The following is a 230,686-nucleotide window of genomic DNA, read 5'->3' as shown; positions in this document are numbered from 1 at the left end:
CGCGGGCAAGCCGCATTGAATCTGGTGAAATTTCGTCAAACAGGTCTGCTTCGACCTCCGGCAGCGGCTCCCCGGTCACCGACCGGTGCGCCATTGCGCGGACGTGGGAGGTCAGCATTTGCTGCTGCACGTCGTTGGGGATGATGTTGTTGCGGCTAAGCAGGGCATACACCTGCTCCAGCATGGTGGTGGCAAGCGTCTCCGTTTGCGCAGCCTGTTCCCCAACGTCGTTCATTACCGCTCCGTTAATCACTCGTCTTACCCCGTTAATGGCTCTGGGGTAAAACTAACGTTGGGGGAGAATTGTTTGTAGCGAGTTGTTTTCCACTTCAAAGTGGAAAGGAGAGCGGAACCAGTGATCTGTGCCACATAAACCAGGCGAATATATATAAATCACCGGATTTACGTGATGAATGTCACTCATTTGCGTGGCAGAAAGGCAGGGAGACAGGCGTAAAAGTTTACGAGCCGACTCGTGAAAATGTGACGTGGATAAGGTTTTCTTATGGGGATGCGTTACAGTGCGTGCGGGTGCTTGAGACTGACCGTCTCATGCATGGGACGGAAAGTGGAAAGCCCCTACCTGAATTTAAATCAGGGCGGGGCCGTAAACGACACGTCTTACCACGTGATGTTCGCTGCCTTACCCGCTTTTAAAGCAAGGAGGCATCCATGAAACGACTGAAACCGAGTATCGGTGTTTTGATGATTATTGCACTGACAATAATCATCTTAACGCTGGTGACGAGGAAAACACTGTGCGAGATCAGTTTTCGAAACGGTTCTTTTGCACTAACAGCGAGACTGGATTGTCGCTCCGGATTGTAGGGAGCAAACATGCGGGGGCGCGATGGCGCGCTCCCGCACACGGAGAAAGGACGTACAGCTCAGGCACCCAATTAACGGTATTTTTTGTGGTACGTATTACGCGTCGTGGCAAACTGATCGGCCGCCGCCTGGGCCTCTTTGATCTTGCCTTCGTTGGCAAGCTTCATCGCACCGTCGATCTGACCGACCAGCACGTCAAAACCGTGGCGATAGTCTTTCATCTCAGCGCTGTCTGCCGCTTTGTTTTCAAGCTTTGGCGGCGTGGCTTTTTGCGCATCCAGCGCCGCTTCACGCATTTTGGTCAATGCATCTTTCATTTCCGCTGCATTGTCCGTTTTTTGAACCACCTTCAAATTGGTATTGAGGGTATCCATATCATCTTCAAGATCGGCGGCAAACGCAGAAGAACCAAGAACCAGCGTTGACGCTGCGACGATCGCTAACAGGTGTTTACGCATTGCTCACTTCCTTTTTTATTATTGATAACGCCTTAACGAATCTTACTGGCCCGCAATTTTCATTTCGGGCAGCAGTACTGAACCACACTGTATATTGCTACGTGTTTCAATATCGTTACCGACCGTAACGATATTGCGCCACATCTCCTTCAGGTTGCCGGCGATGGTAATTTCGCTCACCGGATACTGAATTTCGCCGTTTTCGACCCAGAAGCCCGCCGCACCGCGAGAATAATCGCCCGTAATGCCGCTCACGCCCTGGCCCATCAGCTCGGTCACCACCAGGCCAGTGCCCATCTCTTTCAGCATCTGCTCAAAGTTCAGTCCCTGTCCGGCAATGCGCCAGTTATGGATGCCGCCCGCATGACCGGTGCTTTTCAGCCCCAGCTTGCGCGCAGAGTAGTTGGTCAGCAGCCACTGGGTCAGGATGCCGTCTTTAATAATATCGCGACGTTCAGTGCGCACGCCTTCGCTGTCGAACGGCGTGGAAGCCAGCCCTTTCAGCAGATGAGGATGCTCTTCAATGGTCAGCCATTCCGGCAGGATCTGCTTGCCCAGGGAGTCGAGCAGGAAGGTGGATTTCCGGTAAACGGAGCCTCCGGCAATCGCCCCAACCAGATGGCCAAACAGTCCGGTCGCCACTTCGTTGGCAAAGATAACCGGTGCCTTCATGGTGGACAATTTACGCGGAGACAAGCGGGACAGCGTGCGCTTCGCACACTCTTCGCCCACCCACTCCGGGCTCTGCAAATCGCCCATGGCGCGTCCGATGGTGTAGGCGTAATCGCGCTCCATATCGCCGTTCTCTTCCGCGATAACACAGCTGGAAAGGGAGTGGCGGGTCGAACTGTACCCCTGCAGCATACCGTGGCTGTTGCCGAAGACTTTGATGCCGTAGTGGCTGTTAAAGCTCCCGCCTTCGGTATTGGTGATGCGCTTATCCGCGCTCAGCGAGGCCTGCTCGGCACGCGCGGCGTATTCAATGGCTTCGTCCGGGGAGACTTCCGCCGGGTGGAACAGATCCAGATCCGGTGCGTCAAAGGCCAGCAACTCTTTATCGGCGACGCCGGCAAAAGGATCGGGTGAGGTATAGCGGGCAATATCCAGCGCCGCCTGCACGGTGCGCGCGATAGCGTCCGGGCTTAAATCAGTCGAGGAGGCGCTGCCTTTGCGGTTCTGGTGATAGACGGTAATCCCCAGCGCACCATCGCTGTTAAATTCAACATTTTCCACTTCGCCATGGCGAGTGCTAACACTGATACCGGTCGTTTTGCTGACGGCCACTTCCGCGCCGTCTGATTTTGCTGAAGCCAGCTCCAGCGCGGTGGACACGGCTTCTTCCAGAATCTTACGCTGCGCTTCAACTTGTGAGGTTACTTTCATCGCAAATGCCATACTGTAAGAGAGAGTTATTTGAAGTCTAACAGAGAACCGTTTTTCAGTGCGCGTCTTAACTGGTAACATTAGCCTCTTTTTTAAGGAGCCTGACATGACTAAGCAGCCCGAAGACTGGCTCGACGACGTTCCCGGTGATGACATCGAAGACGAAGATGATGAGATCATCTGGGTCAGTAAAAGTGAAATTAAACGCGACGCCGAAGAGTTAAAACAACTGGGTGCGGAAATGGTAGAGCTGGGCAAGAACGCGCTGGATAAACTCCCGCTCGACCCGGATCTACGCGGTGCCATTGAACTGGCCCAACGCATCAAAAAAGAAGGCCGCCGCCGCCAGCTTCAGCTGATTGGTAAAATGTTGCGTCAGCGCGACGTAGAACCGATTCGCCAGGCGCTGGATAAACTGAAAAACCGCCACAACCAGCAGGTTGCGCTGTTCCATAAGCTTGAGCAGATCCGCGATCGTCTGATCGACCAGGGTGATGACGCCGTGGCCGACGTGCTGAACCTGTGGCCGGATGCTGACCGTCAACAGTTACGCTCGCTGATCCGTAATGCGAAGAAAGAGAAAGAAGGGAATAAGCCGCCGAAATCTGCGCGCCTGATTTTCCAGTATCTGCGCGAGCTGTCTGAGAACGAAGAGTAAGATCGGCGTCGTTTGATGCCCTCACCCCAACCCTCTCCCACAGGGAGAGGGAGAAGAATGGGGCTGGCCTTTCCCACACAGGGAGAGGAGAAAAACGGGGCTGGCCTTTCCCACACAGGGAGAGGAGAAAAACGGGGCTGGCCTTTCCCACAGGGAGAGGAGAAAAACGGGGCTGGCCTTTCCCACAGGGAGAGGGAGAAAATGGGGCAGGCCTTTCCCACCGGGAGAGGAGAAAAACGGGGCTGGCCATTCCCACAGGGAGAGGAGAAAAACGGGGCTGGCCTTTCCCTCCGGGAGAGGAGAAAAACGGGGCTGGCCTTTCCCTCCGGGAGAGGAGAAAAAGCCCGGTCGCGCTAACGCTTACCGGGCTTTTTTTACACTGCGGCTTCGGCTTTCTTCGCCAGACCGTCCAGCAGTTTCTGGTGAATCCCACCAAAACCACCGTTACTCATCACCAGAATGTGATCGCCAGGCTGTGCCGTTTTGATCACCATCTCCGCGAGCGTATCCACATCAGCATGCCAGTGCGCCGGCTGGATGCAGGCTTCCGCAACTTCTGCGACCTGCCACGGAATATGCTGGGGCTGCAGCAGGAAGACTTCATCCGCGCGCCCTAATGAAGGAGCGAGGTCGTCTTTGCAAATGCCCATTTTCATGGTGTTCGAACGAGGTTCCAGTACCGCCAGAATACGCGCCGTTCCGCCCACTTTTCCGCGTAATGCGGCAAGCGTCGCCAGAATCGCCGTCGGATGGTGTGCAAAGTCGTCATACACGGTCACGGCTCCAGACGACGGCGGGCGTTGACGAAGGCGCCCAGCGCATTCGCGGCATCAGCAGGCAGTACGCCAACGTGACGCGCGGCGGCAATGGCCATCAGTCCGTTGTGCATGTTGTGCTCGCCGACCAGCGCCCACTTCACCTCACCCACTTTTTCGCCGTCCAGCCACACTTCCCATTCAGCAGCATCGGTGGTCAGCTTTTTCGCCTGCCAGTGGCCCTGTTCGCCCACCAGCTCCTGCTCGCTCCAGCAGCCCATCGCCATCGTCTGTTTCAGGTTAATGTCGTTCTCTGGGTAGATAATACGGCCCTGGCCCGGCACGATGCGCACCAGGTGGTGGAACTGTTTCTGAATGGCTTTCAGATCGTCAAAAATATCCGCGTGATCGAACTCAAGATTGTTGAGGATCAGCGTCCGCGGGCAGTAATGCACGAACTTGGAACGCTTATCGAAGAACGCACAGTCGTACTCATCCGCTTCGATCACAAAGAACGGGCTGTCGCCCAGACGGGCAGAGACGTCGAAATTCCCCGGTACGCCACCAATGACAAAACCAGGCTTATACCCGCAGGCTTCCAGAATCCAGGTCACCATACCGGCGGTGGTGGTTTTACCGTGCGTACCCGCTACGGCCAGCACCCAGCGATCGCGCAGCACGAAATCATGCAGCCACTGCGGGCCGGACATAAACGGAATATTGCGTTCCAGCACCGCTTCAACGCAGGGGTTACCCCGGGTCATGGCGTTGCCAATGATCACCAGATCCGGCGCCGGATCCAGCTGGCTGGCATCATAACCCTGAATAAGGGAGATACCCTGCGTCTCCAGAAGCGTGCTCATCGGCGGATACACATTGGCGTCCGAACCTGTCACTTCATGGCCCAGCGAGCGCGCCAGCATTGCCAGCCCGCCCATGAAAGTGCCACAAATCCCCAAAATATGAATGCGCATACGTCACTATCCCTCTTCAATGTGGCGCACATTTTACTCACATGTCAGCCCCAGAGAAACGCATTTCAGGTAAATCCGTATTTTGCTGGCGCGATTCACCACTGCGCTAATATTTGAATGTTTGTTAAGATTGTTGGACATCAAGCTCTACACGCAACATCCGATCGCTTTACTCAACATACGATGCAGGGAAAGGGTTATGAAAACGTTAGGTGAATTTATTGTCGAAAAGCAGCACGAGTTCTCTCATGCTACCGGTGAACTCACTGCTTTGCTGTCGGCAATAAAGCTGGGCGCTAAGATCATCCACCGCGATATCAACAAGGCCGGTCTGGTCGATATCCTGGGTGCCAGCGGTGCCGAAAACGTTCAGGGCGAGGTGCAGCAAAAACTCGATCTGTTCGCCAATGAAAAACTGAAAGCGGCACTGCGCGCACGCGACATCGTGGCGGGTATCGCCTCGGAAGAAGAAGACGAGATCGTCGTTTTTGAAGGGTGTGAACACGCTAAATACGTTGTGCTGATGGATCCGCTGGACGGTTCATCCAATATCGACGTGAACGTCTCGGTCGGGACGATTTTCTCTATTTATCGTCGCGTGACGCCGGTGGGTACCGCCGTCACGGAAGAAGACTTCCTGCAGCCGGGCAACAAGCAGGTCGCGGCAGGCTACGTGGTTTACGGCTCGTCCACCATGCTGGTGTATACCACCGGCTGCGGCGTGCACGCCTTCACGTACGATCCGTCACTGGGCGTTTTCTGTCTGAGCCAGGAGCGTATGCGCTTCCCGCAGAAAGGCAACACCTACTCCATTAACGAAGGCAACTACATCCGATTCCCGACGGGCGTGAAGAAGTACATCAAATTCTGCCAGGAAGAAGATAAGCTGACGCAGCGTCCGTATACCTCGCGCTATATCGGTTCTCTGGTGGCGGATTTCCACCGCAACCTGCTTAAGGGCGGTATCTACCTCTACCCAAGCACCGCCAGCCACCCGGAAGGGAAACTGCGTTTGCTGTATGAATGCAACCCGATGGCGTTCCTGGCTGAACAGGCCGGCGGCAAAGCCAGCGACGGTAAAGAGCGTATTCTGGACATCATTCCGGAAAGCCTGCACCAGCGTCGCTCCTTCTTTGTCGGCAACGATCATATGGTCGAAGACGTTGAACGTTTGATCCGCGAATATCCGGACGCGTAACACGCCGATTCACGGGGAGCATTGCTCCCCGTTTTCATTTATATGTTTTACGGTATAAACGAATATAAAAATCCGCCTTTAATATCGCCCCTCTCTCCCGCATCATTCCTGAACAGTCGATTATTTATTCAGGAGACATCACGGCGATGCAAAATTATTCACGCGCCAGTACCGGTATTGATCTCAATCTTATTCCCGTCTTTATTGAGATTGTCCGCTGCGGCAGCATGGCGAAAGCCTCAGTACGTCTGGATATGTCACGTCCTGCGGTGAGCCTGGCATTAAAGCGTTTTAATCAGCTTTTTAATGAACCGCTCTTTGTGCGTAAAGGGTTATATCTGGAGCCAACCGATAAAGCCTTAGCGTTGACCCACTCCCTGGAGAAATTAATGGGGGATATTCATGAGAATATTGGTTCAATGAATACTGCCCGGAATTAGTCTCCCGCCGTCGTCGACGGCGGGAAAAGGACTCAGGCCGTGCGGGCGGTGAGCTTAAAGGAAGCCATCGCGTCAATAAGCTCACGCGACTGTTCTTCCAGCGAGCGCGTCGCGGCAGAAGATTGCTGTACCAGGGCGGCGTTTTGTTGCGCCGTTTCATCCATCTGATTGACCGCAATATTCACCTGCTCAATTCCGCGGCTCTGCTCCTGGGACGCCGTCGCAATCTCTCGCATCAAGCGGGTCATGCGCATCACTTCAGAGGCGATCTCATCCATCGTTTCACCTGCCTGTTGCGCCAGCTCACTGCCTTCGTTGACGTGCGTCTGGGAATCACTGATGAGCGTGCGGATCTCTTTCGCCGCGTCGGCGCTGCGGCTGGCGAGGTTACGCACTTCCCCTGCCACGACGGCAAAACCACGCCCCTGCTCACCGGCGCGCGCCGCTTCAACGGAGGCGTTCAGCGCCAGGATATTAGTCTGGAAGGCAATACCGTCAATCACGCTCAGGATATCGGCGATACGCGCCGAACTGCCAGAGATATCGCGCATCTTCTCAATAACGTAGCAGACCATTTCGCTGCCATGATCGGCCGTATCAGAGACCGTTTTCGCCATCTGGTGCGCCTGCTCGGCGTTGTCGGCGTTTTGTTTTACGGTGGCCGTAATCTCTTCCATACTCGCCGCCGTCTGCTCAAGCGAGGTTGCGGTCGACTCCGTGCGCTGGGCGAGATGCAGGTTACCTGCGGTGAGTTCACGGCTGCCGGTATCAATCTGCGAGCTGGCATCGCGCACGCGCAATACCGATCCCATCAGCGACTGACGCATTGCCTCAATCGCCCCATTCAGGCGATTAAGCTCCTGGCTTGCCGGTTCATTCAGGCTGTGGGTGAGATCCCCCGCGGCCACGTGCTCCAGCTGGGCAATAGACGCGGAAAGCGGCTTCAGCAGCATATGACGCAGCGCCAGCCAGGCCAGCACGATGATTCCGGCAGTCAGTAGCGCCGCAATCACGATCAACATCATCACGCGCTTTTTGCTCGACTGAACGGCTTTGACTTCGGTTTTGCCCCGCGCCTCGCTCCACGCCTGGAACGCCTGCATGTCATTGTCAAACTGGCGCGCGACTGGGATCAGTTTATTTTCCAGCAGATCGTAATACGCATCGGCGCTTTGCTCATTCAGCGCAGCGACCATCGGGACGATCCCCTGCGCGTTATAGGCGGCGAGACTTTTTGCGACGTTATCCAGCAACTGCTGGCCTTGTTCGTCCGCAACGCCGCTCTCCACCACCTGCCTGAGCGTTTTTTGCGCCAGGGCGACCTCTTTATTGATGTTCTGCACGGATTTCGCGGCATCATCCAGCATGCCAATCTCCATCAGTCGAACGGCCTGACCCGCTTCATTACGGGCACGCAAAATCAGCGTATAGCCCGTGTTAAGCTGCATCATCTGCTCACCCTGAAGATGATTAATACGCTGCAGTGAAGAAGAACTCTGTGTGAGGGCATAAATGCCAATGCCGCTGACAATCAGCAGCAGAAGGGTCATAACGGCCAGTAACGAAAGCAAGCCGGTACGAATCGATAGCGTTTTCAGCATGATATTATTTCCGGTAGCGAGATATTTTTGGCAGAAAAGAAGAGTATCGGCCGCTACCGGAAAATGTTTAGACTTTAAGCAAATTCAGCGTGTTATCGCTCTGTTACCGATGTGTTCACGCGGGTAACCGGTGAGCTCTGGCGATTTTCCCAGAGCACCGTCAGCCCTCGCTGCAACGCGATAAAAATAAACAGCAGAATGCCGATCGCGATTTTTGTCCACCATGAACTGAGGGTGCCATCGAAGTTGATGTAGGTCTGAATCAGTCCCTGAATCGCCACGCCGAACAAGGTGCCCAGCACCGTGCCGACGCCACCACTCAGTAACGTCCCGCCGATCACCACAGAAGCAATCGCATCCAGTTCAACCCCCACGCCTGCCAGGGCATAGCCCGCCTGGGTGTAGATCGAAAAGACGATCCCGGCCAGCGTCGCCAGCCCCGTCGAGAGCATGTAGATACGGATAGTCGTGCTGCGGGTCGAAATGCCCATCAGATTAGCGGAGGTCGCGCTGCCGCCGATGGCATACACCTGATTGCCGAAGCGGGTACGATGCGCAAGGAAGATCCCAATCACCACCACGCCCAGCATCAGCAGCCCCATGGCGCTCAAACGGCCACCGCCGGGGATTTTCCAGGCGAGGCTGGAGAGGGTTTCATACACCGGATGGTTAATGGGGATCGACTCTTCGGAGAGCAGATAGCTGACGCCGCGCAGGAAGAACATCCCCGCCAGGGTGATAATGAAGGCGGGAATCTTCAGCGCGTCGATCAACAGCCCCATAAACGCGCCAAACGCGCAGCCCATCACCAGCACCAGCGGAAAAGCCAGCAGCGGGGAAATCCCCCAGAAGCCAATGGCTTTTGCCAGAAAAACGCCGGTAAAGGCGATCACCGACCCCACGGAGAGATCGATCCCGCCAGAGAGGATCACGAACGTCATGCCCACGGCGATAATCCCGAGGAAGGCGTTATCGGTCAGAATATTACAAATCACCCGCGTGGAAGCGAAACCGGGGAATTGCGTCAGGCAGTAGAGATACCCCAGCACAAACACGCCGAGGGTGATCATTAACGGCAAATTACGTTTTATCATGGCCGCGAATCCCCTTGATGATGCTGATAAAGCGCGACGACTGAACAATCAGCACGCACAGAACAACCACGGCTTTCACCACCTGGTTAAGCTCGGGCTGGAAGCCAGAGAGCAGAATGCCGGTATTCATACCCTGAATAATCAGCGCCCCCAGAACGGAAAGCACCAGATTAAAGCGGCCCCCCATCAGTGAGCCGCCGCCGATAACCACCGCCAGAATGGCATCCAGCTCCAGCCACAGGCCGGCATTGTTAGCATCTGCACCGCGAATATCGGCTGCCACGATGATTCCGGCGATAGCCGCGCATACGCCGCTCAGAACGTAGGCCAGCATCACCACCAGACGCGTATTAACCCCGGCATTTTTTGCCGCACGGATGTTAATCCCCACGGCTTCAATAAACATCCCGAGCGCGGTTTTACGGGTGAACAACCAGAATACAATCAGCGTCACCAGCGCAATCATCACCGGCGTGGGGAACAGCAAGAGCTTTCCGCTGCCAATCCACGCAAGGGCGGGCGAATCAAACGTGACAATCTGCCCGGAGGTGATCAACTGCGCCACACCACGCCCTGCCACCATCAGAATCAGGGTGGCAACAAAGGGCTGGATTTTCAGAATAGCGACCAGTATGCCGTTCCATAAACCGGCCAGCACGCCCGTGCCGAGAGCGGCAAGCAGAACCACCGGCAGGCTGTGTCCGGCCACCGTCATTGAGGCGGCGGTCGCTCCGGCGATCGCCATAATGGCGCCGACAGAGAGATCAATTCCCCCCGTGGCGATGACCAGCGTCATCCCTATCGCGAGCAGCGCAACAGGCGCAGCACGGTTGAGAATATCAATGGGGCTGCCAAACAGACGGCCATCCTGTAAAACGATCTGCAGAAAATGCGGTGCAACCAGACTGTCGACCAGCAGCACCAGCAGCAGCGCCACGATTTGCGGCGTGCCGGTCGGCCAGCGAAAGCGCCGTTTTGACTCTGCGGTCTGGGGAAGAGAACGGGACATCACGATTAACTCCTTATGCCGCAATAGCATTCATGATCGCCGGAACGGAAAGCGCATCCAGCGGGATCTCTGCTACCTGCTTGCGATCGCGCATGATGATCACCCGATCGGCGTAACCGACAAGCTCCTCCAGCTCGGACGAGATCACCAGCAGCGCCAGGCCATCGGCGCACAGCGTTTCAATCAGCCGAATGATCTCCGCATGTGCCCCCACGTCGATTCCCCGGGTCGGTTCATCGAGGATCAGGAACTGCGGTTTGGTCAGTAGCCAGCGGGAGAGCAGGACTTTTTGCTGATTGCCACCGGAGAGAAACTCGATCGGCTGTTCGGCACTCGGGGTACGAATGCCAAGCTGGCGAATAAAACGTTCAGCAATGGCGTTCTGCTCCTTACGCGGAATAGGCCGCAGCCAGCCGCGCTGGGCCTGTAGGGCCAGAATGATATTTTCCCGAACGGAGGCGGCGGCAATGATGCCGTCGGTTTTGCGGTCTTCCGGACAGAAGCCGATACCCAGACAGGAGGCCTGATGCGGCGATCGCAGCGTATGCGCTTTGCCTTTGATCGTCGCCGTGCCGCTGTCGGCCGGTTTAATGCCAAAGATCACCTCGGCCGTCTCGGTGCGCCCGGAGCCTAACAGCCCCGCCAGCCCAACGATTTCACCGGGGCGGACCTCCAGAGTGAACGGGGAAATGGTCCCTTTCTTACCAAAATCATGGAACGCCGCTACCGGTTTATCGCTTAACAACGTGCGGCCCGCACGCTGCAACGCGTGGGTGTCCAGCTCGCGGCCCAGCATCATTTTCACCAGCTCAATCTGCGGCAGTTCGCGGGTTTCGCGACAGCCGACAAACGTGCCGTTTCGCAGGACGGTAATGCGATCGCTCACTTCATACACCTGGTCGAGGAAATGGGTGACGAAAATGAGGCTCACCCCCTGATCGCGCAGCTGGCGCATCAGCGTGAACAGCATCTCCACTTCCTGCGTATCGAGGCTGGCGGTAGGTTCATCGAGAATCAGCACTTTTGCCGAGAGATCGATAGCGCGGCAAATGGCAACGATCTGCTGCATTGCCACGGAAAAACGGTTTAGCGGTTCGCGCACGTCGAGGGAAAAGCCGTAAGATTCCATCAGCGCTGTGGCCCGCGCTTCCATCTCTTTACGTCTCAGGAAACCAAACCGACGCGGCTCGCGGCCAATAAACAGATTGTCTGCCACCGACATGTTCGGCAGCAGGTTCACTTCCTGATACACGGTCCCGATCCCCAGCTGTTGGGCGTGGGCGGTGTTTTTCGGCGATATGGCGTGACCTTCCAGCCAGATGGTGCCGCGATCGGCGTGATAGACGCCGGTCAGCGCCTTAATCAGCGTAGATTTTCCGGCACCGTTTTCACCGAGTAACGCCATGATCTCACCGCGACGCAGGCTGAAATCGACGTTATCCAGCGCTTTCACGCCGGGAAAGAATTTGCTTAAGCCCTCTGTGCGGAGGATTTCCTGGTGTTGTTTTTCGCTCATGATTCCCCCTGCATCCGGTCAAATGGCGCTACGCGTATCCGGCCTGCCAGCGCGTGCAAAGCAGGCCGGGCAAGCGCAGCGCCATCCGGCACGTGTCTAAGGCTTAGTAGCCCATATTTTTCTTCTTCTCTAACTCTTCTTTCGCCGTATCCGGCAGGTAAAGCGTTGATTTAGTGATGGTCACCTGTTCTGGTTTGGTGCCGTCTTTCTTGAATTTCTCCAGCGCATCGAATGCCGGGCCTGCCATGTTTGGGGTCAACTCGACGCTGGCGTTAGCATCGCCGTCAATCATCGCTTTAAAGATGTCAGGTACACCGTCGATGGAGCCGGTAAGAATATCTTTGCCCGGTTTCAGGCCCGCCTCTTTGATGGCCTGGATTGCGCCGATCACCATGTCATCGTTATGGGCATAAACCATGCAGATGTTTTTGCCGTTGTTTTCAGCCTTGATAAAGCTCTCCATAACCTCTTTCCCTTTACTACGGGTAAAGTCGCCGGACTGAGAGCGGATGATTTTGATGTTAGGCGCTTTCGCAATGGCGTCGGCGAAGCCTTTCTTACGGTCAATCGCGACGCTCGCCCCGACGGTGCCTTGTAGCTCAACCACGTTGCACGGCTTGCCGTCGACCTGTTTAATCAGCCAGTCGCCGATCATTTGACCTTCCAGAACGTTGTTCGCGGTGACGGTGGTCATATAGAGAGATTTGTCTTTTACATCGATGGAACGATCGAGCAAGAAGACAGGAATTTCTGCATCTTTGGCTTCTTTCAGAACCGGTTCCCAACCTGTCGCGACGACCGGTGCGATGAAGATAGCGTCTACCCCCTGAGCGATAAACGAACGTACAGCTTTAATCTGGTTTTCCTGTTTTTGCTGGCCATCGGCGATTTTTAACGTAATGCCGCGTTTTTCTGCCTCGCTCTTCGCGACGCTGGTTTCTGCTGCGCGCCAGCCAGACTCAGAGCCGACCTGCGAAAATCCGACGGTTAACGGTGCGGCCATTGCCATAGACGACATGGCTGCCGAAACTGCTGTGACGAGAAGTAAGCGCTTCCACATAATGATGTCCTCGTAGCCCAGGTTATTGTTGGTTAAAAGATGTTCTGCGGGGAAACTATAGCTAATGCAATATGTAACGAATTGCGTTACATCACACTTCAGAAAAGTGAATGAAACGTTAATCACAAGTTTGTAATCGCTTTCATTTCATCATTTAAAATGCGGCTGACTTTATGGACATTCCTGTCATGGAAAGGGTCTGAAAATGACGTTTGACTGAGGACGGAGGTGAAAACAGGCGAAGACATTCGGCGTGAGTTGGCTATAATACTCGCCACTTGTTTACCATACATTTTAAAGGACACAGACATGAGCTTACTCAACGTCCCTGCGGGTAAAGAACTGCCGGAAGACATCTACGTTGTTATCGAAATCCCGGCCAACGCAGATCCTATCAAATACGAAATCGACAAAGACACCGGTGCGCTGTTCGTTGACCGTTTCATGTCCACCGCGATGTTCTATCCGTGCAACTACGGCTACATCAACCACACCCTGTCTCTGGATGGTGATCCGGTAGACGTGCTGGTCCCAACGCCATACCCACTGGCGCCAGGCTCCGTGGTTCGCTGCCGTCCTGTTGGCGTACTGAAAATGACCGACGAAGCGGGTGAAGATGCGAAACTGGTTGCCGTTCCGCACACCAAACTGAGCAAAGAGTACGATCACATTAAAGATGTGAACGATCTGCCAGAACTGCTGAAAGCACAGATCACGCACTTCTTCGAGCATTACAAAGATCTCGAAAAAGGCAAATGGGTGAAAGTCGACGGTTGGGACAACGCTGAAGCCGCTAAAGCGGAAATCGTTGCGTCCTTCGAGCGTGCTGCGAAGAAATAAGCCTTAGCGTGCACGGACCCAAAAGGTCGGGCACTTCACGCAGGCTTCAGAGAAAGAGTCCATAGACGATATGGGCTCTTTTTTTACGCTTATTTCTTGAACGGATGAGGGACTTCAGGCTATTGCGCCCCGCGCATGGCAGACAGAACGGCGATCCTTGCCGCCTGTTCACGCGCTATTCTGCTCCTGCATCGGAATCTGCATATTTCTCTAAGGCATTACAGCTCTCTTGCAACTCGTTAAACAGCCTGGCCACATGGAAACCATCGCACACGGAATGATGTATCTGAATGGCGAGAGGCAATAGCGTTTTTTCATCGCGTTGAAAGTATTTCCCGAAGGTGAACATGGGGGCAAAAAAGTTCTGCATATTCGCGACATTGATATTAAAACTGGTAAATGTCACCCAGGGAATAGACGATACGAAAAACACATTTTCACGGGACTCTTCCTTTGGCCAGTAAGAAAGGTTATGACCATAGCGCGCAACGTCTTCTGAATAAACGTGCTGAAAGTGATGAATATTGCCGTCATAGTGACTCCATAATGATGAAAACGTCTCCGTTTCATTATGGAAAATGGTATAGCTGGGATGCGCTTCATTCCATATAATCAGCTCATCGTTCTTCATCGCCATGCGAAATTCTGAATGGCGGTTAACAATTTCAGACAGCAGAAAAATCATGGTAGGGTAAAATTTCCAGCCGACCTTTTTTATATGATTTAGCAATGCGGTAATATCTATTTCCACCGTTTGATTAATTGTCGACTGAGCAAAGGACTGAAATACTTCAAAATGCTCTTTCCTTGCCCAGCGAGATAAGTCAACGGAGGTATATTCAGGCGTTATTTTTTCCATTTTTAACCTTTCATTCGCGATCATCACTAAAATGCTAGCATATGATTTTTTATGAATTAATCAACAATACCGCTGATAAACCGGTCTGATAAAAAAAAGTCATTGCGAGCGTTGTCCTGCTGATAACAGGTCGTCGAACTCTGCAATTCCGGTCTGACAAACAGCCTGGTTTGGGGTCGCTTCTTCTAAAGCCCTGAAGGGCGTGGCGTCTGCGTTACCCGGCGGGGGTTGGGCTGAATAGCTTACGTGTTTGGCCAGTAGCCAGACGCACATTTGCGTGATGCAACAATCCCCTCTCCCTTCATGATAATGATGCTCTGTGCATCCCGCCCCTTAAACCTTAAGATTTGCATGGACTTATTTGCGCTTACTAAACATATAGCTTATGGTTTGTACAGGCAGAGTAAACCAGAGCGTAGCCTAAATAACATGACCAGCTTTGATTATAAAACACCACAAAAAAAATATCATAACCACTTGATTTTTATGCATTAAATTATAATTTATCTTAATGCATTGTTATTCATCAGGCAGCATGTATAAATAACTTTATAACTAAATTATAATTATTTTATATTCGGTAGATAGGTGGTAAGAATGCGATTATTTGTCATGTTGTTAAGCCTGGTCATCTCCACGCACGCTTTGGCTGCAGAGCTCCCCAAACCGACCGGGAAGGTCTTTTTAACACTGTCCGGTAATATTAAAAATACGAATGAAGAGGGAAAAGCCGTCTTCGACGTTGCCAGCCTGGAGAAGCTGGGGCTGGAGAGTTTCCAGACCGCCTCCCCCTGGTATAATGGGCGCACAACCTTTACGGGCATTCCGATGAAAAAGCTGATGGATTACGTCGGGGCGAAAGGTTCTATCGTCAAGGTTACTGCGCTCAATGACTACACCACCGTTATCCCTCTCAGCGATTTCAACAAATACAATGTGATTCTGGCCTTAAAAATCAATGGTGAATACATGCGTGTTCGCGACAAGGGCCCGCTCTTCATCGTGTATCCTTATGACAGTAAACCTGAGCTGAATAATCAGGTCTATTACTCAAGGTCAGCCTGGCAGGTCAGCAGAATGAGCATTGAGTAAGGCTTCAGAAGATCAACATGAACAGAATACTGGCTGGCATCATCTTTTCCCTGTTTATATCTACCGGATATATCTCTTTTCTTGTGCATGAAAGGCAGCAAGAATTGCAGAAACTGACGCACTACGCCAGTTCATGGTCCGCTGGACAGCTGGTTTCGGCCTATTATCGTTTCGAATCATGGCTTGGTCTTTACACTATCGATGAGACGATGAAAGTCGATGATGTGCGTCTCCACCTCGACATTATGCTCAGCCAGAGCGATCTTTTGAAACAAGGTGATTTAGGGCAATATATAAACAGCAATAAATCCCTTCATGAACTGGCTGTAAAACTCGAAGACACGCTTAATTATCTGGATACGCATCTGGAGAAAATGACGCGTTCAGAAATCCAGGATTATCTGAAAGTCATGTATTCACTTGATGCGCCACTCAGCGGCCTTTCCTCCGGCGCATTAGACAAAGATATCAACCTGATCAACAACGCCAACGGTAAAATTCAGACGTTGTACGCGATCTACTCAGCAACGTCCGTGCTGCTCATCATACTGAGTGCGATACTGGGCGTGCTGATTTTTTATCAAAACAGAAATATTCTGAAGGCGCATCTTCAGGTTAAAAGTCTTGCTGAAGAGCTCCAGGAATCAAAAGAAAAACTTCAAATCCAGAATACAAAACTGGAGTATGACGTTTATCATGATCCCTTAACAAAGATGAGTAACAGGCTGTTTTTCTGGGATAATCTTAATAACCTTATTCAGGTGGCAGAAAGCAATAATAGCTCTGTCACCGTGATGCTATTTGATTTAGACAGGTTCAAAGAGGTCAATGATACCTATGGGCATGATGCCGGTGATATGTTATTGCGGCAAATATCTCAGCGTCTGAGATCGGTGAATCTCCCTCCGGATACGCTTTATCGCTTAGGGGGCGATGAGTTTGCATTACTCGCGAGCGATCTGTCAGAAAGCAACGCTGTCGCCCTTGCGAAAACCATATGTGAGTGTATTAATCAGCCCTACACGATTTATAGCACAATTATTAACATAACCTCCTGTGTGGGTATCGTTAACTCAGACTGCGAACGCCGCTCCGACTATCTGTACAAATTTGCCGATCTGGCCCTTTATGAAGCCAAAAATGAGGGCGCGGGTAAGATTAAAGTCTTCCGCCAGCGAATGTTAGATAAGCTGCAGGAAAGCAGAACGCTTGAGCACGACATGGCACTGGCGATAATGAATAAGGAGTTTGTGGTTTATTACCAACCGATTGTTGATTCGTACAGTCGGGAAATTTACAGCTATGAAGCCCTTATTCGCTGGATGCATCCGCGTAAGGGCCTTTTATCGCCTGACAGCTTTATTCCCGTTGCTGAAAAAACCGGAATGATTAGCGAGATGGGGAAATCTGTTCTGGAAATGGCCTGCCGGGAAGCCGCATCCTGGGCGGTTCCGGTTAAAATTTCAGTGAACGTCTCCCCTGTTCAGCTAAGCAATAAAGCCTTTGCAGGAGTCGTTCTGTCAATTCTGAAAGAAACAGGGCTGTCGGCAGACCGACTTGAGCTGGAAGTGACTGAATCGTCACTCTTCAGTGATAACGATACGCCGATGAACACCCTGAATAAGCTCAGAGCGCTGGGCGTAAAAATTTCCATCGACGATTTTGGTACAGGATACTCTTCGCTTTCCCGACTGAGCCGCCTTGCCTTCGATAAAATCAAAATCGACAAATCCTTCGTGCATTCGATTTCGACGCAGGAAGATGCCCTGAATATCATCAGACTCATCACCGGCATGGCAAAATCCCTCAGTATGAAGACGGTTGCAGAAGGTGTGGAAACACAGGAGCAGCTGGAAAGCCTTCAGGCGCTGGGCTGCGATTTAGTCCAGGGCTATCTGTTCAGTAAACCGCAGCCCTCTGTCGCCGGGGCGATCAAAAACGGGGTACACCAGAACGAGATTCCTGCCTTGTTAAAAGCCCCCTGACTGTCCTCCCCGGCAGATGACAGGCCTTCGCACAAAAAACAACGCCACCCGAAGGTGGCGTTGTTCATATCAGTACTGGTCTCTGTCTAACCAGTTACCGCTTTCAATCCGCTTCAATCCGTCGACCGGACGCTGGTAGACATACATCCAGGCGCTCCCGTAGGGCGTCTGAATCAACTGACGTGCGTATTCACCGCCCCGGGTGCGCAAGGCATCCAGTTCGGCAAGCGTGGCATTATCAATACGATAAACTTCACCTTGTACCGTTCCGTTCCCCGGAACCGCGCCTGGATAGTGGCCCAGACTGTACAACTGGTAGTTCTCAATATTGTAATTACCCATCAACTGGGCGTTCGTCATCCAGTGACTGTTGCCCTGCTTAGTTCGTAAACTACCGTAGACAAATATTCGCATTGCTAGAACTCAAACTGATAGAGCACATCGAGTGCCTGATCTATGCCAGACACCGCTTCCAGATATAGCTTAGGCATCAGACGGTAGCGTAACGTGAGTGTGGCTAGTGAGTCAAAGATCCCCACACCGTATTTCACCTGCAACCCAGGCAGGACATAACCGCTGACCACCACCTGAGAGGAGTCACCGACGCCCTGGGTATCCAGTGCCAGATTGCTGACGCCAAACGTCTCGCCGATTTTACCCACAACCTGACCACTTTGTGCAACCCCCAGGCCCACTAACATCGACGTCATCGCAGCACTGTCACTCTGCTGGCTGTCCAGGCCCTGCCCGCGCAGCAGATAAGAGAGCGCCTCCTGTTGCGACATGGCCGGATCGGAGAAGATTTCGGCTTTCGGCTCGTCGGCGTTGCCCGTTACGCGAACCCCCGCGATCACATCGTTTTCGGTCGCCTCTGGATTGCGGATCGCCTCGATGTTCAGCAGCGGTTGATCCGGCGGGCCCGAGAAGAGCAACTCACCTTTACGCACAATTAAATCCTGGCCGTAGGCGTGGAAACGCCCTTCCGGGATATTAATTTGTCCGTTAAGGCCCAGCCCCTGTTTATCCTGCGCCACTTTCAGATCGCCGGTCAGCCTCGCTTTCAGGCCAAACGCATCAAGGCGGACATTGTTGCCGACGTGCACGATCAGATTACTGTTAATCGGGATACCGGCGCTCTTCTGTTCGACAGGTTTGAGAGTATTGTCGAGCAGGACTTCATCGCTGGAGACCCCCACCGCGCTTTCCGGCACTTCATGCACCACAATACGCGCCCAGGGTACATCCACCCGGCCATCCAGCGTAAAGAGGCTTGGCGTGGCTTCAAATACGACGTCCGGCGACACGTCCAGGCGCACCATCGGAGGAACGGTGATACGTACCCGGCTCCCTTTCGCCGCGACGCGCGCACGCCAGTTATCAATCTGGCTCCAGTCGGCATCACCGCTCAGGTTAATTTCCCCTTGCTGCGTGCGAACCACGCCTGCCAGCGTCGACCGGGTGCCATTGAAGTTCATCGATAGCTGGCTTGGCTGCATATCAAACGGCATAAAGTTACCGTCAATATCCACGCCGTTCAGCTGTAGCTGACCGAAGAGCTGCGGGCTTTGGGCATTCCCGCCCAGGCGCAGGTTGGCGCTGACCATCCCGGCGGCCTTTTCACCCCGTTCGAAGATAGGGTTCACCATGGCAAGGTTCATATTGCGGATATTTACGTTACCGCCCAGATTTCGCCGCCCTTGCGGGTCGGTAATTTGGACCTGCCCGTCGATCTGCCCGTTATTGGTCAGGCGAATCAGCCAGCCCAGTTCGGCGCGGTTGTCGTGAAGATCCGCTTTCAGGTTCAGGGTGTCGAATGCCACCGGTAACGGCGCATCATTCACCACCTGCGTCACCTTCACGTTCCGTCCGGCAAGAGTCACGCTGCCCTGCGGCAGGCCTTCTTTGGTGGTGTCCCAGGCCACGTCGGCTTTGCCACTGAATATCCCGCTTGCCTGAGTCGTCTCAGGCATAAAGGGCTTCAACATGGCCAGATCGAATCGATTAAGATTCACTACCGCCCGGCCTTCTGCCCCGGCATCAATCGTCTGCGGCACGCAGAGTTCGGCATTGGGGTTGGTCCAGCAGTGCGGCCCAATGCTGATCTTCTGTTCGGCGTTACGGTAATCAAGCGCAATCGCGCGAGAGAGCGTTAGCGGCCCCACAGGGGTGGAGAAGCGAGTATTATCCAGCGTCCCTTTCCAGCGCGTCTCCTTGCGATCGAAGCTGCCCGTCAGATGCAGTTGTCCGGAGACCGGCTCGCCCTGCACGCGCAATTGCAGATCGTGCTGCTTCTCGTTGCCTTTGGCCTCCAGGGTCACCAGATTGATGTTCACGTCCGGCTGCGAGAGACGTTCCACGCGCAGGTTGAGCGTGCCGCCGATCTGGTCGGTGGATTTTACATCGCCCTGCACCCGCACGCGGGCAATGGAAAGTTCCTGCCAGCGCAGCCCGTTCGCGGTGATATCCGCCAGGAGCTGCGGGGCCTCAACCGTGCCGCGTACTTTTACTAGCCCTTTCGCCGTGCCACCCAGCCCCGGAAGCGCATTGTCGAGGTTTGGTGCGTCAATGGTGGCATCCAGATCGAGATCCTTCACCCCCAGCTCACCTTTGATATCTGCGGTGTTACGCCCCAGCGCGACGTGCAGCTTGGGGATAATCCACTGGAGATAGCTATTGCCCCGCACTGCCCCTTCGACCAGCACCTTGTTCTGCTTCACATTGCCGGTGATTTTGATCTCTGGCACCTCCATCTGCCAGCTTCCGCCGTACAGACTGCCGCGCGTTTTGATCAGACCATCCAGTTTTGACGGCCAGTCAGGCACCTCTTTCGCCGTGTTTATCCCCGTGAGCTTCAGCTCGCCGCGCCAGCTGATCGCCTGCTGCCAGTCGAGCAGCGCGGTCAGTTCGGTTTTCCCTTCGAGCGCCGCAACGGTCAGCTTATCGAGGTTGATCTGCCGTTCGTTACCCTTTGCATCCAGCGTAATGTCGGCAGAGGGGAGGTCGTGCCCCTTCACGGACGTACGGAATGACAGCGTATAGTCGGTCATTTTGCCGGTCAGCTTGAGCTTGAGGTCGTCGGCCTGGAACTGTTTTTCACCGGTAAACGGCCAGTAGAGCTGCTGGCTCACCACTTCAATGTTCAGCGGCAATCCCGCTTCGGCAAGCTGAGTCTGCCCGCGCAGTACCATGTCCACCGGGCCCGACAAATTAATGCCGAACGCCAGTTTTTCGCGCAGCGCACCGCCCACCTTCATCTTCACTTTCTCGCCTTTCAGCGGGTCGATGTTGAGCGTGCTGTTCAGCGTGAGGTCTACCGGCCAGTTATCGCGCAGAAGGGCATTGCCCGACGCATTCAGCGAGCCCTGGTTGGTGTCGATATCCAGCGCATCGAGCTTCATGTTGCCGTCGATGCTGCTGACTTTGACCAGCATGTTGAAGACCGTCAGATCGGTATCGCCGGTCAGGCGTAATTGTTCGCCTTTAAAGGATTCAATATTGAGATTCAACGGCAGATGGACGTCGGTCATCTCCGGCAGAACCGGTTTTGAGAAGAGATCTTTGAGCGTTTCGCCCAGCGGTTTTTCATCCGGCTGCGGATTCTGAATTTTTGGCTCGACAATCTCTTCCTGCGCCACTTTCGCCACTTTAGGCAGGGCGATAAGCAGCCCCTGAAGCGAGGTCGGCGTCAGGGTCAGATTCTTTTCCTGCCAGCGCAGACCCGAAGTGAAATCCATGACCGACACGGTGGTGTCGTCAATTTTAATATTCACATTGTCCAGCGCCACCCGGTAAAGGGCGATCGGATACGGCGTGGAAAGATTCAGCGGACCGCTGTCCTCCTCTTCCACCGGGGCAGACTTAGGCATTTTTTTCGAGTCTATCGCCACGTTCACGTCTTTTAGCGACAGATCGTTGACGCAAAGCTTGCTGTCACGCAAACAACCCAGCTTCACCGCCAGATGAAACTCACCGGCATTGACGGCTACGCCTGGCTGTTCGTAGCGGATATTCTTCAGCCGTAGATCGCGCCAGCCGCCCGTGACCTGGCCGATCTCCAGGCCCGGCACCCAACGGTTCGCCGCATTAAACAGCAGATGCAGACCGGAGGTTGTCCCCACCAGAAACGCCACCGTGCCAAGCAGCAGCACGATAAAAATCAGAACGCCGAGGCTTATCTTCTTCCATAAACTCATAATTCAGGCCCCAGACCGATATAAAACTGTAAACCGTGCTCGTCTTTGTCCCCAACCGGAACGGCGAAATCAAGCTTGATAGGCCCGACCGGCGATTGCCAGCGCACGCCCACACCTGCACCGGTTTTGAAATCACTCTTACGGATATCGTTAACCGCCTCACCGCCGTCAACAAACATCGCTCCCCACCATTTACCGCTGACGTTGTACTGATATTCCAGCGAACCGGTCGCCAGCTTGGACGCGCCCGTCAGTTGCCCTTTTTCGTTTTCCGGTGAGATGGATTTGTATTTATAGCCACGGATGCTGCGATCGCCCCCGGCAAAGAAGCGGAGATCCGGCGGCACGCGCTCGAAATCGCCCGTTTCAATCCAGCCAAGATTGCCGCGCATGACGAAGCGATGCTTATCGTACAGGGTGCGGATCCAGACGTTTTGCGCCTGTATCACCGAGAAGTCGACGTCCGATCCCCAGGCCGTATTGGAGTAGTCGATTGAATAGCGCTGTGAATCCCCCCATACCGGCATCAGGCCGCCGCGTGAGCGGGTGCGGCTGATCATCAGGCCCGGATAAAGCAGCATGGTGGTGTTGGTGACGTTAGCCTGCGTAAAGTGGTCAAGGCTCCAGCGCAGGTTGATGGCACGCTGCCAGCCGCTGGAGAGGTCCCAGAAACGCGAGACGGCAAGCGTGGTGGAGTCCTGCTCCGTATCGTTCAGATCGGTACGCTTAAAGCCGCCCTGCACCAGGTAATACTGCTCAAGCGGGTTTTTCAGCAACGGTATCTTATAGCTGAAATCGAGCTGCTGTTCCGGCGCAGAGAGGCTGGCGCTGGTCGTCAGGCTGTGGCCGTAGGAGTTCATCCACGGTTTTTTCCACGTGGCTTTCACGCGTGGCCCGACGTCCGTTGAATACCCTACCCCGGTCTCAATGGTGTTCTCGGTGCGCGGCGTAACGACGCCATGCAGCGGCAACACCTTCGTCTGGCGCGCCTGGTCAAACTGAGGCGCCACAACCACCGAGTTAAACCATCCCGTCGCGGACAGGCGGCGGTTCAGCTCTGCGAGGTCTTTTGACTGGTAGTATTCACCCTCTTTAAACGGCACCAGATTTTGCAGATATTCATCGCGGATTTGTGACCCTTCAAAGGTGACATCACCAAAACGATAACGCTGCCCGCTGTCGTAATCGATATCCCAGAAGGCCTGCCGTCTCTCTACCGCGACGCCGAGCTGGCTTTTCGTAAACTGGCTATCAAAGTAGCCTTTACGCAGCGCAACGCTGGTCAGGCTTTTTTTGAAATGGTCATAATCGCCATGATTCAGGACGGTACCGACCTTCGGGCGGGTATCGAGTAAATCCAGATAGTCGCGATCGGTACGGGCGCCGCCGCGCAGCACAACATCGGTGCCGCCAATCAGTACCGGCTTACCGGGTGAAACGCGGGCAATGAGCACCTGACGCCCCTTCGCCGGGGGCGGGCGTAAATCAAAATCTATGGTAGGTTCGTAATAGCCGAGCGCTTTTAACCCGTCGCGGATAGCATCATCCACGCGCGCCCGAAAGCGCCGGTCCGGCGTCACTTCATCGCTCTCAATGGTTGAAAGCTGTGCACGCACGTTTTTTTCCAGCGTCCCCGATAGCCCTTCAACCTGCAAACGGACATTCGCCGCGTTGGCGACTCCGCTTGTCAGCAACAAACTGACCAAACATAACTGGCGGATCTTTGCCACGTTTTCTCCTGAATATCCTTGTTTCCACCCTGGAAGCAATTGAAGTGCCGCTCCGCGGCGTCTCACGGCGTAAAGCCCAAAACCCAAAAGACGGGTTGAAAATTGGTTAAGTACCCTAATATTTCTTATGTTTAAATCTAGACTCATTCAGCGCATTTATTGTGTTCAATTAAACGCTTCGTGACAACCTTAACTGAAACATCACTGCCCGGGAGGCCCCACCGTGAGTTTATTCGACAAAAAGCATCTTGTATCTCAAGCAGATGCACTGCCGGGACGGAACACCCCAATGCCAGTCGCCACATTACACGCCGTTAACGATCATTCGATGACCCACGTTCCTGAGGGAATGGAAATCGCCTACTTCGCGATGGGGTGCTTCTGGGGCGTGGAGCGTCTGTTCTGGCAATTACCGGGTGTCTACAGCACCGCAGCCGGCTACACCGGCGGTTACACGCCTAACCCAACCTACCGTGAAGTGTGCTCGGGTGAAACCGGTCACGCAGAAGCCGTGCGCGTGGTGTATGACCCCGCCGTCATCAGCTACGAGAAATTGCTGCAGGTGTTCTGGGAGAACCACGATCCGGCTCAGGGGATGCGTCAGGGCAACGATCACGGTACCCAGTATCGTTCCGCGATCTACCCGTTAACGCCGGAACAGGACGCCGCCGCGCGCGCCAGCCTGGCACGTTTCCAGGAGGCGATGCACGCCGCTAACGACGATCGCCCCGTGACCACCGAAATCGCCACGGCAACACCGTTCTATTATGCCGAGGATGACCACCAGCAGTATCTGCATAAAAATCCGTACGGCTATTGCGGCATCGGCGGTATTGGCGTCTGCCTGCCACCGCAGCTGGCGTAATTATTGATCCAGCGCCACGCGAGCCGCGTGGCGCGTGGCGTTACTCACCGAGCCGTAATCCACCACTTTCCCCTGCAAAAGCAGGTTGTAGACCGGCGCCTGCGGTCGGTTAAGCCGCGTTTGCAGCAGATGCACCGCTTCGATGCCCAGTTCGCGACAGGGCACCGTCACCCCCGTGACCGGCGTCGCCAGCCGGTTTTGCAGATTCCAGGTAAAATCGGTGGTGATGATAGAGACATCTTCCGGTACGCGCAGCCCGTGACGCTGGAGGGCTTTCACCACCCCTTCCGTCATGCTGGTGCTATTGGGAAAAATCACATCCGGCCATACCGAACGGTCATGCTTTGAGAGCCACCCGTCCAGAGATTGCTCGGCTTCCTCCGCCGTAAACCACTCCGTAACCAGCAGGTCGTGTAGCGGGTCAAAGGGTACGTGGAAATAGCGGTACGCCTCTTTAATACCGTCAAGACGCGCATACAGCGTTTCACGACGCAGGCAGGTCATGGTGAGCACGCGGCGATGCCCTTGCTCAAACAGATAGCGCATGGCGGTAAAACCAATCGCCCGATGATCCGGCAAAACGGAATCCAAAACCATTTCCCGATCGATAGAATTAATCAGCACGCAGGGTTTATTCAGGGTGCTCGCCAGCTTAAATATTGTTGAATCATCCGTTCCAATGATAATTATCGCGTTAATATTCTTATGACTGGCCTTTTCCAGAAATAATTTCACGTCGGCACGCTGCTCTTCTAAACCACAATAACTGATCCAGACATTGTGTGGGGCGCTGGCTTCCGCAATGCCTTTGGTCACTTCTAAATAGAAAATATCCCCGCGCCCCTGAAAGGTTCTTTCCGGGGCAAATACCGCTATGCCATTGATTAACAGCCGCCCGCTGGCCATTGAGTCCAGCACGCCCAGTTCACGCGCGCTGCGCACAATCGCTTCGCGGGCCTTATCGCTGGTATAGGACTTCCCGCTCAGGACCCGTGAAACCGTGCTGACGGAATAGCCCGTCAGTGCGGCTATTTCCTCCATTTTTAATCTGCCCGGCATAGTGTGACCTCGCTCGCATTCAGTTTTTGCAAATATTTGCAGAAACAGTCAGTTGATTTTAAAACCAAATTTCACCAGCGTGAGGGATTACTTAAACACCCTGCGAGTATTCTCACAAAATAACATTGTCGCTGCGGTCCACCTTTCCTATTTTCCGGTTATCACTCTTTTCACAGAAATAAGGTGTGACATGGACAAAGTACGTTTTGGCATTATTGGAATCGGTAATATCGGCACCGTTCACGCGAAATATTTACTGGCGGGAACCGTGAAGGATGCCTGTCTGACGGCGGTGTGCGATAACGCGCCGGAGAAACACGCGACCATACGCCAGACGGTAGGCGACGCGGTGCCGCTCTTTAGCGATGCGCAAGAGATGCTCAGCAGCGGGCTTATCGATGCGGTGATTGTGGCCACCCCGCACTACGAACACCCTCGCCTGTCGATGCTGGCGATGCGTCAGGGCATCCATACGCTCTGCGAAAAACCCGCGGGCGTTTACACCGCGCAGGTGCAGGAGATGAACGCCTGCGCGCACGAATGCGATGTGGTGTTCGGCATTATGTACAACCAGCGTCCCAACCCGCTGTATCAGAAAGTAAAAGATCTCATCGACAGCGGCGAGCTGGGCGAGATCCGCCGTTCTAACTGGATCATTACCAACTGGTATCGCTCGCAAAGTTATTACAACTCCGGCGGCTGGCGCGCCACCTGGAAAGGCGAAGGCGGCGGCGTGCTGTTGAACCAGGATCCCCATCAGCTCGATCTCTGGCAATGGCTGGTGGGTATGCCAACGCGTCTACGGGCGTTTTGCCAGTTTGGTAAACATCGCGAAATTGAAGTGGAGGACGAGGTCACCGCCTACGCGGAATACCCTAACGGCGCGACCGGCGTATTTATTACCACGGTGGCAGAAACGCCGGGGACCAACCGGCTGGAGATCGCCGGCGATCGCGGCAAGGTGGTGGTGGAAGAGGGAAAACTGCGTTTCTGGCGGTTGCGCGAGTCCGAAACCGCCTTCAATGCCCGCTGGCAAAACGGCTTTGGCGAACCGGAATGCTGGGAGGTCACCCTTCCCGTTGCGCCTGAATACAGCGAGCATCATGTCATCACCGCCAATTTTTGCGCCGCCGTCCTGCGTGGCGAGCCGTTAATCGCCCCGGGCGTGGAGGGGATAAACGGCCTGACGCTGTCGAATGCCATGCACCTGTCCACCTGGACCGATGACTGGGTAGAACTGCCGTTAAATGAGAAACAGTACCTGCGCCTGTTACAGCAGCGCATCAGCCACTCGGTTGATAAAGAGGTAATAAGCCGCACCCTGGACGCCTCTGGCACCTGGTAACCCCGGAGAAAAACCGATGTTAAATGTCGCAATTGTGGGAACAGGGAACATCTCGCATAACCATATTCAGGGCTATTTGCAGTTTGCACAGCGTTGCCGCGTGGTGGCGCTGGTCGATATCTACCCCGAGAAAGCGCACGAGAAAAAAGCGCGCTACGGCCTGAACGACGCACGCGTTTACGCCAGTCACGAGGAGATGCTGGCCTCAGAGCCGCAGCTGGATATTGTCGATGTCTGTACGCCGCCGTACGTTCACGCCCAAATCAGCATTGATGCGCTGAATGCAGGTTGCCATGTCCTGTGCGAAAAACCGATGGCCGCGTCGCTTGAGGAGTGCGATGCGATGATTGCTGCCCAGCAGGCCAGCGGAAAAACCTTGTCCATTATCGCACAGAATCGGTTTACCGATGCGTTCTGGCGGCTAAAAGCGGTACTCGATTCCGGTCTGGTGGGTAAGATTTGCCATGCGCAGGTCGACTCCTTCTGGTGGCGCGGGCATTGCTATTACGATTTGTGGTGGCGCGGCACCTGGGAAAAAGAGGGCGGAGGCTGCACGCTTAACCACGCGGTGCACCATATCGATGCCATCCAGTGGATGCTGGGCTTTCCGACGGAAGTGGTGGCGATGATGACCAACGTGGCGCACGACAACGCCGAGGTCGAGGATCTGAGCGCGGCGATCTTTCACTATCCCAACGGCGCGCTGACCCAGCTGACCGCTTCAGTCGTCCATCATGGTGAAGATCAAAAGATTGTCATACAGGGCGAGAAAGCCCGTATCGCCGCGCCGTGGCAGGCCTGGGCCAGCATCAGCGCCGATAACGGCTTTCCGCAGGCGGAACGCGACGTTGACCGTGAAGCCCGGCTCAACGCCGTCTTTCACGAGGTGCCCGCGCTCGCGTGGACGCTGCATACCGGGCAAATCAATGACCTGCTTCAGTCCATTGAGCGTCAGGGTGCGCCGCTGGTGGACGGGGTACAGGGCAAACGCTCTCTGGAGCTGATTACGGCTATCTACAAATCCGCCATTACCCGCAGCGTGGTGTCGCTGCCGATTGATCCCGATGATCCCTTTTACCGGACCGGCGGCATCAATGCTCTGGCTCCCCGTTTTTATCAAAAATCCGCCAGCGTTAGTAACTTCAATGAAGTGGGCGCTATCCCTCTGGGCAAAGATCTGGACCAAGGAATCTGACCATGAACAAGAATGACGGTATGAACTATGCGCCGGTCGGCAAACCGCAACCTGTCGTGCAGGAGGGGGAGTTTGTCTTCGCCGCCGCCGCGCTCGATCACGGCCATATTTACGGCATGTGCAATGGACTGATGGAGGCGGGTGCGACGCTGAAATGGGTCTACGATCCGGATCCGGCAAAAGTGGCGAAGTTTGTGCAGCAGTACCCGCACGTGCAGATCGCCGCCACGCTGGAGACGATCCTGAGCGATCGTGACGTGCAGATGGTGGCGGGGGCGGCGATCCCCTCCGAACGCTGTGCGCTGGGGCTGAAAACCATGGCCGCCGGGAAAGATTATTTCACCGATAAAGCGCCGCTGACCACGCTCGATCAGCTCGCAGACGCCAAAGCGATGGTGGCGAAAACCGGACGAAAATACGCGGTCTATTACAGCGAACGCCTGCATGTGGAGAGCGCGGTCTTTGCCGGACAACTGGTCAGGCAAGGCGTCATTGGTCGGGTGATACAGACCTTAGGCACCGGTCCGCATCGGGAAGGACAAGGCCGCCCGGACTGGTTCTACGATCGCCGTTATTTTGGCGGCATCCTGTGTGACATCGGCAGCCATCAAATTGAGCAATTCCTGTTTTATACCGGCAACGCTGACGCCACCGTCATCGCCAGCCAGGCGCGTAATTTCAACCATCCGCAGTTCCCGGCATTTGAGGACTTTGGCGATGCGATGCTGAAAGGCGAAAACGGTGCCAGCGGCTATTTTCGCTGCGACTGGTTTACCCCCGACGGGCTCTCCACCTGGGGCGATGGGCGCCTGACCCTGCTGGGCACCGAAGGCTATATCGAAATGCGCAAGTATGTCGATTTAACCCAGGGCGAGCAGGACGTGGTGTATCTCGTCAATAAAGAGGGCGAGTTCCGCTACCCGGTGGCGGGAAAGGTAGGATTCCCCTACTTCGGCGAACTGATCCTGGACTGCCTGAATCGCACTGAAAATGCCATGACGCAAGCCCATGCCTTCAAAGCGGCGGAGCTGTGTGTGAAAGCACAAATGCGGGCCAACGCAGTAGATTAACGGAGGCGCTGATGAAAACTCTGAATGCAGCCATTATCGGCGGCGGTGCGATCCACCGCTGTCATGTTAACGCCCTGCGCCAGCTTTCTGGCGTCAACCTGCGTGCTCTGGTGGATACTGACAGCGAAAAGGGTCTGAAACTGTCAATGGATTACCAGTGCCGTTTTTATCAGGATTATCGGGAGATGTTGCTGGACGATAACATTAACGTCGTCCATATCTGCACGCCGCATTTTGAGCATAAAAGCATGATTCTGGCGGCACTGGCCGCAGGGAAACATGTCTTTTGCGAAAAACCGGTGGGGATGAACAGTGGCGAAGTCGCCGACATCGTGCAGGCGGTTGAAAACGCGCCCGGGCTGCTCGGCGTCTGTTACCAAAACCGCCTGAATCCCACCAGCCTGCGTATCCGTCAGGAGATAGAAAGCGCGACGCTGGGGAAAATGCTCAGCATCAGGGCCGTGCTGACCTGGTCCCGTTTCGGAGACTATTACCGCTTAAGCCCGTGGCGCGGCAAGTTTGCCACGGAAGGCGGCAGTTTACTGATTAATCAGGCCATTCATACACTGGATCTGATGCAGTGGTTCACCGGCGGCGTGACGCGGCTGAAAGGTGTGGTGGACAGCGGGGAACTGGCGGACGTCACGGAGGCTGAAGACAGCGCCATGGCCACGCTGCACTTTGCTAACGGCGCGCGCGGCCTGTTTTATGCCAGCAATTGTCACTCCACCGACTCTCCGCTGCTGCTGGACATTCAGTTCGAACAGGTCGCCTTGCAGCTTAGCGATAACGTTCTGTGGCGGATAACGCCGGCAGGTCGCGTCAGGCTGGTTAGCGATGAGTCGCCCGATGGCCTGACCAAAAGCTACTGGGGGCTGGGCCATCAGCAGGCCATTCGCCATTTTTATCACGCTATTTGTCATCCTGCCGGGGCGGATTACACCGATATTCGCGAAGCCGGAAAATCACTCAACCTTGTGGAGGCCCTTTATCGTTCATCCCAAATAAGACAATGGATCGCTCTCGATAACTAGAACGTCATTTGTATTCCAGCAGTCAATAAAAAACGGCCAGTCATCTGGTTAAACGTTACCCTACACCTGGAAAAACATTATGGTCAAACCAACTGAACGCAGGGTTGGTTATGGCGTGGCACTCGGCTACGGCATAACCGATCTGTTTGGCGGAGGCGCTTTCGCCATTATCGGCACCTGGCTTTTATTTTTTTACACGACCTATTGCGGACTGACCGTGCTGGAAGCCGGATCTATTTTCGCGGTTGCACGTATTATTGATGCGATATTAAGTCCCGTCATGGGGTATATCACCGACAATTTCGGTAATACCTGGCTTGGCCGTAAATTTGGCCGCCGACGTTTCTTCTTATTAATTAGCTCACCGCTGATGTTTTTGTATGCCCTGTTGTGGCTGACCGATATGGGCTACTGGTATTACCTTGGCACTTACCTATCCATTGAGCTATTATCCGCCATGGTGCTGGTCCCCTGGGAGACGCTGGCGGCAGAGATGACCAACCGCTACGAGGAGCGTAGCCGCCTGTCCGGAGTGCGGATGATCTGCTCTCAGCTCGGCGGTTTTCTGGCGGTCTCTGTGCCGGGCGTTATTATGCAGTTCACCGGCAAAGATAATCCCTTTACCTATACGCTGACGGGGCTAATCTTTTCGCTGATTTTTTGTATTGCGGTCTTTATTACCTGGCGTGTCACCTGGGAAGCAAAAGATGTGCCCCAGGAGTCCGATTTTAAAGCAGAGAGCCAGCGAAGCAGCGGCATGTTGAATCATCTGAAATATCTGGTGATGGACCTCTTCTCTTCGTTTCGTATTCGGGCATTCCGTTTACATATTATTATTTATATTTTCTCTTTCACCGCCATGGATGTCTTTGGATCCGTCTTTACCTATTATGTGGTCTATTGCCTGAGCCAGGATGCCGCCGCGGTCTCCGGCTGGTTGAGTATTGCCGCCTTTGCCTCGGTGCCGGGGACTTATGGCTTTATGTTGCTGTTAAATAAACTCAACTTTACCCCTTCCGCGGCACTGCGTTTATCCTATGGCTGTATATTCCTGGTACTGGCGTTTTTGTTTATCGTCTATTACACCGAAACGCAGGTACCGGCATTGTTGTTCTCCGCCGTGTTTATTCTGCTTGGCGCGGCGCGCTCCGGTCTGTATTACATTCCCTGGAATATCTACAGCTTTATTCCGGATATCGACGAGATAGTGACGCAGCAGCGCCGGGAAGGCATCTTTGCGGGCGTGATGGTGTTAACGCGCAAGAGCACCGTCGCCATGGCAATCATGCTTATCGGGGTCGTGCTGGAGGAATCCGGGTTTGTTAAGGGCAGCGGGGCGCAGCCCGAGAATGCGCTGAATGCCATTATCGGACTGATGATTTTCGCCACCGCCGCGCTGTTGGCCGTGAGTTTCCTGACGACCTATAAATTCAAGCTGACGCGCGACACGCACAAGATGCTGTTGAAAGAGATTGCACGCCGCAAGCTGGGGGGTGATTACCGGGATTGCGACAGCCACACCCGCATCGTGATCAAGCAATTGACCGGATATGAGTACGACCAGGTCTGGGGCGGCGACGCCACCCGACGCGTGGCGGGGGAAGTCAGTTTATCCAGCGCCAAATAACCACGTTGTTATCATGGCCGGACCGCTTTTCAGGCTGTCCGGCCTGCTTAAACGCCAAAAATGTGACCTCTGGCGGCTTTACACTCTCTTACGCTATACTACCCGCTGAAATAATCAGCTCAACGCTACGAGCTGACGTTCAATGTGTCTTCACACAAATGTAATTAACTTCCCTTCCGAGGATCTGGCAGAAGCCGGATAAACTATGTTAAACAGTATTTTAGTAATACTTTGCCTCATTGCCGTCAGCGCCTTTTTCTCGATTTCAGAGATTTCGCTGGCCGCCTCCCGTAAAATCAAACTTAAGCTGCTTGCGGACGATGGCAACATCAATGCGCAGCGCATCCTGAAAATGCAGGAAAACCCGGGTATGTTCTTCACCGTGGTGCAAATCGGCCTTAACGCAGTCGCCATTTTAGGCGGTATCGTGGGCGATGCGGCGTTTTCTCCGGTGTTTCACAGCGTCTTCTCACGCTACTTTTCGCCTGAACTTTCCGAGCAGTTGAGCTTTATTCTCTCCTTCTCGCTGGTGACGGGGCTGTTCATTTTGTTTGCGGACTTAACTCCGAAACGCATCGGTATGATTGCACCAGAAGCCGTGGCTTTGCGTATCATCAACCCGATGCGCTTCTGTCTGTACGTTTTCCGCCCGCTGGTATGGTTCTTCAACGGTCTGGCTAACAGCATCTTCCGCCTGTTCAAAATCCCGATGGTGCGTAAAGACGACATCACCTCTGATGACATTTACGCGGTGTTCGAAGCCGGTGCGCTCGCAGGCGTGTTGCGTAAGCAGGAACATGAACTGATCGAAAATGTGTTTGAGCTGGAGTCCCGTACCGTTCCCTCTTCCATGACGGGGCGTGAGAACGTCATTTGGTTCGACCTGCATGAAGACGAGCAGAGCCTGAAAAACAAAGTGGCGGAACATCCACACTCCAAGTTTCTGGTCTGTAATGAGGATATCGACCACATCATCGGGTATGTCGATTCCAAAGACCTGCTGAACCGCGTGCTGGCGAATCAGAGTCTGGCGCTGAACAGCGGCGTCCAGATCCGCAATACGCTAATCGTGCCGGACACCTTGACGCTCTCCGAAGCGCTGGAAAGCTTCAAAACCGCCGGGGAAGACTTCGCGGTGATCATGAACGAATACGCGCTGGTGGTGGGCATCATTACCCTCAACGACGTCATGACCACGCTGATGGGTGACCTGGTCGGCCAGGGGCTTGAAGAGCAAATCGTGGCGCGTGACGAGAACTCATGGCTGGTCGATGGCGGTACGCCGATTGAAGACGTAATGCGCGTACTGGATATCGATGAATTCCCGCAGTCAGGCAATTACGAGACGATTGGCGGCTTTATGATGTTTATGCTGCGCAAAATCCCGAAACGTACCGACTCGGTGAAGTTTTCAGGTTACAAGTTTGAAGTGGTGGATATCGACAACTTCCGTATCGACCAGCTGCTGGTCACGCGCATAGACAGTAAGCCGACCGTACTGGTACCGAAACTCCCTGACGCGGAAGAGAAGGTTTCCGCGTAACAGTGCCAGAAACATCAACGGCTCCCATCGGGAGCCGTTACTTTTTTGACTGCTTTAACTACTGCCTAGCACGTTGGTTAAGCCATTTCAGTCTGCAGACGCATAACCTGACGGTTGACCTCGGACATCACAGAATAGTGCTGCTTGTCCTTCACTTTCGGGATAAGGATTTTGCCCTTATCAAATTCGAAAGCGCCAACATCCTTGATATACAAACGTCCACGGAACAGGATCTTCACGTACTTCGCCACCTGAAGCGGGTTGTAGCGTTGGAAAATTTTCATTCTTGTCTCTCCTGCAAATCATACGCTCTTGCGGTGCCACAATCGGCCCGACTGTTCCGAGCGCAAATTTTGATGCCCAATGACTATAGTCCAGAATCTCAGAGACACCCAGTATGCATCAGTTTATTTACCGTTTGATTACAAATAATCAGAACATTCTTTGCATAGCATTACCGAAAGCAGTATAAGCCGTCGTTTTTTTACGGATATGTGCGTTCGCCCGCAAACTGGCATCGCGCTTGCGGGAAAAGAGCATTGATCGCACTTATGATTAAAAACGTATGACCAAGTGGTCGGATCACCTGCAAACAAAAGGAAACACTATGACCCTTCGTAACATCCTGGCCGCAGCCTGCCTGTTACTGCCGCTGATGGCGTCCGCACACACTATTGAAAAAGGACAACGTGTGCCCGCAGTCGGTATTGCCGATCGGGGAGAATTGATTCTCGACAATGATAAGTTTAGCTATAAAAACTGGAATAGCGCGCAGCTTCCAGGAAAAGTGAGAGTGGTACAACACATTGCGGGGCGAACCTCTGCAAAAGAGAAAAACGCCAACATGGTGGAAGCGATCAAGGCCGCCGATTTACCACACGATCGTTACCAGACCACCACTATCGTTAACACCGACGATGCCATTCCTGGCTCAGGCATGTTTGTGCGTAGCAGCCTGGAGAGCAATAAAAAGCTCTATCCGTGGTCGCAGATTATCGTCGACAGTAACGGCGTGACGCGCAAAGTCTGGCAGCTGGAAGAAGAGAGTTCTGCCGTCATCGTGCTGGATAAAGCGGGCCGCGTACAGTGGGTGAAAGACGGCGCGTTGACGCAGGAAGAGGTGCAGCAGGTGGTTGCCCTGCTGCGAAAATTGCTCGCTCAGTAAAGCGAGACCCGAAAACCGGGGTTTAAGAACGACTCACGCGGGGTATAGTCCAGCGGCTTACCCTGCCAGTCGTGAACATGCGCCCCGGCAGCGGCGGCTACCGCATGCCCTGCCGCCGTATCCCAGACGTTAGTGGGCCCGAAGCGCGGGTAGAGTTGCGCCTGCCCTTCCGCCACCAGACAGAATTTCAGGGATGAGCCTATCGATGTCGTCTGATGTTCGCCCAGCTGTTGCAGGTACTCCTGCAATTCGTTGTCGCTGTGCGAACGGCTGATGACCACCAGCGGCGGACGCGCGTCACGGACCTGGATTTGCTTACGCACGCCGCACTCCTCTTTCCACGCTTTGCCCTCGGCGGCGCTGTACATGACCTTCAACACCGGCGCGTAAACCACGCCAAGCACGGCCTTTCCTTGCTCAATCAGGGCGATATTAACGGTAAACTCGCCGTTGCGCTTGAGGAACTCTTTTGTGCCATCAAGGGGATCCACCAGCCAGTATCGCTGCCATTGCTGGCGTTCGTCCCAGCCCTGTGGGGCCTCTTCAGACAGCACCGGGATATCCGGGGTCAGATCCTGCAAGCCTTTAAGGATCACGGCATGTGCGGCAAGATCCGCCGCCGTTACCGGGGAGTCATCCGCTTTGCTGGCGACGTCCATCGGTTTCGCGCCATCGTACACTTGCATGATTGCGTCTCCCGCGTCCCGCGCGAGCTGACAAATTTTATCTAACATTCTCCACCTCTTTGTTAATGCAGTGGGTTTAACTCATTGTTTTATTTATATCGTATTGTGAACAATTCCGCTATCTGTGAAGCAATTCCGGTTTCAGGGCAACTTTTTCTGGCAGGATTCACATTTCTGTAAGCAACAAACTATAGATACATATTCTTTTGTGGCTTAGATCGTAAAAAGGACTCCTCTGATGATTAAGTTTAGTGCAACGCTTCTGGCGACGCTGATTGCCGCGAGCGTACAGGCAGCGACCGTCGATCTGCGAATTCTGGAAACGACCGACCTGCATAGCAACATGATGGACTTCGATTACTACAAAGATACCCCGACGGAGAAATTCGGACTGGTACGCACCGCAAGTTTGATCAACGCGGCGCGGGGCGAAGTGAAGAACAGCGTGCTGGTGGATAACGGGGACTTAATTCAGGGTAGCCCGCTGGGCGATTATGTTGCCGCAAAGGGCCTGAAAAAAGGGGATATTCATCCGGTTTATAAAGCGCTGAATACCCTGGATTATGCCGTAGGAAACCTGGGTAATCACGAATTCAACTATGGTCTGGATTACCTGCATAACGCGCTCGCTGGCGCGAAATTCCCGTATGTTAACGCCAATATCATCGACGTTAAGACCCAAAAACCGCTCTTTACCCCCTATCTGATCAAAGAGACCGAGGTGGTGGATCAGGACGGCAACAAACAGACGCTTAAGATTGGCTATATCGGCTTTGTTCCCCCGCAGATCATGACGTGGGATAAGGCCAATTTGACGGGCAAAGTGACCGTTAACGATATTACCGAGACCGCACGCCACTATGTTCCGGAAATGCGCGAAAAAGGTGCCGATCTGGTGGTTGTGGTCGCGCACTCGGGTCTTTCTTCTGATCCCTGGCAGGCCATGGCAGAAAACTCGGTGTATTACCTGAGCGAAGTCCCCGGCGTGGATGCCATTCTGTTTGGGCATGCGCACGCCGTATTCCCGGGTAAAGATTTCGCCAGCATCAAAGGGGCGGATATCGAAAAAGGGACGCTGAACGGCGTGCCGTCCGTTATGCCGGGGATGTGGGGCGATCATCTGGGCGTGGTCGATCTGGTGCTGAACAACGACAACGGAAAGTGGCGCGTGACGCAGTCGAAAGCGGAAGCACGGCCTATCTACGATACCGCGAATAAAAAATCGCTGGCGGCAGAAGATAAGGATCTGGTGAAGGTTCTGAAGCATGACCATGACGCCACGCGTGAGTTTGTCGGCAAGCCTGTCGGCAAATCCGCCGATAACATGTACAGCTATCTGGCGCTGGTGCAGGACGATCCTACGGTTCAGGTCGTCAATATGGCGCAAAAAGCCTACGTAGAGCACTTTATTCAGGGCGATCCGGACCTGGCAAAACTGCCCGTCCTGTCTGCCGCAGCCCCCTTCAAAGTGGGCGGACGCAAGAACGATCCGGCAAGCTATGTTGAGGTGGAAAAAGGCCCGCTAACCTTCCGTAATGCCGCCGATCTCTATCTTTATCCCAACACGCTGGTGGTGGTGAAGGCCACGGGAAAAGAGGTTAAAGAGTGGCTGGAGTGCTCAGCCGGGCAGTTTAACCAGATCGATCCGAAGAGCAGCAAGCCGCAGTCGTTGATCAACTGGGACGGATTCCGCACCTATAACTTCGATGTCATTGACGGCGTGGATTATCAGATTGATGTTTCACAGCCCGCAAAATATGACGGCGAGTGTCAGATGGTGAACCCGCAGGCGGAGCGCATCAAGAACCTGACGTTTAAGGGCAAACCGATCGATCCTGAGGCGGTCTTCCTCGTGGCAACCAATAACTACCGCGCCTATGGCGGTAAGTTTGCCGGTACCGGTGATAGCCATATCGCCTTTGCCTCACCGGATGAAAACCGCACGGTACTGGCGGCCTGGATCGGCGAACAGTCGAAGAACGCGGGCGCGATTCATCCTGCCGCGGATAATAACTGGCGTCTGGCCCCGATTCACAGCGAGACAAAACTGGATATTCGCTTTGAAACCTCGCCTTCAGAGAAAGCGGCAGCGTTTATCAAGGATAAGGCACAGTATCCGATGAAAAAGGTCGGCACGGACGATATTGGTTTCGCCCTTTATCAGGTGGATTTGAATCAGTAAAGAAACGGAGCGGGCGCCCGGATAACCGTGCGCCTGTGCCTTAGAGGATAAACAGCAGGTCGGTTTTGCGGGCCTGCTTCATCTCTTTATAAAAATTTTCATGGGTGGCGAGACTCAATAAATACAGTTCGAGCTTCTGTTCTTTCCAGGAGTAACCAAGCAAAACAAGTTGTTTGTGGATATGAAACTTATGCACCCGGAGATAGCTTAAATCCCCTTTTTTGAGCTCCCCCTTTAAAGGGTCGAGGATAATTTTGTCGATTTCATCCTCCACCGTCTTTAACATATCATTACTAAGCTTATCCATTGCCTTCTCAAAACGTCGCGTCTGAAAAACCTCAATCGGTGGGTTTCGTCCTTCGCACATAACGCGTTACCTTTCCATTGTCGACTTCGCTACGCGCAAGAAGAGTTTCCAGAATAAAGTTGTAAGGCAATTCTGGATTCTCCTCAGCGATCCTGCCAATCCGGGCCCAGTGCTCGATTTGCTTTGGCACGCTCCGGCTGGCCGCTTCGGCATGAATTTTCACGTCCGAAACAAAGTCTTCATCCAAACGAATGCTAATAGCCATAATCATTGATCCTGAACGTCATACAGTTGACGGTGGTCATTGTGCATCTTTTAATCAAAACGCGCAACAAATTGTCGCATCACGCCGCGCGTTCGTCCCGGTTCGCCAGTACCCGTGGGGTATTGACCTCTATCCAGTCTGCCAGCGCGACCACTTTTTCACTCACCTCTATGCCGAGCGGCGTGAGGCTGTATTCCACATGTGGCGGCACGACCGGGTATGAAACGCGATTCACGAATCCGTCCTGCTCCAGCGCCTGTAAAGACTGAGAGAGCATTTTCTCGCTTACGCCGCCCATTTTACGGCGTAGATCGCTAAACCGATGTGTTCCCTGGCGTAGCGCCACCAGAATCAGCACGCCCCAACGGCTGGTGACGTGTTTCAACACCTCTCGGGAAGGACATTGCTCGGCAAATAAGTTGCCGTCGCGCATTTGGTCGCTGAGGGTCGGGATCGTTTTGTTCATACTTACCTTTTTGTACGTACTTACTAAAAGTTAGTCATGATGCTAGTGTGCCATAACACCAGACAAACACGAAGGAGTTCCTCATGATTGCTATTACCGGCGCTACCGGCCAGCTTGGTCAGCTCGTTATTGAACACCTGCTGAAAACCGTTCCCGCAGACCAGATCGTGGCTATTGTCCGACATCCGGCGAAAGCCGAAGCGCTCAGCCAGCAAGGGATCACCGTGCGTCAGGGCGATTATACCGACCCGGCTACGCTGACCACGGCCCTGCAGGGCGTGGAGAAACTGCTGCTGATCTCCTCCAGTGAGGTGGGGCAACGCGAAGCCCAGCATCAGAATGTGATCAATGCCGCCAAAGCCGCAGGCGTAAAATTTATTGCCTATACCAGCCTGCTGCATGCGGATCGCTCGCCGCTCGGCCTGCATGTGGAACATGTCGCCACTGAAAACGCGCTGGCAGCCTCGGGCATTCCTTACGCACTGCTGCGCAACGGTTGGTACACCGAGAACTATCTGGCCAGCGTCCCGCCGGCGCTGGAACATGGCGTCTTTATTGGGGCCGCAGGGGAAGGAAAAATCGCTGCCGCGCCGCGTGCCGATTACGCCGCGGCGGCTGCCCGCGTCATTGCCAGTGAAGGGCATAGCGGAAAAGTGTATGAACTGGCGGGTGACAACGCCTGGACGTTAAGCGAACTGGTCGCTGAAGTGAGCCGACAGAGCGGTAAAACCGTCAGCTATCAGAATCTGAGCGAAGCCGATATTGCCGCCGCGCTGAAAAGCGTGGGCTTACCGGCGGGTCTGGCGGATATGCTCGCCGATTCCGATGCGGGCGCCGCCAAAGGCGGTCTGTTTGACGACAGCCATACGCTCAGCCAGCTGATTGGTCGCCCAACAACGCCGCTTAGCCAGAGCATCAAAGCCATTCTGTAAGGGTTATTTTTTGTGGCATCCCTGAGGGTCATCTTTGATAATGCAGAGATGACCCCAGAGGAGGCTTCTATGCAAGGCGTACCCGAACAGTTCAGTGATGAAAGAGACAGCGCACGCTTTCGCCACCTGTCCCAGCTGCCGGGCGTGGAGTTATATCATGCCCATATCTCACGCTACGCCTTTGAACCTCACACCCATGAAGCCTTCGGCATCGGGGCCATTGAAGCGGGTGCCGAGCGTTTTCGCTATCGCGGCACGCACTACGTTGCCCCTGAACATTCCGTTGTCACCATGAACCCTGACGAACTGCACACGGGCGAAGCGGCCGCCGACGACGGCTGGCGTTACCGGATGGTGTATCTGGAGCCGGATGTGCTGGAAGAGGTCACGGGGGTACGGCACTGGTGGTTCCAGGACGTAACGCGTCACGATCCGCTGCGCGCCCGCCGTATCGGCCAGTTAATTTACGGGCTATGGCACACAGAGGATCCCCTGGGACAAAAAGGTCTGCTGCTGGAGCTAATTGAGACCTTCCAGCCCCTCGCCCGTCACGCGCCCGTTGTACAGGACGCCGGGCACCGCTTTGACCGCGCGCGGGATTATCTGCATGACAACTATATGCGTCCGGTCACCCTGGACGAGCTGGCCAACGTGGTCTCGCTCAGTCCGTATCATTTTCAGCGCCAGTTCAAAGCCCATTTCCATGTCACTCCGCACCAGATGCTGATGGCGATTCGCCTGTGGCGCGCCAAAATATTCCTCACCCACGGTATGCCCGCGGCCGACGTGGCGGCTGCGACGGGGCTAACCGATCAGTCGCATCTGACCCGCGCCTTTACCCATCGCTATGGCATTACCCCTGTCCGCTATCAGAAACAGGTGACGCCGCGTTAATGCGCAATCTCCTACAATATTCCCGCCCTGCCCCCGACTACACTGACATTCAACGCAATAAAAACGGATGGATGCATGATTAGCGGCGTGTTGTATGCCTTACTGGCCGGTTTGATGTGGGGGCTGATTTTTGTCGGCCCGCTGATTGTGCCGGATTACCCGGCAGTGTTGCAGTCAATGGGACGCTATCTGGCGCTGGGAGTGATTGCCCTGCCCCTGGCCTGGCTGGGACGGGCGCGTTTACGTCAGTTAACGCGTCAGGACTGGATGACCGCGCTGGGCCTGACCATGATGGGGAATCTTATCTATTACGTCTGCCTGGCAAGCGCCATTCAGCGGACCGGGGCCCCCGTGTCGACCATGATTATCGGCACCCTGCCGGTGGTAATCCCGATTTTTGCCAACCTGCTTTACAGCCAGCGGGATGGCAAGCTGGCCTGGTCAAAAATGCTGCCTGCGCTGCTGTGTATTGCCGTTGGCCTCGCCTGCGTGAACATTGCTGAGCTGAGCCAGGGGGTGGCGACGTTGAGCCTGTGGCGTTACGGCTCCGGCATCGCACTGGCGTCAGTCTCGGTCGTCTGCTGGGCCTGGTATGCTCTGCGTAACGCCCGCTGGCTGCGGGAAAATCCGGATAAACACCCGATGATGTGGGCAACCGCCCAGGCGCTGGTGACCCTGCCGGTCTCCTTGCTGGGTTATCTGGTCGCCTGCGGATGGCTTAGCGTGCAAGAGCCCGCTTTTGCCCTGCCGTTAGGGCCGCGCCCGGAGGTCTTTATCGGACTGATGGCGGCGATAGCCGTGCTCTGTTCGTGGGTTGGCGCGTTATGCTGGAACATGGCCAGTCAAAAATTACCTACCGTGATCTTAGGCCCGCTGATTGTCTTCGAAACCCTGGCCGGGCTGTTATATACCTTCCTGATGCGCCAGAACGTGCCGCCGCTGTTAACGACCTGCGGGATTGGATTGTTAGTGGTGGGCGTGGTGATAGCGGTAAGAGCGAAGCCGGAAAAACCGTTGGTCGTTCCGGCTTCAGAGGGGTGACGGGTTGCCGGGCGGGGCTGACGCCTGCCCGGACTACATTGGTTTCATGAGAGACGCTTTAAAACGTCTCCCAGTTCCCTTCCGTTACCGTCGATACGGGCTTCGCTTTCGCCGTGTAGGTTTTCACCGGAGCAGCTTTTACAGCCTGACCACGGGTAATTTTGAAGACGGCAACCGCTTCGTTCAGACGCGCCGCCTGATCTTCCAGCGCCGCCGCCGCGGCTGCGGACTCTTCCACCAGCGAGGCATTTTGCTGCGTCACGCGATCCATCTCGGCCACCGCCTGACCCACCTGGTCAATTCCCCGGCTCTGCTCGTCGGACGCAGAGGCGATTTCGCCCATGATGTCGGTCACGCGCGTAACCGCGCTGACGATCTCAGCCATGGTTTCACCCGCCTGGTTAACCAGAGCGGAGCCGGCATTCACCCGCTCGCCGGAATCGTCAATCAGCCCTTTGATCTCTTTCGCTGCCTGGGCGCTGCGCTGTGCCAGCGTACGCACTTCACCTGCAACTACGGCAAAGCCACGCCCCTGCTCGCCTGCTCTCGCCGCTTCAACTGCCGCATTGAGCGCCAGAATGTTCGTCTGGAAGGCGATGCCGTCAATAACGTTAGTAATTTGCGCAATTTTGCTGGAACTGGTGGCGATTTCGTCCATAGTACGCACCACGCCTTCCACCACGTTGCCGCCCTTCTTCGCGGTGGAAGAGGCATCGAGCGCCAGACGGGAAGCCTGACGCGCGTTGTCGGCGTTTTGCTTCACGGTTGCGGTCAGTTGCTCCATGCTGGCGGCGGTCTCTTCCAGAGAGGCGGCCTGCTGCTCGGTACGGGAAGAGAGATCGTTGCTGCCCGCAGAGATCTCCCCCGCGCCGGTATAGATAGTGTCAGCCCCTTCACGCACCACGCCAACGGTGTTCGCCAGCGCGGTCTGCATCTCCTGCACGTTACGCGCCAGTACGGCCATCTCGTTTTTGCCCTGCGCTTCAATAGGCTGCGTCAGATCCCCGGCCGCGATCGCCCGAATGTGACCAATGACATCATTCAGAGGCAGTAACAGAACGCGACGCATCGCCACCCAGCTGGTGATGATGACCGCAATCACCACAATCATGATCGCCGAGAGGACCCACAGAATACGTTTGTAATCATTCTCGTTGTCTTTCATGCCTGCGCTGGTCAGCTTCGCCTGCGCTTCACGCCATTCATGATAAACCTTCTGCATCGCCACCTGTTTTTGTTCAGCGTTTTGCTTGAACATCTCTTCCAGGTTGCCCTGTGCCAGCAGGGTGTTCATTTTTGCAAGCGTGGTTGAGTAAAGGCGATATTGCTCTTCCAGCTGGCTGGCCAGGTTCTCATTCATTCCCGGTGTTTCTGGCAAAGCATAGTATTTGTCGTAATGACCTTGCGCTTCCGTCAGCAGGTTTTTGGCCGTGGCCACCAGCTCGTTTAACTGCCCACCGTTGATCTGGCTGGCGGCGCTGCTTTGCAGGCGGAGCATGCCGCGGTTAAGCGTGACACGCGCCTGGTTGAGGCTTATCCACGCGTCGGTAAATTCCGCCACGTTCTGGCTGGAGAGCTGAGAGACGGTAAAGTTTTCTTTATCGTTGTTGAGCGCGTTTATGAATACGCCTGCAGAGATCAGCTGCATAGTGCCCAGCACTAACAGCACTGAGATAAGAAGAGTAATAACTTTTATTCGTTTAAACATGCGATGCCTTTTATATGTGCAGGATAGTGTCTGACGTGTATCTATCGGCAGACATGGGCGGTTGTTTAACGTCACTTCGGGCTCAACTCGCTGTTTTTCGGAATTTATCAATGCCATTCAGCAGCTTAATCGCTGCAAAAAAATTGTGACACACCTCTCATTTCCTTCTGTGCCTCCAAAGGGTTATAGCCTTGCCTTAAAGATGCATTTAAAATGCATCTTATATTTCTGATGATGAGGTAACGACCATGGCCTTTCGCGACCAACCTTTAGGCGAGCTTGCGCTCTCCATCCCACGCGCTTCGGCGCTGTTCCGTAAATACGATATGGATTATTGCTGCGGGGGTAAGCAGACGCTGGCGCGTGCGGCGTCTCGTAAAGAGCTGGATGTCGAGGCTATCGAAGCGGAACTGGCGCAGCTTGCCGAAGAGCCGGTGGATAAAGACTGGCGCAGCGTGCCGCTGGCCGAAATCATCGACCATATTATTGTTCGCTATCACGATCGCCATCGCGAACAACTGCCCGAACTGATTCTGCAGGCCACTAAGGTTGAACGTGTTCACGCCGATAAAGCCTCTGTGCCGCGTGGGCTGGCGAAATACCTCTCCATGCTTCACGAAGAGCTGTCCAGCCATATGATGAAGGAAGAGCAGATCCTGTTCCCGATGATCAAACAGGGAATGGGCCGCCAGGCCAACGGGCCGATTAGCGTGATGGAAAGCGAGCACGACGATGCGGGCGAACTGCTTGAAGTGATCAAACACACCACCAACAACGTTACGCCGCCAGCAGATGCCTGCACGACCTGGAAAGCGATGTACAACGGCATTAACGAACTGATCGATGATCTGATGGAACACATCAGTCTTGAGAATAACGTTCTGTTCCCGCGTGCCCTCGCAGGCGAATAAAAAAGGCGCCCGAGAGCGCCTTCCTGAAGTTGAGATTCGGCCACCGCATACGTGGCCTTTTTTATGCCCGGTGCATCGAGCGCTGCCGGGCCATAGGTTTAACGCACGCCAGCCATACGTTTCTTGCCGATAAAGAACCAGCCTAACCCCAGCGCGATAAACCACAGCGGCGTTACGATCAGCGCCTGACGGGTATCCTCTTCCAGCGTCAGCAGAACCAGCACGAAGACAAAGAACGCCATGCAGACCCAGCACATCAGCTTGCCCAGCGGCATCTTATAGATCGATTTCTCATGCAGATGCGGACGCTGTTTACGGTACACCAGGTACGAGCACAGAATGATGGTCCAGACGAACATAAAGAGAATCGCGGACACGGTGGTGATCATAGTGAACGCACCAATGACGCTCGGGTTAACGTACAGCATCACGACACCGCCCAGCAGGCAGATACAGGAGAAGGTTAACCCTTTCGCCGGTACCGCACGTTTGGAGAGTTTCGCAAAGGCTTTAGGCGCTACGCCTTCCTGTGCCAGACCGAACAACATACGGCTGGTGGAGAACACGCCGCTGTTGGCGGAAGAGGCCGCGGAGGTCAGCACCACAAAGTTAATCAGGCTTGCGGCAGCCGGCAGGCCGACCAGGACAAACAGCTCTACAAACGGACTTTTAGTGGGGACCACAGAGCTCCACGGCGTCACCGACATAATAATGATCAGCGCGAAAACGTAGAACATAATGATGCGAATCGGAATTGAGTTAATCGCACGCGGCAGAGATTTCTCGGGATCTTTCGTCTCTGCGGCCGTCGTGCCAACCAGTTCAATCCCCACAAAGGCAAACACCGCGATCTGGAAGCCGGCAAAGAAGCCGCTCAGACCTTTCGGGAACCAGCCCCCCTCGTTCCAGAGGTGCGTGAAGGAAGCCTCAACGCCCGTTGGCGACTGGAAATGCGTCAATACCATCACCAGACCCACGACAATCAGCCCAACGATAGCGACGATTTTGATCATCGCGAACCAGAACTCCATCTCGCCGAACATCTTCACGGTCGCCAGGTTGAGGCTCAGCAGAAGCACGATGACGGCCAGAGAAGCCACCCAGTCCGACAGCCCGGGGAACCAGAACTGGGCATACGCGGTAATGGCGACGACATCGGCCATCCCGGTCACCACCCAGCAGAACCAGTAGGTCCAGCCGGTAAAGTAGCCTGCCCAGGGGCCGAGCAGGTCGGAGGCAAAATCACTGAAGGATTTATATTCCAGATTCGAGAGCAGCAGTTCACCCATTGCGCGCATCACGAAAAAGAGCATAAAACCGATGATCATATAGACGAATATGATCGACGGCCCGGCCAGACTAATGGTTTTGCCTGACCCCATAAACAGCCCGGTACCGATGGCACCGCCGATGGCGATAAGCTGAATATGACGGTTTGTGAGATTTCGCCGCAGCGATTGTTCAGACGACGCCTCTTCATCAGCGACGACTTTGACCTGATCTACCATGTGATATTTTCCTGTTATGCCTGTCTGTGTTGTTAAGGCTCTTCTGGCCTTTAATACGTCATGATGCGACGGTCCCGTAGAGGACTCATCGATAGTAGGTAAGAATCGGCAGGATGAATACTATGATTTAGATATTATGTTAACAATATGTTTAAAGTGAGTGTCATATCACTCATGTAACGCGAAACAGCTCACAAAAATACACGCAACTTATGTATTTGCAAGATAAAATGTTGATATCGCTATAACTGTAGGTTTTATCACTGTTTTCCTCTCCCGTGACGAAGAGGAAAACAGTCTGTCGATTACAGGATTTCCAGCAATTCGACTTCAAAGACCAGGGTGCTGAATGGTGGGATAGATGCGCCCGCGCCACGTTCACCGTACGCCAGGTTTTGCGGGATAGTCAGTTCCCATTTAGAACCGACAGGCATCAGGGTCAGCGCTTCGATCCAGCCTGGGATCACGCCGTTAACCGGGAACTCAGCAGGTTCGCCACGCGCGACAGAGCTGTCGAATACGGTGCCGTCAATCAGCTTGCCGGTGTAGTGAACGCGAACACGATCGGTACGTGCCGGGATAGAACCTTCGCCCTGAGCGATCACGCGGAACTGCAGGCCCGATTCGGTGCTGTTCACACCTTCACGTTCGCGGTTCTCTTCCAGGTATTTCACACCCTCAGCGGCCATCTCTTCGAAGCGCTCGCGACGAACGGCATCAGCACGCTCGTGGATTTCACGCAGGGCGCGATGCACAACATCGACCGGGACAGCAGGCTGTTTGCCTTCCAGCGCGTCAGCGATACCCGCCACCAGCGCGTCAGGTAACAGGCCTTCCAGGCCAGATTCGCTCAGCTGCTGTCCTACCTGCAAGCCGATACCGTAGCTTGCCTGCGCTTCGATAGTGTCAAAAGTCGGGGTGGTCATGGGGGATTTCCTTCCATCACATTTAAAGTAGCGGGCAGCATATCAGCCACGCCCTTATGGGTAAAACTTTGTCTTAAGTTAAGATGACAAACTGCGCTGAAACAGAAACAATAGGCAAGGTTTAGATTTTTCTTAAATGATGGTCACGGAAGGCGACTTTGTTACGCCGTTCAGGCAGTTAGCAATCTATACTTCTCATGACAGGAACAAAATGATGCGGAGCAGGAGGAAAGCCATGCCCGGGCGATTTGAACTGAAACCTACCCTGGCGAAAATCTGGCATGCGCCAGACCACTTTCGCATCATGGATCCACTGCCGCCGATGCACCGCCGGGGCATTATCATTGCCGCCCTGCTGGTGATCGTCGGCTTCTTGCTTCCTTCAGAGGATAACGACATCAGCACGCAGGCGACGAGCCGCGATGCGCAGCTGGATATCCAGTCGCAATCCCGGCCTCAGCCCGACAGCCAGCCGACGCAGCCGCAGCTGGTGAGCCCCTCAAACGATCCAGGGCAAATGGCCCCGGTAGAGCCTGAACCCATTCAGGAGGAGCAACCTCAGGAGCAGGCGGCAGCGCCGGTTCAGACTCAGGCCCAGCAACCCACCGGCATTGAGCAGCAGTGGCGCTCTTATCGGGTAGAATCCGGTAAAACGCTGGCGCAGCTCTTCCGCGATCATAATCTGCCGCCTACCGATGTCTATGCGATGGCGCAGGTGGAAGGTGCAGGTAAGCCATTGAGTAATTTGCAAAACGGCCAGATGGTGCAGATCCGCCAGAACGCCAGCGGCGTGGTGACGGGCCTGACGATAGATGCCGGTAACGGGCAACAGGTCCTGTTTACCCGCCAGACAGACGGCAGTTTTATCAGAGTTCGTTAGTTTCTCTGCCGGGCACGCCAGCGCGTTGCCCGGCAGAGATTATCAGGCATTCCGCTTGTTCACCCACGCTATCCCCGTACAAACCAGCACCAGCGCCACGGCATATTTAATATCGAAAATATTTTCGCCCAGGAAAATAGCCGACAATACCGTTCCCGCAACCGGCACCACAAAGTTAAACGGGGCGATCATGCTGACGCGGTTCACTTTTAGCAGCACACTCCACAGCGCAAACGCGACGGATGACAGAAGCGTCAGATAGCCCAGAATCGCGGCGGCTTCGATGCTATGGAGCTCCAGCGTTCCGCCCGTCATATATCCCGCGACAACCAGCGCAAGCCCGCCCAATGCCAGCTGCCAGCCCGTCATCACCGTTGGGTCAACCGTCTGTGAGATGCGCTTGCCGTAGAGCGTTGCGGAAGAAAGGATAAACGCCGCCAGAATCACGAAGCCGCCACCCTTCCAGACAAAATGAAAATCACTCAGCCCATGATTGAAATTCACCAGCATCACACCGGCAAAGCCCAGTATGCAACCCAGGGTTTTGTTATAGCTGAGCTTGTCGTTGTGATAGATAAAATGCGCCAGCAGCACGCTGAAGAAGGTGCCCGTCGCATTCATGATTGACCCGTTCACCCCGGTGGTCCAGGCGAGCCCAATATAGAAGAATGTGTACTGGATAGACGTTTGCGTGAGGCCAAGCAGCGTGAGTTGTCCGAACTGGCGCGTCGTGAACCTGGCGATAGGTTTACGCTGAGCCAGCGCAAACAGCAGCAGAAGCGCCCCGGCAAACAGAAAACGATAGCCGGCAAAGACGAGCTTCGACGGGATATCATCGGCGGCGATGTGAAAGAGTTCATAGCCGCTTTTTATCGCCGGGTACGAGCTGCCCCAGAGCAGGCAACATAGCGTGGCGCAGGCGTAAGCAACATTTTTACGGGCAAAAACGGAGGCAGGCTGGGCGATGTCCATAGCAAATCTCAAAGATAAAATGGCGTTTCATTTTATTATCGGAGATTGTGGCGGGAATAGCTACCATACAAGACGGGAAGGGAAAGATTTACGGGCGCTAAAAAGCAAAACGCCGGCACAAGGCCGGCGCTTCGACGCGAACTAAGTAAAAAAATTACTCAGCTACAACGTTAACAACCAGTTTAGCGAAGACTTCGCTATGAACCTGGAAGTCTACTTCGTGCTCACCAGTGGTGCGCAGAACGCCGTTCGGCATACGAACTTCGCTCTTAGCCACGTTAACGCCAGCTGCAGTAACAGCGTCAGCGATATCGCGAGTACCGATGGAACCGAACAGTTTACCTTCGTCGCCAGATTTAGACGCGATGGTTACAGTGCCCAGTGCGTTGATTGCTTCAGCGCGAGCGTTAGCAGCCGCCAGAACGTCAGCCAGTTTGGCTTCCAGTTCAGCGCGACGTGCTTCGAAAAACTCTACGTTTTTCTTAGTAGCTGGAACAGCTTTACCCTGTGGAACCAGGAAGTTACGTGCGTAACCCGCTTTAACGTTAACCTGATCACCCAGGCTGCCCAGGTTTGCTACTTTATCAAGCAGAATAACTTGCATTACCTTATCCTCTTAAAGTCGTATTAGTGGACCGTGCCCGATTACTGATGACGATCAGTGTACGGCAGCAGAGACAGGTAGCGAGCGCGTTTGATAGCGCGAGCCAGCTGACGCTGATATTTTGCACGAGTACCGGTGATACGGCTTGGGACAATCTTACCGCTTTCGGTGATGTAGTTTTTCAGCGTTGCGATATCTTTATAGTCGATCTCTTGAACGCCTTCCGCGGTGAAACGGCAGAACTTGCGACGACGGAAATAACGTGCCATATGGCTAGTCTCCAGAATCTATCAAATCAATCTGCTCGGCATGCAGAACCATTTTGCTCAGACCGTTCTTTGCCTTGTGGCATGAAATGAACCCCTGAACGGTAACTGCACAGCCGACCGTTAAACTGTGAGTAATGGCCTGGTTTTCGTGTCCGCTAATAATCACGGGCATTTGGCACCAAGCCTGCCGGTGGAAACCGGCTTCCTCTTGTACAGAACGATGCTCAAGCACGAACTGACAATGAGGAATTCCTGATGGGCTGACCTTTCGAAGGGGGGTCCTGCACACGGTACCGGACAACACCAGACGGTTGGTCATCAGAAATTACTCTTCAGAATCCCCAGCATCAGAATCATCTGCGGTTTCGTTTGCGAAATCATCGCGACGCTCACGGCGCTCGTCTTTCGCTTTAACCATCGGAGATGCTTCGGTCACTGCGTTTTTGGTACGCATAACCATGCTGCGGATAACGGCATCGTTGAAGCGGAAGGTAGTTTCCAGCTCATCGATCACTTCCTGCGGCGCTTCAACGTTCATCAGAACGTAGTGTGCTTTGTGCAGTTTGTTGATCGGGTAAGCCAGCTGACGGCGGCCCCAGTCTTCCAGACGGTGGATCGTACCTTCTGCACCAGTGATGGCAGCAGAGTAGCGCTCGATCATGCCCGGAACCTGTTCGCTCTGGTCAGGGTGGACCATAAAAACGATTTCGTAATGACGCATCGAATTGCTCCTTACGGATTATTCAGCCTCCTGTCTGGGTCAGCCGCGGCCCATGGAGGCAAGGAACGTGATTAAAGGGCGGCTGAAAAATTGACGCGCCATTCTAATTGCGAAGCCTCATAAACTCAAGCTGATTGCACAAATAATTCGCACATAGCGCGAAGACAGACTAAGTGGATGATTTAAAATTAATCACATCAGGAAGCGCCATTTTTTTGCACAACAGCATCAGAAATGGTCGCGATTGCGGGTCAAAGAAGCGATTACACTTTAATCAGACCCCATTTTCCACAAAAAGGAGAGGCAGAGACCGTCACACAGCACCTTGTCGTGGAGCGTAACGTATGAAAAACATCATAATTGCCCTTCTGGCCGTCCTGTTGTTCAGTGCAAACGCAACGGCAGCCATCAAGATAGACAGCCGACAGGCCCGGAATATGGATGATGTGCAGAGCTTAGGTGTGATTTACATCAATCATAATTTTGCCACCGAAAGCGAAGCAGATCAGGCCCTGAATGAAGAAACCGACGCGAGAGGCGCCCATTATTATCATGTCATGCTGATGCGCGAGCCCGGCAGCAACGGCAATATGCATGCAAGCGCGGATATCTACAAATAAAGCGTCACGCCAGCACCAGGAAAGCCAACAACGAAAACATAGCACGCAATGATTTAGCCCCCTGCCCGGGGGCTTTTTTTATTTCTGCCCGTAATAAGCATCGGGACCGTGCTTGCGCAGATAATGTTTGTTCATCAGATAGCTGTCGATGGGCTTGAGCTGCGGATTAATACCGCGTGATATCCAGGCCATTTTCGCCACCTCTTCCATGACCACCGCGTTATGCACCGCATCATGTGCATTTTTGCCCCAGGAGAAGGGCCCGTGCTGATACACCACGATGCCCGGCGTATGCAACGGGTCGCGCTCGCCCAGCGTTTCAATGATGACCTTGCCCGTATTGCGTTCGTACTCGTCCGACACTTCTGCTTCGGTCAATGCGCGGGTGCAGGGAATATCGCCAAAGAAATAGTCCGCATGCGTGGTACCCAGCGCCGGAATGGCCATCCCCGCCTGAGCCCAGGCTGTGGCATGCGTCGAGTGCGTGTGGACAATGCCCCCAAGGGAAGGAAAGCGTCGATAGAGCGCCAGGTGCGTGGCCGTATCGGAAGAGGGATTCCAGCGGCCTTCGATAACGTTGCCGTCCAGATCCACCACCACCATATCGTCAACGGTCATGGCATCATAAGCCACACCGCTCGGCTTAATCACCACCCGCCCACGCGCCCTGTCGATAGCACTGACGTTCCCCCAGGTGAAGGTTACCAGGCCGTATCGGGGGAGATCCATATTGGCCTCAAAGACCTGCTTTTTAAGCGGCTGCATTATCGGCCTCCAGTAATCCTGCACGCGCCATGCGCCCACGTACCCAGTCGCGTGCCAGCGCAACCTCGGCCTCCGGGTTTTCTGCGGTTTCACTCCACATCTCAATCAGATAGGGGCCGCAGTAGCCGCTCTCTTTTAACGTCCGGAAGCACTGTTCAAACTCCACGACGCCGGTACCAAACGGCACATTTTTGAAGACGCCGGGGCGCGTATCTTTTACATGCACCGCCACGATATGCCCGATTCCGGCCTGTAACTCCATCTGCACATCGTTATCCCACACCGACAAATTGCCGATATCCGGATAAAGCTGAAACCAGGGGTTATTCAGGTAGTGCGTATACCCCAGCGCCTTGCTGATGGAGTTCATCAGGGGATAATCCATGATCTCCATAGCCAGCGTGACCTGGGCACGGCTGGCCATCCCGACGCTCTCTTTCAGGCCTTCGCGAAACCGCCGACGTGTTTCGTCACTGGCTTCCTGATAATAGACGTCATACCCCGCCAGCTGAATGACGCGGATGCCAACATCCTGGGCGAACGCGATGGCTTTACGCATGATCTCCAGCCCCTGGGCGCGAATGGCATCGTCCTCGCACCCCAAAGGAAAACGTCTATGCGCGCTCAAACACATGGACGGCACCCGCACGCCGGTTTCGGCAATGGCACTGACCAACGACAGCCGCGCGTCCCGAGGCCAGTCAAGACGGGATAAACGCGCGTCGGTTTCATCAATCGACATTTCCACAAAATCAAAACCGAGCTTTTTGGCAAGCTGTAGCCGTTCCAGCCAGCACTCCCCCGCGGGGAGCGCCTTTTCATAAATCCCTAACGGGACCTGTGTAGACAACATACCCGCTCCTTATCCCCACAGCTGGGCGATGGAGCGTTTAAACTGGCGCGCGGCTTTAACCGGCGAAGCAGCATCGCGAATACTGCGACCAGCGATAAACACGTGAATCGGAATGCCCTGGAACAGCGGGAGATCGTCGAGCGCCAGACCACCCGTTACGGTGACCTTGAAGCCCATATCCGCCAGACGTTTGATCGCACTGATATCGGCCTCGCTCCAGGCAACACCGGCGGCCTGCGCGTCACGGCTGCGGTGATAGACCACCTGCTGAATCCCGGCATCACGCCACGCTTGCGCCTGTTCCCAGGTCCAGAAGCCCGTCAGCTCAATCTGCACGTCGCCGCCAAACTCCTTCGCCACGTCCAGCGCGCCTTTCGCGGTGTTGATATCGGCACAGCAAATCACGGTGACCCAGTCAGCGTTCGCCTCAAAGCACATCCGCGAGAGTATTTTGCCGGCATCGGCGATTTTGGCATCTGCCAGCACAATTTTATGCGGATAGAGCGCTTTCAAGTCGCGTACGGCACGCACGCCCTCACCGACACACAGAATGGTGCCGACTTCTATAATGTCCACCTCTTCAGCAATCAGGCGGGTGGTTTCGTAAGCGTGAGACAGGGTCTGGTTATCAAGCGCAACCTGCAACATAGGTAATGACATTTTCAGTTCCTTCTTAACGTGCCGCCGCAGTGGCGCGATCGATTAAATCCAGCACGTCCTGCTCGGTGCGGCAGGCGCGTAAACGGTCGAAATTTTCTTCATCATCAAACAGATTGACGATTTGCATAATGCCGACTTCCTGATGGGTGTTGGCATCCACAGCCGCCATGGTGATCAGGATATCGACGGGATCGTTATCTTCATGGTTGAAGACCAGCGGCGTTTTGAGCGTCACCAGCGCGAAGCCGGTTTTTTTTACGCCTTCTTCCGGGCGGCCATGCGGCATTGCCAGACCCGGCGCAATCACAAAATAAGGTCCATGCTGTGCAACGCCATCCAGGATGGCCTGGTAGTAGCGCGGCTCCACGACATCCGCCCTGACCAGCAAATCCACGCCGAGTTTGACGGCGTCCTGCCAGTTGCTGGCATCCGCCTGCAAAAGAATGGAATGATTTTCCGCCAGCGAATCACGTAATTTCATGACACGTCCTTATTTCACATCATTCGGGAAGTGCGCGTTGATCACCTCCATCAGTTTTGGGCCGAAATCAGCGGCAGAAAGCATATTGCGAACCCCCACCACATATTTGTTTCCGGAGACGGTGATTTCACCGGCGATATGGGTTGAGGCAATAATCACATCCGCACCGCCCAACTCGCTCTTGTATTCACCCACGGCACAGCTATTTACCGTGTGATCCACGCCTTGCTGCGTCAGAAACTGGTCCACTTTCATTTTCATGATCATGGAGCTACCTTGCCCATTTCCACATACAGCCAGAATACGTACGGTCATAATCGGAACTCCTTATTAAGCAGAGTGCTCTGCCAGTTGTTTTTCTGCGTCTTCTTCAGCGCGTAATGCGCGCCCGGCGAAGACCATATAAGCCAGTGCAATCAGGATAATGGCCGCCATAAAGACGATGCCGAGAGAGGCGAAGCCCTGCATCATCGGCGGTGCCAGAATCGACCAGTCCGCCATGCCCATCCAGGCGCTCATCCCGGTCAGTTTGACTGCCCAGACGCAGCCAAATATTTCAATCATGCCCATCACGAGACAGATTTTGAGCGCGGCGCGCCAGCCGCCAAAGTGATTGGCAAACACGCCAATCGTGGCGTTAGAGAAGAACATCGGGATAAAGCCTGGAATGATCAGAATTGAGGAGCCGCAGCCCACCAGAATACCCACCGCGATCAGCTGGCCGATGGTGCCCCACATAAAGCCCCAGACGACGGCGTTAGGAGCAAAGCTATAAATGGCGGCGCAGTCGATGGCGAGCACGGCACCCGGGATAAGACGTTGAGAGATACCGTTAAAGGCTTCGGACAGCTCAGCCACAAACATACGCACGCCCTGGGTGATGATGAAAATCGCCACCGCGAACTGGAAGCCCGTCTGCAGGATGTAAATAGTCCAGTGGGTTTTGCCTGCCATCGCCTGAACCACGTCGATGCCGAAGGAGAGCAGAATCGCGCCAAAGAAAAGGGTCATTACGATGGCGGTAGAGACGATGTTGTCATGGAAAATATTGAGCCAGCCCGGCAGTTTGAGATCTTCTACGCTCTCTTCTTTCTTACCGAGGAACGGGGCGAGTTTGTACGCAATCCAGGAGGCAAACTGCTGCTGGTGTCCGATGGAAAAACCGCAGCCGTCGGTCACGTCCTGCGTGGGTTTGTACATCATGTTCGAGGTAATTCCCCAGTACAGGGAGACCAGCACGGCAGTACAGATAATCGTGGTCCACATCGGGTAACCCAGGATGTAGAAGAAGACAGCGATCAGCCCCGCCTGCTGGAACATGATATGGCCGGTGAGCATGATCGTGCGAATGCCCGTCAGGCGGCGTAGCAGGACGTAGGTAATGTTCAGCGCCAGAGCGAGCAGAACGGCATAGCCCACCCAGCTGTAGGCCTCACCCATGCGCTCAATGGTGGCCATCATGGAGGCGTAAGTATCGGAGATAGCCCCGTTAATGCCGTAAACCTCCGACATTTTGGCGACAACGGGCTTGAAAGTGCTGGTTAAAATGCCCGAACCTGCCTGCAACAACATAAAACCAATGATTGTTTTAATCGTGCCTTTCACAATCACGCTCGCGCTTTTGCGCAACAGGATGTAGCCGAGACAGGTAACGATACCCAGCAACAGCGGTGCGTTGGTCATAACCTGATTGAAGAAGACGGTAAAGACGCTGTAGAGGACTTCCATTGCATTCTCCAGAAAATGGGGACGAGAGGGCGAACCCTCATGCGTAAAGTGCCCTCACTCTAGTAATCACAAATAATCACCACAAGATTGAAATTGATTATTTGTGACGCATCACGCAAATTATTTCCACACAGTTAATAGTGATTTTCATTTCACATCAACACCGTGAAAATTAACCATACTTTACATGCAGATAGAAGAAGATCACCACTATCACCTGATTTCTGACCTGTCCTGACCTCACTTTCAGACTCAGTAAAAACAGCAAATTTGCCGTTGCAATGATGATTAACTGGTGACAGTATAAATCACAACAAATCACCATATGATTATTTATGATTAAAAACAGGGAGTCGAACGATGAGTAAAGTGAACAGCATCACCCGTGAATCCTGGATCCTGAGCACTTTCCCGGAATGGGGCAGCTGGCTAAATGAGGAGATCGAGCAAGAGCAGGTTGCGCCGGGCACCTTTGCGATGTGGTGGCTCGGGTGTACGGGTATCTGGCTAAAATCAGAAGGCGGCGCCAACCTTTGCGTGGATTTCTGGTGTGGAACCGGCAAGCAAAGCCACGGCAATCCGCTGATGAAGCAAGGCCACCAGATGCAGCGTATGGCAGGCGTGAAAAAGCTTCAGCCGAACCTGCGCACGACGCCCTTTGTGCTTGATCCCTTTGCGATTCGCCAGATCGATGCCGTCCTGTCCACGCACGATCATAACGATCATATCGATGTGAACGTGGCCGCCGCCGTTATGCAAAACTGCGCCGACGACGTACCGTTTATCGGGCCACAGACCTGCGTGGATCTGTGGATTGGCTGGGGGGTGCCAAAAGAACGGTGCATCGTCATGAGGCCGGGCGATGTGGTGAAAATCAAAGACATTGAGATCCATGCGCTGGATGCTTTTGACCGGACCGCGCTGATTACCCTGCCCGCCGATCAAAAAGCCGCGGGTGTTTTACCGGACGGCATGGACGCGCGTGCCGTCAACTATCTGTTCAAAACGCCGGGAGGCTCGCTGTATCACAGCGGTGACTCGCACTACTCCAACTATTACGCGAAACACGGTAACGAACATCAGATCGACGTCGCGCTTGGCTCCTACGGGGAAAACCCGCGTGGCATCACGGACAAAATGACCAGCGCCGACATGCTGCGTATGGCCGAAGCGTTGAACACCAAAGTGGTGATCCCTTTCCATCATGATATCTGGTCAAACTTCCAGGCCGATCCGCAGGAAATCCGCGTCCTGTGGGAGATGAAAAAAGACCGGCTGAAGTATGGCTTCAAGCCTTTCATCTGGCAGGTCGGCGGTAAGTTTACCTGGCCGCTGGATAAAGATAACGTCGAATACCATTACCCTCGCGGTTTTGATGATTGCTTCACTGTCGAGCCTGACCTGCCGTTCAAATCGTTCCTGTAAGAATTCGCGTCACTTTCGCGATCTTTTATCGCCAGACCCTGAGTCTGGCGATTCATCTTTTGCTTAGTAATTTCAGGCTATTTCAAATATTATCTTTTAAAATCAATTTTTATCGGAATAGCTCATGACGGAAGCGCAACGGCATCAAATTTTACTGGAACTCCTGGCGCAAACGGGGTTTGTTACCGTCGAACAAGTTATCGAACGTTTAGGGATTTCGCCCGCGACCGCACGCCGGGATATCAATAAGCTGGATGAAAGCGGCAAGTTGAAAAAAGTGCGCAATGGCGCGGAAGCCATTAGCCAGCAGCGCCCGCGCTGGACGCCCATGAACATTCATCAGGCGTTAAACCATGACGAAAAAATCCGCATTGCCCGCGCCGCCTCGCAGCTGGTTAATCCTGGTGAAAGCGTGGTGATTAACTGTGGGTCTACCGCCTTTTTGCTGGGCCGTGAAATGTGCGGCAAGCCGGTGCAAATCATCACCAACTACCTGCCGCTGGCCAACTTTCTCATCGATCAGGAGCATGAAAGCGTGGTGATCATGGGGGGGCAATACAATAAGAGCCAGTCGATTACCCTCAGCCCACAGGACAGCGAAAACAGCCTTTACGCCGGTCACTGGATGTTTACCAGCGGTAAGGGTCTCACTGCGGATGGCCTGTACAAAACCGATATGCTAACCGCGATGGCCGAGCAGAATATGCTCAACGTCGTCGGCAAACTGGTGGTGTTGGTCGACAGCAGCAAGGTCGGCGAGCGTGCCGGTATGTTGTTCAGTCGCGCCGAGCAGATCGATATGGTGATCACCGGCAAAAACGCCAATCCGCAGATCCTTCAGAAACTGGCGGATCAGGGCGTGAAAATCCTGCGCGTTTAAAGGTTCTTTAAAAAGAAATCGACGGTTGCGTCAAGCGCCGTCGGGGTAATGCGATGCCGCACGCCTGCTTCCCAGACGCAGGTGAGGCGTTTATCCAGCCCCTCGCGAATCAATGCCTGCTGTAAGCGGAAGGTTTCCCCGGCGGGCACGACGTCATCCGCTTCGCCGTGCCATAAAAAAAGCGGCCTGTCAGCAAGGCGCGGCAGCGCATCTGTGACGTCCCATGCGCGCAATGATGCGCGAACGGCCTCTGAATCACCCGAGGGTGGAAACAGCGTGTCCGCCAGCGTCAAAAAATACCCCGACCCCATCAGACTCGCCACACAGGTGACTTCTGGATGCTGCGTCATAATACCCAACGCCGTCATTCCCCCCATTGAAGCGCCGGCCACAGCCAGACGTTTATCGGCCACCAGCCCGGCGGCAAAGAGAGCGTCACGGAGCCCAGCGAACTCCACCAGGTTACCATGAAGAATTGGCCAGAACTGTCCCAGGCGAGACTGTTCATCGCCGCGGTAACGCGAACCATGATCGGGCGCATCGGGCATGATGACACGAAACCCCGCCTGCGCCAGCGCTACCGCAAAGTAGCTATAGACCAGTTTTGATGAAGTAAACCCATGATAAAAAATAATAACCGGTAATGGCTGTGTCGCTTTTCCCGCCGGATAAGCGTGTAAAATTTCGTGGTCACCCAGTCTCCGGGTCGTTAACTCAATCATGGCTGCTCCTTATTCGTGTGGGTGATTCATAATGTTGAGAACTGGATTACGCTTTCACGACATTTTCATTCGAAATTTACGTTACAGATAACAGTTTGGGAACATTCCCCCAAAAGGAAATTCGCAGACATCTACACTATGACTATCAGGAAACGAGATATGGCTATGCGAAGGTTTGCTGCTTTATGGCTGGTGTCAGTATTAGCGGGCTGTAGCGCGCTGCAAGGCACACCGCAACCTGCTCCCCCGGTTGCCGATCATCCTCAGGAGATTCATCGTAATCAAACTGAGGGATTACAGCGAATGGGGACGGTTAGCGTTCTGGTGCGCGGTTCTCCGGATGATGCGCAAGATGCTATTAAAGCAAAAGCTGTCGCTGCAAACGCCGATTATTACGTGATTATTATGGTCGACGAAACGATCGTTACGGGACAATGGTACTCACAGGCAATTTTGTATCGCAAGTAACGTTCAGAATTTAAGCGACATTTACACTGCTTTGCGTCCATAGACGTTTTCCTGTTCACAATAAACTGCATGCCTGTGACAAAGGAAATGAGTTTATTCGCGAAGGATTGCCCGGCGGATACCGGAAACCTGTGAAATGGAGTTGACTATGAAACGATCGCTTGCTTTAACCTCACTCTTGCTCTCAGCCGGGCTGGTGAGCACCACCGCACAATCCGCCGAGTTCGCCAGCGCAGATTGCGTTACAGGTTTGAACGAAATAGGGCTTATCTCGGTGAATAATATTTCCGGAAGCCTGCAGGACGTTGAGCGCGTCATCGCCTTAAAAGCCGATGAGCAGGGCGCCACCTGGTACCGAATCGTTCAAATGCAGGAAAACAACCGTGCCGATCAGTGGCAGGTGAAAGCCATTCTTTACGCCTGAATCCTATAAAAAAGCCACGTAATTTCAGTGGCTTTTCTGTTTTTACACATGCTTACTCCGCTCTGCAACCCAGTCATAACAGCCATGTAACAATTTGTTACATGAAATCGATAAATGTTATCCGCGCTCTGCCGTTGAACTGCCATACCTTTTCGACAATGAGCAATTTATGATCAACTTTTTCCGCCGCGCGGGACTGGGCACCAAACTCTCTCTGCTGACCGGCATCAGTGTGGCGGCACTGTTTCTGCTATTCACCTATCTTCTGAGCCATAAAGCCAGCGAACAGCTTGAAACCCTGGCCGTGGAAGACCTGCATAATCAGTCTACCGGCATGGTTGATATGGTGCAGATGTTCAATACCAGCCTGAGCGAAGAAGTGGAGAGCTATACCAAACTCTTCTCCACCTTCCTGCCCCAACCGCTGAACATCGACGCCAGCCAGAGCCGGACTATCAATAACCAGACCGTTCCGCTGCTGAAAGGTGGGGAGACCGAGCTGCATGAAAACAGCGCGCTTTCTGATGACTTTTTAAACCGCACGGGTGCCATTTCAACGCTGTTTGTCCGCAGCGGTAATGATTTCATCCGCGTCGCAACGTCACTGCGCAAAGAGAACGGCGAGCGAGCCATCGGTACGGTACTGGATACCACCAGCCCGGCCTTTGCTTCCGTGACGAAAGGTGAGGTTTACCGGGGCCTGGCGCTGCTTTTCGGCAAGCGTTATATCACCCAGTATCAGCCGGTCAAAGATGCGGGCGGGCAGGTGATTGCGATCATCTTTGTAGGCGTCGATATCACGCAGTCATGGAACATCATGCGTGAAAAAATTCTCAGCCGACGCCTGGGCAAAAGCGGTCACTTCTATGTGCTCGATCGCGGCCAGGGCAAAACGCGCGGCCAATACCTGTTCCACGCTGATAAAGAAGGCCAGTTGCCCGCGTGGGCAAGCGACATCCAACAGGCGGTAATGAGCGGTCAGTCCGGTACGCTCGAGCGCATCAGCGATGATGGCCGCACGCTTAAAATGGCTTACACCCCAATGCCTGGCTGGAACTGGACCATTATTGGCGAAGTGGATAAATCGGTGCTGCTGAAGAACGTCACCGCCCTGCGGGACCGTTTCCTGCTGGCGGGCGCGGTGCTTTCTGCCCTGTTTGCCCTGCTGTTTGTGGTCATTATTCGTCGCTGGTTAACCCGTCCGCTGCATAGCGTCATTCACCTGGCGCGTCAGTACGCCGCGGGAGATTTGCGGGCAGAACTGCCGGTGACACGCCAGGATGAAGTCGGTCAATTGATCGTGGCCATCAATGGCATCGGGGGTGGTTTACAGACTATCGTTCAGCAGGTTCGTGAATCAGCGGGCGATATCCATCTGGGGACCAACGCTCTGGCTTCCGACAGCGGCGAGATCTCTGAACAGATTAACAAGCAGGCCAGCAGCGTTGAAGAGACTTCGGCCAGCATGGAACAGCTGGCCGCAACGGTGCAGCAGAATGCGGCCAATATGGAGCAGACGCAGCAGCTGGTGAATGAAACCTCTCGCGCCGTGCATCAGGGCGGCGAGACGGTAGGACACGCCGTGGCCACCATGGACGATATCCGTGACGCCTCAAAACGCATTGAAGACATCACCCGCGTGATTGAGTCTATCGCCTTCCAGACCAATATCCTGGCACTGAACGCGGCCGTTGAGGCCGCACGCGCGGGTGAACACGGCAAAGGGTTTGCCGTTGTCGCGCAGGAAGTCCGTGCGCTGGCCGCGCGAAGCGCCAATGCGGTGAAAGAGATTGAACAACTGATTGGCGATACGCTGAAAAAGGTGAGTGAAGGGCATCAGCTTTCAGAGCAAACCCGTCATGCGATGGACTCTATCATTGTTCATATTGATAACATCAGCCAGCTGGTGGGCGAAATTAACCATGCCTCGCATGAGCAATCAGCGGGGATCCGTCAGGTTAATCTGGCCATGGCGCATATTGGCGAAGCATCGCATATCAATGCGGATCGCGTCTCACGCAGCGAGCAAACGGCCCAAACGCTGCGCGAGAAAGGATCGCATCTGACAGAACTGGTCAGTATTTTCCGCTTAAAGCCTTAAACTACCCTCCCCGTGGCACGCAGCAGCAAATCATTTTTTACCTGCTCACTGAGCAACATGCTGCCCCGGGGATCCATCATCATACGGCACCATGCCTGCGCGACCGGCGGCGAAGCGTGCCGCAACATTTGCGCGCCGGCACCCAGCAGAAAGAGCTGCCGGGCGATCTCCCGGGCCTGAGCCTCCTGAGGTTTGCGCAGCTTTTGCTGTAATTGACGCCAGCTGCGGTCGAAATGGCGATCCTGCCCCTTCACCTGAGCAAAATCCTCGTTCAGCACGTCAATCATCCCTGGCTGCTTCGCCATCACCCGCAGCACGTCGAGGCACATGATATTGCCGGAGCCTTCCCAGATGCTGTTTACCGGCATTTCACGGTACAGGCGCGGGAGTTCACTCTCTTCGCAGTAACCTGCCCCACCGAGGACTTCCATCGCCTCCGCCACGAAGGGTATACCCGCCTTGCAGACGCTAAATTTGGCCGCGGGGGTAAAGAGTCGTGCCCAGGCGGCCTCGTGTTCATGCGCCCGCTGGTCCCAGGCCCGCGCCAGCCGAAGCAAAAACGCCGTTTGCCCTTCCAGCTGCAGCGCCATTCGACTTAATACCTCACGCATGACTGGCTGATCGACCAGGTTTTTGCCAAAGGTCTGGCGCTGATGCGCATGGAACAGCGCAATTGATAGCGCACGACGCATAAGACCGTGGCTGCCCAGCGCGCAGTCAAAACGCGTCAGTCCGCCCATCTTAAGGATTTGCCGCACGCCTTCCCCCTCTTCCCCCAGCAGCCAGCCGCACGCATCGAAAAACTCCGCCTCAGCGCTGGCGTTTGAACGATTACCCAACTTGTCTTTTAGCCGCTCCAGACGCACGGCATTTCGCTGTCCGTCAGGCAGAAAACGCGGAACGAAAAAGCACGACAGACCGCCCTTCGCCTGAGCCAGAACCAAATGCGCATCGCTTTGCGGCACCGAGAAAAACCATTTATGCCCAACCAGTCGGTAACTACCGTCGCTGTTTTTATCGGCGCGGGTCGTATTGCTCAGCACATCCGAACCGCCCTGCTTTTCCGTCATTCCCATGCCGATCAACAGCCCTCGCTTCTGCCCGCCCGGCGCTAAATGCGGATCGTAACGATCGCTTAATAACGGCGGTAGCCAGTCGTGAAACGGTTTGGGCAGCGCCTGTTGCAGCAATGGCGTGGCGGCAAAGGTCATGGTGATGGGGCAAAGCGTACCCGCTTCGACCTGCGCATGGAGGATAAAGCGCGCCGCCCGGGCGACAAACGCCCCTTTACGGGCCCGATCTTCCCACGCCAGATTATGGACACGATTGGCGCACAATCCCTGCATAAGCAGATGCCAGGCGGGATGAAAGCGAACGTCGTCCAGCCGTGCTCCGGTGGCATCGTAGCGTAAAAGTTCCGGTGGATTGATGTTCGCCAGCCTGCCCAGCTCCAGCGACTCTGCGGTGCCCAGCTGCTGTCCAATACTCGCCAGCAGCTCCACGTCCCAGTCGCCGCCCTCACGGGCGACCGCCTCGCGAAGCGCGCAGTCCGACAAAAAAAGGTTGCTGTTTGAGAGTGGTGAAGGTTGATTAAACACGGTATGTGTCTGCCAGTGCATGTGCGTCCCTCCTTCAATGGCCATACAGCAAGTATGGACAGCCAACGGCGGCACTGCATGGGAGTGAGGTCACAGCGTGACGATCTCACTGAATGCATTCGTGAAACAGCTCACACAATATAAGAATAAACTATTTCACATCCGCAAATGTGTTGAATAATTTATTCTCACCTTTCAGAAGAGAATGATTATGCACGCTTCACACTCTGCGCCAGATGCCCATAAGCGCGCTTTAATTGCTGGCTCTATCGGCAACTTCATCGAATGGTATGAATTTGCGGTGTATGGCTTTATGGCCACCGTCATTGCGAAAAACTTCTTCCAGCTTGAGGGAGAGTCGGGCCTGACCAGCCTGATCCTGACCTACGCCTCTTTCGCTATCGCCTTTTTCTTCCGTCCACTTGGCGCGGTGGTCTTTGGGCGCATGGGCGATCGCATTGGCCGTAAACCGACGCTCATCATCGTGCTGGTTCTGATGACGCTCGCCACCGCGGCCATTGGCCTGGTGCCGGTCTATGCCAGTATTGGTATCGCCGCGCCGTTAATCATTACCGGGCTGCGCATTTTGCAGGGGTTGTTTGCCGGCGGAGAATATGGCGGCGCCGTATCGCTGATGACAGAGTTCGCACCACGCGGCAAGAGAGGCCTCTACGGGGCGTGGCAATCCTTTACCGTGGCATTGGGTCTGCTGGCAGGTGCGGGCATCGTCGCGCTGCTCTCAGCGCTGCTGACGCCCGAAGCATTGCATGACTGGGGCTGGCGTATTCCCTTCTTCCTCGCGTTGCCAATGGGTATTGTGGCGCTGTGGCTGCGGGTGAGCATGGAGGAGACCCCCAGCTTCGTCAAACAACAGGTGAAGCCCGCCGTCGCTCAGGCGCGCACCACGGATACGCTGAAAGCCATTGCTATGGGAATTGGGCGGGTAATGGTGTGGTCCGCTGCGGGGTATACCTATCTGGTTATTATGCCGACCTATCTACAGTCGGCTCTGCATACAGGGTTCAACCAGGCACTGCTGATTGCGGTGATCTCCAACATTGGTTTTGCGATCACCATTATTCCGGCGGGTATCATGAGCGATCGCATCGGGCGTCGCACGGTGATGATGATTGCCACGGTCTTGCTGCTGGTTCTTGCGCTGCCGCTGCTGAAAATACTGCAGGCGGAATCCAGTACCCTGGCGATAAAAGCGATGGTGGTGCTGATTGCCGGTGGACTGGTTGGCATGCTGGCTGGCCCTGGTCCGGCGATGCTGTCAGAAATGTTCCCGACGCGCGTGCGCTATACGGGTCTAGGACTGGCCTACTCGCTCTCGAATGCCATTTTCTCGGGCTGCGCGGGGCTGATCATTACCGGCCTTATCAAGCAAACCGGCAATCTGGATATCCCGGCCTACTACGTGATGGCAACGGCGGTGGTGAGTCTGGTGGCGCTTATGACGCTCAGGAAGGATGACCACTTACGGTCACTGGAGGAGTAAGAAAATCACCGTCTGCAGCCCTCACCCGTGGGTAAGGGCGAAAACACAAAAGGCCGTCCACAGGACGGCCTTGTTGTTTATAGGCCGCGCTGACGCACCGCTTCGAACAGGCAGATGCCCGTCGCCACGGAGACGTTCAGAGAAGAGACGCTCCCGGCCATGGGAATACCGATCAGCTCATCGCAATGTTCGCGCGTCAGGCGACGCATACCTTCGCCTTCTGCTCCCATCACCAGCGCCAGGCGCCCGTTCAGTTTGCTCTGGTAGACAGTATGATCGGCTTCCCCTGCGGTCCCGACAATCCAGATGTTCTCTTCCTGCAGCTGACGCATAGTGCGTGCCAGGTTGGTCACACGAATCAACGGCACGTTTTCCGCTGCGCCGCAGGCGACTTTTTTCGCGGTGGCATTCAACTGTGCTGAGCGATCGCGTGGCACGATCACCGCATGCACACCGGCAGCGTCTGCGCTACGCAGGCAGGCGCCGAGGTTATGCGGGTCGGTCACGCCATCAAGGATCAGCAGGAACGGGTTATCCAGCTGGGCAAGCAAATCCGGCAGATCGTTTTCCTGGTACTGACGACCCGGTTTGGCACGCGCAATAATCCCCTGGTGTACCGCACCCTCGCTTTTTTCGTCGAGGAACTGGCGGCTTGCCAGTTGAATCACGACGCCCTGCGCTTCCAGCGCATGGATCAGCGGCAGCAGACGTTTATCTTCACGCCCTTTCAGAATATAGACTTCCTGAAAACGCTCTGGTGCGCGCTCCAGCAGGGCCTGCACCGCATGGATGCCGTAAATCATTTCACTCATTGATGGTTCTCATTATGACTTTTTGTCGGGTTGCGCTGCGCTGACCCGGCCTACAGGACATTCTCCCTCTCCCCGGTGGGAGAGGGCTGGGGTGGGGAAATTACTCCGCCACTTTTTTCTTCGCTGCGCGTTTCGCCTTCGTGGCAGCCGCTATTTTCTGCGTCTTCGCGGAAGGCTTTTTAGCGCTTTTCTCTTGTTTCGCTTTTGGCGGCTTCGCTGATTTCGGTTTGTCTTTACCGCCGCGGAATGCGCTGTCCGGCTCGAAGTTCACCTTTTTACCCGCCTGACGACGCTTGCCGTTACTTTTTCCGCCAGACCCTTTTTTGGCGTGGTCGCGTGCGGTTTTGCCGACGTTACGTGGCGCGCGTTCGCTGGAAATCAGGCTGAAATCAATCTTACGCTCGTCCATATTCACGGCTTCGACTTTCACTTCCACGCGATCGCCCAGACGGTATGTTTGACCACCCGACTCGCCAGTGAGACGCTGCCCCACCTGATCGTAACGATAATAATCGTTATCCAGGGACGAGACGTGGACCAGCCCGTCAATGAACAGCTCATCAAGGCGCACAAAGAAACCAAAACCAGTGACGCTGGCAATGACGCCTTTAAAGACGTTACCCACCTGGTCCAGCATAAAGTCGCACTTCAGCCAGTCAGCCACGTCGCGAGTGGCTTCATCGGCACGGCGCTCAGCCATGGAACAGTGCTGACCAAGCTGGAGCATCTCTTCCATGGAGTAGTGATACCCACCGGTCTCCGTGGTATTGCCTTTGTGTCCCTGCTCCTGCGCAACCAGATACTTGATGGCGCGGTGCAAAGAGAGATCCGGATAACGACGAATCGGCGAGGTAAAGTGCGCATAGGACTGAAGCGCCAGGCCAAAGTGACCGCGGTTTTCCGGATCGTAAATGGCCTGCTTCATCGAGCGCAGCAGCATGGTTTGCAGCATTTCCGCATCAGGACGATCGGCAATGGATTCCAGCAGTTCGGCGTAGTCACGTGGCTCAGGTTTGCTGCCGCCTGGCAGTTCCAGACCCAGCTCCGCCAGCACAGAGCGGAAGGCGGTGATAGCTTCATTGGTTGGCTTATCGTGAATACGGAACAGCGCAGGCTCTTTCGCTTTCTCAACAAACCGTGCCGCAGAGATGTTTGCCAGAATCATGCACTCTTCAATCAGCTTATGCGCATCGTTACGCTGCGTCTGTTCGATACGCTCGATGCGGCGCTCGGCGTTGAAGATAAACTTCGCCTCTTCGCTTTCGAAGGAGATCCCGCCGCGCTCTTCGCGCGCCTGATCCAGCGTTTTGTAGAGGTTATGCAGCTCTTCGATGTGTTTGACCAGCGGGGCATACTGCTCGCGCAGCTCGCCATCGCCCTGCAGCATGTGCCAGACCTTGGTATAGGTCAGACGTGCATGGGAACTCATTACCGCTTCATAGAATTTATAACCGGTCAGACGCCCTTTGGTGGAGATGGTCATCTCACACACCATACATAAGCGATCAACCTGCGGATTCAGGGAGCACAGACCGTTTGAGAGGACTTCAGGCAGCATCGGCACAACCTGCGACGGGAAGTACACGGACGTCCCGCGGCTGCGCGCTTCGCTATCCAGCGGCGTGCCAGGGCGTACATAATAGCTGACGTCAGCAATCGCGACCCATAAACGCCAGCCACCGCCGCGTTTTTTCTCACAGTAGACGGCATCATCGAAGTCGCGGGCGTCTTCACCATCAATGGTGACCAGCGGCAGGCTACGCAAATCAACGCGACCCACTTTGGCTTCTTCAGGGACCTGCTCTTTCAGGCCTTCAACCTGGTCTTCAACCGCTTTTGGCCAGACGTACGGGATTTCGTGCGTACGCAGCGCCATATCCACGGCCATGCTGGTCCCCATATTATCGCCCAGCACTTCGACGATTTTACCCACTGCCTTGGTGCGGCGGGTTGGACGCTGAGTCAGCTCAACGACCACCACAAAGCCCATGCGCGCGCCTTTTACCTCTTCCGGCGGGATGAGAATGTCAAAGCTCAGGCGACTGTCGTCAGGCACCACGAAGCCCACACCGGCATCCGTGAAGTAGCGGCCCACGATCTGGCTGGTTTTCGGCACCAGAACGCGCACAACGCGCGCTTCACGACGACCTTTACGATCGGCACCCAGCGGCTGCGCCAGGATCTGATCGCCATGGATACACATTTTCATCTGCTCGGACGAGAGATAGAGATCGTCTTTGCGCCCTTCAACGCGCAGGAAGCCAAAGCCATCGCGGTGGCCAATGACGATGCCTTTCAGCAGATCGAGACGTTCCGGCAGCGCATAGCACTGGCGGCGAGTGAAGACCAGCTGGCCGTCACGTTCCATGGCGCGCAGACGGCGACGAAGGCCTTCAATTTGCTCTTCGCCTTCAATATGTAATTCTTCAGCAAGTTCTTCACGATTAGCGGGTTTTTCGCGTTTAGTTAAGTGTTCAATGATGAACTCGCGGCTTGGGATAGGATTCGCGTACTTTTCGGCTTCGCGTTCCTGGAAAGGATCTTGTGACATGTCGGTTCCTCCGTTGTCAGCTCCGGTGGAAATTTTCTTCATTCCACCAGCAATAATTTATAAAGTGGTTGATTCTCTTCAACCAAATCGGCCAGCGTGTAGTTATCCAGTTCCTTGAGAAAACTTTGCACGGCCTGAGAAAGCACCTGTTTCAGGCGACAAGCGGGCGTAATGTGGCAAAAGGCACTGCTGCAGTTGACCAGAGACAAAGGCTCTAGTTCACGCACCACATCCCCAACTCGAATACTCTGTGCCGGTTTACCGAGGCGGATGCCTCCGTTTTTCCCGCGGACGGCAGTAACGTATCCCGCACGGCTAAGTTGATTGATTATTTTGACCATATGATTACGGGACACGCCGTAGACCTCGGTTACCTGCGAGATACTGGTCATTTGTCCTTGTGGCAACGACGCCATGTAAATCAGCGCACGTAAGCCGTAATCGGTGAAACTCGTTAACTGCACATCAACCTCAGGAAAAGGGAAAACGCGGTCAAACCGCAGAAATATTCACTATTGATGATAAACCAGCCAGATACTTAGCGGTTAATTTATTTGAACTGAAAGGGGGAAAAAGCGAGGAACAGCGCGCGATCGCCGAATGGCACTGCGCTTATCCAGCCTGCGAGTTACCCCGCAGGCCAGCATGACAAGGATTATGCGTCGAACGGATCGCGCAGAATCATTGTTTCAGAACGGTCAGGGCCAGTAGAGATAATATCAATCGGCACTTCGGTCAGTTCTTCAATACGCTTGATGTAGTTCAGGGCTGCCTGAGGCAGACCGCTACGCTCTTTCACGCCAAAGGTGGTTTCGGACCAGCCCGGCATGGTTTCATAGATTGGTTCGATACCTTCCCAATCGTCAGCCGCCAGCGGGGTGGTGGTTACTTCACGGCCATCCGGCATGCGATAGCCCACGCACAGTTTCACTTCTTTCAGGCCGTCCAGCACGTCCAGCTTGGTCAGGCAGAAGCCAGACAGGGAGTTGATCTGCACAGCACGACGAACCGCAACGATATCCAGCCAGCCGGTACGACGACGACGACCCGTGGTCGCGCCAAACTCGTTACCCTGCTTGCAGAGGAACTCGCCGGTTTCATCAAACAGCTCGGTCGGGAATGGACCTGCACCCACGCGAGTGGAATACGCTTTGATGATGCCCAGAACGTAATCCACATAACGTGGACCCAAGCCAGAACCGGTCGCTACGCCACCTGCGGTGGTGTTAGAAGAGGTAACGTACGGGTAGGTACCGTGGTCGATATCCAACAGCGTACCTTGCGCACCTTCAAACATGACGAAATCGCCACGCTTGCGCGCCTGGTCCAGCAGATCGGACACATCCACAACCATACCTGTGAGGATATCCGCAACCGCCATGACATCATCCAGCACTTTCTGGTAGTCAACGGCGTCAACTTTGTAGAAGTTCACCAGCTGGAAGTTGTGATATTCCATCACTTCTTTCAGTTTGTCAGCGAAGGTGGCTTTGTCGAACAGGTCACCAACGCGCAGACCGCGACGAGCGACTTTATCTTCATAAGCCGGGCCGATGCCGCGACCTGTGGTGCCGATAGCTTTCGCGCCACGGGCTTTTTCACGTGCCACATCCAGCGCAACGTGATAGTCAAGAATAAGAGGACAAGCTTCGGAGAGCAGCAGACGCTCGCGAACCGGGATACCACGGTCTTCCAGGCCTTTCATCTCTTTCATCAGCGCAGCAGGAGACAAAACAACACCGTTACCGATGATGCTGGTCACATTTTCGCGAAGAATACCTGATGGAATAAGATGGAGGACGGTCTTTTCACCGTTGATTACGAGAGTATGGCCAGCGTTATGACCACCCTGATAGCGTACAACATATTTAGCACGTTCAGTCAGAAGATCGACGATCTTCCCTTTACCTTCGTCACCCCATTGGGTGCCCAGTACGACAACGTTGTTACCCATTTTAAAAATCACCGATTGCTTAAAAATGGATTCTACCACCGCTTTTTCAGAGTTACAGCACTTTTTGACCTCAGATTAGACTAAATCCGACCACTTTTTGATCAGCCAATCGTTTTCCTCAACATGTAGTAGATCACCACTCCGGCAACCACAAGACCGCCGCCAAAACGACGCAAAATATTATCGGGCAATTGTGCCAGGCTCGAAATCATTCGCCGCCAGGCCTTTGGATACAGCATCGGTCCTAACCCTTCCAGCACCAGCACTAACGCCAGCGCGAGGATAATCGTGGAGTTCATTTGCATTCCTTATAAAAAAAACCACCGCTCCGTTGAGAGCGGTGGTTTAACAACGGAGAGCCGAAAACTTAACGGGTCACGTTGCCTGGCGATTTCATGTAGCGGAAGAAATCGCTGTCCGGGCTGAGCACCATGACGTCCTGGTTGCTCTGGAAGCTGTTCTCGTAAGCACGCAGACTACGGATAAAGGCATAGAAGTCCGGATCCTGGCTGAAAGCATCCGCAAACAGTTTGGCAGCTTCAGCATCCCCTTCACCACGCATAATACGGCCCTGGCGTTCAGATTCTGCCAGCGTCTTCGTCACTTCGTAGTCCGCCGTTGCACGCAGCTTCTCAGCTTCTTCCTGACCTTGTGAACGGTGACGACGCGCTACCGCTTCACGCTCAGCGCGCATACGGTTGTAGATCGCTTCAGACACTTCCACCGGCAGGTTGATCTGCTTGATACGCACGTCAACCACTTCGATACCCAGTGCAGCCATACTGTTCGGGTTGATCACCGGCACTTTGCCGTTGGTTTCAGCCTGAACGCGCTCTGCCGCTTTAGCAATCGCATCATCGGCAGCTGGCGTCGCGACTTCATCTTCGGTGCCTGCAGAACCGGAGTTCAATGCATCACGCACTTCCAGCGTCAGACGGCCACGCGAGTCGGTGACAATGTCTTTCACATCCAGACGACCAATTTCAGAACGCAGACGGTCAGAGAATTTACGTTTCAGCAGCACTTCGGCCTGAGAGACGTCACCGCCGCCCGTTGCCAGATAGTAGCGGCTGAAATCGCTGATACGCCATTTGATGTACGAATCGACGATCAGGTCTTTTTTCTCTTTGGTCACGAAACGGTCAGCCTGGTTATCCATTGTCTGGATACGGGCATCGAGCATTTTCACTGATTCAATAATCGGGAGCTTAAAGTGCAGACCCGGCTCGAAGACCAGCGGTTTGTTTTCATCGTCACGCAATACTTTGCCAAAACGCATCGTAATACCGCGTTCGCCTTCTTTCACCACAAAGATAGAGGCATAAAGCACTACCAGCACGATGATAATAATCGCAATAACTGACTTACGCATCGTTATTCCCCCTGACGCTGGCTGTCGTTACGCTGCGCGTTAGCGCGACGTTGGTCCATGATGTCACCATCGTTTGAAGAAGACGTGGATTTCGCACCCGCGCTGCCTGAGGAGGCCGGAGGCAGACGCAGCAGATTATTCGCGCCGCTCGTATCCTGTTTTGCGCCTGAGGTATTCCCGCCTTTCAGCATTTGGTCCAGCGGCAGAACCATCAGGTTGCCACCTTTGTTTTCGTTGACCAGCACTTTACGCGTATGGCTCAGCACCTTCTCCATGGTTTCGATATACAGACGTTCACGGGTAATTTCCGGGGCCGCTTTGTATTCCGGCAGAAGCTTCGCAAAGCGAGCCACTTCACCCTGTGCTTCCAGGATGGTCTGGGTCTTATAGGCACGCGCCTCTTCAAGAATACGCTGCGCCTGACCGTTAGCACGTGGCTGCACTTCGTTGGTGTACGCTTCGGCTTCACGGATGTACTGCTGTTCGTTTTCACGGGCAGCAATGGCATCATCAAAGGCCGCTTTGACCTCTTCTGGCGGACGAGCAGCCTGGAAGTTAACGTCCAGCAGGGTAATACCCATGTTGTACGGGCGAATCGTCTCTTCCAGCTCGCGCTGGGTATCGCTACGAATAACGGTACGACCTTCGGTCAGAATGCGGTCCATGGTGTACTTGCCGATCACACCGCGCAACGCGCTGTCGGTCGCCTGGCGCAGACTGTCATCTGCGCTGGTCACGCTAAACAGGTAGTGCTGCGGATCGGTGACGCGGTACTGGACGTTCATCTCAACGCGAACAACGTTCTCGTCAGAGGTCAGCATCACACCGGACGCCGCCAGTTCACGCACGGATTCCACGTTAACCGCGGTCACGTTATCGATAAAGGTTGGCTTCCAGTTCAGGCCCGGCTCAACCAGATGGCTAAACTTACCAAAGCGCGTGACGACACCGCGCTCGGCTTCTTTAATGGTATAGAAGCCACTGGCTGCCCAAATGATCACCACGGCAGCGGCAACGATGCCCACTACACGGCCACCAATATGCGGGCGCGGACCTTGAGGGCTATTACCACCCGAACCGGAACCTTTACCTCCCAGACCGCCAAGTTTTTTGCTTAGCTTGCGGAAGATATCGTCCAGATCGGGAGGACCCTGCTCGCGACCACCTTTGTTGCCATTTCCCCCAGAGTTGCCGCCTTGATTATTGCTGCTTCCCCACGGGTCGCGGTCTTGTCCGTTATTACCGGGCTGATTCCACGCCATGTATATGCTCCATATTTGTTATGCAAGGGCGAATTATTCAGGCTTCCCTTTCTGGTCAGACGATGTAGTCGACCAGCGCAGGTTCTTGTTTACAGAGGCGACGCCAGTCAACGATCGGCATACGCACCTGCATTCCCACGCTGCCGTCATCCTCCATCCACTCTTTTTCTATCGCCTGAAGCTGATAAAACCGGCTGCGCAGTTTACCTTCCTGTGGTGGCAAACGCAGCGTGTGCTGAGCGACCTCACCGGAAAGACGTTCTGTCAAAGCCTGGAAAAGGAGTGGCACACCCACTCCAGTCTGGGCTGAAAGCCAGACCCGAATCGGTTTGTTCTCTTCATCTCGATCGATACGCGGTTCAAAGTCCTCAAGCATATCGATTTTGTTCATCACCAATAGTGTGGGAATCTCGTGCGCGTCGATCTCTTCCAGCACGGTATTCACAGCATCGATGTTTTCCTGCACTCGAACATCAGCCGCATCGATAATATGCAGCAGCAGAGTCGCCTGACGCGTCTCTTGTAATGTCGCTTTAAAGGCCGCAACCAAATCGTGCGGCAAATGGCGGATAAACCCAACGGTATCCGCCAGTACAGTTTCGCCTACGTCCGCCACATCAATGCGACGAAGCGTGGGGTCCAGGGTCGCAAACAGCTGGTCTGCGGCATAAACCCGGGCCTCAGTAATTTGATTAAAGAGGGTAGATTTACCGGCGTTGGTATACCCCACCAGCGACACCGTCGGAATGTCAGCTTTGGTTCGCGAATGACGCCCTTGCTCACGCTGTTTTTCCACTCGGGCCAGACGTGAGAGGATCTGGGTAATACGGCCACGTAATAATCGACGGTCGGTTTCGAGCTGGGTTTCACCCGGGCCACGTAAACCGATCCCGCCCTTTTGTCTTTCAAGGTGGGTCCAGCCACGTACAAGACGGGTGGCCAGATGGCGCAACTGCGCCAGTTCAACCTGCAGTTTCCCCTCATGGGTACGTGCACGTTGAGCAAAAATGTCTAATATCAGCCCTGTACGATCGATAACCCGACATTCGCACAGACGTTCAAGATTACGTTCCTGAGCCGGAGATAGCGCATGATCGAACAGCACGACTGAGGCGCCGAGCGCTTTTACAGCCTCCGCGATTTCGATTGCTTTACCTTCACCAACAAAATACTTCGGGTGCGGTGCTTTACGGCTACCAGTAATCACCTGCATTGCTTCGACGCCAGCGGAAGAGACCAGAGCTTCAAACTCCTGGAGGTCTTCCATATCTTTGTCTTGCGTAAAATAGATGTGTACCAGTACCGCATGCTCACCGGCATCATAGCGGTCAAACAAGCGTATAATCCTCAAGATAAATCAGCGGGGAACGCAGAAATTCTGGCTCCCCGTGTGGATAAACAGCTCGTAACCTTATTCGGTTTCTTCGCTGTCCTGCGCAGGAGCAGAAGAACCTTGCGCGTTGCTGCCATGATGATAGTTACTACCTGTGCCGCCGCCAGCGTTGTTGCTGTGATGAGATACCGGGCGAGACGGAACAACAGTAGAAATAGCGTGCTTATAAACCATCTGGCTGACCGTGTTTTTCAACAGAATCACGAACTGATCGAAAGACTCAATCTGACCTTGCAGCTTAATACCATTCACCAAATAAATAGAAACTGGAACACGTTCACGACGCAGTGCGTTCAAGAACGGATCTTGTAAAGATTGCCCCTTAGCCATTCTATCTTTTCCTTATATGCTTGTTATGTACTTAGAACCTTGCGATTCTGAAAATTGCGCACGGTACGGCTTAATTGTACACATTCAGTGTGCGATATCACCCACTACCTGTAAAACATCGTTGAACGACTGCTCCGGTTTCTCACTGTCTAACCAGTGAATTCCGTCCCAGCCGCGCAACCAGGTGATCTGGCGCTTCGCCAACTGTCTGGTGGCGCAAATACCTCGATAAACCATTTCATCGTATGAGATTTCGCCTTCAATGTATGACCACATCTGGCGATATCCGACACAACGAATGGAAGGCATGTCCGTATGCAAATCTCCGCGAGCAAATAACGCTCGCACTTCTGCTTCAAAACCTGAAGCTAACATCTGATGAAAACGCTGCTCAATTCGCTGATGGAGCAGTTCACGGCTCGCCGGGGCGATGGCGAACTGATACACCTGATACGGCAGAGCCTCTCCTGACGTTTGCGTCAGTTCCGTTAAAGTTTTACCCGAAATGAAAAAAACTTCCAGTGCCCGGGAAAGCCTTTGCGGATCATTTGGATGAATCCGTGCTGCCGCCACCGGATCAATCTGTTCCAGTTGCGCATGCAACGCGCTCCAGCCCTGCTCTGCCGCCTGTTGCTCAATCTTTGCTCTGACTTCAGGATCCGCCGACGGAAGAGGTGATAATCCCTCCAGCAACGCCTTGAAATAGAGCATGGTTCCACCCACCAGCAGCGGGATCCGTCCCGCGGCTGTAATTTCTGCCATCTGCGCTAACGCGTCCCGACGGAAATCGGCGGCCGACCAGGCCTGCGCCGGGTCGAGAATATCCAACAACCGGTGCGGTGCCGCACGCAGTTCTTCCGCGTCTGGCTTCGCCGTGCCGATATCCATCCCCTGATAAATAAGGGCAGAATCGACGCTAATCAACTCTACTGGCAAAACTTTACGTAGCTCAATGGCTAACGCGGTTTTGCCGGAGGCCGTTGGCCCCATCAAAAATATCGCCTTAGGCAGGCTCGCCTTACTTACATCACTCATCTTTCAGGGCTTTCATCGCCGAATGCAAATCAATAGGTTGTAATAAGCCACCCGGCGGCGCTTTGACCAGTTGAGGACAAAGACGTTCAACTTCTGCCAGTACGGTAATGGCCTGGGCCATATTCCATGGATTGTGGTCACTCGCTAAGCGTCGTGCCATCCACTGTGCAGTATTAGCCGCATCGAACGTTGACTGTTTCGCCAGGTAGCCTATCAGTTCAGGAATCAAGTTTTGTAAATTTTGTTGGCGTAAGGGTAAAGGCACCGCGCGAACGGTCACATGCTGCGCCTCAACGACACATTCAATACCCATTTCCGCCAACAGGGCCGTTGCCCGTTTTATGACTGCCGCTTCGTCAGGTAACACCTTCAGCCGGACAGGTATGAGCAAAGGTTGCGCACAGGCGGCATTAACGCCCGGCGTGAGCTGTGCCTGTTTAAGCCAGCGTTCAGCTACCGTTAAGGCCAGCAGAATCAATTGACCATCACGTTCCAGCACCGCCGTATCCGGCGCGATGATGGTTAATACCCGACCAAAGCTCTGGCTGTGTCCATTCAGGGCGGGTTGAGACGGCAAAGGCGGCTCTTTACGCGTGACGGCAGGTGTCTCAAGCAATTTGTTGTACAACGCGCCCTGCTGTTTTTGATAGCCAGGCGCATGCGGATAGTTAGCCCCCGTCGAACGTGGACTGCCGCTGCCCGCACTGTATGCCGGTGAAACGGACTCGCGCGCCGTTGAAGGTTCAGCAAAGTGGTTGCGTCCCGCCGCGACACGGTTTTCTGGAAGCGGACGGGCCGCCGGGGCCTCATCCGTTAAGGGCAGCGTCGGCTCGGCCCGCTGTTGCAGGACGCTCAACACCCCCTGATAAATAAAATCGTGCACCAGACGCGACTGATGAAAACGCACTTCATGCTTCGCCGGATGAACGTTCACGTCGACCTGGTGCGGGTCGATATCAAGATAGAGCACAAACGCGGGCTGCTGGTCGGCACCCGGTTTGTCTTCGCAGGCCTGACGGATGGCGTGGTTAATCAGCCGGTCGCGCATCATGCGGTTATTCACATAGCAGTACTGGATCTCGGCAAAGGCGGGATTCACCGCGCTGGGATCGGCCACCCAGCCTCGCATACCCAGATCGCCATGCTGCCACTCTATTTCCAGCGCCTGCTCAACAAACGCCGCGCCGCAAATGGCCCCTAAACGCCGGGTTTTCTGGCTCTCATCCGCGACTGCGCGGTACTGACGTATCACTTTGCCGTTATGGCTCAGGTTGATCGTCACGTCAAAACGCGCCAGCGCGATGCGGCGAATGATCTCGTCAATATGGCTAAATTCGGTTTTCTCGGTGCGCATGAACTTGCGGCGAGCGGGGGTGTTATAGAACAAATCCAGCACTTCCAGCGTCGTCCCCACCGGATGGGCGGCTGGCTTAACCGTCACGTCCATGTCTCGCCCTTCCGCATACGCCTGCCAGGCTTCCTGCTGTTCAGCGGTGCGAGAGGTAAGCGTCAGGCGGGAAACGGAGCTAATACTGGCCAGCGCCTCACCGCGAAAACCGAGGCTAATGATGGCCTCAAGGTCGTCGAGCGAGGCAATTTTACTGGTGGCGTGACGCGCCAGCGCCAGCGCCAGTTCGTCTTTTTTGATTCCGCAGCCGTTGTCACGAATACGGATAAGCTTAGCGCCACCGCGTTCGATATCGATATCGATGCGGGTTGCACCGGCATCGAGGCTGTTTTCAACCAGCTCTTTCACGACCGATGCAGGACGTTCCACCACCTCACCGGCGGCGATTTGGTTCGCAAGCTGCGGCGGCAGAACCTGAATCGGCATGATTTCTCCTTAGTGGGTCGCGCTCATTTCGCCCGGCAGCGCGGCGCTGGCCGTTTGACCGGCGCCGCCCTGCGGCGCTGATTGCAGTGGATGCGCGGCGAAATAATTACGCAGACCGCTGTAAATCGCCTCGGCAATTTGCTGCTGGTAGCTTTCGCTGGCCAACAGACGTTCTTCGCCGTTGTTACTGATAAAGCCCGTCTCCACCAGGATGGACGGAATATCCGGCGAGCGCAATACGCCCAGGCTGGCATGCTCAGGACGACGCTTGTGCAGCGAACCAATGCTCTGCAACCGGTTCAGTACGTTTGTCGCCACATCATAACCGACACGCTGGGAATGACCGAATTGTAAATCCAGAACGGCCTGGCTGAGATAGGGATCTGACTGGCTGTTCGCCAGCACATCGCCCGCGCCGCCCAGCAGTTCAGATTGCTTCTCGTGCTCCTCAAGCCAGTTCGCCATTTCGCTGTTCGCTCGGCGGTTTGACAACACCCATACGGAGGCGCCCGTTGCATTACGATTGGGTGCGGCGTCTGCATGAATGGAGACGAGGAAATTCGCATTTTGCTTACGGGCTACGTCAGAGCGCCCCATCACCGAGATAAAATAGTCTCCGTCACGCGTCATGACCCCTTTGAACATCGGATCGTCATTGAGCAGCGAACGCAGTTTCCGCGCTATGGCAATAGTGACGTTTTTCTCACGTGTGCCACCCGGCCCAATCGCACCGGGATCCTGCCCGCCGTGGCCCGCATCGATGGCAATAATCACTTTTTCGCCGCTGACCGCACTGGCGCGAGCCGCCGGACGAGTGACCGTATTACTGCTGATCGCCCCGGTCACACGCTCACTTTCTGCTTTGAAAGGATTTTTCGCAGGCTGAGAGGGACGTGGCGCAACCAGCGGAGCGTCCATACGTTTGGCAACAACCGGTGGTGGTGGCGGAGGTGGAGCATCGGCGTTAATGGTAAACACCACGGTATAGTTGGACCCGTTTTGCTGCTTCACCGCACGCGTTTTGCCATTTTGTGTGAGATCGACCACCAGCCGCAGCGACTGAGCGTCTTTTGCCGTGCCAGAGCGAATGCTTTTCACCAGATTATTGCCGCTGAACTGCAGCGGTAATCCCTGAATCACACCCGTCTGTTTAATATCCAGCGCCACGCTGCGCTTATCGTCTTGCGAAAAGCTGTAGTCCGGATCGCCGACAAAACTAAAGGTAATTCGCGCCTGTGCGTCTCCGTTGGAGACCTGAATATCTGACAAGTTTGCCGCACCGGCCTGCGCGCACAGCAAAACCGTTGCCGCCAACAACCAACTTTTCACGCGAAAAATCATCCCGTCATCCCTACGCAATACCTGCTAAACGAGCCAGTAAGGAACTGCCTGATGAGGAAACCGCACTGATGCGGGCCTCACGCCCTTGCGCCTGATAATCTAAGTGAATTTCGACATCCGGATCAGGTAGCACACCCGCACCTTGTTGCGGCCACTCCACCAGGCAAATGGCGTCGTTGGCAAAATAGTCACGGATCCCCATAAATTCCAGCTCCTCCGGGTCCGCAAGTCGATAAAGATCGAAGTGGTACACCATCAAATTTTCAAGCGTGTACGGTTCTACCAGCGTATAGGTCGGGCTTTTGACATTCCCTTTATGGCCCAGCGCCTGCAAAAAACCGCGGCTAAAGGTGGTCTTACCCGCCCCTAAATCACCATAAAGATAGATGACGGTTGCGCCGTCGCAGGCCTGCGCCATGCGTTTGCCGAGGTCCAGGGTTGCCTGCTCGTCGGGTAAAGGAATCACTCGATTAGTCATTTTCTACGTCAATCACATCTGGGTTAACAACACGCCGCAGCGCATCAAAAAGATCGGTCGCCAGCATGCCACGCGTCCCGTAAAGCGCAGCAAGCTTATCCGCCGCCGCCCCGTGGACCACGCAGCCTGCACTGGCTGCATCATTCAGGGTGAGTTTCTGTCCGGCAAGCGCGCCGATAATGCCGGAGAGCACATCGCCCATCCCGCCACTCGCCATTCCCGCATTGCCTGCGTCAATAATACTGAGCGCACCAGACTCGCTGGCCACAATCGTGCCCGCCCCTTTTAACACGACAACACCTCCGTAACGTTTTACCAGACGCTGTGCAGAAAGTAAGCGATCGCTTTCAATTTCTGCAACGCGGCAGTTAAGTAACCGCGCGGCTTCGCCGGGGTGTGGTGTCAGAATGCGATTGTGACGTTTATCAGGGTTGATTGCCAGAAGGTTAAGCGCGTCAGCGTCCCACAACATGGGTTTAGTGCAGTTCTCCACCTTTTGCAGTGCGGCTTTTCCCCAAGCCTGCTGGCCCAGACCAGGACCAATCACCACCACGTCGGCCCATTGCAGGCTGTCGTCCAGCGAGGCGGGCGTCAGCTCATGTACCATCAGTTCAGGGCGGGCTGTTATCAGGGGAGCCACATTTTCACTGCGGGTCAGCACCCTCACCAGCCCTGCCCCCGTGCGCAATGCGGCTTCACCGGTCATGCGAATGGCGCCTGCGGTACCGTGGTCTCCACCAATAATGACCAGTTTGCCGTGATCGCCTTTATGCGAGGTAGGCCGACGCGGCGGCAACCAGCCGGAAAGCAGCGACGCATCAAGACGTGCAATCCGGGTCTCCTGCCCGGCCAGCCAGCCGTCCAGGCCAAGACTGTTATGGTGCAGCGTGCCCACGACATCCCGTGCTTTGCCGGTCAAAAGCCCCGGTTTTAGCGCAATAAAGGTCACGGTATGTTGGGCGTTAATGACCGCACCGGGCGTGGCGCCCGTTTGCGCCAAAAGGCCAGACGGGATATCCACAGCCACGATCTCCGCCGTGTGCGCGTTAGCCTGATCGATAAGCGCGGCAACGCGTTCGCGCGGCGCTTGCGTTAAGCCAGTGCCCAGCAGCGCGTCCACGATGAGGTCAGTCTCTTCCGGCCAGACCGTTTCCGCGCAATGAATTTCTCCCCCGGCGTTTAGCCAGGCGTCTCGCGCCTCTGCGGCCTCATCCGGCAGCGGCTTATCGCTCTCCAGCGCCAGAAGCGTTACCTGCAGACCCGCCGCGACGGCCAGGCGGGCAATCACATAGCCATCACCGCCGTTATTGCCATGTCCGCAGAGAACCAGCCAGTGTCTGGCCTGCGGATACGCCTGACGCGCCACCTGAAACGTCGCTTCGCCCGCACGTTGCATCAGCTCATACAGGGTCACTCCCAGACTGTCCGCAGCCTCTTTTTCGGCGTGGCGGAGTTCATCCGCAGGCCAAATGGAATGTGGTATACTTTCGGGGATTTTCTTCACCGTATGGTCCGTCATGTCACAGCCCCTCGATCTCAATCAGTTAGCGCAAAATATTAAACAGTGGGGTGCCGAGCTTGGCTTTCAGAAGGTGGGTATCACCGATACCGATCTCTCTGCCAGCGAGCCAAAATTGCAGGCCTGGCTCGACAAACAATACCACGGCGAAATGGAGTGGATGGCGCGTCACGGTATAATGCGCGCTCGTCCGCATGAACTCCTGCCGGGGACATTACGCGTGATCAGCGTACGCATGAACTATCTCCCCGCCAACGCGGCATTTGCCCGCACGCTGAAAGATCCCTCCCTTGGTTACGTCAGCCGTTACGCCCTGGGGCGCGATTATCATAAGCTGCTGCGTAATCGACTCAAAAAGCTGGGAGAAACTATTCAGCAACACTGCGGCTCGCTGAATTTTAGACCCTTTGTGGATTCAGCGCCTATTCTTGAGCGCCCGCTGGCTGAAAAAGCCGGCCTCGGCTGGACAGGTAAGCACTCACTTATCCTAAGCCGCGACGCAGGTTCCTTTTTCTTTTTAGGTGAATTGCTGATCGATTTACCCTTGCCTGTCGACAGCCCTGTTGAAGAAGGCTGTGGCCGCTGCGTCGCCTGCATGACGATTTGCCCCACCGGCGCCATTGTCGAGCCATACACCGTTGATGCACGCCGCTGTATCTCGTATCTCACTATCGAACTTGAAGGCGCGATTCCGGAAGAATTTCGGCCCTTAATTGGAAACCGGATTTACGGCTGCGACGATTGTCAGCTTATTTGTCCCTGGAATCGGTATTCCCAGCTGACCGACGAAGAAGATTTTAGTCCGCGTAAAGCCCTTCATGCCCCACCGCTCACTGAACTCTTCGCCTGGAGTGAGGCCTGGTTTCTGAAGGTGACAGAAGGCTCAGCCATCCGCCGCATCGGCCATCTCCGCTGGCTGCGCAATATTGCGGTGGCGCTGGGTAATGCCGCCTGGGATGAAGCCAATATGACCGCGCTTGAAAGTCGCCGGGGTGAGCACCCACTTCTCGACGAGCACATTGAATGGGCGATTGCGCAGCAAATTGAGAAGCGAAATGCCTGTGTCGTTGAGGTGCAGCTTCCAAAGAAACAGCGTCTGGTCAGAGTGATCGAAAAAGGGCTGGTTCGCGATGCGTGATATATTCACAGCCTGTGAATAAAAATAAGATGTCAGGTGGCATCAGGCTTTGCAATGAGGTCAAGTGATCTCGATAACATTTTGAAATCAAATTTTAATCATTAATTTCAATGTATTATGTGAAATTCATTCACCGTGCGAAGATTATGTTGCAATGGGAAGGGCAGGCTTTCCTGTGGATAAGTCTGTTTACAAGAATATTTAAAGAAACTAAAAATTGTCCCCAACGAAGAGATTCGCTGTGGATTATCAGGATATTGAAGAAGAATTTGGAGCGGGAAACGAGACTCGAACTCGCGACCCCGACCTTGGCAAGGTCGTGCTCTACCAACTGAGCTATTCCCGCTTAATTTGCGTTTTTCAGGCTGCATGGTTGCAACGTAAAATCGGCTATTGGTGATGCGTATCTTGCGATACTTTTCAAATTTGGAGCGGGAAACGAGACTCGAACTCGCGACCCCGACCTTGGCAAGGTCGTGCTCTACCAACTGAGCTATTCCCGCAAATCTGCTACTGCTTTTGCTGCTGTCGTAACGTAGAATTCTCTGTCGTTACGGGAGGCGCATTATACGAGAAATCCTTTGAGCTGCAACCCCCCAGAAAGCGATTTTTTAAAAATCACGTTCAAGTGATTAATTAATCGGCAAGCTGGACAATTTAACGGCAAATGCCCGGTCACGCAAGCGTCCCGGGCATGAAAATCAAAGCTTAATAAAATTCTCGCGGTAAAACGCCAGTTCAGCCACTGACTCACGAATATCATCCATCGCCTGATGCGTGCCCTGTTTGGTAAAGCCTGTCAGAATTTCTGGCTTCCAGCGGCGAGCCAGCTCTTTTAGCGTACTCACGTCCAGATAGCGGTAGTGGAAATACGCTTCCAGCTCCGGCATATACTTAAACAGGAAGCGACGATCCTGGCCGATGCTGTTCCCGCAAATCGGCGATTTACCCTGCGGTACCCACTGTTTGAGGAATTCAATCGTCGCCAGCTCTGCTTCGCGATCGCCCTGAGTGCTGGCTTTCACCCGCTCCACCAGGCCGCTGCCGGTATGTGTGCGCACGTTCCAGTCATCCATCAGCGCGAGCTGTTCATCGGACTGATGAACGGCAATGGTTGGCCCTTCGGCCAGAATATTGAGGTTGGCATCGGTCACTAACGTGGCAATCTCAATAATGCGATCGCGCTCGGGATCAAGCCCCGTCATCTCCAGATCGATCCAAATCAGGTTGTTTTCATCTGCGCTCATGTTATTTTCCACCCTTCTCGCATAACCCGCTGTAGCAGGTTAACTCGTATTGATTAGTGTGTATCATAGAGGTTTTGCCCGATATGGGCGACCAGGAGCCAGCCCGATTGAGTAAAAATAAACTCTCCAAAGGTCAACAGCGTCGCGTCAGCGCCAACCACCAGCGCCGTCTTAAAACCACTGCGGAGAAGCCTGACTACGACGATAACCTCTTTGGCGAAGCCACTGAAGGCGTTGTCATTAGCCGGTTTGGCATGCATGCCGACGTGGAAGACGCCGACGGTCGCGTTCACCGCTGCAATATTCGGCGCACTATCCGCTCGCTGGTCACCGGCGATCGCGTCGTATGGCGTCCGGGTAAAGCCGCCGCAGAAGGCGTGATGGTCAAAGGCATTGTCGAAGCCGTGCATGAGCGCACGTCCGTGTTGACGCGCCCGGACTTCTACGACGGGGTGAAACCCATTGCTGCAAACATCAATCAAATCGTTATTGTATCGGCGATCTTGCCCGAACTTTCCCTCAATATCATCGACCGCTATCTTGTCGCCTGCGAAACGCTGGACGTTGAGCCGCTGATCGTGCTGAACAAGATCGATCTGCTCGATGAAAACAGCCTGCGTTTTGTGAATGAACAGATGGATATTTACCGCGCCATTGGTTACCGCGTGCTGATGCTCTCCAGCCATAAAAAAGAGGGTCTCAAACCGCTGGAAGAGGCGCTGACGGATCGCATCAGTATTTTTGCGGGCCAGTCTGGCGTGGGGAAATCCAGCCTGCTGAATAATCTGCTGGGCCTGCAGCAGGAGATCCTCACCAATGAGGTCTCCGACAACTCAGGTCTTGGCCAGCACACCACCACCGCATCACGCCTGTACCATTTCCCTCACGGCGGCGATGTGATTGACTCCCCGGGCGTGCGTGAATTCGGTTTATGGCACCTCGAGCCGGAACAAATCTTTAACGGCTTTGTCGAATTTCATGCGTACTTAGGGGCGTGTAAATATCGCGACTGCAAGCATGATAACGATCCCGGCTGCGCTATCCGTGAAGCGGTTGAAAACGGAAAGATTGCCCCGAGCCGTTTCGACAATTATCACCGCATCCTTGAAAGCATGGACCAGGTAAAAACGCGTAAAAACTTTTCTGATTCTGATAACTGACAATTAAGCTAAGCATCGCTAAAATCGTCCCCTTTTTTCAGGTTCCGGCTGCTGTAAGCCGGATCAGGAACGACAAAACAATGGCCTGGAGGCTACCTTGTTAAACTCATTCAAACTTTCGCTTCAATACATTCTGCCGAAACTATGGCTCACCCGCCTGGCGGGCTGGGGCGCAAGCAAACGAGCAGGATGGTTAACCAAGCTGGTGATCGACCTGTTCGTGAAATATTACAAGGTTGATATGAAAGAAGCGCAAAAGCCGGATACCGCCAGCTATCGCTCTTTCAACGATTTCTTCGTGCGCCCACTGCGTGATGATGTTCGCCCGCTGAACACCGATCCGAACGTGCTGGTCATGCCTGCCGACGGCGTTATCAGCCAGTTGGGTAAAATCGAACAAGACAAAATTCTGCAGGCGAAAGGCCACGACTACAGCATGGAAGCCCTGCTGGCAGGGAACTACCTGATGGCCGATCTGTTCCGCAACGGTTCTTTCGTCACTACCTATTTGTCGCCGCGTGATTATCACCGCGTGCACATGCCGTGTAACGGTATTCTGCGTGAGATGATCTACGTGCCAGGCGATCTCTTCTCCGTAAACCATTTGACCGCGCAGAACGTGCCGAACCTGTTCGCCCGTAACGAGCGTGTCATCTGCCTGTTTGACACTGAATTTGGCCCGATGGCGCAAATTCTGGTGGGGGCTACCATCGTCGGCAGCATTGAAACCGTCTGGGCTGGCACCATCACCCCACCACGTGAAGGGGTGATTAAGCGCTGGACCTGGCCTGCGGGCGAAAGCGATGGCGCCATCGCGCTGCTGAAAGGCCAGGAGATGGGCCGCTTTAAGCTGGGCTCTACGGTCATTAACCTGTTCGCACCGGGCAAAGTTACCCTGGCAGAGTCGCTGGAAAGCTTATCAGTGACTAAAATTGGTCAACCGCTGGCCGTCTCGACAGAGCCTTTCGTTGCGCCTGTCGTGCCGGAACCGGCCCCGCTGCCGGCAGAAGAGATTCAGGCCGAACATGACGCCAGCCCGCTGGTAGACGATAAGAAAGACCAAGGTTAACGAAAGGACCACTGACGTGCGCCCGATTATCATTTTTCTGATGGCCTGGTGCCTCAGTGTGGGGGCGTACGCAGCGACGGCCCCCGATGCCAAACAGATAACGCAGGAACTGGAGCAGGCGAAAGCGGCAAAACCCGCCCAGCCTGAGGCCGTTGAATCACTCCAGTCCGCGCTGAATGCGCTTGAGGAACGTAAAGGTTCCCTTGAGCGCGCGACGCAATATCAACAGGTTATCGATAACTTCCCCAAACTCTCGCAAACGCTGCGTTCGCAGCTCAACAACCTGCGCGATGAACCCCGTGAAGTGCCTGCGGGCATGTCGTCTGACGCCCTGAACCAGGAGATTCTGCAGGTCAGCAGCCAGCTTCTGGAGAAAAGCCGTCAGGCGCAGCAGGAGCAGGAACGCGCCCGCGAGATCGCCGATTCACTGAGTCAGCTACCACAGCAGCAAACGGATGCGCGACGTCAGCTCAATGAAATCGAACGTCGCATCGGCACGCAAACCGGCACGGCCCCCCAGAATCAGGCGCAGAATCTGAGCCTGCAGGCGGAATCCGCCAAGCTGAAAGCGCAGGTTGATGAACTGGAGCTGGCGCAACTTTCGGCCAATAACCGTCAGGAACTGGCGCGTTTACGCTCGGAGCTGGCGCAAAAACAGAGCCAGCAGCTTGATGCCTGGCTGCAGGTCTTGCGTAATCAACTTAACAGCCAGCGGCAGCGTGAAGCGGAACGCGCCCTGGAAAGCACGGAGCTGTTAGCTGAAAACAGCGAGAACCTGCCGTCCGGTATTAATGACCAGTTTAAAATTAACCGCGAACTGTCAGCGGCGCTAAATCAACAGGCGCAGCGGATGGACCTGGTGGCGTCACAGCAGCGCCAGGCCACTAACCAGACTCTTCAGGTGCGTCAGGCACTCAATACCCTGCGCGAGCAGTCCCAGTGGCTGGGTTCGTCGAATTTACTCGGCGAAGCGTTACGTGCTCAGGTCGCCCGTCTGCCGGAGATGCCAAAACCGCAGCAGCTGGATACGGAAATGGCCCAGCTTCGCGTTCAGCGCCTGCGTTATGAGGATCTCCTCAACAAGCAGCCGCAGGTGCGCCAGCTTCACCAGGCCGACGGCTCGCCGCTGACCAGTGAACAAAATCGCATTCTTGAAGCCCAGCTTCGTACCCAGCGTGAATTACTCAATTCGTTGCTCCAGGGGGGCGACACGTTAATTCTTGAGCTAACGAAGCTGAAAGTCTCCAACAGCCAGCTTGAAGATGCGCTGAAAGAGGTGAACGAAGCGACGCACCGCTACCTGTTCTGGACCTCTGACGTACGCCCAATGACCATCTCGTGGCCGATCGATGTCGTTCAGGATCTACGCCGTTTGATCTCGCTGGATACCTTTGGTCAGGTGGGCAAGGCCGGGGTTATGGTGCTGACCAGCAAAGAGACCATCTTCCCGCTGCTGGGCGCGCTTATTCTTGTGGGGGTGAGTATTTACTCCCGTCGCCACTTCACCCGCTTCCTGGAGCGTTCCAGCGCCCGTGTAGGCAAAGTGACCCAGGATCATTTCTGGCTCACCCTGCGTACCGTCTTCTGGTCCATTCTGGTCGCATCGCCGTTACCGGTATTGTGGATGACGCTGGGTTATGGTTTACGTGAAGCCTGGCCTTATCCGCTTGCGGTGGCCATAGGCGACGGCGTGACCGCGACGGTTCCCCTGCTTTGGGTCGTCATGATTTGCGCCACGTTTGCGCGGCCTAACGGACTTTTTATCACCCACTTTAGCTGGCCGCGAAATCGTGTCGCCCGCGGGATGCGTTATTACCTGATGAGCATCGGGCTTATCGTGCCACTGATTATGGCGCTGATCATGTTCGATAATCTCAACGACCGGGAGTTTTCTGGCTCGCTGGGACGGCTCTGTTTTATTCTGATTTGCGGCGCGCTGGCAATGGTGACGCTTAGCCTCAAGCGGGCCGACATTCCGCTTTACGTCGACAAAACCGGCAGCGGTGACAACATGGTCAACCGCATGCTGTGGAATCTGTTGCTCAGCGCCCCTTTGCTGGCAATTCTGGCGGCCGCCGTGGGGTATCTGGCGACCGCTCAGGCGTTGCTGGCGCGCCTGGAAACCTCCGTCGCGATCTGGTTCCTCCTGCTGGTCGTTTACCACATCATACGGCGCTGGATGCTGATTCAGCGCCGTCGTCTGGCCTTTGACCGCGCCAAACATCGCCGTGCTGAGATTCTTGCCCAGCGGGCACGCGGCGAGGAGGACCCCCACAGCCCCACCAGCATTGAAGGCACGAGCGAGGTCGACGAGGTCGAGCTGGATCTTGATGCCATCAGTACCCAATCCTTACGACTGGTGCGTTCGATCCTGATGCTGATTGCCCTGCTCTCGGTCATTGTGTTGTGGTCGGAAATTCATTCGGCGTTCAGTTTCCTTGAGAACATCTCCCTGTGGGATGCCACATCCACCGTGCAGGGTGTAGAAAGCCTTGAACCGATAACCCTGGGCGCCGTGCTGATTGCCATTCTGGTGTTGATCATCACCACGCAGCTGGTGCGTAACTTCCCGGCATTGCTGGAGCTGGCACTCCTGCAGCATCTGGACTTAACCCCGGGGACCGGTTACGCCATCACCACCATCACCAAATACCTGATTTTACTGTTTGGCGGTCTGGTGGGGTTCTCGATGATTGGTATCGAATGGGCCAAATTACAGTGGCTGGTTGCTGCCCTGGGCGTCGGGTTAGGGTTTGGTTTGCAGGAGATTTTCGCCAACTTTATCTCTGGCCTGATCATTCTGTTCGAAAAGCCAATCCGTATTGGCGATACCGTGACGATCCGCGATCTGACCGGCAGCATCACCAAAATAAATACCCGCGCCACCACCATCAGCGACTGGGACCGGAAAGAGATTATCGTGCCAAACAAGGCCTTTATCACCGAACAGTTCATTAACTGGTCGCTTTCCGATTCCGTGACGCGTGTGGTGCTGACCGTGCCGGCCCCGTCCGATGCCAACAGTGAAGAGGTCACGCAAATCCTTTACACGGCGGCAGAGCGTTGCTCGCTGGTGATCGACAACCCGGCTCCTGAAGTCTTCCTGGTTGATTTACAGCAGGGTATTCAGATCTTTGAACTGCGTATTTACGCCGCGGAGATGGGGCATCGTATGCCGCTGCGCCATGAAATCCACCAGCTGATTCTGGCTGGATTCCACGAGCATGGTATTGATCTGCCCTTCCCGCCATTCCAGATGCGTCTGGAAACCCTGGATGGACGTAAGACAGGAAAAACCCTGACCTCTGCAGCGCGTTCGCGCCCGGCAGGGAGTTTATAGCGCACTCCCCTCCCTCCCGGGAGGGGAAGCTTTACATTAAAGCACTTCGGCCTGGTAAAGCGCATTTCGCCGGCGATAATTCTCGTAAATCCCCGTCGCCAGCATCGAGAAGAAAACAGGGCCGCCCGTCATCCACAGCGCGCTGTTCCAGTCGCCCGCCTCAATTACGGGCTGAATTACGGTAAAGATATTAGCAAACGCCACCACCAGCACCACAACCGTGGTAGCCAGCAGCGTGGCGCTGCGGGTTTTGAATATCACAAAAGGACGTTCCAGCCCCGGCTTCGCCTTAAAGAACGGGAAAGCCAGCGACAGGAAAAGATACGGCAACGTCATCGACACATTCGCCATCAGCGTGAGCTTATTGTAAAACGCTGACGCGGTATCGCCGCCAAACGAAACAAGCAGGATAAACAGCGAGACCAGCAGGCACTGCATCCACATCGCATTAGCAGGCATGCCAACCGGATTAAGACGCGTCATTGTCTTTGGCCAAAGCGCTTTTGGCGTGCCCTGAATGATCGCCTTCAGCGGCGAGTAAATGAGGGTGAAGAATGCCCCGGTATAGGCAAGGAACATCGACAAACCGGTGATCCGCGCAAACCAGACCCCCATCGTGATGGCGGCATCCGGGGAGAGGTGCATCGCCTGGCCCAGCGTCATCCCTAAGCTTTTCATTAACACATAGGTGATGTTGCCGAGGTTGGTCGTGTCGTTACTCAGCACCTGCTGCCAGTTCGTGCTGACGCCCCAGAGGAATATAGCCAGCGAATAACCAATGGATATCACGATTGCGGCAAAGATAATGCCTTTGGCAAAATTCTTTTCCGGGTTTTCCGTTTTATCGACCAGCCCGCCGACCGCTTCAATCCCGCCGTAGGCAAAGATGGCGAACACCACAAACGAGAGCATCGCAAGGCCCGACTGATAATTCGGATTGGGGGAGGTGACAAAATTTACCTGCTCCGCAAAATGCCCGCCGTTCAGGCACAGAATCGCGATACTCGCCAGCAGCAATACAAAATTGAGGCACATGACCGAGATGCCCCCTACGGCGGTGATGCGGGCAATTTTATTAATCCCCTTCGAGGCCACCAGCGTCACCGTCACCATCCAGCACACCGCCAGTATTCCCACCACCTGCGTTGAACTCAGGCCCGCAAACGACCAGACCTGCGTCTTGTCCGAGCCAAACAGAAAGGTCGAGAAGGGCACCCAGACCTTCGCCGCAGTACTGACCATCCACACCACATACGAGGAGAACCACATAAAGGTACCGATAAAGGCATAACGCGGGCCGATACTGTTATTCATCCACGAATAAATACCCCCCTCTTCTTTGCGATAAGCCGATCCCATCTCGGCCATCATCAAGGCAAAAGGGATAAAAAACAGAAGAGCTGAGACGATATAAAACGGCATTGCGCTGTAGCCCATCAGATAAAACGCGGAGGGGCTGTTGGCAAATCCAAAGACCGAGGTAAAGATCATCAGGATAAGCCCGGTCAGGGTCATTTTCTTCATTGAGTGGGACATAGCATCATCCGAAAGAGTCAGAAATTTCGGCGGATGTTATCAGAAGACCAGATGATTTATGTGGTTATAGGGAGCAAACCAGGAAAAAGACCCGTGTAAACAGAAACGGGCAGCTTTTAGTGTCACAGGGAATAAATGGAAAGGATAATTGCCACAAGGGAACGGGGAGCCGAAGCCCCCCTGACATCAGGCCCGATCGACGGTAAAAGCAATGACATCGCCAAGCTGTTCAGCGCCGAGCGCCAGCATGACCAGACGATCCACGCCCAGCGCCACGCCTGAGCAGTCCGGCAATCCGGCTTTCAGGGCCTCCAGCAGGTTGGCGTCGACAGGTTGCTGCGGCAGACCACGCGCGGCGCGCTTACGGTTATCCTGATCAAAACGCTGCTGCTGTTCGCGGGCATCCGTCAGTTCATGGAAACCATTCGCCAGCTCAAGGCCTTTGTAATAGACCTCAAAACGTTCTGCCACACGGTGATCTTCCGTGCTGATCTGCGCCAGAGACGCCTGGCTTGCGGGGAAATGATAAACAAAGGTCGGGCGATCTTTACCAATTTGCGGCTCTACCCCGAAAGCGAACAACAGCTGCAGCAGCGTGTCGCGATCCTCTTCTTCATCCGCCACGTTACTGAGATCGAGTTTCGCCGCGGCTTCACGCAGCTGAGCTTTATCCGCCGAAAGCGGATCGATCTCAAGATGACGCTGGAATACCTGCTGATAAGAGAGCGACTCTGCGCCGGCACAATCGAGCACCTGCTGCAGCAGATCGTCCACTTCGTTCATCAGACGATACATGTTGTAGTGAGGGCGATACCACTCCAGCATGGTGAATTCCGGATTATGGTGACGACCCATCTCTTCGTTACGGAAGCTACGGCAGAGCTGGTACACCGGGCCACAGCCCGCCGCCAGCAAGCGCTTCATGTGGTATTCCGGGCTGGTCATCATGTACAGGTTCATTCCCTGTGAATGGCCCGGCCCTACGAAACGGGTTTCAAACGGTACCAGATGAATGTCGGTGACCGTCGCCTGACTCATACACGGCGTTTCCACCTCCAGTACACCACGGTCGGCAAAGAAACGACGGATTTCCGCCATGATTGCCGCACGTTTTAACAGGTTAGGGATGGAGGCGCTCGGCTGCCAGGTGGCCGTTTCGCTCATGGGAAATTCTCCGGTATCAGACAAGGGCGCAAAGTCTACTCGTTCGCACAGAGAGAGACAAATTTTGCGCGGTAATTTTTCTCGAATCAGAAATCAAAGCAATTCCGTGACGCGTTTCATCAATCAGGATGATAAATCACCAGAGATAACAGCAAAAAAATCGAACGCGTCAAATTTCCCTGACGTCCATACGGTTATACTCTTTTACCCATAAAGGAGCAGTGGAATCGCTTTCGCAATGGCCCCTGGGGCAAGTGAACGACTGAGTTTATCACGTTGCGAAAAAACAATAATCTGGAGGAATGTCGTGCACACTTTTCAAGCCGATCTTGTCGTAATAGGCGCTGGCGGTGCGGGATTACGCGCTGCTATTGCCGCAGCGCAGGCCAATCCGAATGCTAAAATCGCGCTGATCTCTAAAGTCTATCCGATGCGCAGCCACACGGTTGCCGCTGAAGGAGGCTCCGCCGCCGTCGCGCAAGATCATGACAGCTTTGAGTATCATTTCCACGACACCGTAGCCGGGGGCGACTGGCTTTGCGAACAGGATGTCGTTGATTACTTTGTTCATCATTGCCCTACCGAAATGACGCAGCTTGAGCAGTGGGGCTGCCCCTGGAGCCGTCGGCCTGACGGCAGCGTGAATGTGCGCCGCTTCGGCGGGATGAAAATCGAGCGCACCTGGTTCGCCGCCGACAAAACCGGCTTCCATATGCTGCACACCCTCTTCCAGACCTCGCTGCAGTTCCCGCAGATACAACGCTTTGACGAACATTTCGTACTGGATATTCTGGTCGATGACGGTCAGGCGCGTGGGCTGGTCGCCATGAATATGATGGAAGGCACGCTGATGCAGATCCGCGCGAACGCCGTCGTCATGGCCACCGGCGGCGCGGGCCGTGTTTATCGCTACAACACCAACGGCGGCATCGTCACCGGTGACGGTATGGGCATGGCGCTGAACCATGGTGTACCGCTGCGCGACATGGAGTTTGTACAGTATCACCCTACCGGCCTGCCGGGTTCCGGCATTCTGATGACGGAAGGCTGCCGCGGAGAAGGCGGTATTCTGGTCAATAAAAATGGCTACCGCTATCTGCAGGATTACGGCATGGGTCCGGAAACCCCGCTCGGCGAGCCGAAGAATAAATACATGGAATTGGGTCCCCGTGACAAAGTCTCCCAGGCTTTCTGGCACGAGTGGCGCAAAGGCAACACTATCTCCACGCCGCGCGGCGATGTGGTTTACCTCGACCTGCGCCATCTGGGCGAGAAAAAACTGCTGGAGCGACTGCCGTTTATTTGTGAACTGGCGAAAGCCTACGTTGGCGTCGATCCGGTCAAAGAGCCGATTCCTGTTCGTCCTACCGCACACTACACCATGGGCGGCATCGAAACCGATCAGCAGTGTGAAAGCCGGATCAAAGGGCTGTTTGCCGTGGGCGAATGTTCATCCGTTGGTTTGCACGGCGCGAACCGCCTTGGCTCGAACTCACTGGCAGAACTGGTGGTCTTTGGTCGGCTGGCCGGTGAAAAAGCCATGGAGCGTGCCGCTACCGCCGGTGCGGCGAATAGCGCAGCGCTGGATGCTCAGGTAACCGATATCGAAAAACGCCTGAAAGCGCTCGTTAATCAGGAAGGTACTGAGAACTGGGCGAAGATCCGCGACGAGATGGGGATGTCGATGGAAGAAGGATGCGGTATTTACCGCACGCCAGAGCTGATGCAGAAAACCGTCGACAAGCTGGCGGAGCTGCAGGAGCGCTTCAAACGCGTACGCGTGACCGATACCTCCAGCGTGTTCAATACCGACCTGCTTTATACCATTGAGCTGGGTCACGGCCTCAACGTCGCCGAATGCATGGCGCACTCTGCGCTGGCGCGTAAAGAATCTCGCGGGGCGCACCAGCGCCTGGATGAAGGTTGCACCGAACGTGACGACGTCAATTTCCTCAAGCATACCCTCGCCTTCCGCGACGCAGACGGCACGACGCGTCTGGACTACAGCGACGTGAAGATCACCACACTGCAACCGGCAAAACGTGTGTACGGTGCAGAAGCGGACGCAGCCGAGAAGAAGGAGTCGACCCATGGCTGAGATGCAAACCCTGAAAATTGAAGTGGTGCGTTACAACCCGGAAGTGGATACCGCACCGCACAGCGCGTTCTATGATGTCCCTTACGACGAACAAACCTCGTTACTGGATGCGCTGGGCTACATTAAAGATAACCTGGCGCCAGACCTGAGCTACCGCTGGTCCTGCCGCATGGCAATCTGTGGTTCCTGCGGCATGATGGTCAATAAAGTACCAAAACTGGCCTGCAAAACCTTCCTGCGCGAATACACCAAAGGCATCAAGGTTGAAGCACTGGGTAACTTCCCGATTGAGCGCGATTTGGTGGTCGATATGACCCACTTTATTGAAAGTCTGGAAGCCATTAAGCCCTATATCATTGGCAACCCCCGCACGCCGGATCAAGGGCCGAATACGCAAACCCCGGCGCAGATGGCGAAATACCATCAATTTTCCGGCTGTATTAACTGCGGCCTGTGCTACGCGGCATGCCCGCAGTTCGGTCTTAACAAAGAGTTTATCGGCCCGGCGGCCATCACCCTGGCCCATCGCTACAACGAAGACAGCCGTGACCACGGCAAAAAAGAACGTATGGCACAGCTGAACAGCCAGAATGGCGTCTGGAGCTGTACTTTCGTGGGTTATTGCTCCGAAGTGTGTCCGAAGCATGTCGACCCTGCCGCCGCTATTCAGCAGGGAAAAGTGGAAAGTTCGAAAGACTTTCTTATCGCTACCCTGAAACCACGCTAAGGAGTGCATGATGACGACTAAACGCAAAACCTACGTGCGGCCTATGCCGTCCAACTGGTGGAAGAATCTGCCGTTTTATCGCTTCTATATGCTGCGTGAAGGCACGGCAGTGCCGGCCGTCTGGTTCAGTCTGGAGCTGATGTACGGCCTGTTTGCGCTCAAACATGGCCCGGAGACCTGGACCAGCTTTGTCGGCTTTTTGCAAAATCCGATTGTGGTGATTCTGAACCTGATCGTGCTTGCTGCGGCGCTGTTACACACCAAAACCTGGTTTGAGCTAGCGCCTAAAGCCGCCAATATCATCGTGAAAGGTGAAAAAATGGGACCCGAGCCTGTTATCAAAGGGCTTTGGGCGGTGACGGCAGTTGTCACCGTGGTCGTTCTGTTTGTTGCCCTGTTCTGGTAAGGAGACCTGTGTGATTAATCCAAATCCAAAACGTTCTGACGAGCCGGTATTCTGGGGCCTCTTTGGCGCAGGCGGCATGTGGAGCGCTATCGTCGCGCCGGTGATCGTGCTGCTGGTGGCGATTTTGCTGCCCCTGGGGTTATATCCGGGAGAGGCGCTGGGCTATGACCGCGTGCTGGCATTTGCGAGCAGCTTTATTGGCCGGGTGTTTATCTTCCTGATGATTGTCCTGCCGCTGTGGCTGGGTCTGCATCGTATCCATCACGCCATGCACGATCTTAAAATCCACGTACCAAACGGTAAATGGGTCTTCTACGGCCTGGCAACGATCCTGACGGTCGTCACCCTGATTGCCGTTGTCACCCTCTGAATAAACAGGCCCGCACTCTGGCGGGCCTTTTTACTTCGGCATCTTTTCTACCAGCCACTGCGCAAACTCCTGCATCGCGGGCGTTTCTGCGCGCGACTGTAAGCGCGTCAGCCAGTAACTTCCCAAATCAATTTGCGTCGCAAAAGGCTGAACGATGCGCTCACCGTTGATGAGATGCGAGAACATCGTGACGGGGGCAATCGCAATGCCGACACCGGCCTGTGCAGCCTCCAGCATGGTGACCGAGGAGTCAAAGACCATCACCCGGTGCGTTGGCGCAGGTGGCTGTTCCCCTTGCGCCTGCATCCAGATTGCCCACTCATCACGCCGGTAAGAGCGTAATAAAGTATATTTCAGCATATCAGCCGGAACCTTAAGCCCGGCGGCAATATCGGGCGTACAGAGCGGGGCCATCGGCGCTGCGCAAAGCCATACGGCTTCGGTACCATGCCACGCGCCTCCGCCATAGCGTATCGTATAATCCAGCCCTTCTGCCGCCGGATCGACCCGGTTGTTATGGGTAGAGAGATGCAGATCGATATGCGGATAACGACGGCGAAAATCCTCGAGTTGGGAAAAAAGCATTCCCGTCGCAAAGGTACCGACCACCCCGACTTTGAGTTTTTCCTGCGCCTGTTTATTGGCAAAGCGATCTAACATGCCGGCAATACGGTCGAAGGAGTCGTTCAGCACCGGCAGCAAATTTTCGCCCTCCGTGGTCAACATCAGCCCCCGCGAAACACGCACAAAAAGCTGGCAGTTCAGCTGCTGTTCGAGTGATTTAACGTGCTGGCTGATGGCGGAATGCGTGACGTTCAGTTCGATGGCGGCATGCGTAAAGCTAAGATGCCTGGCGGCAGCTTCAAAGGCACGAAGGGAATTAAGGGGGATATAGCTGCGCGTCATAGCCGGTCCGTTAGAAAAATTAACACCTAATGCTAAATTTACCCGTTTGTCACGCGCAGTCAATTCCTCCACACTACGTCTTGTTGGGCCCTGACATCCCCCTTTAACCCTATTACGGAAGATAAAAGATGATAAACAAATCTCTTTGCTGCGCACTGCTGCTGGGCGTTTCCTGCTCTGCTTTTGCCGGGTCAATGTCAGAAAAACAGCTGGCTGAGGTGGTCAACCGCACCATCACGCCGTTAATGAAAGCACAGGCGATTCCCGGTATGGCCGTCGCGGTCATTTATCAGGGCAAACCTTATTACTTTACCTATGGCAACGCCGATGTAGCCACAAAACAGCCGGTAGATCAGAAAACGCTGTTTGAACTGGGTTCGGTGAGTAAAACTTTCACCGGCGTGCTGGGCGGCGACGCTGTTGCGCGCGGCGAAGTAACGCTTGCGGACCCTGCGTCCAGATACTGGCCCGCGCTGACGGGCCCGCAGTGGAAAAACATCACCCTGCTTCATCTGGCGACCTATACGGCGGGTGGTTTGCCGTTGCAGTTACCCGACAGCGTCACCGATAACAATTCACTGCTGGCGTTCTATCAACACTGGCAGCCGCAATGGGCCCCAGGTTCAACCCGACTCTATGCCAACGCCAGCATAGGCCTGTTCGGCGCGCTGGTGGTTAAACCTTCCGGGATGCGCTACGAACAGGCGATGACCAAACGCGTGCTGCAACCGCTCGGTCTCAATCACACCTGGATTACCGTTCCTGCCGCTGAACAACAGCATTACGCCTGGGGCTATCGCGATAACAAGGCGGTGCGCGTTTCGCCCGGAATGCTGGACGCCGAAGCCTACGGGGTTAAATCCAACATTGAGGATATGGCGAGCTGGGTAAGGGTGAACATGTCGCCTGATAACGTTAAGACGCCCACGCTGAAGCAAGGTTTGACCCTGGCGCAGTCGCGCTACTGGCGCGCAGGCTCTCTGTATCAAGGACTAGGCTGGGAGATGCTTAACTGGCCGGTTGAGGCCAAAACAATCGTGGAGGGAAGCGATAATAAGGTTGCGCTTGCCCCGTTGCCGGTGGCTGAAGTGACGCCCCCGGTTGCGCCGGTCCAGTCCTCCTGGGTGCACAAAACCGGATCGACTGGCGGGTTCGGTAGCTACGTTGCCTTTATTCCGGAAAAACAGCTTGGCATCGTGATGCTGGCAAATAAAAGCTATCCCAATCCTGTTCGGGTGGCAGCGGCATACCGTATCCTGACTACCCTGCAATAAACCGCCGATGGCGTTACGCTTCCCCGAGCCTGTTCTGTGCCCGGATAAGCGTAACGCCTGCCCGCAAAATATTCTGCGCAATACCCGCATTTTCCTTGCTGTCATCTACACTTAACAAAAAACAGCAAGGAAACAGCTATGCGCATTCTGCCTGTTATCGCCGCGGTGACAGCCGCGTTTTTAGTCGTTGCTTGTAGCTCTCCCACCCCGCCTCCTGGCGTCACCGTCGTCAATCAATTCGATGCCCAACGTTTTATGGGTAAATGGTACGAAATCGCCCGTTTCGATCATCGTTTCGAAGAGGGGCTTCAGCGCGTGACGGCGACTTACAGCAAGATGGATGATGGCGGTATTCAGGTCATAAATCGGGGATACAATCCGGACAGAGGCATGTGGCAGCAGACGATCGGAAAGGCTTACTTTACGGGCGCGCCGACGCGCGCCGCGCTAAAAGTGTCGTTCTTTGGCCCCTTCTACGGGGGATACAACGTGATTGCGCTGGACAGAGAGTATCGCCATGCGCTGGTCTGCGGGCCGGATCGCGACTATCTGTGGATACTGTCGCGAACGCCAACACTTTCCAAAGAGATGAAAGAGCAAATGCTGGATGTCGCGACCCGGCAAGGGTTTGATGTCACGAAGTTAATCTGGGTTGAACAGCCCCATTAATGGGTGCTGAGCTTCAGACCAATAATTCCCGCCACAATTAATGCGAGGCTGGCGATACGCGCCAGGCTCGCAGATTCACCCAGCAGCAGAATGCCGGTAATGGCAGCGCCCACCGCACCAATCCCCGTCCAGACAGCATAAGCCGTGCCCACGGGCAGGGTACGCATCGCCCATGACAGCAGCACAATACTGACAATCATCGCGCTCACCGTAATGATGCCTGGCGTAAGACGGGTAAAACCGTGGGTATATTTCAGGCCGATGGCCCATACCACTTCCAGCAAACCGGCAATAAAAAGGACAATCCAGGACATATCAGGCTCCTTAACTCAAACAAAAGTCTGGGGCCGTCCCCGATGGAAGAAGCGCTTACAGGTCGTCCCGTAAGGCTGAGTGAGTATGACATTTTGCTCAGAAAGCGATTTTATTTCAATCCATTTACTTCAGGCCGTTTAAAGCGAGAAATAGCCTCAGTATGCAACGCAGTTCAGTCCTTTACCACTCATCGGACTTCTTTATGATGGTGTGCTTTCTGAGGGCCGGAAGCGAAAACCCTTTCCCAACTGTGAATCCACTATGTTCAAAATTTTGTTGATTGACCGATGTCACTTCACCCGTTCGGGCTTTGAAGCGTGGCTCAATCATTCCGGACTGCTCCCTGGTACCTTCATGGTTACCGGGCTGAACAATCTGTTTCTTGCCAGAGAGCATATCCTGCAATGGAAACCCTCGCTGGTTATTGCTGATATAGACAGTTTTATGCAGGATATTCCGTCTGTACAGCAACTCTCGTCTTTATTAATAGCCAGTGAAACCATGCCCTTTATTTTGCTGCAATCCGGGGATAAATCGGCGGAAAAACCGGAGATGTCGGGCTTTTTAAACCAGTACCCTCTTTGGGCCACGGTTGAGAAAAAAACATCGCTCGACGCGCTGGCAGCCGTCATCAACGACGCCCTGAGCGCTTGTGCCAGCTATGAAATACCGAAAATGGCCACACCTTTACTGACGCGCCAGGAAGAGAGGGTTCTTACGCTGTGGATGGAGGGAGCCAGCAATCAGAAGATTGCCAGTAAGTTGAGCATCAATGGGAAAACGGTTTATACCTACAAACGCAATATCCGCGTGAAATTACACATGGATAACCGTTTTTCACCGTTTTTATCTCTTACTGAAGTGGCAAGCTGACGGTACGGTAAAAGTCCCGCACCGTACCGTCCGGGCTTGATTAGTTCTGTGCTTTGGTTGCTGCACCTGAAATCGCGCTGCCGCCATCTGAAATGTCTTCGCCCACGCCGCGAGTGGTGTTACAGGCGGTCAGAACAGAGGAAAGCACCAGTACAGAAAAGATCGCTGCAATTGTTTTCTTAACCATAATATCTTCCTTTTATAGCCAATGTTATTTGTGTATAGCTAACTAAGAATAGACAAAATCCCGTCGAATGAAGGAAAAGGAAGGAAATTTAGGAAAATTTAACGGTATTAGCTGGCGGCGTGCGAAATAGCATTACCTAACGATCTGATATCTTCGCCCATACCCCGTGCGGTATTACAACCAGAGATGAGTGCGCTGGACAGCACCAGTAACAGCAGAATCTTAACGGTACGTTTCATCATCCTTGCCTGAATCAATCAGGCGCAGCGGGCGCTGCGCCTCTTATCATTTACATGAATTACTTCACGCGGGATACGTATTCGCCTGAGCGGGTATCCACTTTGATCACTTCGCCCGTCTGAACGAACAGAGGTACTTTAACCACTGCGCCAGTGGACAGTTTCGCTGGCTTACCGCCAGTACCTGCGGTATCACCCTTCAGGCCTGGATCGGTTTCAACGATTTCCAGCTCAACGAAGTTTGGTGGGGTCACAGCGATAGGCTGACCGTTCCACAGCGTCACGATGCACTCAGCCTGATCCAGCAGCCATTTCGCGCTGTCACCAACGGCTTTCTCGTCAGCAGACAGCTGCTCGAACGTGGTGTTATTCATAAAGTGATAGAATTCACCGTCGTTGTACAGGTAAGTCAGGTTCATATCGACTACATCTGCGCCTTCAGCGGAGTCAGTAGACTTGAAGGTTTTTTCTACACGGGTGCCGGTCAGCAGGCGACGCAGTTTAACGCGCGCAAATGCCTGGCCTTTACCTGGTTTAACGAATTCGCTGGCTTCAACCGCGTACGGTTCGCCGTCCATCATGATTTTAAGACCAGCACGAAAATCGTTGCTATAGTAAGTCGCCATAAGGCCCTCTAAAATTGTTAACTGGTAGCTAAGCCACAAAATGGCGCATATTGTAACCCTAAATACCCCGTCCAGAGAAGATTGGTTATCGCAACTTGCCGATGTAATCACCAGTCCTGATGAATTACTCCATCTTTTAGAGCTGGATAAGCATGAACACCTGCTCGCTGGCCGTGAGGCAAAGCGACTCTTTCCGCTGCGCGTGCCGCGCGCGTTTGTGGCGCGTATGGAGAAGGGAAACCCCGACGATCCTCTGTTAAAACAGACAATTAGCGCGCAAGACGAGTTTATTACCGCGCCGGGTTTCAGCACCGATCCGCTGGAAGAACAAAACAGCGCAGTGCCCGGCCTGCTGCACAAATACCAGAACCGCGCGCTGCTGCTGGTAAAGGGCGGATGTGCCGTAAATTGTCGATATTGCTTCCGCCGCCACTTCCCGTATGCGGAAAATCAGGGCAATAAGCGCAACTGGCAGGTGGCAATGGACTACATTGCGGATCATCCCGAGCTTGATGAGATCATTTTCTCCGGGGGCGATCCGTTGATGGCAAAAGATCATGAGCTCGACTGGCTCCTGACGCAGCTTGAGTCCCTGCCGCACATTAAGCGTCTGCGCATTCACAGCCGACTGCCGATTGTGATCCCCGCACGGATCACCGACGGGTTAGTCACGCGGCTGGAACAGTCGCGTTTGCAGGTGTTGCTGGTGAATCATATTAATCACGCCAATGAGATTGACGACGCGTTTCGCGCAGCCATGCGCCGGATGCGCAACGCGGGGATCACGCTGCTCAATCAGAGCGTGTTGCTGCGTGGCGTAAACGACAGTGCCCGCGCGCTGGCGGATCTAAGCAACGCGCTTTTTGATGCGGGTGTGATGCCCTATTATCTCCACGTTCTCGACCGGGTGCAGGGCGCAGCGCATTTTATGGTGAGTGACGAAGAGGCACGGCAAATAATGCGTGAACTGTTAACGCTGGTGTCGGGGTATATGGTGCCCAAACTGGCACGCGAGATTGGCGGAGAGCCCAGTAAAACGCCGCTGGATTTGCAGTTGCGTCAGCGTTAAAGGCAGGTGGCGCTACGCGTATCTGCCCTGTGGGTCAGACGCAGCGCCATCCGGCATGCTAAATCAGTTCGGGCACTTATAGACCTGACCGTTCATTGCGCTGGCGGTCGGGACAAAGCTGGAGAGCATTCCCTGCGTCGGGCTGCTCACGCCGTAAATCACGTTGCCGCCCATTTCTGCGGCATGATTACGCAACGCATTTGCTGCGCCGCGCATTGAGCCGCCTTCGTCGCCATGCTGACCAGACAGCCAGTTGCTTTGCTCGCCGGTTGCCGTGCCGATTAACTGGCATTCACTGCCCGGCTTATCTTCTACAAAGCGAACGCTCTGTCCCGCAGCCGACAGCTCGTTACTGGAACTACAACCCGCCAGCAGCAAGGCTGCCCCTACGATCCCTGCACAGACTTTTACGCGCATGTTATTCCTCGTTTTCAATAAGCTGGACAGTAGTTGTCCGTGTGTAAATCTTATACCTAAAAGATGACCAAAAGAAAAACCCCAGGTCATTATCTGCGATGCATCCGCAAGAACGCGTCTGCCGCCTAAATGGATTCTGATAATACCCGCTCTGATATCGTTTTTTACTGCATTTTTTGCTCTAAGTAGCAGTTTACTGACGCATTTTTAGGCGCCCTGCAGGGACGATTCATCAGGAGGCAACATGAGTAAGACATCCCTCACCCAGGAAAAGGTACCCTGGACAGGATATCTCGCATTCTTTATCACCATTATTTTCTTTTCCGGCTTTTTTTCTAACGCCACCGGGTGGTGGCGAGTATTTGATTTTACCGTACTCAACGGCACGTTTGGTCAGATAAGCAACGCATCCACCACGCCGGTCTCTTTTCGCGGCAGCGGCGGGACGGGGGCGAAAGATGGTTTCCTGTTTGCGCTGGAGCTGGCGCCTTCGGTTATTTTGTCTCTGGGGATCATTGCCGTTACCGAAGGGCTCGGTGGCCTTCGCGCCGCACAGCAGTTGATGACCCCAGTGTTAAAACCCTTGCTGGGGATTCCGGGAATTTGCTCCCTGGCGCTGATCGCGAATCTGCAAAACACGGACGCGGCCGCCGGAATGACCCGGGAGATGGCCGAAGAAGGCACCATTACCGAACATGAACGGGCGATATTCGCCACCTTCCAGACCAGCGGCAGCGCCATTATCACCAATTACTTTTCATCTGGCGCCGCGCTTTTCACCTGTATCACCGTTCCGGTGATTACCCCGCTGGCGGTCATTCTCGTGTTTAAGTTTATCGGGGCTAATTTTCTACGCCTGTGGATTGCGCAGATGGAAGAACGCCAGCCTGAGGAGGCGCAAAATGACTGAACAGGTGCGTAAAAATGTCATGGATCTGTTTATTGATGGCGCCCGACGCGGATTCACCATTGCCACCACCAGCCTTCTGCCGAATGTCGTCATGGCGTTTGTCATTATTCAGGCGCTAAAGGTCACCGGTCTTCTGGATATTGTCGGCAACATTTGTGAACCCATTATGGCGCTGTGGGGATTGCCCGGCGAGGCCGCTACCGTGCTGCTGGCTGCGGTGATGAGTATGGGTGGCGGCGTGGGTGTCTGTGCAAGCCTGGTGGCTGCCGGTACGCTCAATGGGCATGATGCCACCGTCCTGCTGCCCGCTATCTATCTGATGGGTAATCCGGTACAGAACACGGGGCGCTGTCTGGGAACCGCAGGGGTAAATCCCAAATACTATCCGCACATTATTGCCGTGTGCGCGATCAACGCGCTGCTTTCGCTGTGGGTGATGCAACTGCTGGTCTAAATGAAAAACCCCCGGATATCGCTATCCGGGGGTTTGAATACCTCGGGGAGGTAATGCCCCGCTCTGCCTGCTGACAGGCAAGATGCAGGGCACAGGGCAATTACATCATGCCGCCCATACCACCCATGCCGCCCATGCCTGCGGCGCCTAAGTCAGGTGCATCGCCTTTAGGCAGGTCGGTTACCATGCACTCGGTGGTGATCATCAGACCCGCAACAGAAGCGGCGTACTGCAGAGCAGAACGGGTCACTTTAGTTGGGTCCAGGATACCCATATCGATCATGTTGCCGTATTCTTCGGTCGCTGCGTTGTAACCGTAGTTACCGTCGCCCGCTTTCACGGTGTTAGCAACCACAGAAGGCTCTTCGCCGCAGTTCAGAACGATCTGACGCAGTGGTGCTTCCATTGCGCGCAGCGCAACTTTGATACCCACGTTCTGGTCTTCGTTCTGGCCACGCAGATCGCCCAGTTTGGACGCAACGCGAATCAGCGCAACACCACCACCGGCAACCACGCCTTCTTCTACCGCAGCACGGGTCGCGTGCAGGGCATCGTCAACGCGTGCTTTTTTCTCTTTCATTTCAACTTCGGTCGCAGCACCGACTTTGATTACCGCAACACCGCCGGCCAGTTTAGCCACGCGCTCCTGCAGTTTTTCACGATCGTAGTCAGAGGTTGCTTCTTCAATCTGCTTACGGATCTGGGACACACGGCCCTGGATCGCTGACTCTTCACCCACGCCATCGATGATGGTGGTGGTGTCTTTGTTGATCACAACGCGTTTCGCCTGGCCCATATCTTCCAGGGTCGCTTTTTCCAGCTCCATACCGATCTCTTCAGAGATCACGGTACCGCCAGTCAGGGTTGCGATGTCCTGCAGCATAGCTTTACGACGGTCGCCGAAGCCAGGTGCTTTAACCGCAGCCACTTTCACGATGCCGCGCATGGTGTTCACAACCAGAGTCGCCAGCGCTTCGCCTTCAACGTCTTCAGCAATGATCAGCAGTGGTTTGCCTGCTTTCGCAACGGCTTCCAGCACTGGCAGCATTTCGCGGATGTTGGAGATTTTTTTGTCAGCCAGCAGGATGAACGGGCTTTCCAGCTCAACAGCGCCAGTTTCTGGCTTGTTGATGAAGTATGGAGACAGGTAACCACGGTCGAACTGCATACCTTCAACCACGTCCAGTTCGTCTTCCAGACCGGTGCCGTCTTCAACGGTGATAACGCCTTCTTTACCGACTTTATCCATCGCTTCAGCGATCAGCTTACCAACGGTTTCGTCGGAGTTCGCGGAGATGGTACCAACCTGAGCAATAGCTTTAGAGTCAGAGCATGGCACGGACAGCGTTTTCAGCTCTTCAACCGCAGCAGTCACCGCTTTGTCGATACCGCGCTTCAGGTCCATTGGGTTCATACCCGCAGCAACAGCTTTCAGACCTTCAGTGATGATAGCCTGAGCCAGCACGGTCGCGGTGGTGGTACCGTCGCCTGCAGCGTCGTTCGCTTTAGAGGCAACTTCTTTCACCATCTGCGCGCCCATGTTTTCGAATTTGTCTTCCAGTTCGATTTCACGAGCAACGGAAACGCCATCTTTAGTGATGGTTGGTGCGCCGAAGGATTTGTCCAGAACGACGTTACGACCTTTCGGGCCGAGAGTCACTTTCACTGCATCTGCCAGTACGTTAACGCCGCGCAGCATTTTTACACGAGCGTCGTTACCGAATTTTACGTCTTTAGCTGCCATTTCTTCTATTCCTCAAATTCGTTCAGTTTCGTGCGCGAATTACGCTTCCACAATTGCCAGAATGTCGCTTTCGGACATGATCAACACTTCTTCATTGTCGATCTTCTCGGATTTCACGCCGTAGCCATCGTTGAAAATGACGATGTCGCCGACTTTAACGTCCAGTGGCTGCACAGTTCCGTTTTCCAGGATGCGGCCTTTACCGACAGCGATGATTTCGCCACGCGTTGATTTTGCTGCTGCAGAACCGGTCAGAACAATGCCGCCAGCAGATTTGGTTTCAACTTCTTTACGTTTGACGATCACACGATCATGTAACGGACGAATACTCATTGATAGCTCTCCTTCGAGAAAGTCATTATCACTTATGGAAGACGCCGGACCGTCTCCGGTTTTCCGGCTAGTGCCCTGAGAGATGGGGATAGCTTTCAACCCCTTCAAGGGGGAGTCGAAAAAAAATTTACGAAAGTGTTACCATCTCCGCTCTTTTGACGAAGGCAGGAAGAAGTGGATGAGCGGACTCAAGCAGGAACTGGGGCTGGCACAAGGCGTCGGTTTACTCTCAACCTCCTTGTTGGGCACGGGTGTGTTTGCCGTTCCGGCGCTAGCGGCGCTGGTGGCGGGCAATAATAGCCTGTGGGCGTGGCCGGCGTTGATAATCCTGGTCTTCCCGGTGGCTATCGTCTTTGCGGTGCTTGGACGACATTTTCCCAGCGCCGGCGGCGTCGCCCATTTTGTCGGCATGGCGTTTGGTCCCCGTCTGGAACGCGTGACCGGCTGGCTTTTTCTTTCGGTCATTCCCGTGGGCTTACCTGCCGCGCTGCACATTGCGACAGGTTTTGGGCAGGCGCTCTTTGGCTGGCATGACCAACAGCTGCTTTACGCCGAGCTGGCGACGCTGGCCATCGTCTGGTGGGTCGGCTCGCGGGGCGCCAGCTCCAGCGCCAATCTGCAAACGCTGGTTGCCGTGCTGATTGTCGCCCTTATTGTGGCGATCTGGTGGGCTGGAGAGATTCGCCTCGCTGATATTCCCTTCCCTCCGGTGACCGCTGTCGATCACAGTCAACTCTTTGCGGCTCTGTCAGTGATGTTCTGGTGTTTTGTTGGGCTGGAGGCATTTGCCCATCTGGCGTCTGAATTCAGACAGCCGGAACGCGATTTCCCCCGCGCGCTGATGATTGGGCTGGTTCTTGCGGGCACCGTCTACTGGGCGTGTACCGTTCTGGTGCTGCACTTTAACGCTTACGGCGAAGAGACCGCAGCCGCCGCCTCGCTGCCGGGCATTGTGGTGACCTTATTTGGCGTCAAAGCGCTGTGGATTGCGTGCGTCATCGGCTATCTCGCCTGTTTCGCCAGCCTGAACATTTATATTCAGAGTTTTGCCCGTCTGGTATGGTCGCAGGCGCTGTATAAACCCGAAAGCCGCCTTGCGCGCTTGTCTGAACGCCAGCTGCCGTTGAATGCGCTCAATGCCGTGCTGGGCTGCTGTGTGGTGAGCACGCTGTGCATTTACGTCCTGGACATTAATCTTGATGCGTTAATCGTCTACGCCAACGGCATCTTCATCATGATTTATCTGCTGTGCATGCTGGCAGGCTGCCGTTTACTGAAGGGACGGTTTAAAGCGCTGGCGATGGTTGGGGGTCTGCTGTGTCTGCTGCTGCTGGCGATGGTAGGGTGGAAAAGCGTGTACGCCATTGTCGTGCTGGCGGGGCTGTGGGCGTTTTTGCCGAAGCGCGGTGCGCTCCGCTAGTTGCCGGATGGCGCTGTGCCATCCGGCAAAAAAATCACCGATCGTCTTTGTGATCTAAACGGTCGCGCTGGTCGTCCTTGCGCTGATACTCCCCATCAAACGTATCCCCGGGACCGGTACTGAATCCACCGCCCGGCATCCGGTTGAATCGCAGATGCGGCAGCAGCTTCATGGTCAGGTGTTTTTGTACCGGCGGCAGCAGCAACAGCAGGCCGAGGAAATCGGTAAAGAACCCGGGCAGAATGAGCAGCAGGCCAGAAATAATCAGCGACACGCTTTTGATCATTTCGGCGGCAGGGCTTTCGCCTGCAGCCATCTTTTGCTGCATTAACAGGAAATTTTTGAAACCCTGGTTGCGCACCAGCGACATACCAATGACCGAGGTAAAGATCACCAGAATCAGGGTCAGCAGGACACCCAGCACATGGGCAACCTGAATGAAAATCGATATCTCAATGTAAACATAGAGAAAAATAGCTATAAACGGTATCCAGCGCACTGGCTTCTCCTGTGTGGCAGAGGCTTCAAGGCCTCTGTCTGAATGGTGTTGCAATTCGCATCCGTCAGAGATGGTGACGGTTAGCCAAAATTCAATCGGTTTGCACGGATATTTTTTCTGGAAATATTCAAGCGGTGACTCATTTCACAGATTAATAATTATCATGGAATCGGGTCCATAATAAGTGATCCAGATTACGGCAATTCGCTATTATCAGCATATGATCTCGAGCATCTGGCTGATTGAGGGAATAATCGTCGGTCAGCAATAGCGTGAAAACCACATATCTACTGTGTGTTTAGTACAATCCATCGGCAGCTTTAAAAGAAGGTTCACATGTTAAACAACATTCGTATCGAAGAAGACTTGTTGGGTACCAGGGAAGTTCCAGCGGATGCCTATTACGGTGTCCACACTCTGAGAGCGATTGAAAACTTCTACATCAGCAACAACAAAATCAGCGACATTCCTGAGTTTGTCCGTGGCATGGTGATGGTGAAGAAAGCCGCAGCCCTCGCGAACAAAGAGCTGCAAACCATTCCGAAAAGCGCCGCAAACGCCATTATCGCCGCGTGCGATGAAGTGCTGAACAACGGCAAATGCATGGACCAGTTCCCGGTTGACGTCTATCAGGGCGGCGCGGGTACCTCGGTCAACATGAATACCAACGAAGTACTGGCAAACATCGGCCTGGAGCTGATGGGTCACCAGAAAGGTGAATACCAGTACCTCAACCCGAACGACCACGTTAACAAATGCCAGTCCACCAACGACGCTTACCCAACCGGCTTCCGTATTGCCGTGTATGCCTCTGTGCTGAAGCTGGTCGATGCCATCAACCAGCTTGGCGACGGTTTCCAGCGTAAAGCGGTTGAGTTCCAGGACATTCTGAAAATGGGGCGTACCCAGCTTCAGGATGCCGTGCCAATGACGCTTGGCCAGGAATTCCATGCCTTTAACGTGCTGCTCAACGAAGAGACCAAAAACATCCTGCGCACCTCCGAGCTGCTGCTGGAAGTGAACCTGGGCGCGACCGCTATCGGCACGCGTCTGAACACCCCGGACGGATATCAACAGCTGGCGGTTCAGAAGCTGGCCGAAGTCTCTAACCTGGCGGTGGTCCCGGCGGAAGATCTGATTGAAGCGACGTCCGACTGCGGCGCCTACGTCATGGTACACAGCGCGCTGAAACGTCTGGCGGTGAAACTCTCTAAAATCTGTAACGACCTGCGTCTGCTCTCTTCCGGGCCGCGTGCAGGCCTGAACGAGATCAACCTGCCAGAACTGCAGGCGGGTTCATCTATCATGCCAGCCAAAGTGAACCCGGTGGTGCCCGAAGTGGTGAACCAGGTGTGCTTCAAGGTTATCGGCAACGACATTACCGTTACCATGGCCTCCGAAGCCGGTCAGCTGCAGCTCAACGTGATGGAGCCGGTCATTGGCCAGGCGATGTTTGAATCCATCCACATTCTGACCAACGCATGCTATAACCTGCTGGAAAAATGCATTAACGGCATCACCGCGAACAAAGCCGTTTGCGAAAGCTTTGTTTATAACTCAATCGGGATCGTCACTTACCTCAACCCGTTCATCGGCCACCACAACGGCGACATCGTCGGGAAAATTTGTGCCGAAACCGGTAAGAGCGTACGTGAAGTGGTTCTTGAGCGCGGACTGTTGACCGAAGCCGAGCTGGACGATATCTTCTCGGCGCAAAACCTGATGCATCCGGCATATAAAGCGAAACGATATACCGATGAAAGCGAACAGTAACCGTTCCGGTTAGTTTTTCCGAAAGGCACGTCACCCGGTGACGTGCCTTTTTTCTTTTCAGGCTTTACCAATTACACAACAATTTAATATCAACTTGTTAATAAGCAAGGAAGGTCTTTATGTTTGGAGCAGAACTCGTCGTCGTGCTGTTGGCGATATACCTTGGCGCAAGGCTCGGGGGGATCGGCATTGGTTTTGCCGGTGGTCTCGGTGTGCTTGTCCTCACACTCATCTTTCAGATTAAACCCGGTGCTATCCCGTTTGACGTTATCGAAATCATCATGGCGGTTATCGCCGCGATTGCCGCCATGCAGGTCGCAGGCGGTATGGATTACCTGGTGAGTCTGGCGGAGCGTATGCTGCGTCGTCATCCAAAATACATTACCTTCCTGGCTCCGCTGGTCACCTGGTTTATGACCATTCTCGCGGGTACAGGCCACACGGCGTTCTCCACGCTGCCGGTCATCACCGAAGTGGCCAAAGAGCAAGGCATCCGCCCTTCCCGCCCGCTCTCTATCGCCGTGGTCGCCTCGCAGATTGCCATTACCGCCTCGCCAATTTCGGCGGCCGTGGTCTTTTTTGCCGGCATCCTGGAGCCGCTGGGCGTTAGCTACCTGACCCTGCTGGCTATCTGTATTCCGGTCACGCTGATTGCCGTCATGCTGACGGCCGTGGTGTGTAACTTCCTGGGTGCCGAGCTGAAAGACGATCCGGTCTACCAGGAACGTCTGGCGAAAGGTGAAGTCAGCCTGCGCGGCAGCCAGGTCTTTGAGCTGAAACCTCACGCCAAACGCGCCGTGCTGCTGTTCCTGATCGGTATCGTTGCGGTGATGTTCTATGCTACTGCCATCAGCGACACCGTCGGCCTGATCCAGAATCCGGTCCTGCCGCGTAACGAAGCGATTGTGGTCTTTATGCTGACTATCGCGACGCTGATCAGCATCACCTGTAAAATCGACACCAGCGAAGTGCTGAACGCCAGCACCTTCAAATCCGGGATGAGCGCCTGCGTGTGCGTGCTGGGCGTGGCCTGGCTGGGTGATACGTTCGTGAAAGCGCACATCACCGATATCCAGACCGTCGCGGGCGATTTGCTGCATAACTACCCGTGGCTGCTGGCCGTGGTCCTGTTCTTTGCCGCCACCCTGCTCTATTCCCAGGCGGCAACCACCAAAGCCCTGATGCCAGCCGCGCTGATGTTGGGCGTGACCCCGCTGACGGCAATCGCCTCTTTTGCGGCAGTCTCTGCGCTCTTCGTCCTGCCAACCTACCCAACCCTGCTTGCCGCCGTGGAAATGGACGACACAGGCTCCACGCGTATCGGGAAGTATGTCTTTAACCACGCCTTCCTGATCCCGGGAGTGATCGCCATTACCCTGTGCGTCATTCTCGGCTTTATCATTGGCGGTATCGTGCTGTAAACGTTTTGCCGGTGTAAAAATCATTAAATTCGGGCCGCTCTGCGGCCCGTTTCATTAATCCCCACAGGCCCGGCATGATATAGTGATTGCTTCCGTGATGAGGAGGTCAACCTGTGAACACGCCTGACGCTGTTGTTGTACTTTGTACCGCCCCTGATGAAGCGACCGCCCAGGATCTTGCCGCTAAAGCGCTGGCTGAAAAGCTCGCCGCCTGCGTCACGCTGCTGCCCGGCGCCACGTCACTGTACTACTGGGAAGGTAAACTGGAACAAGAGTACGAAGTGCAAATGTTGCTCAAAACCAATCGGGAAAATCAGCAGGCGTTGCTTGATTGCCTTAAATCTCATCACCCTTACCAGACTCCAGAGCTGCTGGTGCTGCCGGTGGCTCACGGCGATAACGATTATCTCTCATGGCTCAACGCTTCCTTACGCTGATTCTGCTGCTGTGCAGCACATCGGTTTTTGCCGGATTATTTGACGCGCCCGGCCGCGCCAGTGTTATCCCTGCCGATCGGGCGTTTATCTTCGATTTTCAGCAAAATCAGCACGATCTCAATCTGACCTGGCAGGTGAAAGAGGGCTATTACCTCTATCGTAAGCAGGTCAGCATCACTCCTGCGGGGGCAAAGATTGCCCAGCCGCAACTGCCCGCAGGCGAATCGCATGAGGATGAGTTTTACGGCAAAAGTGAAATTTATCGCCACCAGCTCACCGTCCCGGTTGTTGTGAACCAGGCCGACAACGGGGCGACGCTGACCGTCACCTATCAGGGCTGTGCCGACGCGGGGTTCTGTTATCCCCCGGAAACCCGCGTGGTGCCGCTTAACGCCGTAAGCGCGGCGGCGAATGACTCTCCTGCCGCCGTTGCAAAAGCGCCGGTAAAGGATGAGGCGCCTGCAAAACTGCCCTTCTCCGCACTCTGGGCGTTACTGATTGGTATTGGTATTGCGTTTACGCCGTGCGTCCTGCCGATGTACCCGCTGATTTCCGGTATCGTCCTTGGCGGCAAGCAGCGGCTTTCAACCGCCCGCGCACTGTGGCTGGCCTTTATTTACGTGCAGGGTATGGCGCTGACCTACACCGCGCTGGGCCTGGTGGTTGCCGCCGCCGGGCTGCAGTTTCAGGCCGCGCTACAGCACCCTTACGTGCTGATTGGGCTGTCGGTAATTTTCATCCTGCTGGCGCTCTCCATGTTTGGCCTGTTCACCCTACAGCTGCCCTCCGCGTTGCAAACCCGCCTGACGCTGATGAGCAACCGCCAGCAAGGCGGTTCTGCAGGCGGCGTCTTTGCCATGGGGGCGATTGCCGGGCTTATTTGTTCCCCCTGCACCACCGCACCGCTAAGCGCCATTTTGCTTTATATTGCTCAGAGCGGGAATCTGTGGTTCGGCGGCGGTACCCTGTATCTGTACGCGCTGGGCATGGGCCTGCCACTGATTCTGGTCACCGTGTTTGGCAACCGCCTGTTGCCGAAAAGCGGCCCGTGGATGGAGACGGTGAAGACAGCATTTGGCTTTGTGATTCTGGCATTGCCGGTGTTCCTGCTGGAACGTGTTATCGGTGACGTGTGGGGGCTCCGCCTGTGGGCGATGCTCGGCGTGGCGTTCTTTATCTGGGCCTTTATCGCCAGCCTGGAAGCCAAAAAAGCGTGGATGCGTCTGGTGCAAATCCTCCTGCTCGCCGCGGCACTGGTGAGCGTGCGTCCGCTGCAGGACTGGGCATTTGGCGCGCCAGCCGCGCAAACGCAGGCACACCTGAATTTTACGCACGTCCAGAGCGTCGATGAACTGAATCGCGCCCTGGCACAGGCAAAGGGCAAACCGGTGATGCTCGATCTCTATGCCGACTGGTGTGTCGCCTGTAAAGAGTTCGAAAAATACACCTTTAGCGATCCGCAGGTGCAAAACGCCCTGAAAGAGACAGTTCTTCTTCAGGCAAATGTGACGGCGAATAACGCGCAGGATAAAGCCTTACTGCGCCAACTGGGCGTGCTTGGCCTGCCGACTATTTTGTTCTTTGATGAGCAAGGTAATGAGCAACCCGCCGCGCGCGTGACCGGATTTATGGACGCGGAAGCGTTCAGCGCGCATTTGCGCGATCGCCAACCGTAAACGACACTTTAAGCGGGATAATGTGAAGGAGAAAATCGTGCAACGTGAAGACGTACTGGGACAAGCCCTCCAATTACTTGAAGTACAAGGGATCGCCAGCACCACGCTCGAAATGGTGGCCGACCGCATCGATTATCCTCTGGATGAGTTGCGCCGCTTCTGGCCGGACAGAGAAGCGTTACTTTATGATGCCTTACGTTATCTGAGCCAGCAGGTCGATATCTGGCGCAGGCAGCTGATGCTGAATGAAGAGCTCACCGCCGAACAAAAGATTCTGGCGCGCTATACCGCGCTGGCCGACTGTGTACGAAACAATCGCTATCCGGGCTGCCTGTTTATCGCTGCCTGTACCTTTTATCCTGACCCGGGCCACCCGATCCACCAGCTGGCGGATCAACAAAAACGTGCCGCCCATGATTTTACCCATGAGCTGCTGACCACGCTTGAGGTCGATGATCCGGCGATGGTCGCCCGTCAAATGGAACTGGTACTGGAAGGCTGCCTGAGCCGGATGTTAGTTAACCGCAGTCAGGCGGATGTCGAAACCGCACACCGCCTGGCGGAAGATATTCTGCGATTTGCGCAGTGCCGTATGGGTGGAGCCCTGACCTAAGCCAGCATCCCCGCCCAGGCGGAGATCAGCAGGCAGAGCGCCATCGCGCGCTGAAAACGCACCATCGCCACGGTGGTGCGAAACACCCGATTCACTGCCCTTCCCAATAACGCCCAGCACATCAGACACCCAACCGAGATCAGCAAAAACCACAACGCCATCAAGGCGATATCCCGCAGGGCATGCTCGCTCGCAGGGGCAAATAAACTCACCACCGCCAGCGCCAACATCCATGTTTTTGGGTTAACGACCTGCAACACCGCTGCCGCACGGGCGGTAAACCGGGGATGATTTTTTGACGTCAGGCTGGTCGCCGGAGCACGGAACAGCTGCCAGCTCATCCAGCTTAGCCACAGCACGCCCGCCCAGCTCATCAGTTGTCGTAGCAGCGGGTACTGGCGCAAGACTTCACCTGCGCCCGCGCCTGATATCAGCACAATCGCACTGGCCGCGACACAGCCCCCCAGAATCGCGGGAACCGTATTTTTAACGCCGAAATGCTGGCTATTGGTCAGCACCAGAATATTTGTCGGCCCGGGCGTAATAGAGGCGACAAACGCAAACAGCAGGAAGGGAATGACACTCACCGAAGGCTCCTTTTTTCATAAGAGCCCTGAATGTGCCGTTATTTTCTGGAAACGTCTGGAAGGTTTGTGCACAACCGGCGGTAGTGGGCAGGCGATATGCGATACGCTCGCTGGAACCAGCGGCCCAGATGGCTTTGGTCGGCAAAACCTAACGTCGCAGCCACTTCTGCGGGCTGCTCACCCTGCGCCAGATACTGTCGGGCTTTAGCCAGCCGGAGCTGAATCAACCACGCGTGCGGCGCAAGATGAAATTCGCGTTTAAAACAGCGAGTCAGGGTGAAGCGATCGGTTCCTGTCACCGCCGCAAGATCCGACAGGCCGACGTTATCACCCATATGGGCATAGAGATAATCTCGCGCACGATGGGCAATCGCCGCACTTTGGATCTGCGAAGGCACTCTTTTACGCCACTGACAGTGCGCGGTAATCTGTGCGAGAAGCCCGTCCATCGTACTCTGCTGCACTATTTTCATCTCATCATTGTGCAGTGCCGAAAACGTATCGCCGATGGCACGAACCAGCTGCGGCGAACGCGTCAGCGTCCGGGCAAAATGCACGGAATAGCTTCCCGGCGTGGCGTCGTAAAGCCCCTGCAGGGTATCCGTCAGCCAGCGATCGTCAAGATAAAAGGTCAGGTAGGTAAAACCGCCTTCAACCGGCGCATCTCCGTCGTGTATTTCCCCGGGTTCCAGCAGAAAGGCATCGCCCGGGCGGCTGTGATAACGCTGCCGACGACAGTGGAACTGCTGCGTCCCCGACAGCGTAATCCCCACCAGATAGCTGTCATGCCAGTGCGGATCGAACGCATGCCCTTCGAAATGCGCCTTAATTGTTTCAATGCCTGTATCCGCATGCTGACGCAGTTCAAGCCAGTCGTTCGCCATAGTGCCCTCCTCTTCCTTTCAGCATTGCCACGTCACGCGCACTTTGTCTGGAAGATTTGTGCATATTCGTCGCCTGAAGCGACAGATTGCCGCAATCTTAAGCAGTTGAACAGCTTTTCCCGAAATAGGGTTGACGACTGCACGGGATTACGGTTTAATGCGCCCCGTTGCCCGGATAGCTCAGTCGGTAGAGCAGGGGATTGAAAATCCCCGTGTCCTTGGTTCGATTCCGAGTCCGGGCACCACTATTTAAAGAACCCAGCCTATGGCTGGGTTTTTGCTTTCTGGCGTTCTGGTAGGGCGCGAGTCGTTTAAACCTATACCCGCCACTTTTTTCTCCACTCTTCTCTTTTCGACATCCCTGTCATCCCCGTTATTGTCCGGTCTGAAGTCGCGTCTTGTTAGCCGCTGCGGTTTTCGGTTTGCTGCTGGAATAGATAAAGAACAGCGCAACGCCCAGGCAGATAACGGCAGCGATTCGGCTCGTTGAAAACGGGATCGCCGCGTTGCCCAGCCAGCCGAAATTATCGATCAGCATACTCATGGTGAGCTGACCAAAAATCACCGCAACCGTTGCAATCGCGGTACCGATGCGCTGAACGGCCAGCACCATGATCACGATGTAGGGCACACCAAAGAGCGCACCCACTAACTGCCATTTCGGGACGTCCATGAGGGTTAACGCGTGTTTGGGTTCAAAAAAGAAGATCAGCAACGCCGTGATCAGCGCGCCAACGGAAAAGGTCAGAAACGCACTTTTGAATACGCCGACTTTCCCCCCCAGCTGGCCATTAATGGCCGCCTGGATACTCAGCATGGCCCCGCCGATAACGGCGAGCAGAATCATAATAATGGTCATAATGTCACCTTAGCCCTGCGCAACCAGAATCAGTGCGGCAATAATGAAAAACAGCGCGATGATGCGTTTACTATCGATTTTTCTGTGCGGTGTGCCGAACAGGCCAAAATGATCGATGATAAGGCTTTTGAATACCTGGCCTGCGAGGATGCCAATCATGGTCATCGCAATCCCAATGGCGGGTGTCGCCACGGTCAGGATAATGACGTAGACAGGCCCCAGCACGCCGCCCAGCAGTTGCCAGCCGGGCTGAGCAAAGAAAGACGGGCTATTACGTGGGCTGAAAAAGAGCATAAGCAGAAACGTCAGCGCCGCGCCAACGCCAAAAATACTGAAAGTGGCCCACAGGTCCCCCACTTCGCTCCCAAGCGGCCCGAGTAATCCTGCCTCTACGGACAGTCCCATCCCCCCGGCGATAACGATTAAAACCAGTAACAATTGCATAGCGTTCAGTCTCCTTTTTGAAGAAGCAGAACACTACGCCTGTTCGTCGATGAGAAAAATGCCATAATCAACTAAACACCTGTGCAGGATATGCATCAATGTATAACACCGGAAATATCAGCATCCGCGCGCTGCTCATTTTTATCGACGTTTATGAAACGCAAAACTTCTCGGTGGTTGCGCGGCGTGAAGGCCTTTCAGCTTCGCAGGTGTCACGTATCATCCACCAGCTTGAAGACGCGCTCGGCCAGCAGCTTTTCTACCGCAACACGCGGGCCGTCATCCCAACGGAAAGCAGCCATCTTTTTATAGGTTATGCCCGGGCAATTGCGGGCAATATTGAGGATGCGCGCCGGGCGCTGGATGAACGTTCGCAGGAACCGTCCGGCCTGATCCGGCTCAATGCCCCGGTGTTTTTCGGACAGCGGCACGTCGCACCCTGGCTGTCGGGGCTGTCCAGACGTTATCCCCGCCTCAATATCGAACTCACGCTCACCGACGATTATATTGATCCCCACAGGGAAGCGGCGGACGTCATCTTCCGTATCGGCGTCCTGACGGACTCTTCTTTTCATGCCCGCGTTTTCGGGCAGCAGCGTTATCACCTGGCCGCGTCACCTGACTATGTGGAAAAGCAGGGGGCGCCAACAGGGCCGGATGACCTTGCCCATCATCACTGTCTTGTCTACCGCGGATCTTCTGGCCCTAATCGCTGGCTGCTCCGTCAGCCGGGTGAGGAGTGGGTTCACTACCCCGTCACGCCGCTGATGTCGTCCAACAACGCAGAGACGTTACTCATCGCCGCGCTGGGCGGAATGGGCATCGTGCTTTTTCCTGACTGGCTGCTGGGTGACAAACTGAAAAGCGGCGAATTGATTGCGCTGCTGCCAGAGTGGGAGTCGGCCATCAGCACGGAGCCGCAGAACATTGCCGCGCTCTATCCCCATGCGCGGCACCCGCCGCTGAATGTGCGCGCAGTAATTGATTATTACGTTGAGGCGTTCGGATCGCCGCTTTACTGGCAGGCCCCGCGGTAACGAGAGGCAGCGAGTCGCTGCGTAGGCTATACATGTTGAGGGACTCTGGCGGAGCGCCTCACATGATGCGACTCATTTTTATATTGCTCGGTATCGATTTTCTGCGTTCACACTGGCGCGGGTTGCGCCGTTTTGGCTGGATCACCTTAATTGCCGGCGCGGTGATTTTCATCGACGCGCTGGACGGCTCGCTCTTCTTTCCTCTTGAACCTTTTGCCTGTCTGCTGCTTTTTGAAGGGGCGGCAACGCTGATGGTGGCCCACAGCGGCATGGGCGGGCAGCGCGTGCTGCGCTATGTCAAAGGCGCTTCGTTTGCCCTGGCGGCGGTGCTGATACTCGCCGGTCAACACGACGGGGATATTGTCCTGTCGATTATTTTCGGTCTGCTGTTTTTACTGGATGGCTCGCTGCAAATCGCCTCGGCGCTCGTGGTTCGCTACCAGCGGTGGCGGCCCGCCCTGGTCGGCGGTGTGGTCGAAATAGCGCTGGCGATCTTCTTTTTCCAGCCGTGGCCCTCCGACTATGCCGGTACGGTCCCCTACTGCCTGGGTCTGGGGCTGGCCTTTGCCGGATGGAATATGTTTATTCTGGCGAATCGCGTCAAACGCGCTGCGGCGAATCCCGGTCTGCAGGGTGAGGTCTTTATGGAGGAGGCGGAGTCACATCCCCCTGCGGTCGTGGAGTGGGACGGCCCGCCACAGGCGGATGAAAAGGCCCTGACCGTTCATGTCTGGACGCCCGTCGGTTCCGCGCCGGGAGAAACCCTTTCCCGCCCGGTCATTAACCGGTATATCGCGGCGGTCGATCAAAACGGCATTATCTCAACCGGCCATGCGGCACTGGAATCGCCGGGCGGAATTTATATCAGCCTCTACCCTGCCGTGCTTATCGATCGTTCCCCGGACGCCTTTGCTCGCCTGCTGCGGGCGACGCCCGAAAATAACGTCCCTGGTGAATTTCAGCCGGACTACGCCACCGAATCGACAAAATGGTGCCCGTCAACGCGCCAGGTACGCATTCGTAACTACAGCGAAACACGGCTAAAGGCCTTCTGGGAAACCTACCGGTTGAATACTGACTATAATCTGACGCATCGAAACTGCTCCAGCAGCGTGGCGCGAGCGCTCGAAGCGGCACTGGAAGGCTCGGTCGGCAGGCTCTGGCAAGCTCGTGGATTCTGGCAAGCCATGGGGAAACTGATGTCTACCCCCGAGTTATGGGTCGCCCTGCAAATACGTAAACGAGCAGAAACGATGGCCTGGACGCCCGGGCTGGTACTGGATTATGCCCGTGCCCTGAGCATGCTCGCCGACCCCCGTCCTACCGGCTGGTTGAATACCTTAAGCCGGGCGCTAAACAAAATGTTCCGCCGTCGTCTCGCCTGGCAAAAGGGTAAACGTGGCGAGGGAATATCAGGGGATGAGTGTACTGCGCCGCGTGAGCGAAAATAGAAATCAGTTATACTCTTCGCCATCTCCTCTCGACAGGGCATCCCATGACAACTGAACGACTCACCCGTCACTGGCACTTACCTGCCGCCGGTCTGATCGCTGTGGTGCTTGCAGGTATCACGCTGCAAAGCCACTGGGGCGCTTTTATTCAGTGGTGCCTCGCCACGCAAATTACCCTGCATCGCTATCTGGTGATGTATCTCCTGCAACTCAACAACCATCAATACTCTGGCGGCATCTGGCTTCTGGCGGGCGCGTTCTTTTACGGCGTGCTGCACGCTATCGGGCCGGGACATGGAAAGTTCATCGTGACAACCTATCTCAGCACCAGTAAAGAGAGCCAGCTTGCCGCGCGGGTTGTGCCGTTTCTCGGCAGCCTGATGCAGGGCGTCAGCGCGATCCTGTTTGTCTTTATTCTGGCGATCGGCTTTAACCTCGCCTCAGGCGATCTGAGTGCCAGCCGCTGGTATGTGGAAAAGGTGAGCGCCGTCATGATTGGCGCGTTTGGGGTGTTTATCATCTGGCAGGCGTTAAAAACGCTGCGTCCACGCAGAATGGCCATTAGCTCGCTCAGGCCTCTTCATCAACACGATGAACAGTGCGGCTGCGGGCATCACGGTGTGGGGGCCTCCCTGACGCAGGGAGACTGGAAAACCCGTCTGGGCGTGATTCTGGCAATAGGGGCGCGTCCGTGTAGCGGCGCAATCATGATTTTAATGTTTGCCAATGCGCTCGGCATCGTGACGTGGGGCATTGCCGCCGTAATGACTATGGCGCTGGGAACCGCACTCTCAATCATGGGGTTATCGCTGGCCGTACGTTACGCCCGTGAGCGCACCGTAGCCCTTTTTGGCGGCGATTCACGGCTGCGCTGGGTGGTGCCGGCATCAAAGATTGTTGGCGGCCTCCTGCTCATCCTGTTTGCGACCGTGTTGTTTCTGACGGTGATCCCCATCAGTGCTAACGGCGACTATATCGCCGCAGGCTGCTAATCGCCCCCGCTGACCGGGGAACAGCCAGTGACCAGGCGATCCGCTATGCATAAAAAAACCCAGCCGAAGCTGGGTTTTTTGTCTTAAAACGTCGGCGTTACTCGTTAATCCGTGGATGCTGATCCACCAGACGAGAACGCTTCTTCTGCAGCTCTTCGATCTCTACGTCAATGTCTTCAATTTTCTGTTCAACATTGTCGTAGTGTTCACGAAGAATCTCTTTTGCTTCCTGAAGATCGGACGCCGCCGGGGTCGCGCCTTTCAGCGGACGATTCGCCGTCTCCTTCATCGTCAGGCCGGTCAACAGGCCGATAGCCGCCACCACCATCAGATAATAGGCAGGCATCATCAGGTTCTGCGTGCTTTCAACCAGTGACGCGGCGATGGTCGGGGTCAAACCCGCAACCAGCACGGAGATGTTGAATGCCGCAGCCAGCGCACTGTAACGGATATGCGTCGGGAACATCGCCGGTAACGTAGACGCCATAACGCCAATAAAGCAGTTGAGGATCACCGCCAGCAACAGCAAGCCTGCGAAGATCAGCCCCAGCACGTTACTGTTAATCAGGATAAAGGCCGGGATGGCCAGCAGGAACAGCGCAACGCTGCCCAGAATAATAAATGGACGACGACCGAAGCGGTCACTCAGCAAGCCCATAATCGGCTGGACAAACAGCATACCCACCATGATGGCGATAATAATCAGCACACCGTGGTCTTCGGAGTAGTGCAGGTTATGTGACAGGTAGCTCGGCATGTACGTCAGCAGCATGTAGTACGTAACGTTGGTGGAAATCACCAGGCCGATACAGGTCAACAGACTGCGCCAGTGCTTGGTGGCAATCTCTTTAAAGGAGACTTTCGGGCCATCCTGCAGACCTTCGCGATCGCCCTGCTCCAGTTTTTCAACGTGTTGCTGGAACGCCGGGGTCTCTTCCAGCGCATGACGCAGATACAGCCCAATAATGCCCAGCGGTAATGCCATAAAGAACGGAATACGCCAGCCCCATTCCAGGAAGTTGGCCTCACCCACGACGGTTGAAATCAGCACCACCACGCCCGCGCCAAGCACGAACCCGGCAATGGAGCCGAAGTCCAGCCAGCTTCCCATAAACCCGCGTTTACGGTCAGGGGAGTACTCAGCGACAAAGATGGAGGCGCCGGTGTATTCCCCACCCACGGAGAAACCCTGCGCCATCTTACACAGCAGCAGCAGAATCGGTGCCCAGATACCTATAGAGGCATACGACGGAATTAAGCCGATACAGAAGGTACTTATCGACATAATCACAATCGTGATGGCGAGGATCTTCTGACGACCATATTTGTCGCCCAGCATGCCGAAGAAGAGACCACCCAATGGGCGAATCAGGAAGGGAACAGAGAAAGTACCGAGCGCCGCAATCATCTGCAGGCTGGGATCGGCACCGGGGAAGAACACTTTACCTAGCGCGTAGGCAACAAACCCATATACACCAAAATCAAACCACTCCATCGCATTACCCAGCGAGGCTGCGGTGATCGCCTTACGCAATTTGGCATCATCGATGATGGTCACATCGCGCAGCGTGATGGGTTTTACTTTTTTCCTTTTAAGCATAACTTTCCTCGTAGACTCCGCCCTGTCCTTCCCACAAACGAAATAACATCTGTGAACCTCAAATTCGCCTCATGCGAATCTTCTTATTCAAGCGTAGCAGGTTTACTTACATTGACGTTTATCGTCGATACAACCGAACCTGTTGACGCCTGTTGGGCAGTTAATGACTTCCTTACCCTACCAGCGTTTAATTTAGTGATCAACTTCACAAATATTTTCGCGGTTCGTCAGGTGCCGTCAGGAAATGTAAAAAGGACAAAGATTTTATCGCCCCGCTGCAAGGTCCCTTTAATTATCCCCCTCGTTATTGTTTTCTACGTTAGTTAATTCTCACTTACCTTTTTTTACATTCGATTTACAGCCCATTTATTTATCACCTGGGCTAAACAAGGACGATGAAAAATATGTGACGGAGATAACTAAAACATTGTTTTATTTTCATTGAATCATCATTCCATTGATCGCATGATAAGTCCGAACGCGCCCCTGCAGGGCGGCTTCAATGGCCGTTATTAAGATAAAACTTTTGCTGTTTTTGTATGGATAGGCGGATTCCACTACACCAGGACAGTGCAATCCGTTGAATTTAATGCTTATTTTTATCCACCTTATCCGCCCAAGCCGTGCGATAAGGCGCGAGGATTTTTCATGAAGATTAAAGCCACGATCGAACGTATCCCTGGCGGGATGATGCTGGTTCCGCTGGTGCTGGGCGCTATATTAAATACGCTCGCCCCAAATACCGGGGCTTATTTTGGCGGCTTCACAAAAGGCATGATCACCGGCACGGTGCCCATTCTTGCTGTCTGGTTCTTTTGTATTGGTGCATCCATTAACCTGCGTGCAACCGGCACGGTTTTACGTAAGTCAGGCACGCTGGTTATTACCAAAATAGCCGTAGCGTGGGTCGCGGCGATGGTGTGCGCCATGTTTATCCCGGAAAATGGCATCCAGACCGGCTTCTTCGCTGGCCTGTCGGTCCTCGCGATTGTATCCGCGATGGACATGACCAACGGGGGGTTGTACGCGAGCCTGATGAATCAGTACGGGACAAAAGAAGAGTCCGGCGCATTTGTACTGATGTCTCTGGAGTCCGGTCCGTTGATGACCATGTTGATTCTGGGATCGGCCGGTCTGGCCTCATTTGAATTACACCATTTTGTGGGCGCGGTGCTGCCGTTCCTGATTGGTTTTGCGCTGGGTAACCTTGATACCGACCTGCGTGATTTCTTTAGCAAAGCGACACCGGTTCTGATCCCCTTCTTTGGCTTCGCATTGGGGAACACCATTAACCTTGGCGTTATTATGGACACCGGCCTGCTGGGGATTGTGCTCGGTCTTGCCGTTATCGTCATCACCGGTATCCCGCTGATTATCGCCGACCGCGTCATTGGCGGGGGCAACGGAACCGCAGGCGTTGCGGCCTCTTCCGCCGCAGGCGCCGCCGTTGCAAACCCGGTGATCATTGCGCAGATTAACCCGGCGTTTGAACCGGTTGCCGCCTCCGCGACGGCGCTGGTTGCGGCTGCGGTCATCGTGACCGCCATTGTCGTGCCCATCATTACGGCGCTGTATTCAAAACGCTATGGCAAACTCTCTCAGGCCGAGCCGGAGCAACAAGTGGTGGAATCGCTGCATCACTAAAGAGACTAAAAACCCCTCATCAGAGGGGTTTTTTATCACTCGCCAAACATCTCGTTCACCATGGCGTCCGCAAGCCGCTTAGCGGAGCATAATCTTGGCATGCCCAGCGCGACCGGCTGCCAGCTCTGGGTGACGGACCAGCACACCGGATGACGCTCGGCATGACACCAGTCCCCCAGCCAGCCAAGCATATCTTTATGATTCATTAACCCGGGCGTCACCGGCGTCGTCAGCCACTGATGATAAAAGTGACGCGTCGTCGGGGACGCGTGAATGCCTTGCGCAAGATAGTTCGCCGCCATGCTACGCAGATTATCTTTTAACATGGCAGAGACATCGCGATTCGCCAGACGACACGCATCGCCAAAGGCGCCCCAGCGTAACTCTTCCAGGGCAATACAGCACCGCCCGGCCAGCGACCATCCATCATAATGACCGGCTCGCCAGCGGGTGAAAATTTGCTCGCTGTGTTCACCCGCCTGCACCATTAAGCCCCGCTGGGATAACGCTTTTTCTTTATAAGCCGCACGCTTGGAAAAATGAGAAGCGAGATCGTCATATTGCTGCATCAGGCCAGGGGAGTGTTGTCCACGCGGGTTAGCCTGCTGGCGCAATGACGTGAGTTTGTCGGTCATACGGGTCAGGGCGAGATGCCCGGGGTCAAACATCCCGGCCAGCTTTTCGGCAAGACCTAGCCGCAGGGCAGCATTTTCGCTGAACATTCCCGCCATTGCCCAGGGTCGAAGCTTCGTCTGGGTGACGATTTCCTGGGTTAAACGCTCACGAAATTGCTGCTGTTGAGGCACCACAGAGGGCTGACGCGTCGCGTCCGCCCCCAGCACCAAATCGACCATAAATTTGGGATGAATACACTCCAGCGTCCGCCCGGGACCGTCCAGTATTTGTGTTGTCATGGTTGCTCGGCTGCGAATAGGGTTTGAATATCATCGCGTAATAGTCGGGTGTCTTCCTGAATCCACGTCGCAGTCGTAATACTCTGCTGCAAAAGTTGACTGAGCGCCCGTGTGGACTGCTCATTTTGCTGCCGCACGGCGAGGCTATCACGCAAGCTTTCCTGTAACCCGGTCAGGCATAATGAGAATTCAGCAAAAAACGTTGCCATGCCCGCCGTAACAGAGACATCGACCTGTGCCGACAAAGCTTTACGAATTTGTTCACAAAAATGATCAATATGCTGTTTGAAGCGTGCATGCAGCTGAGCCACGTCAATCACGTATCGGGTGCGCGTCATCACATAATCCTCCCAGCCCCAGCCGGGGTTATTGAGCCAGCGAGAGACGGTTTCCCGCACGCTGCTGTTTCCCGGGACATCGCCAGCCGGACGATTTTCCTGGGCAATCGCATCGTTGAACAAAACACGCGTATTAAAGTTAAGCTGGCTTGCCTGAAACGCCGGGAAACTGATACGGGCACGAAAGCCCGCATGGCTTAGCTCTTCTTTAATACGCGTCTCAATAGGGCGCATTGCGTCATTCAGCGAGCGCGCGAGAGTGGACTCCAGTTGATCAAATCGGACCGCCAGTTCACGGCTGATTTTGCCCTGCGCGTCGAGCATGATCAGCTCACAGGAGGAGCTAATTTTGCTGAGGACAATTTGCGCCTGACCTTCATCTTCCAGCACCAGTTTTCCGTTTTCCTCTCCGGCATGCTGATGCGGACCCGTACGGCTTAATCCCGCCAGATCGCGGATATTATCGTGACTGAAGACGCCGCTGATCGCCTGCTGAATCAGGTTTTGCTGATGCGTAATAAAAGCACCGGAGGCATCCAGCGCCTGCTCGACTTCATGACTCACTTCGTCGCTAACCACGCTCTGGCTTGATTGCAAAAGCGCCATATCTTCTTCCAAACGAACAATATTGCGCTCCAGCTCATCGAAGGCGACCGTCAGCCCCTGATAGCGGAAATCAAGATATTCGCGGGCACTTTGGGCATAATTCAGCAGCTTATGGGAGGCAGAACGTAATGCGTAAAGCGAGGCATTAGCGTACGCCGCATAGATCAGTTTTCGAATCGGTTGTTCGAATAACGAATCTTCCCACAATAAATCCGCCGCATGGCGAATATGCTCAACGTCAGCCAAATCCGCGGTACGCCAGCGCCGTCCCAGCGCCGCTTCGGCAAAATCCTGCACCCAGCGCTGCGCCTGAGGCTCCGGCAGCTTACCGTGTTGCGCGATCTCATAACGCGCCCGGTTAGCCAGATACGCCCACATCGACGAGACAGGATAAATCTGCCCCGGCGAAATATTTCCCTTCATCAGCGTGCCGGAAATCATCGCCTTTACCTGCTCTTCGTCGTCGCTGTTACGATCCTTTTGATCGAACTTATTGACCAGCGCATAGAGCGGCACCGATTTCCCCACCGCGGAGATTGCCTGACGCACCTCTTCATCGGAAATCGACTTAAGCTGCGTATAATCCATCACCGCTAATACCGCCGATGAACGCGCCAGCTGCTCGCTGAGCATTTTTTGTAAGTGCGGCTGACCGGCTTCGTTCGGCCCGGGCGTGTCCAGCAGGGTGAGTTGCCCCAGATGCGCATCCAGTCCCGCCAGATGAACAAACTCCACTTCAATCACCGGGATATGTTCAATGGCTGCATAATCGGTAAACGGAAACGCCACGCCCAGCGCCTGGGACAGACGGACCAGATCGTTCAGGTTTTTCAGACACTGAAAAATCGGCTGGGCGCCAAGATAGTGTTTTTCAAACGCGTCGCCCTGCTCAATGCGCCCCAGCAGGACATTCATGTCCTTATCCACTTCGAGGCGTTGCGTCAGCTTGCCCCGATCGTGGTTACTTAACTTTTCCTGCAACTGTTTCATCAGGGTATCGATGGGCGCAACATGCGCAAAGTGCAGCACCGGTTCTTTCTGACCCGGCGTATGACGGATTAACGTGGGTAACGCGGTCATAGGACGGTTGCGGTTGGGTAAAACCTCCGTTCCTACAATGGCGTTTATGGTGGTCGATTTACCGGCCTTCATGGTGCCAACAATCGCCAGAACCATTTCCAGGCGCGTGATCTTACGTAATTCGTTATTCAACATAGAATGCTGGGTTTCAACGCCACGCGTGCTGAAATGCAGAGGAAGTACATTGTTACTCTCTCCCGTCATGGCGGCGGTGGTGCTGTCCAGCATCGCAATGGGCATTGATTTAAGGGCATCAAGATTTTGCAAAGCAAGTTGCAGCAACCGTTCGGCTTCCTGGCTCAATTCAAATATTGTCTGTGTATGCATGATTAAAGCCTTTCCTTAACGCAAATTTATTACTTTTATTTAGCCTGATAGTTTTAATAATGAAATTTCGGCTTTTATGATTAAGCGTGGAAAATATACCCAACGAATATAAGTGATTGATGATATTCCATAATTGATTCCAGTTGCCGCGTAGAGCGCCCACATCCGTCCGTCGACTAAAAAGCCGAAAGATAAAAAGCGTAGAACAATTTTAAGAAAATTCAGGATATATCATCATTATTTACCCACCCGAAATGAGAGGTAATTCCCGATTGCCATTGCAGGGATGGCAGTGCAGGTATCCGCAGAGAAATAAAAACGACTTACCTAACCTTATCCGAAACAGCGGTACCTGGCAATTTGCACAATAAAATATTCAATATATTCTTCTGGCAGAGTTAATGGCCGGTACAGAATGCTAGCATCGCTTAAATGACTGACAGGAATTGTCACCGCCATCACTTTTTTTACCTGCGCTTAAAAAGGATATCAACGACATCTGTGTGGGTTTTACGCTATACTCGGCCTCTTTTCCGGCTAACAGCCGTCTTTTCGCTGGCGCTTTCCAGCGTGCTACACACTTTTTGAGGATACCGATATGTCTCTTCCCCACTGCCCGAAATGTCATTCCGAATATACCTATGAAGATAACGGGATGTTCATCTGCCCCGAATGCGCCCATGAATGGAACGATGCAGAGCCCTCACAGGACAGCGATGCGCTCATTGTCAAAGATGCGAACGGCAATCTTCTGGCCGATGGCGACAGCGTCACCGTTGTGAAGGATCTGAAGGTGAAAGGCAGCTCTTCCATGCTGAAAATCGGCACGAAAGTGAAAAACATTCGTCTGGTAGAGGGCGATCACAACATCGATTGTAAAATTGACGGATTCGGCCCAATGAAACTGAAATCTGAGTTCGTTAAAAAGAACTAAGTTTTTAGGGTGTTAAGCCGGATAAGCGAAGCGTATCCGGCTTAAACGCCGCGTGGCGCTCCGTTTGTTTCCTCCTGTGATAATCACAAACCCGAACTAAACTTATCGAGCTTCTCTTACCTGAGGTAATGATTATGCCGTTAAGTCCTTACATCTCATTTGCCGGAAACAGTGAAGAGGCCAGCGCCTTTTATCAGCAGGCTCTTGGCGCAGAACGTCTGTATAAAATCACCTTCGGCGAAATGCCCAAAGACGATCACAGCGAAGAAGGCTGTCCTTCCGGTATGCAGTTTCCCGACTCCGCGATCGCCCATTCCAATGTCCGCATTGCGGGCAGCGATATCATGATGAGCGACGGGCAGCCGCCGGGCAGTTCGGCACATTACGCCGGATTCACACTGGTGCTGGATACCCAGGACGTGCAGGAAGGCAAAGGCTGGTTCGATAATCTCGCGGCAGAAGGGACTGTCGAGATGGCCTGGCAGGAAACCTTTTGGGCGCATGGTTTTGGTAAAGTCACCGATAAATACGGCGTGCCATGGATGATTAACGTGGTGAAACAGCCGTAACCGTCTGGCGGTGGGCAGTCTGCCTCCGCCTGTCATCCCTTTCGCCTTAACTCTTCAAACTCCCGCAACCAATACTTAACTCAAATGTCACATTAATTCGCCAGCATGAGGCCACATTTATCGTGAGGCCTGAACATGCAAACTGTCATCCGCGTCGAGAAACTGAGCAAGACCTTCCAGCACAACAAGGCTCTGCATGCCGTTGATCTGACCGTCGGGCAGGGCGACATGGTGGCCCTGCTCGGGCCTTCCGGCTCCGGAAAATCGACCCTTCTTCGCCACCTCAGCGGCTTAATCACCAGCGATAAAACGCCCGAAAGCCATATAGAGCTATTAGGCAATACCGTGCAGCGGGCGGGCCGACTGGCGCGTGATATCCGTAAAAGCCGTACCCGAACGGGCTGCATCTTCCAGCAGTTTAATCTGGTGAACCGTTTAACCGTGCTCGACAACGTGCTGATTGGCGCGCTCGGCAGCACCCCGTTCTGGCGCACCTGTTTGCGCTGGTTCACTCCCGCTCAGAAACAGCAGGCGTTGCAGGCGCTCACCCGCGTCGGCATGGCCCATTTCGCCCATCAACGCGTTTCAACCCTCTCCGGTGGGCAGCAGCAGCGCGTGGCGATTGCCCGGGCGCTGATGCAAAAAGCCAGCGTCATTCTCGCCGATGAACCGATTGCCTCCCTGGACCCGGAATCGGCCCGCATCGTCATGGAAACCCTGCGCGACATTAACCAAAACGACGGCATCACCGTCGTGGTGACGTTGCATCAGGTCGATTACGCCCTGCGCTACTGCGAGCGCATCGTCGCGCTGCGTCAGGGCCATGTGTTTTATGACGGTGCAAGCCAGGCCTTTGATAACGAACGCTTTGATCATCTCTACCGCAGCATTAATCGCGTCAATGAGAACGCGCAGGCTGCTTAACGACCCGATAACGAGGAATCTTGATGAGCTATAAGACGGTTGCCGCGCTGGCCTTTACCAGCCTGTTTAGCATCAGCACCCTGTTAAGCCCTGCCGTTGCGCAGGAGCAGGAAAAAGCGCTGAACTTTGGCATTATTTCGACGGAATCACAGCAGAATTTAAAACCCCAGTGGGAACCCTTCCTGAAAGATATGGAAACGAAGCTGGGCGTCAAGGTCAACGCCTTCTTCGCCCCGGACTACGCGGGCATCATTCAGGGGATGCGCTTTAACAAAGTCGATATCGCCTGGTACGGCAACCTTTCCGCGATGGAAGCGGTGGATCGCGCCAACGGTCAGGTCTTTGCACAGACCGTGGCGGCTGACGGTTCGCCAGGCTACTGGAGCGTGCTGATCGTCAACAAAGACAGCCCCATCAATAACCTCAATGACATGCTCGCCAAACGCAAAGACCTGACGTTCGGTAACGGCGATCCGAACTCGACGTCGGGCTACCTGGTGCCGGGCTATTACGTCTTTGCCAAAAATAACGTCACCCCCAGCGAATTCAAACGCACCGTGAATGCGGGCCATGAAACCAACGCCCTGGCCGTGGCCAACAAGCAGATCGACGTGGCGACCAATAACACCGAAAACCTCGACAAGCTGAAGACCTCCGCGCCGGACAAACTGAAAGAGCTGAAGGTGATCTGGAAATCTCCTCTGATTCCTGGCGACCCTATCGTATGGCGTAAAAACCTCTCAGAAAGCACCAAGGACAAGGTGTACGACTTCTTTATGCAATACGGCAAAACGCCTGAAGAGAAAGCCGTGCTGGAGCGTCTGGGCTGGGCGCCGTTCCGTGCTTCCAGCGATCTGCAGCTGGTGCCGATTCGCCAGCTGGCGCTGTTCAAGCAGATGCAGGGCGTGAAGGATAACAAGGGCATGAAAGCGGAAGAGAAGACCACTAAAGCGTCAGAGATTCAGGCACAGCTTGACGATCTCGACCGCCTGACGGCCGCCCTCAGCGCCATGTCCAGCGTGAATAAAGCGGTGCAGTAAATCTTTTCCTCCCTCTCCCTGTGGGTGAGGGCCGGGGTGAGGGCATCAGCGCGCACATTTCCCCCTCACCCTAACCCTCTCCCTCAAGGGAGAGGGGACTAAACCCAAAGGAGTCACCATGCAAACCATCACACTCCCACCGCCTAAGCGCAGCTGGTTCTCGCTCATCAGCTGGGCCATTTTGCTGGCGGTGCTGGTTATCTCCTGGAAAGGGGCGGAAATGGACCCGCTCATGCTGGTGAAAGATGCCGGCAATATGGCCACGTTTGCCGCTGATTTCTTCCCGCCGGATTTTAGCCAGTGGCAGGACTATCTCAGTGAGATGGCGGTGACCATGCAAATCGCCGTCTGGGGCACCGCTCTGGCCGTCATTCTCTCCATCCCGTTTGGCCTGATGAGCGCGGAAAACATTGTACCCTGGTGGGTTTACCAGCCGGTTCGTCGTCTGATGGATGCCTGCCGCGCCATCAACGAGATGGTGTTCGCGATGCTCTTCGTGGTCGCCGTCGGGCTTGGGCCTTTTGCCGGCGTGATGGCGCTGTTCATTCACACCACCGGCGTGCTCTCTAAACTGCTCTCCGAAGCGGTCGAAGCGATCGAACCCGGCCCGGTAGAAGGGATCCGCGCAACCGGGGCGAACAAAATCGAAGAAATTCTCTACGGCGTACTGCCGCAGGTGATGCCGCTGCTGATCTCCTACTCCCTCTACCGCTTTGAATCTAACGTCCGCTCAGCGACGGTAGTCGGCATGGTCGGCGCGGGAGGCATCGGCGTCACCCTGTGGGAAGCGATTCGCGGATTCCAGTTCCAGCAAACCTGCGCCCTGATGGTGTTAATCATCATCACCGTTAGCCTGCTGGATTTTCTCTCTCAACGTTTGCGTAAGCATTTCATCTGAGAAGCGAGGCATTGATTTCTATGCACTTATCCAGACATCCGACCAGTTACCCTACCCGCTGGCAAGAGATCGCCGCAAAACTCGAAGTCGAGCTGCGCGCCCACTACCGTTGCGGAGACTATCTGCCCGCCGAGCAACAGCTTGCCGATCGTTACGAAGTCAACCGTCATACCCTGCGCCGCGCCATCGACCAGCTGGTTGAACGCGGCTGGGTTCAGCGCCGTCAGGGCGTGGGCGTGCTGGTGCTGATGCGCCCGTTTGATTATCCGCTCAACGCCCAGGCACGGTTCAGCCAGAACCTGCTCGATCAGGGCAGCCATCCCACCAGCGAAAAATTATTGTCCGTATTGCGACCCGCTTCCGGCCACATCGCCGACGCGCTGGGCATTACGGAGGGCGATAACGTGGTGCATCTACGCACCTTACGCCGGGTGAATGGCGTGGCGGTCTGTCAGATAGACCACTACTTTGCCGATCTGACCCTCTGGCCGGTACTGCAACATTTCTCCAGCGGTTCGCTGCATGACTTTCTGTTTGATGCCACCGGCATCGCACTGAAACGCACCCAGACGCGCATCAGCGCCCGCCGCGCCCAGGCCAAAGAGAGCAAGGTGCTGGAGATCCCGAATATGGCGCCCCTGCTCTGCGTGCGCACCCTCAACCACCGTGACGACGAGGTGAACGCAACGGAGTACTCCGTCAGCCTGACCCGCGCCGACATGATCGAATTCACTATGGAGCATTGAATGCACTTCGACACCTCCACCCGCCAGCGCTGGATGGCCGTGCTTGCCCATAGCCAGCCTGCCGCACTGCAGAGCCACATGCAGTCCCTGAGCCTGACGCCTGAGTACGAATGTATCCGCGCGCCGGAAACGGGCCTGGTGCAGATACAGGCCAGGATGGGCGGCACCGGGCAACGCTTCTTCGCCGGGGACGCCACCCTGACCCGCGCAGTGGTCCGCCTGACCAGCGGCACGCTGGGATACAGCTATGTCCTTGGGCGCGATAAACCGCACGCAGAACGCTGTGCTGTGATCGATGCCCTGCTGCAAGAACACCCCTGGTTTCAGACCTTAATGGAAACCGTTATTGCCCCGCTGGATGCCGATCGCGATGCACGCCTCGCTGCTCGTCAGGCTGAAGTAAACACCAGCCGGGTTGACTTCTTTACGCTCGTTCGCGGAGACAATGCATGACGCTTAAACCCGCTTTTACCCTGGCCGTTCAGGATGCCCAACAGAGTTTTCGTCGCCTGTTGAAAGCGATGAGCGAACCGGGTGTGATCGTTTCGTTGCATCAGCTCAGCCACGGCTGGCAGCCTTTAAACCTCGCCACCACCAGCGTTCTGCTGACGCTGGCGGATAACGATACGCCGGTCTGGCTCTCCGCCCCGCTGGCCAACGATATCGCCTGCCAGAACCTCCGTTTTCACACCAGCGCACCGAGGGTCGATCAGCCCCAGCTCGCCCTGTTCGCTGTCGCCGATGAACACATCAGCCACGAACAGCTGAATGCCCTTTCCGAAGGCAGCGTCGTGGCCCCGGAGACCAGCGCCACGCTGATTTTGCAGGTTGCCAGCCTGAGCGGCGGACGCATGCTGCGCCTGACAGGCGCGGGTATTGCCGAGGAACGCATGGTGGCGCCGCAGCTGCCGGAGTGCATCATTCATGAGCTGACCGAGCGCCCTCACCCGTTCCCGCTGGGGATAGACCTGATCCTCACCTGCGGCGAGCGTCTGCTGGCCATCCCACGGACCACGCATGTCGAGGTGTGCTGATGTACGTTGCCGTCAAAGGGGGTGAAAAGGCGATCGCCGCTGCCCATGCCCTGCAGGAAGCTCGACGTCGTGGCGAGAGCCAGCTTCCCGAACTGAGCGTCGAACAGATAGAGCAACAGCTTAACCTTGCCGTTGACCGCGTCATGACCGAAGGCGGTATCGCTGACCGGGAACTGGCCGCCCTGGCGTTAAAACAGGCCAGCGGCGATAACGTGGAAGCCATTTTCCTGCTTCGCGCCTACCGCACCACGCTGGCAAAACTGGCGGTCAGCGAGCCAGTCAACACCGCCAGGATGTGTTTAGAACGCCGAATCTCCGCGGTCTATAAAGACATTCCCGGCGGTCAGCTGCTTGGCCCCACCTATGACTATACCCACCGTCTGCTGGATTTCACCCTGCTGGCGAACGGCGAAACACCTGTACTGCGCACCACGGAAAGCCCGCAGGAGCCGGCTCCGTACGTCTTCAACCTGCTGGCAGCTCAGGGGCTGGCAAAAGCTGAAGAAGACAACGGCGCGGCGCCCGATGACGTGACCCGCACGCCGCCGGTCTATCCCTGCTCGCGCTCATCGCGACTGCAACAGCTTATGCGGGGCGACGAAGGCTATCTGCTGGCAATGGCTTACTCCACGCAGCGCGGCTATGGGCGCAATCACCCGTTTGCGGCTGAAATCCGCAGCGGCTGGGTAGAGATTGAAATCACGCCCGAAGAGCTGGGATTTGCAGTGAACATCGGCGAACTGCTGCTGACCGAATGCGAAATGGTGAACGGGTTTGTCGCCCCGGAAACCGAGGCCCCGCACTTTACCCGCGGCTACGGGCTGGTGTTTGGCATGAGCGAACGAAAAGCGATGGCGATGGCGCTGGTAGACCGTGCGCTGCAGGCGCCTGATTACGATGAAACGCCCACAGGCCCGGCGCAGGACGAGGAGTTCGTGCTGGCGCATGCGGATAACGTTGAAGCCGCAGGCTTTGTCTCGCACCTGAAGCTGCCTCACTACGTGGATTTCCAGGCCGAACTGGAACTGTTAAAACGCCTGCAACAGGAGCGTAAAAATGGCTAACCTCAGCGGCTATAACTTTGCTTATCTGGATGAGCAAACCAAACGCATGATCCGCCGCGCCATTTTAAAAGCCGTCGCCATCCCGGGCTATCAGGTTCCGTTTGGCGGACGTGAAATGCCCATGCCCTACGGCTGGGGGACGGGCGGCATCCAGCTGACCGCCAGCGTCATCGGCGAGTCGGACGTGCTGAAGGTCATCGACCAGGGCGCCGACGATACGACCAACGCCGTGTCGATTCGCCAGTTCTTTCAGCGCGTGACCGGCGTAAACACCACCGAACGCACGGAGGATGCAACCCTTATCCAGACCCGTCACCGCATCCCTGAAACGCCGCTGACCGAGGATCAGATCCTGATTTTCCAGGTACCTATCCCTGAACCCCTGCGCTTTATTGAGCCCCGGGAAACCGAGACCCGTACCATGCACGCGCTGGAAGAGTATGGCGTGATGCAGGTGAAACTGTACGAAGACATCGCCCGCTTCGGCCATATCGCCACGACGTACGCCTATCCGGTCAGAGTAAACGGACGCTACGTCATGGACCCGTCGCCCATCCCAAAATTCGATAACCCGAAGATGGACAGGATGCCCGCGCTGCAGCTTTTCGGCGCCGGACGTGAAAAACGCATCTACGCCGTACCGCCCTATACCCGCGTGGAGAGTCTCGACTTCGACGACCATCCGTTTACGGTGCAGGCGTGGAACGAACCGTGCGCCATCTGCGGCTCAACGCACAGCTACCTTGATGAAGTGGTGCTGGATGATACGGGCAAACGAATGTTTGTCTGCTCCGACACCGACTATTGCCGCCAACAGAGTGAGGCAAACGATCGATGAAACCGCTGCTTTCGGTCAATCAACTGACCCATTTATATGCCCCCGGCAAAGGTTTCTGCGACGTGTCGTTTGATCTCTGGCCCGGCGAAGTTCTTGGCATTGTCGGCGAATCTGGCTCGGGCAAAACCACGCTGCTGAAATCCATCTCAGCGCGGCTGACGCCACAAAACGGTGAGATTCGCTATAACGATCGCTCGCTGTACGGCATGACCGAGGCCGAGCGCCGCCGGCTGCTGCGCACCGAATGGGGCGTGGTACATCAACATCCGCTGGACGGCCTGCGTCGTCAGGTTTCGGCCGGCGGCAATATTGGCGAGCGGTTAATGGCGACCGGGGCGCGTCATTACGGCACGATCCGCGCCACCGCCCAGCGCTGGCTGGAAGAGGTAGAGATACCGGCTTCGCGCATCGACGACCTGCCCACCACGTTCTCGGGCGGCATGCAGCAGCGTCTGCAAATCGCCCGCAACCTCGTCACCCACCCGAAGCTGGTGTTTATGGATGAACCTACCGGAGGGCTGGACGTCTCGGTGCAGGCGCGCCTGCTCGACCTGCTGCGTGGCCTGGTGGTGGAACTGGATCTGGCCGTGGTCATTGTGACCCATGATTTGGGCGTCGCCCGCCTGCTGGCCGATCGTTTGCTGGTGATGAAGCAGGGTCAGGTGGTGGAAAGTGGTTTAACCGACCGCGTGCTGGACGACCCTCACCACCCCTACACCCAGCTGCTGGTGTCATCGGTATTGCAGAATTAAGAGGCCCCCATGATCCGCGTAGAAAATGTCAGTAAGACCTTCGTGCTCCACCAGCAAAACGGCGTGCGCTTGCCGGTGTTACAGAACGCCTCTCTGGAGGTGAACAGGGGGGAGTGTGTCGTGTTGCACGGCCATTCCGGCAGCGGCAAATCGACGCTGCTGCGCTCCCTGTACGCTAACTATCTGCCGGACGAGGGCCATATCCATCTTCGTCATGGCAATGAATGGGTCGATCTGGTGCAGGCCCCCGCACGTAAAGTGCTTGAAGTCCGTCGCCAGACGCTCGGCTGGGTCAGTCAGTTTTTACGGGTGATCCCGCGAGTCTCGACGCTGGATGTGGTGATGCAGCCGCTGCTGGATCTGGGCGTCCCGCGCGACGCCTGTGCGGCGAAAGCGGCGCACTTACTCACCCGCCTGAACGTGCCGGAACGTCTGTGGCATCTGGCTCCGTCGACCTTTTCCGGCGGTGAGCAACAGCGCGTCAACATCGCCCGGGGCTTTATCGTTGACTACCCCATTTTACTGCTCGATGAACCCACCGCGTCGCTGGACAGTAAAAACAGCGCGGCCGTCGTTGAGCTTATTGAGCAGGCCAAAGCACGCGGCGCGGCGATCGTCGGGATCTTCCATGACGCAACCGTGCGTGAGCGCGTGGCGGATCGTCTTCATGCAATGGGAGTTGCATCATGATCATCAACAACGTGAAGCTGGTACTGGAAAATGAGGTGATCGGGGGATCAATCGAGATCCAGGACGGTGAGATTCGTGCCTGGGCCGAAACCCAGAGCCGATCGCCTCAGGCGATGGACGGCGAAGGCGGCTGGCTGCTGCCCGGGCTTATTGAACTGCATACGGATAACCTGGATAAGTTTTTTACCCCGCGTCCCAGGGTTGACTGGCCTGCGCATTCTGCGATGAGCAGCCACGATGCGCTGATGGTCGCCAGCGGCATTACCACCGTGCTGGATGCCGTGGCGATTGGTGATGTCCGCGACGGCGGCGATCGTCTGGAAAACCTGGAAAAGATGATCAACGCAGTGGAAGAGACGCAGAAACGCGGTCTTAATCGTGCCGAACACCGCCTGCATCTGCGCTGCGAGCTGCCGCATCACACCACCCTGCCGCTGTTTGAAAAGCTGGTGGGACGCGAGCCGGTGTCGCTGGTGTCATTGATGGATCACTCCCCCGGCCAGCGGCAGTTCGCCAATATTGAGAAGTATCGTGAATATTATCAGGGAAAATATTCTCTCAGTCATGAAGAGATGGCCCGCTACGAAGAAGAGCAGCTCGCCCTGGCGGCACAGTGGTCACAGCCCAATCGCCTGTCGATTGCCGCCCTGTGCCGCGAGCGGAATATTGCCCTCGCCAGCCATGACGATGCCACCGACGCACATGTCCTTGAATCCCGTCAGCTTGGCAGCGTGATCGCCGAATTTCCCACCACGTTTGAAGCCGCGAAGGCTTCACGTCGTCACGGAATGAACGTCCTGATGGGTGCGCCAAACATTGTGCGCGGGGGCTCCCACTCCGGCAACGTGGCGGCCAGTTCGCTCGCCTCGCTTGGCCTGCTGGATATTCTCTCGTCGGATTATTACCCGGCAAGCCTGCTGGATGCCGCCTTCCGCGTTGCCGATGACGAGTCTAACGATTTCACGCTATCGCAGGCGATTCGTCTGGTGACAAAAAACCCGGCCGATGCGCTTAATCTGCACGATCGCGGCACGATCGGCGAAGGTAAACGCGCCGATCTGGTCCTCGCACACCGTAAAGGCGAGCACGTCCATATCGACCATGTCTGGCGTCAGGGAAAAAGGGTGTTCTGATGGGAAAACTGATCTGGCTTATGGGGCCTTCTGGCTCGGGTAAAGACAGCCTGCTGTCGGCGCTGCGTCAGCAGGAACATACCACGCTGTTAGTCGCGCACCGCTACATCACCCGCGCCGCCCATGCGGGCTGTGAGAACCATATTGCCCTGAGCGAGCAGGAGTTTTTCACCCGCGCCGGGCAAAATCTGCTGGCACTGAGCTGGCACGCTAACGGTTTTTACTACGGCGTGGGTATTGAGATTGACCTGTGGTTACACGCCGGTTTTGACGTGCTGGTAAATGGCTCGCGCGCGCATCTGCCACAGGCCCGCGCCCGTTATGAAGCCGCCCTGTTGCCGGTCTGCCTGCAGGTTTCACCGGCGGTGCTTCGCCAGCGCCTGCAAAGCCGCGGGCGCGAAAACGCCAAAGAGATCGACCTGCGGCTTGAACGGGCAGCGCGCTATACCCCATCGAACTGCCATCTCCTCAATAACGACGGAAGTTTGCTACAGTCAGTCGATAACTTTTTATCGCTTATCCGTCAGAAGGAGAAACAGCATGCCTGATTGCCAGCTTCGTCCCGCCACCGCTGAAGATGCCACGATCGTTTACGCGCTGATTTGCGAGCTTAAACAGAGTGAACTGGATCATCAGGCCTTTCACGCGGGCTATCTTGCCAATCTTGAGGATCACAATATGCGTTATCAGCTTGCCGAAGTGGACGGGCAAGCGATCGGCCTGATCGGCCTGCATATGCAGTTTCACCTGCACCATGCCCGGTGGATCGGCGAGATCCAGGAGCTGGTGGTGATGCCGCAGGTGCGGGGCTTAAAGGTGGGAAGTCAGCTGCTGGCCTGGGCGGAAAACGTGGCGCGCGAGGCCGGAGCAGAAATGACCGAGCTTTCCACCAGTGTAAAACGCGTGGATGCCCACCGTTTTTATGTTCGTGAAGGATATACGCAAAGCCATTACCGGTTCACTAAACCACTGTAGAGGTGCGTAATGAGTCTGACTATCACGCTAACCGGGACGGGCGGTGCCCAACTGGTGCCAGTGTTTGGCTGCGACTGCGCGGCGTGTCGTCGCGCACGTTTACAGGAACAGTACCGACGTCGGCCCTGTAGCGCGGTGGTGAAATTCAACGATGCGGTAACGCTGCTGGACGCCGGCATCCCAACGCTGATGGACGACTGGCCTGCGGGAAGTTTTCAGCAATTTTTGCTCACCCACTATCACATGGATCATGTGCAGGGGCTTTTCCCGCTCCGCTGGGGCGTGGGCGCGACCATTCCGGTCTACGGGCCACCGGATGACGCGGGCTGCGACGATTTATACAAGCACCCCGGCCTTCTTGATTTCAGCCATACCCTTGCGCCGTTTGTGATGTTTGAACTGCAAGGATTACGCGTGACGCCGCTGCCGCTTCACCATTCCAGGCTCACCTTTGGTTATCTGCTGGAGAGCGCACACAGCCGCGTGGCGTGGTTATCGGATACTGCCGGGCTGCCGGACAAAACGGTGAAATTTCTGCTGAATAACCAGCCGCAAGCGATGGTCATCGATTGCAGCCATGCGCCGCGCGACACCCCACCGGCCAACCATTGCGACCTGAATACCGTGATTGCACTGAACCAGGTGATAGGGTGCCCGCAGGTCATCCTCACCCACATCAGCCATCAATTTGACGTGTGGATGATGAATAATCCGCTGCCGCCGGGCTTCGAAGCCGGCTATGACGGGATGCGACTCATGCTGGATTGAGGTATGCCCTTGATTTTCCCCCTCTCCCGTGGGAGAGGGTCGGGGTGAGGGCACCAGACCGCAGAGGTGATCTTTTATCTTTTCCCCCTCTCCCGTGGGAGAGGTTCGGGGTGAGAGCACCAGACCGCATAGGCCATATTAATCTTTTCCCCCTCTCCCGTGGGAGAGGGCCGCGGTGAGGGCATCAAACCGCAGAGGTCATCTTGATCTTTTCCCCCTCTCCCGTGGGAGAGGGCCGGGGTGAGGGCATCAGACCGCACTCACCTTCTATCGTAATCGTCCTCTAACCGTCTTTCATCATTCTCTAACTGACGCCGATCCTCATCAAGCTGACGCTGACGCTCATCTAACCGCCGACGCCTGTCCTCCAGCTGCCTGCGGCGATCGTCATACTGGCGGCTATCCGACCGACGGTTATCCTCATAGCGATCGTCATCATTGCTGCTGCGGTTGCTGTCGGGGTTATAGGCATCGTTAATCGCCCGCTGAATGTTGCCGATGGCATCATCCACAATGTCGGCATGCGCCAGCGGACAGGTTAACGTTAAAAGGGTATAGAGCAGAGCAGTAGAGTAGCGTTTCATAAGGCCAGTCTCACAGGGGTACTGGCTTTACGGTAAAGATCGACGCAAAAGAGAGGTAGCGGAGGAATCTCATTTCTGTGCTTGTTCAATCGCCTCTATCGCTTCCACTCTTAACTGATGTCTCCCACCCTCAAAGTCCGCATTAAGCCAGGCATCGACAATCATTTTTGCCAGCTCAAGGCCTACAACTCGTGAGCCAAATGCCAGGATATTGGTGTTGTTATGCTGCCTTGAAAGTTGCGCTGAATAAGGCTCACTACATACCACCGCACGAATGCCGGGGTATTTGTTGGCCGTAATAGAGATCCCAACGCCGGTACCGCAGATCAGAATGCCGCCGTCAACCTCTCCGTCGAGAAGGGACGCCGCAACAGCGCTGGCATAATGCGGATAATCGGTGCGTTCCGGCGACCAGGTGCCTTTGTCCACCACCTCTAGGCCACGCCCACGCAGATGGGCCAGAATGTCGTCTTTCAGTATAAAACCTACGTGATCGCAGCCAAACGCTATCCGTTTCATAATTTGCCTCTCAGTGGGTTAACTTTACGAACTCGATGAGTTTTGTGATTTAAGACCGGTTAGCTGTGCAATAAAACCACAAAACCATCGAGTTCTGCGCGTGTTCTACACCTCAGAGGATCGCATTTCAACCCTGACACAGTGGTGAAGTTTGACTCTCTGCCTCGGCCCACTAAACAGAAAACAAATTAACCAATTGATTTATAATGGATATATAAATACAACTCACCTTAAAACTTCACAACCAATAAAACTTTATGAATTTATAAATATTGTGAAGTTGACAGCATATTTCCCAGGACGGTTGTGGTGATATAGTGATGTCTTCATTTTTAAGGACAAAAGAGCGCGATGAGTCAGTCAGAATTTGAAAAAGAGCTGCCGAATGGCATCGGTCTGGCACCTTTCCTGCGCATGAAACAGGAAGGGATGACCGACAACGAGAGCCGTATTGTCGACTGGCTGCTTCAGCCAGGTAACCTGAGCGGAATATCGGCAATTAAAGACGTTGCCGAAACGCTGATGGTTTCGGAAGCGATGATCGTCAAAGTGGCCAAGCTGCTCGGCTTTAGCGGTTTTCGTAATCTGCGCGCTGCGCTTGTGGACTACTTCTCGCAATCCGAGCAGGTGCTCCCTACTGAGCTTGCCTTTGATGAAGCGCCACAGGATGTGGTGAATAAAGTGTTCAACATTACCCTTCGCACTATTATGGAAGGCCAGTCGATTGTTAATGTGGATGAAATTCACCGCGCAGCGCGTTTCTTTGCTCAGGCTAACCAGCGCGATCTTTACGGCGTCGGCGGCTCGAACGCCATTTGCGCCGACATCCAGCACAAGTTTTTACGTATCGGCGTGCGTTGCCAGTCCTATCAGGACGCCCATATCATGATGATGTCAGCATCGCTGCTGAAAGAGGGGGATGTCGTGTTAGTGGTAACCCACTCCGGACGCACCAGCGATGTGAAAGCCGCAGTAGAGCTCGCAAAAAAGAACGGCGCGAAAATTATCTGCATCACCCATAGCTATCATTCGCCCATTGCCAAACTCGCTGATTATATTATTTGTTCGCCAGCACCAGAGACCCCTTTATTAGGGCGTAACGCCTCCGCGCGTATATTACAACTCACACTATTAGATGCTTTATTTGTTTCCGTTGCACAACAGAATATTGAACAGGCCACACTCAACATGCAAAAAACCGGCGCTATTGTGGATTTTTTCTCCCCTGGCGCTCTGAAGTAAATATAAAAGGTTGATCCCGCACATGCGGGATCAACATAAATATACCCTACATTGAGAACACTGCTATGAATAAATATCTGAAATATTTCAGCGGCGCCGCTATGGGCTTAATGTTATCCACCAGCGCGTTTGCTGCCGCAGAATATGCGGTCGTGTTAAAAACGCTGAATAATCCATTCTGGGTGGATATGAAGAAAGGGATCGAAGATGAAGCAAAAACTCTGGGGGTAAGTGTTGATATTTTCGCTTCGCCGACAGAGGGTGATTTTCAGTCGCAGCTACAGCTTTTTGAAGACTTAAGTAATAAGAAATACAAAGGCATTGCCTTTGCCCCACTCTCCTCGGTTAACCTGGTGATGCCCGTCTCACGCGCCTGGCAAAAAGGCATTTATCTGGTCAACCTCGATGAAAAAATCGATATGGATAACCTGAAAAAAGCCGGTGGTAACGTAGAAGGTTTTGTCACGACGGATAACGTGGCCGTCGGGGCAAAAGGTGCAGGCTTTATCATTGATAAACTCGGTGTGCAGGGCGGTGAAGTCGCCATTATTGAAGGGAAAGCCGGTAACGCATCGGGGGAGGCTCGCCGCAATGGCGCCACAGAAACCTTCAAAAAAGCCAGCCAAATCAAACTGGTTGCCAGCCAGCCTGCGGACTGGGATCGTATTAAAGCCCTGGACGTTGCCACTAACGTTTTGCAACGCAACCCGAATTTGAAAGCCTTCTACTGCGCAAACGACACCATGGCAATGGGCGTGGCGCAGGCGGTGGCAAACGCCGGTAAAACGGGAAAAGTACTGGTCGTTGGCACGGATGGCATTCCTGAAGCACGTAAGATGGTCGACGCCGGGCAAATGACCGCCACCGTCGTACAAAACCCAGCGGATATCGGTGCCACGGGCCTGAAGCTCATGGTGGATGCGGCGAAAACCGGTAAAGTGATCCCGCTGGACAAAACGCCAGAATTTAAACTGGTAGATTCGGTGCTCGTGACGAAATAAACGAAATGCGGTGCGGTCAGATGCCCTCACCGCAGCCCTCTCCCACAGGGAGAGGGGAAAACATAAGGAGTCAACATGGTCACGCCATATATTTCAATGGCGGGGATCGGCAAATCCTTTGGTCCGGTTCACGCATTAACGTCGGTTGATTTAACTATTTATCCCCACGAGATTCATGCGTTATTAGGAGAAAATGGTGCCGGTAAATCAACCTTAATGAAAGTATTGTCGGGAATACATGAACCGACCAAAGGGACTATTACCATCAATGAGGTAAATTACGACAAGCTCGACCATAAAATGGCAGCACAGTTGGGTATTGGCATCATCTACCAGGAACTCAGCGTTATCGATGAATTAACCGTGCTGGAGAATTTATATATTGGTCGTCACCTGACGAAAAAAGTCTGTGGCGTCAATATCATCGACTGGAAAGAGATGCGTATTCGCGGCGCAATGATGCTTTTACGCGTCGGGTTGAAAGTTGATTTAGATGAAAAGGTGGCGAATTTATCCATCAGCCACAAGCAAATGCTGGAAATTGCTAAAACATTAATGCTTAACGCAAAAGCGATCATTATGGATGAGCCCACGTCTTCTTTAACCAATAAAGAGGTGGATTATCTTTTCCTGATCATGAATCAATTGCGTAAAGAGGGCACAGCAATTGTGTATATCTCGCATAAGCTCGCCGAAATTCGCCGCATTTGCGACCGCTTTACCGTGATGAAAGATGGAAGCAGCGTCTGCACGGGCATGGTGAGTGATGTCACAAACGACGATATTGTGCGCCTGATGGTGGGCCGCGAGTTGCAAAACCGCTTTAACGCCATGAAAGAAAGTACCGGTAATCTCGAACGCGATACCGTGTTCGAGGTGAAAAACGTCACCAGCCGGGATAAGAAAAAAGTACGTGATATCTCGTTCAGCGTGAACCGCGGTGAAATCTTTGGCTTCGCAGGACTCGTCGGTTCAGGCCGCACCGAGCTGATGGATTGCCTCTTTGGCGTGGATAAACGTGCTTGCGGGGAAATCCGGCTCAACGGTAAAACCGTCTCCCCACACTCGCCGCTGGATGCGTTGAAAAAGGGGATGGCCTACATCACAGAAAGTCGGCGGGAAAACGGCTTCTTCCCCAACTTCTCTATTGCTCAGAATATGGCGATCAGCCTGAGCCTGAAAAAGGGCGGCTACAAAGGCGCTATGGGCCTGTTTCACGAACATGAAGAGCGCAAAACTGCTGAAACGCAGCGCCAGCTGCTGGCGTTAAAGTGCCATAGCGTGGAGCAAAACATCACTGAGCTCTCCGGCGGAAACCAGCAAAAGGTGCTGATTTCCAAATGGCTGTGCTGCAACCCGGACGTCATCATATTTGATGAACCTACCCGCGGCATCGACGTCGGCGCAAAGGCCGAAATCTATAAGGTGATGCGCCAGTTGGCTGACGAGGGCAAGGTCATCCTGATGGTGTCATCCGAACTTCCTGAAATTATCGCCGTCTGCGACCGCATCGCCGTGTTCTGCGAAGGGCGACTGACGCAAATCCTGACCAATCGCGACGACATGGGCGAAGAGGAGATTATGGCATGGGCATTACCACAAGAGTGAAAGGCGATATGGGCGAAAAAAAACCATTTAATTTCGCGCTGTTCTGGGACAAGTACGGCACCTTTTTCATCCTCGCGATCATCGTTGCCATCTTTGGCACGCTGTCGTCGGAATATTTCCTGACCACCAATAATATCACTCAGATTTTTGTCCAGAGTTCGGTGACGGTGCTGATTGGGATGGGCGAGTTCTTTGCCATTCTGGTGGCAGGTATCGACCTGTCCGTCGGCGCAATTCTGGCGCTGTCCGGCATGGTGACCGCCAAATTAATGCTGGCCGGCGTCGACCCGTTCCTGGCAGCGCTCATCGGCGGCGTGCTGGTTGGCGGTGCGTTAGGGGCGATCAACGGCTGTCTGGTCAACTGGACCGGGCTGCATCCGTTCATTATCACCCTGGGCACAAACGCCATTTTTCGCGGCATGACGCTGGTGATTTCCGATGCTAACTCGGTCTACGGCTTCTCGTTCGACTTTGTAAACTTCTTTGCCGCCAGCGTCTTAGGTGTTCCCGTGCCGGTCATCTTCTCGCTGGTCGTGGCGGTAATTCTCTGGTTCCTCACCACCCGCATGCGGCTGGGACGCAACATTTACGCCCTGGGCGGTAATAAGAACTCGGCGTTCTACTCCGGTATAGACGTGAAGTTTCATATCCTGGTGGTTTTCATCATCTCCGGCGTGTGTGCAGGGCTGGCAGGCGTGGTGTCAACGGCGCGTCTGGGAGCGGCAGAGCCGATGGCTGGGATGGGCTTTGAAACCTACGCGATTGCCAGCGCCATTATCGGCGGAACGAGCTTCTTTGGCGGTAAAGGACGCATCTTCTCCGTCGTGATAGGGGGTCTGATCATCGGCACCATCAATAACGGCCTCAATATTTTACAAGTACAAACCTACTACCAGCTGGTGGTGATGGGCGGGTTGATTATCGCCGCTGTCGCCCTCGATAGATTGATCAGTAAGTAAGGAATCGACGATGAAAATTTCACCCTCCCTGATGTGTATGGATCTACTGAAATTCAAAGAGCAGATCGAATTCATAGACCAGCACGCGGACTACTTCCATATCGACATTATGGACGGTCACTTTGTGCCCAATCTGACGCTGTCACCGTTCTTTGTCAGCCAGGTGAAAAAGCTCGCCACCAAGCCGCTGGACTGCCATCTGATGGTGACGCGCCCTCAGGACTACGTTAATCAGCTGGCGCAGGCCGGAGCGGATTTCATCACCCTGCATCCGGAAACAATTAACGGCCAGGCCTTCCGCCTGATCGACGAAATTCGCCGAAACGGCATGAAAGTCGGTCTGATCCTTAACCCCGAAACGCCCGTTGAAGCGATGAAATATTATATTCACAAGGCGGATAAAATCACGGTCATGACCGTTGATCCTGGTTTTGCCGGGCAGCCGTTTATTCCGGAAATGCTGGAAAAAATTGCCGAGCTAAAAGCCTGGCGTGAACGTGAAGGGCTAAGCTATGAAATTGAGATCGATGGCTCCTGCAACCAGGGCACCTACAAAAAATTGATGGCCGCCGGGGCAGATGTCTTTATTGTCGGGACGTCAGGCCTGTTCAACCACGCAGAGAATATCGATGACGCATGGCAACTGATGGCCGGACAGATTCTGTCGGCAAAGAACGAGGCCCTTCCTCATGCAAAAACAGCCTGATGTCGTCGCCGGCGTAGATATGGGCGCAACCCATATCCGTTTTTGCCTGCTCACAGCCGAGGGCACCGTGCTGCACTGTGAAAAACACCGTACGGCAGACATTATCCGTTCAGGCGTCATGTGCGGCGTCGCAGAAATGATCGTTGCAAGGCTTCGTCACTATCAGGTTCGCTGTCGGGGTCTGGTGATGGGTTTTCCTGCACTGGTCGGCAAAGACAAACGCACGATTATCTCAACGCCAAACCTGCCATTGCAGCCATCAGAGCGACAGGACCTGGCGGGCAAACTGGCGGATGCGTTGGGCTGTCCGGTTGAATTCTACCGTGACGTTAACCTGCAACTCTCTTTTGATGTTATGCAGCACAACCTGCAGCATCAGCAGGTTCTGGCGGCTTATCTCGGGACCGGCATGGGGTTTGCCATCTGGCTAAATGGTGCGCCCTGGACAGGTGCACACGGCGTGGCGGGCGAGCTTGGACATATTCCGCAGGGCGATATGTCACGCCATTGCGGTTGCGGTAATCCTGGATGTCTGGAAACCGTCTGTTCCGGTATTGCTCTGAAACAGTGGTATGAACAGCAGCCCCGAGATTATGCTATTGGAGAGATTTTTATCTCAGCGCGTAATGACCCCTTTGTCATACAGCTCTTAAATCATGCAGCCCGCGCCATTGCCACCAGCGTAAATCTGTTCGATCCGGACGCGGTGATCCTCGGCGGCGGCGTGATGGATATGGACGGTTTTCCGCGCGACGCCCTGATTGCCGGGATTAAACAACATTTGCGCCGTCCGTTACCGTATGAGGCGGTACGATTTATTACTGCATCATCGTCATCATTTAACGGTGCTCACGGGGCGGCAACGCTGGCCTTCAACCAGTTCATGCCATCACCTTTTGCAGCGCCTGCGCCAGCTGTACACGGGTAAAGGGTTTACGCAGTTGCTCAACGTCCGGTAACTGAGAATGCTGAGCGGGCCGCAGGTCCTGACCGCTAATCAGCAGAATCGGCATTGCCGGAAAACGGGCGCGCACTTGCTGAATCACCTCTGCACCGCTGATCGTGCCTGGCAGCATTAAGTCGCTGATAAAAATGCCGATATCCGGCGATGCATCGAGCATCGCCAGCGCCTGCTGACCGGATTCGGCTTCCAGCGTCAGATAGCCCAGCTCGTGAAGCTGTTCACACAGCGTCTGCCGTACGTCGGTTTCATCTTCCAGAACCAGCACCACACTGTCACTGTGCTGCGTTTGGGCTGTCGTCCGCGTTTCATCCGGTGATATCGCGGGTTGCGTGGAACGCGGCAGCTGCAGACGAACGGTCGTCCCCTGCCCCGGTGCGCTTTCTATTTCAACCCGTCCACCGGACTGGCGAACAAAACCATACACCATCGATAACCCCAGCCCGCTGCCGCTGCCGGTCTGTTTAGTGGTAAAGAACGGTTCGAAGACCTGGGACTTCACCTCCTGAGACATCCCGCAGCCGCGATCGATAACGTCCAGCGCGACCATATCCTGTTTGCGCCCGTCGCTGCGGGTAACCCGCTGATTCCACGTCCGGATACGGATCGCACCGCGTTGCCCTTCCATCGCATCGCGGGCATTCATCACCAGATTAATAATCGCATTTTCCAGCTGGCTGACGTCTATCCAGGCCGGCCATGCAGGATGCTGCGCTTCAAGCTCCAGGGTCAGCGTCGCGGGCAACGAGTGACGCATCAGTTCTTCCAGATTCTCGAGCAGGGGTTTCATCTCTACCGCGTGGGGATGAAGTGACTGTTTGCGTGAAAACGCCAGCAGGCGCTGGGTCAGCAACGCGCCCCGCTCGGCGGCTTTACGTGCCCGGTCAATACGCGGCGCATCCGGGGAGTCGGGATGGACCAGCTCCAGGCTGCCGATAATCACCGCCAGCAGATTGTTGAAATCGTGCGCCAGCCCGCCGGTCAGTTGTCCCACGGCCTTCATTTTTTGGCTGTGGAGCAGCGCCTCCTCCAGCTCCTGACGCTCAACCCGGTCAACTTCCATCTGGGTGGTTTTTTGTTTCAATAAACGGGTGGTGTGTTCCAGCGAGGCGGTATTGCGGGCAAAGACGTTAAACGAGCGCGCCAGTTCACCCAGCTCATCGCGGCGCTGCAAGGCCGGCACGGAGACCTCCTGTTCACCCTGCGCCAGACGTGACATCGCCCGGGAGATCGCCGTCAGATTGGAGCCTAAATTGCGATAGATATACCAGCAGGCGCAGCCGGTGATGATCAGCGCCAGCAAAGCGAAGACGCTAATAAAGACGCTGATCGAACGCAGCTCCTGGTGGCTTTGCGCCGTGCGTAACGTGGATGCCTGCGCCACGTGTCCTACGTACTGATTAATATCGCTGTTTAATATCGCGACCAGCGCCTTAATGTGGAACATATACCAGCTAATCGCGAGATCGCTCGCCTCAAGCTGCGTTGAGAGCGGCACCAGCCCGCGTAAGGCCTGATTAAAATCGGGCAGGACGGAATTCACTACAGGCTGGCGTGCCGACGGCGGGAGGGTGGCCATCACCGTATCAAGCTGACGTAAAATGGCGCCAGGGGAAGGCGTATCAATGGCTGCGACGATCAGCCGGTCCATTTCAGCCAGCTGTCGGGCATCCGGTTCGTTGCCGCCAAAGCGGCGATTCATATCCTGCACGTGGCGCAGATAACTTTGCGCCTGATAAAGCCCGCTCAGCAGCGAATTACGTTCCAGGTGACGCTGATGTCCCCGCTCCAGCATACCGTTCACGCTTTGCTGTAATTCATTACTGCGACGAATGATACGCGCGACCAGCGCCGGGTCCTGCAGCGCCAGCGGCGCCTCGGCAAGCTGTTCCAGAGAGTGTCGTAATGCCGTTTGCGTCTGCTTAAGTCTTTCCGCTTCTCCCTTATATTCCAGCGCGCCTACCACCTGCGACAGACGTACGGCCGCCGTAGCCACGTTCGCGGTGTCACGCGCCAGGTTCATGCTGCCCGACATATCGCTGAGCGTCTGCTGCTGAACCTGCTCCTGAATCTGGCTGGCATGGCGAAAACCCAGCACCGCCACGCCGCTGACCATTAACGTCACTGCCACCACCAGCAGATTGAAAATAAGCAGGCGACCACGGGCGCTGGCAAAAAAGGGGATGCGTCGTGAGGGCATGGGCTGGCTCCAGGGTCGTTTGATGCCCTCACTTTTCCCCTCGCACAGGGGAAAGGGAAAAGACGGGAAGTGTGACGGCGGTTAACTATTCATAACTATGACAAATATGAACAGCTTCTGACATTGTCCGTTTACCAACCTGTGATGAAGTGCTGATATCGACCTTCACAGGAGATCCGCCATGAGCAGGACCCCGGTTTTAGAGATGCGCAACATTGCCAAAACCTTTGGCCATTTTCATGCGCTCAAGGGTGTGGATCTGACGGTCTGGCCCGGCGAAATCCACGCATTAATGGGTGAAAACGGCGCGGGTAAAAGCACATTAATGAAGATCCTCGCCGGAGCGTACATCGCCACCAGCGGGGAAATCATCATCGACGGTCAACCGTTTACGATTAAAGGGCCTAAAGATGCGCTATCGGCGGGCATTACCCTGATTTATCAGGAGATGCAGCTGGCCCCCAATCTGACCGTAGCGGAAAATATTTTTTTAGGCAGCGAGCTGTCGCGCGGCGGTCTGGTCCAGCGTAAAGAGATGGCGACCCAGGCCCAGGCTGTGCTTGACCGTCTGGGCGCCCATTTTAGAGCCACCGACCTGGTGATGAAACTCACCATCGCCGAACAGCAGCAGGTGGAAATTGCCCGTGCGCTGCACCGCAACAGCCGCATTCTGGTCATGGATGAACCCACCGCCGCCCTCTCCTCACGGGAAACCCATCGTCTGTTCGAACTTATCCTGCGCCTGCGCGATGAGGGAATGGCGATTATTTACATCAGCCATCGCATGGCGGAAGTCTACGAGCTGTCGGACCGCGTGAGCGTGCTGCGCGACGGGCAGTATGTCGGCAGCCTGACCCGCGACAAGCTGAACGCCGCTGAATTAGTGAAAATGATGGTGGGTCGGCCGCTTAGCGATCTGTTTAACAAAGAGCGCGATATTCCCCTCGGGAGCCCCCGCCTTAACGTCCACCACCTGACCGATGGCAAAAAAGTGCAGCCCTGTAGCCTGCAGGTACGTTCGGGTGAAATTGTCGGGCTGGCCGGGCTGGTGGGTGCCGGACGTTCCGAGCTGGCGCAGCTCATTTTTGGCGTGCGAAAAGCCACCGGCGGCATGATTGAAGTCGACGGCGAGCCGGTCGTGATCCATTCGCCCCGCGCGGCCATCGATAACGGAATTGGTTTCCTGACCGAGAACCGAAAAGAACAAGGGCTGTTCCTGGAACTGGCGGCACAGGACAACATCACCATGGCGACGCTGGAGCGCGATGCGACGTTCGGCATGCTGAATCGCAAAAAAGCGCAAACCATTTCCGACGATGCTATCGCCCTGCTCAATATTCGTGTTCCTCATGCCCAGGTACGGGCGGGCGGGCTTTCAGGCGGTAACCAGCAAAAACTGCTGATCTCTCGCTGGGTGGCGATTAGCCCGCGCATTCTGATTCTGGATGAACCCACCCGCGGCGTCGACGTCGGGGCGAAAAGCGAGATCTATCGCATTATGAATCAGATGGCGCGTAAAGGTGTCGCCATCCTGATGATCTCCAGCGAACTGCCGGAAGTGGTGGGAATGAGCGACCGCGTGTATGTCATGCGTGAAGGCAGCATTGCCGGGGAGCTCCACAGCGAGAACATCACTCAGGAAAATATTATGACGCTGGCAACCGGCGTGAACGACACTCATCAGCAGGCGGTGCAATCATGACACAACCCACTCACCCACAGCAGGTCGCGAAATCGGCGTCAGCCAAAAAAATCCTGATGAGCGATCTGATGCAAACGGTCGGTATTTTACCGATTCTGATCCTGATTGTGGCGGTATTTGGCTTTATCGCGCCAAACTTCTTTACGGAAAGTAACCTGCTCAATATCACCCGTCAGGCGTCGATCAATATCGTGCTGGCGGCAGGCATGACCTTCATCATTTTGACCGGGGGTATCGACCTCTCCGTCGGGTCCATTCTGGGCACCACGGCGGTGGCGGCGATGGTCGTGTCGCTGATGCCGGAGTTTGCCATGCTCTCCATTCCCGCCGCGTTAATGCTGGGGATGGTGCTGGGCATGTTCAACGGTGCGCTGGTCGCCTTTGCCGGATTGCCGCCCTTTATTGTCACGCTGGGCACCTACACCGCCCTGCGCGGGGCCGCCTATTTACTGGCGGATGGCACCACGGTGATTAACTCCAATATCAGCTTCGAATGGATCGGCAATAACTACCTTGGGCCGGTGCCGTGGCTGGTGGTGATTGCCCTGGCCGTCATCGTCTTGTGCTGGTTCATCCTGCGCCGTACCACGCTGGGCGTTCACATCTACGCCGTAGGCGGCAACATGCAGGCGGCCCGCCTGACCGGCATCAAAGTTTGGCTGGTACTGCTCTTTGTTTACGGCATGAGCGGCCTGCTCTCAGGCCTTGGCGGCATTATGAGCGCCTCCCGGCTGTATAGCGCTAACGGCAATCTGGGCACGGGCTATGAACTGGATGCCATTGCGGCGGTGATCCTCGGGGGGACCAGTTTTGTCGGCGGGATCGGCACGATCACCGGCACGCTGGTCGGTGCCCTGATCATCGCGACGTTAAATAATGGCATGACGCTAATGGGCGTTTCGTACTTCTGGCAACTGGTGATCAAAGGGGCGGTGATCATCATTGCGGTGCTGATCGACAAATACCGTACCCGACACCATCAAAGTGCATAACAACAACATCTTACTTCGAGGAATACCGCATGAGATTAAAGCCGTTAGTGACCGCGCTCTGTGCTGGCGCACTGCTTGCCGCAACGCCGTTTGTGCAGGCGAAAGACCTGAAATCCATCGGCGTGACGGTGGGCGATCTGGCTAACCCGTTCTTCGTGCAGATCACCAAAGGCGCCGAGCTGGAAGCACGCAAACTGGCGGGGGATAACGTCAAGGTGACGCTGGTGTCCAGCGGCTATGATTTGGGCCAGCAGGTGGCGCAGATCGACAACTTTATTGCCGCAAAAGTAGACATGATCATTCTGAACGCCGCGGATTCCAAAGGGATCGGCCCGGCGGTAAAACGGGCGAAAGAGGCGGGGATCGTGGTGGTGGCGGTTGACGTTGCGGCCGAAGGTGCCGATGCCACGATCACTTCTGATAACACCCAGGCCGGCGAGATCGCCTGTAAATACATTACCGATCGCCTGAAAGGCAAAGGCGACGTGGTGATCATCAACGGACCGCCGGTATCCGCGGTGCAAAACCGCGTCGAAGGTTGCCAGACAGAATTCAAACGCCATCCGGATATCAAGGTGTTGTCCTACAACCAGAACGCCAAAGGCAGCCGCGAAGGGGGCCTGGAGGTGATGACCGCGCTGTTGGCCGCCAATCCGAAGATTGACGGGGTATTTGCCATCAACGATCCCACGGCGATCGGTGCCGATCTGGCCGCGAAACAGGCGCAACGCAATGAATTCTTTATAGTTGGCGTCGATGGTTCGCCAGACGGTGAAGAGGCGTTGAAACGTGAGAACTCCCTGTTTGTCGCAACCCCCGCACAGGATCCGCAGGTGATGGCGGCGAAAGCGGTGGAGATCGGCTACGACATTCTGCAGGGCAAGCCGGCGCCAAAAGAGCCTGTGCTGATCCCGGTGACGATGATCGATAAGCAGAGCGTGGGAACGTATAAGGGATGGACCGTGAAGTAACGCGGGTGCGCTCTGATGCCCTCACCCTGGCCCTCTCCCACAGGGAGAGGGAAGGATGTCTGCCCCTGCATAAGCGTAAGGCGACCTCACCCTCTCCCGTTGAAAGGATCAGGTGAAGTGTTTTTTCCCCCTCTCCCTTTGGGAGAGGGTTGGGGTGAGGGCATCAACCCGCACCATACCCAAGGAGTCCACATGAAACGCTCCGAAATCAACGACATTCTCGGCCATACCCGGCAGTTTTTCTCGAAGCACAATGTACATCTCCCGCCGTTTGCCAGCTTCACGCCGATCCAGTGGCAGCAGCTTGACCAGAGCGCATGGCAGGAAGTTTACGATCTCAAACTTGGCTGGGACGTCACCGCGTTTGGCGGTAACCATTTTACCGGCCAGGGATTAACCCTTTTCACGCTGCGCAACGGCTCGCCCAACGGCGTGCCCTATGAAAAATGTTACGCCGAAAAAATCATGCATGTCCGCGACGGTCAGGTCACGCCGATGCATTTCCACTGGCGCAAACGCGAAGACATCATTAACCGCGGCGGCGGAAACCTGATCGTTGAACTGTGGAATGCCGGTGTGCGTGAAGAGATCGAAAACACTGACGTCACGGTCACGATAGACGGCTGCCGACAGACCCACGCACCCGGAAGCCAGCTGCGCCTCACACCAGGGGAAAGCATCTGCCTGACGCCCGGTCTGTATCACAGCTTCTGGGGTGAACGAGGATTTGGCGATGTGCTGGTGGGGGAAGTCTCGTCCGTCAACGATGACGAGCACGATAACCACTTTTTACAGCCCCTCCCCCGTTTTAACACTGTCGAAGAAGACGAGCCCGCCCTCCTGGTGCTGTGTAACGAATACAGCCTGTTTCGCCTGTAAGGAGCATTATATGCCGCTGATCTCTCTCGCTGATGGTCTGGAACATGCCCGCCAGCACCGCTATGCCCTTGGAGCATTTAACGTGCTCGACTCGCACTTTTTACGCGCGTTATTTGCCGCCGCTCACCAGGAACGCTCGCCGTTTATCATCAATATCGCGGAAGTGCATTTTAAGTATCTTTCGCTGGACTCCCTGGTGGAAGCCGTGAAGTTTGAAGCCGCGCGTCACGATATTCCGGTGGTGCTCAATCTCGATCATGGCCTGCATTTTGAGGCGGTCGTGCGGGCGCTGCGCTTAGGATTCAGTTCCGTGATGTTCGACGGGTCGACGCTGAGCTATGAAGAGAATATTCGTCAGACGCGGGAAGTGGTGAAAATGTGTCATGCCGTTGGCGTCTCGGTTGAGGCGGAGCTGGGCGCCGTGGGTGGCGATGAGGGCGGCGCGCTGTACGGCCATGCTGACGAAGCCTTTTTCACCGACCCGGCCCTGGCGCGTGACTTTGTCGACCAGACGGGCATTGACGCACTGGCGGTCGCGATTGGCAATGCGCACGGCAAATACAGAGGTGAACCCAAACTTGATTTCCCGCGTCTGGACGCCATCCGCCAGCAAACCGGGCTCCCGCTGGTCCTACACGGCGGGTCGGGGATCGGGGATGATGATTTCCGCCGCGCCATCGAACTCGGCATTCATAAAATCAACTTCTATACGGGGATGTCACAGGCGGCGCTGGCATCCGTTGAACAGCGCATCACCCACCGCCAACCTGTTTATGATGAATTAGCTGAACTCCTGCTCGGGATCGAAGAGGCCATTACCGATACCGTCTCGGCACAGATGCGCATATTCGGCAGCGCGGGGCAGATCTAATGGAACGCAGAGGCGTGATCGCCGCAGGCAATATGCTGGTCGACCATGTGCATCATATCGTGCAGTGGCCCGAGCGTGGCTGGCTGGCCGAAATCATCCAGAGCGAGCGCGCCACGGGCGGTGCGCCGTTAAACGTGCTGCTCACGCTGGCGAAAATGCACACGGGCCTGCCGTTACAGGCGGTCGGGCTTATCGGGGAGGACAGCGATGGCGATTACATCATGGCGATGCTCGATCAATACCACGTGAATCGCCAGCAGGTGCAGCGCACCAGCTCTGCCCCTACCTCCATGTCGCAGGTGATGACCGATCCCAGCGGACAGCGTACCTTTTTCCACTCACCCGCTGCCAACCGGCTGCTGGATCTCCCCTCGTTTGACAGACTTGATCCTGAGATGAAGATTTTCCATTTAGGGTATCTGTTGCTGCTCGATAGCCTTGACCAGCCCGACGAGGAATTTGGCACCCGCAGCGCGCGTCTGCTTTCGCAAATGCGCGATCGGGGGTACGAAACCTCCCTTGACCTGGTATCCCGTAAAGGCGATCCACGCTATCAGCCGCTGGTGCTCCCTGCCCTGCGTTATGTGGATTACCTGGTCATCAATGAGCTGGAAGCCGGGGAGTTTAGCGGCCTGGAGATGCGCGATGAAGCGGACGCGCCTCACCTGCAGCACATTGCCGAGGCCGCCTCACAATTGTTATCGGCGGGCGTGCAAAAAAGAGTGGTGATTCACTGTCCGGAAGGGGCATGGGGCGAAACCCCTGATGAACCCGGCATGTGGATCCCCTCGCAGGCTCTGACGCCCGACGAGATTGTTGGCAGCGTGGGCGCGGGCGATGCCTTTTGCGCAGGGTTTTTATACGGTTGCCACGAGGCATGGTCACTGCCCGCGAGCATTCAGCTCGCGCATGCCTGCGCACGGGCGAGTTTGCTCGCCGCGAATGCGATTGACGGGGCTAAGACGCTATCAGAGTTGCAGGCATCGCTTCAGGACGGGGTTTAGGCCGCCTTGTCATGGTGGAAAACGTCAGCAGCAAAGACGTAACCCAGCCCGCGGATGGTTTTTATCAGCGCAGGCTGATGCGGGTTGGCTTCGATTTTACGTCGCAGCCGCATAATTAATACGTCGATGGTGCGATCAAATACCTCCGCGCTTTCGCTGTGCGTGAGCTCCAGCAACTGTTCGCGGCTGAGGACCCGACGGGCATTTTGCGCCAGTGCCAGCAACAACCCATACTCACCCTGCGTCAGCGGCACCACGTTACGTTGGCTGTCACTCAGTTCACAGCGGGCAGTATCCAGGGTCCAGCCATTAAACGAAACGCCGGTAACCTGCGGCATGGCAGGTTCTGCCGCCAGAATACCAGTGCGGCGCAGCACGGCTTTCACACGCGCCACCACCACGCGTGGGTTAAAGGGTTTGCCGATATAATCATCCGCGCCCATCTCCAGCCCCACGACCACATCAGACTCGCTGCCCAGCCCGGTCAGCATAATCACCGGGAGATCTGCTCGCAGTTTTTGCAACTGCTGTAAAACCTGCAACCCATTGATATCCGGTAACATCATATCCAACAGCACGAGCGCAATGCCTGGCTCCTGCCGGGCAAGCGCCAGGCCATCCAGACCGTTATGGCAGACATGCACGGTAAAAACGTGCTCGTTAAGCACATCTTTCAGCAGTTCACAGACCGCAACGTCGTCATCTATCACCAGAATCGCTGGTTTCATCGCATGTGTCCGTCAGGGGATTATGTTAAGTCTGAACCATTCTGCGATCGCCTCCAGCCAATTTCTTTTTTCCGTTACGGAATTTCAACCGATGTCACATCCGCAGCGCGGTCGTCACGTCAATTTTGACGATTGTCTGTTTTTCGTCAGGGTTTTGCCTGCGCATCCACCGTAAAGTCAGGAAATACCCACAATCAAAACATGGCATAGAAGCTGCATACAAGCTGCGAAAGCATTGTTTAACTGGAGCGAGACCGATGAAAAAAGTCGTCACGGTTTGCCCCTATTGTGCCTCGGGTTGCAAGATCAACCTGGTGGTCGATAACGGCAAAATCGTTCGGGCGGAAGCGGCGCAGGGTAAAACCAACCAGGGCACGCTGTGCCTGAAAGGCTATTACGGCTGGGATTTTATCAATGACACCCAAATCCTCACCCCCCGCCTGAAAACCCCTATGATTCGGCGTGAACGCGGTGGAAAGCTGGAATCCGTCTCCTGGGACGAAGCGCTGGACTATGTTGCCAGCCGCCTGAGCGCCATCAAGCAGAAGTATGGCCCGGATGCGATTCAGACCACCGGGTCGTCACGCGGTACGGGTAATGAAACCAACTATGTAATGCAAAAATTCGCACGCGCCGTTATTGGTACCAATAACGTCGACTGTTGCGCTCGCGTCTGACACGGCCCATCGGTTGCAGGTCTGCACCAGTCGGTCGGTAACGGCGCAATGAGTAACGCGATCAATGAGATAGATAACACCGATCTGGTGTTTATTTTCGGCTACAACCCCGCGGATTCGCATCCCATCGTGGCGAATCACGTGATCAATGCGAAGCGCAACGGGGCGAAAATCATCGTCTGCGATCCGCGTAAAATCGAAACGGCGCGCATTGCGGATATGCATATCGCGTTGAAAAATGGCTCCAATATCGCGCTGCTCAATGCGATGGGGCACGTCATCATTGAAGAAAACCTGTACGACCAGGCGTTTGTCGCCAGCCGTACTGAGGGCTTTGAAGAGTACCGGAAAATTGTCGAAGGCTATACGCCAGAGTCCGTCGAGGCGATAACCGGCGTGAGTGCCCAGGAAATTCGTCAGGCGGCGCGGCTGTACGCCGGAGCGAAATCCGCCGCCATACTGTGGGGCATGGGCGTCACCCAGTTCTATCAGGGCGTCGAAACCGTACGCTCCCTGACGAGCCTCGCGATGCTGACCGGAAATCTGGGCAAACCGCATGCCGGCGTTAATCCGGTGCGCGGTCAGAATAACGTACAGGGCGCGTGTGATATGGGCGCGCTGCCGGATACCTATCCAGGATATCAGTACGTTAAGTTCCCGGAAAACCGCGAAAAATTCGCCAAAGCCTGGGGCGTGGAAAGCCTGCCGGAACACACCGGGTATCGCATCAGCGAGCTGCCGCATCGTGCGGCGCACGGTGAAGTGCGGGCGGCCTACATTATGGGTGAGGATCCGCTGCAAACCGACGCCGAGCTGTCAGCGGTGCGTAAAGGCTTTGAGGATCTGGAGCTGGTGATTGTCCAGGATATCTTTATGACCAAAACCGCGGCGGCGGCGGATGTGATTTTACCGTCGACGTCCTGGGGCGAGCATGAAGGTGTCTACACGGCGGCAGACCGCGGCTTCCAGCGCTTCTTTAAGGCGGTGGAGCCAAAGTGGGATCTGAAAACGGACTGGCAGATCATCAGTGAAATCGCCACCCGCATGGGTTATCCGATGCACTACAACAACACCCAGGAGATCTGGGACGAGTTGCGCAATCTGTGTCCGGATTTCACCGGGGCTACCTATGAGAAAATGGGTGAGCTGGGGTATATCCAGTGGCCATGCCGCGATGAGTCAGAGGCGGATCAGGGTACGTCGTATCTCTTTAAAGAGAAGTTCGACACACCGAACGGGCTGGCGCAGTTCTTCACCTGCGACTGGGTCGCGCCAATCGATAAGCTCACTGATGAGTATCCGATGGTGCTCTCCACCGTGCGTGAAGTCGGGCACTACTCCTGTCGCTCCATGACCGGTAACTGTGCCGCGCTGGCGGCGCTGGCGGACGAGCCGGGTTACGCCCAGATCAATACCGCAGATGCTGCCCGCCTGGGCATTGAGGACGAAGCGCTGGTGTGGGTCAGTTCCCGTAAAGGCCGGATCATTACCCGCGCGCAGGTGAGCGATCGCCCGAACAAAGGCGCGGTGTATATGACCTATCAGTGGTGGATTGGCGCCTGTAACGAGCTGGTGACAGAAAACCTGAGCCCGATTACCAAAACCCCCGAGTACAAATATTGCGCCGTACGGGTTGAGGCGATTGAAAATCAGCATCAGGCCGAGCAGTACGTTATTGATGAATACACCCGTCTCAAAGCCCGTTTACGTGAAAGCGCAATGGGTTAATTAATCGTAAAATAATGGTAAGTAAAAGGGGTGAATTATTCACCCCTTTTTTATTTATATTTAAAACATAACCTTTGTGAATATTTATTCTGGAAGGCGCTACGCAAAAATAATGTAATTTTGCTCAACTGCATTTACATCTTTGCATTTTATTTCAGTGGGATAAGATTGGCGGCGGGTGCTTAAGGCTTTCTGTCTTAAGCATGATTGAGGGACAGAAAGTAAGAAGCCCCGGGAAATTTTCATTTACCCGAGGCTGCCCTCAACGAACCAACAAGTTGAGAGTAGCCTCTTATTCTTTCTTTCGCAAGGAGTAAAAGGCATGACGCCATTAAAATCAGTGTTGGGCATTGTTCTCATTATTTGCCTGACTATCGTGATATTTACCTTTATTAATCGCGGGAAGTTATGCGAGCTAACAATAAAGAGTGAGCATCAGGAGGTGGCGGCTAAATTAGCCTGTATTGCAGGTTAAGCTCAAGGGCGGGGAAACCCGCCCGGCTTGTCGGGACGCGGAGGTCTTAACGCACCCTTTTTCATTCAGACCTATCTTTATTATACTGCGCGCCATGTACCCTAATGATAAAAATCCATGAAACCCATTTTTTTGCTGTTGTTCCTGTTCACCCTTTCCGCCCGCGCCGACGAGATCGGCAGCCAGTATAAAGAGCAGGCGGAAGCGGGAGACGCGCGTGCGCAGTATTATCTGGCCGATACCTGGTTCAGTTCAGGCGATGACGCAAAGGCCAGTTTCTGGGCCGAAAAGGCCGCCAAAGGGGGCGATGTCGATGCCATGGCGCTGCTGTCACAAATTCATTTCAAGCAGGCTGACTACCCGCAGGCCAAAACGCTGGCGCAGCAGGCGACCATCGCCGGGAGCAAACGTGGCGCCATCATGCTGGCCCGTCTGCTGGTTAATACCCAGGCCGGGAAGACGGATTATCCTCGCGCTATTGAGCTGCTACAAAATGCCACGGGTGACAGCGATACTGATTCGGCGGTGGATGCCCAGATGCTGCTGGGGCTGATCTACGCTAACGGCGTGGAGGTTGTGCAGGACGATGCCAAAGCCGAGTCGTGGCTTAAACGCAGCTCTGACATTTCGCGCACCGGTTACGCGGAATACTGGGCAGGCATGGTGTTCCTGCAGGGCGAAAAAGGCTTTATTACCCCTAACAAACAGAAAGCCCTTTACTGGTTAAACCTGAGCTGTACAGAAGGGTTTGATACAGGGTGCGAAGAGTTTGAAGCCCTCAGCGGGGAGTAAAACGCCCGCTGGCGCAACGCCAGTCGGGCTTAGCCTGTTGCAGGCCGGGTCAGCGTCGCGCCACCCGGCTGTTGGACGTTACTGGTTCGCTGTTTTATCGAAACGGCCCAGCACGTCACGCTCATAGGCGAGCGCTTTTTTACGGTCGAACTGGTGTTCCCACTTGGCTATCACCAGTACCGCCAGCGCGTTACCTACCACGTTCAGCGCCGTACGTGCCATGTCCAGAATACGGTCCACACCGGCGATAAAGGCCAGTCCTTCCAGCGGGATGCCCACGCTTCCGAGCGTCGCCAGCAAGACCACAAACGATACACCCGGCACGCCCGCAATACCCTTAGACGTTACCATCAGCGTAAGGACCAGCACAATTTCCTGCCACAGGGACAAATCGATACCGTACAGCTGGGCAATAAAGATCGCAGCAATACTCTGGTAGAGCGTCGAGCCGTCCAGGTTAAAGGAGTAACCGGTCGGGACCACAAAGCTGGTGATAGACGCCGGTGCGCCGTAGGCTTCCATCTTCTCAATAATGCGTGGCAGCACGCTTTCAGAGCTGGCCGTAGAGTAGGCCAGAATCAGCTCGTCTTTCAGAATACAAATCAGGATCCAGATCCGCAGTCCGCAGATACGCGCCACCAGTCCCAGCACCATCAGCGCGAAGAACAGAATCGCGAAATGCACCAGAAGGACCAGCTTCGCCAGCGGCCAAAGGGAGGCAAATCCAAAGTTAGCCACGGTCACGGCAATCAGGGCAAATACGCCGACGGGCGCATAGCGCATCACCATGTGCGTCACTTTGAACATGGTTTCAGAGATTGAACGGAACACGGTCACCAGCGGTTCACGGTGCGTTGCCGGTAGCGATGACAGCCCCAGGCCGAACAGTACCGAGAAGAAGATAATCGGCAGCATCTCGCCCTTCGCCATGGAGGCGACGATATTGGTCGGCACCAGTGACAGTATGGTTCCCATCAGGCCATGGGAATGGCTCTGCACTTCTGCCGTCGTGCTTTGGTATTTCGAAATATCCACCGTGGCCAGTTGCGACATATCAATCCCGGCACCCGGCTGGAACACATTCGCCAGCGTGATACCCAGAATGATAGCCACCGTAGTGATCACTTCGAAATAAAGGATGGTTTTCGCACCGATACGGCCTAACTGCTTCGCGTCGCCGACGCCTGCAATACCGACCACCAGCGTCGAGATCACAATGGGGACAACAATCATTTTAATCAGGTGAATAAAGATGTCGCCGGCCGGCGAAAGCATGTTTACCACCAGCCATTCACGGCTGTCACTATGATAATGAAGATAACTACCCAGCAAGATGCCCAGCACCAGCGCCAGCAAGATTTGCCAGGCAAGGCTGAATTTAAAATTGTTCATAAAAGCAGACTTCCTCAATGAAGCGTCCTATTCATCAAAAATGCATGAATATGGAAACATACTGAAAGGGTATGAATTGTGTTGCGTTGACTTATAGGGTTTTAAAACGCGCCGTATGAGTATCATCTGCACGCCCTGCTGCGCAAGCCTTAAAGAACGGGGCTTTTCACTGCAAAAATGAGACAGGACGCTAATTTATGTTACTTGTTATAAATAACCTTTTGTTATAAAAACGCTTTTTTCCAAATAAATGTGAATAATACTCAGGGTAAATTATTTCCCTTCAAAGTTTCAATTGCCTATTTTTCATGCAGTGCAATGAATGCGTGATCTGTCGCCCAAATACTAAACAAAGCCACCAAAGCCCCTACTATTAACGTTTTTGCGACATATTATTAACATTCAAAAGGAGAAAAAAAGCCATGAGCCAAATCCACAAACACGACATTCCCGCAACTATTGCGGACCATTGCCTGATCAATCCGGAGCAGTACCACGAAAAATATCAGCAATCTGTCTCTGAACCAGACGTTTTCTGGGGCGAGCAAGGCCGCATCCTTGACTGGATCACACCGTATCAGAAGGTGAAAAACACCTCCTTTGCGCCGGGCAACGTCTCTATTAAATGGTATGAAGATGGCACGCTGAACCTGGCCGCAAACTGTCTGGACAGGCATCTCGCGGAGCGCGGGAATGAAACGGCCATCATCTGGGAAGGCGATGACGCCTCTCAGAGTAAGCACATCTCCTATAAAGAGTTGCACCGCGACGTGTGCCGCTTTGCTAACGTGCTGCTGGAGCAGGGCGTCCGTAAAGGCGATGTGGTCGCCATCTATATGCCCATGGTGCCGGAAGCGGCCGTCGCTATGCTGGCCTGCGCGCGCATCGGCGCTGTTCACTCGGTGATTTTTGGCGGCTTCTCACCTGAAGCCGTTGCGGGTCGTATTGTCGATTCAAACTCAAAGCTTGTGATCACCGCCGACGAAGGCGTGCGCGCCGGACGCAGCATTCCGTTAAAGAAAAACGTCGATGATGCGCTGAAAAACCCGAACGTAAAAACCATCAGTAACGTTATCGTGCTGAAACGGACCGGCGGCAAGATCGACTGGAACGAAGGCCGCGACCTCTGGTGGAGCGACCTGATTGAGAACGCCAGCGATCGGCATCAGCCGGAAGAGATGAATGCGGAAGATCCGCTCTTTATTCTGTATACCTCTGGCTCAACCGGTAAACCAAAAGGGGTGCTACACACCACCGGCGGTTACCTGGTTTATGCCGCCACCACCTTTAAATATGTCTTCGACTACCATCCAGGCGATATCTACTGGTGCACCGCAGACGTGGGCTGGGTTACCGGACACAGCTATCTGCTGTATGGCCCGCTGGCCTGCGGCGCCACCACTCTGATGTTTGAAGGCGTGCCCAACTGGCCGACGCCAGCCCGCATGAGCCAGGTGGTGGATAAACATCAGGTCAATATTCTTTACACCGCGCCGACGGCGATTCGTGCCCTGATGGCGGAAGGTGACAAGGCGATCGAGGGTACCGACCGCTCTTCCTTACGCATTCTGGGTTCCGTGGGTGAACCCATCAACCCGGAAGCCTGGGAGTGGTACTGGAAAAAGATCGGCAACCAAAAATGTCCGGTCATCGACACCTGGTGGCAGACCGAAACCGGCGGCTTCATGATCACCCCGTTGCCTGGCGCCACTGAGCTGAAGGCCGGGTCGGCAACGCGTCCCTTCTTTGGCGTCCAGCCCGCGCTGGTCGATAACGAAGGCAATGTGCTTGAGGGCGCAACCGAAGGCAATCTGGTGATCACCGACTCGTGGCCTGGTCAGGCGCGTACGCTGTTTGGCGATCATGAACGATTTGAACAGACCTATTTCTCGACCTTCAAGAATATGTATTTTAGCGGCGACGGCGCGCGTCGTGACGAAGACGGCTATTACTGGATCACCGGACGTGTGGATGACGTACTGAACGTTTCCGGTCACCGTCTGGGCACCGCTGAGATTGAATCCGCGCTGGTATCGCATCCGAAGATTGCCGAAGCCGCCGTTGTGGGCATTCCGCACAACATTAAAGGCCAGGCGATCTATGCCTACGTCACGCTGAACCATGGCGAAGAACCCTCACCTGCGCTTTATACCGAGGTACGAAACTGGGTGCGTAAAGAGATCGGCCCGCTTGCCACGCCGGATGTCCTGCACTGGACCGACTCGCTGCCAAAAACCCGTTCAGGCAAAATTATGCGCCGCATCCTGCGCAAAATTGCCGCCGGTGATACCAGCAATCTCGGTGATACCTCGACGCTCGCGGATCCTGGCGTCGTGGACAAACTGCTCGAAGAGAAGCAGTCCATCGCTATGCCATCGTAACGTCACGCTGACCCTCCAGGCAGGAGGGTGTTCCGGATCGTTTTTCCCCTCTCCCCGTGGGAGAGGGCCGGGGTGAGGGCATCAGACCGCACCTCCCCCTTCAACCCACCCTCTCTCACCAGAAAGGGAATAAAAAAACCTAACCCTACAATACCTTTGGAGACTCTGTGATGAATGACACCATTTATCAACGGATAGAAAACAGTGCGCATTTCAGGGAGTTAGTCGAAAAACGGCAACGGTTTGCCTTCACGCTGTCCATCATCATGCTGATTATTTACGTCGGCTTTATTTTGCTTATCGCTTTTGCGCCTCACTGGCTCGGAACGCCGCTGCACGCAGGCACCAGCGTAACCCGGGGCATCCCGATTGGGATTGGCGTTATTGTGATCTCCTTCGTGCTGACGGGCGTCTACGTCTGGCGTGCGAACGGCGAATTTGATCGTCTTAACCGAGAAGTTTTGCGTGAGGTAAAAGCCCAATGAAGCGAGTCCTGACGGCGCTTGCCGCCACACTTCCTTTCGCGGCCAACGCCGCCGATGCGATCACGGGTGCAGTCGAGCGCCAGCCAACAAACTGGCAGGCGATCATCATGTTCCTGATTTTCGTGTTATTGACGCTCTACATTACCTACTGGGCGTCAAAACGCGTACGTTCGCGTAACGATTACTACACCGCTGGCGGCAATATTACCGGCTTCCAGAACGGGCTCGCCATCGCGGGCGACTTTATGTCCGCCGCCTCGTTCCTGGGGATCTCCGCGCTGGTGTACACCTCGGGCTACGACGGACTGATTTACTCCCTTGGCTTCCTGGTCGGCTGGCCCATTATCCTGTTCCTGATCGCCGAGCGCTTACGTAACCTTGGGCGCTACACGTTCGCCGACGTGGCCTCCTATCGTCTGAAGCAGGGGCCGATTCGTACGCTTTCAGCCTGCGGCTCGCTGGTGGTGGTTGCGCTGTATCTTATCGCTCAGATGGTGGGCGCCGGTAAACTGATCCAGCTGCTGTTTGGGCTGAACTACCACATTGCCGTCGTGCTGGTCGGCGTACTGATGGTGATGTACGTGCTGTTTGGCGGCATGCTCGCCACCACCTGGGTGCAGATTATCAAAGCGGTGTTACTGCTGTTCGGCGCCAGCTTTATGGCCTTTATGGTGATGAAGCACGTGGGCTTTAGCTTCAATAACCTGTTCTCAGAGGCAATGGCCGTTCACCCGAAAGGGGAAGCAATCATGAGCCCGGGGGGACTGGTGAAAGATCCGATATCCGCGCTGTCGCTCGGTCTGGGACTGATGTTTGGTACGGCAGGCCTGCCGCACATCCTGATGCGTTTCTTTACCGTGTCGGATGCCCGTGAAGCGCGTAAAAGCGTCTTCTACGCCACCGGCTTTATGGGCTATTTCTACATTCTGACCTTTATCATCGGTTTTGGCGCCATCATGCTGGTCGGCGCGAATCCGGCCTTTAAAGATGCCGCGGGTGCGCTGATTGGCGGCAACAACATGGCCGCCGTTCATCTGGCGGATGCGGTTGGCGGAAACCTGTTCCTCGGCTTTATCTCTGCCGTGGCCTTTGCCACTATCCTGGCCGTGGTCGCTGGCCTGACGCTGGCCGGTGCGTCGGCGGTTTCCCACGATCTGTATGCCAACGTATGGCGTAAAGGGGCGACCGAACGCCAGGAGCTGAGAGTCTCCAAGATCACCGTACTGATCCTGGGCGTGGTGGCGATTCTGCTGGGCATTCTGTTTGAAAATCAGAACATCGCCTTTATGGTCGGTCTGGCCTTCTCCATCGCGGCGAGCTGTAACTTCCCGATCATCCTGCTCTCCATGTACTGGTCAAAACTGACCACCCGTGGCGCGATGATTGGCGGCTGGCTCGGTCTGCTGACGGCGGTCATTCTGATGATTCTGGGTCCGACGATTTGGGTTCAGATCCTCGGCCATGAGAAAGCCATCTTCCCGTATGAATACCCGGCGCTGTTCTCTATTGCCGTGGCGTTCATTGGGATCTGGGTCTTCTCGGCAACCGATAACTCTGCGGAAGGCAAGCTGGAACGCGAGAAGTTCCGCGCACAGTTTATCCGCTCACAAACCGGCATGGGTGTCGAGCAAGATCGCGCGCACTAATCGCTTTTTCTCCCCGGTCATTTTGGCCGGGGATCACATTTTCAGCCCTTCCCTCTGTCCCTCTTTTCCCATCGCGCTACAGTACCCGAACGATATTAAAACACTGTTTTATTACGTGAGGATACCATGAAGCGATATGCCCTTGTTGGAACCGGCGGTCGTGCCGGACTGTATATCTCAGCTATTGGCGGGCAATGGAAAAGCACCGCGCAAATGGTGGCGTTTTGCGACACCAACCAGACCCGGATGCACTACGCGAATCAGCTTTTGCAAAACGAAGGCGCGCCCGCCGTCTCGACCTGGCCGGCAGCGCAGTTCGAAGAGATGATTCGCGAAACGCGTCCCGACATTATCATCGTGACCACAATGGACCGAACCCACGATGAGTACATCGTACGGGCGCTCCATGCAGGCTGTGACGTCATCACCGAAAAGCCAATGACCATCGATGAAGCCCGCGCCCTGCGGATACTCAACGCCATTGAAGAAACGGGACGTCAGGTTCGCGTGGCGTTCAACTACCGCTACGCCCCGCATCACAGCAAAGTGCGGGAACTGCTGATGAACAACGCCATTGGCGAGGTCTACTCCGTGCACTTTGAGTGGCTGTTAAACACCGAACATGGCGCAGACTATTTCCGCCGCTGGCACCGGGAAAAGCGCAACAGCGGCGGGTTACTGGTACATAAATCCACCCATCATTTCGATCTGATGAATTTCTGGCTCAATAGCTATCCCGAGCGGGTATATGCCGAAGGGAGCCTGCGTTTTTACGGTAAAGAGAATGCGGAGCGTCGCGGCGTGACGCAGTTCTATCCGCGTGCGCACGGTTTTGCACAGGCCAAAGAGGATCCGTTTGCCCTGCACATGGCCGACAATCCGCAGCTCAAAGCGCTCTATCTGGATGCCGAGCATGAGGATAACTATTACCGCGATCGGAGCGTGTTCAGCGACGGCATCACCATTGAAGATACGCTCTCCGTGCTGGTGAAATACCAGAATCAGACGCAGTTAAGCTACTCGCTTAATACCTATCTCCCCTGGGAAGGACTGAACGTGGTCTTCAATGGCAGCCGGGGGCGGTTAGAAATGAAGATTGTCGAAAAATCCTACGTCAATGCAGGCGGGGAGCGCGAGAACGAAGGAAGCCTGGAATCCTGTGACATCACCGTTTTCCCGATGTTTGACGCGCCGTGGAAAGCCGAGTTTTCGCTGGGTGAAGGGGGGCACGGTGGCGGTGATAACGCCATGCTGGCCGACTTGTTCGGCGAGCCGGGAGACGATCCCCTGAAACGTGCCGCCGACCATCGCGCCGGGGCGATGTCGATTTTGACCGGTATCGCCGGAAATATCTCGATGCAGCAGCAGCGCCCGGTCAACTTTAAGGAGTTTGAACTGGTCGCCCGGCTGAAATAACAGGTTGCGCCACGGGTCAGAAGAGTAAGCGGGCCACCAGTGGCGCAATCAGCACCATGACGACACCAGACAGCATCATCACGAGGCTGGCAATCACCCCTTCCCGGGGGCCGATTTCATAGGAGCGCGCCGTTCCGGCACCGTGGGAGGCCGCGCCAAAGCCGGCCCCTTTTGCCATTCCTTCGCGAATGGCGAGCCGCAGGAACAGCACATCGCCGACCGCCATCCCAAACACGCCGGTAACCACCACAAACAGCGCCACCAGATCCGGCTGCCCACCCAGCGGTTTCGCCGCGGCCAGCGCAAAGGGCGTGGTGACGGACCGCACCGCCAGGCTGCGCTGAATCTCATCGGATAGCGTGAACAAGCGGGCCAGCCAGACGGAGCTGCACACCGCCACCACCGTGGCGGTTATAACGCCTGCGCTCAGCGACATCCAGTGCCGTTTGATGATTGCCAGGTTGTCGTATACCGGGACGGCAAAGGCAATGGTCGCCGGCCCTAAAAGCCACAGCAGCCAGTGTGATTCGCCGATGTAACTCTGCCAGGAGATATGCCCAAACACCAGCATCAAAACCAGTAACAGGGGGGTGAACACCAGCGGCATAAAGGGCAGGCGGTGAAAACGCTTATAGAGCCGTTTATTGGCAAAATAGACCACCAGAGTCGCCACAAGACAGAGGACGCTTAAGCGAAAATCAGTCATGATTCTGCCTGCTGATTTCATAGCGGTAGACTTTGTCCACCACCCAGGCGGTCGCCCCGAGGACCATCAGCGTACTCAGGCCAATCACCGCGAAGATACGCCAGCCGTCAACCATCAGCAGCTGGGTGTAATTCACCACCGCCACCACCGCCGGCACGAAGAACAGCAGCATTTCCGCCAGAAGCCAGCGCGCCCCTGCCCTCACCCAGCTTAGCGGAAGGATGCGACACAGAATAAGCGTCAGCATCAACACCATGCCGACCAGATTTGCCGGGAGCGGCAAATGCAGCCAGGTCACAAGATACTGCGCAAAAACGAAAAGAGCTGCATAAAGCAGGACCTGAACCGGCACCTGAAGTCGTTGCACTACGGCAGGCGTAATCCGATGTAACGCCACAGCCATGGGCGATTTCCTCGAAATGAGACGAGGCGCCAGTATAGAGAGCGTACGTTATAGACAGAAATGAATTAAAATCATCAAAGGTATAGTTCCGGGGAATAATTATGGACATCAGAACGCTGCGTTACTTTGTCGAAGTGGTGCGCCAGCAGAGTTTTACTCGCGCAGCGGAGAAGCTCTTTGTTACCCAACCCACCATCAGCAAGATGTTGAAAAACCTCGAGGATGAACTGAACTGTACCTTACTCATTCGCGACGGACGTAAATTGCTGCTCACCGACACCGGCCGCGTGGTATTCGAACGCGGCCTGGCGATTCTGGCCGAATTTCGCCAGCTTGAAGCGGAGCTGAGCGATATAAACCATCTGAATAAAGGTCTGTTGCGCCTGGGTATCCCCCCCATGGTCGGCATGATGATGGCAGGCCCCATCAGCCTGTATCGTCAGCGCTACCCGGGCGTGGAGTTAAAAATCGCTGAATTTGGCGGTTTGACCGTTCAGCAGGCGGTCATTAATGGCGAACTGGATCTGGCGATGACGGCCCTGCCCGTCGAAGAGGACAGCGGTCTGGCCACCCTGCCGCTATTCAGCCATCCGCTGTGCGTGCTGGTGCCGCGCTCAGGCCAGTGGGTCCATATCGACACCGTGAAGCCTGAACTGCTCGCGGAGCATCCCTTGCTGATCTACAACGAGGATTTTGCGCTCAGCCGCCAGCTGATGCAGCTTTTTAACCAGCATGGCGTAAAACCGCGCATCGCGGTGCGCAGCGGTCAGTGGGATTTTCTGGCGGCAATGGTCCAGGCAGGTGTGGGCATTGCCATTCTGCCGCAGCCCATCTGCGAACGTCTGGATAAAAACACCCTGCGCTGGATCCCGCTTGAAAGCGATTTGCACTGGCAGTTGGGGATGATCTGGCGGGAGGGCGTGTATCTGTCGCACAGCGCCCAGGCGTGGCTGAAATGCTGCGAGGGGTTTTGGGTTCCCCCCTCAGACCAACCCTCTCCCGCAGGAGAGGGGTTGAACGACAACAGGCATTAACTCTCGACTAACAGCGCTTCCAGCAAATCCAGATCGTGGAGCAATTTCTGCAACGTCTCATTGCTGATCTCGCGGGTGGCGCGCAGATGATAAAGCTCGGCACGTTCAGAACGCAGCGCCGCCAGACGGAATCGGCGTTCCAGGTTCTCTTCCTGCATCGAACTTTCGGCATCATTACGCCCGTCCGCCCGGCGGCGCAAATTCCCGATAACCCGCGAACTCACCTCTTTCAGCAGCTGATTATCAATGTTCTCTTCGGTATCCGCAGCCAGTCGCTCTTCCATTTTCTCGATTGCTACAATGGCCACTTCTGCCGTTGCCGCACGCGCAATGCGCTCCTCTTTGTGCTGTTGCGAGTGGTCAGCCACTTCCAGATGTTGCAGCAATATGGGCAGCATCACCACGCCAACAAACAGGGAGAACAGAATCACCCCCGCCGCCAGGAAGACCAGCTCGTAACGGGCAGGGAAGACATCGCCCGTGGGCAGCAACAGCGGAATGGAGAGCACACCGGCCAGCGTAATCGCCCCGCGCACCCCGGCGAAAGAGGCAATCAACAGCTCACGCGTGGTCCAGGAACCGAACTCCATTGGCTTTTTGGTCAGGAAGCGCACGCTGAATCTCTTCATCGTCCAGAGCCAGCCAAATCTCACCAGCATCAGCGCCATATAGATGAGTACGATGTCGGTAAACAGCATCCAGGTTTCCACATTCGGATCGGCCTCGGCGGCCACCAGCGAGGACTCCAGAATACCCGGCAGTTGCAGGCCTAACAGCAGGAAGACCATGCCGTTAAACACAAACTCCAGCATCGCCCAGGTGCTGTTGGCACGCAGACGCATCGCCAGCGGCGCACGGCGCATCACGCCGGCACGGGTGATGGTCATCCCTGCCGCCACCGCCGCCAGAATGCCCGATACGCCAATATGTTCGGCAATAAGGTAAGACGCGAACGGCAGCAGGAACAGCAAAACGATCTGCGTCGCGGGTTCATCACCGCCCCAGCGGCTGAGGAAGCCCAGCGACCGGCCGTAGAGCCAGCTCACCACGAAACCGGCCAGAATCCCGCCAATCGCGACCTTAAAGAATTCAACCGTTGCACCGCCCACGGTAAAGACCATGGTGCCCATGGCCACAGCGACGGCGAACTTCAGGGCAACCAGGCCAGAGGCGTCATTCATCAGCGCCTCACCTTGTAAAATGCCCATGATTTTTTTCGGGATGCGCCCTTCCCCCACGATGCCGGAAAGCGCCACGGCATCCGTGGGCGACAGCACGGCAGCAAGCGCAAAGGCAGGAATCAACGGAATGCCCGGTACGGCCCAGTAGATCAGGAAACCAATGCCGACCACGGTGACCACGACCAGGGCCAGCGCCAGACCTAATATCTCGCGCCCGTGCTCCAGGAATTCACGCGTCGGGGTTTTCCAGCCGTCGGCAAACAGCAGCGGCGGGATGAACAACACCAGGAACAGCTCGGGATCGAACTCTACGTGTAGCCCAAACGTCGGCCATGCCAACAGTGCGCCAATCGCGATTTGCATTAGCGGAAGAGGTAACTGGAAGGGCAGTACGCGGGTGACTACCCCAGAAAGTGAGACCACAAGGGTCATGATGAGAATGGTGAAGAAGATTTCCATGCGTTCCCTGTTTGCGTGTTTCTGAATGACTAAAACATAAAGCGTCGTACTCCTGTTTTACTGCATTCAGATTAACGCAAAAGACAACGCCTGTGCGCCGAAAATAAAAATGGGCGGCCCGAGCCACCCATTTTCGCAGGAAATGCCAAATCAGATGGCCCAACCGCCCGCATAAAACGCGACAAGCGCAATGGCAATCACTACCGTGCCCACGTTCAGTTTGCGCCACTCACCTGAGACCAGACGACCAATCACCAGCGAGGCAAAGCCAATCATAATACCGGTGACGATGTTGCAGGTCAGAACAATAAAGACCGCCGTGATCAGGCCCGACATCGCATCCACGAAGTCAGCAAAGTCGATTTTGGCCACGTTGCTCAGCATCAGCAGACCAACGTACATCAGCGCAGGCGCCGTCGCGTAAACCGGCACCAGATAAGAGAGCGGAGAAAGGAACAGGATCAGCAGGAATAACACGCCGACGGTAATGGCCGTCAGACCGGTTTTACCGCCTGCCGCCGTACCTGCCGCAGACTCAATGTACACCGCCGCAGGCGCCGCACCGACCAGGCCTGAGAACACGCTGCTCAGGGAGTCAGTGGTCAGCGCTTTGCCGCCATCGATGATTTGCCCGTCTTTATCCAGCAGATTCGCCTGACCCGCGACGGCGCGAATGGTGCCTGTCGCATCAAAGACCGCGGTCATCACCAGCGCCAGCACGCTTGGCAACACCAGAGGATTTAACGCCCCCATGATATCGAGGCTGCCAATCAGGGAGTTGCCTTTATCATCGCTCAGCGACGGCATGGCAAAGAGACCGGAAAAATGCACGGAGGGATCAAAAATCAGGCCGACAATAGAGATACCAATGATGGTAAAGAGAATGCCACCCGGTACTTTCAGCTTTTCCAGACCGATAATCACCGCCAGACCAATCAGCGACATAATCACCGGGAAGCTGGCGAAATGCCCCATGGTTACCGGCAGGCCATCCAGCGGGTTCTTAATGACCAGACCCACGCCGTTGGCTGCAATCAACAGCAGGAAAAGACCAATACCGATACCCGTACCATGCGCGACACCCTGTGGGAGGTTGCGCAAAATCCAGCTACGAATACCCGTCGCTGAAATCACCGTGAACAGAACGCCCATCAGGAAGACGGCGCCGAGCGCAACGGGGACGCTGATTTGCTGACCCAGTACCAGGCTGAACGCGGTAAAGGCCGTCAGCGAGATGGCGCAACCAATCGCCAGCGGCAGGTTCGCCCACAGGCCCATGACGATGGACCCAACGCCCGCAACCAGACAGGTGGCGACGAACACGGCGGAAGGCGGGAAGCCCGCTTTACCCAGCATACCCGGCACAACAATGACCGAGTACACCATGGCAAGAAACGTGGTTAAACCGGCAACCACTTCCTGGCGCACGGTGCTGCCGCGAGCAGAAATTTTAAACATGGCGTCGAGTGAACCGCCGGTACGCGCAGATGGCGTAGACATAGAAAACATCCCCTGAGAGTTTTTATCATTCGTCGTAAGCGTGGTGGACACTCCACTGCCAGCGAAACGTCAAATCCTTGTGCTGCGTTTGCGACGAAAGGGGCGTCACAAAAAAAGCAAACGTTTAGCTCCGCGCTTACAAAACGGGTGGTCAAATTAAGGCAAACGATTATCTAGCGTATACCACGCCCTTTTCAACTTAACTTTGCCCTTTTTCCCTAAAATACCCTTATGACGATGAAGAAATAACCAGAGGATGCGCAAACGTTATCGTCGCTGCGCAATTTGATAACATTTTACGCTTCGCCAGGGAGATCGAACGGACCGCCTTGCTGAATCGCTCTTTGCCATGCGGGACGCATTTCGACTTTTTTCTTCCAGGCCTGCGTATGGGGAAGGTTGTCGATCCCCCCTCGCGCGAGCAGCGCAAAGATCGGGAAACTCATCTGAATATCCGCCATGCTCAGGAGATCGCCCGCAAACCAGCTGTTCTCACTGAGATGAGCTTCAATAAACCGGGCGTGTGTTTCCAGCTGCGGATTGAGCCAGGCCTTTTGCACCCCTTTCCCCAGCCCTTTTCCCAGCGTTCGCAGACCAAAAGGCACCGGCGGTTTGCCTAAACTATTGAAAACCAGCTTCATCAGCAGAATGGGCATCAGCGAACCTTCTGCATAGTGCAGCCAGAAACGGTACTGCAGTTTCTGTTCAGGCGACTGCGGCTTAAGCTGCGAGGTCAAATCGTAGGTCTCCTGCAGGTATTCCAGAATCGCGCCCGATTCCGCCACGATCAGACCGTTGTCTTCCACGACCGGCGATTTACCTAACGGGTGAACTTTCTTCAGGGATGGCGGCGCCATCATGGTTTTTTCCCGCTGGTAGCGGACAATTTGATAGGGCAGAGCAAGCTCTTCGACTGCCCATATCACGCGCTGTGAGCGAGACTGATTAAGATGGTGAACCGTTAGCATGGTTTTCTCCCGTTATGCATACCTGTTAACTATAGAAAATCGAACAAGATGACGAAAAAATTTTGCCGATATTTCGTCGCTGACGACTGGCAAAGAGGCGGGTATTGCATAGAATTAAAGTGTCAGCACAAACCGGAACCTCCTTAACAGCTCGACACGAGGGGTGCTGATGTCGGGGGAAACCCTCCTGTGAACCAGCGGGATAGAGCGAAAGACAAAAGACCGGGAATAAACTAAAGCGCCCTCCTGTGGCGCTTTAGTTTTTTTAGTCGTCCTCCAGCAGGCGAGCCCCGGTGCCTTGTTGACCCAGCGTGTCGCCGGGGTTGCGCAAAGGGCAGTCGCTACGAGAAAGGCAACCGCAGCCGATGCATCCGTCCAGTTCATCACGCAGGGCCACCAGCGTATGAATGCGCCTGTCCAGTTCAACCCGCCATTGCGATGAAAGCTGCTTCCACTCTTTTGCGCTAAGCGTGTGGCCTTCCGGCAGGACGCCTAACGCATCGCCGATGGTCGAAAGCGGAATACCGATGCGTTGCGCAATCTTAATAATCGCCACATAGCGCAGCACATCACGGGTATAGCGGCGCTGGTTGCCCGCGTTACGGATGCTCTTAATCAGCCCTTTGCTCTCATAAAAATGGAGCGCCGACACTGCCACCCCGCTTCGTTTAGCGACTTCGCCGGGGGTTAACAGCGCTTTGATTCGCGGCAATCTCTTTTCCATAAAACCTCTTTACCTCAAGTTAACTTGAGGAATTATACTCCCCCGCAGAGAAAACGACGAATCAACTAAGCGAGTTGTATCTGGAGAGGGGCAACCTTATGTCGCATCAGCAAATTATTCAGACACTGATTGAATGGATTGATGAACATATCGACCAACCACTAAGCATCGACACCGTCGCGAAGAAGTCGGGCTATTCGAAGTGGTACCTGCAGAGAATGTTCCGCACGGTCATGCATCAAACATTGGGTGAGTATATTCGCCAGCGGAGATTATTACTGGCGGCGCAGGCTTTGCGCACCACGAAGCGGCCGATTTTTGATATCGCCATGGATCTGGGTTACGTTTCGCAGCAAACCTTTTCACGCGTGTTTCGCCGTGAATTTGATCGCACCCCAAGCGATTATCGCCATCAGCTGCATTAAGTGAGCTGCGGTACGCCCTTTTCGTCAGGCTGCTGCTGCCAGGTCATAAATTCCTGGGGCGGCATCGCTTTGGCAAAGTGCCAACCCTGACAATACTGCACACCGCGTTTCAGCAACCACGTCACCTGCTCTGCGGTTTCTACCCCTTCCGCGATGGTTTTCAGGCGCAAGCTCTGCGCCATTTCAATAATATGTTCGGCGATCAGATGGCTGGTGCTGTTGGTGGCCAGAGTATCGATAAAGGATTTATCAATTTTCAGGATATCGACGTTCAGCGAATACAGGTTGTGCAGATTAGAATAGCCAGTGCCGAAGTCATCAATAGCGACTTCGTAACCTGCCTGACGGAAGGCCTGAATAACCGGTGTCGTTTTAGGGACATCGATAAACCCGCGCTCCGTCACCTCTATTTTAATTTGCTGCGCGCGCACCGAATAGTGCTGCGCTTTCTGTGAGATAAGCGCAATCAGTCGCGAAGAGTGAAAATCGGATGCCGACAGGTTTATCGATATATAGAGATGGGGATGACTGCCGAGGAATTCGCCGAGATCGTTGAACACCTCTTCCACCACATAATCGGTGATACGTTCAATCATACCCTCTTTTTCTGCGAGGGGAATAAACTCGGCGGGACTCATTACCGGGCCATTAAACCCCGGCCAGCGAAGCAGCGCTTCAGCGCCAACGCACTGATTGTTCTTAATATCGATAATGGGCTGATAGTGAACGCACAGCTGACGCTTATTTAATGCCCGATGTAATAAACGCCCCGGGGAATAGAATTCCCGATGCGTTCGTGACCAGACCAGCAATATAAGCATGCTGCAAATCATGCCCAGCGGTAACGTCAGCGTTGCCTGGTGATAGAGAATTTCGTAGAAACGCGTATTAGATGTCGATACGATGGCCGCAATAGGCCGTTTTGTCGACGTCACGATAGTGTAAAAGCGCCCCGCCTTCTGGAATGACTGAGCATCCCCTCCCACCATCGTATGTAATGACGAAACGTTCGCATGTGGGCTGAGTGAGAAGAAGGCGTTGGTGACCGTGTCATATACGCCCCACACCAGCGCGTGGTCGGTGGACATAACCTCACTCCATGAGAGCGGGTTAACCACTACGACATAATTCTGCCGCTGTATATATGTCATTTTATATCCCGCAAAGAACGGCGTGTCGCGGAAATAATAGATAGAGACATCAGGGTTGCGTTTGTAATTTGCGGTAGGGATAACATAAGGCTGGTCGGGCGTGGTAACCGTTGAGCAAAGAAATTGCTGACCTTGGGCGTAAATTAAATCGGCAACATACAAACGACCACGAACGACGTTCAACATATATTGTCGATGCTCGGGTGTACACAATTCACCCTGATATTTTTCGGCAGCATCTCGGGCTAAATCAACTTGCTCTATTACCAGCTCAGTTTTATCTAAAGCGAGTTGAGCGAACGTGCGTAGCTGGCTACTTGTTTCTGTGACGGCTCTGAGCTGGGCAAACCATAGCGCAAGCATCACCGGCAGTAAAACTACCATGATGATCCCTACTACCCTTAGCATCTTGCGCCGAGCGCTACGATTCATTTCCGCCTAATATCCCTGCATTTTGTGTGCCTGTAGTAACGAAGGCTGGATGCTTTGATAAACAGGTGATTACGTTGCATGAATCATGCGAAGTTAGCAACTGACTTTTAGTATTAAAATTCCTGTAAATGCTTATGACGATATTATTTGTCCGTAAGCTAAACTAAAAGTGTGCGTACCGTTTTAATTAAGGAAAATATTTATCCAGGCTTCCCTGTGCGTTTTAAGATAACACAACAGAGTATCGTTGATTAAGACAAACTCGCGACAGAGTGAAAAAGGCGCATTTTAATCCTGGATTTTTAAACTATTTTCGCGTTTTTGTTTCACCCGGTGATTTATAAGTAATCAACAGCGACCACCGCTTTCCCACGGCCTGTCCGTTTAGCATCATATAACGCTCTGTCTGCCTGGGTAAGAAGCAGGGAGACGTCGCGTTGCCCGAAGCGGACATCCACGACGCCTGCGCTGAACGCAAGAATTAAGGCTTTATCGCCAATTTGAAGGGGCGATGTGCGGAGCGCTTCACGCAGCGCGGTGCAAAGCGTCAGGGCGGCAGCGCTGGTTGCGCCTGGCAGCAGAAGCAGAAACTCTTCTCCGCCAACGCGCCCCAGTGAGGACGACGCCGGGCTGATTTCCCGGAGACAATCACAAAAATGCACCAGCGCCCGGTCCCCAACCTGGTGTCCCCAACCGTCATTAATTTGCTTGAAATAATCCAGGTCAAACATCAGTACACAGAATGGGTGGGCCCGGTCCTGTCGTCGCTCGCTTTCCAGCGCAGCGGTCAGCCGCTGTAATATAGCGGACCGGTTTAAGCAGCCGGTGAGATCGTCGGTCATCGCTCTCACTGCCAGCTGCTGTTCCGCCTTCTTACGCTCGGTAATATCCAGACCAATGTTGAGAATCGAGCCGTCCGGCAGCGGGACGTTTGACCACAAAATGGTGAGCGTCGCGCCATCCTTTCGCCGCGGATGCCACTCGTACATGTCGTTAAGCGGCAAGGCATTTAACGATCCGCGAACGCAACGCCGCTCTTCCTGATCCGGACAGAAGAGTGCCAGCGGATCGGCGTGGGTATTAATTTCCGCCATCCTCCAGCCAAACACCTTTTCACATTCGGCATTCCAGAGTACGCAGCGGTTTTGTCGATCGAAACTGCTCATTAAAACCGGGGCTCGTTCAAACAAGATTTTATAGTGCGTCACGACGCGCTGCATCTCTGCTGCCGTGCGTTCACGGGCCACGATCTCGGCAAAACGATCGCTGAGTTTTTCCATCAGGACCACGATGACGTGCTTCAGGGTCGGCATTGATAAGAGCCGTTGTGAAAATCCCAGGAAGAAATAGCCATTACCCTTTCCTTCCCTGTCTGCAAGCTTACATAAGACGCCGCCCTGTAAGTGTTGGTAGCCGGGATGTGAAGAGGTAAAAAGGACTTTGCCAACATTCTCCTTCCAGTAGATTGACCGCCACGAACGGTGCTGACGTTGTAATAGGGTACTGGCAAGAAAGTGGGTAATGTCGAACGAGTGGCAGCTCAGGTTCCCGGCGCATATTACACGCTGCATGCCCGCGTCATCATCCAGGCTTATCCAGGCAAGCGTCGACCCCAGCGTACGATTGATGGTTTCCAGCATCCCGGCTAAAGAACTCTGAGACGTTAACAGCGGCATCAGTTTTGCTAAAGCATGCAACGCCTGCACGCTGTCGTTTACCACTTCGCGACATCTGTCGTTAATCATTTTCGCAGGTCCTGGAATGATAAAAACCGGGCACAGCGAATAACTCAGGATTCGACGGGAAATGCCCCGGACCCATTATTCCAGGGGTAATAAATGAGATACAAAAGACGATGCATGTGTGAATAATAAATGACACAACCAGATAAAAATCAATAAATTCAATATCCTGAATCACTTGCCGTGCGTATATTTATTTATCCGTTCAAGCATAATCTATAGGATGAATACTGTACATATTGTACGCAGGGCCGATTCCCGTACAACTTTAATTATCCTGATGAATTTATTATAAAGATATCGAAAAGCGAACCCTTAGCGCACGAAGATATATTTTCCTGCCCTCTTTACTCAGCCATTTTTAGTCGAAAAACGCACATTTTTACTGCAACGAGACTGGTGAATAAAAGAACAAATGTGATATAGTTCACACATATTTTGTAACGAGAAACACTGTTTCATTATTGTTCATCTGCTCTTTCGAGGATCGGTTTTATGGCAACCCTTACCACCAGCATGGTGCTTCTGCGCTGGCCGTTATTCAGCGCCGTTTTGATGTTTTTGGCCAGTACGCTGAATATTCAGTTTCGTAAATCAGATTACGCAGGGCTGGCCGTCATCAGCACCCTTTTGGGCGTTGGCGCAGCATGCTGGTTTGCCATGGGCCTGCTGGGCATCACGCTCGTCGACGTGGCGACGATCTGGGAAAACGTGAAAGTAGTAATGGTTGAAGCAATGAGCCACACGCCACCAGAGTGGCCAATGGTGATTACCTGATTGACGGGGTCATTCTGCGCTTAGCTAAAAACGATGGCGTAAGACGCTCGCTGAATTTTTGTCATAAAAAAAGGCCCTGAAAGGGCCTTTTTTATTAACGGTGACAACGGACTTAGAACGGGATGTCGTCGTCGAAATCCATCGGCGGTTCATTAGACGGGGCTGGAGCAGACTGCTGCTGTGGGCGAGACTGCGCGCCACCGCTGAACTGGTTGCCGCCCTGCGGCTGCTGAGGCTGGCCCCAGCTACCCTGCTGCTGTTGCTGTCCGCCACCTGCCGGTGCGCCGCCGCCCTGACGGCCGCCCAGCATCTGCATGGTGCCACCCACGTTAACCACCACTTCCGTGGTGTATTTCTCAGCGCCGGCCTGATCGGTCCATTTGCGGGTACGCAGCTGGCCTTCGATATAAACCTGAGAACCTTTACGCAGATATTCACCGGCCACTTCGGCCAGTTTGCCAAACAGCACAACGCGGTGCCATTCGGTCTGCTCTTTCATCTCACCGGTCGCTTTATCACGCCAGGATTCGGACGTAGCCAGCGTAATGTTGGCAACTGCGCCACCACTCGGCATGTAGCGTACTTCCGGGTCCTGGCCCAGATTACCGACGAGAATCACCTTGTTTACGCCTCTGCTGGCCATGATCGTGTCTCCTGAATTCGTTTCTTAATAGTGTAACGCGCGAGTGTATCATTTCCATGTAGCATTTTGATAGTTGCAGCATGGATTCCAGATATCTTGCGCCAGCCAGACATTGTTACATACTCATTCAGAATTTGCATTCCAATACTGTATATTCAAACAGGTTATATTGTGTCATAATTAGCCGTTTATGCCGTTTGTCCTTCAAACAAACCAGGCATCCGAGTCTCTACCGGGAAAGGTGAATGGATAAGATCGAAGTACGGGGCGCCCGCACCCATAATCTCAAGAATATCAACCTCATAATCCCTCGCGACAAGCTGATTGTCGTGACCGGGCTTTCGGGGTCTGGTAAATCCTCACTGGCTTTCGACACCTTGTATGCCGAAGGACAGCGTCGTTATGTTGAATCATTGTCTGCGTATGCCCGTCAGTTCCTGTCGCTGATGGAAAAACCTGACGTCGACCACATTGAAGGGTTGTCGCCTGCCATCTCTATTGAGCAGAAATCGACATCGCACAACCCGCGTTCAACGGTCGGCACCATTACAGAAATTCATGACTACCTGCGCCTGCTGTTTGCCCGCGTGGGTGAGCCGCGCTGTCCGGACCACGACGTCCCGCTGGCCGCGCAGACCGTCAGCCAGATGGTTGATAACGTGCTGGCCCAGCCGGAAGGCAAACGCCTGATGCTGCTGGCACCGATCATCAAAGATCGTAAAGGCGAGCACGCCAAAACGCTGGAGAACCTGGCAAGCCAGGGCTATATCCGCGCCCGTATCGACGGCGAAGTGTGCGATCTGTCCGATCCCCCTAAGCTTGAGCTGCAAAAGAAACATACGATTGAAGTGGTCATCGACCGCTTTAAAGTGCGTGACGATATGTCGACACGCCTGGCGGAGTCCTTTGAAACAGCGCTGGAGCTCTCGGGTGGCTCGGCAATCGTCGCCGATATGGACGATACCAAAGCCGAAGAGTTGCTCTTCTCGGCCAACTTTGCCTGCCCTATTTGCGGCTACAGCATGCGCGAGCTGGAACCGCGTCTGTTCTCGTTCAACAACCCGGCGGGCGCGTGTCCAACCTGCGACGGTCTGGGCGTGCAGCAGTACTTTGATCCGGACCGCGTGATCCAGAACCCGGAACTATCTCTGGCGGGCGGCGCGATTCGCGGCTGGGATCGTCGCAACTTCTACTATTTCCAGATGCTGAAATCGCTGGCGGAACACTACAAGTTCGACGTGGATTCCCCGTGGGGAAGCCTGGGCGCCGCTGTGCATAAAGTGGTGCTGTATGGTTCAGGTAAAGAGAACATCGAGTTCAAATACATGAACGATCGCGGCGATACGTCCGTGCGTCGCCATCCGTTCGAAGGCGTGCTGCACAATATGGAACGCCGCTACAAAGAGACGGAATCCAGCGCGGTGCGCGAAGAGCTGTCTAAGTTTATCAGCAACCGCTCCTGCGCCTCCTGTGACGGCACGCGTTTGCGTCGCGAGGCTCGCCACGTTTATGTTGAAAACACCCCGCTGCCCACCATCTCAGATATGAGCATTGGGCATGCGATGGACTTCTTCACCAACCTGAAACTGGCTGGCCAGCGTGCGCAAATTGCGGAAAAGATCCTGAAAGAGATTGGCGATCGCCTGAAGTTCCTGGTGAACGTCGGCCTGAACTATCTGTCACTTTCCCGCTCAGCGGAGACGCTTTCAGGTGGTGAAGCCCAGCGTATACGTCTGGCAAGCCAGATCGGCGCGGGCCTGGTGGGGGTCATGTACGTCCTGGATGAGCCGTCTATCGGCCTGCATCAGCGCGATAACGAGCGCCTGCTGGGTACCTTGATCCATCTGCGTAATCTCGGCAACACGGTGATCGTGGTTGAGCATGATGAAGACGCGATCCGCGCCGCTGACCACGTTATTGACATCGGCCCGGGTGCAGGCGTGCATGGCGGCCAGGTGGTGGCAGAAGGCACGCTGAAAGACATTATGGCGGTCCCGGCATCTCTGACCGGCCAGTTCATGAGCGGCAAGCGCAAAATCGAGGTGCCGAAACAGCGCGTGGCTGCCAACCCGGAAAAAGTGTTGAAACTGACCGGTGCGCGCGGCAACAACCTGAAAGACGTAACCCTGACGCTGCCTGTGGGTCTGTTCACCTGCGTCACCGGCGTGTCTGGTTCGGGTAAATCAACGCTGATTAACGATACGTTATTCCCGATCGCTCAGACCCAGCTTAACGGCGCGACGCTGGCAGAACCGGCCCCTTACCGCGATATTCAGGGTCTGGAACATTTCGATAAAGTGATCGACATTGACCAGAGTCCAATTGGGCGTACGCCGCGTTCTAACCCGGCCACCTATACTGGCGTGTTTACGCCCGTTCGTGAACTGTTCGCCGGTGTACCGGAAGCGCGTTCGCGCGGGTATACGCCAGGACGCTTCAGCTTTAACGTGCGCGGCGGTCGCTGCGAAGCCTGTCAGGGCGACGGGGTGATCAAAGTCGAGATGCACTTCCTGCCCGACATTTATGTGCCGTGTGACCAGTGCAAAGGCAAGCGTTATAACCGCGAAACGCTGGAGATCAAATACAAAGGCAAAACCATCCACGAAGTGCTGGATATGACCATTGAAGAAGCGCGTGAGTTCTTCGATGCCGTTCCGGCGCTGGCACGTAAGCTGCAAACGCTGATGGATGTTGGCCTGACCTATATTCGTCTGGGACAGTCTGCGACCACGCTCTCCGGCGGCGAAGCACAGCGCGTGAAGCTGGCGCGTGAGCTGTCTAAACGGGGTACGGGCCAGACGTTATATATCCTGGATGAGCCGACCACGGGGCTGCACTTTGCCGATATCCAGCAGTTGCTCGAAGTGCTGCATCAGCTGCGCGATCAGGGCAACACGATTGTGGTTATCGAACACAACCTGGACGTCATCAAAACCGCAGACTGGATTGTGGATCTGGGTCCTGAAGGCGGCAGCGGCGGTGGGGAAATCCTCGTCTCCGGTACGCCAGAGACGGTTGCAGAGTGCGAAGCCTCGCACACCGCCCGTTTCCTGAAACCGTTGCTGTAACCGCTATACGGAAAGCTGCTGCCGGGTTGTTTCCGGCAGTAGCTCTACCGCCTGCTGATATGACGCATCCACCAGATAGTAAATTTGTGACCCTGGAATGGTGCCGTCGAGATAGACCGTGCTCCAGTGAGCCTTGTTCAGATGTTTGCTGGGCCTGACGTCATCATGCTGCTGACGAAGTAAATCCGCCAGCTCAGGACTGGTTTTCAGCGACGCCGCCGGACGGCCTTCCACCTCTTTCACCATGGCGAACAGAATATCGCCCACCTTAATCTGCGTGGCTTTCCAGTCGCTGTGGACGCTCTGTTCCGCACCGGGTTTGCTCATGCAGTACTGAAGTATCTCCGAAATGGTCATCTTTATTCCCCTTGAAGCGTTGCGATAATTTTGCGCGAACCGCCGTGAATACGATGTTCCCCCAGCCATATCCCTTGCCACGTTCCCAACAGCACTCGCCCGTTATGAACGGGCAGCGTCAGAGAGACGCCCAGCAGGGAGGATTTAATATGCGACGGCATGTCATCCGGCCCCTCATAATCATGATCATAAGGGGCGTTGTCCGGAACGGTTTTGAGAAAATGCCGCTCCATATCGGAACGGACGGTGGGATCGCAATTCTCATTTAGCGTGAGAGAGGCTGACGTATGCTGAAGCAGCAGATGTAGCAGACCCGTTTTGATACGCGACAGATCGCGGATCTGCCCGAAGAGTTCGTCGGTGACCAGATGAAATCCACGCGATTTGGCGCTTAAGGTCAGGGTCTGTTGAAACCACATAGGCTGCTCCATGATGAAAGATGAATCTTTCTAAGTGTGCAGCAAGAAGTCGAAAGGTTAAACCCATCGCGGCAAGATTTGATTAAAAAAGAATCAAACCCGCCGCCCGTGGATTAATACTCCGAATTAACAATCACTTCTTCGCCAAACTTTCCAGCCATGGGTAAGGGACGATAGGTGGAGTTAGAGGCGCGTAAGACGCGGATCGCTCTGGCTCCCACTTCTTGCGCCGCGGTGATGTCATTATCAGAGTCGCCATAAAAGACTTTGATATTTTTCTGTTCAAGCCACTGAGTTTTGGTGTTTTGCCCCTCTTTGTCCCCGGCAAAAATGACCGGGTTCATATTGGCCGCAGGGATTGTAAAGTCACCCTGCAACGTTTTTGAGACAGTTTCAGTTTTGGTCTGGCTGCGGCCCGTAACGAAATAAATGCTGTCGCCGCGTTTAACGTGCATTGCGATCAGGGCGCGGGCGACCTCTTTTGGAATGCTGTATTCATCCCAGCCGTTGTTCATTTTTTCCCAGAACTCAGGGTTTTTCAGGTACTCCTCGCTTTCTGGTGAATAGGTTTTTTTACCCCGCCAGAAGCCAGGACTGGAAAAGAGAACGGTGTCATCGATGTCAAACCCGACGGCCATAGGAGCACGGCCCATCAGACTGTTTTCGATTTGAGCCACGGACACCCAGTGAATCGGTGCCTGTTCAGCGAGTATGGCCGCGGTGGTGCCGGTATAAAGCGGTGTCGGTGCGGAAGCGCGGGCGACGACTGCACTATTAAGTGAGAACAATAAGCAGGCGGCGCTGAGCGCCAGTGTGATCTTGCGCATGTTTTCCCCTGAATATTCAGTTTGTTATCGTTATATTTTGAGTGAATGGTCAAAAAACTATCCGACCATAACTCCAGCGGGAGGCGAAGGAAAGGAGTTTTTGCTTATGAATCTGGATAAAAAGAAGGCGATCACAGAGTGCTGTGCAGAACAGTGATGAGATAAACGCCACTGCCGCCGGGAAAACATGTCTGTGCGGTCTGATGCCCTCACCCCGGCCCTCTCCCAGGGGGAGAGGGGGCAAATACAACAACGGCAACGTTGCGGTCTGTTGCCCTCACCCCGGCCCTCTCCCACGGGGAGAGGGGGCAAATACAACAACGGCAACGTTGCGGTACGCAGCCCTCACCACAGTCCTCTCCCACAGGGAGAGGGGGTAAACACAACAATGGCAACGTTGCGGTATGTCGCCCCCACCACAGTCCTCTCCCACAGGGAGAAGGGGCAAATACAAAAACGGCAACGTTGCGGTATGCTGCCCTCACCACAGTCCTCTCCCACGGGGAGAGGGGGCAAATTCAACAACGGCAACGTTGTGGTATGTTGCCCTCACCAAAGTCCTCTCCCACGGGGAGAGGGGGCAAATACAACAATGGCAACGTTGCGGTACGCTGCCCTCACCCCAGCCCTCTCCCACGGGGAGAGGGGGTAAACACAACAACGCCAACGTTGCGGTATGTTGCCCTTACCCCAGTCCTCTCCCACGGGGAGAGGGGGCAAACACAAAATCGGCAACGTTGCGGTATGTTGTCCTCACCCCAGCCCTCTCCCACAGGGAGAGGGGGAAAGACTAAACAGTGAGTGAGTGCTTACATTACCGCTGCAAATGCTTGTGCCACGCGCTGGACGTTGCTGGCGTTGAGGCCTGCGACACACATGCGACCGCTGGCAATCAGGTAAACCCCGAACTCCTCGCGCAGACGATCGACCTGGGCTGCACTCAGGCCGGTATAGCTGAACATGCCGCGCTGCTTGAGCAGATAGTCAAAATTATGCCCCGGGACAGCCACTTTCAGCACGTCCACCAGCGCCTGACGCATCGACAGAATACGCTGACGCATAGCTTCAACTTCCGCAAGCCACTTCGCTTTGAGCGCGTCATCGCTGAGGACGGCTGCCACCACCTGCGCGCCAAAGGCGGGCGGGCTGGAGTAAATACGACGGACCGTGGCTTTCAGCTGGCCCAGTACGCGTCCGGCGGCCGCTTCATCCTCACAAATAACCGACAGACCGCCAACGCGCTCGCCGTAAAGTGAGAAGATTTTTGAGAAGGAGTTGCTGACCAGGGCAGGCAATCCCGCACTGGCAATCGCCCGAATGGCGTAAGCGTCTTCTTCCATGCCCGCGCCAAAGCCCTGATACGCAATGTCGAGGAACGGAATCAGATTGCGCGCCTTAAGCACGTCAATGACGGCATCCCACTGGCTGTTTGTCAGGTCGGCACCGGTTGGGTTGTGACAGCAAGGGTGCAGCAGCACAATGCTGCGTTCTGGCAGCGTTTGCAGTTTTTCCAGCAGCGCATCAACGCGCACGCCGTTGGTCTGCGTATCGAACCACGGATAGGTTGCTACCGTGAAGCCTGCGCCTTCAAAAATGGCGACGTGGTTTTCCCAGGTCGGATCGCTGACCCACACGCCCGAATCCGGGAAGTACTTTTTCAGAAAATCTGCGCCCACTTTCAGAGCACCCGAGCCGCCCAGCGTCTGGATGGTTGCCACGCGTTTTTGCTGTAATACGGCGTGTTCGGCGCCAAACAAAAGCGGTGCAATCGTATTACGGTAGGTGTTTAGCCCTTCCATCGGCAGATAGAGCGACGCGCCATGCGGGACAGCGTTCAGGCGCGCTTCCGCCTCTGCTACCGCCTGCAACTGAGGAATGATGCCCTCTTCATTGTAATAAAGACCAATGCTGAGGTTTACTTTATCGCTACGGGGATCTTCTTTGAAACGCTCCATTAAGGAGAGAATGGGGTCGCCAGCGTAGGCGTCAACTTTCTGAAACACGCGATGATTCTCCGGAATTCGATGAGGCAGGTATTTCCACAATAAACCGGAAGTGAAAGAAGATCGAGAGGATGTTAATCAATGCGGAGTGAGGACGGATGCCTCACTCCTGGAATGACTCAGTCGACGTATTTCATCGCCACCCGCGAGGTGAGACGCGTAATAAGTTCGTAAGCACTTACTTTTGTGATTTCCGCGATGCGCTCGACCGGTAAACCTTCGCCCCACAGAACCACCGGATCGCCGGCTTTATCCTGCGCCTCGGGTCCTAAATCGACACAAATCATGTCCATCGCCACGCGCCCGACGATCGTTACTTCGCGGCCATTGACCAGCACCGGAGTACCCGAAGGCGCCGCGCGCGGATAACCATCGCCATAGCCCATTGCGACCACGCCCAGCCGGGTATCTCGTTCACTGGTCCATGTTCCGCCGTACCCTACAGGCTCGCCCGCCATGTGTGGACGGACGGCAATCAGGTTAGAGACCAACGACATCACGGGCTGGAAGCCAAAATCCGGGCCCCAGGGTTTGTTTTCTAATGGCGAGACGCCGTACAGGATAATGCCCGGACGCGCCCAGTCGAAATGCGATTGTGGCCACAGCAAAATCCCACCGGAAGCGGCGATAGAACGCATCCCCGGCTTCCCTTCGCAGAAGGTATTAAAAATATCCAGCTGCTGCTCGGTAGCGCCACACTCAGGCTCATCGGCACGGGCAAAGTGGCTGACAATATTCACCGGCTGGCGCACGTTGCGGCACCGGGAAAGACGCTGATAAAACGCCTCAGCCTGTTCAGGACGCACGCCAAGACGATGCATACCCGTGTCGAGCTTCATCCAGACAGTGACCGGCTCGCTCAGATCGGCGGTTTCCAGGGCTGCCAGCTGCTCTTCGTTATGTACGGAGGTATGGAGATGCTGGTGGGCAATCGTCGGCAGATCGCTGGCTTCAAAGAAGCCTTCAAGCAGCAGTATGGGTTGCGTGATGCCGCCCGCCCGAAGTCGCAGGGCTTCGTCGAGTCGGGCGACGCCAAAAGCGTCGGCATCCGGGAGCGTTCGCGCAGTCTCAAGAAGACCGTGTCCATAAGCGTTCGCTTTCACGACTGCAACGAGCTTGCTGGCAGGCGCCAGTTCACGCAGACGTTGCAAATTGTGTCGCAGAGCGCGGCGGTTAATGACGACAGTTGCCGCTTGCATGTTGAATTCCTTAGAAATTACTCATCATCGTACTGAGGGCCCGCGTAGTTATCAAAGCGCGACCATTGCCCGTTAAAGGTCAGACGTACCGTCCCGATAGGACCGTTACGCTGCTTTCCAATAATGATTTCGGCGATCCCTTTCATGTCGCTATTTTCGTGATACACCTCATCACGGTAGATGAACATGATTAAGTCGGCGTCCTGCTCGATGGAGCCTGATTCACGTAAGTCGGAGTTAACCGGGCGCTTATCAGCGCGCTGTTCCAGCGAGCGGTTAAGCTGCGAAAGGGCCACGACGGGCACCTGCAACTCTTTCGCCAGCGCCTTGAGCGAGCGCGAAATTTCGGCAATTTCCAGGGTACGGTTATCCGACAGCGAAGGTACACGCATCAGCTGAAGGTAGTCGATCATGATAAGACCGATGCCACCGTGTTCGCGGGCAATACGCCGCGCGCGGGAACGCACTTCCGTCGGCGTCAGGCCAGAGGAATCGTCGATATAAATATTACGTTTTTCCAGCAAAATGCCCATAGTGCCGGAGATACGCGCCCAGTCTTCATCGTCTAGCTGGCCGGTACGAATGCGGGTCTGATCCACACGCGACAGGGATGCCAGAGAACGCATCATAATCTGATCGGAGGGCATCTCAAGACTGAAGATTAAAACCGGTTTATCCTGCAACATCGCCGCATTTTCGACGAGGTTCATCGCAAACGTGGTTTTACCCATCGACGGACGCGCCGCAACGATAATCAGGTCGGACGGCTGCAGGCCCGCGGTTTTTTTGTTCAGATCGTCGTAACCGGTATTTACCCCCGTTACGCCGTCGTGCGGTTGCTGGAAGAGCTGTTCAATACGCGCAATGGTCGAGTCGAGCACATCCGCAATATTTTTAGGCCCTTCGTCTTTATTGGCGCGGCTTTCCGCAATTTTAAAGACGCGTGATTCAGCCAGGTCGAGAAGATCTTCGCTGGTGCGGCCCTGGGGATCAAAGCCCGCTTCGGCGATTTCGTTAGCGACCGCGATCATCTCACGGACAACGGCGCGTTCGCGCACGATATCCGCATAGGCACTGATGTTCGCTGCACTTGGCGTATTTTTAGAGAGCTCAGCCAGATAGGCGAAGCCACCAACGCTGTCCAGCTGACCAAGACGCTCCAGGGATTCTGCCAGCGTGATCAGGTCAATCGGACTGCCCGACTCCTGAAGGCGTGCCATTTCAGTGAAAATATGGCGATGCGGACGGGTATAAAAGTCCTCGGACACCACGCGTTCGGCAACATCGTCCCAACGCTCGTTGTCCAGCATTAAACCGCCCAACACCGACTGTTCCGCTTCAATCGAGTGCGGCGGGACTTTTAACCCGGCGACCTGATAATCACGTTCGCGAGGTTCAGTCTGTTTGTTGAAGGGTTTGTTTCCTGCCATAGTGAATGGAGTTACCGAGATAAAGAGTGGGTCGAAAGATTACCACATTTTCTTATGGAGGAAGCATGGCAACGCGTATTGAATTTCACAAGCATGGCGGTCCCGAGGTACTTAATGCGGTTGAGTTTACCCCCGCGGCGCCTGGCGAAACCGAAATCCAGGTGGAAAATAAAGCCATCGGTATTAATTACATCGACACCTATATTCGCGGCGGCCTGTATCCGCCTCCCTCGATGCCGAGCGGATTAGGAACCGAAGCCGCAGGCGTGGTGGTGAAGGTCGGCAGCGCCGTGAAGCATATTAAAGAAGGCGATCGGGTGGTGTATGCGCAGTCGGCGCTGGGCGCTTACAGTTCCGTTCACAACGTTCCGGCCGACAAAGCCGCCCTGCTGCCCAATGCGATCTCGTTTGAGCAGGCCGCTGCTTCCTTTCTGAAAGGGCTGACCGTCTTTTATCTGCTGCGTAAAACTTACGAAATCAAACCGGACGAGCCATTCCTGTTTCACGCGGCCGCGGGCGGCGTGGGGCTGATTGCCTGCCAGTGGGCGAAAGCACTGGGAGCAAAACTGATTGGCACCGTGGGGAGCGCGCAAAAAGCCCAGCGGGCGCAACAGGCAGGCGCCTGGCAGGTGATTAATTATCGTGAAGAGAGCATTGCCGAGCGGGTCAAAGAGATCACCGGCGGCAAGAAATTGCGCGTGGTGTATGACTCGGTGGGGAAAGATACCTGGGAAGCCTCGCTCGACTGTTTGCAGCGCCGTGGCCTGATGGTGAGCTTTGGCAACGCCTCAGGCGCCGTGACCGGTGTGAATCTCGGCATCCTCAATCAGAAAGGCTCGCTGTACGTCACGCGCCCTTCCCTGCAAGGCTATATCACCACGCGTGAAGAGCTGGAGGAAGCCAGCAATGAGCTGTTCTCGTTGATTGCAAGCGGAGTCATTAAGGTGGATGTGGCCGACGCCCAAAAGTATCCGTTACGAGAGGCACGGCGTGCGCACGAAGTGCTGGAGAGCCGGGCAACGGAAGGATCGAGCCTGCTTATTCCCTGACCCTAAAAAAGAAATTGGGCTTCCCGTGGGGAAGCCCTTTCTTTTTTTAGTTCGGCTGTATGTAGGGTACAGCTCGATGAATTCTTTAGCGGCAGTCATAGTGACAGATTCAATAAGTAAATCCTATTCTGTTCTAAGCAATGCTGCCGGAAAAGTTGCAGGTATGTGACGAACCCCTCAATACCTTAGTAACGGAATCGCTTATTGCGCTGATAAGTCGGGATTTTTGGTGATTTAATCGCCCGAATAACCCACACAACCGCAATCGCCAGCAGCAACCACGGCAGCAGCTTAATCGTCAGGGCAAAGAGCCCGCCAATGAACATCACCACGGTTGCCACAACCATTGCGATCATAATGCCCAGCAGTGAGACACCCGTAACCATCAGCATGACAAAAAATCCTAATACAAAAAGTAGTTCAAGCATGGTTCTCTCCCACGTAATACCCGAATGATGTAAAGGCTATTACAAGAATCATGCCAATTTTAACTCATTGAAAAAGGACAAAAAAGGCCTGTCATATCTGACAGGCCCTGGTGAAATTGACGAAAATTAAGTGAAATTTATCGTTTATCAGCGACCAGACGCAGCGCATGCTCAAGCACATTGATGTCCGCGCCGGGTTTATGGGCATTTTCACTCAGGTAGCGACGCCACTGACGTGCGCCAGGGATCCCCTGGAAAAGGCCGAGCATGTGCCGGGAGATATGCCCCAGATAGGTACCCTGACTGAGTTCACGTTCAATATAGGGATACATTGCGCGCACCACGGCGACAGGATCGCTATCCGCGCCGTTAACGCCAAAGATTTCACGATCGACGGTGCTCAGAATGCCGGGATTCTGGTACGCCTCGCGTCCGACCATCACGCCATCCATATGCTCCAGGTGCGCTTTGGCCTCATCGAGGGATTTAATGCCGCCATTGATCGACATCGTCAGGTGCGGGAAATCGCGCTTTAACTGATATACGCGCGGGTAATCCAGCGGCGGGATTTCACGGTTTTCTTTTGGGCTTAATCCAGAAAGCCAGGCTTTACGAGCGTGGATGATGAACATCTCGCACTCGCCTTTTCCGGCTACCGTATCGATAAAATCACACAGGAACTCGTAGCTGTCCTGGTCATCGATGCCGATACGGGTTTTGACCGTCACGGGAATAGATACCACGTCACGCATGGCTTTGATCCCGTCCGCCACAAGCTGCGCATTGCCCATCAGACACGCGCCGAACATGCCATTTTGTACGCGATCGGAAGGGCAGCCTACGTTAAGGTTTATCTCGTCGTAGCCACGCGCTTCGGCCAGTTTCGCACAGTGGGCGAGTGCCGCCGGATCGCTGCCGCCCAGCTGCAAGGCGACAGGATGTTCTTCTTCGCTGTAGGCCAGATAGTCGCCTTTACCGTGAATGATCGCCCCGGTCGTCACCATTTCGGTGTAGAGCAGCGTATGGCGGGAGAGCTGGCGCAGGAAGTAGCGGCAGTGTCTGTCCGTCCAGTCGAGCATCGGCGCGATGGAAAAACGATGTGCAGGGAAAGTTGACTGAGATTCTGACGACATGGCGAAGTTTTAAGCATCTGCTGGAAAAGGGGCGCTACTATAGCATAAGAAAAGCCGGAGGCGCATGGCCTCCGGTTTTGCTTAGAAGGTGACGCTTAACTGTGCGCCCGCCCCCCAGGTTTCGTCCTCGCCATACAGGCCCATCAGGTCGACATGCACGGTATTAAAGGGTGCAAAACCGACACCGCCGGTGAAGACGTTGCTGTCATTCCCCTTCACATCAGCACGATAACCGGCGCGAACGGCCAGCCAGCTGAGCGGTGTGACCTCGGCGCCCACGCCAACGTACTGGGAGGTATCTTCGCTTTTGAATCCTTTGGTTTCCGTCAGATCGCCATCCGCCGTCAGGGTGACAAGATCGTTATGCCAGGCCGCCCCGGCGGTCACCAGAGGGCGAATCTGGTATGTATCTTTATAGCTCACCACCTCACCGGTTCGACCGTTGCGGATACGGACATCTTTGGTGTCGATATCACGCGACATCAGGTTCTGCCCGCTCACGCCAACGGTCCAGTGCTCCCCGAAGTCTGCGGCAATACCCGCATCCACGTTAAAGCCGGTGTCGTCGGTACGGTAACGGCTGTCGTTCCATTTATTGCTGTCGTAGTCATAAATAGACGTGGTGTAGTTATAGACCCAGGTTTTTTGCAGTTTTGGTGTTACACCGACCGAGACCGGGACGCCACCCAGCTCAAACTGACGAGCCACAGCAATACCATAGTCAGACACAATTGCCGCGCGGCCAGACGCCGTGGAGTTGAGGTTTTTGGTAATCTGGTCGGTTCCGTTGATCGCCGCATCCAGCGCGACGCCCGCTGCGACCACGTCGCTTCGCTGGATGCCGCGAAGATAGTCGATATCCCGCTGATCGATAGACGAGCTCACGCGCCCGTGCGCATAGCCTTTAGCCATGAAAGCGACGGAGAGCACATCATTAGGAATCGAGACGGCAAGACCAGCGCCTGCTGTCGCACGTGCGGTTTTTCCTTTCAGGAAATCCAGCTCATCGGCCAGATCCTTTGCCGCGCCCTGAAACTGATTGATCGATCCTAAAGGATTGGTAATGATTTGGCCGGGCGTGAGGTTATCAATCACGTCCTGATAGCGATTGATTTTATCGTTGATCTTATCGATTTCATCCTGAAGATTGTCTTTATCCGTAATTTGCGCGCCGACGGCAGGCAGAATGACGGTCACATCGTCGTCAGGTTTCGCCTTCGCCAGCAATGCGGGGTTAATTAACGCCCCACTGCCGTAGCTGCCTGACGCCACACCCGTGCCGCCCATTGCATCACTACGCGATTCCGTCCAGGTATTGGCTGCTCCCGCCTGATTTGCCATAAACAGAGAGACAGCAATGCTAACCACCGAAAATTTAAAATGTTTTTTCACAGTATTCTCATCTTATAGTCTGTTATTAAATATCCCCCTGTCAGTTATCACCCAAACAGGAGCGAACTATTGCTGTGAATAAGTACAAAAAGACCTGCTATTTCCCTAAGTTAAATCTTCCGGTTGGCCTGTTGTATTCTGTGATGGCCCTCAATATTTATAGAAGAGGATGTTATTTTCGCCCAGGTTTTCCATCGTGCGGGCCAAAAAATTGCGGCGGATGATCCACCCAGCGGTCCTGACGACTGGCGGCGTACGCCGGGTTGAGCGGGTAGTAGATGCGGTTCTGTTTCTTGTTGGCCTCCCCCACTACCAGCAAGCGCACCTCTTCGTCGGTATTATTAATAAAGGTGTGACACAGCCCGGTCCCGGCCGGAAAGCCCACGCTGTCGCCCGGTTCCAGTTTCCATAAATAGCCGTTAATCCACGCCTCCGGATACCCTTCTAACACGTAGATGAACTCTTCTTCGTCACTTTCCGCATGGGGATACGAGGTGCGCCGCCCTGGCGGCAGCCGTTCATGATGGATACCGAGACGCCCGAGCCCCAGCCTGCGAGCTAACGGCGCGCCGATGGAAAAAAGTTCGTCGCTGTCTGGATAGGTTGAATCATCCGCGCCCTCGACATCGCGCCAGTGTTTTATGCATTCAGGTCTTTTCATGATGTTATTGCCCATAAGTGCGTTGCGTCATGTATAGCACATGGCGTCGGATCTCGGCGTTTTTAGCAGAACATGATAAAGTGGGGGCTTACAGCCAATTATTATTCGAGGTGCTTAATGGATAAGACCACTACGCAGGAGCTTCTCGCGCAAGCTGAAAAGCTCTGTGCGCAACGCAATGTGCGCCTGACTCCGCAGCGCCTTGAAGTTCTGCGTCTGATGAGCCTGCAACAAAATGCCATCAGCGCCTATGACCTGCTCGATCTCCTGCGCGAGAGCGAGCCTCAGGCTAAACCCCCCACGGTGTATCGGGCGCTGGATTTTCTGCTTGAGCAGGGTTTTGTTCACAAGGTGGAATCAACGAACAGCTATGTGCTGTGCCATCTTTTTGATCAGCCTACGCACACGTCCGCCATGTTTATTTGCGATCGCTGTGGTTCGGTGAAGGAGAAAGGGGCTGAGGGAGTAGAAGATATTCTTCACACGCTGGCAGCCAAAATGGGCTTTGCTCTTCGCCATAATGTGATTGAAGCGCATGGCTTGTGTTCCAACTGTGTGGAAGTGGAAGCGTGTTCTCATCAGGGAGAGTGTCAGCACGATCACTCAATTCTGGTAAAGAAAAAACCGCGCTAAAAAAATGGGCGGCTTATCGCCGCCCTCTTAGCTGTACGTCCTTGTACGTTGGGTAGTCATGTCGGGAAAATATCGCTTACCAGCGATAGTCGTTACGCGTTTCCCATTCGCCGACTTCTTTCTCGGCCTGATCTTTCTGGTATCCGTAACGTTCCTGAATTTTACCGACCAGCTGATCGCGTTTCCCTTCGATGACCGTCATGTCATCGTCAGTCAGCTTACCCCACTGTTCTTTCGCTTTACCTTTGAACTGCTTCCAGTTACCGCCGACTTCGTCTTTATTCATAATCATATCCTCATCGTTCAGGTATCACGTAAATTCGTCTCGTCCGTAACGTTCATTTCATGCTGGACGTGATAATAATTGTAGATGAGGATCGGGAACCTGTTTCGTTATTCAGAATCTTTAACCATTTGCGCAAACGAGACCGCTACGTAAACCAGGTGTTATTTCGCCAGTGACGACGCCAGACCAGCGCCAGCGACAGCCCGCGTAAAGCAAGAAATACGGCCAGAGCCAGCCATAAGCCATGGTTGCCCAGATAAGGAAGCGTAAGCAACGTTAGCGCAAAGCCCGCCGCCGCAACCGCCATGCTGTTGCGCATTTCCGCCCCGCGCGTTGCGCCAATAAACATGCCATCCAGAAGGTAACACCAGACTCCGACAACCGGCAGGACAATCTGCCAGCCGATGTAGTGGCTTGCCAGTGCGCGCAGCTCTGGTAGAGAGGTGAGCATCGCGACAATGTTGCTGCCAAACAGGGCGTAGATCAGCGCAAATGCCAGCGCGACCAGGCCGGACTGGCGACAGGCTGCGTGCCAGACGTCCTGCAGCTGCCCCGCCTGATTTGCGCCATACGCCTGGCCGGAGTGGGCCTCAACGGCATAGGCAAAACCATCCAGCGCGTAGGCGGTAAAGGTTAACAGCGTCATCAACACCGCGTTCACGGCCACGATTTCAGGGCCTAAGCGTGCCCCGAAAACGGTCAATGCGCCAAAACAGAGTTGCAGCAGCAGAGAGCGCAGCATAATGTCGCGATTCAGCGCCAGCAGCTTGCGAACCTGCCCACGCCAGGCGTTTTTCAGGACAGTGACGGTTATCCCACGCATGACCAGCACACGTTTCACCATCCACAACCCTAAGAAAAAGGTGCCGTATTCTGCCACGACCGTTGCCAGCGCGGCGCCCTGCACGTTCATGTGCAGCCCCATCACCAGCCACAGATCGAGGACGATATTCAGAAGATTGCCGACAACCAGCAGAATCACCGGTGCGCGGGCGTACTGAACGCCCAATAGCCAGCCTAACAGGACAAGGTTTGCCAGAGAGGCGGGGGCGCTCAGCCAACGGATGTCCAGAAAGCGGCGGGCCTGTTCGAGCACCGCGTCGCTGCCTCCAACGATATGCAAAGCCAGATTAATCAGCGGGGCGCGCAGCAGCACAATCAATAGCCCGGCACCCAGCGCTAAAATCAGGGGTTGCACCAGCGCACGCGCCAGACGTAAAGGATCTTTCGCGCCAAAAGCCTGTGCCGTAAGCCCCGTCGTGCTCATGCGCAAGAAGAGCAGCAGCATAAAAAGGAAGCTGGTTGCCGTTGCGCCAATCGCTACGCCACCGAGATAAATGGGGGAATCAAGATGGCCAATGACAGCCGTATCCACCAGCCCTAACAGAGGGACGGTAATATTGGAGAAAATCATTGGGAGAGCAAGACGCCACAATGCCTTGTCTGAAGGTGTCAGCAGAGACATGAGAAATGTCCGGAGCAGAAATAAAGAGAGTCAGGTTGCGGACGTACCGCAACCTGTCAGGAAGAGATTACAGCCATTCACCGTTGCGAATGACGCCCACGGCCAGCCCTTCAATGGAGAAGCTCTGTTCGCGCAGGTCGACTACAATCGGTGAAAATTCGCTATTTTCCGGAAGCAGCTGTACAGAGTTACCCTGTTTTTTCAGGCGCTTGACCGTCACTTCATCGTCAATACGCGCAACCACAACCTGTCCGTTATGAACATCCTGAGTTTTATGCACGGCCAGCAAATCGCCGTCCAGAATTCCGATGTCTTTCATGGACATACCGCTAACGCGCAGTAAGAAATCAGCGCTGGGTTTGAACATGCCAGGGTCAACCTGATAATGCCCTTCAATATGCTGTTGTGCCAGCAGGGGTTCACCTGCCGCAACACGCCCTATCAGCGGGATCCCCGTCTCTTCTTCAACGAGAAGACGAATACCACGCGACGCCCCAGACACGATTTCAATCGCGCCTTTACGCGCCAGGGCCTTAAGATGTTCTTCAGCCGCATTTGGAGAACGGAAGCCCAGTCGCTGTGCGATTTCCGCACGCGTAGGTGGCATACCCGTCTGGCCGATGTGATCCCTAATGAGATCAAACACCTCTTGCTGCCTGGTCGTTAACGCTTTCATTCCGCCCCCTGGGTGTATATACAGTTATGCTGTGAGTATATACAGTTAAAGGCGAATTTGGAATCAAAAAGTGCACAAAAAACCAGGGACTTAATTATTTCTCGAGGCTTATCGGAAATGTGACCAAAGAAGCGTGCCCCAGGTGATAACCGCAGTAATAATGGCCAGAAGCACAGCGGCGGAGCCCATATCTTTTGCGCGACCGGACAACTCGTGAAAATCGGAACCAATCCGGTCGACCACCGCTTCGATAGCGCTATTAAGAATTTCCACTATCATCACCAAAAGTACAGAACCAATCAGCAGAACGCGGGTAATGGCGTCAACATCAAGGAAACAGGCGATAATCACTGCCACGATGGCCGCTACCCCTTCCTGACGGAAAGCAGCTTCATTGATCCATGCCGCACGGAAACCTTTCCATGAATAACCGGCAGCTTTGATGATTCGGGTTAACCCAGTGGTATTATTGGCCATTAAAAGAACCTTTTCTTAGATTTAGCGTCAGTAACTATAGCGGCGGCGCGTTTCGCCGCCGTCTGAAGTATGACGGGTAACAACAGAAATGTTGCGCGCTTTCTGTTATCCTTTGCGCCGCAATTGCATTATTAACCAGAGGCTTTACATCCTTTATGTCTGGCTGGCCACGAATTTACTACAAATTACTTAATTTACCATTAAGCGTTCTGGTAAAAAGTAAGTCTATCCCGGCGGAACCCGCGCTGGAATTGGGGCTGGATACGTCACGCCCCATTATGTACGTTTTGCCTTACAACTCGAAGGCAGACCTGTTAACGCTCCGCGCCCAGTGCCTGGCGCATGACCTGCCCGATCCGATGGAACCGCTGGAGATCGACGGTGCGCTGTTACCGCGCTACGTCTTCATCCACGGTGGGCCACGCGTGTTCACCTATTACACGCCAAAAGAAGAGTCCGTCAAACTGTTCCACGACTATCTGGACCTGCATCGCAGCAATCCCGATCTCGATGTGCAGATGGTGCCTGTGTCGGTGATGTTTGGCCGTCGCCCGGGCCGTCAAAAAGGTGAGGAAAACCCACCGCTGCGCATGCTTAACGGGGTCCAGAAGTTCTTTGCTGTCTCCTGGCTCGGCCGCGACAGCTTTGTACGCTTCTCGCCTTCTGTCTCTTTACGCCGAATGGCTGACGAGCACGGAACAGACAAGATCATTGCGCAAAAACTGGCGCGCGTCGCTCGCATGCACTTTGCCCGTCAGCGGCTGGCTGCCGTTGGGCCAAGCCTGCCCGCGCGACAGGATCTGTTTAACAAACTGCTGGCGTCAAAAGCGATTGCCCGCGCCGTGGAAGACGAAGCGCGCAGCAAGAAAATTTCCCATGAGAAAGCGCAGCAAAACGCCATCGCGTTGATGGAAGAGATTGCGGCGAATTTCTCCTACGAAATGATTCGCCTGTCAGACCGTATCCTGAGCTTTACCTGGAACCGTCTTTATCAGGGGATCAACGTCAATAACGCCGAGCGGGTACGTCAGCTTGCGCACGACGGTCACGAGATTGTTTATGTGCCCTGCCACCGCAGCCACATGGACTATCTGCTGCTCTCCTACGTTCTTTATCACCAGGGGCTGGTGCCTCCGCACATTGCGGCAGGGATTAACCTGAACTTCTGGCCAGCTGGCCCGATCTTCCGCCGTCTGGGTGCGTTCTTTATCCGTCGTACCTTCAAGGGTAATAAGCTCTACTCCACCGTATTCCGCGAATATCTGGGCGAGTTGTTCAGCCGCGGTTATTCCGTGGAATATTTCGTCGAAGGCGGACGCTCGCGTACGGGCCGTCTGCTCGATCCGAAGACCGGCACGCTGTCGATGACCATTCAGGCCATGCTTCGTGGCGGTACGCGTCCCATTACGCTGGTGCCCATTTATATTGGCTACGAGCACGTGATGGAAGTAGGCACATACGCCAAAGAACTCCGCGGCGCGACCAAAGAGAAAGAGAGCCTGCCTCAGATGCTGAAAGGTTTGAGCAAGTTGCGCAATCTCGGTCAGGGCTACGTGAACTTTGGTGAGCCGATGCAGCTCATGACCTACCTGAACAATCATGTTCCGGAGTGGCGTGAGTCTATCGATCCAATCGAAGCCGTTCGTCCCGCCTGGCTAACACCGACGGTAAACGGTATTGCGGCTGAGCTGATGGTGCGAATCAACAACGCAGGGGCGGCTAACGCCATGAACCTGTGCTGTACGGCGCTGCTGGCCTCCCGTCAGCGTTCGCTAACGCGTGAACAGCTGACCGAGCAGATCGACTGCTATCTCGATATCATGCGCAACGTGCCCTATGCCAACGATTCAACGGTACCGTCCACCACGGCAAGCGGCCTGATCGATCATGCGTTGCAGATGAACAAGTTTGAAGTCGAGAAGGACACCATCGGCGACATCATCATCCTGCCGCGTGAGCAGGCCGTGTTGATGACCTACTATCGTAACAACATCGCTCATATGCTGATGCTGCCTTCTTTAATGGCGGCAATTATTACCCAGCATCGTCGTATTTCCCGTCAGGAACTGCTGCGCCACGTTGAGACACTCTATCCGATGTTGAAAACGGAGCTGTTCCTGCGCTGGAATCAGGTTGAGCTGGCCGCTGAGCTGGATAAACTGACGCAAGAGCTGCTGCGCCAGGGCCTGATTAGCGTTAAAGAAGACGAACTGCATATCAACCCGGCCCGCTCCCGCACCCTGCAGCTGCTGGCCGCGGGGGCGCGTGAAACGCTGCAGCGCTACGCCATTACCTTCTGGCTGCTGAGTGCGAATCCGTCCATTAACCGTGGCACCCTGGAAAAAGAGAGCCGCACGCTGGCGCAACGTCTTTCCGTGCTGCACGGTATCAATGCGCCGGAATTCTTCGATAAGGCGGTGTTTAGCTCGCTGGTGTCAACGTTGCGTGATGAAGGCTATATCAGTGATACAGGGGATGCCGAACCTGGGGAAACCATGAAGGTTTACCAGATGCTGGCGGAGCTGATTACCTCTGATGTACGTCTCACGATTGAGAGCGCGACGCAGGGCGAGTGATATTTGCAGCGCCCACCTTAACCATCGGTAAAAGGTGAATACAGTAAAACGGCAGCCTGAACCTCAGGCTGCCGTTTTTTTATGAGCGTACCACCTCGCTGTTATGAGAAGTAGCTCACCGCCAGCCCTAAAAACAACACCAGGCCCACGTAGTTATTATTCAGAAAGGCTTTGAAGCAGGCTTCGCGTTCACGATTCGCAATCAACGTCTGCTGGTACACAAAGAGTAATCCCGCCACCAGCACCGATGCGTAAAACGCCCAGTCGAGACCGTTCAGGCGGCCAATCACAATCATCAGCGCCAGTACGGCAACCTGTAATATCCCGATGATCAGCTTGTCATGGCGACCAAACAAAATGGCCGTAGATTTGATGCCGATTTTCAGGTCATCGTCACGATCAACCATGGCATATTGGGTATCGTAAGCGACCGCCCACAGAATGTTTGCCAGGAACATGAGCCAGCAGCTAAGCGGTACAGACTCGCTGACGGCGGCAAACGCCATCGGAATTGACCAGCCGAATGCAGCCCCCAGTACCACCTGCGGCAGATGGGTATAACGCTTCATAAACGGATAAACCCACGCCAGCGCCAGCGCTGCGACGGAGAGCAGGATGGTCATGGTATTGAGCGTTAACACCAGCAGGAAAGAGAGCAATACCAACACGATAAACAAGTTGCGCGCTTCTTTTTCGGTGACTTGTCCGCTTGGCAGGGGACGGTTGGCGGTACGTTTTACATGCCCGTCGAATTTCCGGTCCGCGTAATCATTGACCACGCAGCCTGCCGCGCGCATCAGCCAGACACCCGCCACAAAAACCGCCAGGATCCACAGCGGGGGTAAACCGGGGGTCGCAACCCACAGCGCCCACAGCGTCGGCCACAGCAACAACAGCGCACCGATAGGTTTATCCGTGCGCATAAGCCGATGAAAGGCCAGTAATTTAGTCTGCGTCAGACTCCACTCCATTTCTTGTTTTCCTCCCAGTACAACGGCGATGCAGGCAAAAACAGCTCCGTCAGCATTAACGGTTTTCCGCTTAAGCGAAGGCGGGAACGACGCCCCCACAGATCGGCATCGCGGCCAATCTCAATAAAATCGCGGGTGAGTTCAGATGATGTAAAAAGATAGCGTCCCAGCGGCGTTTTGCCCAACTGTTGCAGCGCGAGTTCGGGGCCAGTGAGCGTCGATTCAGGCACCACGGTGCGTCCTGCAAGCCAGGGCTCGCCGTCGGCGCAAAGCAGGATTTCACGCAGCCAGTAGCGATCTTCCTTTGGCAGTAGCGGCAGTTCGCTGGCAATGGCTTCAGATCCGACGAAACCTTCCTGAATGAGGGTCACCGTAACGTTAACGCCCTGACGCTCAAAACGTTTGGTCATGGAATCTTCCAGTAGCAACCAGTCGAGCTGCTCCGGGTCAAGCGCAGGTATTTGGTCAAAATAGCGCAGCGCACGCAATTGCGTTAGCGCGGGGTGTGACATGCCAGACTCTCCAGTACATAACGTAACGTCATTGTATCGCAGAAAGTAAGAATGGGGGCGGGCAAAGATGGTTTAGCGAACATTATCGCAACAGGGATGCAACACCGCGAAGCGCGCCAAAAAAAGTGCGCCTGAACAGGCGCACTAAACTACTGACAAAATCAGCACTGTGGGGAGACGGTCACCCCTTGCCTTTTACACTGCTGATAAAGGTGGAACGGGCAGTGGTCGAACCTAAGCGTTCGGCTTCATCAAGCAATTTCAACGCTTTGTCGACATCACCGCGTGCGACGGCCTGCTTGATGGCATTGTTAAAGTAAGTTTCGGTGTCGTTCAGCACAGGCTCAGCTTTCTTCGCAGGGGCTGGAGCGGCGGAAGAAGCAACCGGCGCGGCAGCGGGTGCTGCATAAACAGGTGCGGCGGTGTTACCCACGGTCACCGGACCCGGTCCTGAAGAGCCGAACAGCGGGCCAACCAGGACGCTGGAAGCGCTGTTGGTGGACACTTTGAGCTTGAGCAGGCCATCGGTTGTGTGGCGGGCAATTGGGTCCGGGATATCCGGTACGGAGTTTCCTGTACCTTTCGCATAAGCTTTCGCGGGATCAACAAGCGTTGTGGTCTTTTGTAAGTCTTTTTCGGTGGTAAATACCAGCACATAGATTTTTTGTTGCCCTAACGCAGGCGTCAGGCGTATAACGCCCTGCAAGCGGTCGGCGCTCATGACACCCGGTTCCTGATAGGTAAAGTATTCACTCGGGAAGAAAGCCGAGGGCGCCATGTTTTGATCCAGAATGAGCACGTTCGGTGCATAAACGCTGGTCTGCTGGTTTACTTCGCTGGAGAGCGTCAGGGTGAGCTCACCAATATTGGCGGGGACGCTATAAGCGGCTACCGGGCCAGTGATGCCAGCCACATTCAGCTGTTGCCCACCGGTTGAAAGCTGGGTGGCCTGGGTTTTCGATTGATCAACTGGTGTCCACGTCAGTTGCTGCAGTGCTGCAGCAGGAACAGTAGGTGCAGCCGTTGTGTTTTGAGGGACGAAATTCACCTCTGCTAACGTTATCGCTGGCACGCTGGCCAGCAGCCCCGCAGAGAGGCACAGCGCGACGAGACTTTTATTCATTTTCATTATTGTTACCTCTGAAAGCAGCGAGCACCACGGTGGCCAGGCAATAGCGCGCAGCGCCCTAAGGAGAGAGGGGCTTGCGCCCCTCTTTTAGGTCATTACGTCAGATCTGACGACTTACCACCAGATTTCCATCTGAGCACCGAAGCTCCACTCGTCGTTGTCACCGCGGCCAAGGCCTGCGGTCTGCATACCGAAGTTGGAGTTGTAATCAGAGCTGGTAGAAATCGGGCTACCCGCTTTGTCATAGCCCCATTTCTCATCCCACTTCGCATAGGTAGCGAAGACGCGGATAGCCGGACGAGACCAGATGCTGTCGCCTGCCTGCCACTGTTGCGCCAGGGTGATTTTGTACTGGTTGTTGGTTTCGTCAGTTTTTTGCGATTTGACGTTGTCGTAACCCACTTCCAGCAGGGTGCTCATGATAGGCGTCCATTTAAACATTGGACGCACACCGACGGTCCACCACTTAGTCCCGTTGTTATTATCCCAGTCGATATCCTGATACATACCGACGTACATCAGATCCCAGCGGTCAGCCAGTGAAATTGCGCCGTGGTCGAGGATGCGCAGCAGGCTACCGTTGTTGTTGACGCCATAACCATACAGTTTGCCGTCGGTATCATCATTACCAAGGCCAATTCCTGCACCCTGAGCCAGACCTTTGCCTTGAGAAGTCAAAGAGTCAGTCGCGTACTGAACGACGAACTTGTTATAGCCTTTCAACATGCTCTGGGTATGTTCTGCAGTGAACATCCAGCCGTCTTTCGATGCTTTCGGCTGCAGGTAGTAGTCGTCGTTTACGTTCGTGTGGCCATAGTCAACACCCAGTTCCAGCATGCCGCCTGGGTTAATTTCCATCTGAGCCAGACGTACGTCGAACACGTCGTTCGCAGTATCGGTGGTGAAGTCACGGATATTGTTGCTTGCAAAGGTCGAAGAACCGCCCGCTTCGGTGGAACGGGTTGCTGCCAGAGACAGTTTACCGAAGCCCAGGTCGATATTTTCCAGACCCGCACCAGGACCAGAAATATCCCAGTAGTAGAAGTCGATCATATGAACATCATGACGCTGATAGAAGCGCTTACCAGCCCACATGGTGGCGCCTGGCAGCCATTCGATCAGGTTTTTACCCTGCACGTTAGCTTCACGGAAAGCCGGGTCGGTGGCTTCCCAGTCATTCTGCTGTGCCACAGAGTAAGCAACGTTAGTGTCGAAATAGAAGCTCTTATCGCCTTCTTTCCACACTTCCTGGCCCAGTTTCAATTCCGCATAGGTTTCACATTCGTTACCCAGACGGTATTTACTTTGAGCACCGGTTGCCTGAAAACACTGCTGAGCACCGCCACTCCCGGTCCAGCCAATGCCGGAACGAGCATAACCTTTAAAGTCTACAGCACCCGCCTGGGCAGACAGGATGCCTGCCGTAATGGCGATTGCCAGAGGGACTTTGCGCAGAGTAATCATTATTCTATCTCCTGAGATCATTGCTTTTCTTTGAACACTTCACCTGTCGGTTTCGTGTCTTCTTTTGGGATTGCTTAAACGCCAGGCTCTTTGTGCAGCCGACGACATGCGGTGCCATCCTCGCGGAACAGATGGCAACGCTCTGGCGGCAAGCCGATAGCGAATGTGGCACCCTCTTCTACCAACACCACGTCGTTCTGGCGGTAAACCAGGTTCTGACGGATGGCGGGGATCTGGATATGAATCTGTGTTTCGTGACCAAGTTGCTCGACGACCTGAACTTCGCCTTCCAGGGTCACATCTGCGATGTGGCTCGGCAGTAAATGCTCAGGACGGATACCCAGGGACATATTCGCCCCGACCTGTACGTTGGTGCTCTCCACCGGCAGCCAGACTTGCTGACGGTTCGGTAACTCCACCTGTACCTGTTCTATCGCTGTCGCCGTCACTTTTACCGGCAGGAAGTTCATCTTTGGCGAGCCAATAAAGCCCGCAACAAAGCGGTCAGCCGGGTAGTGATAAAGCTCAAGCGGTTTACCCACCTGCGCCACGCGACCGGCGTCCAGCACCACAATCTTGTCGGCCAGCGTCATCGCTTCGACCTGATCGTGGGTGACGTAGATCATCGTGCGCCCAAGGCGTTTGTGCAGACGGGAGATTTCGATACGCATCTGGACACGCAGTGCCGCATCCAGGTTAGAAAGCGGTTCATCGAGCAGGAACACGCGCGGCTCAGCCACCAGCGTACGGCCAATCGCGACGCGCTGACGCTGACCGCCGGAGAGCGCTTTTGGCTTACGTTCCAGCAAATGGGCAAGCTGTAACACTTCGGCGACCTGGTTAACGCGCTGGCCGATCACCTCTTTTTTGGCGCCAGCCAGCTTCAGGCCGAAGGACATGTTCTCCGCAACGGACAGGTGGGGATAGAGGGCATAGGACTGGAATACCATGCCGACACCACGCTCGGCGGGAGGGATATCGTTCATGCGGGTTTCACCAATGAACAAATCGCCACTGGTGATCGTTTCGAGACCGGCAATCATACGCAGCAGAGTCGATTTACCACAGCCTGACGGACCGACAAACACCACGAATTCACCCTCGTGGATGTCCAGATCGATGTCTTTAGACACCACTACGTCGCCCCAGGCTTTCGTTACATTACGCAGCTGTACGCTCGCCATGCCCTTCTCCCTTCGTTACAACCTGTCACCGACAGACACATTCAAGATAAGTTCACTATGGGGGATCCATTACTTCCGTGAATCCTCCACCCCCACTGTTTTTTATGGGGGAGGAGACGGGAGGATGAGAGAGAAGGCTCTGCCCCCGCTGCGGGCGGGCTCAGACGAAAATCGTGACGCCACCTGCAAAATTCACTGCGCTTTTATGTGCGCCAGGACTCATAACTTAAATTTATGCGACAGAGATCACGCAACGCGGGGGTGGGGCGTAGGGCCTGGGAGGATGGAAAGATGATGTCAAATAAGGAAACTGAGCCACGTTGAACCACTGAAGTCATACCACGAGCACATCACCAAAAAGGATGGCAGATATGAAGATCAAGACTGGCGCACGCGTTTTCGCATTGTCCGCCCTGGCAGCAATGATGATTTCCGCACCGGCTCTCGCCAAAATTGAAGAAGGTAAGCTGGTTATCTGGATTAACGGCGACAAAGGCTATAACGGCCTGGCCGAAGTGGGTAAAAAATTCGAGAAAGACACCGGTATCAAAGTCACCGTTGAACACCCTGACAAACTGGAAGAGAAATTCCCGCAGGTTGCTGCAACGGGCGACGGCCCAGACATTATCTTCTGGGCGCATGACCGTTTCGGCGGCTATGCACAATCTGGCCTGCTGGCAGAAGTCTCCCCTGATAAAGCGTTCCAGGACAAGTTGTTCCCGTTCACCTGGGATGCAGTGCGCTATAACGGCAAGCTGATCGCCTACCCAATTTCGGTTGAAGCCCTGTCTCTGATTTATAACAAAGACCTGGTCCCTAACCCGCCGAAAACCTGGGAAGAGATCCCGGCGCTGGATAAAGAGCTGAAGGCAAAAGGTAAGAGTGCCCTGATGTTCAACCTCCAGGAACCGTACTTCACCTGGCCGCTGATTGCAGCGGACGGCGGTTACGCGTTCAAATTCGAAAACGGCAAATATGACGTGAAAGATGTGGGCGTGGACAGCGCAGGTGCGAAAGCGGGCCTGACCTTCCTGGTTGATCTCATCAAAAACAAACACATGAACGCGGATACCGACTACTCCATCGCAGAAGCGGCGTTCAACAAAGGCGAAACCGCGATGACCATTAACGGTCCGTGGGCCTGGACCAACATCGACAAGAGCAAAATCAACTACGGCGTTACCCTGCTGCCAACCTTCAAAGGCAAGCCGTCTAAACCGTTCGTTGGCGTGCTGAGCGCGGGGATTAACGCGGCCAGCCCGAACAAAGAGCTGGCGAAAGAGTTCCTGGAAAACTACCTGCTGACCGATCAGGGTCTGGAGGAAGTGAACAAGGATAAACCGCTGGGTGCCGTGGCGCTGAAGTCCTTCCAGGATACCCTGGCGAAAGACCCACGCATTGCTGCCACCATGGATAACGCCCAGAAAGGCGAAATCATGCCGAACATCCCGCAGATGGCGGCGTTCTGGTATGCCACTCGTACCGCCGTCATCAACGCGGCAAGCGGTCGTCAGACCGTTGATGCTGCACTGAAAGACGCACAGGGTCGTATTACTAAGTAAGACCGCAGTTCCCTCTCCCTATGGGAGAGGGAGAAAAGATCAAACGCAGTAGAGGAAGAACCCCATGGATGTCATTAAAAAGAAACACTGGTGGCAAAGCGACACGCTGAAATGGTCAGTGATTGGTTTGCTTGGCTTACTGGTGGGTTACCTTGTTGTTTTAATGTACGTACAAGGGGAGTACCTGTTCGCCATCATGACGCTGATTTTAAGCTCAGTTGGCCTGTATATTTTTGCCAATCGTAAAGCCTACGCGTGGCGCTATGTTTATCCCGGCGTGGCGGGGATGGGGTTGTTTGTTCTTTTCCCCCTGATTTGTACCATTGCCATTGCGTTTACCAACTACAGCAGTACCAACCAGCTCGCCCAGGAACGCGCCCAACAGGTGCTGATGGACCGTTCGTATCAGGCGGGAAAGACCTTCAACTTTGGCTTATACCCTGACGGTGACGAGTGGACACTGGCGCTGACTGACGGGGAAAGCGGAAAACATTATCTCTCCGACGCCTTCAAATTTGGCGGTGAGCAGAAGCTGAAGCTGAAAGAGGCCGACGCGCTGCCGGAAGGCGATCGCGCCAACCTGCGCATCATCACTCAGAATCGCCAGGCCTTAACCCAGCTGACCGCCGTACTGCCAGATGACAGCAAGGTCATTATGAGCTCGCTGCGTCAGTTCTCCGGTACCCGCCCGCTGTATACGCTGGCGGATGACGGTACGCTGACCAACAATCAAAGCGGCGTGAAGTACCGCCCGAACAATGACATTGGCTTCTACCAGTCCATCAATGCCGACGGAAACTGGGGCGATGACAAGCTCAGCCCGGGTTATACCGTGACGATTGGCTGGGATAACTTCACCCGTGTGTTTACCGATGAAGGCATCCAGAAACCTTTCTTCGCTATCTTTGTCTGGACGGTCGTGTTCTCTGTCTTAACCGTCATCCTGACCGTTGCCGTGGGTATGGTACTGGCATGCGTGGTGCAGTGGGAATCGCTTAAAGGCAAAGCCATTTACCGCGTGCTGCTGATACTGCCTTATGCGGTGCCGTCGTTTATCTCGATTCTGATCTTCAAAGGGCTGTTTAACCAGAGCTTTGGCGAGATCAACATGATGCTTGGCGCGCTGTTTGGTATCAAGCCCGCCTGGTTCAGCGACCCGACCACCGCCCGCAGCATGATTATTATCGTTAACACCTGGCTCGGCTATCCATACATGATGATCCTGTGCATGGGCCTGCTGAAAGCGATTCCGGACGATCTGTACGAAGCCTCGGCGATGGATGGCGCAGGCCCGTTCCAGAACTTCTTTAAGATTACGTTCCCGCTGCTGATCAAGCCGCTGACGCCGCTGATGATTGCCAGCTTCGCCTTTAACTTTAACAACTTTGTGTTAATTCAGCTTCTGACCAACGGCAGCCCGGACCGCCTGGGGACCACTACGCCCGCCGGATATACCGACCTGTTAGTGAGCTACACCTACCGTATCGCCTTTGAGGGCGGCGGCGGGCAGGACTTCGGCCTGGCAGCCGCCATCGCCACGCTGATCTTCCTGCTGGTAGGCGCGCTGGCCATTGTGAACCTGAAAGCCACACGCATGAAATTCGACTAAGGAGGGCATTGAACATGGCTATGGTCCAACCCAAATCTCAAAAACTGCGCCTCCTCGCGACGCACCTGGGGCTGCTTATTTTTATCGCCGCCATCATGTTCCCGCTGCTGATGGTTATCGCTATCTCCCTGCGCGAAGGTAACTTTGCCACCGGGAGCCTGATCCCGGATCAGATCTCCTGGGAGCACTGGCGCCTGGCATTAGGTTTTAGCGTGGAGCACGCGGATGGTCGCGTAACCCCGCCGCCGTTCCCGGTCCTGTTGTGGCTGTGGAACTCGATTAAGGTGGCCGGCATTACCGCGATCGGGATTGTCGCGCTCTCCACGACCTGTGCTTACGCCTTTGCCCGCATGCGCTTCCCGGGTAAAGCGACCCTGTTGAAAGGGATGCTGATTTTCCAGATGTTCCCGGCGGTGCTGTCGCTGGTGGCGTTGTATGCCTTGTTTGACCGCTTAGGCCAGTACATTCCGTTTATCGGCCTGAACACCCATGGCGGCGTGATCTTTGCCTATCTGGGCGGTATCGCGTTGCACGTCTGGACCATCAAAGGGTATTTCGAAACCATCGACGGTTCGCTGGAAGAGGCCGCTGCGCTGGATGGCGCGACGCCATGGCAAGCGTTCCGTCTGGTGCTGCTGCCGCTGTCCGTGCCGATTCTGGCGGTGGTGTTTATTCTGTCGTTCATCGCGGCCATCACCGAAGTGCCGGTGGCCTCTTTGCTGCTGCGTGATGTGAATAGCTACACGCTGGCGGTGGGGATGCAGCAGTATCTCAACCCGCAAAACTACCTGTGGGGCGACTTTGCCGCGGCGGCTGTGCTCTCCGCTATCCCGATTACCGTGGTGTTCCTGCTGGCCCAGCGCTGGCTGGTCAACGGCCTGACGGCGGGCGGTGTGAAAGGTTAAGTTTCATTGTTCTATGCCACTGTTATCCTCAACTTGTATTAACCCTTTACTGTGACTGTTGTTTGGCGCTCTTCGGAGCGCCATTTTTTTATTCACGTTTCAGTCGCTGCGAGTTACACAGCCACAGGGTGACCACCAAAATCAGGATCGCCGCCGAGTAGATCAGCACGTCCATGGGAGAGGTGTGATCGATAATGATCAGCCGGACAATGGCCGTGATCCCGATATAGACAAAGTAGCGCAGTGGGAAGTGAAAACCCGACTGAAAGTACTTCACAATCAGGGCAATAAATTCAAAGTAAAGGAAGTAAACCACCAGCCCTTCCACCAGCTCATATTTGCTGGTTCTCTCAGGGGCAAACAGTACATCGGCCAGATGTATCGTCTCTTTTCCAAGAAAGACGATCAGTATCAGGCCAAGACTCAACAGGCCCAGACTCAAAATGGTCTGGAGGATGGTGGCGATAAATTCAACACGCGGACGCGTCAGGGATGACATAAAGCACCTCAATCTCAGATCAAGGCTCCTGTATAACGCAAAAATGTGACGGAGATCTATATTTTTTAATGATGTTATCTTACGCGCTGTGGCATGTTGCCTGTGGTTCGCTTTTATCAGCAACGTAAATCCGTACAGTGCACATCATGTTAAAACCTGTCTGAGGAGACCCATGTCAGAACAGCGTCAGGCGGCCATTCGCAACGTGAGCTGCGGTGAAAATGTCGTCATATATGAACCCGCCAATCTTTATGATTGTGCGTTGGGTGATAACGTTTTCGTCGGCCCGTTTGTGGAGATTCAGGCTAACACTTGCATCGGGGCCGACAGCAAAATTCAGTCCCATACCTTTATCTGCGAATACGTCACCGTCGGCGATCGCTGTTTCATCGGCCATGGGGTGATGTTCGCCAACGATATGTTCCGCGACGGTAAACCCAATGCCGACCGGCGCAGTTGGGGACATATTCACGTGGGGAATGATGTGTCGATAGGCAGCGGGGCCACCATTCTGGCTGTCTCGATTTGCGACGGGGCGGTGATTGGGGCGGGAAGCGTAGTGACAAAGTCGATCACCGAGAAAGGTGTTTACGCGGGCAATCCGGCGAGACTGTTGCGGCGTTTGTAAGGTGCCCGGCAGGGTTAACGCTACCGGGCACTCCCGCATCATCTGAAGTTAATATTCCTGTCGCTGGTCATATCGTACAGCTGGAACTTACGACCCAGTTGCTGACCACCGTCACGCGTCAACGGCGTCCAGCCTATTGCCGCACGGCTGCGGCTTGGGCCTGATGAGAAGAGATCCAGCGGAATCGAGACGTACACGCCTTTGGTGAAGTCCCCTTCCCCGTACTCGTCCGGCGAGACGTTGGTGATGGTGGCGTAACCGCCCACCACGACGCCGCTGTCGAAGTGTTTAGAGATATCCAGCGTGCCGCCCTTATCCCCTGCCAGATACTGACCGACGCTCGCTTTCACCAGCACATCCTGGGCAAACGACGGCGTCCAGTAGGCGGTCAAATGGCCCGTTTTGACGCTGTAATCGGTAAACTTCATCATGTCCTGAGCGCTGCGCCAGTCACGCTGTTTCACGTAGTTGGCATCGATCCCAAACGCCCAGTTGCTGTCCACCGGACGGTAGAGCACCTCGGCACCCGCACCGCCGTACATGGTTTCCAGATAACCGCCGTACACCTGGCCGTAGAATCCATTACCGAAATACTGGAAGTAGTTAGCCTGCAGGTTATTAACGTAGGCATTATTTTGAACATATTCACGCACGCGGGTTCGCACGCGCGGCAGCGTAGAGTCCTTCGGTGGATTGGTGTAGTTAAATTTGTCGTAGTTATTCGCCAGGTTACCGAACAGACTGCCGGTGGTCAGCAGGTGGTCGGTCACCCACCAGTCCGCCGTGGCCATCACGCCCAACTGGTACATATAGAAGTTTTCAGGGCCGCCAACGGACTGGTTGAGCACCGGATCGATGTGGAAATCAAAGCGCGATTTGTCGATATACCAGCCCTGCTCGGTGGATGGAGGCACCACCGGTTCTACGCGTTTTTGCACCAGTTCCGTTTCGTGACCCAGAGGTTCGCCTTCCAGATGGCGCTTAAGGCTTTCAACGTCCGTTTCGGTGGTCACCTGCGGCATATTCAGACGGTTTTCCGTCACGCGGATCGTGCGGATCCCCTCCGGCAGATCGTTCATGACGATCCGATTTGCCCGCTCGATCCCTTCGCGTGAATCACGGTATTTCACCTGTTCGCCGGTGACATACAGCGTATCCCCTTTGGTCTGAATGACAGGATCGGCAAGGCCCGCGTTGTACTTCAGCAAGGTCAACTGATTTGCCACAACCGAGTGCTGGATAATGGCATCCTGCGGCTGTGGCTGATATTTCGGACGTGCGTTATCGTTATACGACGGCCGCATATCATTAAAGTTAGTGCGCAGCGTGACACCAAACATGACGGTGTTTCCGCGCTCATAGCTGAGGTTAACGTCGGCCCAATCGGCCACGCGATAAATCGCGCCGACGTTAAACTTACTCTTCTGCTCTATTTTTCCGGCAAAGTCTTCGGTGTAGTTATTCCCTTCGTATTCCAGCTTCAGACGCAGCGGTTGCCACGGCGTCTGGTATTCCACCCCGCCAAAAAGCGAGGCCGGGCCGTGGAACATCTGATCGCCGTTTACCGAACCGGCTTTCTTATAGCTGTTGTCGCGGTAACAGTATTTATCGCTGTAAGAACAGAACGGGTTTTTCACGTTGCCGCTGGTCCCCAGGTAGCCCCAGCCCAGACCCAGTGAGAAGTCGAAAGGCCCCCAGGCTTTGCTCGCCACGACGTATTCCGCATCAAAAAGACCCGTACCGCCGATATCCCGCGCACCGACAGAGACCTGAGGCATCCAGTAGCTCTCTTCCCACAGGCGTAGCTTCACGTCGAAGGCTTTATCTTTATACGTCTGGTTACCGGAGAATGCATCGACGCTGCTGTACTGCTTTGTTCGCACGTCGGTGTAGCGCAGGGTGGTTTCCAGCCAGGGGAACAGCTGCACCGATGCGGAATAGTAGCGGTACTGATCGTTATCACGATAGTTCAGGCTGATTTCACCCTCACGCGCCATACGCGCCGTGGGGGTCTGGAGCAACCCAACGCCGCCAAAATCAGACTGGGATGGACCTATCGGTGCGGGATATGTTTCGGCGTGACACGCTGCACTCACGCACAGCGCCAGCATGCTGTAGAGATAAGTTCTTTTCATTAATCCGGTATCCGCTGCGTCAAAGAGCGAAGGATGTCGGCATTCAGTCCGTCATAGGCCTTCGTCCAGAAATGGTCGGCAAAACCGACAAAAATGAGGCTGCCTGGCATTGGCTCGATATGGCGCTTATTCCAGTAAGCCACCGGGGCTTTTTGCGTTCGCCCGTCAGGATAGATAACCCATGCGTAGCTTTTTTCTGCCCCCGCCAGCAGGCTTTGTTCATCGAGATAGCTCGCCAGATCGCGCCCTGGCGTGAACGGTTTTTTACCCGGCGCGCTAACCAGACCCATCACTGTCACGGTGTCAGGCTGACGCGGAACCCACAGGGAATACTCGCCTTCCAGCGTGGGATTGCCGGTATCCGTCACCCGGACAACATCCGGATCGAGGTTAATATGCTGACGTCCCGTAACTTTTATCGCCTGCAGCTGCTGGCGTAATGCATTGATCGCCGCGGCGGTGTCTCCGTCTTCTTGCCCTGCCAGTCCGGTTAACCGGGCAAGCAAGGCCAGATGTTTTTGTTCTGCCAGCACCGTCGCCTGGCGCTCGCTAATCACCGCCCCCGGCCACCAGCTGTTTGCCAGCCGGGGCTGACCGACCAGATCGATCAGGTGTTCCGCGTTGGATAATGTTTTTGGCTCTTTGCTTTCCGGGGAGTACACCTTAACCGTGCCTGCCGACCACGCCAGCGGTGCGGCAAGGCTCATCGCCAGCGCAAGGGATGAGATGAATTTCATTATTTCGCCGCCTTGATCAGAGTCGCTTTCACCGGGAAGAAGTTTGCGCCAAGGTACTGTAAGGACTGGCGAATATTCCCTTCATCATCGATCCAGAAACGGTTATGCCAGCGGGCCTGGTCGGTGGTGACCTCTTCATCCAGCACGCGGACCGGTGTCTCATCGCTGCCGACGGTAACGCTGTCTGTTCCGTCCCAGCGAAAGACGGAACGGGCAGTGGCGTAGCGAACCTGCTTGTGTTCGGTCCAGCCCATCGTGCGCGTCCAGCTTGCGCCATCGATAATCTGATTCGGTTTGATCAGCGGATCGGCCGCCAGGTTATTCACCTCAAGCAGGTTATCCCCGCCCAGCAAGGTTTTAACGATGCGTCCATGCTGTGTCACGAGCGTGGCCTGATCCTGCGTCACCCATTTCTGCTGCCCGTTTTCCGCGAAAGCGAGCACCACAAACAGCTGTGGCCCATTGTTGAGCTGCATATACTGGCTGGCGTACGGCATATTCTGGATATCGTCATCGGTGAGTTGAACACCGGGTGTTCCAAATACGCTGTCCCACAGTGAGTTGCCCAGCCCTTTGGTCGTGGCTGAACATGCCTGTAAAAGCAAGCAAATCAAAATAAGTGCGGGTCGCTTCACGACTCTTCTCCGAAGGGGCGAAATAACCACACCGAAGTGTGGTTATGATTAAAACACCCGGTATTACTGGGTGCTGGTCGTCGTGGTGGTCGTGGTTCCGGTATTGGAGCCATCACCGCCACCGGTTGCCGCGAGAGCAACACCTACGGCTGAGCCTACGGTGCTCGTCGCGGTCGCGGTTGAACTTCCCGCTGACGCAGACGTCGCCGCCGAGCCTGCTGCTTCACCGACCTGAACCGGAGCTGCATAGACAGACGACGCCGCAAGCGCAGATATGGCAAAAATGCCATACAGTACTTTTTTCATAACAATTTCCCTTCAATGAATGAATGGAGATTTGCCCAAAAGAAATTCAGGCGGATTCGAGTATACACAACTAAAGCAGACGGATTGCCGTATCAGGAAATAGCAGAAGGGTTTTCAGATAAATGGATATCAGAGAATTGGAGATCGATAAAATTTAATTAAAAGACGTTTTATTTCATTGATTTAAAATATAACCCGCAAGCCACACTCTGCGTATAATCCTAAAAATACACCCAGTGATTAACGGGGCAATCGCTTTTTTCAGATAAAACTCATAATAGAAATCTGCGCTAAATAACAGACATCAGGAATTATCCGATAAAAAAAGCCGGCACAGTGCCGGCTTTTTTATGACGTTATTATTACGCGCGCCAGGCTTTATAACGGTTAATCAGACCGTTGGTTGAGCTGTCGTGGCTGTCGATATTTTTTTCGTCACCCAGCTCCGGCAAAATGCGGTTTGCCAGCTGTTTACCCAACTCAACGCCCCACTGGTCAAAGGTGAAGATGTTCAGGATTGCGCCCTGGGTGAAGATTTTATGCTCATACAGCGCAATCAAGGCACCCAGACTAAACGGCGTGATTTCACGCAGCAGAATGGAGTTGGTTGGGCGGTTGCCTTCGAACACTTTGAACGGCACGACGTAGTCCAGCGTCGCCGGATCTTTACCCTGATCGCGATACTCTTGCTCAACCACGTCGCGCGCTTTCCCGAAGGCCAGCGCTTCCGTCTGCGCGAAGAAGTTAGAGAGCAGCTTCTGATGGTGGTCAGACAGCGCGTTATGGGTGATGGCCGGGGCGATGAAATCGCACGGTACCATTTTGGTCCCCTGGTGAATCAGCTGGTAGAACGCATGCTGGCCGTTAGTGCCCGGCTCGCCCCAGATGATTGGGCCAGTCTGGTAATCCACCGCGTTGCCGTTACGGTCAACGTATTTGCCGTTGGATTCCATGTTGCCCTGCTGGAAGTACGCCGCAAAGCGGTGCATGTACTGGTCGTACGGCAGAATCGCTTCGGTTTCTGCGCCGAAGAAGTTGTTGTACCAGATGCCGATCAGCGCCAGCAGTACAGGCAGGTTTTTCTCAGGGGCGGTGGTGGAGAAGTGTTTGTCCATCGCGTGCGCGCCGGAAAGCAACTCGACAAAGTTGTCGTAGCCAACGGACAGGATGATAGACAGACCAATCGCAGACCACAGAGAGTAACGCCCCCCTACCCAGTCCCAGAACTCAAACATGTTCGCGGTGTCGATACCAAACTCGCCAACCGCTTTACCGTTAGTGGACAGCGCCGCGAAGTGTTTCGCCACGTGCTTGTTGTCACCCGCGGTTTTCAGGAACCAGTCGCGCGCGCTGTGGGCGTTGGTCATGGTTTCCTGCGTGGTGAAGGTTTTCGACGCCACCAGGAACAGCGTGGTTTCCGGATTCACTTTTTTCAGCACTTCTGCGATGTGGGTTCCATCGACGTTAGAGACAAAGTGCATATTCAGGTGATTTTTATACGGGCGCAGCGCTTCGGTCACCATGAAGGGGCCGAGGTCGGAGCCGCCAATACCGATATTCACCACATCCGTAATCGCTTTACCGGTGTAGCCTTTCCAGCTACCGGAGATAATGGCTTCAGAGAAGGTTTTCATCTTCTGGAGCACGGCGTTCACTTCCGGCATCACATCTTTGCCGTCAACGATAATCGGCGTATTGCTACGGTTACGCAGGGCCACGTGCAGCACGGCGCGATCTTCGGTGCGGTTAATTTTCTCACCGGAGAACATGGATTTGATAGCGCCCGCCAGATCGGTCTCTTTGGCCAGATCCTGCAGCAGTGCCAGCGTCTCTTCGGTGATGCGGTTTTTAGAGAAATCCACCAGCATCTGATCGTCGAAGGTGGCAGAGAATTTGCTGAAGCGATCGCCCTCTTTCGCGAACAGATCCGCGATAGTGACGTCTTTCATTGCATCAAAATGTTTCTGTAGTGCCTGCCAGGCAGAAGTCTGCGTTGGGTTGATGTTTTTCATTAGCAATACTCTTTTGATTTGAGAATGTTGACTGCGGTCGATTGTAGCGCCTGCAAATAAAAATTGTGATGGTTTTTATGCCATTGCCCTGGCATGCATCAAACACAGGTGAAAAGACCCGAAAAGTATAGCTGCTGGCGCGCGCAGAAGGAGTGGCGAAATATGGGTCAAAAGGCGGTGAAAGGGAGCATAAAATATGGCCCTGTTATAAGTCCTGTTACTGAGGGGTACCCCCCCATAAAAAATCCGCATAATCCCAGCATTGACAGGACCTCCCCCGCATTTTATTTATAGGGCCGTATTTTGCGCCTGCACCTGCTCTGGTTTCATTCTTGTGCCAAGGTCGCTTTATTCATTCCCTGACACGAGGATGTTATGACCAGTTTAGTTGTCGCCAAATTTGGCGGTACCAGTGTGGCCGATTATGTCGCCATGAACCGCAGCGCCGATGTGGTGCTGGCCGATCCGAATACCCGCCTGGTGGTACTCTCTGCCTCCGCTGGTGTCACCAATTTACTGGTGGCTTTGGCAGAAGGACTGGAAGCAACTGAGCGCTTCGTCAAGCTTGATGCGTTGCGCAAGATTCAATTCGACATTCTCGAATGCATGCAAAATCCGCAGGTTATTCGTGAAGAAGTGGAACGTCTGCTGGAAAATATCACCACGCTGGCAGAAGCCGCCTCTCTGGCGACCTCTACGGCCTTAACCGACGAACTGGTCAGCCACGGCGAACTGATGTCGACGCTGCTGTTCGTGGAGATCCTGCGCGAACGTAACGTTCAGGCACAGTGGTTTGACGTGCGTAAAGTCATGCGCACCAGCGATCGCTTCGGCCGCGCCGAGCCAGACGTCGAAGTGCTGGCAGAACTCACCAACCAGCAGCTGGCGCCCCGTATGGCCGAAGGCCTGGTGATTACCCAGGGCTTCATCGGCAGCGAAGCGAAAGGGCGTACAACCACCCTCGGTCGTGGTGGCAGCGACTACACCGCAGCCCTGCTGGGTGAAGCGCTGCACGCCTCTCGCGTGGATATCTGGACAGACGTTCCGGGCATTTATACCACCGACCCACGCGTGGTTCCGGCGGCAAAACGTATCGATGAGATTGCCTTTGAAGAGGCGTCTGAAATGGCGACCTTCGGCGCGAAAGTGCTGCACCCCGCCACGCTGCTTCCGGCCGTGCGCAGCGATATCCCCGTCTTTGTTGGCTCCAGTAAAGATCCTAACGCGGGCGGGACACTGGTGTGCAAAAGAACGGAAAACCCACCGTTGTTCCGTGCGCTGGCCCTGCGTCGTAAGCAAACGCTGGTCACCCTGCACAGCCTGAACATGCTGCACTCCCGGGGTTTCCTGGCAGAAGTGTTCGGTATCCTGGCGCGCCATCATATCTCGGTCGATCTGATCACCACGTCCGAAGTCAGCATTGCAATGACGCTGGACACCACCGGCTCCACCTCAACGGGCGATACGCTGTTAACCCAGTCGCTGTTAATTGAGCTGTCTGAGCTGTGCCGCGTGGAGGTGGAAGAAGATCTGGCCCTGGTTGCCATCATCGGAAATAAACTGTCGCGCGCCTGCGGCGTGGGCAAAGAGGTCTTCGGGGTGCTCGACCCGTTCAGCATTCGCATGATTTGCTACGGTGCGTCCAGCTATAACCTCTGCTTCCTGGTCCCTGCTGAGCAGGCCGAGCAGGTCGTGCAGAAACTTCATCAGAATTTGTTTGAATAAAATTCGTTAGCACGTTAAACAATATCGATAAGCCGGGCATAGACCCGGCTTTTTTATAACAAAACAACACGACAATACTGCAAGGAAATCAACATGCTCACCGCTATTACCCGGCTGTTCCCGTTATGGGCGCTGCTGCTCTCTGTACTCGCCTATTACACCCCAACCCACTTTACGGGCATCGGCCCGTGGGTCACGACGCTGCTGATGCTGATTATGCTCGGCATGGGCGTACACCTGAAAATTGACGACTTCAAACGCGTCCTGTCGCGACCGGCACCCGTCGCAGCCGGGATTTTCCTGCACTATCTGGTGATGCCCCTCGCGGCCTGGCTGCTGGCAATGGCCTTTAAGATGCCACCGGACCTTTCTGCGGGAATGGTGCTGGTAGGGAGCGTGGCAAGTGGCACTGCATCTAACGTCATGATCTATCTGGCGAAAGGGGATGTTGCGCTCTCGGTGACTATCTCCTCTGTGTCGACGCTGGTGGGCGTGATTGCCACGCCGCTTCTGACGCGCCTGTACGTGGATGCCCATATTCAGGTGGATGTGATGGGCATGCTGCTGAGCATTCTGCAAATCGTGGTGATCCCCATTGCGCTCGGCCTGGTGATTCACCATCTCTTCCCGCGCGTGGTGAAAGCCGTTGAGCCATACCTGCCCGCGTTTTCGATGGTCTGTATCCTGGCGATCATCAGCGCCGTGGTCGCAGGTTCCGCAGCGCATATCGCCTCTGTGGGCTTTGTGGTCATTATCGCAATAGTGTTGCATAACACGATTGGCCTGCTGGGCGGGTACTGGGGTGGCAAGCTGTTTGGCTTTGATGAATCTACCTGCCGCACGCTGGCTATTGAAGTGGGGATGCAAAACTCCGGTCTGGCTGCGGCGCTGGGCAAAATTTACTTCTCACCGCTTGCGGCACTGCCAGGCGCGCTGTTCTCGGTGTGGCATAATTTGTCAGGTTCACTGCTGGCAGGATACTGGTCAGGTAAACCTGTTGATGAACAAGCGAAAAAAGATGCAGTGAAACAGAGTTAATTTCCTTCGCTTGCTTTACACTGAAGCCTCCCCTTCAGGAGGCTTCAGCAATGGCTACACCACGTTTGACCCAGAAAGACATGACGGAAGCGGAGCAGCGCGAACTGAAAACGCTTCTCGACCGCGCGCGTATCGCCCATGGACGCACGTTGACCAACGCCGAAACCAACCAGGTTAAGAAAGAGTACATCGACAAACTGATGGCTCTGCGTGAAGCCGAGGCGAAAAAAGCCCGCAAGCTGAAAAAAGAGCAGGCTTACAAACCCGATAAAGAGGCGACCTTTTCCTGGTCAGCCAATACCTCACCCCGTGGAAGGCGCTAATTAGCGCCCTTTCTTTTTACGCCCTGGCTGGACGAAGCGTTTGCCCGCGGGCTTACCGCGGCTTTTCTCTTCCGATGACGGCGCCTTCACTACCGGGCGTTTGACAGCCTGCGTTTTAGGTTTCGCTTTCGCTTTTGGCTTCGCTTCAGACGATGAGTTCTCGATGAGCCTGAACAGCTCAATCAGTTCATCACCGGTCAAGTCACGCCATTCCCCCAGCGGGATACCGGACAGGCTGACGTTCATAATGCGCGTACGTTCAAGCTTCGTCACGTCATACCCGAAGTGCTCGCACATACGACGGATCTGGCGGTTTAAGCCCTGCACAAGGGTAATACGGAAGGCAAACGGCGCCTCTTTCTTCACCTTGCACTTCTTCGTGACGGTCCCCAGAATCGGTACCCCTGAGGCCAACCCGCGGATAAACTCGTCCGTAACGGGCTTATTCACCGTGACGATATACTCTTTCTCGTGGTCGTTACCGGCGCGCAGGATTTTATTCACCAGGTCGCCGTGATTCGTCAGGAAGATCAGCCCCTGAGAATCTTTATCCAGGCGCCCAATCGGGAAGATACGGCTGCTGTGGTTAACGAAATCGACAATGTTGTCCCGCTCGCCGTCTTCCGTCGTGCTGACAATGCCAACCGGCTTATTCAACGCGATAAACACCAGGTCTTCTTCGTCGCGGGGTTCGATCAGTTGACCATTCACTTTGACCACATCGCCCGGCACAACCTGATCGCCAATCGTGGCGCGCTTGCCGTTGAGGAAGACATTCCCCTGTTCGATATAACGATCGGCTTCGCGACGCGAGCAGATCCCGCTCTCGCTAATGTATTTGTTTAAACGGGTTGATTGAGTTGGCAGCATAGTTTCTCCTTAATGGCGGGAAATATACCTTACCTTGCGGGAGACAAAAACGGGTTAATAACCGTTTTTTCGGGCGTCACGAGATAAGAGAGATTGCCCTCTTATCTCGTTTCCCGGTGAGGCTTGCAGAATTAATACTCATCCCGCTCGTCGTCTTCATCCGGCTGTTCCATTACGCTGTAGGCAACCGCACAGAAGAGGGAGTTAAGACGCTTCATGTCGCCCAGCAGCCCGAGGTGAAGGGAGCTGGTTTCGATACTCTGCACGTTCTGCTGGTGCAAGCGCTCGACGTGCGCATGCGAGTAGCGGCGATTCAGGATACGGAAACGGTGCTTGCTGCGGCGCAGTCGGCGGGCGCTGGGCACATCGCCGGAGAAAAAGACCGACATCGCCAGGCGCAGATTGCTGAGCAACTGCTCCTGCAGGGCATCCAGTTCCGCAAGACCTTCCACCGAGAAGGCGCGACGGGCAGCCAGGGATTTGTCGGCGATTTCACTGCCCATCCGCTCCACGATATCCGAGGCCTGCTCCAGGTTTAACGACATTTCGATGATTTCCGCCCAGCGGCGGGACTCCTCTTCCGCAAGCTCGTCCTGCGGCATTCGCGCCAGGTAGAGCTTAATGGCGGTATACAGCACGTTAATGTCGTCCGCGAGTTTACGCAGCTCTTTCTCCTGCCGGGGCTCGCCATGCATCACTTTTTGCAGACCATCGAGCATGGTCTCCATCGCATCCCCCATACGAAGGGTTTCCCGGGCGGCATTGGCCAGCGCCAGGGCGGGTGTATCCAGCGCGGTAGTATCCAGATGCTTTGGCTTAAGACGCGCATCCAGCTCCGGCTCATCGCGGATAAGGCGCTCGCAGAACCGCGCCATAGGGGCGGCAAAGGGCACCATCACCAGACAGCGGACCAGGTTGTAGAAGACGTGAAAGTAGATCACCAGCTCCGATTTGGGCAACGGCAGGTTGTCCATCAGGTTCGCCAGCGGATGCACAAACGGCAATATGGCCAGGCTTCCCACCAGCTTAAAGAGCAGGCTGCCCAGCGCTACGCGCCGCGCTGCTGCGTTGGCGGCGCTGTTATTGATCATAGCCAGCAGGCCGGAGCCCAGGTTCGCGCCAATCACCAGACAGAGCGCCACCGGGAATGAAATCGCTCCCGCCGCGGTCAATGTCGCGGTTAACAGTACGGCTGCCAGGCTTGAGTAGCTGACAATCGCAAAGACCGCCCCGATCAGCGCATCGAGCATGATATCGCCGGTGAGCGAAGCAAAAATGACCTGCACGCCGTTGGCCTGTGTGATCGGCGTGACGGCCTGAACAATCAACTCCAGGGCCAGTAAGATAAGCCCAAGACCGATGCCCACGCGTCCCAGCTGGCCCTCCCGGGTCTGCTTGCGTCCCAGGAAGAAGATCACACCGATAAAGATGAGCAGCGGCGACAGCCAGGAAAGATCGAACGTCAGAATACGCGCCATCAGCGCGGTCCCGACGTCAGCCCCGAGGACAATCACCAGTGCAGGGGCGAGCGCCACCAAATCCTGTGCCACAAACGAGGTGACCAGCATGGTGGTGGCATTGCTGCTTTGAACCAGCGCAGTGACGCCGATACCCGCGCAGAAGGCGAGCGGCTTTTTCTCCACGCTGCGGCTCAGGACCGTGCGCAATCGTGCGCCGAACACGCGCATCACCCCGGTACGGACAATGTGTGTCCCCCAGACTAATAATGCCACCGCGGATAACAGGTGTAACAACGTCAGCACGGTTGTAGATCCTCCTTATCATTTACGTGTTTCTCAGGCTCGTTGCGCAAGATGTTCCCGGATGGCAGGTACGCCTTTCCGGTCTGCGCATGAGCACTCTTCCAGTATAAGGGTTTAAACGTAAGAAAGAGACAAGGCGCCCAAAGAGCGCCTTGTATGTTGTAAGGAAAGGTGACGTGAGGCAGGCAATAAGTCGCCTGTTAGTCGGCGTCGTAGCCCAGATTAGGTGCCAGCCAGCGCTCCACTTCCTGGATGCTCATCCCTTTCCGCCGGGCGTAATCTTCCACCTGATCGCGCTGAATTTGCGCCACCGCGTAGTATTTGCTGTCAGGATGGCTGAAATACCAGCCCGATACCGATGCGCCGGGCCACATGGCAAAGGATTCCGTCAGTTTCATTCCCGTATGGGTTTCCACATCCAGAAGCTGCCAGATGGTGCCTTTTTCAGTGTGCTCCGGACACGCCGGATAGCCAGGCGCCGGACGAATACCCTGGTAATTCTCGCGAATCAGCTCCTCATTGCTCAGGTTCTCATTCGGCGCATAACCCCAGTGCACCTTGCGCACGCGCTCGTGCAGATATTCCGCAAATGCCTCCGCCAGACGATCGGCGATCGCTTTCACCATGATTTTATTGTAATCATCCAGCTGCGCCTCGTAGGCCTCGGCGAGTGCGTCCTCCTCCAGGCCACCGGTCACGGCAAAGGCACCGATGTAGTCCGCTTTGCCGCTCAGTTTTGGCGCCACAAAATCAGCCAGACAATAGTTGGCAAAGCCGATCTTCTCGGTTTGCTGACGCAGATGATGACTGACCGCCAGCACGTGCGTGCGCGTTTCGTCGCGATAGACTTCAATATCGTCGCCCACGCGGTTCGCCGGAAACAGCCCAACCACTCCTCGCGGATTGAGCTTTTTCTCACGACTGAGCATATCGAGCATCTCGTTGGCATCGTTAAACAGACGCTTCGCCTCTTCGCCAACCACCTCATCTTCGAGGATGCGGGGATATTTTCCGGCCAGCGACCAGGTCATGAAGAACGGCGTCCAGTCGATATAATTGCGCAAGGTCTCAATACTGGCGGTGACGTCCTGCACGCCCAGACGATGCGCCACCGGCGGCGTATAGCTTGCCCAGTCAAAGGCCAGGTCGTTTTCCCGCGCCGCGGCCAGCGTCACCGGCGGGGTTCGGGGTTTTTTACGCCCATGCTGGATGCGCACGGTGTCGTACTCTTTACGCGTTCTGGCGACAAAGTCGTCATGCTGCGTGGCGGACAGCAGTGCCGATACCACGCCCACGGTGCGCGAGGCATTCTGTACATAGACCGTCGGGCCGCTGTAGTTTTGCTCAATTTTTACCGCAGTATGCGCTTTGGAGGTGGTGGCGCCGCCAATTAACAGCGGAATGGTAAAGCCCTGGCGCTCCATCTCTTTTGCCACGTTCACCATTTCGTCGAGCGAGGGGGTAATCAGCCCGGAGAGCCCGATCAGATCTGCATTCACCTCACGCGCGGTCTTGAGGATTTTATCCGCAGGCACCATCACGCCAAGATCGATTATTTCGTAGTTGTTGCACTGCAGCACCACCCCAACGATGTTTTTTCCGATGTCGTGGACGTCGCCCTTTACGGTCGCAATAACCATTTTACCGTTGCTGGAGCCTTTCTCTTTGCTGGCTTCGATATAGGGTTCAAGGTAGGCCACGGCTTGTTTCATCACGCGGGCGGATTTCACCACCTGTGGCAGGAACATTTTACCTTCACCAAACAGATCCCCGACAACGTTCATCCCGTCCATCAGCGGGCCTTCGATCACTTCGATAGGGCGAGCCGCCTGCTGACGTGCCTCTTCCGTATCGAGTTCGATAAATTCAGTGATCCCTTTCACCAGGGAATACTCCAGGCGCTTTTTCACCTCCCACGAGCGCCATTCGGCCTGCTGAATGTTGGCGCTGTCATCGGCTTTGCTGCCGCGGTATTTCTCCGCCAGATCCAGCATCCGCTCGGTGGCATCATCCCGACGGTTCAGGATCACATCTTCCACGCCGTCGCGCAGTTCAGCCGGGAGATCGTCATAAATGGCCAGCTGCCCGGCATTGACGATACCCATGTCCATCCCGTTACGGATGGCGTAATAGAGGAAGACGGCATGGATGGCTTCACGCACCGGGTCGTTTCCGCGGAACGAGAACGACACGTTTGACACGCCGCCTGAAATCAACGCATGCGGCAGTTCGCGTTTGATGTCTTCGCAGGCGCCAATAAAGTCCTGGGCGTAGTTGTTGTGTTCGTCGATACCGGTTGCCACGGCGAAGATATTCGGGTCGAAAATAATGTCTTCAGGCGGGAAACCGACCTCTTCCGTCAGGATCTTATAGGCGCGACGGCAGATTTCAATTTTACGTTCACGCGTGTCGGCCTGGCCGACCTCATCAAAGGCCATCACCACCACCGCTGCGCCATAACGGCGGACCAGTCTGGCATGATGGATAAACTGCTCAACGCCCTCTTTCATTGAGATCGAGTTGACGATGCCTTTGCCCTGGATGCACTTCAGCCCTTTTTCGATGACGTCCCATTTTGAGGAGTCAATCATGATCGGCACGCGGGCAATATCCGGTTCACCGGCAATCAGGTTGAGGAAACGCACCATCGCCGCTTCCGCGTCGAGCATGCCCTCATCCATGTTGATATCAATGATTTGCGCCCCGCTTTCGACCTGCTGGCGGGCAACATCTAAGGCTTCGTTGTATTTTTCTTCTTTAATCAGACGCTTGAACTTTGCAGAGCCGGTCACGTTGGTGCGTTCGCCCACGTTCACGAACAGGCTCTCTTTACCGATGGTCAGCGGTTCCAGCCCCGCCAGGCGGCACGCTACCGGTAGCTCAGGCAGTTTACGCGGTGGCAAACCGGCCACCGCGTTGCTCATTGCGGCGATATGTTCGGGCGTTGTACCACAACATCCCCCAACGATATTGAGAAAGCCCGATTCGGCCCATTCACGAATCTGCGCGGCCATGGTGTCGGCGTCTAAATCGTATTCACCGAAGGCATTCGGCAGGCCGGCGTTCGGGTGCGCGGTCACGTAGCAATCGGCAATACGCGACAGCTCTTGTACGTACTGGCGAAGTTCATCTGGCCCCAACGCACAGTTCAGCCCGAAGGTCAGGGCATCCGCGTGGCGTAACGAGTTATAAAACGCCTCGGTCGTCTGGCCCGAAAGGGTACGGCCAGACGCATCGGTGATCGTACCGGAAATCATGATCGGCAGATCAACGCCCAGGGCATCCATCTCTTCCTTGACGGCAAATATGGCGGCTTTCGCATTAAGGGTATCGAAGACCGTTTCGATCATGATGAGATCGGAACCGCCTTCCACCAGCGCTTTAGTGGATTCGCGGTAGGCCGCCACCAACTGATCGAAGGTGACGTTACGATACGCCGGGTCGTTCACGTCCGGGGAGATAGAAGCCGTACGGTTGGTCGGGCCCAGTACCCCCGCCACGTAGCGCGGCTTATCCGGCGTGCGGGCAGTCCATTCATCTGCACAGGCGCGCGCCAGCTTTGCCGCCGCAAAGTTAATCTCCGCCGACAGGGATTCCATCTGGTAATCCGCCATAGCGATGGTTGTCGAGTTGAAGGTGTTGGTTTCAACAATATCCGCACCCGCGTCAAAATACGCGTGATGAATGGCCGCGATAATGTCAGGCTGAGTCAGCACCAGCAGGTCATTATTGCCTTTCAGGTCGCACGGCCAGTCGGCGAAACGTTCACCGCGAAAGGCGTCTTCGCTCAGACGGTAGCCTTGGATCATGGTGCCCATGCCGCCGTCCAGCACCAGAATTCGTTCGTTTAACTGCGTACGCAGTTGATTTTCTTTGCTGCTCACACTCGCTCCCGACAACGATCAACCAGGCCAAAAGGCCAGCAGTCCATACTGGCATAATCTGGCAGAGTGGAGAAGTCACACAGCGTTAACATGAGACATGTTCACCATCACTCCTCCGATCAGTCAGGATAACGGTTGCAAAATCACCAGATAAAACGAAAATGATTTCCACGATACAGAAAAGGAGTCCGTCATGGTCGCTACCGTACCCGCTAAACGTGGCAGAAAACCTGCCGCCACCCCTGCAGCGCAACCTGCGGGTCAGGTTCAGTCGCTGACGCGTGGATTAAAACTTCTGGAATGGATAGCGGAATCCCACGGCAGCGTGGCGTTAACCGAACTGGCTCAGCAGGCGGGGTTGCCTAACTCGACCACGCACCGTTTACTGACGACCATGCAGCAGCTGGGCTTTGTACGACAGGTCGGCGAACTGGGGCACTGGGCAGTAGGCGCGCATGCGTTTATCGTGGGCAGCAGTTTCTTGCAGAGCCGTAACCTGCTGGCGATTGTGCACCCCATTCTGCGCAAATTGATGGAAGACTCCGGTGAGACGGTTAATCTGGCGGTACTGGACCAGAGCGATCATCAGGCGATTATTATCGATCAGGTGCAATGCACACAGCTGATGCGCATGTCTGCACCCATCGGCGGTAAATTGCCGATGCACGCTTCCGGCGCGGGTAAGGCTTTTTTGTCGCAGCTCACGGAAGAACAGGTGACGAGCCTGTTACACCGTAAAGGGCTGCATGCCTATACACACGCCACCCTGGTGTCGCCCGTCCATCTGAAAGAGGATCTGGCGTTGACGCGTAAGCGGGGTTACTCGTTTGATGACGAAGAGCACGCGCTGGGCCTGCGCTGCCTGGCGGCCTGTATTTTTGATGAACATCGCGAGCCTTTTGCCGCTATCTCCATCTCCGGCCCCATTTCACGCATGACCGACGATCGCGTCACCGAACTGGGCGCGCTGGTAATTAAAGCCGCGAAAGAGGTGACGCTGGCCTACGGCGGGATTCGTTAAGCTTTAAGGCGGTCTGATGCCTTTATTCAGCCCTCTCCCTGTGGAGAGGGGGAAAACCTGATGCAAAACCGCTGCCTGCGCCGGTAGGCGTAAACGTCCTCAACATGCCCGTTCTTTATTCGCGTTTGCAGGCCGCGCCAGTAGTCGGCGTGGAAAAGGTCGTTATGCATCTCTTCAAAGAGTGGTTTGATGCGCGGGTCCGCGCACAGCCAGTGACGAAACTCTTCCGGGAAGACGTCTCCAGGCGAGACGCTGTACCACGGCTCACCCGACATCTCATCTTCGGGATAGCGCGCCGGGGGAATGGTGCGGAAATTCACCTCGGTCATATAGCAAATTTCGTCGTAATCATAGAACACCACGCGCCCGTGTCGCGTCACGCCAAAATTTTTAAACAGCATGTCGCCCGGGAAGATATTGGCAGCGGCAAGCTGACGAATCGCGTTCCCGTATTCTTCAATCGCATCGCGAAGCTGCGCCCCCTCAACCTGCTCAAGCCAGATATTCAGCGGCACCATCCGGCGCTCAATATAGAGATGGCTAATCGAAATTTTATCGCCCAAATCGGTGATTTTGCCTGACGCCTCCTGCATCAGCAGGGCCATTAATGCCGGCGCAATCTGACGCTTATCCAGCACAAAATTTTCGAATTCCTGCGTATCAGCCATCCGCCCAACGCGGTCATGTTCTTTGACCAGCTGGTAACAGGCACGGACATGTGCCGCGGTCATCTCCTTCTGCGGGGCGAAACGGTCTTTAATGACCTTAAAGACGCGGTCGAAACCGGGCAGGGTAAACACCAGCATGACCATGCCGCGAATGCCAGGTGCTTCAACAAACTGTTCATCGGCGCGGGCGATATAGTGCAGATATTCCCGGTAACTTTCTGTTTTGGCGTGTTTTTGACAGCCAATCGCCATATACAGCTCAGCCGTGGTTTTCACCGGTAAAAGCTCACGCAGCCATTCAACCAGCGCAGCGGGAAGCGGGGCATAGACCATAAAATAGGAGCGGGCGAAACCGAACACAATGCTCGCTTCGGCGTGCGTGGTCAGACAGGCATCGACAAACAGCTCGCCTTCGTCGGTGCGATGAATCGGCAGCAGAAAGGGCAAGGTTAATTCTGGGGTGATCAGTTTTCCAACCAGCCACGCCGCTTTATTTCGATAGAAAAGCTCATTTGCAACCTGCAGATGACTCTGTTGCAGTCTCTTTTCGCCTACGGCTTCGTACAGATGCTGCATGATATAGCCCACATCCCGTTGACGATGTTGCCAGGGCAGGCGCAGGGGAAGATCGGTGAGGACTTTCGTTAACAGGCTCTCCCATCCCGGATCGGGATAAAAATCTTTTGCCAGCGGACGCGGTATGGCGCGAAATCGCCCTTCCGGTTGAGAACTGAAAATAAATAACCGCTCAGGAGACAGCGAGCGGTGGTCAAATAACCGGCAATAAACGGAGTTGAAAAAGCTCTCCGCAATTTCAAAGCGAGGGTAATCGGGTAATAAATGGGTGTAATGCTCTTTGACCCGCAGCAAAAAAGCGGCATCAGGCGTGTTGCCGTCGGTAATACAGCGCAACTGCTCCACCACCAGGCCCACGTGATGATCGTATAAATGAATGCGCTGCTTCATGGCCTGCTGAACGGCGTGCCAGTCTGCCTGTTCAAAGCGTTGCTGCGCGCCCGAAGTGACTTCCAGAAAACGTCCATACTGAGCATCAAAGCCCTGCAAAATAGTCTGTGCAATCAATAATTCCCGGCCACGCGACATGCTTCGACTCCCTCAACCCGCCCCCTCCGGGCGGGAAAGGGCGTCAGTCGTAGGCCCGGCAATCACATCGCCACCGGGCATGAAACGGCTCAGAACTGTGCTTCTTCCGTCGATCCCGTTAAAGCCGTGACGGAGGAGGCGCCGCCCTGAATGATCGTGGTGACCTTATCAAAGTAACCCGTGCCGACTTCCTGCTGATGAGAGGCGAAGGTATACCCTTCTTTACTGGCCGCGAACTCAGGCTGCTGCACTTTTTCGACGTAATGCTTCATCCCTTCGCCCTGTGCGTAGGCGTGGGCTAAATCAAACATGTTGAACCACATGCTGTGGATACCGGCCAGCGTAATGAACTGGTATTTGTAGCCCATCTCCGACAGCTGTTCCTGGAAACTCGCGATGGTGGCGTCGTCGAGGTTTTTCTGCCAGTTGAAGGATGGCGAGCAGTTATAGGCCAGAAGCTTGCCCGGGTATTTAGCGTGAATAGCCTCGGCAAAGCGCTTCGCCAGGGCCAGATCCGGCGTGGACGTTTCACACCACACCAGATCGGCGTAAGGGGCGTACGCCAGGCCACGGCTGATGGCTTGTTCAATTCCCGCATGGGTACGGTAGAAACCTTCGCTGGTGCGTTCGCCGGTGATGAATTCGCTGTCATAGGGATCGCAGTCGGAGGTGATGAGATCGGCGGCATCCGCATCCGTACGGGCGATCACAAGCGTAGGGACGCCGAGCACATCTGCAGCCAGACGCGCCGCAACCAGCTTTTGAATCGCTTCCTGAGTCGGGACCAGTACTTTGCCGCCCATATGCCCGCACTTCTTCACCGAGGCCAACTGGTCTTCAAAGTGGACGGCCGCTGCACCGGCTTCGATCATTGATTTCATCAACTCAAACGCATTCAGCACGCCGCCAAAACCCGCTTCGGCATCCGCGACAATCGGCAGGAAATAATCGACAAAGCGGGGATCGTTCGGTTCGATGCCGGATGCCCACTGGATCTGATCCGCCCGACGAAAGGTATTATTGATGCGATCAACAACCGAGGGCACCGAGTTGGCCGGATAGAGTGACTGGTCCGGATACATACTGGATGCCAGGTTAGCATCGGCAGCCACCTGCCAGCCGGACAAATAAACGGCTTCAATACCGGCTTTCGCCTGCTGTAAGGCCTGACCGCCGGTCAGTGCGCCGAGGCTGTTGATGTACCCTTTCTTCGACTCACCGTGCAGCAGACGCCACATTTTCGCGGCACCCAATTGCGCCAGCGTGCATTCCGGGTTCACCGAGCCGCGTAATTTCACCACTTCCTCTGCGCTGTACGGACGGGTGATGCCTTCCCAGCGCGGTTGCGTCCACTCTTTTTGTAACGCTTCGATTTGTTGGGTACGAGTTTTCATGTGCAGATGCTCCATATTATTATTGAGTGAATCAGGCCAGTAAGCGGTAGCCCGGCAGGGTGAGGAAGTCGATTAAGTCATCTGATGTGGTGATTTGCTCCATGAGACGGGCAGCGTCATCGAAGCGACCACTGCTAAAGCGGTGCTCTCCAAGCTCCTCCTGAATGGTCATCATCTCTTCGGCCAGCATCTGACGGAACAAGGATTTGGTCACCGGCTTGCCGTTACTCAGCGTTTTCTGGTGGTGGATCCACTGCCAGATAGAGGTACGTGAAATTTCGGCGGTGGCCGCATCTTCCATCAGACCGTAGATCGGCACACAGCCGTTGCCAGAGATCCAGGCTTCGATGTACTGGACAGCGACGCGGATGTTGGCGCGCATCCCCTCTTCCGTCCGCTCACCCTCACACGGCGCCAGCAGGTGTTCTGCGGTGACAGGCGCATCTTCTTCGCGTAAGACCAATAATTGATTCTGACGGTCGCCTAAGGTTTGGCTGAATACGCTCATTGCCGTGTCGGCCAGACCCGGGTGGGCAATCCAGGTTCCGTCGTGGCCGTTGCGAGCCTCAAGCTCTTTATCCGCTTTCACTCTGTTCAATACCTGAGTGTTACGCTCCGCATCTTTGCTCGGGATAAATGCGGCCATGCCGCCCATCGCGAAGGCACCGCGTTTGTGGCAGGTTTTAATCAACAGGCGCGAATAGGCGTTCAGGAAAGGCTTATCCATGGTGACGACCTGACGGTCCGGCAGTACGCGGTCCGGATAATTCTTCAGGGTCTTGATATAGCTAAAAATGTAGTCCCAGCGCCCGCAGTTCAGCCCCACGATATGGTCACGCAGGGCATGCAGAATCTCGTCCATCTGGAAGACCGCAGGCAAAGTTTCAATCAACAGGGTGGCTTTGATGGTGCCACGCGGCAGGTTGAAGCGATCTTCGGCGTAGCTGAACACCTCGCTCCACCACGCCGCCTCCTGCCAGGATTGGGTTTTAGGCAGATAGAAGTAGGGGCCGCTGCCTTTTGCCAGCAGGGTTTGATGGTTGTGGAAGAAGTAGAGCGCAAAATCAAACAGGCTGCCGGGGATCGCTTCATTGCGCCAGGTGACGTGTTTTTCAGGCAGATGCAACCCGCGTACACGACAAATCAGCACCGCCGGATTCGGTTTGAGCTGGTATATTTTTCCGGCTTCATTGGTGTAACTGATCGTACCGTTGACCGCATCACGCAGGTTTACCTGGCCTTCGATCACTTTACACCAGTCCGGTGCCAGTGAATCTTCGAAGTCCGCCATAAAAACCTTAACGTTCGCATTCATGGCATTGATCACCATCTTGCGCTCAACGGGACCGGTAATTTCAACACGACGATCCTGCAAATCAGCGGGGATACCACGAATCTGCCACTCACTGTCACGAATGGAAGCGGTTTCCGAAATGAAATCGGGAAGCGTGCCGTTATCGATTTCTTGCTGTTGCTGGATCCGCGCTGCCAGAAGCTTGTTCCGCTTTGGCGTAAAGCGCGTGACCAGTTCAGCCAGAAACTCAACGGCATCTGGCGTCAATATCTGCTGTTCGTGCTCGCCATACGGCTGGCTAAAGCTCAGTTCGTCTTCTGTCGTTGCCTGTTGCGTCATAGTCCGGATCCTCTTCGTTCCAAAAATTCTCCCCAGGCCGAGTAAACGATCGTTGTGTCTTTTTCACTCAGCAGAGTTAAGACTATCCATTATTTTTTCAAAATCAAAAACAATTTCCATTTTAATTAAATATTAAAGATAACCACCTGATTAATATGAATTTAAAATTTATTCACTCATTGATTTGAATTTCGGAAATAAAAAAGGCACCCGAAGGTGCCTGATAAGGAGAGCTGAAACGCTTTAGGATCGTTTTTGCTAGCGGATTATTCCAGCGTCGGATTCATATGGCGCAGATCGTATGGCGTGATCTGATAGACGTAGTAGTTGAGCCAGTTGGTAAAGAGCAAATTACCATGGCTGCGCCAGGACGCTCTTGGCGTGTTTTGTGGATCGTCTTTTGGGAAGTAGTTATAGGGCACCTGGGGAGAAAGGCCCGCTTCTACATCACGGAAAAACTCTCCCGCCAGCGTGTGTGCATCATATTCAGGATGCCCCGTGACAAAAGCGATACGTTTGTCTTTACTGGCAAAGAGATAGGCATCCCCGTCTTCGGTTTCAGCCAGGATTTCCAGGTCGGTGTAATCACGTATCAGCGCGGCCGGAAAATCTGCATAGCGAGAATGGGGAGCCAGGAAGAAATCATCAAATCCACGCGTCAGCAGGGCGTGCGGATGGAGAATGTGGTGCTCATAGACCCCAGACAGCTTTTCGGTACGCGTCTGTTTTGGAATGCCATAAAGAATATTAAGCGCGGCCTGAACAGCCCAGCAGACAAACAGCGTGGAGGTAACATGATCTTTTGCCCACTCCAGAACCTGTTCGATCTGCGGCCAGTAGGCCACGTCGTTGAACTCCACCAGACCCAGCGGAGCACCCGTGACGATCAGTCCGTCAAAGTTGTCATTACGGATATCGTCAAAATCGCAGTAAAAGTTATTCAGATGCTCAGCGGGGGTATTTCGCGACTCACGCGCATCAATGCGCAGGAGTTGAATATCTACCTGCAGCGGCGAGTTTGAGAGTAACCGGAGGAACTGGTTCTCTGTTTCGATCTTTTTCGGCATCAGGTTAAGGATCAAAACCTTAAGTGGACGAATTTCCTGACCTGTCGCACGCGAGGCCTTCATGACAAAGACATTTTCCTCACGCAAAAAATTGACGGCTGGTAGCTCGTCCTGCACCCGAATCGGCATAACCTTAGATCCTCACAGCATACGTATAAACGTTTAGACATCCAGATAGCTGACAATACCCATAAATATGAGCAATGTCGAGGAACAGTTTGGAAGGTGAGAAAGTTTCAAGGAGATGAGTCTGTGGTTCGGTATATCGCGTACAAAGCAAAAAACCCCGCACCTTACGGTACGGGGTTCTTCTTAATTAATGCCTGGCAGTTCCCTACTCTCGCATGGGGAGGCCCCACACTACCATCGGCGCTACGGCGTTTCACTTCTGAGTTCGGCATGGGGTCAGGTGGGACCACCGCGCTAAAGCCGCCAGGCAAATTCTGTTAATCTGTATCAGCTGAAAATCATCTCTCACGCCAAAACATCTTCGGCGTTGTAAGGTTAAGCCTCACGGTTCATTAGTATCGGTTAGCTCAACGCATCGCTGCGCTTACACACCCGACCTATCA

Annotated in this window: 216 protein-coding genes, 3 tRNA genes, 1 rRNA gene and 1 pseudogene (1 of these 221 cut by a window edge); 104 read left to right on the top strand and 117 right to left on the bottom strand. The window is 54.8% G+C overall.

Translation table 11 applies throughout. The annotated features are described in order from the left end of the window. Positions 1-253, bottom strand: the 5' portion of a protein-coding gene (locus LZP96_RS06940; RefSeq protein WP_087892547.1) for a glycine dehydrogenase. The gene continues 86 nt to the left of window position 1, outside the view; only the first 253 of its 339 coding nucleotides appear in the window; it begins with the start codon at positions 251-253; its stop codon lies off the left edge, out of view. A gap of 419 nt (positions 254-672) precedes the next feature. Between LZP96_RS06940 and LZP96_RS06935 the strand changes: the two genes are divergently transcribed. Next, the gene (locus tag LZP96_RS06935; RefSeq protein WP_071892315.1) at positions 673-828 is read left to right on the top strand and encodes a Hok/Gef family protein; all 156 of its coding nucleotides are present in this window, start codon (positions 673-675) and stop codon (positions 826-828) included. Between the two features lie 71 nt (positions 829-899). Here LZP96_RS06935 and cybC read toward each other — a convergent pair whose 3' ends face one another. Then, positions 900-1,286 carry a cytochrome b562 gene (cybC, locus tag LZP96_RS06930; protein WP_064324609.1) on the bottom strand — a complete coding sequence of 129 codons (387 nt, stop codon included), beginning with the start codon at positions 1,284-1,286 and terminating at the stop codon, positions 900-902. 42 nt (positions 1,287-1,328) lie between these two features. Further along, positions 1,329-2,681: a metalloprotease PmbA gene (gene pmbA / locus LZP96_RS06925; protein WP_064324608.1), complete on the bottom strand. Its 1,353-nt coding sequence runs from the start codon at positions 2,679-2,681 to the stop codon at positions 1,329-1,331. Positions 2,682-2,775: 94 nt separating this feature from the next. On the opposite strand from pmbA, the gene yjgA reads away from it, so the two are divergent. Continuing rightward, complete coding sequence (gene yjgA / locus LZP96_RS06920) at positions 2,776-3,327, top strand: ribosome biogenesis factor YjgA (protein ID WP_064324607.1); 552 nt, start codon at positions 2,776-2,778, stop codon at positions 3,325-3,327. Positions 3,328-3,384: 57 nt separating this feature from the next. After that, entirely contained in the window at positions 3,385-3,684 is a 300-nt protein-coding gene (locus LZP96_RS06915; protein ID WP_258925771.1) for a hypothetical protein, read from the top strand. 17 nt (positions 3,685-3,701) lie between these two features. On the opposite strand, the pseudogene mpl reads toward LZP96_RS06915, so the two are convergent. After that, positions 3,702-5,056 (bottom strand): annotated as a pseudogene (gene mpl / locus LZP96_RS06910) (UDP-N-acetylmuramate:L-alanyl-gamma-D-glutamyl-meso-diaminopimelate ligase). Between the two features lie 199 nt (positions 5,057-5,255). Here mpl and fbp point away from each other — a divergent pair. Then, positions 5,256-6,254, top strand: coding sequence for a class 1 fructose-bisphosphatase (gene fbp, locus LZP96_RS06905; protein ID WP_064324605.1), 999 nt, complete (start codon positions 5,256-5,258; stop codon positions 6,252-6,254). Between the two features lie 146 nt (positions 6,255-6,400). Beyond that, a complete protein-coding gene (locus LZP96_RS06900) occupies positions 6,401-6,694 on the top strand; it encodes a helix-turn-helix domain-containing protein (RefSeq protein WP_064324604.1) in 294 nt (97 codons plus the stop codon). A 32-nt stretch (positions 6,695-6,726) separates the two neighbouring features. Here the strand turns inward: LZP96_RS06900 and LZP96_RS06895 are convergent, their stop codons facing one another. From LZP96_RS06895 to ytfQ, 5 genes are all read right to left on the bottom strand, one after another. Then, on the bottom strand, positions 6,727-8,295 hold the full coding sequence (locus tag LZP96_RS06895; RefSeq protein ID WP_258925770.1) for a methyl-accepting chemotaxis protein: 1,569 nt from the start codon (positions 8,293-8,295) through the stop codon (positions 6,727-6,729). 92 nt (positions 8,296-8,387) lie between these two features. Then, positions 8,388-9,389 carry a galactofuranose ABC transporter, permease protein YjfF gene (gene yjfF / locus LZP96_RS06890; protein ID WP_064324602.1) on the bottom strand — a complete coding sequence of 334 codons (1,002 nt, stop codon included), beginning with the start codon at positions 9,387-9,389 and terminating at the stop codon, positions 8,388-8,390. After that, the gene (gene ytfT / locus LZP96_RS06885; RefSeq protein ID WP_258925769.1) at positions 9,376-10,401 is read right to left on the bottom strand and encodes a galactofuranose ABC transporter, ATP-binding protein YtfT; all 1,026 of its coding nucleotides are present in this window, start codon (positions 10,399-10,401) and stop codon (positions 9,376-9,378) included. The genes yjfF and ytfT overlap by 14 nt, the downstream gene beginning before the upstream one ends. A gap of 10 nt (positions 10,402-10,411) precedes the next feature. Continuing rightward, positions 10,412-11,914 carry a galactofuranose ABC transporter, ATP-binding protein YtfR gene (gene ytfR / locus LZP96_RS06880; RefSeq protein WP_064324600.1) on the bottom strand — a complete coding sequence of 501 codons (1,503 nt, stop codon included), beginning with the start codon at positions 11,912-11,914 and terminating at the stop codon, positions 10,412-10,414. A 103-nt stretch (positions 11,915-12,017) separates the two neighbouring features. Continuing rightward, positions 12,018-12,974 carry a galactofuranose ABC transporter, galactofuranose-binding protein YtfQ gene (gene ytfQ / locus LZP96_RS06875; protein WP_064324599.1) on the bottom strand — a complete coding sequence of 319 codons (957 nt, stop codon included), beginning with the start codon at positions 12,972-12,974 and terminating at the stop codon, positions 12,018-12,020. A 309-nt stretch (positions 12,975-13,283) separates the two neighbouring features. Between ytfQ and ppa the strand changes: the two genes are divergently transcribed. Continuing rightward, on the top strand, positions 13,284-13,814 hold the full coding sequence (ppa, locus tag LZP96_RS06870; RefSeq protein ID WP_064324598.1) for an inorganic diphosphatase: 531 nt from the start codon (positions 13,284-13,286) through the stop codon (positions 13,812-13,814). Between the two features lie 175 nt (positions 13,815-13,989). On the opposite strand, the gene catA is transcribed toward ppa, so the two are convergent. Continuing rightward, positions 13,990-14,673 (bottom strand): type A chloramphenicol O-acetyltransferase, encoded by a 684-nt coding sequence (catA, locus tag LZP96_RS06865; RefSeq protein ID WP_258925768.1) that lies wholly within the window; start codon positions 14,671-14,673, stop codon positions 13,990-13,992. Between the two features lie 597 nt (positions 14,674-15,270). Here catA and LZP96_RS06860 point away from each other — a divergent pair. Next, a complete protein-coding gene (locus LZP96_RS06860; RefSeq protein WP_064324596.1) occupies positions 15,271-15,765 on the top strand; it encodes a putative pterin-binding protein in 495 nt (164 codons plus the stop codon). A 17-nt stretch (positions 15,766-15,782) separates the two neighbouring features. Beyond that, on the top strand, positions 15,783-17,750 hold the full coding sequence (locus LZP96_RS06855; RefSeq protein ID WP_258925767.1) for a putative bifunctional diguanylate cyclase/phosphodiesterase: 1,968 nt from the start codon (positions 15,783-15,785) through the stop codon (positions 17,748-17,750). A 69-nt stretch (positions 17,751-17,819) separates the two neighbouring features. On the opposite strand, the gene LZP96_RS06850 is transcribed toward LZP96_RS06855, so the two are convergent. The 3 genes from LZP96_RS06850 to tamA are packed head-to-tail and all read right to left on the bottom strand — an operon-like array spanning position 17,820 to position 23,673. Then, positions 17,820-18,164 (bottom strand): gamma-glutamylcyclotransferase family protein, encoded by a 345-nt coding sequence (locus LZP96_RS06850; protein ID WP_064324594.1) that lies wholly within the window; start codon positions 18,162-18,164, stop codon positions 17,820-17,822. A gap of 2 nt (positions 18,165-18,166) precedes the next feature. Continuing rightward, positions 18,167-21,943 (bottom strand): autotransporter assembly complex protein TamB, encoded by a 3,777-nt coding sequence (gene tamB / locus LZP96_RS06845; RefSeq protein WP_258925766.1) that lies wholly within the window; start codon positions 21,941-21,943, stop codon positions 18,167-18,169. Continuing rightward, on the bottom strand, positions 21,940-23,673 hold the full coding sequence (gene tamA / locus LZP96_RS06840) for an autotransporter assembly complex protein TamA (RefSeq protein WP_064324592.1): 1,734 nt from the start codon (positions 23,671-23,673) through the stop codon (positions 21,940-21,942). Before tamA ends, tamB begins: the two co-directional genes overlap by 4 nt. A gap of 223 nt (positions 23,674-23,896) precedes the next feature. Between tamA and msrA the strand changes: the two genes are divergently transcribed. After that, positions 23,897-24,538 (top strand): peptide-methionine (S)-S-oxide reductase MsrA, encoded by a 642-nt coding sequence (msrA, locus tag LZP96_RS06835; protein WP_064324591.1) that lies wholly within the window; start codon positions 23,897-23,899, stop codon positions 24,536-24,538. On the opposite strand, the gene LZP96_RS06830 is transcribed toward msrA, so the two are convergent. Beyond that, positions 24,539-25,597 (bottom strand): LacI family DNA-binding transcriptional regulator, encoded by a 1,059-nt coding sequence (locus tag LZP96_RS06830; RefSeq protein WP_258925765.1) that lies wholly within the window; start codon positions 25,595-25,597, stop codon positions 24,539-24,541. Positions 25,598-25,787: 190 nt separating this feature from the next. Here LZP96_RS06830 and LZP96_RS06825 point away from each other — a divergent pair, with 190 nt between their 5' ends. From LZP96_RS06825 to paeA, 6 genes are all read left to right on the top strand, one after another. Then, positions 25,788-26,942, top strand: coding sequence for a Gfo/Idh/MocA family protein (locus tag LZP96_RS06825; protein ID WP_258925764.1), 1,155 nt, complete (start codon positions 25,788-25,790; stop codon positions 26,940-26,942). 16 nt (positions 26,943-26,958) lie between these two features. Beyond that, entirely contained in the window at positions 26,959-28,137 is a 1,179-nt protein-coding gene (locus LZP96_RS06820; protein ID WP_258925763.1) for a Gfo/Idh/MocA family protein, read from the top strand. A 2-nt stretch (positions 28,138-28,139) separates the two neighbouring features. Further along, positions 28,140-29,207, top strand: coding sequence for a Gfo/Idh/MocA family protein (locus LZP96_RS06815; protein WP_258925762.1), 1,068 nt, complete (start codon positions 28,140-28,142; stop codon positions 29,205-29,207). Between the two features lie 11 nt (positions 29,208-29,218). Next, positions 29,219-30,241 carry a Gfo/Idh/MocA family protein gene (locus tag LZP96_RS06810; RefSeq protein ID WP_258925761.1) on the top strand — a complete coding sequence of 341 codons (1,023 nt, stop codon included), beginning with the start codon at positions 29,219-29,221 and terminating at the stop codon, positions 30,239-30,241. Between the two features lie 79 nt (positions 30,242-30,320). Continuing rightward, on the top strand, positions 30,321-31,868 hold the full coding sequence (locus LZP96_RS06805; protein WP_064324585.1) for an MFS transporter: 1,548 nt from the start codon (positions 30,321-30,323) through the stop codon (positions 31,866-31,868). A 205-nt stretch (positions 31,869-32,073) separates the two neighbouring features. Beyond that, on the top strand, positions 32,074-33,411 hold the full coding sequence (gene paeA / locus LZP96_RS06800) for a polyamine export protein PaeA (protein ID WP_064324584.1): 1,338 nt from the start codon (positions 32,074-32,076) through the stop codon (positions 33,409-33,411). A 77-nt stretch (positions 33,412-33,488) separates the two neighbouring features. Here paeA and LZP96_RS06795 read toward each other — a convergent pair whose 3' ends face one another. Beyond that, on the bottom strand, positions 33,489-33,695 hold the full coding sequence (locus LZP96_RS06795; protein WP_012015808.1) for a DUF1107 domain-containing protein: 207 nt from the start codon (positions 33,693-33,695) through the stop codon (positions 33,489-33,491). A gap of 323 nt (positions 33,696-34,018) precedes the next feature. Between LZP96_RS06795 and LZP96_RS06790 the strand changes: the two genes are divergently transcribed. Then, complete coding sequence (locus LZP96_RS06790) at positions 34,019-34,576, top strand: YtfJ family protein (protein WP_064324583.1); 558 nt, start codon at positions 34,019-34,021, stop codon at positions 34,574-34,576. Here LZP96_RS06790 and cysQ read toward each other — a convergent pair. Then, the gene (cysQ, locus tag LZP96_RS06785; protein WP_064324582.1) at positions 34,570-35,310 is read right to left on the bottom strand and encodes a 3'(2'),5'-bisphosphate nucleotidase CysQ; all 741 of its coding nucleotides are present in this window, start codon (positions 35,308-35,310) and stop codon (positions 34,570-34,572) included. The two genes, LZP96_RS06790 and cysQ, sit on opposite strands and share 7 nt — an antisense overlap. A 190-nt stretch (positions 35,311-35,500) precedes the next feature. Between cysQ and LZP96_RS06780 the strand changes: the two genes are divergently transcribed. Beyond that, positions 35,501-37,444, top strand: coding sequence for a bifunctional 2',3'-cyclic-nucleotide 2'-phosphodiesterase/3'-nucleotidase (locus tag LZP96_RS06780; RefSeq protein ID WP_258925760.1), 1,944 nt, complete (start codon positions 35,501-35,503; stop codon positions 37,442-37,444). A gap of 40 nt (positions 37,445-37,484) precedes the next feature. On the opposite strand, the gene LZP96_RS06775 is transcribed toward LZP96_RS06780, so the two are convergent. From LZP96_RS06775 to LZP96_RS06765, 3 genes are all read right to left on the bottom strand, one after another. Then, complete coding sequence (locus LZP96_RS06775; RefSeq protein WP_064324580.1) at positions 37,485-37,811, bottom strand: type II toxin-antitoxin system RelE/ParE family toxin; 327 nt, start codon at positions 37,809-37,811, stop codon at positions 37,485-37,487. After that, positions 37,783-38,016: a ParD-like family protein gene (locus LZP96_RS06770; RefSeq protein WP_064324579.1), complete on the bottom strand. Its 234-nt coding sequence runs from the start codon at positions 38,014-38,016 to the stop codon at positions 37,783-37,785. The genes LZP96_RS06775 and LZP96_RS06770 overlap by 29 nt, the downstream gene beginning before the upstream one ends. A 79-nt stretch (positions 38,017-38,095) precedes the next feature. Next, complete coding sequence (locus LZP96_RS06765; protein WP_258925759.1) at positions 38,096-38,482, bottom strand: winged helix-turn-helix transcriptional regulator; 387 nt, start codon at positions 38,480-38,482, stop codon at positions 38,096-38,098. A gap of 83 nt (positions 38,483-38,565) precedes the next feature. Here LZP96_RS06765 and LZP96_RS06760 point away from each other — a divergent pair, with 83 nt between their 5' ends. From LZP96_RS06760 to LZP96_RS06750, 3 genes are all read left to right on the top strand, one after another. Then, positions 38,566-39,414 (top strand): SDR family oxidoreductase, encoded by an 849-nt coding sequence (locus tag LZP96_RS06760; RefSeq protein ID WP_258925757.1) that lies wholly within the window; start codon positions 38,566-38,568, stop codon positions 39,412-39,414. A 69-nt stretch (positions 39,415-39,483) separates the two neighbouring features. Then, positions 39,484-40,308, top strand: a complete 825-nt coding sequence (locus LZP96_RS06755) for an AraC family transcriptional regulator (RefSeq protein ID WP_064324576.1) — start codon at positions 39,484-39,486, stop codon at positions 40,306-40,308. Between the two features lie 75 nt (positions 40,309-40,383). After that, on the top strand, positions 40,384-41,349 hold the full coding sequence (locus LZP96_RS06750; protein WP_258925756.1) for a DMT family transporter: 966 nt from the start codon (positions 40,384-40,386) through the stop codon (positions 41,347-41,349). A gap of 58 nt (positions 41,350-41,407) precedes the next feature. Here the strand turns inward: LZP96_RS06750 and LZP96_RS06745 are convergent, their stop codons facing one another. Next, a complete protein-coding gene (locus LZP96_RS06745; protein WP_258925755.1) occupies positions 41,408-43,057 on the bottom strand; it encodes a methyl-accepting chemotaxis protein in 1,650 nt (549 codons plus the stop codon). 248 nt (positions 43,058-43,305) lie between these two features. On the opposite strand from LZP96_RS06745, the gene ytfE reads away from it, so the two are divergent. Beyond that, positions 43,306-43,968: an iron-sulfur cluster repair protein YtfE gene (gene ytfE, locus LZP96_RS06740; protein WP_064324573.1), complete on the top strand. Its 663-nt coding sequence runs from the start codon at positions 43,306-43,308 to the stop codon at positions 43,966-43,968. 98 nt (positions 43,969-44,066) lie between these two features. Here ytfE and cycA read toward each other — a convergent pair whose 3' ends face one another. Together cycA and bamJ are read right to left on the bottom strand one after the other, a co-directional pair. Continuing rightward, positions 44,067-45,476, bottom strand: a complete 1,410-nt coding sequence (gene cycA, locus LZP96_RS06735) for a D-serine/D-alanine/glycine transporter (protein WP_064324572.1) — start codon at positions 45,474-45,476, stop codon at positions 44,067-44,069. 305 nt (positions 45,477-45,781) lie between these two features. Beyond that, positions 45,782-46,402, bottom strand: a complete 621-nt coding sequence (gene bamJ / locus LZP96_RS06730) for a BamJ family beta-barrel-assembly machinery protein (protein WP_064324571.1) — start codon at positions 46,400-46,402, stop codon at positions 45,782-45,784. A gap of 235 nt (positions 46,403-46,637) precedes the next feature. On the opposite strand from bamJ, the gene LZP96_RS06725 reads away from it, so the two are divergent. Continuing rightward, complete coding sequence (locus tag LZP96_RS06725; RefSeq protein WP_064324570.1) at positions 46,638-47,282, top strand: OapA family protein; 645 nt, start codon at positions 46,638-46,640, stop codon at positions 47,280-47,282. 42 nt (positions 47,283-47,324) lie between these two features. Here LZP96_RS06725 and LZP96_RS06720 read toward each other — a convergent pair whose 3' ends face one another. The 5 genes from LZP96_RS06720 to rpsF all read right to left on the bottom strand — a co-directional run bounded on the left by LZP96_RS06720 (position 47,325) and on the right by rpsF (position 49,848). Continuing rightward, complete coding sequence (locus LZP96_RS06720) at positions 47,325-48,254, bottom strand: DMT family transporter (RefSeq protein WP_258925754.1); 930 nt, start codon at positions 48,252-48,254, stop codon at positions 47,325-47,327. A 154-nt stretch (positions 48,255-48,408) separates the two neighbouring features. Beyond that, positions 48,409-48,858, bottom strand: coding sequence for a 50S ribosomal protein L9 (rplI, locus tag LZP96_RS06715; RefSeq protein WP_064324568.1), 450 nt, complete (start codon positions 48,856-48,858; stop codon positions 48,409-48,411). 41 nt (positions 48,859-48,899) lie between these two features. Continuing rightward, complete coding sequence (gene rpsR / locus LZP96_RS06710) at positions 48,900-49,127, bottom strand: 30S ribosomal protein S18 (protein WP_000135199.1); 228 nt, start codon at positions 49,125-49,127, stop codon at positions 48,900-48,902. Between the two features lie 4 nt (positions 49,128-49,131). After that, a complete protein-coding gene (gene priB / locus LZP96_RS06705) occupies positions 49,132-49,446 on the bottom strand; it encodes a primosomal replication protein N (protein ID WP_064324567.1) in 315 nt (104 codons plus the stop codon). A 6-nt stretch (positions 49,447-49,452) separates the two neighbouring features. Further along, positions 49,453-49,848: a 30S ribosomal protein S6 gene (gene rpsF / locus LZP96_RS06700; RefSeq protein WP_014068637.1), complete on the bottom strand. Its 396-nt coding sequence runs from the start codon at positions 49,846-49,848 to the stop codon at positions 49,453-49,455. Between the two features lie 344 nt (positions 49,849-50,192). Between rpsF and yjfY the strand changes: the two genes are divergently transcribed. Continuing rightward, positions 50,193-50,468 carry a DUF1471 family protein YjfY gene (gene yjfY / locus LZP96_RS06695; RefSeq protein ID WP_064324566.1) on the top strand — a complete coding sequence of 92 codons (276 nt, stop codon included), beginning with the start codon at positions 50,193-50,195 and terminating at the stop codon, positions 50,466-50,468. Positions 50,469-50,546: 78 nt separating this feature from the next. Here yjfY and LZP96_RS06690 read toward each other — a convergent pair whose 3' ends face one another. From LZP96_RS06690 to ulaA, 6 genes are read right to left on the bottom strand one after another with little or no spacing between them, the layout of a single operon-like run. After that, the gene (locus LZP96_RS06690) at positions 50,547-51,233 is read right to left on the bottom strand and encodes an L-ribulose-5-phosphate 4-epimerase (RefSeq protein ID WP_258925753.1); all 687 of its coding nucleotides are present in this window, start codon (positions 51,231-51,233) and stop codon (positions 50,547-50,549) included. Next, a complete protein-coding gene (locus LZP96_RS06685) occupies positions 51,220-52,086 on the bottom strand; it encodes an L-ribulose-5-phosphate 3-epimerase (RefSeq protein ID WP_258925752.1) in 867 nt (288 codons plus the stop codon). The genes LZP96_RS06690 and LZP96_RS06685 overlap by 14 nt, the downstream gene beginning before the upstream one ends. Before the next feature lie 9 nt (positions 52,087-52,095). Continuing rightward, positions 52,096-52,746: a 3-keto-L-gulonate-6-phosphate decarboxylase UlaD gene (locus LZP96_RS06680; protein ID WP_064324563.1), complete on the bottom strand. Its 651-nt coding sequence runs from the start codon at positions 52,744-52,746 to the stop codon at positions 52,096-52,098. Between the two features lie 13 nt (positions 52,747-52,759). After that, a complete protein-coding gene (gene ulaC / locus LZP96_RS06675) occupies positions 52,760-53,227 on the bottom strand; it encodes a PTS ascorbate transporter subunit IIA (protein ID WP_064324562.1) in 468 nt (155 codons plus the stop codon). A 9-nt stretch (positions 53,228-53,236) separates the two neighbouring features. Further along, positions 53,237-53,542, bottom strand: coding sequence for a PTS ascorbate transporter subunit IIB (gene ulaB / locus LZP96_RS06670; protein ID WP_064324561.1), 306 nt, complete (start codon positions 53,540-53,542; stop codon positions 53,237-53,239). Between the two features lie 15 nt (positions 53,543-53,557). Continuing rightward, complete coding sequence (gene ulaA, locus LZP96_RS06665) at positions 53,558-54,955, bottom strand: PTS ascorbate transporter subunit IIC (protein ID WP_064324560.1); 1,398 nt, start codon at positions 54,953-54,955, stop codon at positions 53,558-53,560. Between the two features lie 360 nt (positions 54,956-55,315). On the opposite strand from ulaA, the gene ulaG reads away from it, so the two are divergent. Continuing rightward, on the top strand, positions 55,316-56,380 hold the full coding sequence (ulaG, locus tag LZP96_RS06660) for an L-ascorbate 6-phosphate lactonase (RefSeq protein ID WP_064324559.1): 1,065 nt from the start codon (positions 55,316-55,318) through the stop codon (positions 56,378-56,380). 124 nt (positions 56,381-56,504) lie between these two features. Continuing rightward, the gene (gene ulaR / locus LZP96_RS06655; protein ID WP_064324558.1) at positions 56,505-57,260 is read left to right on the top strand and encodes an HTH-type transcriptional regulator UlaR; all 756 of its coding nucleotides are present in this window, start codon (positions 56,505-56,507) and stop codon (positions 57,258-57,260) included. Here ulaR and yjfP read toward each other — a convergent pair. Further along, positions 57,257-57,982: an esterase gene (yjfP, locus tag LZP96_RS06650; RefSeq protein WP_064324557.1), complete on the bottom strand. Its 726-nt coding sequence runs from the start codon at positions 57,980-57,982 to the stop codon at positions 57,257-57,259. The genes ulaR and yjfP overlap by 4 nt on opposite strands. 138 nt (positions 57,983-58,120) lie before the next feature. On the opposite strand from yjfP, the gene bsmA reads away from it, so the two are divergent. From bsmA to LZP96_RS06635, 3 genes are all read left to right on the top strand, one after another. Further along, positions 58,121-58,450 (top strand): biofilm peroxide resistance protein BsmA, encoded by a 330-nt coding sequence (bsmA, locus tag LZP96_RS06645; protein WP_071892312.1) that lies wholly within the window; start codon positions 58,121-58,123, stop codon positions 58,448-58,450. Positions 58,451-58,586: 136 nt separating this feature from the next. After that, positions 58,587-58,874: a DUF1471 family protease activator YjfN gene (gene yjfN, locus LZP96_RS06640; protein ID WP_064324555.1), complete on the top strand. Its 288-nt coding sequence runs from the start codon at positions 58,587-58,589 to the stop codon at positions 58,872-58,874. A 169-nt stretch (positions 58,875-59,043) separates the two neighbouring features. Continuing rightward, entirely contained in the window at positions 59,044-60,975 is a 1,932-nt protein-coding gene (locus LZP96_RS06635) for a methyl-accepting chemotaxis protein (protein ID WP_064324554.1), read from the top strand. On the opposite strand, the gene LZP96_RS06630 is transcribed toward LZP96_RS06635, so the two are convergent. Further along, a complete protein-coding gene (locus tag LZP96_RS06630) occupies positions 60,972-62,594 on the bottom strand; it encodes an isovaleryl-CoA dehydrogenase (protein ID WP_064324553.1) in 1,623 nt (540 codons plus the stop codon). The genes LZP96_RS06635 and LZP96_RS06630 overlap by 4 nt on opposite strands. A gap of 190 nt (positions 62,595-62,784) precedes the next feature. On the opposite strand from LZP96_RS06630, the gene LZP96_RS06625 reads away from it, so the two are divergent. Further along, complete coding sequence (locus LZP96_RS06625) at positions 62,785-64,074, top strand: MFS transporter (RefSeq protein WP_064328052.1); 1,290 nt, start codon at positions 62,785-62,787, stop codon at positions 64,072-64,074. Between the two features lie 77 nt (positions 64,075-64,151). Here LZP96_RS06625 and rlmB read toward each other — a convergent pair whose 3' ends face one another. The 14 genes from rlmB to nnr all read right to left on the bottom strand — a co-directional run bounded on the left by rlmB (position 64,152) and on the right by nnr (position 79,955). Next, on the bottom strand, positions 64,152-64,886 hold the full coding sequence (rlmB, locus tag LZP96_RS06620; RefSeq protein ID WP_064324552.1) for a 23S rRNA (guanosine(2251)-2'-O)-methyltransferase RlmB: 735 nt from the start codon (positions 64,884-64,886) through the stop codon (positions 64,152-64,154). 100 nt (positions 64,887-64,986) lie between these two features. Further along, a complete protein-coding gene (gene rnr, locus LZP96_RS06615; RefSeq protein ID WP_064324551.1) occupies positions 64,987-67,437 on the bottom strand; it encodes a ribonuclease R in 2,451 nt (816 codons plus the stop codon). A 38-nt stretch (positions 67,438-67,475) separates the two neighbouring features. Continuing rightward, positions 67,476-67,901, bottom strand: a complete 426-nt coding sequence (gene nsrR, locus LZP96_RS06610; protein ID WP_064324550.1) for a nitric oxide-sensing transcriptional repressor NsrR — start codon at positions 67,899-67,901, stop codon at positions 67,476-67,478. Positions 67,902-68,092: 191 nt separating this feature from the next. Continuing rightward, positions 68,093-69,391: an adenylosuccinate synthase gene (locus LZP96_RS06605; RefSeq protein ID WP_064328051.1), complete on the bottom strand. Its 1,299-nt coding sequence runs from the start codon at positions 69,389-69,391 to the stop codon at positions 68,093-68,095. A gap of 101 nt (positions 69,392-69,492) precedes the next feature. After that, positions 69,493-69,690, bottom strand: coding sequence for a DUF2065 domain-containing protein (locus tag LZP96_RS06600; protein WP_064324549.1), 198 nt, complete (start codon positions 69,688-69,690; stop codon positions 69,493-69,495). A gap of 68 nt (positions 69,691-69,758) precedes the next feature. Continuing rightward, complete coding sequence (hflC, locus tag LZP96_RS06595) at positions 69,759-70,763, bottom strand: protease modulator HflC (protein ID WP_064324548.1); 1,005 nt, start codon at positions 70,761-70,763, stop codon at positions 69,759-69,761. A 2-nt stretch (positions 70,764-70,765) separates the two neighbouring features. After that, entirely contained in the window at positions 70,766-72,025 is a 1,260-nt protein-coding gene (hflK, locus tag LZP96_RS06590) for an FtsH protease activity modulator HflK (RefSeq protein WP_064324547.1), read from the bottom strand. A 55-nt stretch (positions 72,026-72,080) separates the two neighbouring features. Beyond that, positions 72,081-73,361 (bottom strand): ribosome rescue GTPase HflX, encoded by a 1,281-nt coding sequence (gene hflX, locus LZP96_RS06585; RefSeq protein ID WP_258925751.1) that lies wholly within the window; start codon positions 73,359-73,361, stop codon positions 72,081-72,083. A 75-nt stretch (positions 73,362-73,436) separates the two neighbouring features. Then, positions 73,437-73,748 (bottom strand): RNA chaperone Hfq, encoded by a 312-nt coding sequence (hfq, locus tag LZP96_RS06580; RefSeq protein ID WP_006810391.1) that lies wholly within the window; start codon positions 73,746-73,748, stop codon positions 73,437-73,439. Positions 73,749-73,832: 84 nt separating this feature from the next. Further along, entirely contained in the window at positions 73,833-74,783 is a 951-nt protein-coding gene (gene miaA / locus LZP96_RS06575; RefSeq protein WP_064324545.1) for a tRNA (adenosine(37)-N6)-dimethylallyltransferase MiaA, read from the bottom strand. Continuing rightward, the gene (mutL, locus tag LZP96_RS06570) at positions 74,776-76,617 is read right to left on the bottom strand and encodes a DNA mismatch repair endonuclease MutL (protein WP_064324544.1); all 1,842 of its coding nucleotides are present in this window, start codon (positions 76,615-76,617) and stop codon (positions 74,776-74,778) included. Before mutL ends, miaA begins: the two co-directional genes overlap by 8 nt. A gap of 9 nt (positions 76,618-76,626) precedes the next feature. Beyond that, on the bottom strand, positions 76,627-77,958 hold the full coding sequence (amiB, locus tag LZP96_RS06565; RefSeq protein WP_064324543.1) for an N-acetylmuramoyl-L-alanine amidase AmiB: 1,332 nt from the start codon (positions 77,956-77,958) through the stop codon (positions 76,627-76,629). 10 nt (positions 77,959-77,968) lie between these two features. Further along, positions 77,969-78,436 (bottom strand): tRNA (adenosine(37)-N6)-threonylcarbamoyltransferase complex ATPase subunit type 1 TsaE, encoded by a 468-nt coding sequence (gene tsaE, locus LZP96_RS06560; RefSeq protein ID WP_064324542.1) that lies wholly within the window; start codon positions 78,434-78,436, stop codon positions 77,969-77,971. Next, positions 78,429-79,955, bottom strand: a complete 1,527-nt coding sequence (gene nnr / locus LZP96_RS06555) for a bifunctional ADP-dependent NAD(P)H-hydrate dehydratase/NAD(P)H-hydrate epimerase (protein WP_064324541.1) — start codon at positions 79,953-79,955, stop codon at positions 78,429-78,431. Before nnr ends, tsaE begins: the two co-directional genes overlap by 8 nt. Between nnr and queG the strand changes: the two genes are divergently transcribed. Then, positions 79,954-81,093 carry a tRNA epoxyqueuosine(34) reductase QueG gene (gene queG / locus LZP96_RS06550; RefSeq protein ID WP_064324540.1) on the top strand — a complete coding sequence of 380 codons (1,140 nt, stop codon included), beginning with the start codon at positions 79,954-79,956 and terminating at the stop codon, positions 81,091-81,093. The two genes, nnr and queG, sit on opposite strands and share 2 nt — an antisense overlap. Before the next feature lie 270 nt (positions 81,094-81,363). On the opposite strand, the gene LZP96_RS06545 is transcribed toward queG, so the two are convergent. From LZP96_RS06545 to orn, 3 genes are all read right to left on the bottom strand, one after another. Further along, a tRNA-Gly gene (locus tag LZP96_RS06545) sits at positions 81,364-81,439 on the bottom strand. An 81-nt stretch (positions 81,440-81,520) separates the two neighbouring features. Continuing rightward, positions 81,521-81,596, bottom strand: a tRNA-Gly gene (locus LZP96_RS06540). 198 nt (positions 81,597-81,794) lie between these two features. Continuing rightward, on the bottom strand, positions 81,795-82,340 hold the full coding sequence (orn, locus tag LZP96_RS06535; protein ID WP_064324539.1) for an oligoribonuclease: 546 nt from the start codon (positions 82,338-82,340) through the stop codon (positions 81,795-81,797). A 107-nt stretch (positions 82,341-82,447) separates the two neighbouring features. On the opposite strand from orn, the gene rsgA reads away from it, so the two are divergent. The 3 genes from rsgA (at position 82,448) to mscM (ending at position 87,909) form a co-directional block, all read left to right on the top strand. Further along, positions 82,448-83,500, top strand: coding sequence for a small ribosomal subunit biogenesis GTPase RsgA (rsgA, locus tag LZP96_RS06530; protein ID WP_198324747.1), 1,053 nt, complete (start codon positions 82,448-82,450; stop codon positions 83,498-83,500). 97 nt (positions 83,501-83,597) lie between these two features. Next, positions 83,598-84,569, top strand: coding sequence for an archaetidylserine decarboxylase (asd, locus tag LZP96_RS06525; RefSeq protein WP_064324537.1), 972 nt, complete (start codon positions 83,598-83,600; stop codon positions 84,567-84,569). 16 nt (positions 84,570-84,585) lie between these two features. Then, positions 84,586-87,909 carry a miniconductance mechanosensitive channel MscM gene (gene mscM, locus LZP96_RS06520; protein ID WP_064324536.1) on the top strand — a complete coding sequence of 1,108 codons (3,324 nt, stop codon included), beginning with the start codon at positions 84,586-84,588 and terminating at the stop codon, positions 87,907-87,909. 36 nt (positions 87,910-87,945) lie between these two features. Here mscM and yjeM read toward each other — a convergent pair whose 3' ends face one another. Continuing rightward, positions 87,946-89,445: a glutamate/gamma-aminobutyrate family transporter YjeM gene (yjeM, locus tag LZP96_RS06515; protein ID WP_064324535.1), complete on the bottom strand. Its 1,500-nt coding sequence runs from the start codon at positions 89,443-89,445 to the stop codon at positions 87,946-87,948. A gap of 186 nt (positions 89,446-89,631) precedes the next feature. After that, entirely contained in the window at positions 89,632-90,609 is a 978-nt protein-coding gene (gene epmA, locus LZP96_RS06510) for an elongation factor P--(R)-beta-lysine ligase (protein ID WP_258925750.1), read from the bottom strand. Between the two features lie 307 nt (positions 90,610-90,916). Between epmA and frdA the strand changes: the two genes are divergently transcribed. From frdA to frdD, 4 genes are read left to right on the top strand one after another with little or no spacing between them, the layout of a single operon-like run. After that, positions 90,917-92,707, top strand: coding sequence for a fumarate reductase (quinol) flavoprotein subunit (frdA, locus tag LZP96_RS06505; protein ID WP_064324533.1), 1,791 nt, complete (start codon positions 90,917-90,919; stop codon positions 92,705-92,707). Then, positions 92,700-93,434 carry a succinate dehydrogenase/fumarate reductase iron-sulfur subunit gene (locus LZP96_RS06500; RefSeq protein ID WP_064324532.1) on the top strand — a complete coding sequence of 245 codons (735 nt, stop codon included), beginning with the start codon at positions 92,700-92,702 and terminating at the stop codon, positions 93,432-93,434. The genes frdA and LZP96_RS06500 overlap by 8 nt, the downstream gene beginning before the upstream one ends. 10 nt (positions 93,435-93,444) lie before the next feature. After that, the gene (gene frdC / locus LZP96_RS06495) at positions 93,445-93,840 is read left to right on the top strand and encodes a fumarate reductase subunit FrdC (RefSeq protein ID WP_064324531.1); all 396 of its coding nucleotides are present in this window, start codon (positions 93,445-93,447) and stop codon (positions 93,838-93,840) included. 10 nt (positions 93,841-93,850) lie between these two features. Next, complete coding sequence (gene frdD / locus LZP96_RS06490; RefSeq protein ID WP_064324530.1) at positions 93,851-94,210, top strand: fumarate reductase subunit FrdD; 360 nt, start codon at positions 93,851-93,853, stop codon at positions 94,208-94,210. A 30-nt stretch (positions 94,211-94,240) separates the two neighbouring features. On the opposite strand, the gene ampR is transcribed toward frdD, so the two are convergent. Continuing rightward, positions 94,241-95,116 carry a LysR family transcriptional regulator AmpR gene (gene ampR, locus LZP96_RS06485; RefSeq protein ID WP_064324529.1) on the bottom strand — a complete coding sequence of 292 codons (876 nt, stop codon included), beginning with the start codon at positions 95,114-95,116 and terminating at the stop codon, positions 94,241-94,243. A 128-nt stretch (positions 95,117-95,244) separates the two neighbouring features. Here ampR and ampC point away from each other — a divergent pair, with 128 nt between their 5' ends. Both ampC and LZP96_RS06475 read left to right on the top strand, forming a co-directional pair. Next, positions 95,245-96,390, top strand: a complete 1,146-nt coding sequence (gene ampC, locus LZP96_RS06480; RefSeq protein ID WP_064324528.1) for a CMY2/MIR/ACT/EC family class C beta-lactamase — start codon at positions 95,245-95,247, stop codon at positions 96,388-96,390. A 138-nt stretch (positions 96,391-96,528) separates the two neighbouring features. Continuing rightward, entirely contained in the window at positions 96,529-97,059 is a 531-nt protein-coding gene (locus tag LZP96_RS06475; protein WP_064324527.1) for a lipocalin family protein, read from the top strand. Here LZP96_RS06475 and sugE read toward each other — a convergent pair. Beyond that, positions 97,056-97,373 (bottom strand): quaternary ammonium compound efflux SMR transporter SugE, encoded by a 318-nt coding sequence (gene sugE / locus LZP96_RS06470; RefSeq protein ID WP_064324526.1) that lies wholly within the window; start codon positions 97,371-97,373, stop codon positions 97,056-97,058. The genes LZP96_RS06475 and sugE overlap by 4 nt on opposite strands. 262 nt (positions 97,374-97,635) lie before the next feature. Here sugE and LZP96_RS06465 point away from each other — a divergent pair, with 262 nt between their 5' ends. After that, positions 97,636-98,247, top strand: coding sequence for a LuxR C-terminal-related transcriptional regulator (locus LZP96_RS06465; RefSeq protein WP_064324525.1), 612 nt, complete (start codon positions 97,636-97,638; stop codon positions 98,245-98,247). Between the two features lie 40 nt (positions 98,248-98,287). On the opposite strand, the gene ecnB is transcribed toward LZP96_RS06465, so the two are convergent. The 3 genes from ecnB to efp all read right to left on the bottom strand — a co-directional run bounded on the left by ecnB (position 98,288) and on the right by efp (position 99,299). Beyond that, on the bottom strand, positions 98,288-98,434 hold the full coding sequence (gene ecnB / locus LZP96_RS06460; protein WP_006178941.1) for a lipoprotein toxin entericidin B: 147 nt from the start codon (positions 98,432-98,434) through the stop codon (positions 98,288-98,290). Between the two features lie 107 nt (positions 98,435-98,541). Further along, the gene (locus tag LZP96_RS06455) at positions 98,542-98,673 is read right to left on the bottom strand and encodes an entericidin A/B family lipoprotein (protein WP_064324524.1); all 132 of its coding nucleotides are present in this window, start codon (positions 98,671-98,673) and stop codon (positions 98,542-98,544) included. Positions 98,674-98,732: 59 nt separating this feature from the next. Further along, positions 98,733-99,299 carry an elongation factor P gene (efp, locus tag LZP96_RS06450; protein WP_064324523.1) on the bottom strand — a complete coding sequence of 189 codons (567 nt, stop codon included), beginning with the start codon at positions 99,297-99,299 and terminating at the stop codon, positions 98,733-98,735. A gap of 40 nt (positions 99,300-99,339) precedes the next feature. Between efp and epmB the strand changes: the two genes are divergently transcribed. Continuing rightward, positions 99,340-100,368 (top strand): EF-P beta-lysylation protein EpmB, encoded by a 1,029-nt coding sequence (epmB, locus tag LZP96_RS06445; protein ID WP_064324522.1) that lies wholly within the window; start codon positions 99,340-99,342, stop codon positions 100,366-100,368. Positions 100,369-100,431: 63 nt separating this feature from the next. Here the strand turns inward: epmB and LZP96_RS06440 are convergent, their stop codons facing one another. Then, positions 100,432-100,785 (bottom strand): DUF4156 domain-containing protein, encoded by a 354-nt coding sequence (locus LZP96_RS06440; RefSeq protein ID WP_064324521.1) that lies wholly within the window; start codon positions 100,783-100,785, stop codon positions 100,432-100,434. Between the two features lie 244 nt (positions 100,786-101,029). Here LZP96_RS06440 and LZP96_RS06435 point away from each other — a divergent pair, with 244 nt between their 5' ends. Further along, positions 101,030-101,695 carry a nucleoside recognition domain-containing protein gene (locus tag LZP96_RS06435; protein WP_064324520.1) on the top strand — a complete coding sequence of 222 codons (666 nt, stop codon included), beginning with the start codon at positions 101,030-101,032 and terminating at the stop codon, positions 101,693-101,695. Beyond that, on the top strand, positions 101,688-102,149 hold the full coding sequence (locus LZP96_RS06430; RefSeq protein WP_064324519.1) for a YjiG family protein: 462 nt from the start codon (positions 101,688-101,690) through the stop codon (positions 102,147-102,149). The genes LZP96_RS06435 and LZP96_RS06430 overlap by 8 nt, the downstream gene beginning before the upstream one ends. Positions 102,150-102,249: 100 nt before the next feature. Here the strand turns inward: LZP96_RS06430 and groL are convergent, their stop codons facing one another. Together groL and LZP96_RS06420 are read right to left on the bottom strand one after the other, a co-directional pair. Next, positions 102,250-103,893, bottom strand: a complete 1,644-nt coding sequence (gene groL / locus LZP96_RS06425; protein WP_064324518.1) for a chaperonin GroEL — start codon at positions 103,891-103,893, stop codon at positions 102,250-102,252. A gap of 39 nt (positions 103,894-103,932) precedes the next feature. Beyond that, the gene (locus tag LZP96_RS06420) at positions 103,933-104,226 is read right to left on the bottom strand and encodes a co-chaperone GroES (RefSeq protein WP_003855929.1); all 294 of its coding nucleotides are present in this window, start codon (positions 104,224-104,226) and stop codon (positions 103,933-103,935) included. A 178-nt stretch (positions 104,227-104,404) separates the two neighbouring features. Here LZP96_RS06420 and yjeH point away from each other — a divergent pair, with 178 nt between their 5' ends. Continuing rightward, complete coding sequence (gene yjeH / locus LZP96_RS06415; RefSeq protein WP_064324517.1) at positions 104,405-105,646, top strand: L-methionine/branched-chain amino acid transporter; 1,242 nt, start codon at positions 104,405-104,407, stop codon at positions 105,644-105,646. A gap of 34 nt (positions 105,647-105,680) precedes the next feature. Here the strand turns inward: yjeH and LZP96_RS06410 are convergent, their stop codons facing one another. Continuing rightward, entirely contained in the window at positions 105,681-106,145 is a 465-nt protein-coding gene (locus tag LZP96_RS06410) for an FxsA family protein (RefSeq protein WP_064324516.1), read from the bottom strand. 336 nt (positions 106,146-106,481) lie between these two features. Here LZP96_RS06410 and aspA point away from each other — a divergent pair, with 336 nt between their 5' ends. The 5 genes from aspA to LZP96_RS06385 all read left to right on the top strand — a co-directional run bounded on the left by aspA (position 106,482) and on the right by LZP96_RS06385 (position 112,065). Next, positions 106,482-107,918: an aspartate ammonia-lyase gene (gene aspA / locus LZP96_RS06405; RefSeq protein WP_064324515.1), complete on the top strand. Its 1,437-nt coding sequence runs from the start codon at positions 106,482-106,484 to the stop codon at positions 107,916-107,918. Between the two features lie 119 nt (positions 107,919-108,037). Continuing rightward, positions 108,038-109,339 (top strand): anaerobic C4-dicarboxylate transporter, encoded by a 1,302-nt coding sequence (locus LZP96_RS06400; RefSeq protein WP_064324514.1) that lies wholly within the window; start codon positions 108,038-108,040, stop codon positions 109,337-109,339. A 113-nt stretch (positions 109,340-109,452) separates the two neighbouring features. Continuing rightward, positions 109,453-109,776, top strand: coding sequence for a divalent cation tolerance protein CutA (gene cutA / locus LZP96_RS06395; protein WP_064324513.1), 324 nt, complete (start codon positions 109,453-109,455; stop codon positions 109,774-109,776). Further along, complete coding sequence (locus tag LZP96_RS06390; RefSeq protein WP_064324512.1) at positions 109,752-111,452, top strand: protein-disulfide reductase DsbD; 1,701 nt, start codon at positions 109,752-109,754, stop codon at positions 111,450-111,452. The genes cutA and LZP96_RS06390 overlap by 25 nt, the downstream gene beginning before the upstream one ends. 37 nt (positions 111,453-111,489) lie before the next feature. Continuing rightward, positions 111,490-112,065 (top strand): transcriptional regulator, encoded by a 576-nt coding sequence (locus tag LZP96_RS06385; protein ID WP_064324511.1) that lies wholly within the window; start codon positions 111,490-111,492, stop codon positions 112,063-112,065. Here the strand turns inward: LZP96_RS06385 and LZP96_RS06380 are convergent. After that, positions 112,062-112,652, bottom strand: a complete 591-nt coding sequence (locus LZP96_RS06380) for a LysE family translocator (protein ID WP_064324510.1) — start codon at positions 112,650-112,652, stop codon at positions 112,062-112,064. The two genes, LZP96_RS06385 and LZP96_RS06380, sit on opposite strands and share 4 nt — an antisense overlap. A gap of 38 nt (positions 112,653-112,690) precedes the next feature. Next, positions 112,691-113,536 carry an AraC family transcriptional regulator gene (locus LZP96_RS06375; protein WP_064324509.1) on the bottom strand — a complete coding sequence of 282 codons (846 nt, stop codon included), beginning with the start codon at positions 113,534-113,536 and terminating at the stop codon, positions 112,691-112,693. A 169-nt stretch (positions 113,537-113,705) separates the two neighbouring features. Here LZP96_RS06375 and LZP96_RS06370 point away from each other — a divergent pair. Then, a tRNA-Phe gene (locus tag LZP96_RS06370) sits at positions 113,706-113,781 on the top strand. Between the two features lie 128 nt (positions 113,782-113,909). Here the strand turns inward: LZP96_RS06370 and LZP96_RS06365 are convergent. Further along, positions 113,910-114,395: a DMT family transporter gene (locus LZP96_RS06365; protein WP_064324508.1), complete on the bottom strand. Its 486-nt coding sequence runs from the start codon at positions 114,393-114,395 to the stop codon at positions 113,910-113,912. A 9-nt stretch (positions 114,396-114,404) separates the two neighbouring features. Then, complete coding sequence (locus LZP96_RS06360) at positions 114,405-114,839, bottom strand: DMT family transporter (protein WP_064324507.1); 435 nt, start codon at positions 114,837-114,839, stop codon at positions 114,405-114,407. Between the two features lie 98 nt (positions 114,840-114,937). Between LZP96_RS06360 and LZP96_RS06355 the strand changes: the two genes are divergently transcribed. From LZP96_RS06355 to LZP96_RS06345, 3 genes are all read left to right on the top strand, one after another. Continuing rightward, entirely contained in the window at positions 114,938-115,876 is a 939-nt protein-coding gene (locus LZP96_RS06355) for a LysR family transcriptional regulator (protein ID WP_064324506.1), read from the top strand. Positions 115,877-115,938: 62 nt separating this feature from the next. Continuing rightward, a complete protein-coding gene (locus tag LZP96_RS06350) occupies positions 115,939-117,327 on the top strand; it encodes an HdeD family acid-resistance protein (RefSeq protein WP_258925749.1) in 1,389 nt (462 codons plus the stop codon). A gap of 44 nt (positions 117,328-117,371) precedes the next feature. After that, complete coding sequence (locus LZP96_RS06345; protein ID WP_064324504.1) at positions 117,372-118,319, top strand: nickel/cobalt transporter; 948 nt, start codon at positions 117,372-117,374, stop codon at positions 118,317-118,319. 97 nt (positions 118,320-118,416) lie between these two features. Here the strand turns inward: LZP96_RS06345 and proP are convergent, their stop codons facing one another. Continuing rightward, positions 118,417-119,919, bottom strand: a complete 1,503-nt coding sequence (proP, locus tag LZP96_RS06340; protein ID WP_064324503.1) for a glycine betaine/L-proline transporter ProP — start codon at positions 119,917-119,919, stop codon at positions 118,417-118,419. Between the two features lie 648 nt (positions 119,920-120,567). Here proP and kdgT point away from each other — a divergent pair. After that, on the top strand, positions 120,568-121,563 hold the full coding sequence (gene kdgT / locus LZP96_RS06335) for a 2-keto-3-deoxygluconate transporter (protein WP_064324502.1): 996 nt from the start codon (positions 120,568-120,570) through the stop codon (positions 121,561-121,563). 35 nt (positions 121,564-121,598) lie between these two features. Here kdgT and LZP96_RS06330 read toward each other — a convergent pair whose 3' ends face one another. Further along, a complete protein-coding gene (locus tag LZP96_RS06330) occupies positions 121,599-122,477 on the bottom strand; it encodes a diguanylate cyclase regulator RdcB family protein (RefSeq protein WP_064324501.1) in 879 nt (292 codons plus the stop codon). Continuing rightward, positions 122,474-124,828, bottom strand: coding sequence for a clamp-binding protein CrfC (crfC, locus tag LZP96_RS06325; protein ID WP_064324500.1), 2,355 nt, complete (start codon positions 124,826-124,828; stop codon positions 122,474-122,476). Before crfC ends, LZP96_RS06330 begins: the two co-directional genes overlap by 4 nt. Positions 124,829-125,426: 598 nt before the next feature. Here crfC and LZP96_RS06320 point away from each other — a divergent pair. From LZP96_RS06320 to phnP, 16 genes are all read left to right on the top strand, one after another. Next, on the top strand, positions 125,427-125,762 hold the full coding sequence (locus tag LZP96_RS06320) for a zinc ribbon domain-containing protein YjdM (RefSeq protein WP_064324499.1): 336 nt from the start codon (positions 125,427-125,429) through the stop codon (positions 125,760-125,762). 134 nt (positions 125,763-125,896) lie between these two features. Continuing rightward, the gene (gene yjdN / locus LZP96_RS06315; protein ID WP_258925748.1) at positions 125,897-126,331 is read left to right on the top strand and encodes a VOC family metalloprotein YjdN; all 435 of its coding nucleotides are present in this window, start codon (positions 125,897-125,899) and stop codon (positions 126,329-126,331) included. Between the two features lie 135 nt (positions 126,332-126,466). Next, on the top strand, positions 126,467-127,255 hold the full coding sequence (phnC, locus tag LZP96_RS06310) for a phosphonate ABC transporter ATP-binding protein (RefSeq protein WP_064324497.1): 789 nt from the start codon (positions 126,467-126,469) through the stop codon (positions 127,253-127,255). Between the two features lie 23 nt (positions 127,256-127,278). Further along, positions 127,279-128,295: a phosphonate ABC transporter substrate-binding protein gene (gene phnD / locus LZP96_RS06305; RefSeq protein WP_258925745.1), complete on the top strand. Its 1,017-nt coding sequence runs from the start codon at positions 127,279-127,281 to the stop codon at positions 128,293-128,295. A 118-nt stretch (positions 128,296-128,413) separates the two neighbouring features. Further along, the gene (gene phnE / locus LZP96_RS06300) at positions 128,414-129,193 is read left to right on the top strand and encodes a phosphonate ABC transporter, permease protein PhnE (protein ID WP_064324495.1); all 780 of its coding nucleotides are present in this window, start codon (positions 128,414-128,416) and stop codon (positions 129,191-129,193) included. A gap of 20 nt (positions 129,194-129,213) precedes the next feature. After that, positions 129,214-129,939: a phosphonate metabolism transcriptional regulator PhnF gene (gene phnF / locus LZP96_RS06295; RefSeq protein WP_064324494.1), complete on the top strand. Its 726-nt coding sequence runs from the start codon at positions 129,214-129,216 to the stop codon at positions 129,937-129,939. Continuing rightward, positions 129,940-130,392, top strand: a complete 453-nt coding sequence (phnG, locus tag LZP96_RS06290) for a phosphonate C-P lyase system protein PhnG (RefSeq protein WP_064324493.1) — start codon at positions 129,940-129,942, stop codon at positions 130,390-130,392. Beyond that, the gene (phnH, locus tag LZP96_RS06285) at positions 130,389-130,973 is read left to right on the top strand and encodes a phosphonate C-P lyase system protein PhnH (RefSeq protein WP_258925744.1); all 585 of its coding nucleotides are present in this window, start codon (positions 130,389-130,391) and stop codon (positions 130,971-130,973) included. The genes phnG and phnH overlap by 4 nt, the downstream gene beginning before the upstream one ends. Further along, on the top strand, positions 130,973-132,037 hold the full coding sequence (locus LZP96_RS06280) for a carbon-phosphorus lyase complex subunit (RefSeq protein WP_258925742.1): 1,065 nt from the start codon (positions 130,973-130,975) through the stop codon (positions 132,035-132,037). Before phnH ends, LZP96_RS06280 begins: the two co-directional genes overlap by 1 nt. Next, positions 132,030-132,875, top strand: a complete 846-nt coding sequence (gene phnJ / locus LZP96_RS06275; RefSeq protein ID WP_064324490.1) for an alpha-D-ribose 1-methylphosphonate 5-phosphate C-P-lyase PhnJ — start codon at positions 132,030-132,032, stop codon at positions 132,873-132,875. The genes LZP96_RS06280 and phnJ overlap by 8 nt, the downstream gene beginning before the upstream one ends. Further along, complete coding sequence (gene phnK / locus LZP96_RS06270) at positions 132,872-133,627, top strand: phosphonate C-P lyase system protein PhnK (RefSeq protein ID WP_064324489.1); 756 nt, start codon at positions 132,872-132,874, stop codon at positions 133,625-133,627. The genes phnJ and phnK overlap by 4 nt, the downstream gene beginning before the upstream one ends. Before the next feature lie 9 nt (positions 133,628-133,636). Then, on the top strand, positions 133,637-134,317 hold the full coding sequence (gene phnL / locus LZP96_RS06265; protein ID WP_064324488.1) for a phosphonate C-P lyase system protein PhnL: 681 nt from the start codon (positions 133,637-133,639) through the stop codon (positions 134,315-134,317). Continuing rightward, positions 134,314-135,450 (top strand): alpha-D-ribose 1-methylphosphonate 5-triphosphate diphosphatase, encoded by a 1,137-nt coding sequence (gene phnM, locus LZP96_RS06260; RefSeq protein ID WP_064324487.1) that lies wholly within the window; start codon positions 134,314-134,316, stop codon positions 135,448-135,450. Before phnL ends, phnM begins: the two co-directional genes overlap by 4 nt. Next, complete coding sequence (phnN, locus tag LZP96_RS06255) at positions 135,447-135,998, top strand: ribose 1,5-bisphosphokinase (protein ID WP_087892543.1); 552 nt, start codon at positions 135,447-135,449, stop codon at positions 135,996-135,998. The genes phnM and phnN overlap by 4 nt, the downstream gene beginning before the upstream one ends. Beyond that, entirely contained in the window at positions 135,991-136,425 is a 435-nt protein-coding gene (gene phnO / locus LZP96_RS06250; protein ID WP_064324485.1) for an aminoalkylphosphonate N-acetyltransferase, read from the top strand. Before phnN ends, phnO begins: the two co-directional genes overlap by 8 nt. Before the next feature lie 9 nt (positions 136,426-136,434). Further along, positions 136,435-137,193, top strand: a complete 759-nt coding sequence (gene phnP, locus LZP96_RS06245) for a phosphonate metabolism protein PhnP (RefSeq protein WP_064324484.1) — start codon at positions 136,435-136,437, stop codon at positions 137,191-137,193. A gap of 260 nt (positions 137,194-137,453) precedes the next feature. Here the strand turns inward: phnP and yjdP are convergent, their stop codons facing one another. After that, positions 137,454-137,777 carry a DDRRRQL repeat protein YjdP gene (gene yjdP, locus LZP96_RS06240; RefSeq protein WP_064324483.1) on the bottom strand — a complete coding sequence of 108 codons (324 nt, stop codon included), beginning with the start codon at positions 137,775-137,777 and terminating at the stop codon, positions 137,454-137,456. Between the two features lie 69 nt (positions 137,778-137,846). Beyond that, positions 137,847-138,296 carry a bifunctional allose-6-phosphate isomerase/ribose-5-phosphate isomerase RpiB gene (rpiB, locus tag LZP96_RS06235; protein ID WP_064324482.1) on the bottom strand — a complete coding sequence of 150 codons (450 nt, stop codon included), beginning with the start codon at positions 138,294-138,296 and terminating at the stop codon, positions 137,847-137,849. A 351-nt stretch (positions 138,297-138,647) separates the two neighbouring features. On the opposite strand from rpiB, the gene LZP96_RS06230 reads away from it, so the two are divergent. The 6 genes from LZP96_RS06230 to alsK all read left to right on the top strand — a co-directional run bounded on the left by LZP96_RS06230 (position 138,648) and on the right by alsK (position 144,740). Further along, the gene (locus LZP96_RS06230) at positions 138,648-139,538 is read left to right on the top strand and encodes a MurR/RpiR family transcriptional regulator (protein ID WP_064324481.1); all 891 of its coding nucleotides are present in this window, start codon (positions 138,648-138,650) and stop codon (positions 139,536-139,538) included. Between the two features lie 65 nt (positions 139,539-139,603). Further along, positions 139,604-140,539: a D-allose transporter substrate-binding protein gene (gene alsB / locus LZP96_RS06225; RefSeq protein WP_064324480.1), complete on the top strand. Its 936-nt coding sequence runs from the start codon at positions 139,604-139,606 to the stop codon at positions 140,537-140,539. Positions 140,540-140,614: 75 nt separating this feature from the next. Further along, positions 140,615-142,147, top strand: a complete 1,533-nt coding sequence (gene alsA / locus LZP96_RS06220; RefSeq protein ID WP_064324479.1) for a D-allose ABC transporter ATP-binding protein AlsA — start codon at positions 140,615-140,617, stop codon at positions 142,145-142,147. Further along, positions 142,126-143,106 carry a D-allose ABC transporter permease gene (gene alsC / locus LZP96_RS06215; RefSeq protein ID WP_258925741.1) on the top strand — a complete coding sequence of 327 codons (981 nt, stop codon included), beginning with the start codon at positions 142,126-142,128 and terminating at the stop codon, positions 143,104-143,106. Before alsA ends, alsC begins: the two co-directional genes overlap by 22 nt. A 10-nt stretch (positions 143,107-143,116) precedes the next feature. Continuing rightward, a complete protein-coding gene (gene alsE, locus LZP96_RS06210; RefSeq protein WP_064324477.1) occupies positions 143,117-143,812 on the top strand; it encodes a D-allulose 6-phosphate 3-epimerase in 696 nt (231 codons plus the stop codon). Continuing rightward, positions 143,796-144,740 carry an allose kinase gene (gene alsK / locus LZP96_RS06205; RefSeq protein ID WP_064324476.1) on the top strand — a complete coding sequence of 315 codons (945 nt, stop codon included), beginning with the start codon at positions 143,796-143,798 and terminating at the stop codon, positions 144,738-144,740. The genes alsE and alsK overlap by 17 nt, the downstream gene beginning before the upstream one ends. On the opposite strand, the gene LZP96_RS06200 is transcribed toward alsK, so the two are convergent. Continuing rightward, positions 144,694-146,973 (bottom strand): ATP-binding protein, encoded by a 2,280-nt coding sequence (locus LZP96_RS06200; protein WP_064324475.1) that lies wholly within the window; start codon positions 146,971-146,973, stop codon positions 144,694-144,696. The genes alsK and LZP96_RS06200 overlap by 47 nt on opposite strands. A 181-nt stretch (positions 146,974-147,154) precedes the next feature. On the opposite strand from LZP96_RS06200, the gene LZP96_RS06195 reads away from it, so the two are divergent. The 6 genes from LZP96_RS06195 to LZP96_RS06170 all read left to right on the top strand — a co-directional run bounded on the left by LZP96_RS06195 (position 147,155) and on the right by LZP96_RS06170 (position 153,392). Beyond that, the gene (locus LZP96_RS06195; protein ID WP_064324474.1) at positions 147,155-148,675 is read left to right on the top strand and encodes a sugar ABC transporter ATP-binding protein; all 1,521 of its coding nucleotides are present in this window, start codon (positions 147,155-147,157) and stop codon (positions 148,673-148,675) included. Further along, positions 148,672-149,667: an ABC transporter permease subunit gene (locus LZP96_RS06190; protein ID WP_064324473.1), complete on the top strand. Its 996-nt coding sequence runs from the start codon at positions 148,672-148,674 to the stop codon at positions 149,665-149,667. The genes LZP96_RS06195 and LZP96_RS06190 overlap by 4 nt, the downstream gene beginning before the upstream one ends. A gap of 29 nt (positions 149,668-149,696) precedes the next feature. Further along, entirely contained in the window at positions 149,697-150,638 is a 942-nt protein-coding gene (locus LZP96_RS06185; protein ID WP_064324472.1) for an ABC transporter substrate-binding protein, read from the top strand. 192 nt (positions 150,639-150,830) lie between these two features. Next, positions 150,831-151,517: a D-lyxose/D-mannose isomerase gene (locus tag LZP96_RS06180; RefSeq protein ID WP_064324471.1), complete on the top strand. Its 687-nt coding sequence runs from the start codon at positions 150,831-150,833 to the stop codon at positions 151,515-151,517. Positions 151,518-151,527: 10 nt separating this feature from the next. Beyond that, entirely contained in the window at positions 151,528-152,388 is an 861-nt protein-coding gene (locus LZP96_RS06175) for a ketose 1,6-bisphosphate aldolase (RefSeq protein WP_064324470.1), read from the top strand. Then, entirely contained in the window at positions 152,388-153,392 is a 1,005-nt protein-coding gene (locus tag LZP96_RS06170; protein WP_064324469.1) for a carbohydrate kinase family protein, read from the top strand. Before LZP96_RS06175 ends, LZP96_RS06170 begins: the two co-directional genes overlap by 1 nt. On the opposite strand, the gene LZP96_RS06165 is transcribed toward LZP96_RS06170, so the two are convergent. After that, entirely contained in the window at positions 153,389-154,120 is a 732-nt protein-coding gene (locus LZP96_RS06165; protein WP_064324468.1) for a response regulator, read from the bottom strand. The two genes, LZP96_RS06170 and LZP96_RS06165, sit on opposite strands and share 4 nt — an antisense overlap. A 257-nt stretch (positions 154,121-154,377) precedes the next feature. On the opposite strand from LZP96_RS06165, the gene fdhF reads away from it, so the two are divergent. The 3 genes from fdhF (at position 154,378) to LZP96_RS06150 (ending at position 157,792) form a co-directional block, all read left to right on the top strand. Then, complete coding sequence (gene fdhF, locus LZP96_RS06160; RefSeq protein ID WP_082904904.1) at positions 154,378-156,525, top strand: formate dehydrogenase subunit alpha; 2,148 nt, start codon at positions 154,378-154,380, stop codon at positions 156,523-156,525. 322 nt (positions 156,526-156,847) lie between these two features. After that, positions 156,848-157,000 (top strand): Hok/Gef family protein, encoded by a 153-nt coding sequence (locus LZP96_RS06155; protein ID WP_064324465.1) that lies wholly within the window; start codon positions 156,848-156,850, stop codon positions 156,998-157,000. Positions 157,001-157,117: 117 nt separating this feature from the next. Then, positions 157,118-157,792: a tetratricopeptide repeat protein gene (locus LZP96_RS06150; protein ID WP_064324464.1), complete on the top strand. Its 675-nt coding sequence runs from the start codon at positions 157,118-157,120 to the stop codon at positions 157,790-157,792. Positions 157,793-157,870: 78 nt separating this feature from the next. On the opposite strand, the gene gltP is transcribed toward LZP96_RS06150, so the two are convergent. Beyond that, positions 157,871-159,184 (bottom strand): glutamate/aspartate:proton symporter GltP, encoded by a 1,314-nt coding sequence (gltP, locus tag LZP96_RS06145; RefSeq protein WP_064324463.1) that lies wholly within the window; start codon positions 159,182-159,184, stop codon positions 157,871-157,873. A 422-nt stretch (positions 159,185-159,606) separates the two neighbouring features. Here gltP and acs point away from each other — a divergent pair, with 422 nt between their 5' ends. The 4 genes from acs to LZP96_RS06125 all read left to right on the top strand — a co-directional run bounded on the left by acs (position 159,607) and on the right by LZP96_RS06125 (position 165,112). Continuing rightward, positions 159,607-161,565, top strand: a complete 1,959-nt coding sequence (gene acs, locus LZP96_RS06140) for an acetate--CoA ligase (protein WP_064324462.1) — start codon at positions 159,607-159,609, stop codon at positions 161,563-161,565. A gap of 170 nt (positions 161,566-161,735) precedes the next feature. Beyond that, complete coding sequence (locus LZP96_RS06135) at positions 161,736-162,050, top strand: DUF485 domain-containing protein (RefSeq protein ID WP_064324461.1); 315 nt, start codon at positions 161,736-161,738, stop codon at positions 162,048-162,050. Continuing rightward, the gene (actP, locus tag LZP96_RS06130; RefSeq protein WP_258925740.1) at positions 162,047-163,696 is read left to right on the top strand and encodes a cation/acetate symporter ActP; all 1,650 of its coding nucleotides are present in this window, start codon (positions 162,047-162,049) and stop codon (positions 163,694-163,696) included. The genes LZP96_RS06135 and actP overlap by 4 nt, the downstream gene beginning before the upstream one ends. Before the next feature lie 126 nt (positions 163,697-163,822). Beyond that, positions 163,823-165,112 (top strand): Gfo/Idh/MocA family protein, encoded by a 1,290-nt coding sequence (locus LZP96_RS06125; protein ID WP_064324459.1) that lies wholly within the window; start codon positions 163,823-163,825, stop codon positions 165,110-165,112. Between the two features lie 16 nt (positions 165,113-165,128). Here the strand turns inward: LZP96_RS06125 and LZP96_RS06120 are convergent, their stop codons facing one another. Then, positions 165,129-165,818 carry an LrgB family protein gene (locus tag LZP96_RS06120; RefSeq protein WP_064324458.1) on the bottom strand — a complete coding sequence of 230 codons (690 nt, stop codon included), beginning with the start codon at positions 165,816-165,818 and terminating at the stop codon, positions 165,129-165,131. After that, a complete protein-coding gene (locus tag LZP96_RS06115) occupies positions 165,811-166,221 on the bottom strand; it encodes a CidA/LrgA family protein (RefSeq protein WP_064324457.1) in 411 nt (136 codons plus the stop codon). Before LZP96_RS06115 ends, LZP96_RS06120 begins: the two co-directional genes overlap by 8 nt. 101 nt (positions 166,222-166,322) lie before the next feature. On the opposite strand from LZP96_RS06115, the gene LZP96_RS06110 reads away from it, so the two are divergent. Next, positions 166,323-167,255, top strand: coding sequence for a LysR family transcriptional regulator (locus LZP96_RS06110; protein WP_064324456.1), 933 nt, complete (start codon positions 166,323-166,325; stop codon positions 167,253-167,255). Here the strand turns inward: LZP96_RS06110 and LZP96_RS06105 are convergent. The 4 genes from LZP96_RS06105 to soxR all read right to left on the bottom strand — a co-directional run bounded on the left by LZP96_RS06105 (position 167,252) and on the right by soxR (position 172,087). Continuing rightward, a complete protein-coding gene (locus tag LZP96_RS06105; RefSeq protein ID WP_064324455.1) occupies positions 167,252-168,895 on the bottom strand; it encodes a Na+/H+ antiporter in 1,644 nt (547 codons plus the stop codon). The genes LZP96_RS06110 and LZP96_RS06105 overlap by 4 nt on opposite strands. A gap of 150 nt (positions 168,896-169,045) precedes the next feature. Then, a complete protein-coding gene (gene ghxP, locus LZP96_RS06100; RefSeq protein ID WP_064324454.1) occupies positions 169,046-170,395 on the bottom strand; it encodes a guanine/hypoxanthine transporter GhxP in 1,350 nt (449 codons plus the stop codon). Between the two features lie 296 nt (positions 170,396-170,691). Then, a complete protein-coding gene (locus LZP96_RS06095; RefSeq protein WP_064324453.1) occupies positions 170,692-171,363 on the bottom strand; it encodes a glutathione S-transferase family protein in 672 nt (223 codons plus the stop codon). Between the two features lie 265 nt (positions 171,364-171,628). Next, the gene (soxR, locus tag LZP96_RS06090; protein ID WP_064324452.1) at positions 171,629-172,087 is read right to left on the bottom strand and encodes a redox-sensitive transcriptional activator SoxR; all 459 of its coding nucleotides are present in this window, start codon (positions 172,085-172,087) and stop codon (positions 171,629-171,631) included. Positions 172,088-172,185: 98 nt separating this feature from the next. On the opposite strand from soxR, the gene soxS reads away from it, so the two are divergent. After that, entirely contained in the window at positions 172,186-172,512 is a 327-nt protein-coding gene (soxS, locus tag LZP96_RS06085; protein WP_064324451.1) for a superoxide response transcriptional regulator SoxS, read from the top strand. Here the strand turns inward: soxS and pdeC are convergent. Both pdeC and LZP96_RS06075 read right to left on the bottom strand, forming a co-directional pair. Continuing rightward, the gene (gene pdeC, locus LZP96_RS06080; RefSeq protein ID WP_064324450.1) at positions 172,509-174,095 is read right to left on the bottom strand and encodes a cyclic di-3',5'-guanosine monophosphate phosphodiesterase PdeC; all 1,587 of its coding nucleotides are present in this window, start codon (positions 174,093-174,095) and stop codon (positions 172,509-172,511) included. The two genes, soxS and pdeC, sit on opposite strands and share 4 nt — an antisense overlap. A 338-nt stretch (positions 174,096-174,433) precedes the next feature. Continuing rightward, entirely contained in the window at positions 174,434-175,837 is a 1,404-nt protein-coding gene (locus LZP96_RS06075; protein ID WP_082904962.1) for a sensor domain-containing diguanylate cyclase, read from the bottom strand. A gap of 495 nt (positions 175,838-176,332) precedes the next feature. Here LZP96_RS06075 and LZP96_RS06070 point away from each other — a divergent pair, with 495 nt between their 5' ends. Continuing rightward, complete coding sequence (locus LZP96_RS06070) at positions 176,333-176,614, top strand: YjcB family protein (protein WP_064324448.1); 282 nt, start codon at positions 176,333-176,335, stop codon at positions 176,612-176,614. A gap of 112 nt (positions 176,615-176,726) precedes the next feature. Here the strand turns inward: LZP96_RS06070 and ssb1 are convergent, their stop codons facing one another. Beyond that, positions 176,727-177,257, bottom strand: a complete 531-nt coding sequence (gene ssb1 / locus LZP96_RS06065) for a single-stranded DNA-binding protein SSB1 (RefSeq protein ID WP_064324447.1) — start codon at positions 177,255-177,257, stop codon at positions 176,727-176,729. Between the two features lie 245 nt (positions 177,258-177,502). Between ssb1 and uvrA the strand changes: the two genes are divergently transcribed. Continuing rightward, on the top strand, positions 177,503-180,325 hold the full coding sequence (gene uvrA / locus LZP96_RS06060; RefSeq protein WP_064324446.1) for an excinuclease ABC subunit UvrA: 2,823 nt from the start codon (positions 177,503-177,505) through the stop codon (positions 180,323-180,325). A 3-nt stretch (positions 180,326-180,328) separates the two neighbouring features. On the opposite strand, the gene LZP96_RS06055 is transcribed toward uvrA, so the two are convergent. From LZP96_RS06055 to dnaB, 6 genes are all read right to left on the bottom strand, one after another. After that, positions 180,329-180,682 (bottom strand): MmcQ/YjbR family DNA-binding protein, encoded by a 354-nt coding sequence (locus LZP96_RS06055; protein ID WP_064324445.1) that lies wholly within the window; start codon positions 180,680-180,682, stop codon positions 180,329-180,331. Positions 180,683-180,684: 2 nt separating this feature from the next. Beyond that, positions 180,685-181,101, bottom strand: coding sequence for a secondary thiamine-phosphate synthase enzyme YjbQ (locus LZP96_RS06050; protein ID WP_064324444.1), 417 nt, complete (start codon positions 181,099-181,101; stop codon positions 180,685-180,687). A 113-nt stretch (positions 181,102-181,214) separates the two neighbouring features. Continuing rightward, positions 181,215-181,928 (bottom strand): acid phosphatase AphA, encoded by a 714-nt coding sequence (aphA, locus tag LZP96_RS06045; RefSeq protein ID WP_064324443.1) that lies wholly within the window; start codon positions 181,926-181,928, stop codon positions 181,215-181,217. A gap of 809 nt (positions 181,929-182,737) precedes the next feature. After that, the gene (tyrB, locus tag LZP96_RS06040; protein WP_064324442.1) at positions 182,738-183,931 is read right to left on the bottom strand and encodes an aromatic amino acid transaminase; all 1,194 of its coding nucleotides are present in this window, start codon (positions 183,929-183,931) and stop codon (positions 182,738-182,740) included. Between the two features lie 119 nt (positions 183,932-184,050). Further along, positions 184,051-185,130, bottom strand: a complete 1,080-nt coding sequence (gene alr / locus LZP96_RS06035; RefSeq protein ID WP_064324441.1) for an alanine racemase — start codon at positions 185,128-185,130, stop codon at positions 184,051-184,053. A gap of 17 nt (positions 185,131-185,147) precedes the next feature. Next, on the bottom strand, positions 185,148-186,560 hold the full coding sequence (gene dnaB / locus LZP96_RS06030; protein ID WP_064324440.1) for a replicative DNA helicase: 1,413 nt from the start codon (positions 186,558-186,560) through the stop codon (positions 185,148-185,150). A gap of 65 nt (positions 186,561-186,625) precedes the next feature. On the opposite strand from dnaB, the gene LZP96_RS06025 reads away from it, so the two are divergent. Then, positions 186,626-187,609 (top strand): quinone oxidoreductase, encoded by a 984-nt coding sequence (locus LZP96_RS06025; RefSeq protein WP_064324439.1) that lies wholly within the window; start codon positions 186,626-186,628, stop codon positions 187,607-187,609. 185 nt (positions 187,610-187,794) lie between these two features. Here the strand turns inward: LZP96_RS06025 and pspG are convergent, their stop codons facing one another. The 4 genes from pspG to LZP96_RS06005 all read right to left on the bottom strand — a co-directional run bounded on the left by pspG (position 187,795) and on the right by LZP96_RS06005 (position 191,223). Then, positions 187,795-188,037 carry an envelope stress response protein PspG gene (pspG, locus tag LZP96_RS06020; protein ID WP_064324438.1) on the bottom strand — a complete coding sequence of 81 codons (243 nt, stop codon included), beginning with the start codon at positions 188,035-188,037 and terminating at the stop codon, positions 187,795-187,797. Between the two features lie 137 nt (positions 188,038-188,174). After that, positions 188,175-189,170 carry a tRNA dihydrouridine(20/20a) synthase DusA gene (dusA, locus tag LZP96_RS06015; RefSeq protein ID WP_064324437.1) on the bottom strand — a complete coding sequence of 332 codons (996 nt, stop codon included), beginning with the start codon at positions 189,168-189,170 and terminating at the stop codon, positions 188,175-188,177. A gap of 81 nt (positions 189,171-189,251) precedes the next feature. Next, on the bottom strand, positions 189,252-190,511 hold the full coding sequence (locus tag LZP96_RS06010; protein WP_374230093.1) for a conjugal transfer protein TraF: 1,260 nt from the start codon (positions 190,509-190,511) through the stop codon (positions 189,252-189,254). Between the two features lie 223 nt (positions 190,512-190,734). Further along, positions 190,735-191,223 (bottom strand): cupin domain-containing protein, encoded by a 489-nt coding sequence (locus LZP96_RS06005; protein WP_258925739.1) that lies wholly within the window; start codon positions 191,221-191,223, stop codon positions 190,735-190,737. Between the two features lie 117 nt (positions 191,224-191,340). Here LZP96_RS06005 and zur point away from each other — a divergent pair, with 117 nt between their 5' ends. Beyond that, positions 191,341-191,856 carry a zinc uptake transcriptional repressor Zur gene (zur, locus tag LZP96_RS06000; RefSeq protein WP_064324435.1) on the top strand — a complete coding sequence of 172 codons (516 nt, stop codon included), beginning with the start codon at positions 191,341-191,343 and terminating at the stop codon, positions 191,854-191,856. Between the two features lie 76 nt (positions 191,857-191,932). On the opposite strand, the gene LZP96_RS05995 is transcribed toward zur, so the two are convergent. The 4 genes from LZP96_RS05995 to LZP96_RS05980 all read right to left on the bottom strand — a co-directional run bounded on the left by LZP96_RS05995 (position 191,933) and on the right by LZP96_RS05980 (position 194,760). Further along, the gene (locus LZP96_RS05995) at positions 191,933-192,142 is read right to left on the bottom strand and encodes a CsbD family protein (RefSeq protein WP_064324434.1); all 210 of its coding nucleotides are present in this window, start codon (positions 192,140-192,142) and stop codon (positions 191,933-191,935) included. 145 nt (positions 192,143-192,287) lie between these two features. Continuing rightward, entirely contained in the window at positions 192,288-193,607 is a 1,320-nt protein-coding gene (gene dinF / locus LZP96_RS05990) for an MATE family efflux transporter DinF (protein ID WP_064324433.1), read from the bottom strand. A 67-nt stretch (positions 193,608-193,674) separates the two neighbouring features. Then, on the bottom strand, positions 193,675-194,283 hold the full coding sequence (lexA, locus tag LZP96_RS05985; protein ID WP_064324432.1) for a transcriptional repressor LexA: 609 nt from the start codon (positions 194,281-194,283) through the stop codon (positions 193,675-193,677). Positions 194,284-194,391: 108 nt separating this feature from the next. Further along, a complete protein-coding gene (locus LZP96_RS05980; protein WP_064324431.1) occupies positions 194,392-194,760 on the bottom strand; it encodes a diacylglycerol kinase in 369 nt (122 codons plus the stop codon). A 155-nt stretch (positions 194,761-194,915) separates the two neighbouring features. Here LZP96_RS05980 and plsB point away from each other — a divergent pair, with 155 nt between their 5' ends. Further along, positions 194,916-197,336 (top strand): glycerol-3-phosphate 1-O-acyltransferase PlsB, encoded by a 2,421-nt coding sequence (plsB, locus tag LZP96_RS05975; RefSeq protein WP_064324430.1) that lies wholly within the window; start codon positions 194,916-194,918, stop codon positions 197,334-197,336. Positions 197,337-197,437: 101 nt separating this feature from the next. Here plsB and ubiA read toward each other — a convergent pair whose 3' ends face one another. The 5 genes from ubiA to malK all read right to left on the bottom strand — a co-directional run bounded on the left by ubiA (position 197,438) and on the right by malK (position 202,596). Further along, positions 197,438-198,307: a 4-hydroxybenzoate octaprenyltransferase gene (ubiA, locus tag LZP96_RS05970; protein ID WP_064324429.1), complete on the bottom strand. Its 870-nt coding sequence runs from the start codon at positions 198,305-198,307 to the stop codon at positions 197,438-197,440. After that, positions 198,292-198,819 carry a chorismate lyase gene (gene ubiC / locus LZP96_RS05965; protein ID WP_064324428.1) on the bottom strand — a complete coding sequence of 176 codons (528 nt, stop codon included), beginning with the start codon at positions 198,817-198,819 and terminating at the stop codon, positions 198,292-198,294. Before ubiC ends, ubiA begins: the two co-directional genes overlap by 16 nt. Before the next feature lie 181 nt (positions 198,820-199,000). Next, positions 199,001-199,948, bottom strand: coding sequence for a maltose operon protein MalM (malM, locus tag LZP96_RS05960; RefSeq protein ID WP_064324427.1), 948 nt, complete (start codon positions 199,946-199,948; stop codon positions 199,001-199,003). A gap of 114 nt (positions 199,949-200,062) precedes the next feature. Then, positions 200,063-201,415 carry a maltoporin gene (locus LZP96_RS05955; protein ID WP_064328049.1) on the bottom strand — a complete coding sequence of 451 codons (1,353 nt, stop codon included), beginning with the start codon at positions 201,413-201,415 and terminating at the stop codon, positions 200,063-200,065. Positions 201,416-201,486: 71 nt separating this feature from the next. Continuing rightward, positions 201,487-202,596, bottom strand: coding sequence for a maltose/maltodextrin ABC transporter ATP-binding protein MalK (malK, locus tag LZP96_RS05950; protein ID WP_064324426.1), 1,110 nt, complete (start codon positions 202,594-202,596; stop codon positions 201,487-201,489). A gap of 371 nt (positions 202,597-202,967) precedes the next feature. Between malK and malE the strand changes: the two genes are divergently transcribed. From malE to malG, 3 genes are all read left to right on the top strand, one after another. Next, positions 202,968-204,158 carry a maltose/maltodextrin ABC transporter substrate-binding protein MalE gene (gene malE, locus LZP96_RS05945; RefSeq protein ID WP_064324425.1) on the top strand — a complete coding sequence of 397 codons (1,191 nt, stop codon included), beginning with the start codon at positions 202,968-202,970 and terminating at the stop codon, positions 204,156-204,158. Between the two features lie 64 nt (positions 204,159-204,222). Then, the gene (gene malF, locus LZP96_RS05940) at positions 204,223-205,767 is read left to right on the top strand and encodes a maltose ABC transporter permease MalF (protein ID WP_064324424.1); all 1,545 of its coding nucleotides are present in this window, start codon (positions 204,223-204,225) and stop codon (positions 205,765-205,767) included. 14 nt (positions 205,768-205,781) lie between these two features. After that, positions 205,782-206,672, top strand: a complete 891-nt coding sequence (gene malG / locus LZP96_RS05935) for a maltose ABC transporter permease MalG (protein ID WP_064324423.1) — start codon at positions 205,782-205,784, stop codon at positions 206,670-206,672. A gap of 88 nt (positions 206,673-206,760) precedes the next feature. On the opposite strand, the gene psiE is transcribed toward malG, so the two are convergent. Beyond that, entirely contained in the window at positions 206,761-207,171 is a 411-nt protein-coding gene (gene psiE / locus LZP96_RS05930; RefSeq protein WP_064324422.1) for a phosphate-starvation-inducible protein PsiE, read from the bottom strand. Between the two features lie 172 nt (positions 207,172-207,343). On the opposite strand from psiE, the gene LZP96_RS05925 reads away from it, so the two are divergent. Beyond that, positions 207,344-207,799, top strand: coding sequence for an acyltransferase (locus LZP96_RS05925; protein ID WP_064324421.1), 456 nt, complete (start codon positions 207,344-207,346; stop codon positions 207,797-207,799). Between the two features lie 38 nt (positions 207,800-207,837). Here LZP96_RS05925 and LZP96_RS05920 read toward each other — a convergent pair whose 3' ends face one another. The 5 genes from LZP96_RS05920 to pgi all read right to left on the bottom strand — a co-directional run bounded on the left by LZP96_RS05920 (position 207,838) and on the right by pgi (position 213,624). Beyond that, positions 207,838-209,934: a YjbH domain-containing protein gene (locus tag LZP96_RS05920; RefSeq protein ID WP_064324420.1), complete on the bottom strand. Its 2,097-nt coding sequence runs from the start codon at positions 209,932-209,934 to the stop codon at positions 207,838-207,840. After that, positions 209,934-210,671: a capsule biosynthesis GfcC family protein gene (locus LZP96_RS05915; RefSeq protein WP_064324419.1), complete on the bottom strand. Its 738-nt coding sequence runs from the start codon at positions 210,669-210,671 to the stop codon at positions 209,934-209,936. The genes LZP96_RS05920 and LZP96_RS05915 overlap by 1 nt, the downstream gene beginning before the upstream one ends. Next, positions 210,671-211,306 (bottom strand): YjbF family lipoprotein, encoded by a 636-nt coding sequence (locus LZP96_RS05910; protein ID WP_064324418.1) that lies wholly within the window; start codon positions 211,304-211,306, stop codon positions 210,671-210,673. Before LZP96_RS05910 ends, LZP96_RS05915 begins: the two co-directional genes overlap by 1 nt. A gap of 63 nt (positions 211,307-211,369) precedes the next feature. Next, positions 211,370-211,612, bottom strand: coding sequence for an exopolysaccharide production protein YjbE (gene yjbE / locus LZP96_RS05905; protein WP_064324417.1), 243 nt, complete (start codon positions 211,610-211,612; stop codon positions 211,370-211,372). A 362-nt stretch (positions 211,613-211,974) separates the two neighbouring features. Next, positions 211,975-213,624: a glucose-6-phosphate isomerase gene (gene pgi, locus LZP96_RS05900; protein WP_258925738.1), complete on the bottom strand. Its 1,650-nt coding sequence runs from the start codon at positions 213,622-213,624 to the stop codon at positions 211,975-211,977. A gap of 375 nt (positions 213,625-213,999) precedes the next feature. Here pgi and lysC point away from each other — a divergent pair, with 375 nt between their 5' ends. From lysC to LZP96_RS05885, 3 genes are all read left to right on the top strand, one after another. Then, positions 214,000-215,349, top strand: coding sequence for a lysine-sensitive aspartokinase 3 (gene lysC / locus LZP96_RS05895; protein WP_064324415.1), 1,350 nt, complete (start codon positions 214,000-214,002; stop codon positions 215,347-215,349). 93 nt (positions 215,350-215,442) lie between these two features. Beyond that, positions 215,443-216,387, top strand: a complete 945-nt coding sequence (gene panS / locus LZP96_RS05890) for a ketopantoate/pantoate/pantothenate transporter PanS (protein ID WP_064324414.1) — start codon at positions 215,443-215,445, stop codon at positions 216,385-216,387. A gap of 50 nt (positions 216,388-216,437) precedes the next feature. Beyond that, entirely contained in the window at positions 216,438-216,710 is a 273-nt protein-coding gene (locus tag LZP96_RS05885; protein WP_064324413.1) for a YjbD family protein, read from the top strand. On the opposite strand, the gene rluF is transcribed toward LZP96_RS05885, so the two are convergent. The 3 genes from rluF to metH form a co-directional block, all read right to left on the bottom strand. Further along, positions 216,711-217,580, bottom strand: coding sequence for a 23S rRNA pseudouridine(2604) synthase RluF (gene rluF, locus LZP96_RS05880; protein ID WP_064324412.1), 870 nt, complete (start codon positions 217,578-217,580; stop codon positions 216,711-216,713). A 131-nt stretch (positions 217,581-217,711) separates the two neighbouring features. After that, positions 217,712-219,343, bottom strand: coding sequence for a Na/Pi cotransporter family protein (locus tag LZP96_RS05875; protein WP_064324411.1), 1,632 nt, complete (start codon positions 219,341-219,343; stop codon positions 217,712-217,714). A 200-nt stretch (positions 219,344-219,543) separates the two neighbouring features. Continuing rightward, positions 219,544-223,227 carry a methionine synthase gene (gene metH / locus LZP96_RS05870; RefSeq protein ID WP_064324410.1) on the bottom strand — a complete coding sequence of 1,228 codons (3,684 nt, stop codon included), beginning with the start codon at positions 223,225-223,227 and terminating at the stop codon, positions 219,544-219,546. Between the two features lie 193 nt (positions 223,228-223,420). Here metH and iclR point away from each other — a divergent pair, with 193 nt between their 5' ends. Continuing rightward, positions 223,421-224,248 (top strand): glyoxylate bypass operon transcriptional repressor IclR, encoded by an 828-nt coding sequence (gene iclR, locus LZP96_RS05865; RefSeq protein WP_064324409.1) that lies wholly within the window; start codon positions 223,421-223,423, stop codon positions 224,246-224,248. A 26-nt stretch (positions 224,249-224,274) separates the two neighbouring features. Here iclR and aceK read toward each other — a convergent pair whose 3' ends face one another. The 5 genes from aceK to rrf form a co-directional block, all read right to left on the bottom strand. Beyond that, positions 224,275-226,020, bottom strand: coding sequence for a bifunctional isocitrate dehydrogenase kinase/phosphatase (gene aceK, locus LZP96_RS05860; protein WP_064324408.1), 1,746 nt, complete (start codon positions 226,018-226,020; stop codon positions 224,275-224,277). Positions 226,021-226,109: 89 nt separating this feature from the next. Continuing rightward, on the bottom strand, positions 226,110-227,414 hold the full coding sequence (gene aceA / locus LZP96_RS05855) for an isocitrate lyase (RefSeq protein ID WP_064324407.1): 1,305 nt from the start codon (positions 227,412-227,414) through the stop codon (positions 226,110-226,112). Positions 227,415-227,445: 31 nt separating this feature from the next. Then, on the bottom strand, positions 227,446-229,047 hold the full coding sequence (gene aceB / locus LZP96_RS05850; RefSeq protein ID WP_258925736.1) for a malate synthase A: 1,602 nt from the start codon (positions 229,045-229,047) through the stop codon (positions 227,446-227,448). A gap of 266 nt (positions 229,048-229,313) precedes the next feature. Then, a complete protein-coding gene (gene metA, locus LZP96_RS05845; RefSeq protein ID WP_064324405.1) occupies positions 229,314-230,243 on the bottom strand; it encodes a homoserine O-acetyltransferase MetA in 930 nt (309 codons plus the stop codon). Between the two features lie 192 nt (positions 230,244-230,435). Next, a 5S ribosomal RNA gene (gene rrf / locus LZP96_RS05840) occupies positions 230,436-230,551 on the bottom strand. Between the last annotated feature and the right edge of the window lie 135 nt (positions 230,552-230,686).

It is taken from the genome of Huaxiibacter chinensis, from assembly GCF_022171985.1.
Taxonomy (GTDB): Bacteria; Pseudomonadota; Gammaproteobacteria; order Enterobacterales; family Enterobacteriaceae; genus Enterobacter; species Enterobacter chinensis_A.
This window is presented reverse-complemented; position numbering and strand designations above follow the sequence as displayed.

Excerpts from the sequence above, each read along its gene's own strand:
- lysC (WP_064324415.1), top strand. The coding sequence starts at position 214,000 with ATGACCAGTTTAGTTGTCGCCAAATTTGGCGGTACCAGTGTGGCCGAT.
- LZP96_RS06790 (WP_064324583.1), top strand. The coding sequence starts at position 34,019 with ATGACCCTTCGTAACATCCTGGCCGCAGCCTGCCTGTTACTGCCGCTG.
- LZP96_RS06365 (WP_064324508.1), bottom strand. The coding sequence starts at position 114,395 with ATGACCATTATTATGATTCTGCTCGCCGTTATCGGCGGGGCCATGCTG.
- LZP96_RS06185 (WP_064324472.1), top strand. The coding sequence starts at position 149,697 with ATGAGATTAAAGCCGTTAGTGACCGCGCTCTGTGCTGGCGCACTGCTT.
- LZP96_RS06125 (WP_064324459.1), top strand. The coding sequence starts at position 163,823 with ATGAAGCGATATGCCCTTGTTGGAACCGGCGGTCGTGCCGGACTGTAT.
- dusA (WP_064324437.1), bottom strand. The coding sequence starts at position 189,170 with ATGTCGTCAGAATCTCAGTCAACTTTCCCTGCACATCGTTTTTCCATC.
- LZP96_RS06455 (WP_064324524.1), bottom strand. The coding sequence starts at position 98,673 with ATGAAACGTACCGTTAAGATTCTGCTGTTACTGGTGCTGTCCAGCGCA.
- LZP96_RS06680 (WP_064324563.1), bottom strand. The coding sequence starts at position 52,746 with ATGTCATTACCTATGTTGCAGGTTGCGCTTGATAACCAGACCCTGTCT.
- LZP96_RS06850 (WP_064324594.1), bottom strand. The coding sequence starts at position 18,164 with ATGCGAATATTTGTCTACGGTAGTTTACGAACTAAGCAGGGCAACAGT.
- yjeH (WP_064324517.1), top strand. The coding sequence starts at position 104,405 with ATGAGCGGACTCAAGCAGGAACTGGGGCTGGCACAAGGCGTCGGTTTA.
- yjfY (WP_064324566.1), top strand. The coding sequence starts at position 50,193 with ATGAAAAACATCATAATTGCCCTTCTGGCCGTCCTGTTGTTCAGTGCA.
- miaA (WP_064324545.1), bottom strand. The coding sequence starts at position 74,783 with ATGAGTGATGTAAGTAAGGCGAGCCTGCCTAAGGCGATATTTTTGATG.
- ubiC (WP_064324428.1), bottom strand. The coding sequence starts at position 198,819 with ATGTCACACCCCGCGCTAACGCAATTGCGTGCGCTGCGCTATTTTGAC.
- LZP96_RS06465 (WP_064324525.1), top strand. The coding sequence starts at position 97,636 with ATGTTCAAAATTTTGTTGATTGACCGATGTCACTTCACCCGTTCGGGC.
- phnH (WP_258925744.1), top strand. The coding sequence starts at position 130,389 with ATGACGCTTAAACCCGCTTTTACCCTGGCCGTTCAGGATGCCCAACAG.
- LZP96_RS06475 (WP_064324527.1), top strand. The coding sequence starts at position 96,529 with ATGCGCATTCTGCCTGTTATCGCCGCGGTGACAGCCGCGTTTTTAGTC.
- LZP96_RS06230 (WP_064324481.1), top strand. The coding sequence starts at position 138,648 with ATGAGTCAGTCAGAATTTGAAAAAGAGCTGCCGAATGGCATCGGTCTG.
- ssb1 (WP_064324447.1), bottom strand. The coding sequence starts at position 177,257 with ATGGCCAGCAGAGGCGTAAACAAGGTGATTCTCGTCGGTAATCTGGGC.
- nnr (WP_064324541.1), bottom strand. The coding sequence starts at position 79,955 with ATGACGGACCATACGGTGAAGAAAATCCCCGAAAGTATACCACATTCC.
- aceK (WP_064324408.1), bottom strand. The coding sequence starts at position 226,020 with ATGTCGCGTGGCCGGGAATTATTGATTGCACAGACTATTTTGCAGGGC.
- aspA (WP_064324515.1), top strand. The coding sequence starts at position 106,482 with ATGTTAAACAACATTCGTATCGAAGAAGACTTGTTGGGTACCAGGGAA.
- LZP96_RS06165 (WP_064324468.1), bottom strand. The coding sequence starts at position 154,120 with ATGAAACCAGCGATTCTGGTGATAGATGACGACGTTGCGGTCTGTGAA.
- uvrA (WP_064324446.1), top strand. The coding sequence starts at position 177,503 with ATGGATAAGATCGAAGTACGGGGCGCCCGCACCCATAATCTCAAGAAT.
- plsB (WP_064324430.1), top strand. The coding sequence starts at position 194,916 with ATGTCTGGCTGGCCACGAATTTACTACAAATTACTTAATTTACCATTA.
- LZP96_RS06440 (WP_064324521.1), bottom strand. The coding sequence starts at position 100,785 with ATGCGCGTAAAAGTCTGTGCAGGGATCGTAGGGGCAGCCTTGCTGCTG.
- LZP96_RS06350 (WP_258925749.1), top strand. The coding sequence starts at position 115,939 with ATGATGCGACTCATTTTTATATTGCTCGGTATCGATTTTCTGCGTTCA.
- LZP96_RS06855 (WP_258925767.1), top strand. The coding sequence starts at position 15,783 with ATGAACAGAATACTGGCTGGCATCATCTTTTCCCTGTTTATATCTACC.
- catA (WP_258925768.1), bottom strand. The coding sequence starts at position 14,673 with ATGGAAAAAATAACGCCTGAATATACCTCCGTTGACTTATCTCGCTGG.
- priB (WP_064324567.1), bottom strand. The coding sequence starts at position 49,446 with ATGACCAACCGTCTGGTGTTGTCCGGTACCGTGTGCAGGACCCCCCTT.
- pspG (WP_064324438.1), bottom strand. The coding sequence starts at position 188,037 with ATGCTTGAACTACTTTTTGTATTAGGATTTTTTGTCATGCTGATGGTT.
- LZP96_RS06900 (WP_064324604.1), top strand. The coding sequence starts at position 6,401 with ATGCAAAATTATTCACGCGCCAGTACCGGTATTGATCTCAATCTTATT.
- malM (WP_064324427.1), bottom strand. The coding sequence starts at position 199,948 with ATGAAAATGAATAAAAGTCTCGTCGCGCTGTGCCTCTCTGCGGGGCTG.
- lexA (WP_064324432.1), bottom strand. The coding sequence starts at position 194,283 with ATGAAAGCGTTAACGACCAGGCAGCAAGAGGTGTTTGATCTCATTAGG.
- LZP96_RS06355 (WP_064324506.1), top strand. The coding sequence starts at position 114,938 with ATGTATAACACCGGAAATATCAGCATCCGCGCGCTGCTCATTTTTATC.
- LZP96_RS06935 (WP_071892315.1), top strand. The coding sequence starts at position 673 with ATGAAACGACTGAAACCGAGTATCGGTGTTTTGATGATTATTGCACTG.
- LZP96_RS06025 (WP_064324439.1), top strand. The coding sequence starts at position 186,626 with ATGGCAACGCGTATTGAATTTCACAAGCATGGCGGTCCCGAGGTACTT.
- LZP96_RS06820 (WP_258925763.1), top strand. The coding sequence starts at position 26,959 with ATGTTAAATGTCGCAATTGTGGGAACAGGGAACATCTCGCATAACCAT.
- LZP96_RS06745 (WP_258925755.1), bottom strand. The coding sequence starts at position 43,057 with ATGTTTAAACGAATAAAAGTTATTACTCTTCTTATCTCAGTGCTGTTA.
- phnK (WP_064324489.1), top strand. The coding sequence starts at position 132,872 with ATGAAACCGCTGCTTTCGGTCAATCAACTGACCCATTTATATGCCCCC.
- rpsR (WP_000135199.1), bottom strand. The coding sequence starts at position 49,127 with ATGGCACGTTATTTCCGTCGTCGCAAGTTCTGCCGTTTCACCGCGGAA.
- LZP96_RS06435 (WP_064324520.1), top strand. The coding sequence starts at position 101,030 with ATGAGTAAGACATCCCTCACCCAGGAAAAGGTACCCTGGACAGGATAT.
- LZP96_RS06685 (WP_258925752.1), bottom strand. The coding sequence starts at position 52,086 with ATGTTGTCTACACAGGTCCCGTTAGGGATTTATGAAAAGGCGCTCCCC.
- LZP96_RS05920 (WP_064324420.1), bottom strand. The coding sequence starts at position 209,934 with ATGAAAAGAACTTATCTCTACAGCATGCTGGCGCTGTGCGTGAGTGCA.
- alsC (WP_258925741.1), top strand. The coding sequence starts at position 142,126 with ATGGGCATTACCACAAGAGTGAAAGGCGATATGGGCGAAAAAAAACCA.
- LZP96_RS06795 (WP_012015808.1), bottom strand. The coding sequence starts at position 33,695 with ATGAAAATTTTCCAACGCTACAACCCGCTTCAGGTGGCGAAGTACGTG.
- pmbA (WP_064324608.1), bottom strand. The coding sequence starts at position 2,681 with ATGGCATTTGCGATGAAAGTAACCTCACAAGTTGAAGCGCAGCGTAAG.
- ghxP (WP_064324454.1), bottom strand. The coding sequence starts at position 170,395 with ATGTCTACGCCATCTGCGCGTACCGGCGGTTCACTCGACGCCATGTTT.
- yjfN (WP_064324555.1), top strand. The coding sequence starts at position 58,587 with ATGGAGTTGACTATGAAACGATCGCTTGCTTTAACCTCACTCTTGCTC.
- LZP96_RS06005 (WP_258925739.1), bottom strand. The coding sequence starts at position 191,223 with ATGAAAAGACCTGAATGCATAAAACACTGGCGCGATGTCGAGGGCGCG.
- epmA (WP_258925750.1), bottom strand. The coding sequence starts at position 90,609 with ATGAGCGAAACGGCCACCTGGCAGCCGAGCGCCTCCATCCCTAACCTG.
- rluF (WP_064324412.1), bottom strand. The coding sequence starts at position 217,580 with ATGCTGCCAACTCAATCAACCCGTTTAAACAAATACATTAGCGAGAGC.
- phnC (WP_064324497.1), top strand. The coding sequence starts at position 126,467 with ATGCAAACTGTCATCCGCGTCGAGAAACTGAGCAAGACCTTCCAGCAC.
- phnO (WP_064324485.1), top strand. The coding sequence starts at position 135,991 with ATGCCTGATTGCCAGCTTCGTCCCGCCACCGCTGAAGATGCCACGATC.
- LZP96_RS06195 (WP_064324474.1), top strand. The coding sequence starts at position 147,155 with ATGAGCAGGACCCCGGTTTTAGAGATGCGCAACATTGCCAAAACCTTT.
- ulaG (WP_064324559.1), top strand. The coding sequence starts at position 55,316 with ATGAGTAAAGTGAACAGCATCACCCGTGAATCCTGGATCCTGAGCACT.
- hfq (WP_006810391.1), bottom strand. The coding sequence starts at position 73,748 with ATGGCTAAGGGGCAATCTTTACAAGATCCGTTCTTGAACGCACTGCGT.
- phnP (WP_064324484.1), top strand. The coding sequence starts at position 136,435 with ATGAGTCTGACTATCACGCTAACCGGGACGGGCGGTGCCCAACTGGTG.
- LZP96_RS06390 (WP_064324512.1), top strand. The coding sequence starts at position 109,752 with ATGGCTCAACGCTTCCTTACGCTGATTCTGCTGCTGTGCAGCACATCG.
- LZP96_RS06630 (WP_064324553.1), bottom strand. The coding sequence starts at position 62,594 with ATGCACTGGCAGACACATACCGTGTTTAATCAACCTTCACCACTCTCA.
- LZP96_RS06200 (WP_064324475.1), bottom strand. The coding sequence starts at position 146,973 with ATGCCCTCACGACGCATCCCCTTTTTTGCCAGCGCCCGTGGTCGCCTG.
- pgi (WP_258925738.1), bottom strand. The coding sequence starts at position 213,624 with ATGAAAAACATCAACCCAACGCAGACTTCTGCCTGGCAGGCACTACAG.
- phnE (WP_064324495.1), top strand. The coding sequence starts at position 128,414 with ATGCAAACCATCACACTCCCACCGCCTAAGCGCAGCTGGTTCTCGCTC.
- ytfQ (WP_064324599.1), bottom strand. The coding sequence starts at position 12,974 with ATGTGGAAGCGCTTACTTCTCGTCACAGCAGTTTCGGCAGCCATGTCG.
- ppa (WP_064324598.1), top strand. The coding sequence starts at position 13,284 with ATGAGCTTACTCAACGTCCCTGCGGGTAAAGAACTGCCGGAAGACATC.
- yjdP (WP_064324483.1), bottom strand. The coding sequence starts at position 137,777 with ATGAAACGCTACTCTACTGCTCTGCTCTATACCCTTTTAACGTTAACC.
- rpiB (WP_064324482.1), bottom strand. The coding sequence starts at position 138,296 with ATGAAACGGATAGCGTTTGGCTGCGATCACGTAGGTTTTATACTGAAA.
- psiE (WP_064324422.1), bottom strand. The coding sequence starts at position 207,171 with ATGTCATCCCTGACGCGTCCGCGTGTTGAATTTATCGCCACCATCCTC.
- LZP96_RS06915 (WP_258925771.1), top strand. The coding sequence starts at position 3,385 with ATGGGGCTGGCCTTTCCCACACAGGGAGAGGAGAAAAACGGGGCTGGC.
- orn (WP_064324539.1), bottom strand. The coding sequence starts at position 82,340 with ATGAGCGCAGATGAAAACAACCTGATTTGGATCGATCTGGAGATGACG.
- acs (WP_064324462.1), top strand. The coding sequence starts at position 159,607 with ATGAGCCAAATCCACAAACACGACATTCCCGCAACTATTGCGGACCAT.
- LZP96_RS06750 (WP_258925756.1), top strand. The coding sequence starts at position 40,384 with ATGATTAGCGGCGTGTTGTATGCCTTACTGGCCGGTTTGATGTGGGGG.
- crfC (WP_064324500.1), bottom strand. The coding sequence starts at position 124,828 with ATGCATACACAGACAATATTTGAATTGAGCCAGGAAGCCGAACGGTTG.
- hflC (WP_064324548.1), bottom strand. The coding sequence starts at position 70,763 with ATGCGTAAGTCAGTTATTGCGATTATTATCATCGTGCTGGTAGTGCTT.
- alsK (WP_064324476.1), top strand. The coding sequence starts at position 143,796 with ATGCAAAAACAGCCTGATGTCGTCGCCGGCGTAGATATGGGCGCAACC.
- tsaE (WP_064324542.1), bottom strand. The coding sequence starts at position 78,436 with ATGACTAATCGAGTGATTCCTTTACCCGACGAGCAGGCAACCCTGGAC.
- aceB (WP_258925736.1), bottom strand. The coding sequence starts at position 229,047 with ATGACGCAACAGGCAACGACAGAAGACGAACTGAGCTTTAGCCAGCCG.
- yjeM (WP_064324535.1), bottom strand. The coding sequence starts at position 89,445 with ATGTCCCACTCAATGAAGAAAATGACCCTGACCGGGCTTATCCTGATG.
- ampC (WP_064324528.1), top strand. The coding sequence starts at position 95,245 with ATGATAAACAAATCTCTTTGCTGCGCACTGCTGCTGGGCGTTTCCTGC.
- LZP96_RS06805 (WP_064324585.1), top strand. The coding sequence starts at position 30,321 with ATGGTCAAACCAACTGAACGCAGGGTTGGTTATGGCGTGGCACTCGGC.
- aceA (WP_064324407.1), bottom strand. The coding sequence starts at position 227,414 with ATGAAAACTCGTACCCAACAAATCGAAGCGTTACAAAAAGAGTGGACG.
- soxS (WP_064324451.1), top strand. The coding sequence starts at position 172,186 with ATGTCGCATCAGCAAATTATTCAGACACTGATTGAATGGATTGATGAA.
- bamJ (WP_064324571.1), bottom strand. The coding sequence starts at position 46,402 with ATGACCACCCCGACTTTTGACACTATCGAAGCGCAGGCAAGCTACGGT.
- yjbE (WP_064324417.1), bottom strand. The coding sequence starts at position 211,612 with ATGAAAAAAGTACTGTATGGCATTTTTGCCATATCTGCGCTTGCGGCG.
- alsA (WP_064324479.1), top strand. The coding sequence starts at position 140,615 with ATGGTCACGCCATATATTTCAATGGCGGGGATCGGCAAATCCTTTGGT.
- sugE (WP_064324526.1), bottom strand. The coding sequence starts at position 97,373 with ATGTCCTGGATTGTCCTTTTTATTGCCGGTTTGCTGGAAGTGGTATGG.
- LZP96_RS05885 (WP_064324413.1), top strand. The coding sequence starts at position 216,438 with ATGGCTACACCACGTTTGACCCAGAAAGACATGACGGAAGCGGAGCAG.
- malK (WP_064324426.1), bottom strand. The coding sequence starts at position 202,596 with ATGGCGAGCGTACAGCTGCGTAATGTAACGAAAGCCTGGGGCGACGTA.
- fbp (WP_064324605.1), top strand. The coding sequence starts at position 5,256 with ATGAAAACGTTAGGTGAATTTATTGTCGAAAAGCAGCACGAGTTCTCT.
- groL (WP_064324518.1), bottom strand. The coding sequence starts at position 103,893 with ATGGCAGCTAAAGACGTAAAATTCGGTAACGACGCTCGTGTAAAAATG.
- LZP96_RS06115 (WP_064324457.1), bottom strand. The coding sequence starts at position 166,221 with ATGGCTGTGGCGTTACATCGGATTACGCCTGCCGTAGTGCAACGACTT.
- queG (WP_064324540.1), top strand. The coding sequence starts at position 79,954 with ATGTCACAGCCCCTCGATCTCAATCAGTTAGCGCAAAATATTAAACAG.
- rpsF (WP_014068637.1), bottom strand. The coding sequence starts at position 49,848 with ATGCGTCATTACGAAATCGTTTTTATGGTCCACCCTGACCAGAGCGAA.
- LZP96_RS06430 (WP_064324519.1), top strand. The coding sequence starts at position 101,688 with ATGACTGAACAGGTGCGTAAAAATGTCATGGATCTGTTTATTGATGGC.
- yjfP (WP_064324557.1), bottom strand. The coding sequence starts at position 57,982 with ATGATTGAGTTAACGACCCGGAGACTGGGTGACCACGAAATTTTACAC.
- cycA (WP_064324572.1), bottom strand. The coding sequence starts at position 45,476 with ATGGTAGATCAGGTCAAAGTCGTCGCTGATGAAGAGGCGTCGTCTGAA.
- phnG (WP_064324493.1), top strand. The coding sequence starts at position 129,940 with ATGCACTTCGACACCTCCACCCGCCAGCGCTGGATGGCCGTGCTTGCC.
- tamB (WP_258925766.1), bottom strand. The coding sequence starts at position 21,943 with ATGAGTTTATGGAAGAAGATAAGCCTCGGCGTTCTGATTTTTATCGTG.
- amiB (WP_064324543.1), bottom strand. The coding sequence starts at position 77,958 with ATGATTTTTCGCGTGAAAAGTTGGTTGTTGGCGGCAACGGTTTTGCTG.
- LZP96_RS06765 (WP_258925759.1), bottom strand. The coding sequence starts at position 38,482 with ATGAACAAAACGATCCCGACCCTCAGCGACCAAATGCGCGACGGCAAC.
- ulaC (WP_064324562.1), bottom strand. The coding sequence starts at position 53,227 with ATGAAATTACGTGATTCGCTGGCGGAAAATCATTCCATTCTTTTGCAG.
- yjfF (WP_064324602.1), bottom strand. The coding sequence starts at position 9,389 with ATGATAAAACGTAATTTGCCGTTAATGATCACCCTCGGCGTGTTTGTG.
- frdC (WP_064324531.1), top strand. The coding sequence starts at position 93,445 with ATGACGACTAAACGCAAAACCTACGTGCGGCCTATGCCGTCCAACTGG.
- LZP96_RS06635 (WP_064324554.1), top strand. The coding sequence starts at position 59,044 with ATGATCAACTTTTTCCGCCGCGCGGGACTGGGCACCAAACTCTCTCTG.
- proP (WP_064324503.1), bottom strand. The coding sequence starts at position 119,919 with ATGCTTAAAAGGAAAAAAGTAAAACCCATCACGCTGCGCGATGTGACC.
- LZP96_RS06180 (WP_064324471.1), top strand. The coding sequence starts at position 150,831 with ATGAAACGCTCCGAAATCAACGACATTCTCGGCCATACCCGGCAGTTT.
- phnF (WP_064324494.1), top strand. The coding sequence starts at position 129,214 with ATGCACTTATCCAGACATCCGACCAGTTACCCTACCCGCTGGCAAGAG.
- LZP96_RS06895 (WP_258925770.1), bottom strand. The coding sequence starts at position 8,295 with ATGCTGAAAACGCTATCGATTCGTACCGGCTTGCTTTCGTTACTGGCC.
- LZP96_RS05915 (WP_064324419.1), bottom strand. The coding sequence starts at position 210,671 with ATGAAATTCATCTCATCCCTTGCGCTGGCGATGAGCCTTGCCGCACCG.
- LZP96_RS06010 (WP_374230093.1), bottom strand. The coding sequence starts at position 190,511 with ATGGCAAATCAGGCGGGAGCAGCCAATACCTGGACGGAATCGCGTAGT.
- LZP96_RS06400 (WP_064324514.1), top strand. The coding sequence starts at position 108,038 with ATGTTTGGAGCAGAACTCGTCGTCGTGCTGTTGGCGATATACCTTGGC.
- LZP96_RS06815 (WP_258925762.1), top strand. The coding sequence starts at position 28,140 with ATGAACAAGAATGACGGTATGAACTATGCGCCGGTCGGCAAACCGCAA.
- mutL (WP_064324544.1), bottom strand. The coding sequence starts at position 76,617 with ATGCCGATTCAGGTTCTGCCGCCGCAGCTTGCGAACCAAATCGCCGCC.
- LZP96_RS06770 (WP_064324579.1), bottom strand. The coding sequence starts at position 38,016 with ATGGCTATTAGCATTCGTTTGGATGAAGACTTTGTTTCGGACGTGAAA.
- LZP96_RS06190 (WP_064324473.1), top strand. The coding sequence starts at position 148,672 with ATGACACAACCCACTCACCCACAGCAGGTCGCGAAATCGGCGTCAGCC.
- LZP96_RS06150 (WP_064324464.1), top strand. The coding sequence starts at position 157,118 with ATGAAACCCATTTTTTTGCTGTTGTTCCTGTTCACCCTTTCCGCCCGC.
- LZP96_RS06625 (WP_064328052.1), top strand. The coding sequence starts at position 62,785 with ATGCACGCTTCACACTCTGCGCCAGATGCCCATAAGCGCGCTTTAATT.
- cybC (WP_064324609.1), bottom strand. The coding sequence starts at position 1,286 with ATGCGTAAACACCTGTTAGCGATCGTCGCAGCGTCAACGCTGGTTCTT.
- LZP96_RS06320 (WP_064324499.1), top strand. The coding sequence starts at position 125,427 with ATGTCTCTTCCCCACTGCCCGAAATGTCATTCCGAATATACCTATGAA.
- alsB (WP_064324480.1), top strand. The coding sequence starts at position 139,604 with ATGAATAAATATCTGAAATATTTCAGCGGCGCCGCTATGGGCTTAATG.
- LZP96_RS06135 (WP_064324461.1), top strand. The coding sequence starts at position 161,736 with ATGAATGACACCATTTATCAACGGATAGAAAACAGTGCGCATTTCAGG.
- aphA (WP_064324443.1), bottom strand. The coding sequence starts at position 181,928 with ATGCGCAAGATCACACTGGCGCTCAGCGCCGCCTGCTTATTGTTCTCA.
- LZP96_RS06360 (WP_064324507.1), bottom strand. The coding sequence starts at position 114,839 with ATGCAATTGTTACTGGTTTTAATCGTTATCGCCGGGGGGATGGGACTG.
- LZP96_RS06810 (WP_258925761.1), top strand. The coding sequence starts at position 29,219 with ATGAAAACTCTGAATGCAGCCATTATCGGCGGCGGTGCGATCCACCGC.
- alsE (WP_064324477.1), top strand. The coding sequence starts at position 143,117 with ATGAAAATTTCACCCTCCCTGATGTGTATGGATCTACTGAAATTCAAA.
- rnr (WP_064324551.1), bottom strand. The coding sequence starts at position 67,437 with ATGTCACAAGATCCTTTCCAGGAACGCGAAGCCGAAAAGTACGCGAAT.
- hflK (WP_064324547.1), bottom strand. The coding sequence starts at position 72,025 with ATGGCGTGGAATCAGCCCGGTAATAACGGACAAGACCGCGACCCGTGG.
- LZP96_RS06280 (WP_258925742.1), top strand. The coding sequence starts at position 130,973 with ATGTACGTTGCCGTCAAAGGGGGTGAAAAGGCGATCGCCGCTGCCCAT.
- gltP (WP_064324463.1), bottom strand. The coding sequence starts at position 159,184 with ATGAACAATTTTAAATTCAGCCTTGCCTGGCAAATCTTGCTGGCGCTG.
- LZP96_RS05925 (WP_064324421.1), top strand. The coding sequence starts at position 207,344 with ATGTCAGAACAGCGTCAGGCGGCCATTCGCAACGTGAGCTGCGGTGAA.
- LZP96_RS06050 (WP_064324444.1), bottom strand. The coding sequence starts at position 181,101 with ATGTGGTTTCAACAGACCCTGACCTTAAGCGCCAAATCGCGTGGATTT.
- yjgA (WP_064324607.1), top strand. The coding sequence starts at position 2,776 with ATGACTAAGCAGCCCGAAGACTGGCTCGACGACGTTCCCGGTGATGAC.
- dinF (WP_064324433.1), bottom strand. The coding sequence starts at position 193,607 with ATGTCTCTGCTGACACCTTCAGACAAGGCATTGTGGCGTCTTGCTCTC.
- ampR (WP_064324529.1), bottom strand. The coding sequence starts at position 95,116 with ATGACGCGCAGCTATATCCCCCTTAATTCCCTTCGTGCCTTTGAAGCT.
- LZP96_RS06775 (WP_064324580.1), bottom strand. The coding sequence starts at position 37,811 with ATGTGCGAAGGACGAAACCCACCGATTGAGGTTTTTCAGACGCGACGT.
- cysQ (WP_064324582.1), bottom strand. The coding sequence starts at position 35,310 with ATGTTAGATAAAATTTGTCAGCTCGCGCGGGACGCGGGAGACGCAATC.
- efp (WP_064324523.1), bottom strand. The coding sequence starts at position 99,299 with ATGGCGACTTACTATAGCAACGATTTTCGTGCTGGTCTTAAAATCATG.
- dnaB (WP_064324440.1), bottom strand. The coding sequence starts at position 186,560 with ATGGCAGGAAACAAACCCTTCAACAAACAGACTGAACCTCGCGAACGT.
- LZP96_RS06500 (WP_064324532.1), top strand. The coding sequence starts at position 92,700 with ATGGCTGAGATGCAAACCCTGAAAATTGAAGTGGTGCGTTACAACCCG.
- yjdN (WP_258925748.1), top strand. The coding sequence starts at position 125,897 with ATGCCGTTAAGTCCTTACATCTCATTTGCCGGAAACAGTGAAGAGGCC.
- soxR (WP_064324452.1), bottom strand. The coding sequence starts at position 172,087 with ATGGAAAAGAGATTGCCGCGAATCAAAGCGCTGTTAACCCCCGGCGAA.
- LZP96_RS06420 (WP_003855929.1), bottom strand. The coding sequence starts at position 104,226 with ATGAGTATTCGTCCGTTACATGATCGTGTGATCGTCAAACGTAAAGAA.
- LZP96_RS06725 (WP_064324570.1), top strand. The coding sequence starts at position 46,638 with ATGCCCGGGCGATTTGAACTGAAACCTACCCTGGCGAAAATCTGGCAT.
- actP (WP_258925740.1), top strand. The coding sequence starts at position 162,047 with ATGAAGCGAGTCCTGACGGCGCTTGCCGCCACACTTCCTTTCGCGGCC.
- ulaA (WP_064324560.1), bottom strand. The coding sequence starts at position 54,955 with ATGGAAGTCCTCTACAGCGTCTTTACCGTCTTCTTCAATCAGGTTATG.
- LZP96_RS06155 (WP_064324465.1), top strand. The coding sequence starts at position 156,848 with ATGACGCCATTAAAATCAGTGTTGGGCATTGTTCTCATTATTTGCCTG.
- ulaB (WP_064324561.1), bottom strand. The coding sequence starts at position 53,542 with ATGACCGTACGTATTCTGGCTGTATGTGGAAATGGGCAAGGTAGCTCC.
- metA (WP_064324405.1), bottom strand. The coding sequence starts at position 230,243 with ATGCCGATTCGGGTGCAGGACGAGCTACCAGCCGTCAATTTTTTGCGT.
- LZP96_RS06830 (WP_258925765.1), bottom strand. The coding sequence starts at position 25,597 with ATGCCGGGCAGATTAAAAATGGAGGAAATAGCCGCACTGACGGGCTAT.
- ecnB (WP_006178941.1), bottom strand. The coding sequence starts at position 98,434 with ATGGTTAAGAAAACAATTGCAGCGATCTTTTCTGTACTGGTGCTTTCC.
- LZP96_RS06720 (WP_258925754.1), bottom strand. The coding sequence starts at position 48,254 with ATGGACATCGCCCAGCCTGCCTCCGTTTTTGCCCGTAAAAATGTTGCT.
- phnJ (WP_064324490.1), top strand. The coding sequence starts at position 132,030 with ATGGCTAACCTCAGCGGCTATAACTTTGCTTATCTGGATGAGCAAACC.
- LZP96_RS06760 (WP_258925757.1), top strand. The coding sequence starts at position 38,566 with ATGATTGCTATTACCGGCGCTACCGGCCAGCTTGGTCAGCTCGTTATT.
- LZP96_RS05995 (WP_064324434.1), bottom strand. The coding sequence starts at position 192,142 with ATGAATAAAGACGAAGTCGGCGGTAACTGGAAGCAGTTCAAAGGTAAA.
- LZP96_RS06755 (WP_064324576.1), top strand. The coding sequence starts at position 39,484 with ATGCAAGGCGTACCCGAACAGTTCAGTGATGAAAGAGACAGCGCACGC.
- pdeC (WP_064324450.1), bottom strand. The coding sequence starts at position 174,095 with ATGAATCGTAGCGCTCGGCGCAAGATGCTAAGGGTAGTAGGGATCATC.
- LZP96_RS06825 (WP_258925764.1), top strand. The coding sequence starts at position 25,788 with ATGGACAAAGTACGTTTTGGCATTATTGGAATCGGTAATATCGGCACC.
- bsmA (WP_071892312.1), top strand. The coding sequence starts at position 58,121 with ATGACTATCAGGAAACGAGATATGGCTATGCGAAGGTTTGCTGCTTTA.
- LZP96_RS06605 (WP_064328051.1), bottom strand. The coding sequence starts at position 69,391 with ATGGGTAACAACGTTGTCGTACTGGGCACCCAATGGGGTGACGAAGGT.
- panS (WP_064324414.1), top strand. The coding sequence starts at position 215,443 with ATGCTCACCGCTATTACCCGGCTGTTCCCGTTATGGGCGCTGCTGCTC.
- paeA (WP_064324584.1), top strand. The coding sequence starts at position 32,074 with ATGTTAAACAGTATTTTAGTAATACTTTGCCTCATTGCCGTCAGCGCC.
- LZP96_RS06095 (WP_064324453.1), bottom strand. The coding sequence starts at position 171,363 with ATGCTAACGGTTCACCATCTTAATCAGTCTCGCTCACAGCGCGTGATA.
- LZP96_RS06105 (WP_064324455.1), bottom strand. The coding sequence starts at position 168,895 with ATGGAAATCTTCTTCACCATTCTCATCATGACCCTTGTGGTCTCACTT.
- ubiA (WP_064324429.1), bottom strand. The coding sequence starts at position 198,307 with ATGGAGTGGAGTCTGACGCAGACTAAATTACTGGCCTTTCATCGGCTT.
- rplI (WP_064324568.1), bottom strand. The coding sequence starts at position 48,858 with ATGCAAGTTATTCTGCTTGATAAAGTAGCAAACCTGGGCAGCCTGGGT.
- LZP96_RS06055 (WP_064324445.1), bottom strand. The coding sequence starts at position 180,682 with ATGACCATTTCGGAGATACTTCAGTACTGCATGAGCAAACCCGGTGCG.
- phnL (WP_064324488.1), top strand. The coding sequence starts at position 133,637 with ATGATCCGCGTAGAAAATGTCAGTAAGACCTTCGTGCTCCACCAGCAA.
- zur (WP_064324435.1), top strand. The coding sequence starts at position 191,341 with ATGGATAAGACCACTACGCAGGAGCTTCTCGCGCAAGCTGAAAAGCTC.
- LZP96_RS06860 (WP_064324596.1), top strand. The coding sequence starts at position 15,271 with ATGCGATTATTTGTCATGTTGTTAAGCCTGGTCATCTCCACGCACGCT.
- LZP96_RS06600 (WP_064324549.1), bottom strand. The coding sequence starts at position 69,690 with ATGAACTCCACGATTATCCTCGCGCTGGCGTTAGTGCTGGTGCTGGAA.
- iclR (WP_064324409.1), top strand. The coding sequence starts at position 223,421 with ATGGTCGCTACCGTACCCGCTAAACGTGGCAGAAAACCTGCCGCCACC.
- LZP96_RS06120 (WP_064324458.1), bottom strand. The coding sequence starts at position 165,818 with ATGACTGATTTTCGCTTAAGCGTCCTCTGTCTTGTGGCGACTCTGGTG.
- malG (WP_064324423.1), top strand. The coding sequence starts at position 205,782 with ATGGCTATGGTCCAACCCAAATCTCAAAAACTGCGCCTCCTCGCGACG.
- phnD (WP_258925745.1), top strand. The coding sequence starts at position 127,279 with ATGAGCTATAAGACGGTTGCCGCGCTGGCCTTTACCAGCCTGTTTAGC.
- LZP96_RS06170 (WP_064324469.1), top strand. The coding sequence starts at position 152,388 with ATGGAACGCAGAGGCGTGATCGCCGCAGGCAATATGCTGGTCGACCAT.
- kdgT (WP_064324502.1), top strand. The coding sequence starts at position 120,568 with ATGAAGATTAAAGCCACGATCGAACGTATCCCTGGCGGGATGATGCTG.
- LZP96_RS06175 (WP_064324470.1), top strand. The coding sequence starts at position 151,528 with ATGCCGCTGATCTCTCTCGCTGATGGTCTGGAACATGCCCGCCAGCAC.
- LZP96_RS06070 (WP_064324448.1), top strand. The coding sequence starts at position 176,333 with ATGGCAACCCTTACCACCAGCATGGTGCTTCTGCGCTGGCCGTTATTC.
- epmB (WP_064324522.1), top strand. The coding sequence starts at position 99,340 with ATGGCGCATATTGTAACCCTAAATACCCCGTCCAGAGAAGATTGGTTA.
- ytfE (WP_064324573.1), top strand. The coding sequence starts at position 43,306 with ATGGCCTTTCGCGACCAACCTTTAGGCGAGCTTGCGCTCTCCATCCCA.
- LZP96_RS06780 (WP_258925760.1), top strand. The coding sequence starts at position 35,501 with ATGATTAAGTTTAGTGCAACGCTTCTGGCGACGCTGATTGCCGCGAGC.
- phnM (WP_064324487.1), top strand. The coding sequence starts at position 134,314 with ATGATCATCAACAACGTGAAGCTGGTACTGGAAAATGAGGTGATCGGG.
- malF (WP_064324424.1), top strand. The coding sequence starts at position 204,223 with ATGGATGTCATTAAAAAGAAACACTGGTGGCAAAGCGACACGCTGAAA.
- alr (WP_064324441.1), bottom strand. The coding sequence starts at position 185,130 with ATGCAAGCGGCAACTGTCGTCATTAACCGCCGCGCTCTGCGACACAAT.
- LZP96_RS06110 (WP_064324456.1), top strand. The coding sequence starts at position 166,323 with ATGGACATCAGAACGCTGCGTTACTTTGTCGAAGTGGTGCGCCAGCAG.
- ulaR (WP_064324558.1), top strand. The coding sequence starts at position 56,505 with ATGACGGAAGCGCAACGGCATCAAATTTTACTGGAACTCCTGGCGCAA.
- LZP96_RS06690 (WP_258925753.1), bottom strand. The coding sequence starts at position 51,233 with ATGCAGCCGCTTAAAAAGCAGGTCTTTGAGGCCAATATGGATCTCCCC.
- rlmB (WP_064324552.1), bottom strand. The coding sequence starts at position 64,886 with ATGAGTGAAATGATTTACGGCATCCATGCGGTGCAGGCCCTGCTGGAG.
- LZP96_RS06345 (WP_064324504.1), top strand. The coding sequence starts at position 117,372 with ATGACAACTGAACGACTCACCCGTCACTGGCACTTACCTGCCGCCGGT.
- LZP96_RS06330 (WP_064324501.1), bottom strand. The coding sequence starts at position 122,477 with ATGACAACACAAATACTGGACGGTCCCGGGCGGACGCTGGAGTGTATT.
- malE (WP_064324425.1), top strand. The coding sequence starts at position 202,968 with ATGAAGATCAAGACTGGCGCACGCGTTTTCGCATTGTCCGCCCTGGCA.
- ytfR (WP_064324600.1), bottom strand. The coding sequence starts at position 11,914 with ATGAGCGAAAAACAACACCAGGAAATCCTCCGCACAGAGGGCTTAAGC.
- LZP96_RS06375 (WP_064324509.1), bottom strand. The coding sequence starts at position 113,536 with ATGGCGAACGACTGGCTTGAACTGCGTCAGCATGCGGATACAGGCATT.
- LZP96_RS05980 (WP_064324431.1), bottom strand. The coding sequence starts at position 194,760 with ATGGCCAATAATACCACTGGGTTAACCCGAATCATCAAAGCTGCCGGT.